The 230,686-nt window shown below is 46.5% G+C and carries 201 protein-coding genes, 1 tRNA gene and 2 pseudogenes (1 of these 204 running past the window's edge); 99 read left to right on the top strand and 105 right to left on the bottom strand.

Going from position 1 to position 230,686, the window contains the following annotated elements:
* Window positions 1-282: 282 nt before the first annotated feature.
* Window positions 283-660, bottom strand: a complete 378-nt coding sequence (locus AC1DXC_RS13705; protein ID WP_477459708.1) for a transmembrane 220 family protein — start codon at window positions 658-660, stop codon at window positions 283-285.
* Window positions 661-790: 130 nt separating this feature from the next.
* Here AC1DXC_RS13705 and AC1DXC_RS13700 point away from each other — a divergent pair, with 130 nt between their 5' ends.
* Window positions 791-973 carry a hypothetical protein gene (locus tag AC1DXC_RS13700; protein ID WP_477459707.1) on the top strand — a complete coding sequence of 61 codons (183 nt, stop codon included), beginning with the start codon at window positions 791-793 and terminating at the stop codon, window positions 971-973.
* Window positions 974-989: 16 nt separating this feature from the next.
* A complete protein-coding gene (locus AC1DXC_RS13695; protein WP_477459706.1) occupies window positions 990-1,775 on the top strand; it encodes a hypothetical protein in 786 nt (261 codons plus the stop codon).
* A 36-nt stretch (window positions 1,776-1,811) separates the two neighbouring features.
* Here the strand turns inward: AC1DXC_RS13695 and AC1DXC_RS13690 are convergent, their stop codons facing one another.
* Window positions 1,812-2,327: a YdeI/OmpD-associated family protein gene (locus AC1DXC_RS13690; RefSeq protein WP_477459705.1), complete on the bottom strand. Its 516-nt coding sequence runs from the start codon at window positions 2,325-2,327 to the stop codon at window positions 1,812-1,814.
* Between the two features lie 132 nt (window positions 2,328-2,459).
* Between AC1DXC_RS13690 and AC1DXC_RS13685 the strand changes: the two genes are divergently transcribed.
* Window positions 2,460-2,888: a nuclear transport factor 2 family protein gene (locus AC1DXC_RS13685; RefSeq protein ID WP_477459704.1), complete on the top strand. Its 429-nt coding sequence runs from the start codon at window positions 2,460-2,462 to the stop codon at window positions 2,886-2,888.
* 56 nt (window positions 2,889-2,944) lie between these two features.
* Here AC1DXC_RS13685 and AC1DXC_RS13680 read toward each other — a convergent pair whose 3' ends face one another.
* Window positions 2,945-3,601, bottom strand: a complete 657-nt coding sequence (locus AC1DXC_RS13680) for a GDSL-type esterase/lipase family protein (RefSeq protein WP_477459703.1) — start codon at window positions 3,599-3,601, stop codon at window positions 2,945-2,947.
* Window positions 3,598-4,092, bottom strand: coding sequence for a cytidine deaminase family protein (locus tag AC1DXC_RS13675; RefSeq protein WP_477459702.1), 495 nt, complete (start codon window positions 4,090-4,092; stop codon window positions 3,598-3,600). The genes AC1DXC_RS13680 and AC1DXC_RS13675 overlap by 4 nt, the downstream gene beginning before the upstream one ends.
* A gap of 95 nt (window positions 4,093-4,187) precedes the next feature.
* Here AC1DXC_RS13675 and AC1DXC_RS13670 point away from each other — a divergent pair, with 95 nt between their 5' ends.
* Window positions 4,188-4,634 carry a DUF4019 domain-containing protein gene (locus AC1DXC_RS13670; protein ID WP_477459701.1) on the top strand — a complete coding sequence of 149 codons (447 nt, stop codon included), beginning with the start codon at window positions 4,188-4,190 and terminating at the stop codon, window positions 4,632-4,634.
* A 65-nt stretch (window positions 4,635-4,699) separates the two neighbouring features.
* Here the strand turns inward: AC1DXC_RS13670 and AC1DXC_RS13665 are convergent, their stop codons facing one another.
* From AC1DXC_RS13665 to AC1DXC_RS13655, 3 genes are all read right to left on the bottom strand, one after another.
* Window positions 4,700-5,119, bottom strand: a complete 420-nt coding sequence (locus tag AC1DXC_RS13665; RefSeq protein WP_477459700.1) for an SMI1/KNR4 family protein — start codon at window positions 5,117-5,119, stop codon at window positions 4,700-4,702.
* 11 nt (window positions 5,120-5,130) lie between these two features.
* Window positions 5,131-7,023 carry a DNA topoisomerase IV subunit B gene (locus tag AC1DXC_RS13660; RefSeq protein ID WP_477459699.1) on the bottom strand — a complete coding sequence of 631 codons (1,893 nt, stop codon included), beginning with the start codon at window positions 7,021-7,023 and terminating at the stop codon, window positions 5,131-5,133.
* A gap of 99 nt (window positions 7,024-7,122) precedes the next feature.
* A complete protein-coding gene (locus tag AC1DXC_RS13655; RefSeq protein ID WP_477459698.1) occupies window positions 7,123-7,791 on the bottom strand; it encodes a hypothetical protein in 669 nt (222 codons plus the stop codon).
* A 112-nt stretch (window positions 7,792-7,903) separates the two neighbouring features.
* Between AC1DXC_RS13655 and AC1DXC_RS13650 the strand changes: the two genes are divergently transcribed.
* Complete coding sequence (locus AC1DXC_RS13650) at window positions 7,904-9,241, top strand: APC family permease (protein WP_477459697.1); 1,338 nt, start codon at window positions 7,904-7,906, stop codon at window positions 9,239-9,241.
* 280 nt (window positions 9,242-9,521) lie between these two features.
* On the top strand, window positions 9,522-11,441 hold the full coding sequence (locus tag AC1DXC_RS13645; RefSeq protein ID WP_477459696.1) for a glucosamine-6-phosphate deaminase: 1,920 nt from the start codon (window positions 9,522-9,524) through the stop codon (window positions 11,439-11,441).
* 244 nt (window positions 11,442-11,685) lie between these two features.
* On the opposite strand, the gene ftcD is transcribed toward AC1DXC_RS13645, so the two are convergent.
* The 5 genes from ftcD to AC1DXC_RS13620 are packed head-to-tail and all read right to left on the bottom strand — an operon-like array spanning window position 11,686 to window position 18,349.
* A complete protein-coding gene (gene ftcD, locus AC1DXC_RS13640) occupies window positions 11,686-13,362 on the bottom strand; it encodes a glutamate formimidoyltransferase (RefSeq protein ID WP_477459695.1) in 1,677 nt (558 codons plus the stop codon).
* A gap of 4 nt (window positions 13,363-13,366) precedes the next feature.
* Window positions 13,367-14,602 (bottom strand): imidazolonepropionase, encoded by a 1,236-nt coding sequence (gene hutI, locus AC1DXC_RS13635; RefSeq protein WP_477459694.1) that lies wholly within the window; start codon window positions 14,600-14,602, stop codon window positions 13,367-13,369.
* A 46-nt stretch (window positions 14,603-14,648) separates the two neighbouring features.
* Window positions 14,649-16,322 carry a urocanate hydratase gene (hutU, locus tag AC1DXC_RS13630; protein ID WP_477459693.1) on the bottom strand — a complete coding sequence of 558 codons (1,674 nt, stop codon included), beginning with the start codon at window positions 16,320-16,322 and terminating at the stop codon, window positions 14,649-14,651.
* Window positions 16,300-17,859, bottom strand: a complete 1,560-nt coding sequence (hutH, locus tag AC1DXC_RS13625; RefSeq protein ID WP_477459692.1) for a histidine ammonia-lyase — start codon at window positions 17,857-17,859, stop codon at window positions 16,300-16,302. Before hutH ends, hutU begins: the two co-directional genes overlap by 23 nt.
* Entirely contained in the window at window positions 17,852-18,349 is a 498-nt protein-coding gene (locus AC1DXC_RS13620) for a MarR family winged helix-turn-helix transcriptional regulator (protein WP_477459691.1), read from the bottom strand. The genes hutH and AC1DXC_RS13620 overlap by 8 nt, the downstream gene beginning before the upstream one ends.
* Before the next feature lie 153 nt (window positions 18,350-18,502).
* On the opposite strand from AC1DXC_RS13620, the gene AC1DXC_RS13615 reads away from it, so the two are divergent.
* The 3 genes from AC1DXC_RS13615 to AC1DXC_RS13605 all read left to right on the top strand — a co-directional run bounded on the left by AC1DXC_RS13615 (window position 18,503) and on the right by AC1DXC_RS13605 (window position 19,717).
* Window positions 18,503-18,970: an SRPBCC domain-containing protein gene (locus tag AC1DXC_RS13615; protein WP_477459690.1), complete on the top strand. Its 468-nt coding sequence runs from the start codon at window positions 18,503-18,505 to the stop codon at window positions 18,968-18,970.
* Between the two features lie 62 nt (window positions 18,971-19,032).
* Window positions 19,033-19,263 carry a UPF0175 family protein gene (locus tag AC1DXC_RS13610; protein ID WP_477459689.1) on the top strand — a complete coding sequence of 77 codons (231 nt, stop codon included), beginning with the start codon at window positions 19,033-19,035 and terminating at the stop codon, window positions 19,261-19,263.
* Window positions 19,241-19,717 carry a PIN domain-containing protein gene (locus AC1DXC_RS13605; protein WP_477459688.1) on the top strand — a complete coding sequence of 159 codons (477 nt, stop codon included), beginning with the start codon at window positions 19,241-19,243 and terminating at the stop codon, window positions 19,715-19,717. The genes AC1DXC_RS13610 and AC1DXC_RS13605 overlap by 23 nt, the downstream gene beginning before the upstream one ends.
* Before the next feature lie 76 nt (window positions 19,718-19,793).
* On the opposite strand, the gene atpG is transcribed toward AC1DXC_RS13605, so the two are convergent.
* The 8 genes from atpG to AC1DXC_RS13565 all read right to left on the bottom strand — a co-directional run bounded on the left by atpG (window position 19,794) and on the right by AC1DXC_RS13565 (window position 25,651).
* The gene (atpG, locus tag AC1DXC_RS13600; protein WP_477459687.1) at window positions 19,794-20,699 is read right to left on the bottom strand and encodes an ATP synthase F1 subunit gamma; all 906 of its coding nucleotides are present in this window, start codon (window positions 20,697-20,699) and stop codon (window positions 19,794-19,796) included.
* A gap of 130 nt (window positions 20,700-20,829) precedes the next feature.
* On the bottom strand, window positions 20,830-22,404 hold the full coding sequence (atpA, locus tag AC1DXC_RS13595) for a F0F1 ATP synthase subunit alpha (protein ID WP_477459686.1): 1,575 nt from the start codon (window positions 22,402-22,404) through the stop codon (window positions 20,830-20,832).
* Window positions 22,405-22,437: 33 nt separating this feature from the next.
* The gene (atpH, locus tag AC1DXC_RS13590; protein WP_477459685.1) at window positions 22,438-22,986 is read right to left on the bottom strand and encodes an ATP synthase F1 subunit delta; all 549 of its coding nucleotides are present in this window, start codon (window positions 22,984-22,986) and stop codon (window positions 22,438-22,440) included.
* Between the two features lie 93 nt (window positions 22,987-23,079).
* The gene (gene atpF / locus AC1DXC_RS13585; RefSeq protein ID WP_477459684.1) at window positions 23,080-23,574 is read right to left on the bottom strand and encodes a F0F1 ATP synthase subunit B; all 495 of its coding nucleotides are present in this window, start codon (window positions 23,572-23,574) and stop codon (window positions 23,080-23,082) included.
* Between the two features lie 102 nt (window positions 23,575-23,676).
* A complete protein-coding gene (gene atpE / locus AC1DXC_RS13580) occupies window positions 23,677-23,892 on the bottom strand; it encodes an ATP synthase F0 subunit C (protein WP_477459683.1) in 216 nt (71 codons plus the stop codon).
* 45 nt (window positions 23,893-23,937) lie between these two features.
* Window positions 23,938-25,005, bottom strand: a complete 1,068-nt coding sequence (gene atpB / locus AC1DXC_RS13575) for a F0F1 ATP synthase subunit A (protein ID WP_477459682.1) — start codon at window positions 25,003-25,005, stop codon at window positions 23,938-23,940.
* Window positions 25,006-25,037: 32 nt separating this feature from the next.
* Window positions 25,038-25,424: a hypothetical protein gene (locus tag AC1DXC_RS13570; protein ID WP_477459681.1), complete on the bottom strand. Its 387-nt coding sequence runs from the start codon at window positions 25,422-25,424 to the stop codon at window positions 25,038-25,040.
* A complete protein-coding gene (locus tag AC1DXC_RS13565; RefSeq protein ID WP_477459680.1) occupies window positions 25,421-25,651 on the bottom strand; it encodes an AtpZ/AtpI family protein in 231 nt (76 codons plus the stop codon). Before AC1DXC_RS13565 ends, AC1DXC_RS13570 begins: the two co-directional genes overlap by 4 nt.
* A 194-nt stretch (window positions 25,652-25,845) precedes the next feature.
* Here AC1DXC_RS13565 and porW point away from each other — a divergent pair, with 194 nt between their 5' ends.
* The 4 genes from porW to AC1DXC_RS13545 all read left to right on the top strand — a co-directional run bounded on the left by porW (window position 25,846) and on the right by AC1DXC_RS13545 (window position 33,807).
* Window positions 25,846-28,845 (top strand): type IX secretion system periplasmic lipoprotein PorW/SprE, encoded by a 3,000-nt coding sequence (gene porW / locus AC1DXC_RS13560; protein WP_477459679.1) that lies wholly within the window; start codon window positions 25,846-25,848, stop codon window positions 28,843-28,845.
* Window positions 28,846-28,851: 6 nt separating this feature from the next.
* Window positions 28,852-31,119: a penicillin-binding protein 1A gene (locus AC1DXC_RS13555; protein ID WP_477459678.1), complete on the top strand. Its 2,268-nt coding sequence runs from the start codon at window positions 28,852-28,854 to the stop codon at window positions 31,117-31,119.
* Between the two features lie 101 nt (window positions 31,120-31,220).
* On the top strand, window positions 31,221-33,038 hold the full coding sequence (uvrC, locus tag AC1DXC_RS13550; RefSeq protein ID WP_477459677.1) for an excinuclease ABC subunit UvrC: 1,818 nt from the start codon (window positions 31,221-31,223) through the stop codon (window positions 33,036-33,038).
* A 19-nt stretch (window positions 33,039-33,057) separates the two neighbouring features.
* Window positions 33,058-33,807, top strand: a complete 750-nt coding sequence (locus AC1DXC_RS13545; RefSeq protein WP_477459676.1) for a YoaK family protein — start codon at window positions 33,058-33,060, stop codon at window positions 33,805-33,807.
* Between the two features lie 109 nt (window positions 33,808-33,916).
* On the opposite strand, the gene porN is transcribed toward AC1DXC_RS13545, so the two are convergent.
* The 7 genes from porN to AC1DXC_RS13510 form a co-directional block, all read right to left on the bottom strand.
* A complete protein-coding gene (porN, locus tag AC1DXC_RS13540; RefSeq protein WP_477459675.1) occupies window positions 33,917-34,933 on the bottom strand; it encodes a type IX secretion system ring subunit PorN/GldN in 1,017 nt (338 codons plus the stop codon).
* Window positions 34,934-34,943: 10 nt separating this feature from the next.
* A complete protein-coding gene (gene porM, locus AC1DXC_RS13535) occupies window positions 34,944-36,476 on the bottom strand; it encodes a type IX secretion system motor protein PorM/GldM (RefSeq protein WP_477459674.1) in 1,533 nt (510 codons plus the stop codon).
* 41 nt (window positions 36,477-36,517) lie between these two features.
* Window positions 36,518-37,321, bottom strand: coding sequence for a type IX secretion system motor protein PorL/GldL (porL, locus tag AC1DXC_RS13530; RefSeq protein WP_477459673.1), 804 nt, complete (start codon window positions 37,319-37,321; stop codon window positions 36,518-36,520).
* 45 nt (window positions 37,322-37,366) lie between these two features.
* A complete protein-coding gene (porK, locus tag AC1DXC_RS13525) occupies window positions 37,367-38,686 on the bottom strand; it encodes a T9SS ring complex lipoprotein PorK/GldK (protein ID WP_477459672.1) in 1,320 nt (439 codons plus the stop codon).
* Window positions 38,687-38,945: 259 nt separating this feature from the next.
* Complete coding sequence (locus AC1DXC_RS13520) at window positions 38,946-39,710, bottom strand: uroporphyrinogen-III synthase (protein ID WP_133230417.1); 765 nt, start codon at window positions 39,708-39,710, stop codon at window positions 38,946-38,948.
* A 15-nt stretch (window positions 39,711-39,725) separates the two neighbouring features.
* Complete coding sequence (locus tag AC1DXC_RS13515; protein ID WP_477459671.1) at window positions 39,726-40,721, bottom strand: DUF4271 domain-containing protein; 996 nt, start codon at window positions 40,719-40,721, stop codon at window positions 39,726-39,728.
* 100 nt (window positions 40,722-40,821) lie between these two features.
* The gene (locus AC1DXC_RS13510; protein WP_477459670.1) at window positions 40,822-41,268 is read right to left on the bottom strand and encodes a DUF1569 domain-containing protein; all 447 of its coding nucleotides are present in this window, start codon (window positions 41,266-41,268) and stop codon (window positions 40,822-40,824) included.
* Between the two features lie 228 nt (window positions 41,269-41,496).
* On the opposite strand from AC1DXC_RS13510, the gene AC1DXC_RS13505 reads away from it, so the two are divergent.
* Together AC1DXC_RS13505 and AC1DXC_RS13500 are read left to right on the top strand one after the other, a co-directional pair.
* On the top strand, window positions 41,497-42,795 hold the full coding sequence (locus tag AC1DXC_RS13505) for a glycosyltransferase (protein WP_477459669.1): 1,299 nt from the start codon (window positions 41,497-41,499) through the stop codon (window positions 42,793-42,795).
* 243 nt (window positions 42,796-43,038) lie between these two features.
* Window positions 43,039-44,952 carry a glycoside hydrolase family 97 protein gene (locus AC1DXC_RS13500; protein ID WP_477459668.1) on the top strand — a complete coding sequence of 638 codons (1,914 nt, stop codon included), beginning with the start codon at window positions 43,039-43,041 and terminating at the stop codon, window positions 44,950-44,952.
* Between the two features lie 153 nt (window positions 44,953-45,105).
* Here AC1DXC_RS13500 and AC1DXC_RS13495 read toward each other — a convergent pair whose 3' ends face one another.
* Window positions 45,106-49,344, bottom strand: a complete 4,239-nt coding sequence (locus AC1DXC_RS13495; RefSeq protein WP_477459667.1) for a hybrid sensor histidine kinase/response regulator — start codon at window positions 49,342-49,344, stop codon at window positions 45,106-45,108.
* A gap of 328 nt (window positions 49,345-49,672) precedes the next feature.
* Here AC1DXC_RS13495 and AC1DXC_RS13490 point away from each other — a divergent pair, with 328 nt between their 5' ends.
* The 3 genes from AC1DXC_RS13490 to AC1DXC_RS13480 all read left to right on the top strand — a co-directional run bounded on the left by AC1DXC_RS13490 (window position 49,673) and on the right by AC1DXC_RS13480 (window position 52,387).
* Window positions 49,673-50,485 (top strand): hypothetical protein, encoded by an 813-nt coding sequence (locus AC1DXC_RS13490; protein ID WP_477459666.1) that lies wholly within the window; start codon window positions 49,673-49,675, stop codon window positions 50,483-50,485.
* Window positions 50,486-50,573: 88 nt separating this feature from the next.
* Window positions 50,574-51,698 carry a radical SAM family heme chaperone HemW gene (gene hemW / locus AC1DXC_RS13485; RefSeq protein WP_477459665.1) on the top strand — a complete coding sequence of 375 codons (1,125 nt, stop codon included), beginning with the start codon at window positions 50,574-50,576 and terminating at the stop codon, window positions 51,696-51,698.
* 140 nt (window positions 51,699-51,838) lie between these two features.
* Window positions 51,839-52,387 carry a fasciclin domain-containing protein gene (locus tag AC1DXC_RS13480; RefSeq protein ID WP_477459664.1) on the top strand — a complete coding sequence of 183 codons (549 nt, stop codon included), beginning with the start codon at window positions 51,839-51,841 and terminating at the stop codon, window positions 52,385-52,387.
* A gap of 105 nt (window positions 52,388-52,492) precedes the next feature.
* Here the strand turns inward: AC1DXC_RS13480 and AC1DXC_RS13475 are convergent, their stop codons facing one another.
* Window positions 52,493-53,050: a hypothetical protein gene (locus AC1DXC_RS13475; RefSeq protein WP_477459663.1), complete on the bottom strand. Its 558-nt coding sequence runs from the start codon at window positions 53,048-53,050 to the stop codon at window positions 52,493-52,495.
* Window positions 53,051-53,225: 175 nt separating this feature from the next.
* Here AC1DXC_RS13475 and AC1DXC_RS13470 point away from each other — a divergent pair, with 175 nt between their 5' ends.
* Window positions 53,226-54,107 carry a cupin-like domain-containing protein gene (locus tag AC1DXC_RS13470; RefSeq protein WP_477459662.1) on the top strand — a complete coding sequence of 294 codons (882 nt, stop codon included), beginning with the start codon at window positions 53,226-53,228 and terminating at the stop codon, window positions 54,105-54,107.
* Window positions 54,108-54,833: 726 nt separating this feature from the next.
* Window positions 54,834-55,553: a hypothetical protein gene (locus tag AC1DXC_RS13465; protein ID WP_477459661.1), complete on the top strand. Its 720-nt coding sequence runs from the start codon at window positions 54,834-54,836 to the stop codon at window positions 55,551-55,553.
* 37 nt (window positions 55,554-55,590) lie between these two features.
* On the opposite strand, the gene AC1DXC_RS13460 is transcribed toward AC1DXC_RS13465, so the two are convergent.
* The 12 genes from AC1DXC_RS13460 to AC1DXC_RS13405 form a co-directional block, all read right to left on the bottom strand.
* On the bottom strand, window positions 55,591-55,833 hold the full coding sequence (locus tag AC1DXC_RS13460; protein WP_477459660.1) for a CHC2 zinc finger domain-containing protein: 243 nt from the start codon (window positions 55,831-55,833) through the stop codon (window positions 55,591-55,593).
* A 61-nt stretch (window positions 55,834-55,894) separates the two neighbouring features.
* Window positions 55,895-56,452 carry a hypothetical protein gene (locus AC1DXC_RS13455; protein WP_477459659.1) on the bottom strand — a complete coding sequence of 186 codons (558 nt, stop codon included), beginning with the start codon at window positions 56,450-56,452 and terminating at the stop codon, window positions 55,895-55,897.
* Window positions 56,453-56,625: 173 nt separating this feature from the next.
* Window positions 56,626-57,207 (bottom strand): TetR/AcrR family transcriptional regulator, encoded by a 582-nt coding sequence (locus AC1DXC_RS13450; protein ID WP_477459658.1) that lies wholly within the window; start codon window positions 57,205-57,207, stop codon window positions 56,626-56,628.
* Window positions 57,208-57,276: 69 nt separating this feature from the next.
* Window positions 57,277-58,026, bottom strand: a complete 750-nt coding sequence (locus tag AC1DXC_RS13445; protein ID WP_477459657.1) for an SDR family NAD(P)-dependent oxidoreductase — start codon at window positions 58,024-58,026, stop codon at window positions 57,277-57,279.
* Between the two features lie 538 nt (window positions 58,027-58,564).
* Window positions 58,565-60,538 (bottom strand): sialate O-acetylesterase, encoded by a 1,974-nt coding sequence (locus AC1DXC_RS13440; RefSeq protein WP_477459656.1) that lies wholly within the window; start codon window positions 60,536-60,538, stop codon window positions 58,565-58,567.
* A gap of 81 nt (window positions 60,539-60,619) precedes the next feature.
* Window positions 60,620-61,051 carry a hypothetical protein gene (locus AC1DXC_RS13435; RefSeq protein WP_477459655.1) on the bottom strand — a complete coding sequence of 144 codons (432 nt, stop codon included), beginning with the start codon at window positions 61,049-61,051 and terminating at the stop codon, window positions 60,620-60,622.
* Between the two features lie 19 nt (window positions 61,052-61,070).
* Window positions 61,071-61,667, bottom strand: a complete 597-nt coding sequence (locus AC1DXC_RS13430; RefSeq protein WP_477459654.1) for a LutC/YkgG family protein — start codon at window positions 61,665-61,667, stop codon at window positions 61,071-61,073.
* A 126-nt stretch (window positions 61,668-61,793) separates the two neighbouring features.
* A complete protein-coding gene (locus AC1DXC_RS13425) occupies window positions 61,794-63,161 on the bottom strand; it encodes a lactate utilization protein B (protein WP_477459653.1) in 1,368 nt (455 codons plus the stop codon).
* The gene (locus tag AC1DXC_RS13420; RefSeq protein ID WP_477459652.1) at window positions 63,158-63,907 is read right to left on the bottom strand and encodes a (Fe-S)-binding protein; all 750 of its coding nucleotides are present in this window, start codon (window positions 63,905-63,907) and stop codon (window positions 63,158-63,160) included. Before AC1DXC_RS13420 ends, AC1DXC_RS13425 begins: the two co-directional genes overlap by 4 nt.
* A 50-nt stretch (window positions 63,908-63,957) precedes the next feature.
* A complete protein-coding gene (locus AC1DXC_RS13415) occupies window positions 63,958-64,815 on the bottom strand; it encodes a fumarylacetoacetate hydrolase family protein (RefSeq protein WP_477459651.1) in 858 nt (285 codons plus the stop codon).
* Window positions 64,816-64,821: 6 nt separating this feature from the next.
* Window positions 64,822-65,586 (bottom strand): SDR family NAD(P)-dependent oxidoreductase, encoded by a 765-nt coding sequence (locus AC1DXC_RS13410; protein WP_477459650.1) that lies wholly within the window; start codon window positions 65,584-65,586, stop codon window positions 64,822-64,824.
* A 15-nt stretch (window positions 65,587-65,601) separates the two neighbouring features.
* On the bottom strand, window positions 65,602-67,266 hold the full coding sequence (locus AC1DXC_RS13405; RefSeq protein WP_477459649.1) for a UxaA family hydrolase: 1,665 nt from the start codon (window positions 67,264-67,266) through the stop codon (window positions 65,602-65,604).
* 482 nt (window positions 67,267-67,748) lie between these two features.
* On the opposite strand from AC1DXC_RS13405, the gene AC1DXC_RS13400 reads away from it, so the two are divergent.
* The 3 genes from AC1DXC_RS13400 to AC1DXC_RS13390 are packed head-to-tail and all read left to right on the top strand — an operon-like array spanning window position 67,749 to window position 70,602.
* Window positions 67,749-69,464 (top strand): FAD/NAD(P)-binding protein, encoded by a 1,716-nt coding sequence (locus tag AC1DXC_RS13400; protein ID WP_477459648.1) that lies wholly within the window; start codon window positions 67,749-67,751, stop codon window positions 69,462-69,464.
* Window positions 69,461-70,045, top strand: a complete 585-nt coding sequence (locus tag AC1DXC_RS13395; protein ID WP_477459647.1) for a DUF1543 domain-containing protein — start codon at window positions 69,461-69,463, stop codon at window positions 70,043-70,045. The genes AC1DXC_RS13400 and AC1DXC_RS13395 overlap by 4 nt, the downstream gene beginning before the upstream one ends.
* Window positions 70,042-70,602, top strand: coding sequence for a GNAT family N-acetyltransferase (locus tag AC1DXC_RS13390; protein ID WP_477459646.1), 561 nt, complete (start codon window positions 70,042-70,044; stop codon window positions 70,600-70,602). The genes AC1DXC_RS13395 and AC1DXC_RS13390 overlap by 4 nt, the downstream gene beginning before the upstream one ends.
* Before the next feature lie 68 nt (window positions 70,603-70,670).
* Here the strand turns inward: AC1DXC_RS13390 and AC1DXC_RS13385 are convergent, their stop codons facing one another.
* Window positions 70,671-73,118, bottom strand: a complete 2,448-nt coding sequence (locus tag AC1DXC_RS13385; RefSeq protein ID WP_477459645.1) for a glycoside hydrolase family 95 protein — start codon at window positions 73,116-73,118, stop codon at window positions 70,671-70,673.
* Between the two features lie 166 nt (window positions 73,119-73,284).
* Window positions 73,285-73,818, bottom strand: a complete 534-nt coding sequence (locus tag AC1DXC_RS13380; protein WP_477459644.1) for a hypothetical protein — start codon at window positions 73,816-73,818, stop codon at window positions 73,285-73,287.
* Window positions 73,819-74,286: 468 nt separating this feature from the next.
* Here AC1DXC_RS13380 and AC1DXC_RS13375 point away from each other — a divergent pair, with 468 nt between their 5' ends.
* Window positions 74,287-76,830, top strand: a complete 2,544-nt coding sequence (locus tag AC1DXC_RS13375) for an ATP-dependent Clp protease ATP-binding subunit (protein WP_477459643.1) — start codon at window positions 74,287-74,289, stop codon at window positions 76,828-76,830.
* 69 nt (window positions 76,831-76,899) lie between these two features.
* On the opposite strand, the gene AC1DXC_RS13370 is transcribed toward AC1DXC_RS13375, so the two are convergent.
* The 3 genes from AC1DXC_RS13370 to AC1DXC_RS13360 form a co-directional block, all read right to left on the bottom strand.
* Complete coding sequence (locus AC1DXC_RS13370; RefSeq protein ID WP_477459642.1) at window positions 76,900-77,949, bottom strand: carboxypeptidase-like regulatory domain-containing protein; 1,050 nt, start codon at window positions 77,947-77,949, stop codon at window positions 76,900-76,902.
* 99 nt (window positions 77,950-78,048) lie between these two features.
* Window positions 78,049-78,966 carry a DUF6263 family protein gene (locus AC1DXC_RS13365; protein WP_477459641.1) on the bottom strand — a complete coding sequence of 306 codons (918 nt, stop codon included), beginning with the start codon at window positions 78,964-78,966 and terminating at the stop codon, window positions 78,049-78,051.
* A gap of 66 nt (window positions 78,967-79,032) precedes the next feature.
* The gene (locus AC1DXC_RS13360) at window positions 79,033-79,818 is read right to left on the bottom strand and encodes a Fic family protein (RefSeq protein ID WP_477459640.1); all 786 of its coding nucleotides are present in this window, start codon (window positions 79,816-79,818) and stop codon (window positions 79,033-79,035) included.
* A gap of 399 nt (window positions 79,819-80,217) precedes the next feature.
* Here AC1DXC_RS13360 and ilvD point away from each other — a divergent pair, with 399 nt between their 5' ends.
* The 12 genes and pseudogenes from ilvD to ilvA all read left to right on the top strand — a co-directional run bounded on the left by ilvD (window position 80,218) and on the right by ilvA (window position 93,706).
* The gene (gene ilvD / locus AC1DXC_RS13355; protein ID WP_477459639.1) at window positions 80,218-81,930 is read left to right on the top strand and encodes a dihydroxy-acid dehydratase; all 1,713 of its coding nucleotides are present in this window, start codon (window positions 80,218-80,220) and stop codon (window positions 81,928-81,930) included.
* Between the two features lie 90 nt (window positions 81,931-82,020).
* The gene (ilvB, locus tag AC1DXC_RS13350; RefSeq protein WP_477459638.1) at window positions 82,021-83,775 is read left to right on the top strand and encodes a biosynthetic-type acetolactate synthase large subunit; all 1,755 of its coding nucleotides are present in this window, start codon (window positions 82,021-82,023) and stop codon (window positions 83,773-83,775) included.
* A gap of 45 nt (window positions 83,776-83,820) precedes the next feature.
* A complete protein-coding gene (gene ilvN / locus AC1DXC_RS13345) occupies window positions 83,821-84,426 on the top strand; it encodes an acetolactate synthase small subunit (RefSeq protein ID WP_477459637.1) in 606 nt (201 codons plus the stop codon).
* Window positions 84,427-84,547: 121 nt separating this feature from the next.
* Window positions 84,548-85,606, top strand: coding sequence for a ketol-acid reductoisomerase (ilvC, locus tag AC1DXC_RS13340; protein ID WP_191188608.1), 1,059 nt, complete (start codon window positions 84,548-84,550; stop codon window positions 85,604-85,606).
* Between the two features lie 92 nt (window positions 85,607-85,698).
* On the top strand, window positions 85,699-87,111 hold the full coding sequence (gene leuC / locus AC1DXC_RS13335; protein ID WP_477459636.1) for a 3-isopropylmalate dehydratase large subunit: 1,413 nt from the start codon (window positions 85,699-85,701) through the stop codon (window positions 87,109-87,111).
* A 35-nt stretch (window positions 87,112-87,146) separates the two neighbouring features.
* Window positions 87,147-87,553, top strand: a pseudogene (locus AC1DXC_RS13330) (GxxExxY protein).
* An 80-nt stretch (window positions 87,554-87,633) separates the two neighbouring features.
* Entirely contained in the window at window positions 87,634-88,224 is a 591-nt protein-coding gene (leuD, locus tag AC1DXC_RS13325) for a 3-isopropylmalate dehydratase small subunit (RefSeq protein WP_477459635.1), read from the top strand.
* 82 nt (window positions 88,225-88,306) lie between these two features.
* The gene (locus tag AC1DXC_RS13320) at window positions 88,307-89,101 is read left to right on the top strand and encodes a methyltransferase domain-containing protein (protein ID WP_477459634.1); all 795 of its coding nucleotides are present in this window, start codon (window positions 88,307-88,309) and stop codon (window positions 89,099-89,101) included.
* A gap of 139 nt (window positions 89,102-89,240) precedes the next feature.
* Window positions 89,241-90,311: a 3-isopropylmalate dehydrogenase gene (gene leuB / locus AC1DXC_RS13315; RefSeq protein ID WP_477459715.1), complete on the top strand. Its 1,071-nt coding sequence runs from the start codon at window positions 89,241-89,243 to the stop codon at window positions 90,309-90,311.
* Between the two features lie 76 nt (window positions 90,312-90,387).
* Window positions 90,388-91,146 (top strand): class I SAM-dependent methyltransferase, encoded by a 759-nt coding sequence (locus AC1DXC_RS13310; protein WP_477459633.1) that lies wholly within the window; start codon window positions 90,388-90,390, stop codon window positions 91,144-91,146.
* A 136-nt stretch (window positions 91,147-91,282) separates the two neighbouring features.
* Window positions 91,283-92,449 carry a 2-isopropylmalate synthase gene (locus tag AC1DXC_RS13305; protein WP_477459632.1) on the top strand — a complete coding sequence of 389 codons (1,167 nt, stop codon included), beginning with the start codon at window positions 91,283-91,285 and terminating at the stop codon, window positions 92,447-92,449.
* A 6-nt stretch (window positions 92,450-92,455) separates the two neighbouring features.
* The gene (gene ilvA, locus AC1DXC_RS13300) at window positions 92,456-93,706 is read left to right on the top strand and encodes a threonine ammonia-lyase IlvA (RefSeq protein ID WP_477459631.1); all 1,251 of its coding nucleotides are present in this window, start codon (window positions 92,456-92,458) and stop codon (window positions 93,704-93,706) included.
* A gap of 217 nt (window positions 93,707-93,923) precedes the next feature.
* Here ilvA and AC1DXC_RS13295 read toward each other — a convergent pair whose 3' ends face one another.
* Window positions 93,924-95,399 carry a phytoene desaturase family protein gene (locus tag AC1DXC_RS13295; RefSeq protein WP_477459630.1) on the bottom strand — a complete coding sequence of 492 codons (1,476 nt, stop codon included), beginning with the start codon at window positions 95,397-95,399 and terminating at the stop codon, window positions 93,924-93,926.
* 80 nt (window positions 95,400-95,479) lie between these two features.
* On the opposite strand from AC1DXC_RS13295, the gene AC1DXC_RS13290 reads away from it, so the two are divergent.
* From AC1DXC_RS13290 to AC1DXC_RS13275, 4 genes are read left to right on the top strand one after another with little or no spacing between them, the layout of a single operon-like run.
* Complete coding sequence (locus AC1DXC_RS13290; RefSeq protein WP_477459629.1) at window positions 95,480-96,313, top strand: phytoene/squalene synthase family protein; 834 nt, start codon at window positions 95,480-95,482, stop codon at window positions 96,311-96,313.
* A 2-nt stretch (window positions 96,314-96,315) separates the two neighbouring features.
* Entirely contained in the window at window positions 96,316-96,888 is a 573-nt protein-coding gene (locus tag AC1DXC_RS13285) for a hypothetical protein (protein ID WP_477459628.1), read from the top strand.
* A gap of 1 nt (window position 96,889) precedes the next feature.
* Complete coding sequence (locus AC1DXC_RS13280) at window positions 96,890-97,567, top strand: lycopene cyclase domain-containing protein (RefSeq protein ID WP_477459627.1); 678 nt, start codon at window positions 96,890-96,892, stop codon at window positions 97,565-97,567.
* On the top strand, window positions 97,564-97,800 hold the full coding sequence (locus AC1DXC_RS13275; RefSeq protein WP_477459626.1) for a cytochrome b5 domain-containing protein: 237 nt from the start codon (window positions 97,564-97,566) through the stop codon (window positions 97,798-97,800). Before AC1DXC_RS13280 ends, AC1DXC_RS13275 begins: the two co-directional genes overlap by 4 nt.
* A 217-nt stretch (window positions 97,801-98,017) precedes the next feature.
* On the opposite strand, the gene AC1DXC_RS13270 is transcribed toward AC1DXC_RS13275, so the two are convergent.
* The 4 genes from AC1DXC_RS13270 to AC1DXC_RS13255 all read right to left on the bottom strand — a co-directional run bounded on the left by AC1DXC_RS13270 (window position 98,018) and on the right by AC1DXC_RS13255 (window position 102,673).
* On the bottom strand, window positions 98,018-98,203 hold the full coding sequence (locus AC1DXC_RS13270) for a hypothetical protein (RefSeq protein ID WP_477459625.1): 186 nt from the start codon (window positions 98,201-98,203) through the stop codon (window positions 98,018-98,020).
* A 60-nt stretch (window positions 98,204-98,263) separates the two neighbouring features.
* A complete protein-coding gene (locus tag AC1DXC_RS13265) occupies window positions 98,264-99,271 on the bottom strand; it encodes an NAD-dependent epimerase/dehydratase family protein (protein ID WP_477459624.1) in 1,008 nt (335 codons plus the stop codon).
* 90 nt (window positions 99,272-99,361) lie between these two features.
* Complete coding sequence (locus tag AC1DXC_RS13260) at window positions 99,362-101,140, bottom strand: glycoside hydrolase family 9 protein (RefSeq protein ID WP_477459623.1); 1,779 nt, start codon at window positions 101,138-101,140, stop codon at window positions 99,362-99,364.
* Window positions 101,141-101,188: 48 nt separating this feature from the next.
* Window positions 101,189-102,673, bottom strand: a complete 1,485-nt coding sequence (locus tag AC1DXC_RS13255) for an alpha-amylase (protein ID WP_477459622.1) — start codon at window positions 102,671-102,673, stop codon at window positions 101,189-101,191.
* 169 nt (window positions 102,674-102,842) lie between these two features.
* Here AC1DXC_RS13255 and AC1DXC_RS13250 point away from each other — a divergent pair, with 169 nt between their 5' ends.
* The 4 genes from AC1DXC_RS13250 to AC1DXC_RS13235 all read left to right on the top strand — a co-directional run bounded on the left by AC1DXC_RS13250 (window position 102,843) and on the right by AC1DXC_RS13235 (window position 105,156).
* Window positions 102,843-103,187 (top strand): MmcQ/YjbR family DNA-binding protein, encoded by a 345-nt coding sequence (locus AC1DXC_RS13250; protein ID WP_477459621.1) that lies wholly within the window; start codon window positions 102,843-102,845, stop codon window positions 103,185-103,187.
* Between the two features lie 192 nt (window positions 103,188-103,379).
* Complete coding sequence (locus AC1DXC_RS13245; RefSeq protein WP_477459620.1) at window positions 103,380-103,592, top strand: YtxH domain-containing protein; 213 nt, start codon at window positions 103,380-103,382, stop codon at window positions 103,590-103,592.
* 290 nt (window positions 103,593-103,882) lie between these two features.
* Window positions 103,883-104,290 (top strand): response regulator, encoded by a 408-nt coding sequence (locus AC1DXC_RS13240; protein ID WP_477459619.1) that lies wholly within the window; start codon window positions 103,883-103,885, stop codon window positions 104,288-104,290.
* A 152-nt stretch (window positions 104,291-104,442) separates the two neighbouring features.
* Window positions 104,443-105,156, top strand: coding sequence for a DUF4397 domain-containing protein (locus AC1DXC_RS13235; RefSeq protein ID WP_477459618.1), 714 nt, complete (start codon window positions 104,443-104,445; stop codon window positions 105,154-105,156).
* A 154-nt stretch (window positions 105,157-105,310) separates the two neighbouring features.
* On the opposite strand, the gene AC1DXC_RS13230 is transcribed toward AC1DXC_RS13235, so the two are convergent.
* The 3 genes from AC1DXC_RS13230 to AC1DXC_RS13220 all read right to left on the bottom strand — a co-directional run bounded on the left by AC1DXC_RS13230 (window position 105,311) and on the right by AC1DXC_RS13220 (window position 109,264).
* Window positions 105,311-106,354: an NAD(P)-dependent alcohol dehydrogenase gene (locus AC1DXC_RS13230; protein WP_477459617.1), complete on the bottom strand. Its 1,044-nt coding sequence runs from the start codon at window positions 106,352-106,354 to the stop codon at window positions 105,311-105,313.
* Between the two features lie 483 nt (window positions 106,355-106,837).
* Window positions 106,838-107,989: a DUF3095 domain-containing protein gene (locus AC1DXC_RS13225; protein WP_477459616.1), complete on the bottom strand. Its 1,152-nt coding sequence runs from the start codon at window positions 107,987-107,989 to the stop codon at window positions 106,838-106,840.
* Window positions 107,990-108,268: 279 nt separating this feature from the next.
* Window positions 108,269-109,264 (bottom strand): ligand-gated ion channel, encoded by a 996-nt coding sequence (locus tag AC1DXC_RS13220; protein ID WP_477459615.1) that lies wholly within the window; start codon window positions 109,262-109,264, stop codon window positions 108,269-108,271.
* A gap of 355 nt (window positions 109,265-109,619) precedes the next feature.
* Between AC1DXC_RS13220 and AC1DXC_RS13215 the strand changes: the two genes are divergently transcribed.
* The 4 genes from AC1DXC_RS13215 to AC1DXC_RS13200 all read left to right on the top strand — a co-directional run bounded on the left by AC1DXC_RS13215 (window position 109,620) and on the right by AC1DXC_RS13200 (window position 115,309).
* Window positions 109,620-110,156 (top strand): helix-turn-helix domain-containing protein, encoded by a 537-nt coding sequence (locus AC1DXC_RS13215; RefSeq protein WP_477459614.1) that lies wholly within the window; start codon window positions 109,620-109,622, stop codon window positions 110,154-110,156.
* A gap of 111 nt (window positions 110,157-110,267) precedes the next feature.
* Window positions 110,268-112,148 (top strand): ice-binding family protein, encoded by a 1,881-nt coding sequence (locus AC1DXC_RS13210; protein ID WP_477459613.1) that lies wholly within the window; start codon window positions 110,268-110,270, stop codon window positions 112,146-112,148.
* A 76-nt stretch (window positions 112,149-112,224) separates the two neighbouring features.
* Window positions 112,225-114,153 (top strand): OmpA family protein, encoded by a 1,929-nt coding sequence (locus AC1DXC_RS13205; RefSeq protein WP_477459612.1) that lies wholly within the window; start codon window positions 112,225-112,227, stop codon window positions 114,151-114,153.
* A 238-nt stretch (window positions 114,154-114,391) separates the two neighbouring features.
* Window positions 114,392-115,309 (top strand): hypothetical protein, encoded by a 918-nt coding sequence (locus AC1DXC_RS13200; protein WP_477459611.1) that lies wholly within the window; start codon window positions 114,392-114,394, stop codon window positions 115,307-115,309.
* 20 nt (window positions 115,310-115,329) lie between these two features.
* Here AC1DXC_RS13200 and ku read toward each other — a convergent pair whose 3' ends face one another.
* The 3 genes from ku to AC1DXC_RS13185 all read right to left on the bottom strand — a co-directional run bounded on the left by ku (window position 115,330) and on the right by AC1DXC_RS13185 (window position 119,052).
* The gene (gene ku, locus AC1DXC_RS13195) at window positions 115,330-116,094 is read right to left on the bottom strand and encodes a non-homologous end joining protein Ku (protein ID WP_477459610.1); all 765 of its coding nucleotides are present in this window, start codon (window positions 116,092-116,094) and stop codon (window positions 115,330-115,332) included.
* Window positions 116,095-116,144: 50 nt separating this feature from the next.
* Entirely contained in the window at window positions 116,145-118,871 is a 2,727-nt protein-coding gene (ligD, locus tag AC1DXC_RS13190; RefSeq protein ID WP_477459609.1) for a DNA ligase D, read from the bottom strand.
* Between the two features lie 104 nt (window positions 118,872-118,975).
* Window positions 118,976-119,052, bottom strand: a tRNA-Ala gene (locus AC1DXC_RS13185).
* A gap of 392 nt (window positions 119,053-119,444) precedes the next feature.
* Between AC1DXC_RS13185 and AC1DXC_RS13180 the strand changes: the two genes are divergently transcribed.
* The 3 genes from AC1DXC_RS13180 to prfH are packed head-to-tail and all read left to right on the top strand — an operon-like array spanning window position 119,445 to window position 122,199.
* Window positions 119,445-120,176, top strand: coding sequence for a hypothetical protein (locus AC1DXC_RS13180; RefSeq protein ID WP_477459608.1), 732 nt, complete (start codon window positions 119,445-119,447; stop codon window positions 120,174-120,176).
* 5 nt (window positions 120,177-120,181) lie between these two features.
* Window positions 120,182-121,582, top strand: coding sequence for an RtcB family protein (locus AC1DXC_RS13175; RefSeq protein WP_477459607.1), 1,401 nt, complete (start codon window positions 120,182-120,184; stop codon window positions 121,580-121,582).
* Between the two features lie 2 nt (window positions 121,583-121,584).
* Entirely contained in the window at window positions 121,585-122,199 is a 615-nt protein-coding gene (gene prfH / locus AC1DXC_RS13170) for a peptide chain release factor H (RefSeq protein WP_477459606.1), read from the top strand.
* Between the two features lie 215 nt (window positions 122,200-122,414).
* Here the strand turns inward: prfH and AC1DXC_RS13165 are convergent, their stop codons facing one another.
* The 3 genes from AC1DXC_RS13165 to AC1DXC_RS13155 all read right to left on the bottom strand — a co-directional run bounded on the left by AC1DXC_RS13165 (window position 122,415) and on the right by AC1DXC_RS13155 (window position 128,138).
* Entirely contained in the window at window positions 122,415-122,933 is a 519-nt protein-coding gene (locus AC1DXC_RS13165; RefSeq protein WP_477459605.1) for a DUF4231 domain-containing protein, read from the bottom strand.
* Between the two features lie 74 nt (window positions 122,934-123,007).
* Window positions 123,008-126,658, bottom strand: coding sequence for a WD40 repeat domain-containing protein (locus AC1DXC_RS13160; RefSeq protein ID WP_477459604.1), 3,651 nt, complete (start codon window positions 126,656-126,658; stop codon window positions 123,008-123,010).
* A 1-nt stretch (window position 126,659) separates the two neighbouring features.
* Window positions 126,660-128,138 (bottom strand): toll/interleukin-1 receptor domain-containing protein, encoded by a 1,479-nt coding sequence (locus AC1DXC_RS13155; protein WP_477459603.1) that lies wholly within the window; start codon window positions 128,136-128,138, stop codon window positions 126,660-126,662.
* Between the two features lie 410 nt (window positions 128,139-128,548).
* On the opposite strand from AC1DXC_RS13155, the gene AC1DXC_RS13150 reads away from it, so the two are divergent.
* From AC1DXC_RS13150 to AC1DXC_RS13115, 8 genes are all read left to right on the top strand, one after another.
* Window positions 128,549-130,384, top strand: coding sequence for a glycoside hydrolase family 13 protein (locus AC1DXC_RS13150; protein WP_477459602.1), 1,836 nt, complete (start codon window positions 128,549-128,551; stop codon window positions 130,382-130,384).
* Window positions 130,385-130,637: 253 nt separating this feature from the next.
* Window positions 130,638-134,771, top strand: a complete 4,134-nt coding sequence (locus tag AC1DXC_RS13145; protein WP_477459601.1) for a hybrid sensor histidine kinase/response regulator — start codon at window positions 130,638-130,640, stop codon at window positions 134,769-134,771.
* A gap of 590 nt (window positions 134,772-135,361) precedes the next feature.
* The gene (locus tag AC1DXC_RS13140; protein ID WP_477459600.1) at window positions 135,362-137,008 is read left to right on the top strand and encodes a VPA1262 family N-terminal domain-containing protein; all 1,647 of its coding nucleotides are present in this window, start codon (window positions 135,362-135,364) and stop codon (window positions 137,006-137,008) included.
* A complete protein-coding gene (locus AC1DXC_RS13135; RefSeq protein WP_477459599.1) occupies window positions 136,993-138,495 on the top strand; it encodes a hypothetical protein in 1,503 nt (500 codons plus the stop codon). Before AC1DXC_RS13140 ends, AC1DXC_RS13135 begins: the two co-directional genes overlap by 16 nt.
* 449 nt (window positions 138,496-138,944) lie before the next feature.
* Window positions 138,945-140,132 carry an MFS transporter gene (locus AC1DXC_RS13130; RefSeq protein WP_477459598.1) on the top strand — a complete coding sequence of 396 codons (1,188 nt, stop codon included), beginning with the start codon at window positions 138,945-138,947 and terminating at the stop codon, window positions 140,130-140,132.
* 231 nt (window positions 140,133-140,363) lie between these two features.
* Window positions 140,364-140,552: a hypothetical protein gene (locus AC1DXC_RS13125; RefSeq protein WP_477459597.1), complete on the top strand. Its 189-nt coding sequence runs from the start codon at window positions 140,364-140,366 to the stop codon at window positions 140,550-140,552.
* A gap of 19 nt (window positions 140,553-140,571) precedes the next feature.
* On the top strand, window positions 140,572-140,724 hold the full coding sequence (locus AC1DXC_RS13120) for a hypothetical protein (protein ID WP_477459596.1): 153 nt from the start codon (window positions 140,572-140,574) through the stop codon (window positions 140,722-140,724).
* A gap of 40 nt (window positions 140,725-140,764) precedes the next feature.
* Window positions 140,765-140,923 (top strand): hypothetical protein, encoded by a 159-nt coding sequence (locus AC1DXC_RS13115; RefSeq protein WP_477459595.1) that lies wholly within the window; start codon window positions 140,765-140,767, stop codon window positions 140,921-140,923.
* Between the two features lie 70 nt (window positions 140,924-140,993).
* Here AC1DXC_RS13115 and lpxB read toward each other — a convergent pair whose 3' ends face one another.
* Window positions 140,994-142,109 carry a lipid-A-disaccharide synthase gene (gene lpxB / locus AC1DXC_RS13110; protein ID WP_477459594.1) on the bottom strand — a complete coding sequence of 372 codons (1,116 nt, stop codon included), beginning with the start codon at window positions 142,107-142,109 and terminating at the stop codon, window positions 140,994-140,996.
* Between the two features lie 62 nt (window positions 142,110-142,171).
* Between lpxB and AC1DXC_RS13105 the strand changes: the two genes are divergently transcribed.
* Entirely contained in the window at window positions 142,172-142,639 is a 468-nt protein-coding gene (locus AC1DXC_RS13105) for a DUF7684 family protein (protein WP_477459593.1), read from the top strand.
* A gap of 4 nt (window positions 142,640-142,643) precedes the next feature.
* Here AC1DXC_RS13105 and AC1DXC_RS13100 read toward each other — a convergent pair whose 3' ends face one another.
* Both AC1DXC_RS13100 and surE read right to left on the bottom strand, forming a co-directional pair.
* On the bottom strand, window positions 142,644-142,910 hold the full coding sequence (locus AC1DXC_RS13100) for a hypothetical protein (protein ID WP_477459592.1): 267 nt from the start codon (window positions 142,908-142,910) through the stop codon (window positions 142,644-142,646).
* Entirely contained in the window at window positions 142,903-143,679 is a 777-nt protein-coding gene (surE, locus tag AC1DXC_RS13095; RefSeq protein ID WP_477459591.1) for a 5'/3'-nucleotidase SurE, read from the bottom strand. The genes AC1DXC_RS13100 and surE overlap by 8 nt, the downstream gene beginning before the upstream one ends.
* A 28-nt stretch (window positions 143,680-143,707) precedes the next feature.
* On the opposite strand from surE, the gene AC1DXC_RS13090 reads away from it, so the two are divergent.
* Window positions 143,708-144,253 (top strand): Uma2 family endonuclease, encoded by a 546-nt coding sequence (locus AC1DXC_RS13090; protein ID WP_477459590.1) that lies wholly within the window; start codon window positions 143,708-143,710, stop codon window positions 144,251-144,253.
* Between the two features lie 97 nt (window positions 144,254-144,350).
* Here AC1DXC_RS13090 and AC1DXC_RS13085 read toward each other — a convergent pair whose 3' ends face one another.
* The 3 genes from AC1DXC_RS13085 to AC1DXC_RS13075 form a co-directional block, all read right to left on the bottom strand.
* Complete coding sequence (locus AC1DXC_RS13085; protein WP_477459589.1) at window positions 144,351-145,499, bottom strand: acyltransferase family protein; 1,149 nt, start codon at window positions 145,497-145,499, stop codon at window positions 144,351-144,353.
* Window positions 145,500-145,532: 33 nt separating this feature from the next.
* The gene (locus AC1DXC_RS13080) at window positions 145,533-146,873 is read right to left on the bottom strand and encodes a hypothetical protein (protein ID WP_477459588.1); all 1,341 of its coding nucleotides are present in this window, start codon (window positions 146,871-146,873) and stop codon (window positions 145,533-145,535) included.
* A 139-nt stretch (window positions 146,874-147,012) separates the two neighbouring features.
* Window positions 147,013-147,198 (bottom strand): CsbD family protein, encoded by a 186-nt coding sequence (locus AC1DXC_RS13075; protein WP_477459587.1) that lies wholly within the window; start codon window positions 147,196-147,198, stop codon window positions 147,013-147,015.
* A 207-nt stretch (window positions 147,199-147,405) separates the two neighbouring features.
* Here AC1DXC_RS13075 and AC1DXC_RS13070 point away from each other — a divergent pair.
* Window positions 147,406-147,567, top strand: a pseudogene (locus tag AC1DXC_RS13070) (helix-turn-helix domain-containing protein); the annotation flags it as partial.
* A gap of 138 nt (window positions 147,568-147,705) precedes the next feature.
* A complete protein-coding gene (locus tag AC1DXC_RS13065) occupies window positions 147,706-148,140 on the top strand; it encodes a hypothetical protein (RefSeq protein ID WP_477459716.1) in 435 nt (144 codons plus the stop codon).
* Between the two features lie 44 nt (window positions 148,141-148,184).
* On the opposite strand, the gene AC1DXC_RS13060 is transcribed toward AC1DXC_RS13065, so the two are convergent.
* The 3 genes from AC1DXC_RS13060 to acs all read right to left on the bottom strand — a co-directional run bounded on the left by AC1DXC_RS13060 (window position 148,185) and on the right by acs (window position 151,572).
* Complete coding sequence (locus AC1DXC_RS13060; RefSeq protein ID WP_477459586.1) at window positions 148,185-148,574, bottom strand: VOC family protein; 390 nt, start codon at window positions 148,572-148,574, stop codon at window positions 148,185-148,187.
* 57 nt (window positions 148,575-148,631) lie between these two features.
* Window positions 148,632-149,582: an alpha/beta fold hydrolase gene (locus tag AC1DXC_RS13055; protein WP_477459585.1), complete on the bottom strand. Its 951-nt coding sequence runs from the start codon at window positions 149,580-149,582 to the stop codon at window positions 148,632-148,634.
* An 88-nt stretch (window positions 149,583-149,670) separates the two neighbouring features.
* Complete coding sequence (gene acs / locus AC1DXC_RS13050) at window positions 149,671-151,572, bottom strand: acetate--CoA ligase (RefSeq protein ID WP_477459584.1); 1,902 nt, start codon at window positions 151,570-151,572, stop codon at window positions 149,671-149,673.
* Window positions 151,573-151,830: 258 nt separating this feature from the next.
* Between acs and AC1DXC_RS13045 the strand changes: the two genes are divergently transcribed.
* The 13 genes from AC1DXC_RS13045 (at window position 151,831) to AC1DXC_RS12985 (ending at window position 161,388) form a co-directional block, all read left to right on the top strand.
* Window positions 151,831-152,583 carry a hypothetical protein gene (locus AC1DXC_RS13045; RefSeq protein ID WP_477459583.1) on the top strand — a complete coding sequence of 251 codons (753 nt, stop codon included), beginning with the start codon at window positions 151,831-151,833 and terminating at the stop codon, window positions 152,581-152,583.
* Between the two features lie 4 nt (window positions 152,584-152,587).
* Window positions 152,588-153,298: a hypothetical protein gene (locus AC1DXC_RS13040; protein WP_477459582.1), complete on the top strand. Its 711-nt coding sequence runs from the start codon at window positions 152,588-152,590 to the stop codon at window positions 153,296-153,298.
* 27 nt (window positions 153,299-153,325) lie between these two features.
* Window positions 153,326-153,838 carry a hypothetical protein gene (locus AC1DXC_RS13035; protein ID WP_477459581.1) on the top strand — a complete coding sequence of 171 codons (513 nt, stop codon included), beginning with the start codon at window positions 153,326-153,328 and terminating at the stop codon, window positions 153,836-153,838.
* A 167-nt stretch (window positions 153,839-154,005) separates the two neighbouring features.
* Window positions 154,006-154,689: a hypothetical protein gene (locus AC1DXC_RS13030; protein ID WP_477459580.1), complete on the top strand. Its 684-nt coding sequence runs from the start codon at window positions 154,006-154,008 to the stop codon at window positions 154,687-154,689.
* Window positions 154,690-154,814: 125 nt separating this feature from the next.
* Entirely contained in the window at window positions 154,815-155,048 is a 234-nt protein-coding gene (gene rpmB, locus AC1DXC_RS13025) for a 50S ribosomal protein L28 (protein WP_067187494.1), read from the top strand.
* A 73-nt stretch (window positions 155,049-155,121) separates the two neighbouring features.
* Window positions 155,122-155,304: a 50S ribosomal protein L33 gene (rpmG, locus tag AC1DXC_RS13020; protein WP_067063463.1), complete on the top strand. Its 183-nt coding sequence runs from the start codon at window positions 155,122-155,124 to the stop codon at window positions 155,302-155,304.
* Between the two features lie 75 nt (window positions 155,305-155,379).
* Window positions 155,380-155,538 carry a DUF4295 domain-containing protein gene (locus tag AC1DXC_RS13015; protein WP_477459579.1) on the top strand — a complete coding sequence of 53 codons (159 nt, stop codon included), beginning with the start codon at window positions 155,380-155,382 and terminating at the stop codon, window positions 155,536-155,538.
* 191 nt (window positions 155,539-155,729) lie between these two features.
* Entirely contained in the window at window positions 155,730-156,692 is a 963-nt protein-coding gene (gene ftsY, locus AC1DXC_RS13010; RefSeq protein ID WP_477459578.1) for a signal recognition particle-docking protein FtsY, read from the top strand.
* Between the two features lie 145 nt (window positions 156,693-156,837).
* Window positions 156,838-158,172, top strand: a complete 1,335-nt coding sequence (gene rimO, locus AC1DXC_RS13005; RefSeq protein WP_477459577.1) for a 30S ribosomal protein S12 methylthiotransferase RimO — start codon at window positions 156,838-156,840, stop codon at window positions 158,170-158,172.
* Window positions 158,173-158,291: 119 nt separating this feature from the next.
* Window positions 158,292-159,929, top strand: coding sequence for a bacillithiol biosynthesis cysteine-adding enzyme BshC (gene bshC / locus AC1DXC_RS13000; protein ID WP_477459576.1), 1,638 nt, complete (start codon window positions 158,292-158,294; stop codon window positions 159,927-159,929).
* 4 nt (window positions 159,930-159,933) lie between these two features.
* On the top strand, window positions 159,934-160,446 hold the full coding sequence (locus AC1DXC_RS12995; RefSeq protein ID WP_477459575.1) for an alpha-ketoglutarate-dependent dioxygenase AlkB: 513 nt from the start codon (window positions 159,934-159,936) through the stop codon (window positions 160,444-160,446).
* Between the two features lie 32 nt (window positions 160,447-160,478).
* Window positions 160,479-161,033 carry an RBBP9/YdeN family alpha/beta hydrolase gene (locus tag AC1DXC_RS12990; protein ID WP_477459574.1) on the top strand — a complete coding sequence of 185 codons (555 nt, stop codon included), beginning with the start codon at window positions 160,479-160,481 and terminating at the stop codon, window positions 161,031-161,033.
* 46 nt (window positions 161,034-161,079) lie between these two features.
* Window positions 161,080-161,388 carry a hypothetical protein gene (locus tag AC1DXC_RS12985; RefSeq protein ID WP_477459573.1) on the top strand — a complete coding sequence of 103 codons (309 nt, stop codon included), beginning with the start codon at window positions 161,080-161,082 and terminating at the stop codon, window positions 161,386-161,388.
* Between the two features lie 85 nt (window positions 161,389-161,473).
* Here the strand turns inward: AC1DXC_RS12985 and AC1DXC_RS12980 are convergent, their stop codons facing one another.
* Complete coding sequence (locus AC1DXC_RS12980; RefSeq protein WP_477459572.1) at window positions 161,474-161,998, bottom strand: hypothetical protein; 525 nt, start codon at window positions 161,996-161,998, stop codon at window positions 161,474-161,476.
* A 114-nt stretch (window positions 161,999-162,112) separates the two neighbouring features.
* Window positions 162,113-162,319 (bottom strand): hypothetical protein, encoded by a 207-nt coding sequence (locus AC1DXC_RS12975; protein WP_477459571.1) that lies wholly within the window; start codon window positions 162,317-162,319, stop codon window positions 162,113-162,115.
* Between the two features lie 115 nt (window positions 162,320-162,434).
* Between AC1DXC_RS12975 and AC1DXC_RS12970 the strand changes: the two genes are divergently transcribed.
* A complete protein-coding gene (locus AC1DXC_RS12970; protein ID WP_477459570.1) occupies window positions 162,435-163,937 on the top strand; it encodes an IPT/TIG domain-containing protein in 1,503 nt (500 codons plus the stop codon).
* A gap of 11 nt (window positions 163,938-163,948) precedes the next feature.
* Window positions 163,949-165,028, top strand: coding sequence for an Ldh family oxidoreductase (locus AC1DXC_RS12965; RefSeq protein ID WP_477459569.1), 1,080 nt, complete (start codon window positions 163,949-163,951; stop codon window positions 165,026-165,028).
* A 6-nt stretch (window positions 165,029-165,034) separates the two neighbouring features.
* Here AC1DXC_RS12965 and galB read toward each other — a convergent pair whose 3' ends face one another.
* From galB to AC1DXC_RS12950, 3 genes are all read right to left on the bottom strand, one after another.
* Window positions 165,035-167,461: a beta-galactosidase GalB gene (galB, locus tag AC1DXC_RS12960; protein ID WP_477459568.1), complete on the bottom strand. Its 2,427-nt coding sequence runs from the start codon at window positions 167,459-167,461 to the stop codon at window positions 165,035-165,037.
* A 37-nt stretch (window positions 167,462-167,498) separates the two neighbouring features.
* Window positions 167,499-167,897, bottom strand: a complete 399-nt coding sequence (locus tag AC1DXC_RS12955; RefSeq protein ID WP_477459567.1) for a hypothetical protein — start codon at window positions 167,895-167,897, stop codon at window positions 167,499-167,501.
* A 185-nt stretch (window positions 167,898-168,082) separates the two neighbouring features.
* Window positions 168,083-170,908, bottom strand: coding sequence for an outer membrane beta-barrel protein (locus tag AC1DXC_RS12950; RefSeq protein WP_477459566.1), 2,826 nt, complete (start codon window positions 170,906-170,908; stop codon window positions 168,083-168,085).
* A gap of 258 nt (window positions 170,909-171,166) precedes the next feature.
* On the opposite strand from AC1DXC_RS12950, the gene AC1DXC_RS12945 reads away from it, so the two are divergent.
* Both AC1DXC_RS12945 and AC1DXC_RS12940 read left to right on the top strand, forming a co-directional pair.
* Complete coding sequence (locus tag AC1DXC_RS12945; RefSeq protein WP_477459565.1) at window positions 171,167-172,240, top strand: sensor histidine kinase; 1,074 nt, start codon at window positions 171,167-171,169, stop codon at window positions 172,238-172,240.
* A 7-nt stretch (window positions 172,241-172,247) separates the two neighbouring features.
* On the top strand, window positions 172,248-173,021 hold the full coding sequence (locus AC1DXC_RS12940) for a LytR/AlgR family response regulator transcription factor (RefSeq protein WP_477459564.1): 774 nt from the start codon (window positions 172,248-172,250) through the stop codon (window positions 173,019-173,021).
* Window positions 173,022-173,068: 47 nt separating this feature from the next.
* On the opposite strand, the gene AC1DXC_RS12935 is transcribed toward AC1DXC_RS12940, so the two are convergent.
* Both AC1DXC_RS12935 and AC1DXC_RS12930 read right to left on the bottom strand, forming a co-directional pair.
* Entirely contained in the window at window positions 173,069-173,671 is a 603-nt protein-coding gene (locus AC1DXC_RS12935) for an RloB domain-containing protein (protein WP_477459563.1), read from the bottom strand.
* On the bottom strand, window positions 173,661-174,989 hold the full coding sequence (locus AC1DXC_RS12930; RefSeq protein WP_477459562.1) for an AAA family ATPase: 1,329 nt from the start codon (window positions 174,987-174,989) through the stop codon (window positions 173,661-173,663). Before AC1DXC_RS12930 ends, AC1DXC_RS12935 begins: the two co-directional genes overlap by 11 nt.
* Before the next feature lie 720 nt (window positions 174,990-175,709).
* On the opposite strand from AC1DXC_RS12930, the gene AC1DXC_RS12925 reads away from it, so the two are divergent.
* From AC1DXC_RS12925 to AC1DXC_RS12905, 5 genes are all read left to right on the top strand, one after another.
* Complete coding sequence (locus AC1DXC_RS12925) at window positions 175,710-176,297, top strand: hypothetical protein (RefSeq protein WP_477459561.1); 588 nt, start codon at window positions 175,710-175,712, stop codon at window positions 176,295-176,297.
* A gap of 233 nt (window positions 176,298-176,530) precedes the next feature.
* Window positions 176,531-176,737, top strand: coding sequence for a hypothetical protein (locus AC1DXC_RS12920; RefSeq protein WP_477459560.1), 207 nt, complete (start codon window positions 176,531-176,533; stop codon window positions 176,735-176,737).
* The gene (locus tag AC1DXC_RS12915; protein ID WP_477459559.1) at window positions 176,734-176,865 is read left to right on the top strand and encodes a hypothetical protein; all 132 of its coding nucleotides are present in this window, start codon (window positions 176,734-176,736) and stop codon (window positions 176,863-176,865) included. Before AC1DXC_RS12920 ends, AC1DXC_RS12915 begins: the two co-directional genes overlap by 4 nt.
* A gap of 120 nt (window positions 176,866-176,985) precedes the next feature.
* Window positions 176,986-177,378: a hypothetical protein gene (locus tag AC1DXC_RS12910; protein WP_477459558.1), complete on the top strand. Its 393-nt coding sequence runs from the start codon at window positions 176,986-176,988 to the stop codon at window positions 177,376-177,378.
* Window positions 177,379-177,571: 193 nt separating this feature from the next.
* Complete coding sequence (locus AC1DXC_RS12905; RefSeq protein ID WP_477459557.1) at window positions 177,572-178,018, top strand: hypothetical protein; 447 nt, start codon at window positions 177,572-177,574, stop codon at window positions 178,016-178,018.
* A 106-nt stretch (window positions 178,019-178,124) separates the two neighbouring features.
* On the opposite strand, the gene AC1DXC_RS12900 is transcribed toward AC1DXC_RS12905, so the two are convergent.
* The 3 genes from AC1DXC_RS12900 to AC1DXC_RS12890 form a co-directional block, all read right to left on the bottom strand.
* The gene (locus AC1DXC_RS12900) at window positions 178,125-178,652 is read right to left on the bottom strand and encodes a hypothetical protein (protein WP_477459556.1); all 528 of its coding nucleotides are present in this window, start codon (window positions 178,650-178,652) and stop codon (window positions 178,125-178,127) included.
* Between the two features lie 92 nt (window positions 178,653-178,744).
* The gene (locus AC1DXC_RS12895) at window positions 178,745-179,620 is read right to left on the bottom strand and encodes an alpha/beta fold hydrolase (RefSeq protein ID WP_477459555.1); all 876 of its coding nucleotides are present in this window, start codon (window positions 179,618-179,620) and stop codon (window positions 178,745-178,747) included.
* Between the two features lie 116 nt (window positions 179,621-179,736).
* Window positions 179,737-180,141, bottom strand: coding sequence for a hypothetical protein (locus AC1DXC_RS12890; RefSeq protein WP_477459554.1), 405 nt, complete (start codon window positions 180,139-180,141; stop codon window positions 179,737-179,739).
* A gap of 17 nt (window positions 180,142-180,158) precedes the next feature.
* Here AC1DXC_RS12890 and AC1DXC_RS12885 point away from each other — a divergent pair, with 17 nt between their 5' ends.
* The 4 genes from AC1DXC_RS12885 (at window position 180,159) to AC1DXC_RS12870 (ending at window position 184,823) form a co-directional block, all read left to right on the top strand.
* Window positions 180,159-180,974: a 5'-nucleotidase, lipoprotein e(P4) family gene (locus tag AC1DXC_RS12885; protein WP_477459553.1), complete on the top strand. Its 816-nt coding sequence runs from the start codon at window positions 180,159-180,161 to the stop codon at window positions 180,972-180,974.
* Window positions 180,975-181,051: 77 nt separating this feature from the next.
* Window positions 181,052-183,499: a bifunctional YncE family protein/alkaline phosphatase family protein gene (locus tag AC1DXC_RS12880; protein WP_477459552.1), complete on the top strand. Its 2,448-nt coding sequence runs from the start codon at window positions 181,052-181,054 to the stop codon at window positions 183,497-183,499.
* Window positions 183,500-183,536: 37 nt separating this feature from the next.
* Window positions 183,537-184,403 (top strand): aldose 1-epimerase family protein, encoded by an 867-nt coding sequence (locus AC1DXC_RS12875; RefSeq protein WP_477459551.1) that lies wholly within the window; start codon window positions 183,537-183,539, stop codon window positions 184,401-184,403.
* Window positions 184,404-184,484: 81 nt separating this feature from the next.
* Window positions 184,485-184,823, top strand: coding sequence for a hypothetical protein (locus AC1DXC_RS12870; RefSeq protein WP_477459550.1), 339 nt, complete (start codon window positions 184,485-184,487; stop codon window positions 184,821-184,823).
* A 54-nt stretch (window positions 184,824-184,877) separates the two neighbouring features.
* On the opposite strand, the gene AC1DXC_RS12865 is transcribed toward AC1DXC_RS12870, so the two are convergent.
* The 7 genes from AC1DXC_RS12865 to AC1DXC_RS12835 all read right to left on the bottom strand — a co-directional run bounded on the left by AC1DXC_RS12865 (window position 184,878) and on the right by AC1DXC_RS12835 (window position 196,127).
* Window positions 184,878-185,630, bottom strand: coding sequence for a PLDc N-terminal domain-containing protein (locus AC1DXC_RS12865; RefSeq protein WP_477459549.1), 753 nt, complete (start codon window positions 185,628-185,630; stop codon window positions 184,878-184,880).
* Window positions 185,631-185,689: 59 nt separating this feature from the next.
* Complete coding sequence (locus AC1DXC_RS12860; protein ID WP_477459548.1) at window positions 185,690-187,531, bottom strand: glycoside hydrolase family 35 protein; 1,842 nt, start codon at window positions 187,529-187,531, stop codon at window positions 185,690-185,692.
* A gap of 14 nt (window positions 187,532-187,545) precedes the next feature.
* On the bottom strand, window positions 187,546-190,347 hold the full coding sequence (locus AC1DXC_RS12855) for a DNA gyrase/topoisomerase IV subunit A (RefSeq protein WP_477459547.1): 2,802 nt from the start codon (window positions 190,345-190,347) through the stop codon (window positions 187,546-187,548).
* 348 nt (window positions 190,348-190,695) lie between these two features.
* Window positions 190,696-191,313, bottom strand: coding sequence for a TlpA family protein disulfide reductase (locus tag AC1DXC_RS12850; RefSeq protein WP_477459546.1), 618 nt, complete (start codon window positions 191,311-191,313; stop codon window positions 190,696-190,698).
* A gap of 111 nt (window positions 191,314-191,424) precedes the next feature.
* Window positions 191,425-192,978: an MFS transporter gene (locus AC1DXC_RS12845; RefSeq protein WP_477459545.1), complete on the bottom strand. Its 1,554-nt coding sequence runs from the start codon at window positions 192,976-192,978 to the stop codon at window positions 191,425-191,427.
* Window positions 192,979-193,191: 213 nt separating this feature from the next.
* Window positions 193,192-194,547 (bottom strand): NHL repeat-containing protein, encoded by a 1,356-nt coding sequence (locus tag AC1DXC_RS12840; protein ID WP_477459544.1) that lies wholly within the window; start codon window positions 194,545-194,547, stop codon window positions 193,192-193,194.
* 131 nt (window positions 194,548-194,678) lie between these two features.
* Window positions 194,679-196,127, bottom strand: a complete 1,449-nt coding sequence (locus AC1DXC_RS12835; protein ID WP_477459543.1) for an aminotransferase-like domain-containing protein — start codon at window positions 196,125-196,127, stop codon at window positions 194,679-194,681.
* A gap of 89 nt (window positions 196,128-196,216) precedes the next feature.
* On the opposite strand from AC1DXC_RS12835, the gene AC1DXC_RS12830 reads away from it, so the two are divergent.
* On the top strand, window positions 196,217-196,681 hold the full coding sequence (locus AC1DXC_RS12830) for a GNAT family N-acetyltransferase (RefSeq protein ID WP_477459542.1): 465 nt from the start codon (window positions 196,217-196,219) through the stop codon (window positions 196,679-196,681).
* Window positions 196,682-196,699: 18 nt separating this feature from the next.
* Complete coding sequence (locus AC1DXC_RS12825; protein ID WP_477459541.1) at window positions 196,700-197,893, top strand: aminotransferase class V-fold PLP-dependent enzyme; 1,194 nt, start codon at window positions 196,700-196,702, stop codon at window positions 197,891-197,893.
* Between the two features lie 7 nt (window positions 197,894-197,900).
* Here AC1DXC_RS12825 and AC1DXC_RS12820 read toward each other — a convergent pair whose 3' ends face one another.
* Together AC1DXC_RS12820 and AC1DXC_RS12815 are read right to left on the bottom strand one after the other, a co-directional pair.
* Window positions 197,901-198,350 carry an N-acetyltransferase family protein gene (locus tag AC1DXC_RS12820; protein WP_477459540.1) on the bottom strand — a complete coding sequence of 150 codons (450 nt, stop codon included), beginning with the start codon at window positions 198,348-198,350 and terminating at the stop codon, window positions 197,901-197,903.
* 2 nt (window positions 198,351-198,352) lie between these two features.
* Entirely contained in the window at window positions 198,353-199,240 is an 888-nt protein-coding gene (locus AC1DXC_RS12815) for a LysR family transcriptional regulator (protein WP_477459539.1), read from the bottom strand.
* 124 nt (window positions 199,241-199,364) lie between these two features.
* Here AC1DXC_RS12815 and AC1DXC_RS12810 point away from each other — a divergent pair, with 124 nt between their 5' ends.
* The 4 genes from AC1DXC_RS12810 (at window position 199,365) to AC1DXC_RS12795 (ending at window position 202,530) form a co-directional block, all read left to right on the top strand.
* Window positions 199,365-199,754, top strand: coding sequence for a rhodanese-like domain-containing protein (locus tag AC1DXC_RS12810; RefSeq protein ID WP_477459538.1), 390 nt, complete (start codon window positions 199,365-199,367; stop codon window positions 199,752-199,754).
* Between the two features lie 79 nt (window positions 199,755-199,833).
* Complete coding sequence (locus tag AC1DXC_RS12805; RefSeq protein ID WP_477459537.1) at window positions 199,834-201,699, top strand: LTA synthase family protein; 1,866 nt, start codon at window positions 199,834-199,836, stop codon at window positions 201,697-201,699.
* Between the two features lie 45 nt (window positions 201,700-201,744).
* A complete protein-coding gene (locus AC1DXC_RS12800; protein ID WP_133230127.1) occupies window positions 201,745-202,077 on the top strand; it encodes a type II toxin-antitoxin system HigB family toxin in 333 nt (110 codons plus the stop codon).
* Window positions 202,078-202,530 carry a helix-turn-helix domain-containing protein gene (locus AC1DXC_RS12795; protein ID WP_477459536.1) on the top strand — a complete coding sequence of 151 codons (453 nt, stop codon included), beginning with the start codon at window positions 202,078-202,080 and terminating at the stop codon, window positions 202,528-202,530.
* Between the two features lie 47 nt (window positions 202,531-202,577).
* Here AC1DXC_RS12795 and AC1DXC_RS12790 read toward each other — a convergent pair whose 3' ends face one another.
* From AC1DXC_RS12790 to AC1DXC_RS12760, 7 genes are all read right to left on the bottom strand, one after another.
* On the bottom strand, window positions 202,578-203,645 hold the full coding sequence (locus AC1DXC_RS12790) for a glycoside hydrolase family 76 protein (RefSeq protein WP_477459535.1): 1,068 nt from the start codon (window positions 203,643-203,645) through the stop codon (window positions 202,578-202,580).
* Window positions 203,646-203,661: 16 nt separating this feature from the next.
* Complete coding sequence (locus tag AC1DXC_RS12785; RefSeq protein WP_477459534.1) at window positions 203,662-205,074, bottom strand: glycoside hydrolase family 125 protein; 1,413 nt, start codon at window positions 205,072-205,074, stop codon at window positions 203,662-203,664.
* Between the two features lie 173 nt (window positions 205,075-205,247).
* Entirely contained in the window at window positions 205,248-206,408 is a 1,161-nt protein-coding gene (locus tag AC1DXC_RS12780) for a glycoside hydrolase family 76 protein (protein ID WP_477459533.1), read from the bottom strand.
* A 61-nt stretch (window positions 206,409-206,469) separates the two neighbouring features.
* Window positions 206,470-207,609 (bottom strand): SusE domain-containing protein, encoded by a 1,140-nt coding sequence (locus AC1DXC_RS12775; protein WP_477459532.1) that lies wholly within the window; start codon window positions 207,607-207,609, stop codon window positions 206,470-206,472.
* 40 nt (window positions 207,610-207,649) lie between these two features.
* Window positions 207,650-209,302 carry a RagB/SusD family nutrient uptake outer membrane protein gene (locus AC1DXC_RS12770; protein ID WP_477459531.1) on the bottom strand — a complete coding sequence of 551 codons (1,653 nt, stop codon included), beginning with the start codon at window positions 209,300-209,302 and terminating at the stop codon, window positions 207,650-207,652.
* Window positions 209,303-209,313: 11 nt separating this feature from the next.
* Window positions 209,314-212,649 (bottom strand): TonB-dependent receptor, encoded by a 3,336-nt coding sequence (locus tag AC1DXC_RS12765; protein WP_477459530.1) that lies wholly within the window; start codon window positions 212,647-212,649, stop codon window positions 209,314-209,316.
* 262 nt (window positions 212,650-212,911) lie between these two features.
* On the bottom strand, window positions 212,912-213,859 hold the full coding sequence (locus AC1DXC_RS12760; protein ID WP_477459529.1) for a FecR family protein: 948 nt from the start codon (window positions 213,857-213,859) through the stop codon (window positions 212,912-212,914).
* Window positions 213,860-214,026: 167 nt separating this feature from the next.
* On the opposite strand from AC1DXC_RS12760, the gene AC1DXC_RS12755 reads away from it, so the two are divergent.
* From AC1DXC_RS12755 to AC1DXC_RS12740, 4 genes are all read left to right on the top strand, one after another.
* Window positions 214,027-214,380: a DUF4180 domain-containing protein gene (locus AC1DXC_RS12755; protein WP_477459528.1), complete on the top strand. Its 354-nt coding sequence runs from the start codon at window positions 214,027-214,029 to the stop codon at window positions 214,378-214,380.
* Between the two features lie 218 nt (window positions 214,381-214,598).
* The gene (locus tag AC1DXC_RS12750; RefSeq protein WP_477459527.1) at window positions 214,599-215,153 is read left to right on the top strand and encodes a dihydrofolate reductase family protein; all 555 of its coding nucleotides are present in this window, start codon (window positions 214,599-214,601) and stop codon (window positions 215,151-215,153) included.
* 292 nt (window positions 215,154-215,445) lie between these two features.
* The gene (locus AC1DXC_RS12745) at window positions 215,446-215,676 is read left to right on the top strand and encodes a hypothetical protein (protein WP_477459526.1); all 231 of its coding nucleotides are present in this window, start codon (window positions 215,446-215,448) and stop codon (window positions 215,674-215,676) included.
* Entirely contained in the window at window positions 215,676-216,086 is a 411-nt protein-coding gene (locus AC1DXC_RS12740; protein ID WP_477459525.1) for a putative toxin-antitoxin system toxin component, PIN family, read from the top strand. Before AC1DXC_RS12745 ends, AC1DXC_RS12740 begins: the two co-directional genes overlap by 1 nt.
* Window positions 216,087-216,089: 3 nt before the next feature.
* Here AC1DXC_RS12740 and AC1DXC_RS12735 read toward each other — a convergent pair whose 3' ends face one another.
* From AC1DXC_RS12735 to AC1DXC_RS12690, 10 genes are all read right to left on the bottom strand, one after another.
* Entirely contained in the window at window positions 216,090-216,680 is a 591-nt protein-coding gene (locus tag AC1DXC_RS12735; protein ID WP_477459524.1) for an RNA polymerase sigma-70 factor, read from the bottom strand.
* Between the two features lie 177 nt (window positions 216,681-216,857).
* Window positions 216,858-218,117, bottom strand: a complete 1,260-nt coding sequence (locus AC1DXC_RS12730; protein ID WP_477459523.1) for a YeiH family protein — start codon at window positions 218,115-218,117, stop codon at window positions 216,858-216,860.
* A gap of 341 nt (window positions 218,118-218,458) precedes the next feature.
* Window positions 218,459-219,973 (bottom strand): hypothetical protein, encoded by a 1,515-nt coding sequence (locus AC1DXC_RS12725; RefSeq protein WP_477459522.1) that lies wholly within the window; start codon window positions 219,971-219,973, stop codon window positions 218,459-218,461.
* A gap of 31 nt (window positions 219,974-220,004) precedes the next feature.
* Window positions 220,005-221,432, bottom strand: coding sequence for a DoxX family protein (locus AC1DXC_RS12720; RefSeq protein ID WP_477459521.1), 1,428 nt, complete (start codon window positions 221,430-221,432; stop codon window positions 220,005-220,007).
* 24 nt (window positions 221,433-221,456) lie between these two features.
* Complete coding sequence (locus tag AC1DXC_RS12715; protein ID WP_477459520.1) at window positions 221,457-222,761, bottom strand: RagB/SusD family nutrient uptake outer membrane protein; 1,305 nt, start codon at window positions 222,759-222,761, stop codon at window positions 221,457-221,459.
* A gap of 11 nt (window positions 222,762-222,772) precedes the next feature.
* On the bottom strand, window positions 222,773-225,910 hold the full coding sequence (locus AC1DXC_RS12710; RefSeq protein ID WP_477459519.1) for a SusC/RagA family TonB-linked outer membrane protein: 3,138 nt from the start codon (window positions 225,908-225,910) through the stop codon (window positions 222,773-222,775).
* 565 nt (window positions 225,911-226,475) lie between these two features.
* Window positions 226,476-226,859, bottom strand: coding sequence for an RNA recognition motif domain-containing protein (locus AC1DXC_RS12705; protein WP_477459518.1), 384 nt, complete (start codon window positions 226,857-226,859; stop codon window positions 226,476-226,478).
* 149 nt (window positions 226,860-227,008) lie between these two features.
* Window positions 227,009-228,088, bottom strand: a complete 1,080-nt coding sequence (rhaT, locus tag AC1DXC_RS12700) for an L-rhamnose/proton symporter RhaT (protein WP_477459517.1) — start codon at window positions 228,086-228,088, stop codon at window positions 227,009-227,011.
* A 140-nt stretch (window positions 228,089-228,228) separates the two neighbouring features.
* A complete protein-coding gene (locus AC1DXC_RS12695; RefSeq protein WP_477459516.1) occupies window positions 228,229-229,254 on the bottom strand; it encodes a GntR family transcriptional regulator in 1,026 nt (341 codons plus the stop codon).
* 139 nt (window positions 229,255-229,393) lie between these two features.
* On the bottom strand, window positions 229,394-230,686 hold the 3' portion of the coding sequence (locus AC1DXC_RS12690) for an alpha-amylase family glycosyl hydrolase (RefSeq protein ID WP_477459515.1). 78 nt of this gene lie beyond the right edge of the window; 1,293 of the gene's 1,371 nt are visible here — the last part of the coding sequence; its start codon lies off the right edge, out of view; the stop codon is at window positions 229,394-229,396.

Raw genomic sequence — 230,686 nt, 5'->3', positions numbered from 1 at the left:
GGACAAACCTGTGAAAATCGGGTCGGCCAGCGATGAGCTTACATGCTGGTTTATCGCCCTTGCGGCAGGCCAAAATTTCCCGAAAAATCTTCAAAAATCTTCGTTTTTCTTAATTTTTAGGCGTTTTCAGAGATTTTTCCGGCGGCACTCAAAAATGGCCTTATTTGCATGGAATGGTAGTTTTTGACTAAATATCGTGTTTGCCGACCGCGAAATTTTTCCAGCTTTTTCCAATAAATTGCACTTTTTTAGCTATGATTTTCCAGGAATTTCCAGCCTGTTTTACTTCCTGGCCAGGCGTTTCATGTATGCCCAGTTTACCGCTATCACCACAATCAAAATTACCAGGCCGAAGAATTCGCGGCTTTCTTCTATCCAGGGTTTTTCGGCTTTCATGGTTTGAACCATGCTTTCATGGTGATGTTCCTTAATCCAATCAATAACGCCGGTTTTATCAAAAAACAAGTAAGCCGCGTATGCGCCATAAACGATAACGCCGGCGAGGTACGCCTTAGGGTAGAATTTCTTTTGCGATGCGAAGTAGCAAAGCGCCGCGCTGTACAGATAGATAGGCATCCAGATGTAAGGGTCGGGGTCGTTATACTGCAGGGCCGCGAAAACGATGAATATGAAAACGAATACGAGGTTAAAGATCTTCATTTTGATTTGGGGGCTTGTGGGTTTAATCTAGTTATCGGGAACGAATTTCGATAATTATGGCTGATTTATGCAAATAATAAAGCGGCATTCACCGTGGTAATTTTCTTACAGTTTTTTTGTAAATTCGGATATGGGTACAGTAGACTATTCGGATTTGCAAAATCACGCTGAAGAAGATGACTGGGGCGGGCTTTCGGAACAAGAAATCGAAGGCATCAAGGCAGGCTTAAAAGACGTAGCTGAAGGTCGGGTGCACACACACGAAGAAGCGATGCGCCGGATAACGGAAAAGCTAAAACATCTAAGAAAGTGAGCCTATCGTTTTTAAAATGGGGAGCGTAAACAAAAAGGCAAAGGAAAAAATGCACGTCAATGCATTTTTAAGGAAACTAGACTTAGTGGATTTTGAATTGGCTGAAATACCCGAAGAACAGGGTGATTTTACTTTGTTGATTAACAAAAAGAAGATAGCTATTGAAGAAACCCAATTATTATATGTTACAGATGACGGTCTGTCGAGAATGCAATTCAAGAAAAATTGCCAATTTATTGTACAAAAATCCGAAGACTTATTTAAACGTTTGGACTTTAAACAGGAACTCGAGGTTCGAGTTTCATTTTTAGATAATTCCGGACTCATCCATTTCGATAAAGATTCAATGGTAAAGTTTTCCGATATTGAAAGTTTAGCGGAATCAATTTGCAAATTAGTTGTAAAACACTGTCCTCCAGTTGGTGCATATATAAGCCTTGATCACTACGATATGGAACTTTCTGTTACTTTACCTCGAAAGATCGACAGTATTCGTATAACAGACGTAACGGGAAAATGGAAAGGCTTTTTTAGTACATCGGGTGGATATATGGTGCCGAGATTGACTTCAGAAAACATCCAGCAGAAAATAGATAATAAAGAACTAAAGGCAATTAAATATAAAAACCTGTACGATGAATTTTGGTTATTAATAACTCTTAATACCTTCTCTTTTACTGGACATTACGATTTGGACTATATCAATGAAGTAATTAACCATAATTTCATAAGTTCATTCGACAAGCTGTATCTATACGACATGGGCACTAATGAAAGTTTTGAATTAAAAATATCCAAATAAAATTAAAGTCCTAAATGGCCTCTCTATCTTTCGTAATCACCCCTCCCGCAGCTTTTTCTTCTCCCGCAGCATCATCCCGTAATCCATCCTGCGCAAGGCAGCATTAACAGTACTCGCTATCCTGTTAGCGCGGGTTTCTTCTGTTTTGGCATCGTTTATCCATTTGATAAAATACCCCTGGTGCGATTTGGTGAGGCTGTTGAAGTAATCCGCAGCCTCCGGTTCAAAGTCGAAACATTCCAGCAGTTCTTCGGGTATCTCCAGCTTAAAATCCGGGTCGAATTCCAGGCGTACCCGTAGCATCGCCCCCCTGCTTTTGCGGAAGCCCTTACGCATCCCCTCGTTCAGCGGCAATATAAAGGTACCATCGCCATGCGGCAGCAAGGATTTACCAGCAATGGCAAATTCATCTAAAAACCCCCTTACCCTGAACGAACGCTTATCATTTGGTTTTAGCTGCATCGCAATATCGGCAGGGATGATAATGTAGGTCCACCCGGTTTTATCGCCGTAATCGCCAAACTGCAGGATGAGGGTACTAAAATCAACCATAGCCAAATATAGCGGATAGATAAGGCAATTGTTAAATGTTTGTTAAATGGAATAATTTAACACTTCGGGGTGTAACACTTCGGTTGCTGGCAGCATCTTATGAGTATAAAATCAACCAAATAAATAGAAATCATGAAAAACCTAAAATCAATCGTACTCGGCTTAGCCCTTTTATTAATATGTGGTGCCGTTAACGCAAACCCAATCAACGAAAACGACAACCTTACTGCAACCCACGCCATAAATACCTATGTTGACGCCATTACCCGCGGCAAACTAAACGGCCTTAACGACGTGCTCGACCAGTCGGTAAAGTTCAGTATGCTGCGCGGCACCAAAGTATTAAGCTTCGATAAAAAGCAGATGATGGAATTTTTTAAAGGTGATAAAAACGTAGAGCAGGCCTGCACCACCAGCACCGAAATTGTTACAAGCAATGCCGACGTGAAAGTGGTAAAGGTAGATATGAAATTCGACGGCTTTACCCGCAGCAATTACGTAACCGTTGCAAACACCGGCGATGGCTGGAAGATTACCAATGTGTATAGTGTTTTTAAATAATTATTAGTTTAGTTTAGTGTTTAAGTGTGAGGCCCCGCAGTAATTGCGGGGCTTTATTATTTTACGAAGGGCTGCAATACCGCCTGCCATTTATCGTAACCGGTTTTATTAAGGTGCAGCAGGTCGCTCTCGAACAAGCTCGAATCGGGCTGCATGGTGGTTGGGTTCAGTATGACCGATGCCACGTCGATATAATGGCCCTTCTTTTTGCCGGCCAAAAACGTCTTTATCTGTGCGTTGGCAATATTTACTTCGCTTAGGTACTTGGCCCGGCTTGGGCTGGGTTTAATAGCCATAAAATAAACCTCGGTATTGGGCAATTTACTGCTGATGATGGCCCAAAGTTTGGTAAACTCAGCGGCCACGAAGGCCCCCGATTTATCGGAGGCGATATCGTTCTCGCCCGCGTAAACGAATATCTTCTTTGGCCGATAAGGCAGCAATATATAAGGCGTGTAATAATCTACCAGCTGCTCCAGCGTGCAGCCGCCCACACCGCGGCGGATGATGGGCTTATCGCTAAAGCGTTGCTCCAAATCGGTCCATTTACGGATGGAGGAACTGCCAATGAACAGGATGCCGTCCTTCGGCGGGAATTTGAGGCTGTCCTGATGTTTGAAATCGCGAATCTCGTTATCGAAGGGGAAGCCGGTTTGCGCCCGGGCAATGCCTGTGGCCGCCAAAATAAAAAGTACTATGATCTTGATTTTCATACTGCCTGCGATAATCTATCCTCAAAAAACATAAAAGGCATCAGGCTGTGCACCCCATCTATGGCCCAAACCGGGCCGCCTATGCAATATAACAACATTTTAAAAGGGCTGTTTTGGCGTTTTTCGCATTCGGCCATTACCTGCAGGCATGCCCCGCACGAGGTTACGGGCTTCAGCAGTTCAAACTCGTCGGTTTTTGCCGTAACGGCCATAGCAACGATGGGGTCATCGGCATATGCGGTACCCCAATGGAACAGGGCCACGCGCTCGGCGCACAGGCCGCTTGGGTAGGCCACATTCTCCTGGTTGCTGGCGTGGATAACTTTACCGCTTTTAAGCAGCAACGCGGTCCCCACCCTGAATTTGGAGTAAGGCGAATGCGACGAGGCCAGGGCTTTTACGGCTTCCAGGCAAAGATTATGGTCTTCGGTGTTCAACTCCTCAACCGAATCGTATTCTTTAAAGGCTATTTTTATTTCGTGTTCTGTCATCTTGGTAGCCCGTCTGAAAAAGAGGGGGATACAAGATAAGAAAAAAAACTAACGTTCAAAATATTGACCTAAATAGTGATATATTTAAATCCGATATGAAGAACCTCAAACCATTCGCAATCGCCGTTACAGTACTGTTGCTATTTTCCTGCCAGTTTAATAGCTCCTACGTTAATAGGGTAGAAGACAAAGACGCTGCGGAAAAAATAACCAACCAATATTTCGACCTGCTTAAAGCAAAAAAATACGACGAATCGTTCGCATTGTTTAGCGACAAGTTTTGGACAGTAACCTCGAAAGAAAAAACCAAAGAAATATTTACAGTAACGAACAAAAAACTTGGCGCATTGGTAGATATTAAACTAGACCATTGGGAAACGAGGCGAGTAGAAGGCACGAATCCGTCGGCGGAATATATTTTGTATTACGTAAATAAATATGAAAAATACGATGCAAAGGAAACGCTAAGCCTAACCAGAGAAAGCGATGGAAAAATAAAAATTATTGCTTTTAATATTAATTCTGAAGGCTTCTTTAAATAAAAACAAGATTGAGGCACCTGCCATTGCCACACTTTACCTGCGAATCAAAAGGGAATAAAAATCTATTATTCAAACCACGCCTTACCCTGTTCTAATCGGCAAAGCATATCCGAAAAGGAATCACCAATGTCAATATGGTATGCGCAATCTAAATCGATAAACGGGGAAACAACGAGCCTGTACTGCTGGTCATTGAATGCAATGCCAATAAATTCGCTACCGCCATTGCTACCAATAGCAATCGTTTCGGGGAACGAGGATAAAATGTCATAATCTTTGTTTAGTTGCAGCAACTCGTCTACATCCCAAAGAACTACATATTCTAATCCGATAAAACCCTCAAACCCTTTATAATTCAAAAGATAATACAGATAGTCCTCGGGCAATTGAAATCCAATTTCGCTTTGTATTAACTGAATGTTTTCAGCAGGCGTAACCTTTTTTTCGAAATTATACCTGGCAAAAATGGCATTCAGTTCCGTCATATCAAGCCTAACTAACTCGCCACCGGCAATTCGCTGCTATCCAGATGCCCGGCTACCAATGGGTTTACGCTTTCATCGTCTTTCTCTACACGCAGGTTGTTTACGATATGCATTTGGCGGGCAGGGGTATTCTTGCCCATAAAATATTCCAGCAAGGCTTTGATGTTGGCATCCTTCAAAAACACCGGATCCAGCCGGATATCCTTACCGATGAATAAGCCGAACTCATCGGGCGATATCTCGCCCAAGCCTTTAAAGCGGGTTATCTCTGGCTTATTACCCAGTTTGGCAATGGCGTTGCGGCGCTCTTCGTCGCTATAGCAGTAAATAGTTTCTTTTTTATTACGCACGCGGAACAGGGGCGTTTGCAGGATAGATACGTGCCCTGCCTTCACCAAATCGGGGAAGAACTGCAAAAAGAAGGTCATCAGCAGCAGGCGGATGTGCATCCCGTCCACATCGGCATCGGTAGCAATTACGATATTGTTGTAGCGTAGGTTATCTATGCCGTCTTCAATGTTCAGCGCATGCTGCAGCAAGTTGAATTCTTCATTCTCGTAAACCACTTTTTTGGTGAGGCCGAAACAGTTCAGCGGCTTACCCTTTAAGCTGAATACGGCCTGGGTTTGCACATCGCGTGATTTCGTGATGCTCCCGCTGGCCGAATCACCCTCGGTGATGAACAAGGTGGTATCTTGCTTCCGCTCGTGGTTATCGTCGAAATGCAGTTTGCAATCGCGCAGCTTGCGGTTGTGCAGCGATGCTTTCTTGGCGCGGTCGTTGGCCAGTTTCTTGATCCCCGCAATATCCTTACGCTCGCGTTCAGATTGCAGTATCCTTGCCTTTAAGGCATCGGCCGTAGCCGGGTTTTTGTGCAGGTAGTTATCCAATTCGCGTTTTACGAAATCGCCGATGAACGTACGTACCGATGGCCCATCCGGCCCTACGTTCTGCGAGCCCAGCTTGGTTTTGGTCTGCGACTCAAAAACCGGCTCCTGCACCTTTATGGCAATAGCGGCAACGATGGATGCCCGGATATCCGAAGCCTCGAAATCCTTGCCGTAAAATTCTTTCACGGTTTTTACCACCGCTTCGCGGAAGGCCGCCTGGTGGGTACCGCCCTGCGTAGTGTTCTGCCCGTTTACGAAGGAGTAGTACTCCTCGCCGTACGATTGTCCGTGCGTCATGGCTATTTCGATATCGTGCCCCTTCAGGTGTATGATGGGGTAACGCAGGTTCTCAGCGTCGGCGTTGCGCACCAGCAAATCATAAAGCCCGCGTTCCGAAAGATATTTTTTACCGTTGAAGTTGATGGTAAGCCCGGAGTTGAGGAACACGTAGTTCCATATCATATTCTCCACAAACTCGGGGATGAAGCGGTAATGGCGGAAGATGGTATCATCGGGCACGAAGTTGATGGCCGTGCCATTGCGTTGCGCAGTCTCTTTTTCAGGCTCGTCGCGTGTTAGCTCGCCTTTCTCAAATTCGGCAATCTTAGTGCGCCCGTCGCGATAGCTCTGTACGGTGAAGAAGTTAGAAAGCGCATTCACCGCTTTGGTACCCACGCCGTTCAAACCAACTGATTTCTGGAAAGCCTTGCTGTCGTACTTACCGCCGGTATTTATCTTAGATACGCAATCGATTACTTTGCCCAGGGGGATGCCTCGGCCAAAATCGCGCACGGATACCTTGTGCTCGCCCATGTTTATCTCAATGGTTTTGCCCGAGCCCATCACGAACTCGTCTATCGAGTTATCCACGATTTCTTTTAACAATACGTACACGCCGTCGTCGTACGCCGAGCCGTCTCCCAGCTTACCGATGTACATGCCGGGGCGTAAGCGGATATGTTCTTTCCAGTCGAGCGACCGGATGCTGTCGTCATTATAATTGCTCTCTGCCATAAATCTCCTTAAAAAAAGGCGTGCGGATGCGCCCGTTGCAAAAATAAACGTCCCGCATTTAAATCCGTATCAAAATGCGCTAACTTATCAACATTCGTGTTACTTGAGGTTGAACTTGATGCAATTACTGGCCCTATCGATGTTCTTGAAAAACTCCGGGCCTTTATCGTTGGTAAAGCACACGGCTATGATGGTGCCGGTGTGGGCTTTTTGCAGGGTAATAAGCAAACCGTATTTGTAGTGTTTTGTGACGACCATATCCTGCAGATTGAGCAGATAGCTGCGGCCCGCGTCGGCACGATAGCGAGCCAAATACGGTGCCGGGATGCTCTTCTGGAAGTAGCCACTTTTATCGCCGGTGAAGCCCATGGCCTGTGCGGTGCCCATGCCCTGGTATAACGAATCGGGGTTATCCTGCCCGCTTTGCTTGCTGCCTATATTGCGCAGGTACGATGCATAGTTCTCTTTTTGCGATTTCACCTGAAACCATATCTCAAACTCCCTGCCCGGCAGTTCCATAGCGTAATCGAAAGAAAAATCTTCGTCATCGGGTGCGGGTATCTCCCTGAAGCCTTTCGGGAAGGTGAACACGGCGTTGGCGCGCCTGGCTATCTCCTTAAAATTCTGCAATTGGGGGCTCTCATATTGCCGCTTTGAGGCAGCGGCAGTTTTTTTCTTGCCGACGAGATGCTTGTTGCCCTGTGCAATTGCGGGCGCAATGCAAAACAACAAGATGCCGATAAGCAATATTTGTTTAATTTGCCTCAAAATAGTTCAATCAAGCAGGTAATACAAAAAATCAACCAACGAATTTAATCGAATTTAAGCAGTATTTACAATTTACTTATAATATAAATTTAAAAAATAAACGTTTAGCTAAATGAGCATAAAGCCCAAATTGAGCCGTTTCGACCTTACCATGATCGTGATAAGCCTGGTAATTGGCATGGGCATCTTCGGCACGCCTAGCGATGTTGCCGTTAAAGCGGGCAGTACCTGGGTATTCTTCGGTGCATGGATATTCGGTGGCATCGTGAGTCTTTGCGGTGCCCTCACCTTTGCCGAAATCGGCGCGCGCTACCCCACCACCGGCGGTTTTTACAAGGTGTTTTCTTACTGCTACCACCCTGCGTTCGCATTTATGATCAACTGGGTGCTGGTTATCAGCAACGCAGCCTCGGTTGCGGCGGTGGCTCTTTTGGGTGCCGAATATATTAACCCCATCCTGCTGCCCGTAAGCCTCCAAAGCAGCCTGGGCACCAAGCTTACCACTATACTTACGGTACTTGTATTATACGCCATTAATTTCCTGGGGATAAAGCTAAGCGCCCGCGCCCAAAATGTGTTGACCATTTTTAAGGCAGGAATGATATTGGTGCTATGCACCGCCATCTTCAAAAGCGATGCACAACCCGTCAATCCAATTGCAGCAATCCCCCATAGCGGCAGTTTGATAACCGCGTTCGGACTAAGCCTTGTGGCTGTGTTTTTTACTTATACCGGCTATGCGCAAACCATCAATTTCGGCGGTGATATTATCAACCCCAAAAAGAATATCCCGCGTTCTATCTTCATCGGGATTGGGGTGGTGATTGCCTTATACCTGGCCATTAATTATGCCTATTTCGCCGTATTGGGCCTTAACGGCTTGCAGCAAACCCACACGCTTGCGGCTACCATGGCCGGCGTATTATTCGGCGCTATTGGGGCAAAGATTACTTCCATACTCATGTTTGTATCGGTAGTGGCTTATGTAAACGTAAATATATTATCCAGTCCGCGCGTGTATTACGCCATGGCCGAGGATGGCATGCTGCCAGCTATTTTTAAACGGATAAACCCCAAAACGCAGGTGCAGGAATTCGGCATGAGCTTTTTTGTGTTGGCTATATTGGTTATCTTGTTTTTCGTGGGCACGTTTAGCGATATGTTGCGGTATGTAATGTTCTTCGAGACTATCGGCGTATCCATTGCCGCAATGGCCATTTTTATCCTCCGCAAAAAAACGAAAGGTTTGGATACCGCGGGCATTTACACCATCAAATGGTTCCCGTTGGTGGTGCCTGTGCTTTTTATACTGGCTTACTGGTTCGTTACCATCAATATCTTCATTTCGTTTAAAGAGAACCCGTACGCTGCGTTGTTTTGCCTGGCGGCTTATGCGCTGGGGCTGGTGATTTACTATATCAGCCGAGGGAAGAAACCGGAACTTGCATAAATCTTCCTTAACATTTCGATGCCCGATTACTCGGGAACGGCCTTTCTATCTTAAAATAATCTTTTTAAATTATTTTAAGAAGTATTTTGTTTTATCAAATTAACTTTAGTAAGTTTGTAACAATGATGAATATCCTATCATTAAATATCGCGTACTACTTTTCCTCGTTAAGGGAATTAAATTTTATAGTTAATTGGTTGGTAAATCCCCGCTTCGGTGGGGATTTTTTTTGTGCTAATTTTTTAGGAGTAAAATACAAGCAAAATATATCTGAATTTTTATGGCAAGATTAAATTTACTGGAAGAGACACGGTATGAAAAGCTGCCGGTTAGCGTTTATGCCGACCAGAAAGCGGCCTCGCTGGCGGTAGCGGCAAGGATAGCTGCGCTGATTCGCGGCAAGCAGGCTTTGGGGCAGCAAACCGTGTTAGGTTTGGCCACCGGCGTTACGCCAATAGGCGTGTATGCCGAGCTCATCCGACTGCATCGCGAGGAAGGGCTGTCGTTCAAGGATGTGATCACCTTCAACCTGGATGAGTACTACCCCATGAAGCCTGATGCCGCCCAGAGCTACGTCACTTTCATGAATGAGAACCTCTTCGACCATATCGATATCGATAAAAGCCTGGTACATATCCCCGATGGTACCCTGGCGCAGGAAGATGTAGCGGCTTTCTGCCTGGATTACGAAAGGCAACTGTCGGAACTGGGCGGGTTGGATTTGCAGCTATTGGGTATCGGCCGTACCGGCCACATCGGCTTCAACGAGCCGGGCTCTGCGCCAAACTCGGGCACAAGGCTGGTGACGCTTGACGATTTGACCCGCCGCGATGCTTCGCGCGATTTCGGCGGTAAGCAGAACGTCCCCACCAAAGCCATCACTATGGGCGTAGGCACTATCTTCAAGGCAAGGGAGATTATCCTGATGGCCTGGAGCGCCAAGAAAGCATCCATTATACGTAAGGCTGTAGAAGGCGAGATATCGGGCGACGTGCCTGCGACCTTCCTGCAACTTTCCGACCATGTGGAGTTCGTACTGGATGAAGGTGCGGCATCGGCTCTCACCCGCTTCGATACGCCATGGCTGGTAAAGGATTGCGTTTGGGAGAACGCTTTGATCAAAAAAGCGGTTATCTGGCTTTCGGGCACCGTTGGTAAGCCGATACTGAAGCTGACCGAAGAGGATTACAACAACCATGGCATGGCGCAACTGGCCGTAGAGCAGGGTCCTGTTTACGATATCAATATCGACATCTTTAACCAGATACAGCATACCATAACCGGCTGGCCGGGCGGTAAGCCGGGGGCCGACGATAGCCAACGCCCGGAACGTGCCGAGCCGGCGCGCAAGCGTTCCATCGTATTCTCCCCGCACCCGGACGACGACGTGATCTCGATGGGCGGCACGTTCATCCGTTTGGTGGACCAGGGGCATGATGTGCACGTAGCTTACCAAACATCGGGGAATACCGCCGTTTGGGATGATGACGTGCTGCGCTACGTGGAGTTTGCGATCGACTTTAAGGAGAGCGTAGGCGAGGATACAGCGGAATTAAAAAAGCTTTACGGCGAGATGCGCCATTTTATCGAGAACAAACTGCCTAACCAGATAGATACCCAGGAAATACGCAACGTAAAAGGCTTCATCCGCAAAACGGAGGCCATAGCAGGGGCGAGGTTCGCGGGCGTGCCGGATAGCAATATCCATTTCCAGGCTTTGCCTTTCTACGAAACTGGCAAAACCAAGAAAAACGCCGTAGGCGAGGAAGATATCCTGTTGACCATGGAGCTCCTCCAAAAAGTGAAACCCCAGCAGGTATTCGCAGCAGGCGATTTCGCCGACCCGAACGGCACGCATATCGTATGCTTCAACATCATCCTCGCTGCCTTGACCCGCCTGAAAGAGACCGAAGATTGGGTAAAAGATTGCTGGATGTGGCTTTACCGCGGGGCCTGGCACGAGTTCGCTACCCACGAGATCGAGATGGCGGTGCCGCTTTCACCTGCCGAGGTATTGCGCAAGCGCGATGCTATCTTCAAACACCAAAGCCAAAAGGACCGCCCCGTATTCCCGGGAGACGATGCCCGCGAGTTCTGGGTACGCGCCGAGGACCGAAACCGCGAGACTGCCGTAAATTACGACAAACTCGGCATGGCCGAATATGCGGCCATGGAGGCGTTTGTGAGGTATCATTACTAAGAGAAATCAACTAAATCTCACATATATCCTAAGAGGCGCGGGCAACCGCGCCTCTTTTTGTTTTCCTAGAGACGCAATATTTTGCATCTCTACCTTTAAACCACCGTGTCATTGCGAGCGATAGCGCGGCAACCTCATAGGACATTCCGGCCTGCAAAGTTTGCCACCTGTCTTATGAGGTTGCTTCGTGCCCCGCAATGACATGGTTAAAAAATATTTATTGAAGAAGCAAAATATTGCGTCGCTACAAGCCTATCTTCTCATTCACCAACCGAATTATTTCTGCCTCGGCAGCAATGGCCTGTTGCTCCAGATGCTCTCCCTTATTCAAAATATCATCCACGAATGCCTTATCCTTATACCCCGATGCATTTATCTTCACGTTCATAAAAGCACCCAGCACGGCCGAGCGGGCGCAAAGGGCGGCCACACCCGCATCGCTAACAGAATTTGGGTTGCCTGTTTCCACCATCGCTTTTATCAGCGTTAAGCTTTCAAACGCGGTTTGCATTACCTTGAAGGGTATCTCGATAGCATATTTGGTCGCATCCTGTATGGCCTTATCGCGGGTTGCCTTTTCTTCATCAGTACCTTTCGAGAGGCTAAATGCTTCCATAATTTTATTGAACGCCGCAGTATCCAGGTCAACAAGTCTTAACAATTCATCTTTATAAGCCTGCCCCTGCTCCGCCCAGTTGCTGAACTCTTCCCAGCGGCTATCCCAGCCTTTTTTATGCGAGGACAAGTTAGCTACCATTGTAGCCAGCGATGCACCCAAAGCGCCCATATAAGCCGAGATAGAGCCTCCTCCCGGCGCAGGGCTTTCACTTGCGGTTTCATCTGCAAAGGCGGTTAAGGTCATGCCAACCAACTTGCTTGCTACGACATCCTGCAACAAGTATTCGATAATTCGCTCACGCGGATTAAAAGGCCCCAACTCATCCAGGCCCATCGATTTGATGGCGATCTTGATCAACTCTGCCTCGCTCACCCCTACCGAGCGCTGCTGCTTCCGCAAGAAATATTTACCGGCATCCAGCATGGCTTTCAGGGGTATCAGGCCCACAAGTTCACTGCCTGTTACGCGGATACCGCGCTCATTGGCTTTTTTGCAAACCTCATCAAAAGCGATGTGAATAGGCGTAACCTCAATATTGGTAAGGTTCATGGAGATTTGCGCAACACCGTATTCCTCAATATACCAGCCAATCGCCTTCACACTTTTCAGCGAGCCGGGGATGCTTTTTGGTTTACCGTTCTCATCGGTAACTACTTTGCCGTTTTCCTGCATTACCCTGCCAGCCTCACGTACGTCAAAGGCAATGGCATTTGCCCTGCGGGTGCTGGTGGTATTCAGGTTTACATTATAGGCTATCAAAAACTCGCGCGCACCAATTACCGTTGCACCGCGTTTAACGTCGTTCTCCGCCGGGCCAAAATCAGGCTTCCATTGCGGCAGCTTTATTTTTTTGAAAAAGCCTTCGTACTCGCCTGCCCGAATGATGGATAGGTTACTGCGGCTCTTATCTGCTTGCGCATACTCGTATAAATACGCTGGAATCTGCAACTCTTCACCCACGCGTTTGGCCAGTTGTTTGGCGTACTCAGCAGTCTCCTCCATCGTAATATTGGCAATCGGTATCAGCGGGCAAACATCCGTAGCGCCCATCCGGGGGTGTTCGCCTTTATGCTTGCTCATGTCTATCAGTTCGCCCGCTTTTTTTATCGCCAAAAATGCAGCGTTTATCACCGCCGACGGTTCGCCTACAAAGGTTACTACGGTACGGTTGGTTGCCTTGCCGGGGTCAACATTTAGCAGGCGAACGCCTTCCACCGTTTCAACCTCATCGGTTATTTGTTTAATGATAGCCAGGTTTACGCCTTCGCTAAAATTGGGTACGCATTCTATTAATTTATTCATTGGGTCATTGAGTCATTGGGTCATTGCTGCTGGTCCACACTGTGGATGGTTTCAATTTCCCTTGGTAATATAATATTTCGCGGTAATCTGCACAGGGGTAGGCCTGCATATCGGCAAGCATTCCGGGTGCTAATATACCGCGGTTTGTTATTTTTAAAGCGGCGGCGGCTCGATAGGTTAACCCCGCAAATACTTCGGCTGTTGTTAATTTTTCGGAGGCGCTCATTACTGCCGCCTGCATCAGCAGGTCGCCCATTGGGGCCGAGCCGGGGTTCCAGTCGCTGGCTATGGCAAGGCAGGCACCGGCATCCAGCAGTTTGCGGGCGGGTGCGTACTGCATCCCCAACCCTAAGGATGCGCCGGGCAAAGTTACCGCAACGGTATTGGAATTGGCCAATTGTTTTATTTCGGCTTCGCCGGATGCTTCCAAATGGTCGGCAGATAATGCGCCGACCTCAACGGCAACTTTGCTGCCGGCGGTGGTAAACTGGTCGGCATGCACGGTGATATCAAAACCCATATCTTTGGCTTTATTCAGGTAAAACAAAGCATTTTCTGCGTCAAAAGCGCTTTGTTCAATAAATATATCCACACGGTTGGCAAGGTTTTCCTGCTTCACTACCGGCAACAACTCGTTCAGCACATATTGCAGGTATCCGCTTTGCGACCCATTAAAATCCTTGGGCACCATGTGTGCTGCCAGGCAGGTAGGTACCAATTTTGCATTAGTTTTAGCTGATGCCGCTTTAATAGCATGCAGTTGTTTTAACTCTTCGCCCACATTTAAACCATAGCCACTTTTTACTTCTATGGTGGTTACGCCTTCGGCCAGATGGCGGTTTACGCGTTGCGCCAATGAATCTTCCAGTTCGCATTCCGTTGCCAGCCGCGTTTGCGTAACTGTATCCCATATCCCGCCGCCGCTTTGGGCAATCTCCAGGTAGGTTTTACCCGCTATCCGCATGGCATAATCCCTCGCCCGGTTGCCGCCGAAACAGATATGCGTATGGCAATCTATAAAGCCGGAGAGCAATACCTGTTCGCCTGTTACTTCTTCTTTTTCGACCGCTGGATTTTGTTTACGTACCTCTTCAAAATCGCCCACAGCCAGTATCAGCCCATCCTCCACCAACACACCGCCATTGCTTATAATGTGCAGTTGCTCGTCCCTCAGCACGCCTTTTAAAGGCATGCCGGTTAAGGGGAGTATTTGCTTAAACGGGCCTATTAGTTTTTTCATTCTTATTATTCATTATCCACGCGATGACGATGTGATAAAATTCGGCTCACCACACCTTCAATCCAAACCTATCCGCCCATTCGCTGGCTTTATCGTAACCGGCATCGGTATGGCGGAAGATTCCCATCGCCGGGTCATTATGCAAAACGCGTTTGAGGCAGGTTGCGGCCCGGTCGGTGCCGTCGGCAACAACCACCATGCCCGCATGCTGCGAATAACCCATACCTACCCCGCCACCATGATGAAACGATACCCAGGTTGCCCCGCCTGATGTATTCGCCATTAGGTTCAGCAACGGCCAATCGGACACCGCATCCGAGCCATCCTTCATCGACTCCGTTTCGCGGTTTGGCGATGCTACCGAGCCGCAATCCAAATGGTCGCGGCCAATTACTATCGGCGCTTTAACTTTGCCGCTTGCCACTAATTCGTTCAATATCAGCCCAGCCTTTTCGCGTTCGCCCATGCCCAGCCAGCAAATGCGGGCGGGTAAGCCCTGGAAGGCGATTTGTTTTTGCGCCTTCTCCAGCCAGTTGATCAACGGTTTATTTTCGGGGAAGGCTTCTATCAATGCCCTGTCGGTTGTATAAATATCTTCCGGGTCGCCGCTGAGGGCTACCCACCTGAACGGCCCTTTCCCCTCGCAAAAAAGCGGACGGATAAAGGCCGGTGTAAATCCCGGGAAATTAAAGGCATCCGGCTCGCCACCCTGCCGTGCAAATTCGCGCAGGTTGTTGCCGTAATCAAAAGTAATGGCGCCCTGTTTCTGCAACTCCAGCATAAAACCAACATGGCGCGCCATGCTTTTTAGCGAAAGGCGTTTGTATTGTTCCGCATCTGCTTTGCGCAGATCCAGCGCTCCGTCTAACCGTAACCCGTTGGGAATATAGCCATTCAATGGGTCGTGTGCCGAGGTTTGGTCGGTAAGCATATCGGGCACGATGCCGTCTTTTATCAAATGCTCCAGCATATCGCCGGCATCGCTCACCAAGCCGACTGAAAGCGTTTCGCCTTTAGCCATGGCTTCCTTTACCCAGGCAATTGCCTCGTCGTAGGAGTAGGTCAGTCGATCTATGTATTTACTATCTATTCGTTTTTGGATGCGGCTTGCATCCACATCGGCACCTAAAAATACTGCGCCGGCCATAGTTGCAGCCAGCGGCTGTGCGCCCCCCATACCGCCAATGCCTGCGCTCACGATGAGTTTCCCGGTTAGGTCGCCACCGAAGTGCTGTCGGCCTGCTTCCACAAAGGTTTCGTAAGTGCCTTGCAATATACCCTGGGTGCCAATGTATATCCAGCTGCCGGCGGTCATTTGCCCGTACATCATCAACCCCTCGGCACGGAGTTTATTAAAATGCTCCCAGGTTGCCCAGGCGGGTACCAGGTTGCTGTTGGCTATCAAAACCCTAGGCGCCTGCGGATGGCTACGGATGATACCCACCGGCTTGCCCGATTGTACCAACAAGGAATGCTCCTCGTCCAGTTCCAGCAAAAGTTCTATAATTTTCCTGAGCGATTCCGGGTTGCGGGCTGCCTGGCCGATGCCACCGTACACCACCAGTTCGTCGGGGTTTTCGGCTACCTGCCCGTCGAGGTTGTTCAGCAGCATCCGCAGCGGCGCTTCCGTTTGCCAGCTTTTGGCGTGCAGTTGGTTGCCCACCGGTGCTTTGTACACGGGGTGACTGGCGTATGTTTTAATAAATTCCGAACTCGTCATCGTTGTTTAAATTGATGTTATGTTTTTTGGCGGCGGCGTCAGCTACCTGCTGAAACTCGCCGCTTGTAATCAGTTGATGTAGGGCATTGATATCCTCCGCAAAAATCCTGTCTTCATTTATAAATGGCACATGCTTGCGTACCAATTGGTGACAAGCCTCGATAACAGGAGTTGATAGAAGCGGCCTGCGGAAATCCAGTGCCTGCGCGGCATAAAGCAGTTCGATAGCCTGGATGTATTCGATATTGTCCAGCACCATGTGCAGCTTGCGCCCGCTAATAGAGCCCATGGAAACATGATCCTCCTGCCCCAGCGAGGTGGGCACACTATCGGCACTGGCGGGGAAGCAAAAGGTTTTATTTTCGGTAACCAGCGCGGCAGTGGTGTACTGGGGTATCATCAGCCCGGAGTTTAGCCCGGCACCATTAGTTAACAATTTTGGCAGACCGTAACGCCCTTCGCTCATGAGGTAGCAGCGCCTGTCGGCAATGTTGCCTAATTCGGCAGCGGCAACGGTAGCATAATCTAAGGGCAATGCCAATGGCTGCCCGTGGAAATTACCGCCGCTGATGGTGTCCTCCGCAGAAAAAATAACGGGGTTATCGGTAACGGAATTGAGTTCTATCTCCGTCAATTCTTTTAAATGCAGCCAGGCGTTGCGCGATGCGCCATGCACCTGTGGCATGCAGCGCAGCGAGTATGGGTCCTGCACGCGATTACAATCTGCATGTGCTCCATTGATGGCCGAGCCATCCAACAGGGCGGCTAAGCGCTGTGCAACGTGCTTAGTGCCTTTGTATGGCCGGATGGCATGCAGCCTTGCATCAAAGGGGCGCGAGGAGCCCATCAACCCTTCCAGCGACATCGCTCCAACCAGGTCGGCTACATTTAAAGCATTGTTTAATCGCTCCACCGCCTTTATAGCGAACGCCAAAATAAACTGCGTACCGTTGATGAGGGCAAGCCCTTCTTTGGGGCCAAGCACCAATGGCTGTAAATTGTGTTGCTGTAATATTTTGCCTGCGGGATGTTTTTCATCGCCAACAAATACTTCACCCAAACCTAATAGCGGCAAAAATAAATGTGCCAATGGGGCAAGATCGCCCGAGGCACCTACCGAACCTTTTTCGGGTACTACAGGTATCACATCGTTATCAACATGCCATATTACCCGTTCCAATGTTTTGGGTGAAATGCCTGAATAACCCTGCGCTAGTGCCTGTACTTTGGTGATAAGCATGAGTTTGGCTATCTCCTGCGGGATGGGTTTGCCCACCCCTACGCTGTGGCTTTTGAGGATATTACTTTGCAGCAGGCTGGTGTCTTTTTCAGATATGCTGGTATCGCAAAGCGGCCCGAACCCGGTGTTAATACCGTAAACCGGCTTTTGCGCGTGTACTATCTTCTCCACCTCTCTCCACGACCGTTCAATCTTGCCCGTCGCTTCTGTGTTGATCCCTCCTTTCACCTTACCCGATGCGATATCGAGGGCTATACCTATAGAAAGGTGCTGTACACCATAATTAAAATTAGTCATGGCCCACTGGGTTTAATTTTCCACTTATACTATTTGCAAAATCCGCCGAACGGAAGAGGTTTTCCATTGCCGAGATAGCGGGCAACAGCTGCATCGCGGTAGCATCGCTTCCGGCAAGCTCGGTCATGCTGCTGTTAATAGCTTCCCAAATAGGGAGTATTTGATTAAGAATGGCCTTCCCTTTTTCGGTGAATTGTACCAACTGCCTGCGGCCGTCATCGACACAAACCGAGGTTTCTACGATATTTTTATTCTTCAGGTTGGTAATCAGCTGACTTGCCGCCGGGTGCGACACCTCGGTTTGTTCGCTCAGTTCTTTGATGGAAAGCGACTCGTTCTTCGATAGCAAATAAAACACCGGGAACCAGCTGGCTTCAAACTCGATGCCTTCATTCTGGTAAATACGGTTTATTTCCGCCAAAAAAGTTTCGCTCATCCGCCGTAAGCGGCTGCCTAAAACCAGGTAACCTAAGCTTTGGTACAAATTCATGGATGCAATTTATATAAGTACTTATATAAATGCAAGGATTATTTATTAACAGCGCGGTTAAATGTCTTAAATCAACCGAAAGAGGCCGCATTTACACCGCATCACCTAATCAATTAACATGCATCTTTGTTATAATCAATTAAAATTCAACCCATGGAAAAGCTGACATTCGACGTTGAGATAAACGCCTTGCCCCAAAAAGTTTGGGAGGTACTTTTTACTGATGAGTACTATCCAAAATGGACCGAAGTTTTTTGTGAAGGCTCGCACGCTGTTACCGACTGGCAGCAAGGCAGCAAAGTACTGTTCCTGGATAATAAAGGTAGCGGCATGATTGCCTTAATAGAGAAAAGCGACCCCGGTAAGCGGATGGTATTTAAATGCACCGGCGAAGTAAAAAATGGCGAGGATGACTACGAGAGCGAGGGCGCACAAATGGTGAACGGTGCAACGGAAAGCTACACACTGGAAAACCACGACGGCACAACCCTGCTTACCGTAGAATTGGCCGGCGGCAGCTTCCCAACGGGGGTGATGGATTTTTTCCGTGATGCTTGGCCAAAGGCGCTGGAAAAGGTGAAAGAGCTGGCAAGCGCCCGGCGCCCTGAAGGGAGCTTTTGATTTGCCTGATTAGCTTGCCGTAAAAATTATTTTGTATCTTTATAATACTTAATTTTTTGTTTATGACCACAATGACACTCCAGGTTCCGGATGCTCTTGAAAAAGAACACGACGAAACCGTGCGTTTTTTGGCGGCGAAATTATATGAGGCTGGTAAATTATCATTAGGCCAGGCAGCGGAAATGTGTGGAATGAAAAAGTGGGACTTCCCGGAAGTGCTCGCAAAATTTGATATCCCATATTTTCAGTATACTGCCGAGGATGTTATTAATGAAGCAAACAACATCCGTTAAGGCCGCATTAGTTATCACTGATGCCAGTTGTTTAATTGTACTGGATAAGATCGGTCACCTTCATTTGCTGCCGATGTTGTTTTCGGAAGTGGTTACCACACCGGAAATTATTGTAGAATATGGCAGTGCCGCACCCGAATGGATGCAAGTAATTGCTGTAGCCAATAAAACTCTCCAAAATGATTTTGCAAACATTGTTGATGCCGGAGAAGCCAGCGCATTCGCGCTTGCTCAAGAAATAAAAAGCGACTATGTGATAATCGACGATATGCAAGCACGAAAACTGGCCGCAAAACTTGGGTTAAATATTATAGGCACTTTAGGCATTTTGCTAAAAGCAAAACAAGCAGGGTTTATCACACTGCTTAAGCCTGTACTTGAACAAGTTGAAAAAACCAACTTTAGAACTACCACTGCATTAATTCAATCCGTTTTACGTGATGCGGGTGAGTGATATAAATTCGTATTAAACAAGAAAGGCTCTCCAAATGGAAAGCCTTTTTGTTTAATATTATTCGATAAGCAATTTATCAACCACCCAATGCTGCTGCACCGCTTACAATTTCGGTAAGCTCGGTGGTGATGGCTGCCTGGCGGGCCTGGTTGTATGAAAGTTTTAGGGCTTTCAGTAAGTCGCCGGCGTTTTCGGTTGCTTTATCCATCGCGGTCATACGTGCGCCGTGTTCAGATGCGTTAGAATCCAATACTGCGCGGTACAACTGTATCTTGATGTTCTTTGGTATCAACTGCTCTACTATCTCTTCTTGCGAAGGTTCCAGTATATAGTCAACCTGTGCCTCTATCTTGGCATCTTTTGTTTTCAGTACTTCTTCCTTCTTTGCTTCTGGTTTTGGTACCGGCAACAACTGCTCAGCAATCAGGTATTGAACGGCCGCGTTGCGGAAGTGGTTATACACCAACTCTACACGGTCGTAATCGCCATTGATGAAGCCCTGCATTATCGATTCGGTAATCTTCGATGCGTTGATGAAGTTCAAATCCAGGTACAAGTCGTTATTGTTGCCGATAACGTTGTACTTGCGACGCTGATAGTATTCCTGGCTTTTTTTACCGATAGCTACGATAGATACGTTGCCCGCTTTAAGCTGTTCGCTGTATTTCTCTGCTATCAGGTTATTGGCGGTTTTGATAACGTTGGTGTTGAACGCACCAGCCAAACCACGGTTTGATGATACAACTACAACCAGTACACGTACCGGCTCGCGTTCCTGCAGGTATGGCGATGCGCCATCCTCTAAACTTGCCGATAAGTTCGCCAACAAATCTTTCAACTTATTAGCGTAGGGGCGCAATTGTACGATAGCATTGGTTGCCCTTTTCAGCTTCGCTGCCGAAACCATTTTCATGGCCTTGGTGATCTGCTGCGTAGAGCTTACCGATGATATCCTGTTTCTTACTTCTTTTAAATTAGCCATTCTTTTTGAGATGTGAGATTTGAGATATGAGATGTGAGATTAACTCACACCCCTACTCCATCTTATCTTTTTAAATGCTATCTGCGAGAAAGAGTTGTCTCAAATCTCACATCTAACATCTCATATCTAATTAATATTTACCTGCCAGTTCTTTAGCTACTGTTTCCAGTACGCCTGTCAACTGGTCGTCGAATTTACCTGCTTTCAGGGCAGCCAACACTTCCGGGTGGCGCGCCTCTAACTGACTGGTGTATTCGCTTTCGAATTCTTTGATTTTATTAACCGGTACGTTACGCATCAGGTTTTTTGTACCTAAGTAGATTATCGCAACCTGCTTCTCAACCGTTACCGGTGAGTACTGCGCCTGCTTTAAGATCTCTACGTTACGTGCACCTTTATCGATTACGTTTTTGGTAGAAGCATCTAAGTCCGAACCGAATTTAGAGAACGCTTCCAACTCGCGGTATTGAGCCTGGTCAAGTTTCAAGGTACCGGCAACTTTCTTCATCGATTTGATCTGCGCATTACCACCCACACGAGATACCGAGATACCTACGTTAATTGCGGGACGGATACCTGCTAAAAACAAGTTCGACTCCAGGAATATCTGCCCATCGGTAATCGAGATTACGTTGGTTGGGATATATGCTGATACGTCACCTGCCTGTGTTTCGATAATCGGCAATGCGGTTAACGAACCACCACCTTTTACGATGTGCCTGATCGACTCTGGCAAATCGTTCATCTGCTGCGCAATGTTATCGTTAGCATTTACCTTTGCGGCACGCTCTAATAAACGGCTGTGCAGGTAAAACACGTCACCAGGATAAGCCTCACGGCCCGGTGGGCGACGAAGTAATAATGATACCTCGCGGTAAGCAACAGCTTGCTTAGAAAGATCATCATAGATGATCAAAGCAGGCCGACCTGTATCGCGGAAGTACTCGCCAATTGCAGCACCTGCAAACGGTGCAAAGAATTGCATGGTAGCAGAGTCAGAAGCGTTAGCCGCAACGATGATAGAGTATGGCATAGCGCCGTTCTCTTCAAGCGTGCGTACAATGTTTGCAACGGTAGAGGCTTTTTGGCCGCAAGCTACATATATACAAGTTACCGGCTTGCCGGCATCATAAAACTCTTTTTGGTTGATGATGGTATCGATACAAACCGCAGTTTTACCTGTTTGACGGTCACCAATAACCAACTCACGCTGGCCACGGCCGATAGGGATCATTGCGTCGATAGCTTTGATACCTGTTTGCAGAGGCTCGGTTACCGGCTGGCGATAGATAACACCCGGAGCTTTACGCTCCAAAGGCATTTCGTAAGTTTCGCCAAGGATCGGGCCTTTACCATCAATAGGGTTACCTAAAGTATCAACAACACGGCCAAGCATACCTTCACCTACGTTGATAGATGCAATACGATTGGTACGTTTTACGTTATCGCCTTCTTTGATATCGTCAGACCTTCCCAGCAATACCACACCCACGTTATCTTCTTCAAGGTTCAAAACGATACCTTGCAAACCGTTATCAAATTCAACCAGCTCACCTGATTGTACTTTAGTTAGTCCGTAAACACGTGCAATACCGTCACCCACCTGGAGTACGGTACCCACTTCTTCTAATTCAGATTCTGACTTGAAGCCTGCTAATTGCTGACGCAAAATTGCCGATACTTCGTCTGGCCTTACCTCTACCATTTTTCGAATTTATTTTAGAGTTTTAATTTAATATTATTTAGTTGCAGCTTGTGCAAAGTCTTTCTTCAATTTCTTTAAGCTGGTGGCAATGCTGGTATCAACCTGCCTGTCGCCAACCGTAAGCACAAAACCGCCTATTAGTTTAGGGTCAACTTTATCGGTTAACTTAACAGTACCGCCAATGGCTGCTTGTACATCCGCCAGCATTTTAGCTTTGTTGGCTGCTGATAATGGCGATGCGGTAGTAACCCTTGCATTGGTAATGTGGTGTTTCACGTCGTAAAGGCCAATAAATTCGATAGCGGTAGTGTATAACACTTCGCCACGGCCTTTATTCACCATGATATTTAAAAACGCGATAGTTACCTTGCTAACTTTAGGGCCAAACACTGCGGCCAGTATGCTTACCTTTTTGCTGTGCGAGATGATAGGGTTAGCTAAAACAGCACCCAACTCGGGGTTTGCCTTTACGGTTTTCAGGAACAGCTCCATATCGCCTTTAACCGCTTCAACAGAGTTCTGCTCTGCGGCTAAGTCAATCAATGCTTTTGCGTACCTTAATGCTACTGTTACTTCTGACATATTCTTTATTGAGATGTGAGATTTGAGATGTGAGATGTGAGACCGGAGATCAATTTCTTATCTCATATCTCACATCTCACATCTAACATCTAACTATAATTTCACTTCTTTCAACAACTCGGCAACCAGGGCATCCTGTTTGCTGGCATCTTCGAATTGCTTGCGCAATATCTTCTCGGCAATATCCAACGATAAAGTTGCAACCTGATTTTTAACATCAGCCATTGCAATAGCTTTCTGGTTGTTGATTTCTATACGGGCAAGCTCTATCTGGCGGGCACCTTCCTTGTGCGCAGCTTCTTTAGCTTCGCTGATGATGCTGTCTTTTACCTTTTTAGCTTCTGCAAGGATGGCGTCGCGCTCGATGCGGGCTTGTTTCAGCAATGCATCGTTCTCGCTGGTCAAACGGGCCATTTCGTCCTTAGCGGCTTCGGCTTTAGAAAGCGAATCTTCTATGAAACGCTCGCGCTCGTCGATAGCGCCCATAATAGGCTTCCATGCAAATTTGGCAAGCAAAAAGAACAATACGGCTAACGATACCGTGGTCCAAACTACGAGGCCAATTTCCGGGGTTACTAATGGATTCATTTTTATATATAAAATGTTAAAATTTCAGTTCTTTTAAATTAACCGTAGCTGCGGCCAATCGCAACAGGCTACGGTTAAAGGTTTTCCTTTCGGGGAGGCGAATTATTTCACGCTCAAACCCAGGAATGATACAACCACACCGAACAAAGCAGCACCTTCTACAAGGGCAGCAGCGATGATCATGGCAGTTTGGATCTTTGAAGCAGCTTCTGGCTGGCGAGCGATACCTTCTACGGCTTTACCACCGATTTGACCGATACCGATACCTGCTCCGATTACTGATAAACCTGCACCAAGTGCAGCGATACTTCCAATCATTGTATTAAATTTAAAGTGAATATATAGTATAAAAATTATTAAAAATTAGTGGTGATGCTCTTCTATTGCCGTACCGATAAACAAAGCAGTAAGCAAGGTGAAGATGAAAGCCTGCAATGCTGCTACCAGCAATTCGAGCACATCCATAAAAATAACGAAGGCTACAGATACCGGCGCGATGTAAAGCGACTTGAACACGAATATCAATGATATCAAGCTCAATACGATAATGTGGCCTGCTGTAATGTTAGCGAACAAACGTATCATCAAAGCGAAAGGCCTTGAAATGATACCTACCAGCTCGATAACCCACCATAACGGCCAGATCCAAACCGGCACATCCGCCGGGATAAAGATGTGCGCCCAGTAGTGTTTGTTACCGTTTATATTTACGATTACCAAAGTGATAACCGAAAGCACCAGCGTTACCGCGATATTACCGGTAAGATTTGCACCAAACGGAAAGAAGGGCACCAAGCCTATCAGGTTGTTCACCCAGATGAAAAAGAACACAGTTAATAACAAGGGCATGTAGCGCTGATATTTGTAGCCGATATTCGGGCGGGCAATATCATCACGCACAAAAAGGATAAGCGGCTCCATAAAAGACTGTAAGCCTTTTGGTGCTTTACCTGCACGCTTTTTGTATGCCGAAGCAACGCTAAAGAAAATAACGATCAGGAAAAGGATACCCATCCATAAGCTCACCACGTTGCGGGTGATAGAAAGATCTATCAGGCTACTGTTCCATTTTGCTACGGTAGCGCTTTCTGCCAGCGTATTATTTTCGCCAACAATATTTACTTTATCCTTAACTAAACGGTAGGTGTAATATTTACCGGTATAATCGGCATGCCCGTGTTCGAAATGCGATGATGAAAAAACTTCGAGGCCTTTATCAGTGTACAAAATTACGGGCAGTGGTAAAGAACTTTCGCCAATGATATGCAGGGAGTGCGAATCGGCAATGTGCTCTAAAATAACTTCACTTGGCTCAAAGGGCTTTTCGGTGCCTTCAGCGTGGTTTTCTTCAGAAAATGCCGGGATCGAAAATGCGGTCAGTGTTAAAAAAACGGCACAAATTCGTAAAAGTGTAAATATTTTTATTTTCAAAATCGAGCTATTATACATCAAAATAAACTTTTCTACTTCAAATTTTGGTTGCGCAAGTTACGCAATAACACAGAAACTTCAAAGGCTGTATTTAAGAAATATAGGTAAAAGAAATCGCCCACAAAAACAGCCTTGTTTACCTTGATTTTCATGATAAAAACCACCATGAATGCCAGGACAGCGAGCAGCTTAAAAACGGTGGTGGCCAAAAAAGTCTGGGCGTAATTTTCGGGATTTACTTGTTTGGTGATGATAATGGCCACCATCACCAAAAAGGTAAGCCCGGTGATAAAGGCATACAACAGCCAGAAATAGGGCACCAATAAATTGGCATGGCCACCAAACTGTAGGCCAACGGCAGGCAGGGCCAGTAATATGGCGAATATGATAAATGCTATGATTGCGGTTTGGGTCTTCATTTTCTAACGGATCTGATAACTAAAAATAAGGCGATAAATACGCCGGCGAGGGAGAGTACAGCAGTTACCCATTTGGTGGCATGGCCGGCGCTTTCGTCGATTTTATAGCCGGCGAAGGTAAATACGCCGATGACAACGATCATCTGGAAAGCTAGTCCTGTGTATTTGGCGTAAGAACCGGCTTCTTTAGCGCCTTCTTCTACGTCGTTCGGTTCATTTTCTGCCATGGCGCAAATTTATTAATCCTATTGCATACTATTTAGTAAATTAGCGATGCTTTTTATAATACCTGGTTTGTATAAAAATTAATGGTCGTTCATATACACAAATAACCACGCTTTCAGTTAATATCATTACATGGAAAAGGTTGTTAACTTTGTAAAACTCAACTGAAATAATTCTACCTATAACTATAACACCTTTGAGGCGCACATCTACCATCTTCTGGCCAAAACGAAGCATCCTTGCCCTGTTTGCTCTTGCCCTTTTTATCGCCGGCTGTACGCTCGAAAAAAAGAGTGCCGTTAACCGTGCCTTGCAAAACCTCACCGCGCATTATAATATCCTCTTCAACGCGCGCCAGATACTACAGGAAAAACAAGTGGGCTATGCTGCTGCCTTCGTAGATAATTACGCCGAACTGCTGGCCGTTTACCAGGATACCGTTGCCGGAGGCGGCGCGCCGGATAAAGACCTTGATGCCGCCAAGCAAAAGGCCAACGCGATCATCAGCATAAAAGAGCAAAGCCATTACATACCCGATGCCTACCTGGTGCTGGGCCAGGCCAATTACCTCAACAACAACTATTTCGATGCGGTAGAGTATTTCAACTACGTAGTGCTTACCGCCCGCCCCAAGCAAATCCAACTAAAGCAGGAGGCATTGGTTTGGAAAGCGCGCGCGCTGCTATACCTCAACAAAACCGCCGAAGCCAAATTGATTATCGATACCGCCATCCAAAGCATCAACCTCAAGAAAAGGGTGCCTGCCGATGTTTACGCTACACTGCTGCAGTATAATATAAATATACAGGAATATCCCGCAGCCGAAGAAGCCGCCATAAACGCTATCAAATACAGCGGCGACAACCTGCAGCGCATGCGCTGGACTTTTATACTGGGCCAACTGCAGGAATTGAACGGCAAACCTGCCGATGCCGCCGCCAGCTACGCCCGTGTAGCCAAAAGCAACGTTACGTTCGATATGGCCTTCAATGCCGATCTTAACCGTATCCGCATAGAAGACAACCGCAACGGGGTAAAGATAAGCCGGCTCGATCGCCTGCGCTCCCTGCTGAAAAACCAGAACAATGCCGATTTTACCGACCAGATCTACTACCAGATAGCCCAATTGCAATACGGCGAGCACAAAACAGACGATGCCATAAAAGGCTACAAGCAATCTACTGGTTACAGCCAGCGCAACCAAAACCAAAAAGGCTTATCGTACCTGCGGCTGGCCGATATTTATTTTAAGGACAAAGCCGATTATACCCAGTCCAAAACTTATTACGATAGCACCCTGGCTACCCTGCCGCCTACTTATCCCGGCTACATCACCATACAAAAAAAGGCCGATAACCTGCAATTGCTCACCGACAACCTTAAGGTTATAGCCCGAGAGGATACTCTGCAGATGCTGGCCGGTATGGACGAACCCGGCCGTATCAAACGAATTGACGAGATGGCCAAACGCCAGGCCATTCAAAAACAAGCAGCTGCTGCGCCTATAGTAAATAACGGCGCGAACAATACCCTTGGCGATCCCTTTGCCGATTCGCCGCCGCCGCAGGCCAGCGTACCCAACGGTGGTAACTTCTATTTTTACAATACCAATGCGGTAAGTCAAGGCTATACCGACTTCAAACGCGTTTGGGGCAACCGCAAGCTCGAAGATAACTGGCGCCGCAGCAGCCGCCAGGGCAGCGACCTTACTACCAATACGCTGAACACCGCTAAAAACGTGGATGTAAACGCGCTGCCCGATTCTATGCAGCGCAGCCCCACCGAGGTGGAAGCCAATAATTTCAAGCAGGATTTGCTACAGAATCTGCCGCTCACGCCGCCACAGCTGGCACAATCCAACATCAAGCGGTATGATGCGTACCTCGCCATAGCCAATTTTTACCGCGACGTACTAGATGATAAAAAGGAGGCCGCAGCGGCCTACGAAAAGATATTGGCGCTGTTCCCGAATAATGACAGCAAGGCAGCCATCTATTATAACCTGTACCGCTTATATAGCGAAAGCAACGTAACCTTATCCGATAAATATAAGGCCCTGGTATTGAAAGAATACCCCGAAACGGCATTCGCCAAAACCATCCTCGACCCTGATTATGGCAAACGCCTCAACGATGCCGATACCGGCTTCGGCGTGCTGTACAACCAGGTGTATGACCTTTATGCCGCAAAAAAATACGCAGAGGTAATTACCTCTGCCGATGGTTTATTGCAAACCTATCCTAATAACAAGTATGCGTCGCAATTGGCTTATTTAAGGGCGTTTGCTGCGGGCCACCGTGAAAAACTGGATCCGTTTAAAGCCGAACTGCAGCAAATAGCTGCAAAATATCCCGATGACCAGTTGATAACGCCTCTGATAAAACAGCATCTGGCCTACACCGACGCCAACCAAGCAGAACTGACTGCCCGCACTTTCGTGATAACGGATAAAGACATCAACGAAGGACTATTTACCATACCTATAGTGTATCAGCAGGAAAGCCCTTACCGCGTGCCTTATACCGGTGGCCCTATTGCTATAGTGCCCGATGTGCGCAAGCCCGAGAAAAAACCGGTAGCGGCTCCTTTGGTAGTTGTTCAGCCTTTACCGCCCACCGTTAAGAAACCGGATACAGTTGCAAAGGTGGCGGTGCAGCAACCTGTTAAAGAGCCGGTAATCATTCAGCCGAAAACTGATACGGTAAAGGCTCAGCCGGTGGTTACGCAGGCAAAACCCGATACGTTAAAGACCCCGCCGGTGGCTACGCAGGTAGCTCCTCCCATACAGCAGCCTGTAACGCCGGTTACGCAGCCTGTTGTTAAAAAGCCATCTATTTTTAGCCTGCGCGATAGTACGCACTATTTCTTTGCCGTAAATGTAAATTCGGGTACAACTAACCTGGCTTCCTCGCGTTTTGGTTTTGGGCAATTCAACAGGGTGCAGTACCAGGGGCCGGCTATCAACCACAAGTTAAAAAGCGTGGGTAACGCTAACCAACTGATATACGTTGGCAGTTTTGCCAGCCTGGAAAAAGCTAAGGAATACGCACGAAGTATTGTGCCGCTGTTGCCCAATATTATGAAGGTGCCGCAGGATAAATACAGCTTTTTTATTATTACCGAGGAAAATCTGGATAAATTAGCCGACTCAAAAACATTGGATAGCTATATAGAATTCTATCAGCAAAACTATTAAGGTAAAATGATCATCACCAACAATAACCGCAACAATAAAAACAAGCTTACTACACAGGATATAAAACGTTACAACTGGTATATATGGCGTTTTATTATCGGCTGTTTCGCAATGTTCGTCATCCTTATATTGCTTGTTGCCTTCCAGGTATTCGGGCCGTTGCCATCGTTCGGAGAAATGGAGAACCCTAAGAGCGATCAGGCTTCGCAGGTAATTTCTTCTGATAGCCAGGTAATAGGCAACTACTATGTAAAAAACCGCACCAGCGTTACTTATAAGCAGTTATCGCCAAATGTTATCAATGCCCTGGTGGCTACCGAAGATGCACGCTTTTACGAGCATTCTGGCATCGATTTCAAACGTACATTCAGCATCATACTTTATAACCTGATAGGCAAAAAGCAGGGCGGCAGCACTATAACCCAGCAATTAGCACTCAACCTTTTTTCAGAGCGCTCGCACAACCCGGTTAAACGTATCATCCAAAAACTGCAGGAGTGGATAACCGCCGTAAAGCTCGAGCACAACTACACCAAGGAAGAAATCCTCACCCTGTACATGAATACGGTAGATTTTGGCGCGTATAACACTTATGGCATCAGTTCGGCATCGCGCACCTACTTCAACACCACGCCAGATAAGCTTACGCCGGACCAGGCCGCGCTGCTGATGGGCATGATCAACGGCCCCGGCATCTACAGCCCAATCAATCACCCCGATAATGCCATCAAACGCCGCAACTTCGTACTGCGGCGCATGTACGAGGAAAATTACCTGAGCCAGGGGCAGGCCGAAGAATTCAAGAGGAAACCACTTGGCCTATCCTTTAAAATAACCGACCATAACGAGGGTATGGCCACCTACTTCAGGGCCGTATTGAAGAAAGAGGTGCAGAAGATATTGGTAGATAAATCTATCCTGAAACCGGATGGCGTTACCCCTTACGACCTGGACCGCGACGGTTTGAAGATATACACCACCATTAATGCCACCATGCAGCAATATGCCGAAGACGCGCAACAAGAATATATGCGCGATCTCCAAAACCAGTTCAACACCCACTGGAAAGGCATAAACAAGTATAAAGCTATCCCAACTTTCAAGAGTTTGCTGGAAAAGGGCATGCATCGGTCTGACCGATATCTGAGTCTAAAGCAGCAGAATAAAACAGATGAGGAAATACGGGAAGACTTCAACACCCCAGCCAAAATGAATATCTTCACCTGGCATGGCGATATCGATACGTTAATGAAACCCATCGACTCCATCGTTTATTGCAAAATGATGCTACGCAACGCTCTGATGAGCATGGACCCAACCACCGGTTACATCAAAGCCTGGGTAGGCGGTACCAATTTCGAGCACTTCAAATACGACCAGGTAAAAATGGGTACGCGGCAGGTAGGCTCAACGGCTAAGCCATTTACCTACACGGTAGCTATAGAAAATGGCTTTTCGCCTTGTATGCAGGTAAACAACGTACCCATCACCATCACCGGTTATGGTGATGATTGGTCGCCGCGATCTTCGCCATCAGAAACCGTTCCCGGCGTTATTACGCTCCGCACGGCCCTGGCCCGGTCGCAAAACTGGGTTACGGCTTATGTAATGAACGAGGTAAAGCCCCAGCCGGTGGCTGATCTGATAAAAAAGATGGGGATTACCAGTGCTGTGCCGCCCTACCCTTCTATATGCCTCGGTACCTTTGATGCATCGGTTTTTGATATGACGGGAGCTTACTGCGCTTTCGCCAACGAAGGTATCTGGACGGAGCCCACTTTCCTGCTGCGTATAGAAGATAAAAACGGCAACGTACTTTACAACAATACCCCTCGGGTGGTGCAGGCCCTAAACCCGCAAACCGCGTACGTGATGACCTATATGCTTAAGGGCGTTATACAGGAAGGTACCGGCTACCGCTTGCAATCTAAATACAAACTAACAAACCCTATAGGCGGCAAAACCGGCACTACCAACGATAACTCTGACGGCTGGTTCATAGGCATAACCCCGCAACTGGTTACCGGTGTATGGACGGGCTGCGAAGACCGCGACGTACACTTCCGCAGCACACGGCTGGGCGAAGGCGCCAACACGGCGTTGCCTATATTTGCCGGCTACATGAAACGCGTTTACGCCAACAATAAACTCGGCATAAAAACCAACGTAGATTTCGTTCCGCCAAAAACGGGCGCAGCCATTACCTTAGATTGCGGTGCCTACAGCCAACAGCAAAAAGGCACTAACGAGGTGGATAAGAAACTGGACTTTTAGGTTAGTTGTTGAAAAGTTGAAACGTTGTAAGGTTTGAAAGTTATTTCTTTCCTGGAATAAAACTTTACAACTTTGCAACCTTCTAACGTTCCAACAAAAACATGGACAAATTCGATTACCGCGAAGCTTTAAAAAATATACCGCATAAACCCGGGGTTTACCAGTACTGGGACGTTGCGGATGAGCTGATATACATTGGCAAAGCTAAAGACCTGCGCAATCGTGTGGGATCGTACTTTAATAAGGATACCCAGATAAATGCCAAAACGCGCGTGCTGGTATCTAAGATCCGCAAGATAACTTTTACCATAGTTGATACCGAGGTTGATGCCTGGCTGCTGGAGAACAGCATGATAAAAAAGCATCAGCCGCGCTATAATGTGATGCTGAAGGATGATAAAACCTACCCCTGGATCATCATCAAAAACGAGAATTACCCCCGCATCTACTGGACGCGCCGCATCATACGCGACGGCTCAAAATACCTTGGCCCCTACGCCTCGGTAAGCATGATGCACACCATATTGGGGCTGATAAAGGAGACTTACCCCCTGCGAACCTGCAGCCTTAACCTTACCCGCGAAAACATTGAGAAAGGTAAATTTAAGGTTTGCCTGGAATACCAATTGGGCAACTGCAAAGGCCCCTGCCAGGACTACCAGTCTGAAGCAGATTACAACAACAGCATTGATGAGATCAAAGATATCCTTAGTGGCAAGATAGGCACCGTAGTGCGCAACCTGAAAGGCGACCTTGAAAAAGCGGTAAGCGAACTGAATTTTGAACAGGCCCACCGCCTTAAGCGTAAAGCGGAATTACTGGAGAATTACCAGAGCAAATCTACCGTGGTAAATTCTTCTATTACAGATGTGGATGTGTTCAGCATCGCATCCGAAGAGAAATACGCTTTTGTAAACTACCTTAAAGTGATGAACGGCACCATCACTCAAACCCAAACCATCGAACTGAAAAAACGGCTGGACGAGACCGACGAAGAGTTACTCACCCTCGCCATTACCGAATTCAGGACGCGGTATGAAAGTCATTCGAAAGAGATTATCGTGCCGTTCGACATAGACCTGGAAGACCCGAAAATCAAATTCACTGTACCTAAGCTGGGCGAGAAACGCAAACTGTTGGACCTTTCGCAAAAGAACGTGATGTTCTTTAAGAAAGAGAAGATTGATCAGTACGAAAAGCTGAACCCTGATGTGCGTACAGACAGGCTGATGGAACTAATGATGAAGGACCTGCGCATGAACCGACAGCCCCGCCATATCGAATGTTTCGATAACTCCAACTTCCAGGGCAAGTACCCGGTATCGGCTATAGTGGTGTTTAAAGATGGTAAGCCATCCAAGAAGGATTACCGCCATTTCAACGTGAAAACCGTAGTAGGCCCGGATGATTTTGCTACCATGGAGGAGGCCGTACACCGGCGCTATCGCCGCCTGCTTGACGAAGGGACGGAGCTGCCGCAGCTAATTATTATCGATGGCGGCAAAGGACAGCTATCCTCGGCAATGAAAAGCCTGAAGTTGCTGGGTATAGAAAAGCAGGTTACCATTATCGGCATTGCCAAAAGGCTCGAAGAGCTCTTTTACCCCGGCGACCAGTACCCCATGTACCTGGATAAACGCTCGGAAACCCTCAAAATAATACAGCAGCTGCGCGATGAAGCACACCGTTTCGGTATCACGTTCCATCGCAAAAAGCGCGATAAGGGCACCCTGGCCACCGAACTGGAACTGATAGAAGGCATAGGCAAAACCACCGCCGAGAAACTACTGAAATACTTTAAATCGGTAAAAAAAATACGCGAAGCCAGCGAAGAAACCCTGCAGGAAGTAGTAAACCTTAAGCAAGCCAAAGCTATTACCCAATATTTTAATCCCGCTGTGAGCGATATTGGTGCTTAAGTTTGCGTAACTTGACACTATGTTAAGGCACCTGGGTACCAAACGCACATATGCGCATAATTTCAAACTAGCCTCCCTTTTAGGAATGACGGCCGGTTTTGTAAATGCAGCAGGTTTTTTGGCTTTCGGTGTATTAACTACCAACGTTACAGGGCACGCTGCGTTGTTTGCAGAGCGCATTGCGCTGCGCGACTGGACAACCGCCCGTGTTGTTGCGCTATGGATGTTTTTATTTTTAGCAGGGGCATTTGTTTCCGGCGTATTTGTTTCGCGCGTGGGCCGTAATCAGCGTTATTCTTACGTTGTACCTATCGTAATAGAAATTTTAATTTTAACGGTAGTTGCAACCGGCGGTTTCCGCTACGATGGTACACTAATAGCAAAAGAACTTTTCGCCGGAAGCTTATTATTTGCTATGGGCCTGCAAAACGCGCTGGTTTCGATGGTTTCCGGTTCTGTTGTGAGGACCACGCATCTTACCGGTACGTTTACCGATTTGGGTATAGAGCTTGCCCACATCCTAAAAAAAAGCGATGCAGACAAGACTGTTATCAGAACCCGGATAAAATTGCGGGTAGCCATTATCTTGTTTTTCATGGCCGGAGCCTTGGGCGGTGCGTATCTTTTTGGCTATTTCAGGTTTCATTCATTTTTTATTCCTTGCGCACTGTTATTACTTACGCTGGTATATGATATTTTTCGAATAAAAGTTGCGCGCTATTACCGGCAGGTCCAAAATCATTTCAAGCAAACCAGGCAAAACGAATAGCGTTGAAAATTATGAAGCGCAAAAAAGCCCCTGCAAATGATTTGCAAGGGCTTCTATATTTTAACGTAAAACGATAAGCAACCACTCATCGCTCTCTACTCACCATTCACTAATATTGCCACAAGTTAAGTTCCCAATCCATCAGCTTCTTTTTGATGTTTTCAGATTCGTACAGCTTATCTATGCCTTGTGCATAATCGCGGATACGCTCGTCTTTATCATTAGATTGTTTTACGATATAGCTGGTAAACAGGCGTTTCATAAATACGTCGTCAAAGCTTAGGCCTGTTGCATCGTTGTTGCGGCTCACGGCTTCTTTAACGGCCAATACCTGCCTTGCATCAGGGAAGTATATCCAAAATGCGGGTTGGTATTCGTTATTTACAACACCTTGAATCTTTACTTTAACCAATGGCGCTATGCCGATGATGCGTGGTTCGAAAATAGAACGTTGCTTATCGAACACCCAATCTTCCTTAATACGGAATTTGATTAAGCTATCGGCTAAAAACTCTCCCGGAACCTCTTTAGAACCGGTTTTGTCGCCCGTTTTTGGGTCGATGATATCAACTATTGTCGGCGAGGCAAGCTTGCCGTGCGCCTGTGCGGCAGTTAAAGGTTTAGAAAAGCTATCGCCGTTAGGGTCCTCTACGGTTCCACCTGTAGGGTCGAAGGCCGTAAGCTCGCCATTATCTATAGCTGCAAGCAAAACGTCTATAAGGCGTTGTTTTGGCGAGTTGAGGTATTGGTTCATCTTCTCGCGCATGTCTATTTCGCGCCATACACGCTTAGCAAAAGCTACATCAGATTCACGGAGGTTGGCATAAGGAGTAACCTTTGCGCTCAGGATGTTGGTTTTCTTGTAGTAACCATCCAATGGCCTGTCAAAAGGCTTCACCGGGCCAGTTACCACTTTCTTGGTGGTATCCAGCACAGATGGTTGCTGCACACCTGCACCACCTCCGGCGCCTGCGCCTGCTGTAAGCGTAGTGTTTGGTTTGCGACCAGCGGCAGGCTTTTGGGTTTTAGCTGTCCTGGTTGGTGTCTTTTTCTTTCCCTTTTTGTTTTGTGCGAATGACACGCTGCAAAGCAGGCAAAGCGCAATAACTAAAAATCTTGTCTTCATCTTCTAATCCTTAATTAGCCGTTAATACTATTGCGTCCAGGCCGCGTTGCGTGCCGTCTGGCCCAACAGCCAAAATATTCTGTATAACTACTGTGGTACCCGGTGTAACACTACCCATCGCGGAACGCATCTGGCCCGTTAATTCTGCGCCACTTGCCGAATAGCTAATAACATCCTGGCGCGGTTTAAGTATAATCAACGTAAAACTGGTTACGTTAAAAGTAGCATCGAATTCAAAATTTTCCAATTTGGCAAAAACCTTATTCTGCGCCCTAAGGTTGGCAGCCCCTGTGCTGCCGCTACTACGGCCGGCAAACTGCGGCTTAGGATCTGGTATACGTTTTACACGAAATAAAGTTGAGCCTAATACCTGGCTTTTTCCGGGCGCCAATTCGCCGGAAACGGATACCGTTGCCGTACCTGCGGTACTAACTGTAGCGGTGTACTTGCCTCCACTGCCGCTAACGCTGCCGCTAGAGATATTCACATGCAATTTTTCTTTAGGGATACCCGGAGCCGAAACCGAAATTGGGTTTGGCACGCCGATGTATAATACGTTCATCTTATCGGGAGATACTACAGCCGATGGGCGTGCTACCTGGTAAGTTTGTGTTGGCGTATCGTATGTCTTTGTGCTGCCATCGGCCTGTTTAACCGTTACGTGGCCAACCCAGGTAAATATACCTTCGGCACCTGTATTTACCGAGTATTTACCCTTTCCATCAGACACCTGCAAGTTAGAGCCGTTTGCAGTTATGGTAGGTGTTGATTTTGAATCAGATGCGGTTAAAAAAACTTCTGCAGTATAAGGCTGGCCTGCTATTACATAGCTCGAGGGCGCAACGGCAACCGCACTAAATTTATCAAGGTTAACTACGGCTTGATCTACCTCGCCTAATATCTTTTTAACAATCTCGTTCTCGGCGTTCTTGGTATCTGCCTTAATTTTTGCAAGGGTGGTCAATGTCGCGCCTAAAGGAATACCATCGCCGAAATACGCCTGCTGCCATGTTTTTTGGCCATCTCTACCTTTTGGCGGATCCTCTGCAGTAAGTGATAAATTAATACCAGTACGCTCCTTGTCTGTTAGCAAGGCTAATAATTGATTGCGGGTTGCATCTATTCTCCCACGCAGTTTATCGGCGTTGCCGTTGGCAATCATTACCCGTGGCGATATATCCAGGTTATCCCTACCGTCAACATCCTGTATCTCAGGGTTAATGCCACCGCCTTCTTTTATCAATTGTGCAGTAAGGTCATCTATATAATTAGTTAAGTCGCTAGCCAACCTACTGGCTTTCTTTGCTTTGTCGTAAACAGGCTGCGCTCTTTCTTTTTGCTCCCTTAGTTTTGTTTTCTCGAACGCTGAGTAAGTGTTATCTATACCTGTGGTTACGTTCTTGGTAGAAGTATTTAAACTATTAGTGATATTCTTGAATGCATCGAGCAAACTATCCGGCACGTTTAAGGCAATAAGGCCTAAAAGCACCAGGTATAGGATACCTATCATTCGCTGTCTTGGGGTTTCTTTACCTCCGGCCATGCTCTTTTATCTATCTTATTCGGTATTATTAATAATATTGATTAACCACGTGGCTGGTTCATGGCGCTAAGCATATTGCCGTAAACAGAATTAAGCGAAGCCAAATTCTTAGCCAAACGCCCAACCTCGTCTTTAAACTGACGCGAATCGTCTAACGATTCGTTGAAGTTGTTCATAGTAGCCGACAGGTTTTTGTAGAAACTGTTCATGGCTTTTAGGTGCGCGCTCGAATCCTGCAACTCCAATTCGTAAACGCCATTCAGTTCCGAAAGATTCATTGCCAGTTTGTTTACCTGATCGTGGTACGCTTTAGCATCAGTGTTCGAATCTGCCATCTCTGCCAGGTTAGCCGAAGCTTTATCGAAAGCTGTGCTTAAATTATCGTAGCTTGCAGTTGCTGCCTTAACTTTATTGGTAAAAGCAACGGTGGCTTCGCCGGCATCGGTTACGCGGGATATAGCGTGTACTTTGTCGCCGAAATTCCTTAAGCCATCGCCCAGGCTGCTGATCAGTTCGGGGCCTATCTTGGCTTCTTCCATCATCTTATCAAGCGCGGCGGTACTAGAGAAGCCATTGGTGGCCAGTACCGGTTTTGCAGACGATTTTGGCAAGTCACCCGCAAAATCCTCGTCAAGTTCCGGGTAAACACGTACCCAATTGATATCTTTATCCTCGCGTTGGAAACCAAGCATAAAGAAAAGCAAGGCCTCTGCCGATAAACCAACCGTGATGAATTCGGTAGCGAATTTCCAGTGCTGTATCTTAAACAAAAGACCGATAATAACCACGGTAGCTCCCCATGACACTATGTTACTTATTCCGTAAGGTTTTTTCTTCCCAGCCATAAATTTTTAGTAAAGTAAATTTTAATGATTTTTATAGTTTTTTGATTAGCGCTTATCCCTGATGTCGCGGCCCAAATAGTGGGTTACGCAACGGAAGCCGATGTAAGATTTTGCTGTATCCTGGTACTCGTAAGTGCGGGTGGAGTTCTGGAGGAAATAACCGATATCTTTCCATGAGCCGCCGCGTACAACTTTTCGTTTCAATACTTCAGGGTCGTTTGGTTTAGCTTCGTAATTAAATGTAGGGGAAAGATCGTGTACGAATGTGGTGGCAGACTCGTCGTAGGCCGACATGGTCCACTCGGCCACGTTGCCCGCCATATTATATAAACCGAAATCGTTGGGGAAATACGAGCGCACGTTTACTGTGTAAGCGCCGCCGTCATCCGTGTAGTTACCACGGCCCGGTTTAAAGTTTGCCATAAGGCATCCTTTTGCGTTTTTAATGTAAGGGCCACCCCAAGGGTAATCGGTACCAATCCTGCCGCCACGGGCAGCATATTCAAATTCGCCGTCGGTAGGCAGTTCAAATGGCAGGTTGGCATCCTCGCCGCGGGCATGTTTGGCACCTTCGCTAAGGCGGGTACGCCATGCGCTGAAGGCTCTTGCCTGGCGCCAGCTAACACCCACAACAGGGTAGTTGCGGTACGCCGGGTGCGAAAAATAACCTTCAACCATCGGCTCGTTGGCGGCGTATGAAAAATCGCTCAACCAAACCAGGGTATCAGGATAAATAGGAACTGTATCGCGCAGTATGAAATCCGAGCGCTTTTTTGATTTGTCGTTTTTGTAGTTGGCAGCATCACGAAGCACTACCATAGAGAAGTTGTATTTCAATAAGCGTACGTCGATCTCGTTGCGGTCGAAAACGCGGTCATCGCCCTGGTAGTACAGGCCTTGAAGCTTCTGCGCATTGGCGGCAGCGTTTTTGCCGCGCCGGCTGAAGATAGGATTGCTGCGCACGTAGTTCCAGTTGATGTATTTTTTACTATTTGGATCGGCAGCCACGCCTTTTTTAGGCTGCAGGTAATATTTTTGGTCGCTGAGGTAGTTGCTGATGGCTATCGAGTCGCGCACCCACAGCACGAATTGCTTATATTTGGTGTTAGACAACTCGGTCTCATCCATAAAAAACGGAGAAATGGTAACCTGCTTGGTTTGCGAGGTTTGCGAGAAGGTAACATCCTGGTCAGTTTGGCCCATCAGGAAAGTGCCGCCTTTAATATACACCATGTTTAAAGGCGTTGTTGCCCTAAAAGCGCGCTGGCGCACGCCAACAACCTCGCCGTTACCGCCACCACCGGTACTGCATCCTGCTAAAACGGAACCCGCTAAAACTACTATCAGAAAGTATAATTGCTTCATTTTTTATTAAAAATCGTTTACCTGCTATGAATTCAATGCATCGCAACGCACCTCCGAATATATTAAATATACTTCATTCCAATGCAAAAATGTTTTAATTAACCAAATTACGACCGCTTTTAATTAAAAAAATGGCAATAATCCATCAAATATTTACGCGTCAATTAACATGCCGCAAAACTTATTTATTTGTTAAATATTAGGGTGTTATACGCTAAAACTGAAATTTTGTTGCAGAGTGGGTGCGGATTAAAAGAATTTATTTATTCACCTGTTTTACATACTGTTCTATCGCCATTGTCATGGATGGGGCGGCTGGGGTTGGCGCCGGGATGTCTAGTATTAAGCCCGCTGCCAGTACGGCTTTGTGGGTGGTGGCCCCAAAAGCGGCGATACGGGTGTTGTTTTGCTTAAAATCGGGGAAGTTTTGGTAAAGCGACTGAATGCTGGACGGACTGAAGAACGCAATAACGTCGTAAAACACTTCGGCCAGATCGCTAAGGTCGCTGCACACGGTACGGAACAGCACCGCAGGCGTAAAGTTATAGCCATTATCCAGCAAAAACTTCTGTGTTTCTTCGGCTGCTACGTCTGAACAGGGATACAGGAATTTCTCGCCCGAGTGCTTCTTAAGCACCTCGGCCAGATCGGCAGCAGTTTGCTTGCCGAAGAATATCTTGCGCTTGCGGTATTGGATATACTTTTGCAGGTAAAGGGCAATGGTTTCTGAAAGGCAAAAATATTTCATCTCTACCGGCACCTCGAAACGCATTTCCTCGCATATGCGGAAAAAGTGATCGGCAGAGTTGCGGCTGGTGAAGATAACGGCAGTAAAATCGGCCAGATTTATCTTCTCCTTCCGGAAATCTTTCGCGGGCACGCCTTCAACATGAATAAACGACCGGAAGTCGATTTTCAAATTCAGCTTTTTAGCCAGTTCAGCGTACGGATTTTTATCATTCTCAGGTTTTGGCAAAGTAACTAATATGCTCTTAACCTTTTTCTTTCTGTCTTCCAATGCTATACGTTATAAAACCAACTACTTGAAACCTATATTAAGTGCCTTTACCAATATCAATATCGGGCAAATTTCGAGGGCACAAAGATACGTAAATAAATAAAATTTATGAAATCGAAAATTTGAAATAATACCCACGCTGCTTCGCAGATACTGCCATGTAAAAATTATCACCGTTAATAACAGCGTAATGGCCAGCAGGTAAGGGAAAAACTTATCGGCAATTAAGCTAAAACACAAGGCCACAGGCAAAAAAACAAAGGTGATATTAAAATAAGTTAACGATAGTGCTTTGATATACTCGCTTACCACCTTATTGATATCGAACACGAAGCCCAGGAATTTCAACACCATGAATTTCACCGCAAACAAGCCTATGATAGCGGCTGATAAGGTACCGAATAGCTGGAAACCGCTTATGGGGTAATAAACTTTATAGTAGCCTGTGGTAAGCAGGTACAAAAATATGCCTAAAGTAAACCCGAAGAGCAGGAACAAGCCGATGAACGTCCAGGCGTTTATTGGGCTATCCTCCTTGCCGGCCTGGGTGTTGGTGCGTTTGTAGTAAAAGGCTAAAAACACGTTGCTCATATCCTTTGCCGAATAGATATTAAGCACCGGCACGAACAAAATTAGCACCACGATGACGGCAATAACCCATGGATCGCGCGAGGGCCGCACATGACCATAGCCTTTTATACTGGGTTTAGTTTTTGAGGGTGATGCCAGATCAAGGTAATGGTTGCCACTGTAAACGGCACTTCTTAATATGCTATCTACGAATAAGTTGGTACTGTTGCTATCCGGCCGGCGCAGGTATGCCATGGAAAGCGAATCGCCGACGAATTTCTCTTCAAGGGCCATGGCGTGGGCTACGGAATCGAGCACCGTCATGGGCCGGGGCGTGCGGATATAATGCCGCGGGGTATCAGCGGGCGTGCTGGTGCTGTCCTGCTGCGCAAAAACGGCGGCGCATCCGGCAAAAAAAAGAAATATCGTACAAATAAACCCGCGCATGATATATCGCCTTGTTAAGGCGGTGCAAATTTACCTTATTAATTGGCGCTTATGCAAAGGTTATGTTAAATGTTTAAACAATTAAGCCTGGCATATTTGCTTAAGCGTTAAACTGGCGCAGGTGATGGTCGATGTGTTTATAGGCGAGCTGGCTAATTTGCTGATGTGTCATTTTGCCGAAGAAAGGATGCACAAAACCATCTATAGGATTTGCAGCATTATAATTTACAAGTTCGATAAATCTGGCTTTTTCGGCGGCAAAATCCCCGGATGCGTCGTGTATTATCGTCTCCGGTGCCGAAGGAGAGTTTCGCCTTATGGGCTCCTCATCTTTTAACACAGCCCTTAATATCACTTTGCCGATTATCCGCCCAATAAATATCCGCTTAGCCGGCAAAGTTCCGTTTGCTAACTCTTCCCAACGCCTCAGGTGTTTCATCATTTGATAAGCGTTCATTTTACCCCATTGGGCCGGGCTATTTTCATTAAGCGTGTTGATGCGTTTGATTAAGTCATCTCTCGTTGCTTTATCAAGTGTGGTCTTCATTTATTGGTGGCGATTTAATTTGCTTAAGCAAAGCTACGGCATTATACCGATTGCCGCACGCGGTATTACGACAACATAAGGGGGTAAATGCGGCAAAATATATTTTTGAAAGGCGCGGGTTTTAGATGTTGCGCATATTACCTTGTGCTGCATTAAACTATTAAACGCTAAATGTTTTGCGGCCAACTGCCGTCGGCTTTCCTTGCCGAACACGAATCATAAATTAAAATGAACCAGCCATCACCATTGAATATCGGCATTTTTACTTACGGCACCCGGGGCGATGTACAGCCTTATATCGCTTTAGCGCTTGGGCTAATGCAGCACGGCCACGGCGTTACTATAGCCGCTCCCGAAAACTTCAAAGAGCTGGTTGAGGGTTATGGGGTAGCCTTCCATCCGTTATACGGCAATGCCGAAACCATGATGAATTCTCCGGAAGGGCAGCGCGTGCTGCAAACAGAGAACACCATCAAATTGATGCAGTACTTTTTTAAGGTATTGCACGATATAAGGATGCAGCTGCGAAAAAGCTATTTAGCGGGCTTCGCTAAGGTGGATTATATCATAGCCAATGCTGCCACCCTGCCCATCACCAGCGCCATTGCCGAAAAACAAGGTAAAAAAATGGCGCTCACTTATTTTATGCCGCCGGTGGTGCCTACAGCCGCGTTCCCGCTGGGCGATTTTGATTTCCTCGATTTCTCCTGGTACAATAAACTCACGTACAAGCTGGCGCATGCTTTCTTCTGGAAATTCGTGAAGCAGGAGGCCAACGAATTCAGACAGGAAATAGGCCTGCCCCTATTAAACGAAAACCTGCTGACGCACGTAGATAAGCAAAAACCACTCGATTTATATTGCATCAGCCAATCGCTTATCCCCCAGCCTAAAGATTGGGAAAGTCATCACATGATAACCGGCTTTTTGACCGTGCCCGAGCAGGCGGCCACAATTGTGGACGATGAATCGGTTACGAACCTGAACAATTGGCTAAGTGGAGGGCCGCCGCCCGTTTATATCGGCTTCGGCAGCAACGGCGTTGGCAATACCGGAAAGTTTGTGGCCATTATCAGTGACATCCTGAATAAAACCACCGAGCGGGTACTGTTTTGCACCGGCTGGTCGGTTTTTGAGGATTTGCCCCGGCACCCAAACCTATTCATGACGAAGTATGTCGACCATGCACAGGTATTACCCCAATGCAAGCTGGGCATATTTCATGGCGGCGCGGGCACCTTGAATGCCATGCTGAGGCACAACCTGCCGGTAATCATCATTTCGTTTTATACAGACCAGCCAACCTGGGGTAAAATTATCGAACGCAAGCAATTGGGGGTACATATCCCGGTAAAGAAACTGACGGCGGATAAGCTGATCGCCGCTATTGCAAAAGTGCAATCGAATGAAATAAAAGACAATGCTGCAGCTATAGGTGAACAAATAAGACGTGAGAACGGGCTTGAAAGAGCGGTTAAAGAAATTGAACGTTTTTTCAGTTCCACCTCAAATTCTACCCTCGGATAGCCCTAAAATAGTGAAACGATTACGGTATCTCAGAAATTCAAACCCCGATGAATCATGCTAAACACGCATCTTTTAGCCAATTTGAACATTTCGCGCTCTATTTGTTAACGTTTGTACCCGTTAACCCATTCCTTACTTCTATAGCTTTGCCCCCAAACCAAAAAACCAAAATTGTTAAATTTATCGGCGGCTAAGTTGTTGGCTTTTTTAACTACAGAATCAAACCTTTATAAGAAAATTAAAATGAAAAGCCTTTTTTTAGTTTTAAGCCTTTTTTTCAGCTGTGTGGGTTACGCCCAGGAGGTTATATCTCCCAATAAAAAAATTAAGGTTGTTGTAAAAATGCAGCCCGTTGGCCAGAAAGGCTTAGGCCAGGCTTATTTTAAAGTGCTGTATAAACGCAATGGGACTTATGTTGAGGCGCTACCGGCTTCGCCATTAGGTATTTTAAGGGAGGATCAGCAATTCGTATCAAATCTCAAATTAGTTGGCGGGAGCGCATCTACCGCGGTTCATACCAAATATGAAATGGTAACCGGAAAACGGAGGTTTTGCGAAAATTTTGGTACCGAAAAAACATTCCACTATCAGAATGCCTCAAAACAGCCCATGGATATCACTTTCAGGGTTTATAATGACGGGATCGCGTTTAGGTACGCTTTCCCCAATCGCCCGGACTCCAATTTAAGCATCAAGGGTGAAGCCACCAGCTACGTTATACCTGAGGGTACATCCAGATGGATGCAGCCCTTTGCTTCAGCCTATGAAAATTTTTATCCGCTTAACACCGGTGCACATAATGAAAAAAATGTTGGCGAATGGGCGTATCCTGCCTTGTACAAGGTTAACGACCAGCCTTTATGGGTACTTATCTCGGAGGCAGGTATCACCCGTCAAAACTGTGCGGCCCGGCTTAGCTATAAGCAAGGCTCAAACCAGTACCAAGTGATTTACCCTCCGGCAAAAAAAGGCTGGCATAGTGGTGCTGTTTCAAGTTTGCCCTGGAAATCGCAATGGCATGTTATGATAGTGGGCAAACTATCTAATCTGGTGGAAAGTACACTGATTACCGATGTAAGCCCCCCTTCTACCATTAAGAACACGAAATGGATTGAGCCGGGAAGCGTGGCCTGGGTATATTGGGCAAATAATCACGGCTCGAAGGATTATCAGAAAGTGATAGAATACGTTGACCTGGCCGTAAAAATGCATTGGCCTTATGTGTTGATTGACTGGGAATGGGACGTAATGGCAAACGGTGGTACTGTAAAGGATGCGTTGAGTTATGCAAAAAGCAAAGGCATCAAAACGCTTTTATGGTACAACTCGGGTACCGAATGGCTTGGCGCAACCCCTGCTGACAGGCTGCTAACACACGAGAAAAGAGAAAAGGAGTTTTCATGGCTGAATGACATGGGCGTATCGGGCATCAAGGTAGATTTTTTTGCGGGAGACCAGCAGTATATGATGCAATATTATATCGACATTCTGGAAGACGCCGCTAAATACAAGCTACTGGTTAACTTTCACGGAGCTACTGTACCCCGCGGCTGGGCGCGTACTTACCCTAATTTGATGAGTGCCGAAGCGGTGTACGGTGCCGAGTGGTATAATAACGATGGCGTTTTAACCGATAAGGCTGCTTCGCACAACACAACTCTTCCGTTTACGCGGAACATCATAGGTTCTATGGATTATACGCCGGTAACGTTTTCCAATTCGCAGCACGAGCATAAAACCTCCTTCGCTCACGAGTTGGCATTGGCAGTGGTATTTGAATCGGGATTACAGCATTTTGCAGACAGGCCCTCTGCCTATTATGACCTGGCCGACGAGCCCCGAAATTTCCTAACGGACTTCCCTACAACCTGGGATGAAACGAAACTGATAAACGGCTATCCGGGCGAAATGGTTGTGATAGCCCGAAGAAAAGGTAAGCTATGGTATGTTGCCGGGCTTAATGGAAAAGACACCCCGCAAACACTCGATCTTAGTTTTAACTTCCTGGGCAAGGCAAACTATTCTTTCCAATTATTTAAAGACGGGGCGGATACGAAGTCCATTGCAAGCGAAACCATAAGCGTCAAAAGATCAGATACAGTACAGATCCAATGCCTGCCCCGGGGCGGCTTTGCAGGAGTGATCAGAGGGGAATAAGTAACACGATAGAAAACTCCGATTTTAAAAACCAGGCATCGAAAATCTGTAGAAGGTTACCGGCAAACAATGCTTCTTCGTTTGTTTCCAGGGGTTTGGTTTACTTTTGTTTTTAAACGCGAAACCTGATAGGCCGGGAATGTTCGATGGCAATCAGCCTATAAACTGAGCCTTTTTTATATTATAGGCTTCCTCAAAAATTGACACTAAAATATCCAATTTCATAGGTTTTGATATATAGCTATCCATACCCTCACTTATGCAAATATCACGGTCTTCCGAAAGGGCATTTGCAGTCATAGCAACAATATATGGCTGCTGAATATTGAGATTCCGAATATTTCTTGTGGCTTCCAATCCGTCCATTTCCGGCATTTGAATATCCATCAAAATCACGTCGAATGATTTTTCGCTTATCTTCTGCAATGCCTCACGTCCGTTGTTGGTAATATCTGCATTGTATCCCAATTTAGACAGTATGCGTTCAATCAATTTTTGATTAATCAGATTATCTTCGGCTACCAGGATGTTTATTGGATGTAACAAAGCGAAACCGGCATCAAGTACATTACGCTGCTTTTCTTCAACCTTTTCAATTTTTGTGCGGTTTCCAAGCTCGGCACAAATACTCTTTAACAGCTGATTTTGTTTAGTCGGTTTGATCAATATCGCCGAAAACAATGCAGGGTACTTTTTCCTGCTTGTATCACCTATTGAACTTAAAAGAATTATCGGAACGGGATTTGGCCCGTTTTTTATTACCTGCGCTAAACCGGCGCCATCCATTCCGGGCATTTCCATATCAGAAATTACAAGGTTAAACCCTTTATCCGACGATAAAATTTCCAATGCCTGTTGTGCGGACGAACAGGTTACTGTTGCAAGGCTCCATCGCTCCAGCTGAGCTTTTAAAATAATGAGGTTTGTTTTATTGTCATCAACCAGCAATACCCTTTTACCGTCCAGGTCCGAGATGCCTGGTAATAACTGGGGCGTTTCGGATTGTTTATTGCTTTTTTTGGCTTTTATAGTAAAATTGAAGGTTGAACCCTCGCCCAGACAACTCTCAACCCATAGCTTTCCGCCCATTAAGTTAACAAGCCGCTCGCTGATGATGAGCCCTAAACCGGTGCCGCCGTATTTACGTGTGGTAGAGGAGTCGACTTGTGAAAATGCTTTGAACAAACTAGAGAGTTTATCGCCCGGTATGCCTATTCCGGTATCCATCACACTAAAGCCAATCTCCAGTTCACTATCAGAAATTGCCTGCGAAAGAAATATCTTAATAAACACCTCGCCTTTAGCGGTAAACTTTATCGCATTATTAATGAGGTTAATGACTACCTGTTTAAGGCGCAGGCTATCGCCTACCAAATGGCCGGGGAGGTTAAAATCTATCTCGTAAACTAATTCAAGGCCTTGTTCGGCCGCTCTATGTGAGAACATGTCCATTATTTCCTCGATACTTAGGCGCAAATCAAAATCTTCCTCTTCAATATCCATTTTGCCGGATTCTATTTTGGAAAAGTCGAGAATGTCGTTGATCACATTCATCAGGCTGTCGCCACAGTTTATTATCGTCTCCGCGTATTCATGCTGCTCATCGCTCAAATCGGTTTCTGCAAGCAGGGAGGCCATCCCAATAACGCCGTTCATCGGTGTTCTTATTTCATGGCTCATTGTTGCAAGAAAAATACTTTTAGCCTGGTTTGCTTTATCTGCTTCCTGGCGTGCAAGGTGTTCCTGGTTCTTTTGTTCCTCTAATTCCTCTGATTGCGCCTGCAGTTCTTCGTTTATTGCCTGCAATTCATCCGATTGACGCATCACTTCTTCCGTGCGCTCCTTTACTTCGCGCTCTAATAATACCTTTTGATTAATGATACTATTAACCCTGAAACGGTATATGCCGTAAACACAGCCTGCAATAAAAATAATCAAAAGCGATCTGAACCACCAGGTTAGCCAATACGGCGGAACAATAATGACTTCTAAACTTAGAATATGGGGTGACCATACCCCTGCGCTATTCTGGCTTTTCACTTTAAAAACATAATTGCCCGGCGGAATATTGGTATAAACAGCCGTGTTTTTATCCTCAACATAATTCCAGCCTTTATCAAAGTCTTCCATTATGTAGGCATATCTCTTTTTATCCGGCGATAAATAATCCAGCGAAGCATATTCAAGTGATATAACCGATTGATCATGAGATAATGTGATCGATCTTGTTTCAGAAATATCTTGTTTTAACGGAGAGGGATCCGTGCTGTTCTCCGCGACCTGTACATTTTTATTAAATAACTGAAAGTTGGTCAAAACCATGGGAGGATCGTAATCCGCACGCAATATCTGATCCGGAGAGAAGGAATTAAAGCCATTTACCCCGCCAAAATAAAAAATGCCACTGCGGCTTTTAACAGCCGAATGCGCTTTAAACGCGTCGGCCTGCAGGCCATCTTCAGTTGTAAAGTTTTTGAATTTTTTTGTTTGGGGGTCATACATCGAAATCCCCTTATTGGTACTTATCCATAAATGCCCTTTATCATCTTCCAGGATGGCTTGTGTATAATCGTTTGGCAAACCATCAATGGTTTTAAAAACTGTAAAACGACGGGTTGTTGGGTCAAAAAAATTCAGGCCGCCCAATGTGCATATCCAAATGTTGCCAAGATGATCCTCAAGCAGGTTTAGAACGGTATTATGACTGATACTGTTTTTTTTGTTATCGTCGTGCGTAAACCGGATGAAACTGTTCGTTTTTGGATTGAAAAGATTTAGCCCCGCATCGTTTGTGCCTACCCATAAATTCCCTTTGCTATCGCTCAGGAGCGAGTTTATTCTATTGCTGCTGAGGCTTTTAGTGTCGTTTACATTATTTTTGTGATGTATAAACCTATTTGATTTTGGCTCATACAAGTCAAGCCCATCGCCAAAGGTTCCAATCCATATCTTTTTATCGCGGCTAAGTGTAATGGCGTAAATGTTATCTCCGCCAAGGCTTGTGGCATCGGATGGATCATGCTTGAAAGACCTGAAGATGCCTGTTTTGGGGTTCATTACACTAATACCGTTACCCCATGTGCCAATCCAAAGATTCTTTTGCCCGTCTTCTTTAATATCTAATACGTTATCGCCGCTTATGCTGTTTTTATTGAACTCCTGATGTTTGTATGTAGAAAACTTCCCTGTTTTTATGTTGAACAGGTTCAGGCCGCCGCCGTCTGTCCCCACCCAAATGTTGTTACGGCTATCTTCGAAAAGACAGAGAACAAAGTCGTTAGAGAGGCTGGTTGCCGACGAATTATGCTTGTAACGAGCAAAGTTACTTTTTGCTTTTTTATACAAATTTATACCGCCGCCAAATGACCCCAACCACATATTGCCTACATTATCTTTTGCTATTACGTCAACAGAGTTACCGCTTAAGCTGCTGTTATCCATATCGTCGCGGGTATAGTTGTCAAACTCCCCGCTCAAAAAATTGTAGATGCTTAAGCCCCCGTTTTCTGTCCCTATCCATAAATTATAGTCGGCATCCCCGGCAATGCTCTGGATACTGTTGCCCGCCAGCGACTTACCGTTGCCGGGGTCATTCTTAAAATGCCTGAACGTACCTAACTTACTATTAAAAAGGTTCAGCCCATCCTGCCGCGTACCAATCCATAACCGGTGCTCGTTATCTTCAAAAATAGAAGTAACCCAGTTGCCCGAAAGTGATTCGCCGGCGTTTTCGAGGTGTTTAAAATTTGTGAAGTTGTTGTTTTTACGGTCAAATAAACTCAGTCCGCCATTCACCGTTCCAATCCAGATGTTATTCCTGCTGTCTTTATAAATTGTGGCTACGTCATTATCGCCAATGCTACCCCGATGACGGGCATTGTACAAATAATGTATCCAGTGTCCGGTTTGGGGGTCAAACAAATCCAAACCTTTTTTTTCTGTGCCCACCCAAATTTTCCCGGAACTTTCGAAAACAATTTTATTCACAAAACTGCTCGAAATACTATTCGCGTTTTTTTCATTATGGATGTAGCGGTGAAAACGATTGGTTTTCCTGTCTAACCTGTTTAGCCCGCCGCCTGCTGTTGCTACCCATATATTCCCATTCTTATCTTCTGCTATATCCCGAACATAATTATTACCAATACTCGCTGTATCCTTAACATCATTTCTGAATATTTTAAATTTGTAACCGTCATACCTGTTTAATCCATCCTGGGTACCAATCCAAATAAACCCGCGGCTATCCTGTAATATACAGTTCGGGCTAAGCTCAGAAAGGCCGTCTGAGGTTCCAAGATGGTCAAAATGCAATTGCCGGGTTTGGGCTAATAAACTGAAGGATATCGCCAGCAAAAAGATGGTTAAGGAATATTTTGGAGATCTAGGCATCACAAATCCGCTTATTTATTTATTTTAAGAGTAATTTAAGAATACACTTCTCAATAGCAGTTTATTGAGATGCCTGTACATCATGGCCTTATCAATTTCCTTATACGCAAGCTGTTTTTTTTTGTTTTGGATCTTGTGGAGTTAAATTCACGCTCTAAACAAAGCTTAGCTTACCTTTGCCCCATGGCCGGAATATATTTACTAATTGATATTCAGCATCTTATTTGTTAAGAGTAACAAATAAGTAACAAACGGAATTAACGGAGTTGAAAATTAATGGTCAGTTTACATGGCATGTAATACGTCATCGGCTTTGTATCTTAGAACTATGGAAATAAATTTAATTGCAAAGAATAAGATAGCCGATTATATTCAGCAGCATCCCGAAGCGCAAACAGTTTTTTTAAACTGGCTTAAGAATTTTCCTTATAGGGAAGCAAAAAGTATATCCCGGCAAATTGAAAGATCATCCCCGGGCGAGTCTTCTTCTGCGTCCTCTCCATTAAATAATGGCGAATACCAAATTGAGTATCGTACTAATTATTTGCTTAAAACCACTTATATTTCTTGGCTGGGTACACGAAAAGAACTGGAAGATTATATGCATGCCGAGTTTGAAAAAGAACGGGCCAAAAATCCGGGTTTAAATTTCCGAGTTATAAAAACAACCGTCGTACTTACCCCGCCGCCGCCGATGTCGTCCTCAATAAAGCATACGGGAGAAATAATGGTAAATGCGGACGGCAACCCAGTCAATATTAATTTTATTAAAGAAGTAACCGTACATCCCAGGCCGCTTTATGTAGAAAGCGATCTGGATTACAGAACAAAGGTAGAATATGAGCAGGCCTTAAACAGAGCTATTTCTATTTTTGACGCCCAACCAGATACACCCGAATTTAAGGAATTAAGTTCATTGCTGCCATTAGTGAAACACTATGAGGATACCAAACTTATTTTACCTGAGTTGGACATATCTGATGTTATTAGACTTGAAATAAATAACTTCGACTTATTAAGGCCGATGTTAAAACCCATAATTGGTCGGCAAGAAGAAGTAGACCTGTTTTTGGCAGGCAAACAACAACTCCCAGAACAAATGCTTAAGTTAATATGTAATAATCTTGGAATCCGATATTAATCTAAGCCTTTTTTTAACCAAAATACATCTAACACTTTTTTCATTTTCAAACAATTCATGGCTTACTTTTGCATTTTAAAAATCTCTGATGGCCGGTATCTACCTACATATCCCTTTCTGCAAACAAGCCTGCCATTATTGCGATTTCCATTTCAGCACCTCGTTGAAGTATAAGGACGAAATGCTGCAGGCCCTGCTCAAAGAAATTGCCCTGCAAAAAGATTACCTGGCCGGCGAGGCCATCGAAACCATTTACTTTGGCGGTGGCACGCCATCGGTTTTAGCACCCGACGAAATATGCCGGCTGATAGATGCCATTACCGGCCTGCATACCGTGGCCGCCGATGCCGAGGTTACACTTGAAGCCAACCCCGACGACCTCGACGGAGCTAAACTTAACGGCCTAAGGGCTACGCCCGTCAACCGCTTCAGCATCGGCATACAATCTTTTTATGACGAGGATTTGCAGTGGATGAACCGCGTACATCGCGCTGCCGAAGCAGAGGCATCGGTAATGCGGGCGCAGGATGCAGGCTTCGAGAACATCACTATCGACCTGATCTACGGCTACCCCCTGCTTACCGACGCTAAGTGGAAGCGTAACCTTAGCAAAGCATTCGAATTGCAGGTGCCGCATATATCGGCCTATAGCATGACGGTAGAACCCCAGACCGCCCTTGCCGCATTCATCAGCAAAAAAAAGCAGCCACCCATGAGCGAGCAGCAAAGTGCCGGGCAGTTTACCCTAATGACGGATGCCATGCAGCTAAATGGTTTCGAACAATACGAAATATCAAACTTCTGCAAGCCGGGGCAATACTCGCGCCACAACTCCAACTACTGGCGCGGCGTAAAATACCTCGGCCTCGGTCCATCGGCGCACTCCTTCAATGGCGATACGCGGCAATGGAACATCGCAAACAATGCCCGCTATATGGCCTCGGTTCTGCAGGACGGCAAACTGCCTGCCGAGGTAGAGCAGCTTACCGAAGATAACCGGTTGAACGAATACATCATGACCTCGCTGCGTACCGCCTGGGGCCTGGATACCAACAAGCTCGAGGCCATTGCCGGGGGCTCTGCCGCCATCCTGCTAAAAGCAGCGGAACCTTACTTCGCCGATGGCCAGGTACAACAAACGGATAGCATCATCACCCTTACCCAAAAGGGTAAACTGTATACAGATAACATAGCCGCCGGACTGTTTTTTTGACCTGCGTACGTAATTTACGGGCTTAAGGTATTGAATCTTGTTAGCCGTTTTTGGTGTAACAACATTGCCTTAAAAATAAAACCGGGCCCCTTGTTACGGCGTATCTCCTCATGAAATAACTTATAAAAACAGTACATCTCATGAAAAAAATGATTATCGCGGCCCTTGCTTTAGCAACTATTGCAATTGCCCCAAACACTTATGCACAAACTAAAATGGTGGGCGGTGCGGCTATGTACCCAACCAAAAACATCGTAGAGAATGCGGTAAATTCTAAGGACCATACCACCCTGGTTGCCGCCGTTAAAGCTGCCGGGCTTGTAGAGACCTTGCAATCGGCCGGGCCTTTTACCGTATTTGCACCTACTAACGCAGCTTTCGACAAACTGCCCGCCGGTACGGTAGAGACGCTTTTGAAACCGGAAAACAAAGCGACGCTGACCAAAATTTTAACCTACCACGTGGTTGCGGGTAAATGGAGCGCTGCCAGCCTGATGGCAAAAATTAAAGCAGGCGGCGGCAAAGCCGAACTTAAAACCGTAAGCGGAGGCACCCTGACGGCTATGGTAAAGGGCAAAAAGATTTACCTGGTTGACGAAAAAGGCGGCAAAAGCTGGGTAACCATTGCAGATGTTAACCAAAGCAATGGTGTTATACACGTAGTAAATACCGTGTTAATGCCAAATTAACTGATAAGTGAGTGGTGAATAGAGAATGGTGAGTGGTTTTAAAGCCACTCACCATTTTTTTGGGGACGATTAGCCTATATGATAAACCTGCAATCCCTAAGCGGCTTAGCCGTGCCGGTGCCCAAACGTAAAGCCGTGCGATATCCTTAGGGCTATGATACTGAGCGATGGGTTGCCTGCACCCACAAAAACATGCTCGGCACGCAAACTGATGTTAAACTGTATGCTGCCCGATGGCTCAAACAAATAACCGAAGCCTACGCCGCCTATGGGGCCCTTCACGCTTTGGTCTACCTGGCTGCCATCGGCTTTATACAAGGCGTTGCCGTTAGCATCCAACTTTTGTATATCCGTACCGCCGAAAGTATAGCCGGCTACTGGTTCGGCATAAAAACCAAAATCGTCCTGACCGAAAAACTGGCGGTAGCCGCCCAGCACCGGCGCAACGGCCATGTGGTAATCGTCTTTACTAAAAATGTAAACCCCGGCCTCTACAACGGCGGCACTGTTATCTGTTACAGGAATGCTGAAATTGAGGAACCCGCCGAAACCGAAGGGCGAGAAACCCTTGCTCGATAATTTGGCTACTTCTATCTGCGCGTGGGCGGCGGCATAAATAAACAAGGCTACACAAAGCAGCAGGATTTTTTTAATTGTGGGCATAACGGTTACGGTTTTTTTGTTACAATCAAATTTAAGATTTTATAGCATTCAGCAATAGGAAGTTCCGTTTTTAACAATTTCGTTACTTAAATAGCCGCATTATTTCGTTATTTTGTAAATGCGGGTATTGGTTACGGCCTGGTTGTAGCCATTTAACTACCCGATAGGTTACGATATGAGTTTTAAGCTAAGCCCGATTGATACGGTTGATACCATCTCTCCGGAAGATTTCCGCGAGAAGTACCTGAAGCCGCGCCGCCCGCTGGTGATAAAAGGCCTCACCAAAAGCTGGCCTGCCCGCGAGAAATGGACCCCCGAATATCTCAAGGAAGTGGTAGGCAACAAAGTGGTGCCGCTGTATGATAACTCCAAAGCCGACCCATCTAAACCTATCAATTCATCGGCGAAGGAAATGCCTTTCAACGAGTATATCGACCTGATACGCAGCACCCCTACCGAACTCCGCATCTTCTTCTTCAACATATTCAAACAAGCCCCGCAACTGCTGGATGATGTTGTTTTGCCAAAAGACTTAATGGGCGGTTTCCTGGAAAGCATGCCCGCTATGTTCTTCGGCGGCTCTAACTCGGTTACCTTTTTACATTACGATATCGATCTGCCGCATATCTTCCATACTCATTTCGGCGGCCGCAAACATGTAATACTGTTCGAGAATAAATGGAAACGCCGTTTGTACTGCATACCCAATGCCACTTACGCTTTGGAAGATTATGATGTACAGAACCCGGACGTAAAGAAATTCCCGGCACTGGATGGCGTGGAAGGCACAGAAGTATTCCTGGAACATGGCGACACCCTGTTTATGCCTACCGGCTACTGGCATTGGATGAAGTATATAGATGGTTCGTACTCGCTAAGCCTGCGCGCCTGGGATGCCAGCATTACCCGCAAAGCAGCCAGTCTTTATAACCTGGCCATAAAAGGCGGCGTAGATAGCTTGCTGAAGATGGCCTTTAAAGGCAAGTACGCCAAATACCGCGAAGCCCTGGCTATAAAATGGGCCGAAAAAGAACTGGCAGAGGGGAAACCTTTATAGATACAGAAAAAAACGTCATGTTGAACTTGTTTCAACACCCCATCATAAAAGTAGCCACCTTACTGGCCACTATGCATGACCGCTTTTCATCGCCGCGAACTAATCAGATGGGGTACCGAAATAAATTCGGCATGACGGGGCGAAAAGAACGTCATCCTTGTTCAACACCCCATCACAAAAGTGGCCAAAATGCAAATCGCATTGCATAATAGTAATCCTGCCGTGTGGGGTGCCGAAATAAATCGATATCATGGAATAGGGCAATAAAGGGCTTACGCGAGTGCCATCATCGTCTCCTTATTGGGGCCTCATATTGCTTCGGGACTTTGGAGGTTGTATTTCTTTTCCTTAAAAAACAGTGCATTTTTTTTTAAAAAAGTGAAATAACTATCATAACACCGTGGTATATTTAAGCTGATTTACATAAAGCCTATGCCGCGCCAGCTTATCACATTTATTTGGTTGTTATTTTTTTTACCCGGTTGCACAAGGCATAGCCAAACTGCTGTTAAGGAAAAAAATATTTACCGCGATACAAAGAATCCAGACAATTATAACGTTAGGATAAAAATTCCCGATGCCTGGATTGAGAAAGTTCGCCGGTTTAATTACAGCCGGAACACTCAACCTATAATACGTGAATTTGAAAGTTTTATAAAACCGGATACCATCCACAATCCACATTCCCAACACATTGATGAAGGGTATGGCCGTGTGCTCAACCCGATGTTTATAGACCTTGATGGCATCCCAGGGGAAGAAATGATATGTTTAATAGGCTGGGATGTAAGCTCGCCTTATCTTGGAGTGTTTAAACAAATCAATAGTCAATGGTACCTGTTGTACCTCGAAAACATTTGGGTGTTTAACGCAGGCACAGAGCTATCTGTGGCCAATAACTTTGCTGCAAACAAAGTTTTTTATTGCAGGCATTTATACGCCACAGGTACTTGTATATATAACGATGGTTATACTTTTTATAAGTTAATTAACAATAGGGTTTATCCCTGTCTTAAGTTAGCAAACAAAATAAACTCTTGCGGTTGGTCGTCTTACCCAAACCAGGATGTACAAACTACTTTTTATTTTCGCGGAGATGATGCGGACGAGATTGGAGTGGATTATGTTTACAATTTCTCTTATACCCCTAAACTTCGACGCGAAGCACCAGAAAATGAGGACGATTCCATTATAAAAGGGGAAGATTATGTTACTTACATATGGGATGCGAAAAGCCTTTCTTACAAACTAAATATACCCCACTTTAAAAAGGGGCCAGAGGATTTAACGGCAGAGAAAATCGCCTGTTTCGGCATATTCAATAATACCCTGTTCGTAAAAGCTTTCCGCAGCGAAATTAATGACATTCTTAAAACCGGAACAACCCGGCAAAAAATTGCCTTAAAAGAAATCTCCGATAACGCGAATGAAGATAACAGGAAGTAATGTAGTATCTGTCGCAGTCACTTTATTGCAGCTTAGCCTACGCGCTAAACTCTTGCTTAGCCAGCTGACTTACCACTTCGTTGCGGTTTTTGCCATCTATCAACATCAGAAATTCTACCGGGCCACCTTCTGCGCCACAGCCCATACATTTAAAGTAATTACTCTGAGCAATGATCATCAGCGATGTAGTTTCATCGTTATGAAAAGGGCAGCGGCCTTTGAGTGCTTTGCGGCTTTGCTGTAACAGGATATGTTTGGAGGCGATTTCGACGAGGTCCATAGCCTGCAAACTTAAACACTGTGATTTTGCCCTGCAATGGGTGTGGATAAGTTGAGGGGTATTAGCTTCTATTTCGAGGTCTTAAAGGCATGGCTACCGTTTTCCCTGAATCGGCCAAATAAACGTAGTGCCCGCTTATTATTTCCTTAAGCCAACCATCCTTGTCGGTAATAACCCGCATTGTTTTTGGATTGATATTTTCAATGATACTTTCTTCTTCGAAAACGTGTCTATCATCTGCCCCATGCCTCCCGCCGGTAACCCCAGGCAATAGCTTAAAATGCTTAACATTTGCGTCTTTAATTTTTATACAGACCATGCCAGCATCTGTTGGCCGGTAGTTGTACACAAAGTTTTTGTCTTTGGCAAACCAGCTACCGTCAATCACTTCAAAGGTAAAAGGATCGAGGTCCTGGGGGATGGTACCTTTAAAATAGGTCTCCCCATCAGCATCGGGATGCTCTGCAGGCGGCGGCGCATAGGTTTTTTGGAACAGCCGACCGGTTTTGCTGCGGTAAAACTGATTTTTAATGTGGGCGAGCCTGGCACTGTCTTTTAGTTCAAAATAGTCTGCACTATCAGTCACCGGTAAAGCGGCGGGCGTTGGTGTGCCTGCCATATCTGACGATTTTTTGGTGGCGGGAAATTTGCAGGAGATTTGGGCGAGCAGAAAAACCAGAAGGCAAACTGATATAAATGGACGCTTCATGATTTACGTGTAAATGTTAAACCAAGTGATAAACTAAACTATTATTTCATAAAACTAAACCGGGATGATTAGCCTTGTATCCCCTACCCCAACACCATCACCGCTGTATTGATAATATCATCGAAAACGGCCCTGTCGCAGGTTGATTTGGCGGTTACCTGTATGCCTTTTACGGTGTTGAACATAAACCTGGCCAGGGCGCGGGCATCCTTATTATTGGCAATCTCGCCGTTTTGCTGGCCGTTTTGGATAACAGTATAAAATGCTTCTTCTACTTGCTGGTCGTTCTTTTGGATCACCTCGCTCACCTGCTTATCGTGCAGTGCCACTTCAACTTCGGCGTTCACCATAAAACAGCCTTTCTGGCTTTTATCGTTCAATAATCCGCCAATCACAAATTCCAGTAAGCTCTTAACGGTTTCCTTAGCTGGCTTGCCACTATTGATAACACAGGCAAACTTTTCCGAATTAACGCTCTGGTAACTTTCCAGTGCTTTCATAAACAAGGTGTGCTTATCCCCATAGGTATCGTACAGACTGGAGCGACTGATGCCCAGCCCGTCTACCAGGTCCTGCATCGAGGTGGCGCTATATCCTTTGAGCCAGAATATATCCACCGCCTTTTTCAGCACTTCATTTTCATCGAAATCTTTTGTCCTTGCCATAACTGCGGATAGCCTTGCTTAATAATAAGCAAAGCTATCCATTTTTTTATTGTTTATTAACGGCCCTGATTACCTAACGCCACCACCTGCAAGCAGGGTTTCGTTGGTTAACCAGCGCGAATCTTCAGATGCCAGGAACACGGCTATCAGCGCGATGTCTTCCGGCTGACCGATACGGCCAAGCGGCGTAGTTTTTACGGCTTCGTGATGGAAATCACTGCCGATGAAACCCGCGGTGTGCGTGCCTTCGGTTTCTACCATGCCCGGGTTGATAGAGTTTACCCTGATATTCTTGGGCCCAAGCTCTTTAGCCAATACGTGGGTAATGGCATCTACAGCACCTTTAGTAGCACTATAAACGGCGCTGCCCACTGGTGTGATAGCGCTCACTACCGAGCCAATGTTAATGATGCTGCCACCATTAGGGTTAAAGCTGGCCACCGCACCCTGTGTAGCCAACAGTAAACCAAGCACGTTGGTATCAAACTGTTTGTGGAAATGTTCTTCGCTGATCTGCTCTATCTGGCCAAATTCATACACGCCTGCATTGTTTACCAATACATCCACCGGGCCAAAGGCTTTTGTTGTTTCTTCGAACAAGCGTGTAACATCTGCCGTGCTTGATACGCTGCCCTGTACCGCGATGGCTTTGCCACCTGCAGCTACAATTTCTTCAACCACTTTATCGGCGCCAGCCTTTGATGATGCATAATTTACTACCACCGATGCACCTGCTTCGGCAAGGCTTTTTGCAATACCGGCACCAATACCTTTTGATGCGCCTGTTACTACTGCTACTTTATCTGCTAACTTTTTCATTTCGTTTTTTTGATTAATTTTGTTTATTGGAATAATCGTTCCACAAATGTACAATCAAAATGGAACGAACGTTCCGCTATTTGAAATTATTAGTCAGGGATGACAAATGGCCATGCCACATCTCTGCGAGATGGTTACCGGCATCAATGGTATTATTGAGTATTGGACTGCTTTTTCCGGGCTGAAAATTCCTGGAAATTCATAGGTAAACCTGTACGATTTATTGGAAAAAGCTGGAAATTATTTTGCTGCCTGCACAAGCATGATTTAGCCAAAAACGGCCATTCCGCTCAAATTTGGCTGTTTTTAGGCAAGCAAAGAAAAAGCCCTAAAAAAGCGCAAAAGCTAAGAAAACCACAGAAAACCACAGAAAAACGCAGATTTTTGATGGTATTTTAGCGAATTTAAGCCTGTAGCAATGCCGAAAAATCAGTGTATAAACTTTTTCGGTCCGACCCAATTTCGCCCGGATTTTTCCTGATTTTCTATAAAATAAACCTGGACAAGATTACGCTCTGTTTAGACAAGACTTGATGCCTTACTTCTTCCCGAAAGTACTGTACTGCCAGCTATCCGTACGGAACGGCGATGCAGGCAGCCCTGCCCCATTGTACAAGTTGCAAACCGGGTTATTGGCCCAGGCGTAGCGTACGGCTACCGGGTTTTTTACGTTCGGGCTACTCACGGTAACCTTATTTCCGTCTACCACGGCATCGGCCCAGTAGAACTTCTGGTCGGCACCCGCAATGGCGAAGCCTGTGAGCGTGCCGTCCTTAGCCTTCAGGCCATCCGCGTGCTTGAATTTTATGTTGATAGCATCGCCATTGACTTTAAAGGATTTATAAACCGGGCCTGAATAGGCATCCGCCTGCCCGTAATTTTTGGCCAGGGCAATCAGCGCAAGCCTGCGGCTTACCTCCTGTTTGTTTTTTGGGTGGATATCCAGGGCCTCGCCTACGTCTATCGCAACGGCCATGCCGGTGTAAGGCAGGGCTAAAGTGGTGGCCTGCACATCGCGCAATTCGGCCCAGGCCGATGGTACGGGTTGCGGACTAACCGGCATAAAATTAGCCAGCTGCACAAAATAGAAAGCCATTTTGGGGTTGTTCCAGTCGCGGCGCCAATCGTTTATTAATGCGGGGAACAGTTCGCCGTACTGCTGTGCACGGTCTGCATTTGCTTCGCCCTGATACCATATGGCGCCTTTTACTGCGTATTGGGTAAACGGGTTTATCATGGCGTTGTACAGCACCGAGGGTCGGTTTGGCCCATCGTTTAGCACAGGTGCGGGGAAGCCTTTTAAATCAACCGCTGCATTATACTGCCATGGCCCTTCTAACGGAATGCGTTCGCCGGTTTTGCTTTGCAAAAACATTACGCCTTTTTTACCCATGAAGCCGCCGCCGCCGCCGGTATCAACAACGCGTACGGTTATAACCATTTGGCCTGCTTTTACTTTTTCTGCCGGGATAATGTAATTACGGGGCGCGGCATAATTGTTGGTCTCCCCAATTTTTTCACCGTTAACAAAAGTGATATCGTTATCATCAATAGCGCCGAGGCTAAGCGTAAGCTCCTTCCCTGCCATTGCATCGGGCACATTTATTGTTTTACGAAACCAAACAATACCATCAAAATTGGGCAGTGCAGCAGTTTCCCAGGCACCGGGTAATTGCATGGTTTTCCAGCCTGTCGAATCAATATTTGGCGCCGCCCAAACGGGTACGCCGTTTTGGTAGCCGCCATCCTTCGCTATAACCGCGGCTTGCCAGGCCGCCATTTCGGTGTTGTACAGGGCGAGGCTCTGCTCTTTGTTCAGGCTTTTCATAGTGTGGTAAGCTTTGGCCAGGTCGGGCAATTGCTTCACGGTGTTCTCGCTGGTCCAGGCCTCTACAATAGTGCCGCCCCATGAGGAGTGTATCAAACCAATGGGAATGCCCGTTTTTTTGTAAATATCCCTTGCAAAAAAGTAAGCCACAGCAGAAAACTTTGCTACTGTTTGCGGGGTACAGGGCTGCCAACCGCCGCCGGTAATTTTGGCGTCATCAAGGGCAACGTTGCTGTTGGCCTGCTCTACCTGTAACAGGCGGATATTGGGGTACTGCGCATCGGCCAGCTCCTGCTGGTAATTAATCACCTGAAACCAGCCCGATACCGGGAACTCCATGTTAGATTGCCCGGACGCTACCCAAACCTCGCCTATCAGCACGTTTTTAAGGGTGACGGCCTCGCCATCGCTTACCGTAATATCGTAAGGCCCGCCGTAGCTTGGTGTGGCCAGCATCACTTTCCATTTGCCATCGGCACCGGCAACAACAGTATATTTTTTTGTACTCCAGGTGGTAGTAACCGACACCGTTTTGCCCGGTTCGGCTTTGCCCCAAATTGCAGCTTTCGTTTTTTGCTGCAGCACCATATTATCGCTAAAAACAGAAGGTAATACCACTTTAGCATCAGCACAAAGGGCAGTAGCTAACAGTGTGATAAGGAGAAGGGAACGAAGGATTTTCATATATTTAAGGTTAGAGCAAATATTGGTTTTTATTTGATGAAATGAAAGGGCGAAAGGACCATTTTGATATTGCTAAGAGGGTTAAGCAACCTGCCCAACTAAAGTCATAATGGCATAAATGCTAACCATTGATGCCCGTCCTGTCTCTATAAATATTTCAAAATTTAGTTGATTACTATCTTTTAAATGGCCTACCGTATAGGGACTCTGTTCATGGCCTTTAAAATCATTCCAGTCCCAGCTTTTAACCTCTGCGGCTTTAATTGTTTTTTGTATTCCTTGTTTACAGGTTATAATCTGGGCTGTTGTAACTAATGTCCAATTCCTTTCATCGATAAAGATTTGAGAAATTGGCAGTTCTTCTTCATTAACCCTTCTAATTTTAAAAGCATCTTGAATGTCGTCAAAAGTTGTCGATTCAAATATTTTGGTTAATGGAAAATCAAATGGCCTACTCGAGCGCCGCTTTATTGCAGCCAAACAAATATTCCTTATCGACTTGTCGCTTTTCATCAATATAATATACAGCAAATTAACCCACCAAAACAAATATGCTTAAACTCCTTGGCCCATGTGCCCCTAGTACCAAAGATTGCTCAATATCGGCGGTTTTTGACGGGCCGGCGATAAATGCGGCAAAGCCATGGTCGCTGCCTTGGGTACGGAGATAGGCGGCGTGCATATCGGCCACAATATCTGCGGCTTTAACCACCAGAGCCAAATGTTGGCAGATAAAGGGCAGCACCCGCGTACCCATTTGCCTTTCGGTAACCCAAAGGGCACTATTCTCAGCAACACCGAATTCGGCCTGCAAAATTGCCAGTTCCACGTTCTCCATTTCGTGCGGGGCATTATTGGCAAACAGGGCGGCATCTTTGGCTATATCCAGCAATTCGGGCAGGGAAGTTAATACCCGCGAACCCGGGGCAATTACCAGATGGGCTTTCAAATCAGCAATGCTATCAACCAGCACCACCCTGCTACCTACGTTACCGGCAACGGTAGAAAAAGTCTCCAACAATGCGCCTTTTGCATTGGCCTTATCTTCCCATACGGCAATATCCGGCGCGGCTACCAATGGTGGCTGGTTGCGGCGTACGTCTGCTAATACTTTATCACGGGTGGTCATTTTGATTTCGGATGTTATTTATCACTTATCGCTCGGCTATTTTACTCACCCCGACGGCCCGCAATACGCGGGCGTCGACCCTCTCTGCTTCGCAAAGAGGGTGAGGAGTTGTTCCCGTCTCATATCTCACTTCTCAAATCTATTCCTACGGTACCATTCCCCGAATGATTCCTTCGGTGCATCGGGCATATCGCGTTGCTTGTACCATGGATTCAGCGGGTTGTTTACCGCGAAGGGCGCATGCTTAATCACCCAGCGACCTGCTTTGCCTGCCAGGCGGTAAACCTTTGGCGAGGACAGCGTATAGGCCATGGCCTGCATAGCAGCGGCTTTCTTTTTATCGCCGTAACCTTCTTTAACGATAACCTGCCGCCATTTATACAACTGCTCGTGTATATCTATCTTCACCGGGCAAACATTACTGCACGATCCGCAAAGTGTGGAAGCAAAGGGCAAATCGGCATATTGCTTCATATCCAGGTTCGGCGCTAAAATAGAACCTATGGGCCCTGCCACAGCCGTATGGTAGCTATGCCCACCGCTACGGCGGTAAACCGGGCAGGTATTCATGCAGGCGCCGCAACGGATGCATTTTAGCGAGTTGCGGAAATCTTCGCGACCAAGCTGTACGCTGCGGCCGTTATCCACCAGCACGATGTGCATCTCCTGCCCCGGCCTTGGCCTTTTAAAATGACTGCTATATGTGGTAATGGGTTGGCCCGTTGCACTGCGGGTAAGCAGGCGCAGAAACACGCCAAGGTCTTTACGTTTAGGGATTAGTTTCTCTATCCCCATGCTGGCGATGTGCACATCTGAAAGGTGCGCACCCATATCGGCGTTGCCCTCGTTGGTACATACCACAAACTCGCCGGTTTCTGCTACCGCGAAGTTGACGCCGGTAAGCGCTGCCCTGCGGGAGAGGAATGTATTGCGTAAATGGATTCGCGCCGTTTCGGTAAGTACCTGCGGGTCGGCTTCGCCTTTGGCGCTGCCCAAATGCTCGTGGAATATATCGCCTATTTCTTCTTTTTTCTTGTGGATGCAGGGCAGTACGATATGGCTCGGCGGTTCTTTGGCCAACTGCACGATGAGCTCGCCCAAATCGGAATCCACCACGCTGATGCCTTGCTCTTCCAGGTAATGGTTCAGGTGGCATTCCTCGGTAAGCATAGATTTGCTTTTCACCATCTGGCTGATGCCATGGCGTCTGAGAATACTGTGAACTATTTGGTTATGCTCTTTAGCATCTGCCGCCCAATGCACGCGAATACCATTATTGCTGGCCTGCCGCTCAAACTGCTCCAGATAGTCCGCGAGGTTGGATAATACGTTGTGCTTTATTTGCGAAGCCGCTTCCCGCAACTCTTCCCAATCGGATATCTGGTGCGATGCTTTGTCACGTTTTTGGCGAACGAACCAAAGGGTTTCGTCGTGCCAGTCTACCCGCTGCTCGTCTTTATTGAATATTTCGGAGAGTTCGGCGTGGTCCTTCATGCTATGGGCTCCTTTACGCCATTTAGTATCTCGGCAATGTGTATTACCTTTACGCCGCTTTTTTGCCTTTTCAGGATGCCCTCCATGTGCATCAGGCAACTGAGGTCGGCAGCGGTGATGTATTCTGCTCCATTTTGTATGTGGTCGGCCACGCGGTCCTTACCCATCTTAGCCGATACAGCTTCCTCTGCTACGCAAAAAGTACCGCCAAAGCCGCAGCATTCATCGCTACGGGTTAAGGGTACCAGCTCCAGTCCTTCTACCATCCCCAACAAGCTGCCGGGTTTGGAGTAGGGCGAAGCGGTCAATTCCGTCATCTGCGCTAATTTTAGTCCGCGCTGGCCGTGGCAGCTTTGGTGCAGGCCAACACGGTGCGGAAATTTGGCATCCAGCTTCTCAACCTTTAAAACATCCGTTAAAAACTCGGTCAGTTCGTATATTTTCTTGCGGATGCCGGTTGCGGCATCCTCGTTATCATGCGAATGTAAGTGCTCCTTAATGTGCAGGGCGCAGCTGCCCGATGGCGATACCACGTAATCGTATTCTGCAAAATTATCCACGAACAGGTCATTACATCCCCCCGTTAAATGCTCGTAGCCGGAGTTGGCCATGGGCTGCCCGCAGCAGGTTTGCTGCGTCGGGTAACCTACCTCTACCCCAAGCTTTTCCAGCAACTCCAACGTCGCAATAGCCGCGTTGGGGTAAAACTGGTCGACGTAACAAGGGATAAACAAGCCTACTTTCATGTTACAAATCTGCAATATGCGTATCTATTAACTGTCCTCTACTGTATGATTTATGCTTTTGCGTAAGCCACTACTTCCTGCCTCGAAGTTCCTAAACCGTCGATGCCCAATTCAACCACGTCGCCAGGTTTAAGGTACACGGGCGGTTTAAAGCCCAGGCCTACGCCTGCAGGTGTGCCGGTAGAAATCACGTCGCCCGGAAGCAGAGTCATAAATTGGCTGATATAGGAAATCACAAATGGCACTTTAAAGATGAAGTTGGAGGTGTTGCCATCCTGCATGGTAGTGCCGTTTACTTTGAGCCAAAGGCGCAACGCATCCACATCGCCGGCCTCATCCGGCGTTACCAGGTAAGGGCCCATCGGCGCGAAGGTATCACAGCCTTTGCCTTTGTCCCAGGTACCGTTACGCTCCAACTGGAACTCGCGTTCGGATACATCGTTGTGCAGCACATAGCCTGCAATGTAATCCGCAGCTTCGCTTTCATCCACATAAGAGGCTTTTTTGCCGATTACCACTGCAAGCTCTACCTCCCAATCGGTTTTTACCGAATTGCGGGGGATCATGATCTCATCATTTGGGCCTACCAGCGAGGTGGTGCTTTTCATGAAGATAATGGGTTCTGATGGCGTTGCCGCGTTGGTTTCTTTAGCGTGGTCGGCGTAGTTAAGGCCGATACATACGATTTTTGACGGCCTGGCTATGGGGCTGCCTAAACGCGTTCCTTCAGGAATCGGCTTTAGTTCGCTTTGGTGCGCTTTTAAGTAAGCTTCCAATTCGGCAACACCGCCGCGTTCAAAGAATTTCTCATCGTAATCGCTGTTCAAAAAAGAGGCATCGTAGTTAACGCCATTAATATGTATGCCTGTTTTCTCTTCGCCGGCGTTGCCAAATCTTATTAGTTTCATTTGCTGTTAGTTGTTTAAAGTAATAAAGCCACCATCGATAGGGTAATCGGTACCGGTGATAAATCCGGCTTCGTCTGAACATAGGTACAAGGCCAGCGAAGCTACTTCATCCGGTTTGCCCATGCGCCCAATGGGCTGGCTTTTGGATAGCTTCTCGAATATTTCCGCCTCTTTGCCGGCATAATTCTTTGCAATAAAGCCATCCACGAATGGCGTATGCACACGCGCTGGCGATATGCTGTTGCAGCGGATATTATCGGCCATATAATCGCGCGCTACAGAAAGCGTCATGGCGAAAATGGCGCCTTTGCTCATGCTGTAGGCAAACCTATCGGTAATACCCACGTGCGCCGCTATGGATGCCATGTTGAGGATAACACCGCCGCCATGTTGTTTCATGGACGGTACCGCCGCAAAAAGGCAGTTATAGGCACCCTTTACGTTTACGTTGTATATGCGATCCAGATCGGCTTCGCCGGTGTTCAGCAGGCTGCCTACGTGGGCAATGCCCGCGTTGTTCACCAGGATATCTACCTTGCCTATCTTACCGAATACGCCTAATACCGCCTGCTGATCGGCTACATTGGCGGCGTGCGATTCAGCTTTACCGCCTGCAGTAGCAATCTCTTCAACTACGCCGGTTGCCGCATCGGCATTCAATTCGATAATGTGTACGGTTGCTCCTTGTTGGGCAAACAGCAAGGCGATGGCTTTACCTATGCCGCTGCCGCCGCCGGTAATGACGGCTATCTTATTTGCTAAGCTGAACATATTTTTCCTTAGGTTTTATAATGACACCCCACGTTTCCATGGGATAAAATCGTCCTGCCCCAATTGCACTGCCTTCGGCCTGATGTTGCCGCTGGCTACCTCCACCACGTAATCCAGCAAGCGGTGCGTGGCTTGTTCTATAGTTTCTTCGCCCTCTATGATGGTACCGCAGTTAAAATCGATGATATCGGGCATGCGGTTATATAATTTGGTATTGGTTGATAGCTTTACCACGGGCGCGATCGGGTTCCCTGTTGGCGTGCCTAAACCTGTTGTAAATAGCACAATGTTTGTGCCCGAACCCACTACTGCCGTGGTGCTTTCCACATCGCTTCCTGGGGTGCAAAGTAGGTTGAGGCCGGGTTTGGTCACTTTTTCCGGGTAATCAAGCACCGCCGCCACGGGCGAAGTGCCGCCTTTTTTTGCTGCCCCGGCAGATTTGATCGCATCGGTAATGAGTCCGTCGCGGATGTTGCCCGGTGATGGGTTGGCGTAAAAGCCCGAACCATCTGCCTCTGCTTTGGCAGCGTATGTGGTCATCAGGCTCATGAATTTCTGTGCCGTTGGTTCGTCTATACAGCGGTCGCTAAGTTCCTGCTCCACGCCGCAAAGCTCGGGAAACTCGGCCAGTACCACGCTGCCGCCAAGGGTTACCAATATATCCGACAGATAGCCCAGCACCGGGTTAGCCGAGATCCCGGAAAACCCATCCGAGCCGCCACATTCCAAACCAATATTCAGTTTATTTAAGGGTGCAGGTTCGCGCTGTTGTTTATTCACTTCTATTAGCCCGGCAAAAGTTTGTTTCAAAGCTTCGTGTAGTAAACGGCTTTCGGTGCCCAGCTTTTGCTGCTCTAAAATCACTAAGGGCTTTGAGAAATTGGGGTCGCGTTTTTTTATCTCATCCTGCAAAATGCTGGCCTGTGCATGCTGGCAGCCCAGGCTCAATACGGTCGCGCCCGCCACGTTGGGATGCGTAATATAGCCCGCCAATAATCCGCAAAGCGCATCAGAATCTGTACGTGTGCCGCCGCAGCCCATATCGTGGTTCAGGAATTTGATACCATCTACGTTAGCGAATACTTTCCTCGATGATTCGCCTTGGGCCGTCATCTTCAAATCGGCCTGCAAAATCTCCTGAACTGATTTGCCCGTTTGCAGCATATCTATCAATTGGTCCACTTCGTCTTCGTAGCCGCGGGGCTTAGCGAAGCCCAGTTTTTCCAGCATGGCTTCCTTCAATACATTAATGTTGCGGTTCTCGCAAAACACCAGCGGTATTACCAGCCAGTAATTGGCCGTGCCCACGCTGCTATCGGTACGGTGGTAGCCCATAAAGGTCCTATCCGCGTAAGCGCTTACATCGGGCTGGTGCCATTGCGTTTTGCGGCTGCCCAGCTTAAAACCGTCGGCGGCGTGCAGGATATTTTCGGTAGTAATTGCCCCGCCCTGCGGTATGTGCTGACTGGCCTTGCCTACCAATACGCCATACATATGTATCTCGTCGCCTGGCTGTAGCGCCTCAAGGGTAAATTTGTGCTTACCGGCTACATCATTGGCCAATACCAGGCTGGTATTTCCGTGCTGTATGGACGTGCCTTTTGGCAAATCGGTAAGGGCTACCAATACGTTATCGGCAGGGTGTATCTGCAGGAAGGTGAGTTTTTCTTTTGCTACCATGGTAGTATTATTGGTTTGCTGCTATCGGATAGGGCTTATATTATCGGCACGTAAAATTAACTACCCGCCCTTTGTTTAAAATGGATAATATCCAAAAAAAGATGGACGATATCGCTATCCGATAAGCTGAGTGTTTTACTATAATTATTTATATTAAATTTAACATGGCTGGCTGATCCGAACCTCCGAGAAGACTTACGCACAAAATAGACCATTCCGAAAATACGCCTATCCGCATGCCTTACCCTTCCCGCTGCAGGGCATGAAATCGCCACAAGCCGCATTATTGCATGCTAACATTAGGTAGCTTACAAAGGAAAGGCATGCCCCTTAACAATGCTTAACCTTTTTATGCTAACTATTAAGCGATATTGGGATAGTTATTAAGCTAAAATCCCCTCCGCCTTTATCCGCACAAGTTAAAACAAATCCCGGTGTTTTCCATTTAGTATCAGGCCACGTATCGGCTATCCGGCATTTTTATGAACAAAAAACGCATCGCTATAATTGGTGGTGGCCCAAGCGGGCTATTTATGTTTAAAAGATTGGTTGATGCCGGTGATTCCAGCATCACCATAACAGTATTCGAGCAGAAAAAACAGCTTGGCGCGGGAATGCCCTACAGTCCGGAGGGTGCGAACGACGAGCATATCACTAATGTATCGGGCAATGAGATACCTGATTTGGTAACTTCCGTTGCCGACTGGATTGCCTCGGCACCGAAGGATTTGCTGGATCACTATCAAATCACCCCGCAAAGCTATAACGACTGCAAAGTGCTGCCGCGCCTGCTTTTCGGGCAATACTTGTCGGCCCAATACGATTTATTGATGCAACAGGCCCTGAAGCTTAGCATAAGCGTAGATGTGTATTTTGAAAGCACGGTTACTGATATTATCGACGAACCGAACGAAAAGCAAGTTGCAGTAGAAGTGAATGGCAATCGCCTGCAACATTTCGATATTGTAATCATCTGCACAGGGCACAATTGGCCAAAAAAATACGAAGACAAGGTGCCGGGTTATTTTGATTCGCCGTATCCCCCTGCTAAGCTTTATATCAAAACAAATCATCCGGTTGCCATCAAGGGCTCGTCGCTTACTGCGGTGGATGCGATACGCACACTGGCACGCGGGAACGGGAAATTCTCGATAAAAAAAGACGGTACGCGTGTTTATCATTTGGGTGCCAATAGCCCTGACTTTAAGATTATCATGCACTCGCGCAACGGGCTGCTGCCTGCAGTGCGGTTTCATTTAGACAACCCGCACCTGGAGAACGACTCCATATTGAGTGAGGAAGAAGTAGATGAACACATCAAACACAATGATGGCTTTCTGTCGCTGGATTATATTTTCGAGAAGGACTTTAAAGAACCCATCCGCGAAAAGCAACCTGATTTTTATGCCCACATTAAGGAGATGAGCATGGAGGAGTTTGTTACGGAGATGATGGAAAAGCGAGAGAGACAAGATGCCTTTGAGTTGCTGAAAGCTGAATATGCAGAAGCAGAACGTTCCATAAAAGCAAACAAATCTGTTTACTGGAAGGAAATGCTGGGCGTATTAAGCTTCGCGATGAATTACCCCGCAAAGCATTTATCTGCCGAGGATATGCAACGGCTGCAAAAAGTATTACAGCCGCTCATCTCTGTGGTGATCGCTTATATTCCGCAAAGCTCCTGCGAGGAACTGATGGCTATGCATGATGCTGGGATATTGAAAATTGTTTCAGTTGGAGACGATAGCGAGGTAAAACCGGGACACCCGGTTGGTGCGATATATGAGTACACAGATGATGCCGGTAAAAAACACGCCGACCATTTTGAAACCTTTGTAGATTCAGTAGGGCAGCCCCACTTAGCCTATGACGACCTACCTTACCCAAGCCTAATCAAAAACAAATCGGTAACACCTGCCACACTGAAGTTCGGGGATGCCGAAAAGGGTAAGCAGGCAATAGAAAAAGACGCGAGGAAAGTTAAAACAGATGGCAAAGGCAATTATTATTTGATAGTACCCGGCATTGCCGTAAACGATAACTTCCAGGTAATAGATGAACGTGGCGCACACAACGACCGTATTTATATGATGGCCGTACCGTATATTGGCGGCTACAATCCCGATTACTCGGGACTTGATTTTTGCGAAGCAGCGTCAGGGCTAGTTATGGAAGCCTTGCTTAAAATCAAAGTATGAGCGCACAAACATCAACCGAAATGAAACTATACATGCTGCTACTTGGCTCTAAAGCGCCCGGCCGGCATGTGGAGCAGCACGACTTTTTCTTTGGGATAGCCGCATCGTTAAAAAAACTGGTGCCCAATATCAAAGCCTTTTGGAAAAACACCGGCAGCACCCTCCACATCGATGGCTGGCGCGAGGTAAATCATGTAGATGGCTACCGCATCAGCGTCATTTTGAAAGAAGAAGCGAACCTGCTAACCGAACACCACCTGTTCTTCATTAACCTGGGCGGTTACCAATCTGGAAAACTGGAAGAGCAGCATTACACCATCTTAACCGTACAAACCGAACGCGCCGCTGCCATACAGCAATCAAAGAAAACAGTGTTCTTCCGCAATAACACCATCGCCGGCATGAAGGGGGCTAACTCCCACATTGATGATAAGTACGGGATCGATGTGGATGATATCTATAACATCGAGGATTTGCTATCACCCGAATTAAAAGAGAAATACCACATCGAGATAACACCCGCCGAGGGGTTGCCCGAGGATGAAGTGCATTTGGGTTATTTCAGATTGGAGAAGTTATGACCCGCCCAGCCACCCCTTCCGATGCTCCCGTTATCTCCCAGCTCATACAGTTGGCCATGGGGATGCCGCTTGCAGGCAAATTCGCCAATAGTAATGACCCTTCCATTATCGATGCGCTTTTCACGCGCTTTGCGGGGTTAAAGGGCAACCAATACAGCTATGAGAATAGCTTGCTTTATGAAGAAGACAACGCTATTTGCGGGGCGATAGTGGCTTATGATGGCGGCAAGCTCGACGAATTGCGCACCCCGTTTTTAACCTATACCCGCGCCGAACTCGGCTTCGGCGGCACACCCGAGGATGAAACCCAACCAGGCGAATATTATATTGATTGCCTCGCAGTTTTCCCGCAACACCAAGGCAAAGGTATCGCCAAAACTTTGATAAAGGCGCTGTTCGAGCGCGCTGCCTCGTTAGGGTACAATAACGTAGGCCTGCTTGTAAGCAAGGGGAACGAGAAAGCGCAAAAGCTTTATGCGGGACTTGGATTCGAGGTTGTGGGCGAAAAGGGCTTGCTTGGGGGCAGGCATTATCATTTGCAAAAGCAATTAATATAGAAATTAATAAACCCGTCATGCTATCCTTAGGTCTCCCCCGAATGGCATGACGGGTTATCAACAATTATCTATTTAACTGCCAGTATTTGGTAAGTGGCCCCTTTCCTGGCTGCAAAGGTAAGCAGATAGCTGCCTCCATCGGGTTTAGACGTACCTACGCCTGCAATTTTTACGGGCCAGTTGCTGCGCAATTGGCATTGCCCGCCTACTACCGATGTAACGGTAGCAGCAGTTAATTTATGCGCCTTCCAACTGATGCCCACCTCAAAGTTACCGCGTGCCTTAAGGCCTTTTACGGTACCGCTCTCCCAGGTATCGGGCAGGGCGGGCAGCAGGTAAACATCGCCTGTTTGGCTTTGAAGCAACATTTCGGCAATGCCTGCCGTTGCACCAAAGTTGCCATCTATCTGGAACGGCGGGTGCGCATCGAATAAATTGGCATAGGTACCGCCGCCCTGGGCGTAATCGGTTCCTTCTTCTCCGGTGAGGTGCAGCAGGTCGCGCACTAACTTGTAGGCGTGATTGCCATCCTGCAAGCGCGCCCAGAAGTTTATTTTCCAGGCCTTGCTCCATCCGGTGCCATCGTCGCCGCGCAGTTCAAGCGTCTTGCGGGCAGCGGCCGCCAAATCCGGCGTGGTAAGCGGCGAAATCTGCTCTCCCGGGAAAAGTCCGAAAAGGTGTGATACATGGCGGTGGTGCGGGTCGGTTTCGTCCCAATCTTTATACCACTCTACCAGATTTCCTTTTTTGCCCACATGGAAAGGCAGCAATTTAGCTTGCCGCGCAATAACGGTATCGCGCAACGCCTTGTCCAAATTCAATTTTTTTGATGCGGCAATATAATGCGCAAACAAATCGCGGATAATCGACATATCCATGGTGCTACCCAAAGCAACGGTGCCCACGTTGCCGTTCTCGTCCTTAAAAGCATTCTCGGGCGATCCGCTCGGCGCGGTAACCCAGTAGCCATCCTTATCTTTTACCAGCCAACCCAGGGTAAAATCTATCGCGCCCTTCATCAGGGGGTAGGCTTTATTGCGCAAAAAGGCTTCGTCTTTAGTGAACAGGTAGTGGTCCCAAAGGTGGCGGCACAACCAATCGCCGCCCATGGCCCAGTTGGCCCACATCGGGTCGCCAAAGCCATCGCCCACGGGGTTAGACAATGCCCATATATCGCTATTGTGGTGCACCACCCAGCCGTTCAAATTATAAAACTCCTTGGCGGTTTTCTTGCCGGTAACCGCCAAATCGGCGGTAAGGTGCAGCAGGGGCTGGTGCAGCTCGCTCAGGTTGGTTATCTCGGCAGGCCAGTAGTTCATCTGCGCGTTGATATTGGTGGTGTAGTTAGAGCTCCACGGCGGGCGCAGCTCGTTGTTCCATATGCCCTGCAAATTGGCTGCCGTGCCGCCAGGTCGCGAGCTTGAGATAAGCAGGTACCGCCCGAACTGGAAGTACAGCGTTTCCAGCCCCACGTCTATATCGCCTTTGGTGTAGGCCAGCAAGCGTTGGTCGGTAGGCAGGGTAACGGTATCGGGGCGGCTGCCGGTTAGTTTCAGCGACAGGCGGTTGAAATAATGGTGATAATCGTTCAAATGCGCGGCCAGCAATGCGGCGTACGGCTTCAGGGCAGCGGCTGCGAGGTATTTTTTGCTGATGGCCAGCTCATCCTTACCCTGGGTAACGGGGCTTTTATCGAAGCCATTGTAGCTGGTTGCTGCCGATATGTATATGATAACCTCTGTGGCATGGTTGATGCGGATACCCGAAGTATCCGCGGCGATTGTGCCGCCTTTGTTTACCACTTTGGTAAGCCAGGCGTAGCGCACGCCCTTGGTAAGCGAATCATCGTATCGCAGCGGATCGCGGTGCAGGTTGATGTAGTTGGGGTCTACATGGGTAGGCGCTTTGCCCGCGATGAGCAGGGTATTGGGCGATACGACGGTCTTGGTATTCTTCAACTGCGTAGCGGCCAGCACTTTCAGGCTAAGCTGCCCGGGCTTATTGGCTGTGAGCCTGATTACCATTACCTGGGCAGGAGCCGAAGAAAATACTTCGCGTTTATAGGTAACGCCATTGGCCGTAAACTTTGTGGTGGCGATGGCGTTGCTGATGTCGAGGTCGCGGTAGTAGGCGCTAACCGTGCCCGTGTTTTGTTTGATGCGGACATCGCCAAGCGGCAGGTAGCTTTCCGAGTAATGGCCCTGCATCTTCTTGCTCAGCTCGATGGCCTTTTTATAATCGCCCGCGAAGATAGCCTCGCGCACTTGTGGCAGATACGCTGGTGAACCGGGGTTTACGGGACCAGATACCGGCCCGCCCGACCACAAACTGCTTTCGTTAAGTTGGATAAGCTCATCCTCCGGCTTGCCGAATATCATGGCACCCAGGCGACCGTTGCCAACGGGCAGCGCCTGTGTCCAGCGTTTAGCGGGCTGGTTGTACCAAAGTTTGAGGGGTTGCTGGCACAGGCCGGCAATCGGCGCCGCAAGCAGCATCAAGGCAAATAGCTTCTTCATAGTTGGGTTATCGGTTATGACAATCGATTGTAATTAACCTTCTAAATAACACTTGTTTTGGCTGGAATCAAAACATTGGCAGGGATTTATTTTACGCAAACGTTGCCGTAGTGGTATTGCAGTTGTTCCCAAAAGTCCGGGATTTGGCTTCAAAAGAATTAACCCATTATCTTTTCGCAGCCCCCCGGATATAAATCACCGGCGGCTTTGTAGATACCATCACAATCAACATATCCGGAAATGCTGTTTTAAAGTAAGGCATTTCGCTGGCTTTTATAACGGTTACGCGGGTTATTTTTTTTGAAGGGAAGTGGATATTGGTTGTATCGGTGATTAACTTGTCATCCCATATAAACAATGCCTTATTCTTTTGCTCGTCGGCTTTTACGTTGCTATTCAAAATCTCCTGTAGTGAAAGTTGTCTATCGTTAAGCAGGCTATCCAATACTTTATGATTTTTTAAAGTGATGTAGATTGCGCCATTTTTGTGTCTAGCATCCCTTTCTATCGTGATTTTCTTGATTTGGTTCGGATTAATAAAATGAAGGACATTGGCTGTACTATCCATTTTAATCGAGTCGACGTAATAGGCAGGTTGAAAACCCTGTGGCACTCGCGGATTAGGGTATAGTATGCTGGTTTGCGCCTGGCCCACCAAGGCCGACATCATCAAGGCAACGGCAATGAATATTCCTCTCATCTTTCATAATTTCCTCCTATGATGCTGCACCACTGTCCTTTCCATAAATTTCATGTAAAATTCATCGGATAACTTGTATATTACGATACAAATCCTTTGGTTTGCTTTTGACAGGACGGGACAAACCGGGGAATAAAAGCCACATGCCGTATTGTCATACCGGGGATGACTAATTGCCCTGCTTAAATAAAAAAACAGGGTTTACCGGCAAGACACTAAACTAATCCGTCGAAAACGCATCTCAACAATAGGTTTTTGCCGTATTTATATAAAAATCAAGCGGTTCTAAAGTTAAGAAAACAAAAGACGCAATTATCTTATTCCGTTTAAGCAGGGTGTTTATCACCGGATTGTCTGTTTACGATTAAGAAAAAAAACTGGCAACATTGTTGATAAAACTAAAAACTATCGCCTTGATTACTTAAAACAATTTTATAGATTAGGACGATCATAATCAGAAAGGTATATATGGAAGCTAAATTTTCGCCGCGTGTAAAGGATGTGATACAGTACAGCAGGGAGGAGGCGTTGCGCCTTGGCCATGATTATATAGGTACAGAGCACCTTTTGCTGGGCCTCATCCGTGATGGCGATGGCGTGGCAATCAAACTATTAAAAGGGCTCACTGTTGATACCGCCAAACTGCGCCGCGCCGTGGAAGATGCCGTGAAAGGCACCATAGGCACCAACGTGCATATAGGCAGTATCCCGCTGACCAAACAAGCCGAAAAAGTATTAAAGATCACTTACCTCGAAGCGAAGATTTTCAAGAGCGACGTTATAGGTACCGAGCACCTGCTGCTCTCTATCCTGCGCGATGAAGACAACATCGCTTCGCAGATATTGACGCAGTTCAGCGTTAATTACGAGGTGTTCAAAAGCGAGGTAGAATCGCACAAAAATGATGTTACCGACGAGATGCCAGGCTCATCTACCGGTGGCGACGACGATTTTAAAGAGGACGACAGCTTTACCCAGCCCAAAAAGGTTTCGGATATCAAATCTAAAACCCCGGTGCTGGATAACTTTGGCCGCGACCTGACCAAAGCTGCCGAAGAGGGCAAGCTAGACCCAATCGTAGGCCGCGAAAAAGAAATTGAACGCGTATCGCAGATACTATCCCGTCGTAAAAAGAACAACCCCATCCTTATTGGCGAACCAGGCGTAGGTAAAAGCGCCATTGCCGAAGGTTTGGCACTGCGGATAGTACAGCGCAAAGTATCGCGCGTACTGTTCAACAAACGCGTGGTTACTTTGGATCTTGCCTCTTTAGTGGCAGGCACCAAATACCGAGGACAGTTCGAAGAACGTATGAAAGCGGTGATGAACGAACTGGAAAAATCTCCGGATGTTATCCTGTTCATCGATGAGATACACACCATTGTTGGTGCGGGCGGTGCAAGCGGCTCGTTGGATGCCTCTAACATGTTCAAACCGGCTTTGGCCCGTGGCGAGATACAATGCATCGGCGCAACAACCCTTGATGAGTATCGCCAGTACATTGAAAAAGATGGCGCTTTGGATCGCCGTTTCCAAAAGGTGATGGTAGAACCTGCCACGCCTGCTGAAACGGTAGAGATACTGAACCGCATCAAAGAAAAATACGAAGAACACCACGGCGTAACTTATACTGATGAGGCCATCAATGCTTGCGTTACCTTAACCACGCGCTACATTACCGACAGATTTTTACCGGATAAGGCTATCGACGCATTAGACGAATCGGGCTCGCGTGTGCACTTAACCAATATCCATGTACCGCAACAGATACTGGATATTGAGCAGAAGATAGAGCAGATAAAAATTGAAAAGAATAAGGTTGTACGCAGCCAGAAATACGAAGAAGCAGCCAAACTGCGCGATACCGAAAAGCACCTTTTAGAGGAGCTTGACCAGGCTAAAGCCGTTTGGGAAGCCGAAACAAAATCTAAACGCTACACGGTATCTGAAGATAACGTGGCCGAAGTAGTTGCCATGATGACCGGTATCCCCGTACAGCGCGTGGGTCAGGCCGACAGCCTGAAACTGCTGAACATGGGCGAGACCATCGCAAACAAAATCATCGGCCAGGACGATGCTATCAAAAAACTTACCCGCGCTATACAGCGTACCCGAGCAGGTTTGAAAGACCCTAAAAAGCCAATAGGCTCGTTCATATTCCTGGGCCCAACCGGTGTTGGTAAAACCGAGCTTGCTAAAGAGCTTGCCCGCTTTATGTTCGATACCGAGGATGCCCTGATACAGATAGACATGAGCGAATACATGGAGAAATTCGCCGTATCGCGCTTAGTGGGTGCGCCTCCGGGCTACGTAGGTTACGAAGAAGGTGGACAGCTGACCGAAAAGGTACGCCGCAAACCATACGCCGTGGTGTTGTTGGATGAAATTGAAAAAGCACACCCTGATGTATTCAACATCCTGCTGCAGGTATTGGATGAAGGCCAACTGACTGATTCTTTAGGCCGCAAGGTTGATTTCAGGAACACGATTATCATCATGACCTCGAACATCGGCGCACGCCAGCTGAAAGATTTTGGACAGGGCGTTGGTTTCACTACCGCAGCAAAAACCACTCAGGCAGATTCGCACTCGCGTGGCGTAATCGAAAACGCTTTGAAACGCGCTTTCGCTCCCGAGTTCCTGAACCGTATCGACGATGTTATCGTGTTCAACTCATTGGGTAAAGACGAGATATTCAAAATTATCGATATCGAGCTTGCTGCCTTGTTTGGCCGCGTGAACAGCTTGGGTTACAAAATAGAGCTGACATTAGCGGCGAAAGAGTTCATTGCCGAGAAAGGTTACGATTCGCAATTTGGTGCACGTCCGTTGAAACGCGCTATACAGAAATACCTGGAAGACCCCATTGCCGAAGAGATACTGAAAGGCGAACTTACCGAAGGCGATACCATGGAAGTAGACTACGACAAAGATGCCGAGCAGGTAAAAGTGGTAGCCAAAAACAAAACCGCCGGCGAAGACAAAACGCCCGAAGAAGAGCAACAGCAATAAGCTAAGCTTTTGAGATATTGCAAGCCCCCGGAGAAATTCGGGGGCTTTTTTGTTGAGATGGTACGCTTGTCACTTATCCACCACCGGTTCATAATCTACCGGCAGCAGTTGGGCAATACGGTATCGCCCCCAATCGCCTTCAAATAATACGTATGCCGGGTTAGAGATGATGCCATTCTGATCGAAAAAAGCATAGTTAGCTTTTATAGTTAAAATAGTGGAATCCGAGCTCTTATATTTAATGTATAAACAATCGTCGAAGCCAATAGCATAAATACCGGGCAAATCTGTAGGATGCAAAAAAGTTGAGGCAACAATGGGTACCTTCACCAGCGTTTGTATAAACTTGTTATTCAAACCATTTGCAGCCGGATTTGGCTTCCTTATCAACCGGTAAATTACAAACCCTTCCTGTGCCGTACTGTCTACAATTAACGAGCGCAAAAAGTGCATGGAGGAGCCAAGATAAGTTTCACGCCGTCTTTTTTTCCAGCGGCGTTTTTGGGTGGGCGAACCCTGCATTTCCTCAAACGTAGATGAACCTTCAAAATACAACACGCCCGATTGTTCGTTCTTTTCAAACTTATTCAGCAGATACTTTATCCGATAGCCCAGGTACTTGTTTTCAATCACCAAAAAATCGTAGGACGAGCCGGTTAATATGCGCTTGCGTTTATCATAATCAAGCGAGAGGGCGTCGAAGTCGACTATTTTACAATCCTGGGCGGCGGTGGATGTACCTAAAAAATCATCCTTAAATTTCTGAAAGTTGTTCTCCCAATCGTTGTCTATTACTACCTTAACTTCTTTCAACTGGGTAGTTTTTGCTAAAAGCTTGATATCCGGCAGGCTGATAGCTTCGTTGGCCGCCCGTACTGTTTCACGGTAAGTATCAAAACCAACCACCGAAACTACGAACTCATATTGGCCGGGTTTTACGCCCCTTAAGCTAAAACTGCCATCCTCTGCAGTTTTATCGCCCACCGTGGCGTTACTCAAAAACACACTGGCATTGGCAATAGGTTTGTTATCGGCAGCGTTTATAACCTTGCCGGTAATGGTTATCTGTGCCAGGCACGCAAAGGGTGTAAGCAGAAAAAGTAAAAAGCAATATCTCATATGGTTTAGCACTCAGACGGTAAACGGAACTACATCCGATTTGAACACTTAGAAACAGAAAAGGGGATCAGCTACCTCAAAGGCGGCTTCTTAAAACCGTTAATTACTTCCTGTAAACTTCATCAAAATCTTCATCGGATATGATAACTCTATCGGTCCGCCTTCCGTTTTTTTAACCTCTGCCGTCGCCGAGATATCTTTGGTGATTTGGCTTTCGGTAATCCAGCCGGTAACCTTATCTATCTTCATCCGGGCGTTATAACTGCCGGTTGGTTGCACTAATCGTATAAAATAGCCTGCCGATTTTTTAAAGAGCGGTTCTTTGTCAGACATAATAACAGCAGTACCGCTTACATCGTAATATTTATCGGTAATGGCGTTCAGCGTGTAGGTGGTTTTTGTAGTTATCGAAATAGCCGCCGCCTCTATGCCGTTTGTGGTTGTCCAGCTACTCTTTACCGCAAGTGGCTCTTTTGGGAATATAACAAAGGTTTCCTGCAAGTTCCCCTTAATACTTTTCTCACCGAATGATTGCCTCATCTGCGTCATCATCTGTGCTACCTGGGCTTCACTCAGCTGTGGAAAGTCTTTTGCAATACCGGCAAACAAACTGTCGATATTTCTAACCTCCAAAATTTTTCCGCGTTTGCTCATCACAATAAGGAAGGGCTTGTTAAGCATGCTACGTACAAATTTCGATACCAGATCTACGGATTGCGGGTCGCTATTGAATTCAATTATCTTACCGGCCACATCCATACGCATACCCAGTTTTTTATAAGTAACTTCCATTTCGTACAGAGTATCTTTTATAGCAATTACTTTGTGGGCCATAGTGCCGCTAATAGTTGTCTTCACCATCTGGTGTACGCCATTTATCAATTGGTCAATGTCCATATCCGCATTCATGGTAAGATTATAAGTGCTGTCTTTTTGGAGGTTAAGTTCGAGTTTGGCCGTTTGCGCGTAGCTGTTTATGCCGATAAACAGCAGTAATAAGGTTAGGATTTTTTTCATATTTCTATTTGCAGTCAGTTAAAGATGCAGATAGTTTTTAGGAATAGCAAATGGAAAAGGTCAAAGTCAGGCGTTCAATCCTTGCGGCAACATCCTCAAAAAAGGCATCGCCTTACTGTAGTCCAACGCCTCATACTCAAGGCCCAGCAACCTGATGTTCTTATAATAGGTAGCATGCTCATCGTAGTAATGTTTTTCCGATTGCAGGTACCAGGCCTTTTCACCGAGTTTCTCCGCCAGGAACCATTTTTCCAACAGCCGTGCGGCACGGCCGTTACCATCATAAAAAGGGTGTATCTTCACAAAAAGCAAATGGATAAGAGATGCGAAGAAAAATGCTTCGGCCACGTTTAGCTCAGCATCGAGCAGTCTGGCTATGTCCCGACATAGTCTAGCCAACTCATGTTCAACCTGTCCGGGCAAGCAGGCAACATACTCTATCTTGCCATCATTGGTTATCACAAACATATTATCCGTACGTACTTTGCCCCGTTGCTCATTTTGGAGTATGTGCCCGGTAAGCAAAACATGAGCCTGCCTCAGGGCCTCAGGATTTAGGCCGTTGGATTGCGCAAACAGGTATGCGTCGTAAAGATCATCTATCTTTTGCGTATAATCGGGCAGGAAATTAGCCCCGGATATTTTGTGTTTCACGAACGAATCAAGGTCTATCCGCTCGCCCTCTATCTTAGACGAAAACACTGCAGAAACAGAAGTATAAAAACTGAAAGTATCAGCAGAAAGGGGGCTATCTTGCAGTTGATCAAATTGCGTGGATATATTGGCAGGGAAACTGTCGTAGTATTCCTGCAATAAGTTGGTAGGCAATATTTCGAGGTCGAGTCTGCTCATTCCTGTCGCTAATGGTACAATGTTAACTAAATAACATTTGATTAATGTATTTGCGTTATTCAAATTAAATAGACGAAATTTATCGGGTCATTCCACCAACTTTCCCACCTCCGCACCCCATTTCAGGCAGAATTTCGACAACTTATTATGCATGCATAAAAATCATACCGAATACCGTTTTAAACTTTGGTATAAGTTGTTAAAAATTATATTTTATTAATATGTATATTTAACAAATTTTATTTCGATATAAAAATTAATAAAGCACAATATACTTTTTAAAAATATTTTTTTATTCTGTTGTTATTCGCGGGAGCTATATCTAACTTACAGAGACAGTTTAGAACCTAATTATCCGTCAACAAATTTACTGTTTACGTCAATCGTAAAATACAAAAAATGAGTTCATCATCAGATACTACCGCGGCTATAGAATTGAACAAGTATAGCAAAACCTTTACGCAGGACCCAACACAACCGGCCGCACAAGCTATGCTTTACGGCATTGGCTTAACCGACGATGACATGCGTAAGGCACAGGTGGGCGTGGCAAGTATGGGCTACGATGGTAACACCTGCAACATGCACCTAAACGATTTGGCCAAACTGGTAAAGCAAGGTATCTGGAACGAGGACATGGTGGGGCTAATATTCCATACCATTGGCGTAAGCGATGGCATGAGCAACGGCACCGAAGGCATGCGCTACTCTTTAGTGAGCCGCGACATCATTGCCGATTCGATTGAAGCTGTTACCGGCGCGCAGTATTATGATGGCATCATAACCCTACCGGGCTGTGATAAAAATATGCCCGGCTCTATTATGGCTATGGGCCGTTTAAACCGCCCTTCTATTATGGTGTACGGCGGTACTATTAAACCCGGCCACTGGAAAGGCGAAGACCTGAACATCGTATCGGCATTTGAGGCCTTGGGCAAAAAAATGGCCGGCACTATCACACCCGAAGACTTTTTGGGCGTGATTAAAAATGCATGCCCGAGCGCGGGTGCCTGTGGCGGTGTTTACACGGCCAATACCATGGCTGCCGCCATCGAGGCGTTGGGAATGAGCTTGCCTTACTCGTCATCAAACCCAGCCTTAAGCGAAGAGAAAAAAGCAGAGTGCCTGGCAGCAGGCGCGGCTATAAAGATACTATTAGAAAAGGACATCAAGCCATCAGACATCATGACCCGCGAAGCATTCGAGAATGCGATGGTGGTTATTATGGTATTAGGCGGCTCAACCAACGCAGTATTGCACATGATAGCCATGGGCAAAAGCGTAGGCGTAAAAATAACACAGGACGATTTCCAAACCGTAAGTAACCGCATACCGGTACTGGCTGATATGAAGCCAAGCGGTAAATACATGATGGAAGACTTACATAACGTTGGTGGTGTTCCGGCTGTGATGAAATACTGTCTGGCTCAAGGCTGGTTGCATGGCGATTGCCTTACCGTTACCGGCAAAACCATAGCCGAAAACTTAGAATCGGTGCCCGAAATGAACTTCGATACGCAAAAAATCATCTTCCCGGTAGAGAACCCGATAAAAGCAACCGGTCACCTGCAAATCCTTTATGGCAATATCGCCGAAGGCGGCAGCGTTGCCAAAATCAGCGGTAAAGAAGGCACTCATTTTGAAGGCCCCGCTCGCGTGTTCGATGGTGAGTTTGAATTGATAGCAGGCATCCAAAGCGGCCGTGTACAAAAAGGCGATGTGGTGGTTATCCGCAATGTTGGCCCTAAAGGCGCGCCAGGCATGCCCGAGATGCTGAAACCAACCTCGGCCATATTTGGTGCCGGATTGGGTAGTTCGGTAGCGTTGATTACCGATGGCCGCTTTAGCGGTGGTACGCATGGTTTCGTAGTGGGCCACATCACCCCGGAAGCATACGATGGTGGCGCAATTGCCCTCATCAAAGACGAAGACAAGATTATCATCGATGCTACGACCAATAAAATTAATGTGATCCTGTCCGACGAAGAAATGGCGGCCCGCAAAGCAGCATGGCAGCAACCGGCACTTAAGGTTACCAAAGGTTTACTATACCGCTATGCAAAAACCGTTACATCGGCAGCAGAGGGTTGTGTTACGGATGAGATGCCTTAAAAGGATTAAGGACGAAGAGATAAAAGACAAAAGAATAAACAAGCCACCTAAATCGGTGGAATCAAAATAATCAGTGTAATCGGTGTCAATATGGAAGTACAAACAATCACACAAGAAATCGGTGAAATCACGGCAGAATCTGTGAAAGCACAGGCAGTAGAAGTTTCAGGGTCGGTAGCTTTATTAGAGGCTTTGATTGTGGAAGGTGTGGAAACCATTTTTGGTTACCCCGGCGGCGCTATCATGCCAATTTATGATGCGTTATACGATTACAAGGACAAATTAGACCATATCCTGGTGCGTCATGAGCAGGGCGGCATACATGCCGGTCAGGGTTATGCACGTACCTCAGGCAAAGTGGGTGTGGTATTCGCCACCAGCGGCCCCGGCGCTACCAACCTGGTTACCGGTTTGGCCGATGCACAGATAGACAGCACACCATTGGTTTGTATCACCGGGCAAGTTTTTGCGCACCTTTTAGGTACCGATGCTTTCCAGGAAACAGATGTGATCAACATCACCACCCCGGTTACCAAATGGAATTACCAGGTTACCGATGCTACCGAAATACCGGAAGTTATCGCGAAGGCATTTTACATTGCCAAAAGCGGCCGCCCCGGTCCGGTTTTGATAGATATCACCAAGAACGCACAAATACAAAAATTCAGCTACGAGGGTTACGTAAAATGTAACCATATCCGTAGCTACCGGCCAAAACCTATCGTTCGCCCGCAGTATATACAAGAGGCTGCCGAATTGATCAATTCGGCCAAAAAACCCTTTATCATCTGGGGACAAGGCGTAATATTAGGCAGTGCCGAGCAGGAGTTTAAAACATTCGTAGAGAAAAGCGGCATACCAGCGGCTTGGACCGTATTGGGCGCAGGCGCTATCCCTACCGACCATCCTTTGAATGTTGGCATGCTGGGCATGCACGGCAACTACGGGCCGAATGTACTGACTAACGATTGCGACGTGCTCATCGCCATCGGCATGCGTTTCGATGACCGTGTAACAGGTCGCCTGGATAAATACGCCAAACAGGCAAAGGTTGTCCATCTGGATATTGACCCTGCTGAGATCGACAAGAACGTAAAATCAACCGTACCCGTTTGGGGCGATTGTAAAGAAACCCTGCCAATGCTAACTGCTTTGGTTGAAGGAAAACAGCACACCGAATGGCTGAACACTTTCAATGAATACACTGCAAAAGAAGTTGAGGCAGTTATACACAAAGAATTGAACCCCGAAAGCGGCGAAATGACCATGGGCGAGGTTGTCAAACAACTGAACGAGATTACCAAAGGTGATGCGGTTATCGTAACCGATGTGGGCCAGCACCAGATGGTGGCCTGCCGCTATGCCAAGCTCAACAAAACCCGCAGCAACGTTACCAGCGGCGGTTTGGGTACCATGGGCTTTGCCCTCCCTGCTGCTATAGGCGCAAAATTTGGTGCGCAGGAGCGCGATGTTGTTGCCATCATCGGCGATGGCGGTTTCCAGATGACCTTGCAGGAACTGGGTACCATTATGCAAAGCAAAGTTGATGTGAAAATCATCATCCTTAATAACCGTTTCCTGGGCATGGTTCGCCAGTGGCAGGAACTGTTTAACGAGCGTCGCTACTCTTTCGTAGATATCCAAAGCCCCGATTTTGTGATGGTGGCAAAAGGCTACGGTATTGATGGAAAATCAATTTCGGAACGCGAGGATTTGATCCCTGCATTAAACGAAATGATGAGCCACAAAGGCGCATTCCTGTTAGAAGTAATGGTTACCAAAGAGAACAACGTGTTCCCGATGGTGCCTCAAGGATGCAGCGTAAGCGAAATAAGATTAAAATAAAAGCCCCTAACCTCCGCCGGCTGGCGGAGGAATAAACAAAGCGACATGGAAATTGCAGAAAACGAAAAGCAGGAATTCAATATAACGGTATATACCGAAAATCAGATAGGGTTACTTAACCGTATTGCTATTATATTTACCCGCCGAAAAATAAACATCGATAGCTTAAACACCTCGCCATCAGAGATAGAGAGCATCCACCGTTTCAACATCGTAATTACCGAATCTGAGGATGTGGTGCGCAAGCTTACCCGCCAGATTGAGAAACAGGTAGAGGTGCTAAAGGTGTACTACCATACCAATGAGGATGTGGTTTGGCAGGAAATGGCGCTGTACAAAATGAGCACCGACGTTATTGCCGAAAAGGTTAGCGTAGAGCGTTTATTGCGCGAGAACGGCGCCCGTGCGGTAGTTATCCGTAAGGATTATACCGTGTTTGAAACAACCGGACACCGCGAGGAAACCGATAACCTGATCAAAATCCTTCAGCCATATGGGTTGATAGAATTTGTACGCAGCGCCCGCGTAGCCATCATCAAAAAAAGCGACGGCTTCAACAGCAAGCTCCGCGAATTTGAAAGGCTTGAACCAGGTGAAGATGTGGTAGAGAACGAATATTTGAACAAGGGGCAGAAGGTGTTTACGATGTAAGGATTAGAGGCAAGAGAAAAGAGCCAAGAATCAAGAAAAGAATCAGTTACAAATCATAATAAAAATCAATCGGTGAAATCATCCCAAATCGGTGAAATCACAAAAATCAAACAATAAAACAATGGCAAAACTAAATTTCGGCGGTAGTGAAGAAAATGTAGTAACCCGCGAGGAGTTCCCTTTATCAAAAGCTCAGGACGTATTAAAAGACGAAGTTGTAGCAGTAATTGGCTACGGTGTTCAAGGTCCGGGCCAGGCGCTCAATCAAAAAGACAACGGTATCAACGTAATTGTTGGCCAGCGTAAAAATTCAAAAACATGGGATAAAGCTATCGCTGACGGCTTTGTACCCGGCGAAACCCTTTTTGAAATTGAAGAGGCCTTAGAAAGAGGAACCGTTATTTGCTATTTATTGAGCGATGCTGCACAGATAGCTTTATGGCCAACCGTTAAAAAACACTTAACCCCGGGCAAAGCATTATACTTTTCTCATGGTTTCGGTATCACTTTTAACGAGCAAACCGGCATCATCCCTCCTGCTGATGTGGATGTATTTTTGGTTGCTCCTAAAGGATCAGGCACATCATTGCGTCGCATGTTCTTACAGGGCCGTGGCTTAAACTCAAGCTACGCTATCTTTCAGGATGCTACAGGCAGGGCTTTTGAGCGTGTTATCGCTTTAGGTATTGCTGTTGGTAGCGGTTACCTGTTCGAAACCGATTTCCGTAAAGAAGTATTCAGCGATTTAACCGGCGAGCGTGGTACGCTGATGGGTTGCATCCAGGGTATCTTTGCAGCACAATACGAAGTATTGCGTGCTAACGGCCACTCACCTTCAGAGTCTTTCAACGAAACTGTTGAAGAGTTAACCCAATCGTTAATGCCATTGGTTGCAGAAAACGGTATGGACTGGATGTACGCCAACTGCTCAACCACTGCACAACGCGGCGCGCTTGACTGGTGGAAGAAATTCCGTGATGCTACTAAACCGGTATTCGAAGATCTTTACAAAAGCGTTGCAACCGGTGTTGAATCACAAAAATCAATCGATAGCAACAGCAAAGACGATTACCGCGAAAAACTGGATGCTGAATTAGCAGAATTACGCGAAAGCGAATTATGGCAGGCCGGCAAAACTGTACGCAGCTTGCGTCCGGAAAATCAGGCTGTAGAAGCATAAGAAGCCCCCTAACCCCCTGAAGGGGGAACAAGGTTGACAATAATTAGCGATGGGTTTCAAACCCATCGCTATTGTAAATTATAAGAAAGACAATGGGACAGACATTATTCGACAAAATTTGGGATGCGCACGTCGTCAGTAGCAACGAGGGTTTCCCGGATATTTTATACATCGATACACATTTCATACACGAGGTAACCAGTCCGCAGGCATTTGATGGTTTGCGCACCAGAGGCTTACCGGTTTTCAGGCCAAAACAAACCGTTGCCACGGCCGACCACAACGTCCCCACCTGGGACCAGCACCTCCCCATTAAAGAAGAACTTTCCCGCTACCAGGTTGATATGCTCACCAAAAACTGTGCAGAGTTCGGCATCGAGCTTTACGGTTTAGGGCATCCTTTCCAGGGTATCGTCCACGTTATAGGTCCCGAGCTGGGCATCACCCGTCCCGGTGGTACCTACGTTTGCGGCGACAGTCACACCTCTACACACGGCGCATTTGGTGCCATTGCTTTTGGTATCGGCACCTCGCAGGTAGAGCAGGTAATGGCTACCCAATGTTTACTGCAATCTCGCCCCAAAAGGATGAAGATTGAAGTGAACGGCAAGCTGCAAAACGGCGTTGGCGCCAAGGATATCATCCTGTACATCATCGCACAAATTTCGGCAGCAGGCGGTACCGGTTACGCGGTAGAATATGCCGGCGATACCATCCGTAGTTTAAGCATGGAAGGCCGCATGACCATCTGTAACATGAGCATCGAAATGGGTGCCCGTTGCGGTTTAATTGCGCCCGATGAAACCACCATTAATTATGTAAAAGGCCGCGAATTTGCCCCAAAAGGCGAAGCGTGGGACGAGGCAGTAGCTTACTGGCAAACTTTGTATTCTGATGAAGATGCAGATTTCGACAGTGTATTAAGCTTTAAAGCCGAAGATATTGAGCCGATGATCACCTACGGAACCAACCCGGGGATGGGCATAGGCGTTACACAGCACGTACCCGAAACTGCCTCCTTTGAGCAGAAAGAACAGGGTTCCTACAAAAAAGCCCTTGATTACATGGGCCTGCACGATGATGAGCAATTATTAGGCAAACCTATCGATTACGTATTCATCGGCAGCTGCACCAACTCGCGTATAGAAGACCTGCGCCAGGTGGCCGAATTTGTAAAAGGCAAGCACAAGGCCGATAACGTTACCGTATGGGTAGTGCCCGGCAGTAAACAAGTACAGGAACAAGCCATCCGCGAAGGGCTGGACAAAATATTCGATGCAGCAGGTTTCCCGCTGCGCGAACCGGGCTGCAGCGCATGCCTGGGCATGAACGAGGACAAGATCCCCGCAGGCAAATACTGCGTATCCACCTCCAACCGCAACTTCGAAGGAAGGCAGGGGCCAAATTCCCGCACCTTCCTGGCCAGCCCGCTAACAGCGGCAGCGAGTGCGATAACGGGAGTGGTGACGGATATAAGAGAGTTTTTATCCGCTGAAGTTGTCTGAACTCGAATTTTAAGGAATTCATAGAATTTTACAGAATGGAATTGAAGAGGCAACCCGAGGAATTTAAAGATTGCACAAGCCGAATTATCGGTTGCGCGATGCGGGTGCATTCTGTCTTAGGAAATGGATTCCAGGAAGCAATATATCAGCGGGCGCTGGAAATTGAAATGGCGCTTGAAGGATTAGGTTTCGTAAGAGAATTCGAAATGCCGATTTCTATAGAGCAGAGCAGATTGGAACCCGCAGGGTCGACTTCTTTGTTGAAGGAGAAATCATGGTAGAGTTGAAAGCTTTGATAGCATTGGAGAATGTGCATTTAGCCCAAGGAATTAATTATCTCGAAGCTTACAATATCAAAATCGGCTTACTGATAACTTTCGGAGCAACAAGCCTTCAATTTAAACGGTTATTAAACAAAAAGTATAGTCAAAGCTTGAACTAAAGAAATTCAAAGATGGCAACTAAAATTCTGCCCATTCATTAAATTCCTTAAAATTCGAGTTCAGACAAAAAGAAACGATTATGGCAACCAAAATATTCAAACATATACAAACCAGCGTAGTGCCGCTGCCTATCGAGAACATCGATACGGACCAGATCATCCCGGCAAGGTTTTTAAAGGCTACTACCCGCGATGGCTTTGGCAATAACCTTTTCCGCGATTGGCGCTACGATAACGAGGGCAACCCTAAACCGGATTTCGTACTGAACGAGCCGATCTACAGCGGCAAGATATTGGTAGCAGGCAAAAACTTCGGTTGCGGAAGCAGCCGTGAGCACGCCGCATGGGCAATTGCCGATTATGGTTTTGATGCCGTAGTAAGCAGTTTTTTTGCCGATATATTTAAAGGAAACGCACTAAATAACGGCCTGTTGCCCGTGCAGGTAAGCGATGATTTCCTGGCGAAAATATTTGCAGCCGTTTTTGCCGATCCGCAGGCGGTGATAGAGATAGACCTGGTAGACCAGTTCATTAAAATTGTAGCCACCGGCGAGCAGGAAAGCTTCGAGGTGAACCCTTACAAAAAAGCCTGCATGACCAACGGCTACGATGATATCGACTACATCCTCAGCAAAAAAGAGCTGATAGCGGAGTTTGAGGAATCGAGATAATACTTGGCTTTACCGATAGCGATGGGTTTGAAACCCATCGCTATGCAGGAAAACACCAATGACTCAATGACCCAATGATACAATGACCCAACAAAAAGAGATAAAACGCGAAGGCAAAGGCACCGCCAAACTATTCGATGAGCGTAGTTTGGAAGTAGATTATGCTACCCTGCCTCCCCTGCTGCAACCGGGCTGGAAAGTGCTGGATGTAGGCTGCGGAACAGGCGCTATCTCTAAAGACATTGCTTTGGCAGTTGGTTCAACGGGCCATGTAACGGGTATAGATAACACGGCATACTTTATCGAAAGCGGAAAGGAAACTTATGCAGCTATCGATAACCTGGAGTTGATCCATACCAGCCTGTTTGATTACGAACCGGCAGAAACGTTCGACCTGGTAACATCGGCAAGAACCCTGCAATGGTTAAGCACCCCGCAGGAAGCGGTGGTAAAGCTGAAATCGATGCTGAAACCGGGCGGCATTTTGTCTATCCTGGACTATAACCATGAGGCATTGGAATGGCAGCCGGAACCGCCCGCAAGCATGCGTAAGTTCTACGCTACTTTTTTACGCTGGCGGGGAGATGCAGGCATGAACAACCATATTGCTGAAGACTTGCCGGAGTATTTTGCCGAAGCAGGCTTAAGTGATGTTGAAGTATTGGAGGCCGACGAGGTTTACAAAAAAGGCGATGCCAATTTTGCGCACAAGATAGGCATCTGGTCATCGGTAGCGAAGATGACGCAGATGGTGGATGAAGGCTACATCAGCAATGAAGACCGCCTGCAAGCCATAGAAGAATATAATAACTGGATAGAAACCGACGCGGAACTGATGGTGATGAAACTAAAGGAAGTACGCGGAGTAAATAAATAAAACACCACGTCATTGCGAGCGAAGCGCGGCAACCCTCGGCACGTAGAGCCCTAAGCAAGGCCGACCTGCCTGCAGAGGATTGCTTCGTACCTCGCAACGACGGGTAGAGATAAATGACGGATAGAAAATAGATATGGGAATCAAAAAACACATATTAGTAATACCCGGTGATGGCATCGGCCCCGAGGTTACCACCTGGGGAAAAGCTGTTTTAGAGAAAATTGCAGCCAATTTCGGTCACGAGTTTACTTTCGACGAGGCACTGATGGGCCACGCCGGAATAGAGGCAACCGGCAGTCCACTGCCCGATGAAACCCTGGAGAAAGCAAAAGCAAGCGATGCAATCCTTTTTGGTGCCATTGGCCACATTAAATATGATAATGATCCATCGGCCAAAGTTCGCCCGGAGCAGGGCTTGTTAAAGATCCGTAAGGAACTGGGTTTATACGCCAACCTGCGCCCCATCATGTTGTTTGATGAGCTGCTGGATGCATCAAGCCTGAAACCGGAGATACTAAAAGGAACGGATATCCTGTTCTTCCGCGAACTGACCGGCGATGTTTACTTCGGCGAGAAAAAACGCAGCGAAGACCGCAACACCGCATCCGACCTGATGATCTACAGCCGTTACGAAGTAGAGCGCATTGCCATAAAAGCTTACGAAGCCGCCATGGTGCGCGGTAAAAAACTTTGCTCGGTAGATAAAGCAAACGTGCTGGAAGCTTCACGCCTGTGGCGCGAGGTGGTACAGGATATTGCCAAACAATACCCGGAGGTAGAAACCGAACACATGTTTATCGATAACGCCGCCATGCAGCTGGTTAAAAACCCTAAAAAGTTCGATGTGGTATTAACCGCCAACCTGTTCGGGGATATCCTAACCGATGAGGCCTCGCAAATTGCAGGTTCGATGGGTATGCTGGCATCAGCATCAATCGGCGATGGCACAGGCTTCTTCGAGCCTATCCACGGTTCGGCACATGATATTGCCGGGCAGGACAAAGCCAATCCGCTGGCCTCTATTCTATCGGTAGCCTTGATGCTGGAAATCAGCTTCGGCCTCAAAGACGAAGCCAAAGCAATCACTGATGCCATAGACAAAACCTTAAAAGACGGACACCGCACCGGCGACATAGCCGATGCAAATACCGACAAAAGCAAAATATTAGGCACTAAAGCAATGGGCGAAAAGGTGTTGAGCTACTTGTAGATGTGCAGATTTCAAATGTGCAAATATGCAGATGAAGCACCAATGAACTAATGAACCATTGAACGAATGAACTAAAATGAAATGGAACGCTGAATTATACGACGATAAACACGCCTTCGTATTTCAATACGGAGAGAATGTGTTGGAATTATTGGGCATTCAGCCTGATGAGCGTATCCTTGATCTGGGCTGCGGTACCGGTTATTTAACCAACCAGATACAGCAAAAAGGCGCGAAAGTTACAGGTATAGATGCGTCGCCGGATATGATCGCGAAAGCAAAGGCTACCTACCCCGAAGTGGAGTTTTTTGTGAAGGATGGTACCGACTTTCATTTCGATGAGAAATTTGATGCCGTATTCTCCAACGCTACCCTGCACTGGATAAAAAACGCCGATGCGGCCATTAAATGTGTTTACGATGCGCTTAAACCCGGCGGCCGATTTGTGGCCGAAATGGGCGGCAAAGGCAATGTACAGCAACTGATAGCGGCTACCCGCCAGGTATTGCGCAAACACGGCTACACCCGCCAGGCCGAAACCGAAGTTTGGTATTTCCCTTCACTGGGCGATTATACGAGCAGGCTGGAAGCTGCAGGGTTCCGCGTTGCGTTCGCTTCGCACTTCGACCGAAAAACGCCCTTGCAGGATGGCGATGAAGGCGTGGCCAAATGGATCACCATGTTTGCCCCGCTCTATTTGCTAGGCATCCCGCAAAGCGAAAAACAGGAACTATTAAAAGAAATAACCGCGCTGCTGGAACCCGTTTATAACGAAAATGGACAGTGGTATGCCGATTATAAAAGATTAAGATTTATCGCCGTTAAGGAGATATGAGACGTGAGATTTGAGATATGAGATTTAGCTCAAGCCCCGTTCTAAATAATAAAAATGAATAACCCGATTTTAGATATCAGATAGCCACCCTAAAAGGTCTCAAATCTCATATCTCAAATCTCAAATCTAAGAGACTATGTTACACGATCCCAACCGCGTTTATGTTTTTGATACCACGCTTCGCGATGGCGAGCAGGTACCGGGCTGCCAGTTGACAACCCCCGAAAAGATCGAGATAGCCCGCGAGCTGGAAGCACTGGGCGTGGATATTATCGAAGCTGGTTTCCCCGTATCCAGTCCGGGCGACTTTATGAGCGTTGTAGAAATTTCTAAAGCTGTAAAAGAGCCTACCGTTTGCGCACTTACCCGTGCCAACAAAATGGATATAGATGTAGCTGTAGAATCGCTGAAATACGCCAAACATCCGCGTATACATACCGGTATCGGCTCGTCGGATATGCACATCAAGCATAAATTCAACAGCACACGCGAGGAAATTTTGGAGCGTGCCGTAGAAGCCGTTAAATACGCCAAAAAATCTGTCGAGGATATTGAGTTCTATGCCGAGGATGCCGGCCGCGCCGATGTGGTTTACCTTGCCCAGATGGTTGAGGCGGTGATTGCGGCCGGTGCCACCGTGGTGAACATCCCCGATACTAACGGTTATTGCCTGCCGGATCAATATGGTGCCAAGATCAAATTCCTGAAGGAAAACGTAAAGAATATCGATAAGGCAATCATATCCGTACACTGCCATAACGACCTTGGCCTGGCAACCGCCAACTCCATTGCCGGGTTGCAGAACGGTGCCCGCCAAATCGAAGGCACTATCAACGGTATTGGCGAACGCGCGGGAAATACGGCCATAGAGGAAGTGGTGATGATATTGAAAACGCACGCGGTACTTGGCTTGCATACCAACATCGACTCGAAAAAATTCTTCGAACTGAGTCAGATGATCCGCACGCAGATGCGTATGCCGGTGCAGCCCAATAAAGCCATCGTTGGCGCCAACGCCTTTGCGCATAGCTCGGGCATACATCAGGACGGCTTCCTGAAGATGCGCGAAAACTATGAAATTATCCGCCCCGAAGATGTTGGCTTCCCGAGCGCAACTATCGTACTCACCGCACGCAGCGGCCGCCACGCCCTTAAATTCCATCTGGAAAGGCTTGGCCATAAGCTGGATAAAGACGAGCTTTACGACGCATATAAACGCTTTTTAACGCTTGCCGACGCCAAGCTGGACATCAACGATGATGACCTGCAACAACTGATGGCTTATAAGCTGGTAAAGAACTAAGAGAAAATGGACACAGAAACGGAAAATTATTTGGATTTTGAAGCGGCATACGAACGGTTAAAAGGCGTTGTACGGCACACACCCCTGGAGCATAACGAGCGCCTCTCCGAGAAATACGAATGCGAGATATATTTAAAACGCGAGGACCTGCAAATCGTACGCTCTTACAAATTAAGGGGCGCGTACAACATGATCAGCAGGCTGAATACCGAGCAACTGAGCCGCGGCGTGGTTTGCGCCAGTGCCGGTAACCATGCGCAGGGCGTTGCTTTTTCCTGCAAAAAGCTGGGCACCAAAGGCGTAATTTTTATGCCCGAGATTACCCCGAAACAAAAAGTTAAGCAAACAGAAATGTTCGGCAATGGCAATGTAGAGCTGGTTTTGGTAGGCGACACGTTCGACGATTGCCTGCGCGAAGCTTTGATTTATACCGAAGCCCACGGCATGACGTTCATCCCTCCTTTCGATAATGAACAAATCATTGAAGGCCAGGGCACCGTAGGCGTAGAAATATTTGAGGACCTGCCCGAAGTGGAAGCCGTAATTATGCCCGTTGGTGGCGGCGGCTTGGCGGCCGGCGCAGGTACCTATCTGCGTGAACAGAACCCCGACATATTACTGATAGGCGTTGAGCCCGAAGGTGCCCCATCCATGTGGACGGCTATTGAAAAAGGCGAACCCGTTACCCTAAAAACCATCGACCGCTTTGTTGATGGCGCAGCTGTAAAACGCGTTGGCGAAAAAACCTTCTTGCTTTGCAGGGATGTACTGGACGACATGCTTACCGTGCCGGAGGGGAAGGTTTGCACCACCATATTGAAGCTATATAACGAAGATGCCATCGTAGTGGAGCCGGCAGGCGCATTATCCGTGACCGCGCTGGATGCCGTTAAAGACCAGATAAAAGGCAAGAATGTAGTATGCGTAATTAGCGGAGGCAATAACGACATAGAACGCATGCAGGAGATCAAAGAAAAATCCCTGCTGTACGAAGGCTTAAAACATTATTTCGTCGTTCGTTTTCCGCAACGCCCGGGTGCGTTAAAACTGTTTGTAACCAATGTATTGGGTCCGGGTGATGATATTACCCGTTTCGAATTTATCAAGAAAAACTCAAAAGAGAACGGCCCCGCGCTTGTAGGTATCGAGCTCAAAAACGCAGGCGATTACCCTTCGCTTCTGGCCCGTATGGAAGAGCACCGTTTCGAGGTAATCGAGATCAATAAGGATGCTACCTTGTTTGAATATTTGGTGTAAGTACCAATAACCACGATATTTTAATGTAGAGACGCGATACTTCGCGTCTTTTTTTGTTTAATGCCATCCCCCAATTACCGTTTTGTCATTGCGAGGAGCGGCGCAGGGACTGAGTGGTGGGGCGACGTGGCAACCTCATAGGACAAGCCTCCGTGCCTTTGCAAGATGACGAAATGTCCTATGAGATTGCCACGCTATCGCTCGCAATGACAAGTAGTTAACCCATCATCTTCATAGCCTCCTTAGCCGCTATCTGCCCGGAAATTAAGGCCGGCGGCACGCCCGGCCCGGGAACCGTTAGCTGCCCGGTGTACAGCATATTCTTAATATGCTTTGCCCGCATGGCCGGTTTAAAAAATGCGGTTTGCGATAGCGTGTTGGCAAGCCCGTAGGCATTGCCTTTAAAGGAATGGTAATCTGATTTGAAATCTTCCATGGCGTAGCTGCGTTTCAGAATGATGGCATCGCGGAGCGGTTGGCCTGTTACTTGCTCAAACCTATCCACCATGATGTTAAAATATTTCTCGCGGAGTGCTTCGCTGTCTTCCAATCCCGGTGCAAGGGGCATCAGGAAGAACAGGTTTTCGCAGCCTTCAGGTGCCGCATCAGGGTCGGTTTTAGAAGTGCAGCAAACGTAGAACAGCGGCTTGCTGGGCCATTGCGGGCTGCTGTAAATCTCGTTGGCATGCTGCTCAAAGTCCTCATCAAAAAACAAATTATGATGCCGTATGCCGGGTATTATTTTATTCGTACCGATATAAAATAACAGGCTGGATGGCGACATGGTGCGGGTATCCCAATATTTTTCGGTGTAGTTGCGGTGGGGTTTGTCTAAGAGGTGCTGGTCGGCGTGCTCATAGTCGGCACCGGTTATCACAAAGTCTGCTGTAAAATCGCCCTGAGTAGTTTGGATGTTGCTTACCCGTTTATCAACAACTTCTATTTTGGTTACTGCTGTATCCAGTTTAATCTCCACACCATAACTTTCGGCAATGCCCACCATAGCCTTTACAATCTCGTTCATGCCGCCCATAGGGTACCAGGTACCTAAGGCCAGGTCGGCATAGTTCATCATGCTGTACATGGCGGGGGTATCTTTCGGCCGCGCCCCCAAAAACAGTACTGGGAACTCCAGCAGCTTAATAAGCTTCGGGTTTTTAAAATGCTTGCGCACATGGCTGCTCATGCTGGTGAGCAATTGCATGCTGAAGCTTTTACGGATGAGGTTGAAATCGATAAACTCGGTGATGGAATGCGAGGGGCGGAAAACATATTCGCCCATGCCTACTTTGTATTTATAGGCCGCTTGTTCTAAAAAGAGTTTCAGCCCTTTGCTGCTGCCGGGCTCGATGTTTTCAAACAAGGCTTCCAGTTCGCCCATATCGGCGGGCACATCCAGCACGTCATCTTTTCCGTAATAAATGCGATAACCCGGGTCGAGGCGTTTTAAATCATAGAAATCTGTCGGATTTTTACCGAAAAGCGCGAAGAAGTTTTCGAAAACATCGGGCATCCAATACCAGCTTGGGCCCATATCGAATTTAAAACCGTCTTTTTCCCAAACACGGGCGCGGCCGCCGGGCTGGCTGTTCTTTTCTAAAACCGTTACCCGGTAACCCTCCTTAGCCAGCACGCATGCCGAAGCCAATCCTGCAAAACCCGCCCCAATAACAGCAATATGCTTACTTTTCATTCAAATCAAAAGTAAACAATGCATCCACCAAAAAAACAATGCGGCAATGAATTTGTACTTTTGGGCAAGATACCAGGTAAATGAACTTATTCGACGAAACGTGTTTTGAATGCAGCAAGCTGATTACCGAGAAGTACAGCACCTCGTTCAGCCTGGGCATCAAGGCCTTCGAAAAGCATTTACGCTACCCGGTGTATGCCATTTACGGCTTCGTGCGCTATGCCGACGAAATAGTAGATACCTTTTACGGGCACGACCAGCGCCAGCTCATCGACGATTTTCGTACCGAAACTTTCAAGGCCATCAATGCGTGCATCAGCACCAACCCGGTGCTGCAATCGTTCCAGCAGGTGGTAAACCAATACGGAATAGAACGTGAACTGATAGACGCCTTCCTTACATCTATGAAAATGGACCTGGATAAAACCGCGTACGACGAGGGCGGCTATAAAGTGTACATATACGGCTCGGCCGAAGTGGTGGGGCTGATGTGCCTACGCGTGTTTTGTGCCAATGATGGCGGGCTGTACAACCAGCTCATTCCCAAGGCCCGCAGCCTGGGCTCGGCTTTCCAGAAGATAAATTTCCTGAGAGATATCAAGGCCGATTACGAGGACCGTGGCCGCACCTATTTCCCTGGGGTAGATTTCGGCAACTTTAATGCGCAAGATAAAATTGACATAGAAGCCGATATCAAAAAGGATTTCGATGATGCCCTGGCCGGTATAAAACTTTTACCGAAAGCAGCTCGCCTGGGCGTATATGTGGCCTATGTGTATTATCTGCAATTGTTCAAGAAGATACGCAGCACGCCCGCAGGCATAATCATGCAGAAACGGGTGCGCATTTCCAATGCACGCAAGCTGAGCCTTTACCTAAAGGCCCGGCTCCACCAAAAAATGAACATCATATAAGTATGCACGCACAGCTCAAATACAAACCCGTGAAATATTTGCTTTCGGCAATACTGGCATGCACACTGATGTCGTTCTCGCTCATACAAAAACTCATAGTTACTACGCCGGACTTGCCTACTATACGCAAACTGCTGGTAACTGCCCTCGAAAGCAAGAAAACAACCGATTCGCTATACAAAAGCCTGGGCGAAATAAAGGAGCGGTCGGCACTCATCAACGCCTATATGGGTACACTGGAGGCCCTCAAAGCCAAGCACGCCTGGAACCCGTACAATAAGTTTAAATACCTAAACGATTGCGAAAAGACTTTTAAAGGAGCTGTAGCTACCGACCCGCACAATATAGAGATACGCTTTATGCGCTTTTCTATAGAACATAACGTACCCAAGTTTTTGGGTTATACCAAAAATCTGGTTGCCGATAGATTAGAGATGGTTAAACAAATAGATGCAAAATACTACGCTTCGGCCGATAAAGCGTTGGTGAAAACCATCATCAAGTTCATGCTCGAATCTAAACGCTGTACGCCCGACGAACAGAAGCGCCTTCACCAACATTTAGCTGCCCTATAGCGTGAAATACACCTACCTAATCATCAACCTGTTTACGGTAATATTCCCCGTAGCCTTATCCTTCGATAAACGGGTGGCGTTCGCCAAAAGCTGGAAGTATCTTTGGCCGGGCATGGCCATCACCGGGCTGGTGTTTTTGTTCTGGGATGTGCTGTTTACCGTAAATGGCGTTTGGAGTTTCAATGACGCTTATATCACCGGCATCAAATTCATAGGCCTGCCCCTGGAGGAGATATTGTTCTTCCTTACAGTACCCTTCGCCTGCGTATTTGTCTACGCCTGCCTCAATTATTACGTAAAATGGCAGCCATCCTTCGTGCTTACGCGGCTGATATCCAACCTGTTAATCGGCGTATCGGTGTCGCTTCTAGCCTATAATTATACCCGTTTGTACACTGCAGTAACCTTTGGGTTGCTGATTGTTTTGCTGGTGGCCCTGGTGTATTTCATTAAGGTAGATTGGCTGGGCAGGTTTTACCTGGCCTTTGTGGTATCGCTTATCCCCTTTTACATCGTAAACGGCATCTTGACCGCCTGGCCGGTGGTGATATACAACAATGCGCAAAACATGAGCCTGCGTGTAGGCACCATCCCCTTTGAGGACCATTTTTACAGCATGGCCCTGCTACTGATGAACGTTGCCTTTTTTGAATATTTTAAATCCCGTAAAACCGCATGAGCGCACTACCCACTTATACCAAATCGCAGCTCGCTTTGCGCAATGGACAGGATAAGCCACAAATTTGGGTGGCGCTTAAGGGCGTCATCTATGACGTAACCGAAAGCCGCCTTTGGCGCAATGGCAAGCATTATGAGCACTGGGCCGGTCAGGATCTTACCGAAGAACTTGCCGATGCTCCCCATACGGAAACGGTGTTTGAGAAATTTGTGATAGTCGGGAGATTGGGGTAGCCTCACAATCAGCCACATCCAACCACATCGTCATTGCGAGCGATAGCGCGGCAATCATCGGCAGGAGGGGCCGCTTTGCAAATCCGACCTGCATGCCGAGGATTGCCGCGTCGCGTCCTCGCACAATCCCCCACTCTGCTCCTCGCAATCACGATAGTAGCAAAACAAAAAAGCACCGCCTAGCTGGCAGTGCTTTACGTATATGCTTAAGTAAAACTTAGTCTAATATTTTGAAAACAGCGCGTAACGCGATGATAGAACCGAACAACAGGATGATGTTAGATACTAACGTAGCGTGCGGGAAATCGGCGAAACGCAAATAGCAACCTAATAAACCTATGGCAATGGTAAGAATTAGAAATTTGTAGTGGCTCTCGTTGTTGGCATTTTCCATTGATTGCATAGCGTTGTTGTTTTTATTTGGCACAAAAATATAAATGTTTACCGAAAAACCGATAACCTTTTAGGCTTTTACTGCTTTTTTGTTCCAGCCTTGCGGCAGGTTTTCTTCAATTTCTATATTCTCGAACTCAGCGCTTGCGCGCGAGCCTACTACCTTGGCCCATGCTGCCATTTTGCTTATACCCTCCTTTAAGCTTACATTGGCACTTTTGCCGAAAACGCCGGCTGCTTTAGAGTGGTCGCTGTGGGCATGCATCACTTCTTTCCGGGCTTCCAGGTGGGTTACTTTGGGTTCTACGCCAAGCTCATCTGCCACTACCTGTACCAGCTCGTTTACGGTGTAAGGCTTATCGGCACCTACGTTGAATACCTCGTTGTAGGCGGCAGGCACATTCGGGCTATTGGCAATATGCGGTGCAACATCGTCGATATAGCTGAAGGCACGGGTTTGCTCGCCATCGCCAAAAATGGTCATCGGCTTTTCCTGCATAATCTGGTTCATGAAAATGCCGATTACGTTGCGATACTTATCGCCGATGTTCTGGTTTTCGCCATATACGTTATGCGGACGGAAGATGATATAGTTTAAGCCGAACATGTGGTGGGCGGCTTTAAGGTCCATCTCCACCGCGTATTTTGCCACGCCATAAGGGTCTTCGGGTTGCGGCACCAGGGCTTCGCGCATAGGCAGCTGGCCTGCACCATACACAGCTATGGATGAGGTAAATACGAAACATTTCACCTTATATAATATCGAAAGGTTGATAAGGTTTACCGAGCCTATAAGGTTGTTATTATAATTGAACCTGCGGATAAAGTGCGAAAGCCCTTCGGCGGCGTATGCAGCCAGATGGTAAACGTAATCGAACTTGTGCTCTTCGAAAAGTTTCTCCAGCAGTTCATAATCGTTGATAGAACCAACTATAAATTCAACACCTGCGGGTACATGGTCTTCAAAACCGCCGCTCAAATCGTCGAGTACGATTACTTTATGCCCCAGGTTAAGACAATGTTTCGCTACATGCGAGCCTATAAAGCCGGCACCGCCGGTTACCAATGATGTTATCATATTAGAATAGTTTTAGGTTCCAGTTAAAAGAGGCGCTTTTACCGTTGTTTTTTTCAAATATCTAAAAAAAATATTCAACCGTTGCAATTATTACTTGTTTATGCCCTCTGGTTGTGCCATTGCGGCAACAGCTTGCAAAAACCAGGCCGCATGCGGTATCCATTGTTCGGTCCATCGCCATTCATTGCCCCCGGCCTGTTGTTTAAAATCGATGCCGGAGCCATCGGGGCTGCCATCATGGCCCGTAATGCCGTTAGAAATGCCCCCACGTTCGCTTCCGTGGCCATAATTGGAAGCCATATACGGCACATTGGTTTTTCCGTAGCCATAAATAAAACACATGCCATACGGGTTGCAGCCCATAATCCAGGATAGCTGCCGTTCTGCATAATCTGCAAGCGTTGATTTTATTCCCCAATTTCCTTCGGCCGGGTAGGCTAACCTGCCGCCCACAATCGCTGCAGTAGCCAACGAACCCAGGCGTGCGTTCTCGCCCTGCCACCACCAGCCGGTTTCGTTTTCGTGGGGGATAAAAAAGCCATCCTTTACCTTGCCTTTATACAAAAAACTCTGCCGGGCATACCCAAAAGGATTACTTATTTTGTTGGTTACCGCCAGGTTATAATCAAGTGCCTGTTTGATGGTTTTTAGGGCCGGGGCGCGGTAGGCCTCGTCTTTTTCCTTATCCAGGTAGCGTGATAGGGCCACAACAGGTAAGCCCGCATCAGATGCATGGAAGTAGGGCCGGTTGGCATCGTTAGAGATGAAGTAGCCGTCGATGGTCATGCGGTTATTCAGGTTGGCCGCGCGCTTGCGGGCTTCGTCGCGATATTGCTCATCGTCGGTTGCTATCCATAACTCGGTAGCGGCCATGAGGGCGCAATAATCGTCTATAATATTCTCCTTGCCGTCGTCGTCATATTTGGTGTTGTTTACCAGCAGGTGGGCAAAGGCGCGTTTGGCCCCATCCAGGTACTGCTGGGATGTAAAATCGCCGTCCTTTTTCCATTGCGATATGCGCGCGAGCGCGGCTATAGCCATGCCGCCGCCTTCGCGGAAAGCGCATTGGTATTGGTTGGTGGTAACGCTATTGGCCAGCAACCCCACCACGCGGCGGGCGTTAGGGTCTTTATTGAAATAGCTGAACACAATCATGTAAAAGTAGCCCTCTTTGCTGAGGGCACGCATCAAGTAGTCGGCACCGTACAGCGCCTCGTTATCCAGCGAATCTTTCAGCTTCCATTTCTTAAGAAGACCTGGGATTGCTTCGGCCGCGTTTGCCATACTCCAGGTAACCAGCGGCGTTTGCTGCGGCGAAAAGAAATTGGCATACGCCAGGTGCGAGAAATACTTGCTTACGTCGCCGGATGCATCGCACCAGCCCCCTCTCATATCAACCCTTTGGTTACCGCCGAACAATTGCATTTTGGCATCGACGGACAGTTCGCCTGGGGTGTTTGCCCGTTGCTTGTTATAATAGTGGATGATTGACGACAGCGTTTTGCGCGCCAGCGCGTTCTCGCCAATCTCAAAGGGATACGAAGTATAAACCAGCCCATCGTATTTAATGCGCAGGCGATACTTTCCCGCCGTTTTAAAAGCCGAGAAATCTGCCTGGAAAAAGAGTTTACCGGGTGCCCAGTCGGTAATCGTTTCAGGGTCGGTAAGCATGCCGGTGTAGACCACCCTGCCGGTAACGATGTTCACCAGGTTGAAGGCGAAGGCTTTTGTGAGTTTATTATCGAACTGAACCACGCCTACTTTAGGGCCGTTGCTATCGAAGGCAACCTGGTTTACGTAGATTGCCGGGTTGGCAAAAGCCGCGTAGGTGAGGATGAATAGAAATAAGCTCAGGTATAGTTTTTTCATAAAAGACGGCACCTGATGAGATTGCGGTGCCGCCCTTAAAAATAGCAATTATTTTTTAACCGCCCATACCGAAACCGAGCCGGCCCCGACTAAAAACTCACCCCAGCCGTCTTCGCCAACGGTAACTTCGGCATCGTGCTTGTGCAGGTAATCTACAAACACTTTCCCGGCATGGGCCCGGCCCATCTCCATGCGCTTACTGCACTCGTCGCCATTGGAGATCAGTACCGCGCAGCCCGAGTTTTCGTGCTCGCCGTCGCCTTCGCGGGTCCAGCCGATGCAGTTGGGGTTATCGAAGTAATCGCGTTGTGCGCCATAGGCAATATGTTTGCGTGCCCATAACAGCGGCTCCATCTCGGCCAGGGCAGGCAACTCCACCTGGTGGTCGTTGCCGTCCTCACCCTTGTCGGAATATTTTGTGCCATACAAATCGGCGTAAAAAATACAGGGGTAGCCATGCTCGCGCAGTAAAATAAGCGCGTAGGCCAGGGGCTTAAACCATTGTTCTACCGGCAAAGCCAGCGATTGCAGGGGCTGGGTATCGTGGTTCTCTACCAGGGTAACCGCGCGCGAAGGATTTACCGCCACCAGTGTATTATCAAATATCTTGCTTAGGTCGTAATCCTTGCCGCCAGCCGAGGCGTCGTGCAGGTTTTGGTGTAATGGCGCATCAAAAAGCGACATCCGGCCCTCCGTAGCGGTAATATACTCTTGCAGCAGGCCAACTTCGTAGCTCCAGTATTCGCCCACGGTGAATAGTTCGCGGCCAGTTTCGGTGCGTAGAGTATCCAGCCAGTCGTTGTAAAACTCGTAAGATATGTGCTTTATGGCATCCAACCGCATGCCATCGAATTGGAGGGTATCATAAAACCATTTGCCCCAACGTTTCAGTTCATCGCGCACGGCGGGGTTACGGGTGTCTATATCATCCAGCATCAAAAAATCGAAGTTGCCGTTCTCATCGCCCACCACATCTTCCCAGGCATCGCCATATTGGTTCTGTATGCTGAAGATGGCCGACTCGTTATTCCCGGCATCATAATCAATCCCGCTGAAACATTGCCAATCCCAAACGAATTGCGAATGCTTGCCATGCCTGCCGGGGAAAGTAAATTTGGTAAAGGCCTCAATCTCGTACGGCTCACTGGTAAACTCGTTGCGGTCATGAGGGTTCACTTTGCGCACAGTAACCTTCTCCTTTTCATCGGCACCGCCCATATGGTTCAGTACTACATCTACATACACCTGCAGCCCTTTGCTTCTGGCGGTTTGCACAGCCTCTATCAATTGCTGCCTGGTGCCGTATTTGGTTCGCACGGTACCTTTTTGGTCAAATTCGCCCAGGTCGTAAATATCATAAACATCATAGCCCACCGAGTATCCCCCGGCCTCGCCCTTAAAAGCCGGAGGTAACCATACAGCATCTATGCCGATATTTTTTAATCGTTCCGCGTCGTTTTTAAGATGCTCGTATAAGCTGCCGTCGCCGGGATAGTACCATTCAAAAAACTGCAGCATCGTAAAATTTTCCATAAGGGCCTGTTCTATGTTTTAACAGCCTACACAACTTTAAATTGGTAATTAGGTTTTAACAACGATAGTAAAATGACGTAATTTTCTTAAAACCATAGCGATGGGTTTGAAACCCATCGCTATGGTTAAAGCACCGCGACTATTACAATCAAATTAATTATCTTGCATTATGGATACTGGTGTATTTATTTACCTGCAATTTTTGCGCGACGTTCTGTTACCCTTGCCCGGTGTTACCGAAAAAATGTGCTCTGATACGCCGGCTTTTTACGTTAATAAAAAATATTTTATCCGCATACGCGAGGACGGCGAAACCCTGGTACTGCACACCTTCGAGCGCGATAAGTGGATAGCTGCCAACCCCGATGTGTACTTTATAACCGAACATTACTACAACTATGATTATATGCTGGTTAACCTATCCAAAGCCGACCCGGAGGAGTTGAAGAGCCTTTTGATACAGGCCTGGAAAGACCGCGCGCCAAAGAAACTGATAACACGATTGAGCGACTAAGGGATTGTACAGGATTAAGAACTTTGGATTTAATAAACCATCAATCGATAAACCTTATTCAATTTATAAGTCGTTGAATCGTGTAAATCTTTCAATCCTTTAATCTTGTTAAATTCTGTCTCAATTGTGTGCAGACTGGCATCATACTTGTACGCAAATCGATGTAAACGTTTACTTTAAAAATATAAAAACATGGGCTTATTAAAATTTATAGCAGTTGGCGCAGCCATTGGTTATGGAATTAATTATCTGACAAAGAAAGATGCTAGCGGGCGCTCTATGCTTGATGATATTACCGATGAGGCATCTGTTTGGGCAGAAAAGGCCAAACGTTTTGCCGAAGAGAAAACCGAACAAGTGATAACCGCGGCGCAACCCAACGGCGGCTATACCGAACCGCAGTAACGCATCAAACGCTTTTAAAAGAAAAACTCCGGCCCTTGCTGCCGGAGTTTTTTCGTTGATGCTTTCGCCGAGCGCACCAAACCTATAAAACTCACCGTGAATTAAGTATCAATTAATTTGCTTACACCTATACTTTAAAACACTTAAAACCGTAATTAAATTACAACCACACTGCTTTGGACAGCATTTTATATAGCTATATTTATCGCAGGCACATATGGCAATAATAGCAGGTAGATGCTTTTTTTAGAAAGCCCAAACACCGCTGGCCTCGTATTTTCAATAACTAAATGGATAGTAAGGTAAAGATAGCTTGTATAATTGATGACGATGAAATATACACCTTCACCGTTAAGCGAATCATCGCACGTGCAGAAATTGCAGAGCAAAGTATTTTTTTCGATAACGGCGTTTCGGCCCTTGATTTTTTTAGGGCTAACGCCCAAAAAGGCGAGATACTGCCCGAGCTTATTCTTCTGGATATTAATATGCCCCAACTGAACGGGTGGCAGTTTTTGGAGGAATACGTAAAGCTGGCGCCCGGCCTGGCCAAAAAGACAAGCATTTTCATCGTAAGCTCTTCCATTGATGCCGACGATTACGCCCGGGCAAAAAAATACAGGGAAGTAAGCGGCTTTATTGCAAAGCCCATCACGGTAGAAAACCTGAAGAGTATTCTTGCCAAGCTACCCAATTAAGCAGGGCGCATTTTTTCTGGTTGATATATTGTTGGTACCCAGCCGACAATTGTAAACTGCGAGTACCTGCCTCAAAAAATATTTAAGTATTAGTAGCGTTTTTTATAGTAGCCGCGTAATGGAGTTATTACACTTTACTAAATAATGATATAATGAAAAACGTTCGACACAATTCAAAGAGGTGGGCAGGCATAGTTGGGACAATGTGTTTGCTGGCCGTAACGCTCAGTTCGTGCTTAAAAAACAGTAATACTGTTACGCCGGATACGGCCGCACTAACGGTTATCAACGCTTCGCCGGATGCGCCGGCGCTGGATTTTTACCTGGATGCCAATAAAGCCAACGCCTACGCATTTGGTTACGGCAGCGGTATAGATTATGTTGCAGCCTACGCCGGGCACCGCACCGCTACTTTTACCATCGGCGGCACCCAAACCAGCTATAAATCTGATACCCTTACCCTGGGCAAAAACAAATACTACTCGTTGTTTTTAACCAACACCGTAGGCCACGAACAACTGTTGCTGCTTAGCGATACCATTGCCCGGCCCGATGGCTCTAAAGCTGGCATAAGGTTCATAAACCTTAGCCCCGATGCACCGGCTGTAGATCTTGCCATAAAAAGCGGCGATGTATTGGTTGCCAACAAGAGCTTTAAAGGCTACAGCAAGTTTTTACCCATAAACGGTACCGCCAAATACACTTTCGAAATACGCCAAACAGGTACCGCTACCGTTTTGGCCACTATAGAAAACGTAACCCTCAACAGCAATGCGCTATACACCGTTTCGCTGCAGGGGCTTGTATCGGCAACGGATGTTAAAAAGCTGGTTGGCCGGGTGCAAACTAATGCGCAATTTTACTAATAGTATTGGCTATCATATAACAAGAACGCCCCGGGCTCGCGAGCTTCGGGGCGTTTTTTATTATTATGGGGATTTAAATCGAATACAACAGCCACTGTAGTTCCTGAAGGAAGAATCGATCAGCGCCTCCCAGGTGATTTAAATTTTAGTTTGACTACAAAGTCGCCATATCTATTACGAACCTATAACGCACATCGCCTTTTTCCATACGCTTATAAGCGGTGTGGATATCTTTGATATCGATGAGTTCGATGTCTGATACGATGTTGTTCTCGGCGCAGTAATCCAGCATTTCCTGGGTTTCTTTAATGCCGCCAATACCCGATCCGGCCAGGCTTTTACGGCCGCCCAACAGGCTGAACGCGGCAACCGATGCTGGTTCGTTAGGTACGCCAACACATATCATGGTGCCGTTTGTGCGCAACAGCGACAGGTACATATTAAAATCGTGCGGCGCGGATACAGTATCCAGTATAAAATCAAAAGTGCCCATGGCCGCTTTTATCTGCTCAGCGTCTTTAGTTACTACGAAATGGTGCGCGCCCAGTTTTTTGGCATCTTCTTCTTTATTGGCCGAAGTACTCAGCACGGTAACCTCGGCACCAAACGCAACACCGAATTTAACACCCATATGGCCAAGGCCGCCAAGGCCCAACACGGCCAGTTTGTGGCCCTTGCCAACACCCCAATGTTTTAGGGGCGAATAAGTGGTAATACCCGCGCAAAGCAATGGCGCAACGGCGGCCAGGTCAACGCCTTCTTTCAGTTGCAATACGAATTCCTCGCGCACTACTATGGTGTTGGAGTAGCCTCCATAGGTGGGCATCGAGCCATCGCGTTCCATGCTGTTGTAGGTTTGGGTGCTGCCTTCCAGGCAATACTGCTCCAGATCTTGTTTGCAGTTTTCGCACACCTGGCAGCTATCTACCATACAGCCGGTTGCAGCCAGGTCGCCTACTTTAAATTTGGTTACGTGGTCGCCCACTTTAACTACGCGGCCAACTATTTCGTGGCCGGGTACCATGGGGAATATGCCGGGGAACCAATCGTTTGTTATCTGGTGCAGGTCCGAGTGGCAAACGCCACAAAAAAGGATGTCGAACTGCACATCGTGCGGTCCAACTTCGCGTCGCTCGAAGGTCCAGGGGGCCAAAGGCGTTTTCTCATCCTGGGCCGCATAAGCTTTAGTTTCAATCATGGTAAATAAGTGTTTTGAGTTTTTGAGTGGTAATAGGCGGTAAGCCATAACAAATATACAAGCTGTGGCATCCCTGCCAAGAGGGAAACATAAATTTACTTTAAAATTGCTATGACCGCTCGCCCGCAACTTTTTTCATCAGGTATTGACCACAGCGCAACGCGCCAGACTTTTCCCGGAAGGTAAATCTATAACGGGATTAATCAGCAAAAGGCATCTTGCTGATGGGTGTTCCACTTTGAATGTGGGACACCTGTTTTTTAATTCGCTCTGATTATCAAATAGTTACGTTTTTTCATGGAACACTTTGGGACACCCCCATTGTTTAAGTAAAACACATAATTGATTTATTATTAACTACTTAAACAAAAACAGCAACAATGGGCGGGACACTTTTCACCTGTATCGTCCTGAAATAAGAGACCCTTTTGATGAATAATCCTGATATAGGTTTACAAACCCCAAGCGGAACGTCGTTTGACTTTACCACACAATCTTCCGCTTCAGCATTTTGGCGGCCTGGGTGTAGCCTCCTTCAGAACCGTCTACAAAATGGATATGGTCGTCTTTTAAATCGCGCACGTAGCACGACATTACCGAGGCACGACTGATGTGCAGTCCGTAAATGAGCTTACCATCCGCCTCCAGCTTATCCAACACATTTTGCAAGGCCAGGCGCTGTTTGGCAGTGCCGGATATTACGGTATTTATCTTGCCATCTATCACCAGCGTATCGGCCATTTCTACCAGGCTTTGCAGGTAGCGCTTGCCCTTATCGGTATGGAAATAGATATAGCCAAACAGGCCTACCCCCCACTCCCAAAGTAATCGCAACCATTTTACTTTACCCATGGTAGCCCGCATCTCGGTACTTAACTTAGAAAACGTACTATTGAACTGCAGCTTAGCTACAGATATGGGCTGCCGTTTTTGCGGCGGGCCGTATATCCCGTCCATAGCTTCCATCACCTCTTTAAATACTTCAGATTGCCTGTGCCCGCCCTGTGCAACCACCAGCAAGCTTATCACTTCTTCTTTATCTTCGGGCGGGGCTATGCGGTCCCAGCGGCATTGCATGCCGGTAAGGTCGGGTTCTTCAGTTTCGGTTTTTACACCGGAAAGCATATAATCATCGCCTTTAATAATCCGCTCGGCGTAGTTGATGCCGTTGCCCAGCACCACAGGAATGTGAAATACATCAGAGCTGCTGTATTTAGCAATGTGCAGTTGCCGGCCATCGGCATATATTTTTGTCACGGGCAGGGTGCCTGTGCGCAATTCCAGCCCAAAATTCTGCTGCGTGCTTACCTTGTAGGCGGCCAGGGCCTGCATTACCTTATCTATAATATCGGGCGGCACCAGCACGGTTGCGCCATCGCCGCCGAAAAAGAAAGGTACGGTAACATGCATGCTAAAGGCAATATTAAGCACCGATACGATACTGCCCGTGGCGATAAGATTTACGTTTTCGTGCGCGCCGCTCATCACCGCACGGGTAGAGTTTTTGATATCCGTAATTACGATATGCCAGTCATCGGGCACATCCACAAACAATGCCTCGTTCGTCAGCAAATCGCCTATTGGCATCCGGTTCACGGGTAGCAGGGTATAAAACTGGCTATTGTTGGCAGGCATTGGTGCTTGTTTGATTAAACGATATACGGAAAACGCAGTCTAAGCAGCTATAAATTTACGCGATATTTTGCCAATCTTTATATCCCTTCTAATCAATGATATCCCTCCAGCTCAATGCGCGTTACTTGCTACGCTGCTGGCTTTCGGTGCCGCTATTTTGAAATTCTATCGCTTTTATTTTGAAATCACACAACTTCTATTTTGAAATTGCATGACTTATATTTTGAAATTACACAACTTCTGTTTTGAAATTGCATAAATTTCTAAACAAAGATGCCTTTACTGAGGTATGGCGGCTAATACGGGTACATGATTTGCGCCGTAGATAAGCCAGCCATTTAACAGCAGATACGCCACCAGCAAAACCTGCGCGCAAAGGAAATCGAACTTTTTGGCCTGGGCCAGCTTCTCCAGCTTTACCAGCCGCAACGAGTAGGATGTGCAGATGATAACCGTTAGGATAAACCCGAGCGTTACGCCGTGCAGGCTATCTACCAATGTAAACGTAGTAGATTCGGGCAGTGTAGAATCGATGATGTACTTATTACCGATAACCGCAAATAAGGCACCCACACTAAGGCCAAAACGCGAATCGATACTATCGGTATGGATGTAAAAACACATGTACGAGATAAGGAAAGCCACGTACATACCCAGGAACATCTTCCAGAAGAGGCCCATTGCGTCGCGGTCAATCTGCAGCCTCACCCTAAAGTTGCTGTACTCGGTATGTGGTTTTGCCAGGCTCTCGTCGCCAAAGCCGGTTTCGTATTTTTTCACGCCCGTTTTTACGTCCAGGCTATCCACCCGCCATCCCCGCAGGGTGAAACGCGGGTCGAAATGTTTACCCAAAGTATCGGCCCTAAACACCAGCGAGTGCGAATCGAACTGCGAATTTTCGATAGAGAAACGCAACTTCTGTTTATCGAAGGGGAAATTATCTATCGCCCAGGAATCCTTCATTACGCATTGCAACTTCATCAGCAGGTACACGCGCCCGCCCGTGCTATCTATAGTAGAGAACGAAGTGGTGTATGATTTTGCCTGCGGTATCTCCAGGTTATGCAAAAAATCGAAGTCCTTGTTTTTGTATTTGAGCCAAAGCCACAGGTTTACGCTGTACTCTTTATCCTTAAAATTGATATCGTGTATGCTGGTGATATACACGCCCGCCACAACGGTATCGGGTTTAGGCTTTTGAGCAAAGGCCGATGAGGCCAAAATGAGCAAGGTAATGAGAGTTGCGAATAGGTGCTTGCCGTGTAGTTGTGCCATTGATATTTATATTAGGGACTGGCTAAAAATAGGGATTTTTTATCGTACGACGATGCTTGCCCGCGGGCCCGGATATTCGTTATAACGCTAATGCTCTCCTAAATACCAATCACAATTAACCCACACTTAATTTTATTACATTTCAAATCCCCCGCTGCTTAATAGGCGGCCTTTTATTTACCTAGCGATATTCCTATTGGGAATATTGAGTTTAAGCATCAGAATGGCCCTAATTAAATACGGGGCGTAACTGAAGCCGGGCAACGTGCATACCGCCGCGCGGTAAAGCGCAATCGGGGCATTTGTTTTGCACACTCTCTGCTGAATGATATTTTACATAAAAAATATGGTATGCATGAGCTGCCAAATGGTGGTTAAGTACGAACTGGAAAAACTAGGGCTAAACCAGCACACTGTTGAGCCGGGAAAAGTTGAAGTATTTGAGCCCGTTTCTGCCGAACAGGTAGCGATTTTTAAACTGGCCCTTATACGCGCCGGACTGGAACTGATGGACAATAAGAAGAACATACTGGTAGAAAAAATAGTATGCGCCATAACGGAAATGATAGACTACGCACACAATGAGCTGAAAACAAATTTCTCTTATCACCTGAGCGAAAAGCTAAACCACGATTATACTTACCTGGCCAATATATTTTCTGAAGCAAAGGGCACTACGATAGAACAGTTTATCATCCTCAAAAAAATACAGCGGGTGAAACAACTCATCTGCTATAAAGAGCTCAACATGACAGAAATATCATGGAAGATGCACTACAGCAGCGTTGCCCACCTATCTACCCAGTTTAAGAAGATCACCGGCGTAACGCCCTCTTACTTTAAACACCAGGGTTGCAACAGCAGCATAAACCCGGAAATGTGTGAATTATAGAACTTATTAAAAAAGTTGTGTAACAGCCAGGCCCTACACCGGGCGTAGGTTTGTAGCGTCCGAAGTTTTGTCTAAAAAACCCATGGCACTCATTCCTACTAAAAACGTTATATGAACAAAAAACCTACTTTCTTCGCCGGCGGCATCTTATTGCCCCAGCGCAAAAATTACCCCGGCATATTCAAAGCGATTTGTATGCTGGCCTTAGCCGTTACTTTCATTTCCGCCTGCAAAAAAGACGATTACAAAGGCGAAATAGTTGGCGACTGCCCCGTGGTAGTTAGCACCGATCCGGCTGATAAGGCTGTAGACGTTGCCCTGGCTAAGGTAATAACGGTAACCTTTAATACCGGCATGGCCAAATCAACCCTAACCGATAAAACTTTTATTATTAAGCAAGGCGCTACGGTAGTAGCCGGTACTATTGCCGCAACGGCAGATACTAAGGTATATACTTTTACCCCCGCACAGCCGCTTTTGCCTTTTGCTGTTTATACGGGCACCATTACAACAGGTGTTACAGATACACTGCGCACGGCCATGGTTGCAGATTATGTGTGGACCTTTACCACCATTCCGCAGGTAACCCTATCTTTTGCCCCGGCTTTGGGCGGAACAACTACCGGTAGCGGTGCATTTGCGCAGGGCTCAACCGTAACCGTTACGGCTACGCCAAGTGCAGGTTATGCATTTACCAACTTTACCGATAACGGCACCGTGGTTTCTACGAGTTCCAGCTACCAGTTTGTAATGGCAGGCAACAAAGCTTTGGTTGCCAACTTCAAGCTTATTCCGCCTTCGCAATTTGCTGTGGTATTATCGTCGTTACCTGTAGCAGGCGGTACCACCAATGGCTCGGGCGCGTTCAACGCCGGCAGCACGGTAACCGTAAGTGCCAATCCTAACAACGGCTATACTTTTGTAAACTGGACGGATAACGGCAACGTAGCCTCCGCAAGCTCCAGCTACCAGTTTGTTTTAACGGCCAACCGTACGCTTATCGCGCACTTCCTGGCTATACCGGCATCGCAATTCGCGCTGGTATTAAACTCCAGCCCGGCAGCTGGCGGTTCAACCACCGGTTCGGGCGCTTATAACTCGGGGACCAATGTATCGGTAACCGCAACCGCCAATGCAGGTTACAGCTTTACCTCATGGAGCGGCGACGCATCGGGGTCAAACAACCCGTTAAGCGTTACCATGAACGCTAACAAAAATATCACGGCGAATTTTGCTCCTCTTGTGGTAAGCATACCGCCGGCATTAGGCAGCGCGGCACAGTTTGGCGCATTTGGCGGCAACGCAGGTGTTACCAACCAGGGCCTAAACACAGTAATTAACAACGGGAGTATAGGCTCTACTGCAGCATCCTCCCTAATAACAGGTTTACACGATGGCTTAACCGGCGATGTTTATACCGAAACACCGCTTAACGTGGGCGATGTGAAAGGCGGCATATTTACGGCTCCGCCGGCTCCGGGTACCGCAACCTCCTTTGCAGTTGCCACACAGGCATTATTGGATGCTACCGTCGCTTACAACAGCATCTCCCCGGCATCTAAACCGGGCGGTATCGATCCGGGTGCAGGCGAACTAGGTGGTTTAACCCTGGCGCCTGGTATATACAAATCTGCCAGCGGTACTTTTAAAATAACCAATGGCAACCTTGTACTAGACGCCAAAGGCGACCCTAACGCTACCTGGATATTCCAGACAGCTGCCGGGCTTACGGTAGGCATTGCAGGCCCTGCGGGTGCCCGTAGTGTTACCCTGATCAACGGCGGCCAGGCCAAAAACGTGTTCTGGTACGTAGGTAGCTCGGCCACCATTAACGGCGCAGGCGGCGGCATCATGACGGGTACCATCATCGCATCGGCAGGTGTTACGTTTTCTACGGCAGGTAATGCGGTACAAACGGTATTGAATGGCCGGGCAATATCATTGGTAGCCTCGGTTACACTGGTAAACACCACTATCAACGTTCCGCAATAATCTTTGATCAACAGGTACAGCCCCTTCGGGGGCATTACCAAACCGTATTAAATAACACATTTTAAAAAGATATCCTATGTTACCCATAAATAAAATCATCCCAAAAGCCATCATTTGTTTACTGATGGCAATAATGGCCGGCACAGCGGCTAAAGCACAAACCACGCAGCCTACCTGGTGGTTCGGCTTATCCGGCGCGGCCAACTTTAACATTTATAACGGCACTACCCAGCATCTAACCAATTCGCTCACCGCCCCTACTGCCTTCCATAAAGGCAATGGCGTGCGCCCGTACGGTTCTATACTGATGGAGTATCGCCCTAAAAGCGTTTTAGGCCTGATGCTGAACGTGGCTTACGACGGCCGTGGCGGTAAGTTTAAAGATGTGGTTGCCCCATGTAACTGCCCGGCTACTTTAGGCACCAGCGCAAGCTACGTGGCTATCGAGCCTAGCATCCGTTTAGGCGGCCCTTCGGGTTTATACTTTTTTGCAGGCCCACGTGTTGCGTTTAACATAAACAGCGATTTTGCTTACACCCAACTTAAGCAACCCAATACCAATGGCCAGTTCAGCGCCATGCGTAAATCGCTAGTTTCGGGCCAGGTAGGCCTTGGTTATGATATCATGACCTCATCGGCAGCAAACCTCAATAAAGTGAGTATCTCTCCTTTCGTTTCTTTCCACCCATACTTCGGGCAAGATCCGCGCAGCATCGAAAGCTGGAACATCAGCACCGTACGCGCTGGCATAGCGCTTAAATTCGGCAAGGCAACAAAAATTATCCCCGAGGCCACCACGACACCTGCCGCAATACACGATTTTGTGTTGAACGTGCGGGCACCATTGGCCGCACCGTTGAAACGGAGGGTAAGCGAAACACTGCCTTTGCGCGCATCGGTATTCTTTGATGAGGGCTCTACGCAGCTTTCGCCGCGTTATGTTACCTTAACCAGCGGTCAGGCGGCGGGCTTTAAAGAAAGCCAGCTGCAGGATGAGTCCGCAGATATGGCGGGCCGCAGTGCAAGGCAGTTAAATGTTTACCATAACCTGCTGAACATTATAGGCGACAGGCTGCGTGCCAACCCCGACGCTACCATCACCCTTACCGGTGCAGCAAGCGAAGGCCCTGCGGCAGGCAAACTACTTGCCGAAAACGTAAAACAATACCTGGTTACCGCATTCGGCATCGACGGCGCAAGGATCACCACCGTGGGACGCACCAAACCGCTTATCCCATCCGAGCAACCGGGCGGCACCAAAGAACTGGTACTGCTGCGAGCAGGCGACCGCAGGGTAGATATCACCAGCGCATCGCCACAATTGCTGATGGAAGTTGGCGGTGGCATGATGAGGCCTGTGCAGATCAATACCACGCAGATAAACCCTATGGATAGCCAGGTGGTGCTGAACATCGATAGCGCAAGCCAGTTGCTGAAATCTTGGTCGGTTGATGTTACAGACGATAAAGGCACCGCGCAACATTATGGGCCATACACCCGCGACCAGGAGAGCATCCCTGCCGCAAGTATATTAGGCAGCAATGCATCGGGCGATTATAAATTGGTGATGACCGGCGAAACGCGCAAGGGCTTACCGATACGCAAGGAAAGCACCCTGCACCTGGTGCGCCAGGATGAAGCGCCAACCGTTGGGCTGCGTTACAGCATTTTGTACGACTTCGACAAATCCGACGCGACCAACGCCTATGATAAATTCCTAACGGATGTAGTAGCGGCATCGATAGCAGATGGTTCAACCGTAATTATTCATGGCCATACCGATATTATTGGCGAGGATGCGCACAACATGCAATTATCTAAAGACCGCGCAAACGACGTACAGCGCGTACTGGAAGCGGCCCTGATTAAAGCAGGCAAAAACAATGTAAAATTCAACACATTGGGCTTCGGCGAGGATACCGGCAATGCACCATTCGATAACAACATGCCCGAAGAACGCTTTTACAACCGCACCGTTATTATTGATATTGTACCTATAAAATAAGTAGGCAATAAGTTTCATTATCCCCTAAAAAAAGGCCGGCCCTCAGCTAAAACTGAATGCCGGCCTTTTCTTTGAATAGAAATTATCGGGACAAATGCCGAAGGGATAAATCGGCTCGTCAATAAAAAAATGCATTTGGTACTTGCCGGCGTGCAGGTGGGCAATATAGCCGTTTTAGGAGTTTGCGCCTGATTATCTTAGGAGTATAATTACGCAGCATATCTTTAAAACCTTGAAAATGAGAACAAATCTATGCACAATCGCCATTTACCTTTTGCTGATAGGCACCTGCTTTGCAAAGGCGGCCACACCTGTTATTACAGATGCCGCCACGGCCAAAATCCTGAAAGCATCAAAGGCTTTTACCCTCGCCGAACAGGAAGGCGACCTGCCGCTGTTCTTGAGCATTTATAAGGCCGATGCTATCAGCATGCCCGAATATCAGCCCACGCTTACCGGCATCAGCGAAATAAGCGCTTACTACAAGGAGATATTCAGCAGGCAAAAAGCCAAAACCATCCAACGGAATATAGAAGAAGTAATAAAGCTTGGGGATACTTATGTAGAAATTGGCACATTTAAAAAGACTTATACCGATGCCGCCATTAACCTAAGCGGGAAATATTACAACGTTTGGGGCATATTGCCGAGCGGCACCCCAAAGCTTAAAGGCGAATGCTATGGCTATTTTAGTCCGCAGGCCAAACCGGATGTTTTTGTGGTAAAAATGGATGGACAGCAGCCGGCAACCGCATTCTCTATAGATAAACAAGTGCCGCTGGATCTGAAAGCCTATAACGCCCTGATAGCAGATGGCGTGCGCCGCCGCGACGGGGCAGGCCGCGCAGAGATATTTACAGACGATGCCCGTGTAATGCCCCATGCCGATTCCACCCGGGCGGGGATGGCCAGGATAAAGCCCTATCTGATTGCTTACAATAGCGGTAAGGTCACCATAGATTCTATAACCGTAGCAACCTATCACCAGGAAGGTTTTGGCAAATACATACTGGAGTACACCAAATTCAGCGTTGATTTTACTTTGCCGCAGAGCAAGGGCCATATGAGCGGCAAAGGAATCCGCATATGGATACGCCAGCCCGATCATTCACTGCGATTATTCCGCGAGATAGGTACGCATAATCATATTCAATAATCTAACCGGCCAATTTAACCTCACGATACTTTCTTCAAGCTCCGCTGCAATTGCTCGAATAAATCGTCGCTGCTGGCCTTTTGGGGCTTTAGTTTCTTTACCGTCGGGCGTTTGCCTTTTGCCTTTAGCTTGATAATCTTCAGCAATTCGTCTGAATATTGGTTCTTGAATTCGGATACATCAAACTTGCCTGCGTATTGGTTAATGAGCGTTATGCCCATATCCAGTTCTTTTTTGGACACGGTGCCCTTATCGGGCACGGTAACTTCATCCGCCGGCCGTATCTCCTGCGCAAAGCGGATGCGCGTAACTACTAGCACATCGGCTACCGGGTGAACAATGCACAGGCTTTCGCTGCTGCGCAACACGAACCTGGCCAGGCCTGCTTTTTTGGTTTCCTGTAAGGCTTTCACCAGCAGGGCGTATGCCTTGTTGTTTTTGCCTTCGGGTTCTACATAGTACGATGTTTCGTAATACATGGGGTTCACCTCGGCAATATCCACAAAGTTTTCTATGGCAATTTCGCGGCTCTTTTCGGGTGCGGCATCGGCAAAGTCCTGCTCGTCCAATATCACGTAATCATCGTCGAGCTTGTAGCCTTTTACTATTTTATCGTAAGGCACTTCTTTTTTGGTGTGTTCGTTTACCCGCTGGAAACGGATGCGGGCATGGTCGCGCGAATCGAGCATATCGAAATCGAGGCTGCTGGTTTGCGTTGCCGAATACAATTTTATGGGGATATTCACCAGCCCAAACCCTATCGACCCTTTCCATATTGCTCTCATGTTCCTTATATTTAATCGTTTAACAACAACCCCGCCCAGTCTAAACGGTTTTACCCGAAGACACTTTTCGCTTTTTTAAGCACTTTTTGCAGGTCGATGCCTTTGCCCAACACACCTTTGAACAGGTCGCCGGTTTCTTTAAGGCGGTCGATAGCGTTGTGTATGGTGAAATGCTTCATGGTCAGGCCGGGTTTTACCTCGTCCCAAAGCACGGGCATAGATACCGTCGCACCGGGTTTCGGCCGCAGGGAATACGGCCCGGCAATTGTTGCCCCGGGCCGGTTCTGTAAAAAATCGAGGTACATTTTGCCGTTGCGTGCGGCTACCTTCCGTTCCAGGCTTGTATAATCGGGTATTTGTTTATGCACGATGTTGACAACGATGCGGGCAAACATCTGCGATTGCTCGTATGTATATTTCGCCGCCAGCGGTATGTAAATATGCATCCCGGTGGAACCAGAGGTTTTGCAATATGACGGCACATCTATCGCATCCAACACTTTCTTTACTTCCAGTGCAGCTTCGATTACCTGGTCGAAGGTGTTTTTGTCAGGATCGAGGTCTATCACGCAATAGTCGGGGTTATCCGGCGATTGCACGCGGCTGAACCAGGGGTTCATTTCGATGCATCCCAGTGAGGCCATCCACAGCAGATAGGCTTCATCCGAGCCCACCAGGTACTCTTTGTGTTCGCCCTCGCCGTTGGTGTAGGGGAAAGTTTTGGTTACCCAGTCGGGCGCTTTGCCTTTTACGTCTTTTTGATAGAAACTCGGGCCATGAATGCCATTCGGGAAGCGGTTGAGCGACATCGGCCTATCCTTCAGGTAAGGCAAAATATATTCTGCCACCTGGTAGTAGTAGTTAAACATATCGCGCTTGGTGATGCCATCCTCGGGCCAGTACACTTTGCTGAGGTGGGTGAACTTCAGATCGTGCCCGCAAATCTTGCGCACCTGCGTTTCATCCTTGGGGTTCAGCAGCGTTTTACGGGTTTTATCGCCGGGTGGCGTTATAGCTTTAGCGTGGCTGCTTTCAGGTTTTTTTTCATCCATCTCGTCGACAATTGTTTCAGTATCTGCGGGCGTTTCTAAAACGACATCTTTTGCGGGCTTATCCGTGCGCATACCTTTGAAAGAGGCCTGCCGGAACACACCATCGCTGGTAACTTCAGCAAAGGCAACTTCGCAAACCAGCTCAGGTTTCAGCCAGGTAGGTTTGGCGCCCATGCGCTGGGGCCGGAAACGCGATGGCTTATCTACATCAGGTTCCTGCTCAAAAGCACTTGTCTTGGTAATAAGCGGCTTAAACTGCTCCATCATTTCTTTCTGCAGCTTGTCAGAAAAACCGGTACCCACCTTGCCCACGTACTGCAGTTTGCCTTTATTGTACACGCCCAGTACCAGCGCGCTGAAGGATTTCGCTGTGCCCTCATTTTTGGTGAAGCCGGCAATTACGGCTTCCTGCCGCCTGCTTACTTTTATCTTCAGCCATTCTTTAGAGCGCAGATCGGATGTGTAGGCGCTATCTGCCTTTTTTGCGATGATACCTTCCAGCCCCATCCGCCCGGCGGCATCAAAAAACGCTATCCCACCTGTATCGAATACCTGGCTTTGGCGGATGCTGTCGTTATCTGTTGGTAAAACTTCCTTTAAAATCGCCTGCCGCCGGACAAGCGGCAAATCCATCAGGCTTTTACCGTTGTACCATAGTATATCAAAAACGTAGTACACCAGGTTTCCGTCAGCCTCGCTGCGCCAGTTCTGCAGCGCGCCGAAATCGGATGTGCCCTTATCGTTGAGTACCACTATTTCGCCATCTATCACCGCATCCATCTTCCAGGTTTGCAGTTGTTTATTGATTGGGTAATATTTGTCGAAGAGCAGGTTATTGCGCGACAGGAGTTCCGCTTCGCCTTTATTGATCGTGGCCAGGGCGCGGTAGCCATCCCATTTCACCTCGTACAGCCAGCCGGGTTCGTCGAAAGGTTCATCTACCAGTGTGGCTTTCATCGGTTTGATATTCCTGGGGATGCCGGCCTTTGGCACTTTTTTTAGCAGCGCGGCAACGTCTATCTTTTCCGCTGGCCGGGTCTCAACCGTTTCTTCCAATTCTTTGTCCACTTCGGGCATGGCCTTTTTCTTTGCGCCGTTCTTTGGTTTTTCTAATGCTTCTTCGTGGCCATGCTGCCAAACGGTGTCGCTGGTCTTTTCCATCGTTCCGATAGTTTTGCCCGAGATTACCGATTTATCTTTTTTGGTGATATCAGTTGACGAAGCAAATTCGTCCTTATGTTTGATCAGCAGCCAGCCGTTCTCACCCATGCCGTGCGTTTTTACCAAAGCATACTCGCCCTGTAGCTTTTCGCCGTGCAATTTTATCTTGAGCGACCCCGATTCCAGTTGTTTAAGAAGATGTTTTTCCTGTGCTTTTTTGCCTTTGATTTCTTCTATCGGCTCATAGGTGCCCTCGTCCCACACTATGACCGTACCGCCGCCATATTCACCTTTGGGGATGAGTCCCTCAAAGCTTCGGTAATCGAAGGGGTGGTCTTCTACCATCATGGCCAGCCTTTTGTTTTTGGGGTCGGTGGAGGGGCCCTTGGGTACTGCCCAGCTTTTGAGTACGCCATCCATCTCCAACCTGAAATCGTAATGCAGCCGTGTAGCATCGTGCTTCTGTATCACGAAGACCAGGTGTTCCTTATCCTTGCTGCTCCCCGCCTTAGGTTCGCGGGTTTTGCTGAAATCACGTTTTTTTGCATATTTCTCCAGTGCCATAGCAATTGGGGTTGATATGGAATAACAATCGGCGCGGGTAAATGGTTTGGACTGAGGGTGTGATGCAAAAAGGCTTCACGGTATTCCGTAAAGCCTTTTTGTTTTGGTGGAGAATATCGGAGTCGAACCGATGACCTCTTGCATGCCATGCAAGCGCTCTAGCCAGCTGAGCTAATCCCCCATAGTTTCCCATTGGGGCTGCAAATATATTATATTGTGCAGAATTTTAAAATTATAAAAAATATTTCTCACAACTCCAGGACTACTTTTTTTGATACTCAATTAAAATTCTATCTTTGCATCCAATTCCTGATTTGTTAATCTTTTAAATATCAAGGAATCATGACAGAGCCACGCTACATATCGCCCCTTTCGCTCACTACCCATTAGGTAGGCAAACACCATGCTTTTTTATTGAAATAAGTTAAGCCGCTTTCGTGGCCATGCTCATTGTTTTTGCCTGCCGAATTAATTTATTGGGCTTTTGTTGAGCGCTCTTAAAAGGGTATATCCTTATTCAAGGACGAAATAGAGATCCAATAACATTTCAAAACATTATTAAACGCAAGTGTGATGAACACACCGGAATGGCCGCGCTATATCAAATCTGCGCGGCAAAAAAGGCGGCTCGTAAAAACCGACAGGGATAAGCAATTGATACAGCTTTACAAAAGGCGCGGGGCATTGTGGCAACAGCGTGCGCAACTGCCTCCGGTTGCCCTTGACGAACCTTATCAAAGCGGGTGGATGCGTTTTTTTGTATTACGCGACGACATAAGGCGCAGCCCGATGGCTGAGTTTTATGAGGCTTTGCTGGCGAAGATAAACACCGTTGAATATCATCATGATAAATCGTTCAGACGGAAAAAGCGGCGCAAGGGGCGATACATTTACAAGGTGAAGGAACAAAAACTACGTGAGTATGATTTGTATGATTGGAATCATCCAAAACTGCACCTAACAGCACGTGAAAAAGTTTGCTTTACCCGCGTAGAGAGTTATAGCATTAAGGCGCATAGTTTACAGGTCAGGTACGTGTTTACCGAACCTTGGCGCTACGTGCTTAAAATAGCCCCGTATATCATAACGCATAAAAAGGCGCTTGATGTAGACATAGAACGGGAGCTGGCATATATGGATGGTTACATCGACGGCAATTATCTCGAACCACGCATCTACCGCTTAACCCGTGGTCGTCGTTATCGCTGGAAGGATGATTTTAAGGAGCCGGCCAAATACATTAACAAATTAAAAAGCATACCCGGGTATGCTTGTAAAGAAGCGTACCTGGAATTAGAAACATAACCCACATGGGCAATTTAAGAACAAAAGATTTAAGTAAAATAGGTTATCATGATGATCAGCTGCGATGCATGGTAATCAGTATAGCCTCTAAAAATTTCAAGCACCACAGTAAGCAGCAATTGCTCGACCTGCTGGTGAATATTAAGAACAACCCGGGCGCCTATTTGGATGATGAACTAACAAGCAAGATAGCCGAAAAGGTGATTGGCAAAACGGATGAAACTCTGTTTAAAACATTTGAATTGCGCAATGAACCCGTAAACTGCGCAATCTATGGCGGAAAGGGCATTGAGCAATCGGCCAAGAAACAAATGGAGCTGGCTAACTTACTTCCTGTGAGTGTACAAGGCGCTTTGATGCCCGATGCGCACATGGGTTTTGGTTTACCTATTGGTGGCGTGCTCGCTACGGATAATGCGATAATTCCTTATGCAGTAGGCATGGATATCGGCTGCCGCATGGCACTATCCATTATTGACGAAAGCGATGGTTTTTTGAAACGGTTTGAATATCAGATCAAACAAGCCTTAAAAAATCATACCCATTTTGGTATGGAAGGTGGCTTGGACGTAAGACAGGAGCACGAGGTGCTGGATAGCACGGTATTCAATGACATTCCGTTTTTGAAACCGCTGCGTAGTAAGGCCGTCAGGCAACTGGGCACATCGGGCAACGGCAACCACTTTGTGGAATTTGGCGAGATCGAACTTTTGGCTGGTAATACATTAGGCTTACCTGCTAAAAAATACACGGCTTTGTTAACGCATTCCGGTAGCCGTGGTTTAGGATCGGCCATTGCGAAGCATTATACGCAGATAGCCATGAATACCTGCAAACTTCCGCGCCACGCACAACAATTGGCCTGGCTGGATACGAACAGCGAAGCCGGCCAGGAATACTGGTTAACCATGATGCTGGCCGGTGATTATGCCAAAGCCTGTCACGAGCGCATACACGATAACCTGTTAAAGGCTTTAGGCTTAAAGGCGCTACAGTTGGTTGAAAACCACCACAACTTTGCCTGGAAAGATCAGTTGGCCGATGGTCGGAATGTGATTATCCACCGTAAAGGTGCCACACCAGCGCACAAAGGTGAGTTGGGTATCATTCCCGGCAGTATGACCACACCAGCTTACCTGGTATCGGGCAAAGGTATCGGTGATGCCTTGTATTCCGCGTCACACGGTGCCGGCAGGGCCATGAGCAGGCAAAAGGCTAAGGATAGTATGACAGTGTCGGCTATGAAAAAAATGCTGAGCAATGCGGGTGTAACCCTAATTGGCGGCACAGTTGAAGAGAACCCCTTAGCCTATAAGGATATTGAAACAGTGATTGCTGCACAGCATGATCTGGTTGATATCCAGGGCAAGTTTTATCCACGTATTGTTAGAATGAATAAGGAGTAGTGATGAAAAAGATGATGATACAAATCACCTCAGGCAAGGGCCCGGCAGAATGCTGCCGGGTTGTAGCCTGCGTGCAAAGCCTGATGATGAAACAGGCCAGGCAACAGGGCATTCAAGTTGAAGTACTGGAAAATAAAGCCGGCGAATTAAACGGCACTTTACTATCTGCAACAATGATGGCCACAGGCCATAACGTGGATGCATTTGTAAAGGAATGGACCGGCACTATACAATGGATAGCGCAGAGCCCTTATCGTAAATTTCATAAACGTAAAAACTGGTTTGTAGGCGTGGCCGTTTTTGATGTGAAGAAACTGATGCAATGGAACCCTAAGGATGTAAAACTGGAAACCTGCCGCTCATCCGGGCCGGGTGGACAAAACGTAAATAAGGTAGAAACTGCTGTGCGCGGCGTTCACCTGCCTTCGGGATTGCATGTTATGGCCATGGATACGCGCTCACAATTGGAAAACAAGAAACTATGTTTGGCCAGGCTGGAAGCTAAAGTAATGGTTTGGCAGACTGAGCAATTGATAGAACAACAACAAGGCCAGTGGCAGGAACATAATGCTTTAGAGCGGGGCAACCCTGTTAAAACCATCAGGGCGGCAATTTAAACAAGCCGTCAAAACAACCGGAGTTTCTCCACTATTCTCCACCAAAAGCCGTCAGATTATTCTGGCGGCTTTTTTCATGGCTAATTGGGCAGGCAACAATATTACCTATATTTGAAACGGGCACCGCCCGGCAATTGATTAATCCGCTCATGCCAGTCATGAAAAAAGGTACAACTTTGGAAGTAGACGGGTCGCAATAAGTGCCGGGGCACGAATTATTCTGTTGGCTCGTCTTTTTTGCCTTCTTTATCTTTTGTGTCAGCTTCACCCATTTCTTGCTTTGAAGTTTTTGCGGGTGGCCAAACATCGTGCTCGGCACTCAATATGGCTTCCACGCGTGTTACAAATACCGTCTCTTTATTAACTTCGGGAGCACCATAAGGGCCAATGCCAAAGCTGTAGTAATGAATCTCCGGCTTCAGTTTCTCGTAAGTTGCCCGCGCATTTACCCAAAGTTCCTGATAACTAAACGTTTTCAAGCCAGTAGTTAAAATAGCCACAATGCTCGAGATAATGAGTACGATAACATTTAAATCCAAAACAGGAGACGTGCTTGCTGTTCCGAATTTTATTTCTTTCAAAGCTGCAAAAACCGGCGTGGTTGCCGAGAGTACAATAAGCACCCATTGAAACTGCTTGTATTTGTTTTGATTTTTTGCTGATGCTGATTTGTAATAGAGCATTTGGCCCTTGTACCTTTCTTCGACGTAATTATTAAACGTTTTCGCGTCCATTGTTTGGGATTTAAAATTGTCTGTGGTGTAAGGTTGAATTAATTGGTATTTTAAATAAAAATGGCACAACGTATTTAGCGTTCACCGTTAATATACTTTATAAACTTATCCATTGCCGGTGATGAAATGTTTTTAGTTTTCAATTTATCCAGTTGAGGAATGAGCAGCCCTTTTAATGTCATAGCCGGAGCCTGCGTAACTATCGTAAATTTTTTCTTATCAAATAGTTGCATCGCAGCATTGTAGTTGTCTTGCAGCAAAAGAACCTGTACCGTTTGCATGTCGGCAATGCCATCGCCATCTTTTATCGTTTTTAATTTTGTGATCATAGCCATCGCAGAATCCGCTTTTTTGGCATATAAATAGCTTATTGCTAAATCTCCATAATTAAGGATCCTTTGTTGCGCAACGGCTTTATTTTGCGGCATTTTTTTATTGAAGGCATCCATCGTAAAAATGGCATTTTTTAAATAAGCGATGCTTCGGCTATAATTAGTGGTAGAATCCCTATAGTACTGTGCAATGAAACGAAAGTCTCCTGCATCTGACACTGCGGTTTTTGTGTCGGTTGTATCTAATAATAGCATGCTTATATTTTGTTGGTGATGTTTCGCAAAACGCGTGTATCGCGCCTGTGTATTTTCAGCTTTGAACAGTAGTTCGGGTGTCCGTAAAAAGAGATCATTGTAGAATTTATAAAGCAGCAATTTTTGGGCGGATGTTATTTTGGTTCTAAACTCTCGCTTGTTAATTAAAGACTGAAACATTAAATCAATTTCCTTTAACGAATGGTTTATTATAGGTATATACTCTTGGTCTCCGGGGTAAAGATTTTTAACAGGCATATCCGTAATATAATTTAATGTTGCTTTATATAGGTTGTTAACGTTGGTGGTATCGTCAAACATTTTTAAAAAACTTTCGTTTTTTCCAAGCCCTACATTGTAATATGCAAATGGAGAAAAATTAGCAATCATTTTATTTTTATATAGTGTTGAACCACGACCTCGGCTCCATAAAAACACTATGCCATCATCGGTTGCTGTTATCATCTGCTGCCCATCCTGTGCAAATGCGGCGTAATTAACAGAGGCCTCACTACCTTTCATTACAGCGATTTTTTTTCCTGTTTTTAACTGCCATAATATCGCGTAATGATCCTTACTCCCGCTTAGCACAAGGCTGTCGCCAGGCGAAATCGAAACACTATTGATATTGTCTGAATGTCCACTGAATATCTTATAAGGCCTGGTGGCCAGCATCCTTTCCGCAATTGGTTTTAAATAATGCTTTGCATCTAATTTGTCACAGATCCTGTCTATACTGTCCAGTTTATTTATTTTCCAGATGCCCACATCGCTTTCCCTATTGCCGGTAACCAAATAGTCATCCTTTGAATCTACAGCGAGGGACGTAATAACAGAATTTGCCCGCCCTTTGGTAGGTCGGTATATCTTGGTTATCCTTATTTTATCTTTTTTTGTTTCGTCTACCCTAAAAATAACAACATATCCGCTCCAATAACCAACGGCTATATGTTTGCTATCATTCAAAAAAAGAGCGATCATTTGGTCATGATCGTTAATAACCGTTTGGGGCAAAACGCCTATTTCTTTGCCCGTTTTATAATTAAACACAATTTGTCCCAAAAGAATAAAGCTTCCATCTTTTGAGACCACGATATTTTTATTGTCATCCCAACCTTTGAAACGCTTTTTTACACGGAATTTCTCGTCTAAGGCCTCAATTGAATCTCCGTGTAACACCAGATAGTTCTTCTTGCCTAACAAATCAAACTCCTTTAAGAATACTGCATCCGGTGACTTATAAGTCGGCGTCTGCAGGCCGCTTTTTATATCCAATTTTAACAGGCCGCCTGTTTCCAATACATTAATCTCCTTGTTGTCCGGAGAAACATTTGCAGATATTAATTCTGTAGATACGGGATACGACCGTTGCATATAAGCGTAATTCAGGGAATCACAATTGCTTATAAACAAGTCCATCTTCTTGTCGTTATTATAGGTGTTCCTTGCCTGTTCGGCTATAACAAGGCTTAAAGTAGGGTTCTCTTTTCTTATCGTTTTTAATATGGTGAGTATTCGGTCTTGCCTGGCATCCATTTCATTCTTCTTCGCATTGCGCAAAATTATTCCGCCGAAAATGATGAGCAGGAGTGTAGTTACCACCGTTACATAAAGAATGAGCATGTATCTTCTCTTGCTGGCTTCCGCAGCCAACTTAGTTTCAAATTCGCGTTGGTTTATTTTTGCTTGCTGTTCTGCTTCTATTTTATCACGTTCTGCTTTTTCTACAGCTTGTTTGAACTCAAACTCGGCGGCCTCCTTTATTTTCTGTTTTTCGCGTTCCTCTCTTTCCTTCGCTTCAAGTCCCAAAATATCGTCGTTCATAGGCTGTATAAACCTGTCGTGACATAACTGGTAAAATTTTTCGGCACCCGAGGGTATCTCCCTTATCAATCCTGTTGAAAGCAGTGTGTTGACAATCGTCTCATCTAACTTTTTAGTCGCGCGGTTCACCAATAAAGCCGAGAGCACCATATTCCGGCTTCCGCTGACTACCAGTAACGACACTATCGCTTTTCGTTTCTGATTGAATTCTTCATCGCTTAATACTATTTTTTCGGCTGCTATCTTTTCTTTAACATCCTCCCAGGTATCAAGGTAAAAATCGTTGATGATATCGCCTATAGGGGGTACATCACCTTGCAGTATTTTCGTTTTGTTTACCGAAACAACCTCATCATCTTTTATATTCAGCACCACTTTTCTCTCTATCCTGCTGCATACGATTTGTATCTGCATAGGGTCAACAAGTTCGGTAACGGTATCTTTAAGTTCTGATAAGATGGTTTCAACCGCATCTTTTTCTACGGTAAATATCGGCGACCAAAAATCTCCTTTTGCTTGTGATGGCTTATTAATTGCCCGGCGGGCCTCGTCAACACTTAATGGCTTTAGTACAAAATCATTTTTTAATATGTCGGGGAAATAGTCAGATAACAGGCTCATTGTACCCAATTTATCTTCCCTTACCACAAACAGTAATTTTACTTCGAGGGCTTTATTAAAAAAGTCGCTGTTTTTATTAAATTCTTCGCGTTGCTTTTTTGATAAGTTTTTACGGGAGAATATGACAGACGTTTGTTTCTGAATTTCTTTATAGATCTGGTCAGGGATATTCGGGCTTAATAATTCTGCAATGGCCTTTTTAAAATCTAAAACCTCATCTGCAGAGAAGCGCTGCAGTTCTTCGAACTGATCGAATATGAGCAGCAGTTTATTTTGGCCCTTTTCTTTGGAAAACTTTTTCGCAAGTAGCCAAAGGCTTTCTTCCGTATCTGCTATATAAGGTAAGCTTTGCGCGCTAAGAGCGGGGAGCATGTCTTTTATTTTGTCTATAACATCGTGCAATAAAGATGTACCGGCAACAGACTCCGTAAGGTCTTCATTAACTATTTTTTTTTTCCGATCGAACCGGAAAGTAACAGGAAAATATTTGGTTTTATTTTTTTTTAAAAGAGGTATAAGGCCGGCTTGTATCAATGAACTTTTCCCCGTGCCCGATTCCGCATGTAACACGGTTGTATTACTTAACGCCACTTGAGTAAACAATTTTTGCGAGTCGTCAACTCTCCCACAAAAAATGTCGTAATCTTCGTCGGTAAAATAGCTTAACCCGGGATAACGGAACCTTTTTTTCATTTTAATTTTCCTTTAATTTCGCCTTAATTGTTTTCATTAAATCCGAAAATTCGTCCTTCCTTTGCTCAACTATTTCATACTTTTTCTTTGTGTTCAAAATCACGTCGTCGTACGAAATTGAAAAGTTTTTCTTGTCACCTGCTCTTAAAATGAACTCATCAACAAACCGGTAAATTTTAACGCAGTTGTTAAACTCCATCCTTCCAAGCTTGTTGGGGTCGTTTAATAGCACCTGGCTCTTATCATACCAATATTTTTTATAGGTTTTCTCCAGCTCCTTCTTGGCTGTTTCATCTTTAATAATTCTTGAGGCATCTGCCATTAATATTATAAATACCCTTTTCTCGGGGTCGTTGTACTCAAGCACTCTTAAAGCCTCTATCATACAGTATTCCGATTTTAGATACTTATCCGTAACAACGATGATGACTGTTTTCCCGGCCCCGATAGTGTGCATAAACGAATCGATGCTATCGCCGTAACTCAGGTCATCTCTATCCCTAAACAGAGTATATAAATTCGTTTCTCCTTCTTCCTTTTTATTAAATTCCTGTTGGATCAGGTTAACGATATTTTCCCGCCTCTCATTTAACTCAACGCCTGGTTTGTTGTTATTCGCTTTATCATTCCAAGCATAAGAAATAAAAGTGCTGTAACGCCCGGTAGGGCTTGGTTTGCGAAGCTTGTCACCACATCGTTTGATGATATTGTGAATGCATTCCATCGAATTCTCCGTAGTGAAGTTCATATTGAAGGACTTCTTCATGATGACACCTACATTTTCGCTTTCGTTGATGAATGGCGTACAAATATTTTTCTTGGGTTGCAAACCAAGTTTATGGCAGATGAGCTGATAATACCAGGAATCGAATTTAAAACCCAAAAACAGGAAACTGTTGGCTGTATTTTTTACGTAATATTCGATGTTTACGGGTGTAGATTTTTCCGGTAAGAGGTCCTGGATAGATTGATATAGCTTACTGTGCGTAAATATCAAGGACTGATCCACCCCAATTACGCCAAATATATTATATATCACGGGCATCCGTTTTGTGGGAATTGGCAGTGATTTAAATTCTTTAATGGATTCCTTTGTAAAATACCCGTCCTTAAATTTTATGTTCTTAGCGTTGTAGACCTTATTTAGCGCAATATCCGGGCAAACATTAATTATTAAAGGGAATTCGATGCGCGAAATCATCTCCAATAAAACAGGGTCGCCAACCTCCTCATAAAATTCTGATACTTGCCTTACAATTTTATTTTCGTCGGTACTATCGTTAAAATAAAAAAGATTATCGCGCCCAAGGTATTTTGATTTTGGGGCACTTTTTTTGATGATTTCCCTAAAATATTTTTTATACCCTACGCCACCCTTATTAACAGATAGTTCCGGCCCTAATATCAACACGCACTGCCCCCTGGTTGATAGGATATTGTCGGTTATAGTTTTATAAAGGGATTCGATATCTTCAGACATAATATTAGCATAAGGTTTATTACACTCTTTTTATTACCAGTATATTCCGTAGTGTTGCTAAAAATACAATACGCTGACTACCAAACAATAATAAAGAGCACCCCCAAATATTAAATCAGAGTTTGTTTGATGATTAAAAAGCGTTGTTTATTATGGCCACGGCTAATAAGGAATAGTGAAATGAAGATAAATACTTTATATCAGGTATGCAATAGGTGTTTTCACGGTATTTTTGCTAATAATAATATATATTAAAATATCTTTTAACGGTATTATCACATATAGAAAACGCCCTTTTTTTAAGGTTTATTTCAACTGCATTGCCAGGCATTCGTTTGCTTGTGGAACAATTAAGTGCCTATATTTGAAACGGGCACTGCCCGGCAATTATTAACCCGCTCATGCCCGTCATGAAAAAAACCACTGTTATGCTCATCTGCCTGTTCGCCGCTTTTGCCTCAGAGGGACAAAACCCTGTAACGCCCTTTGATAAAGCGCCCGAATGGAGCAAGAGCGCCATATGGTACCAGATATTCCCCGAACGTTTCCGCAACGGCGATAGCAAAAACAACCCCAGGCCGCAGGATATCAACATCCCGCCCATGGGCCAAACTGCCCCAGAAGGATGGACGGTTAATCAATGGACCGAAGATTGGTACGGCCAGCAGGGCTGGGAATTGAACCGCAGCTTTAACGACAATATGTACTACCGCCGCTACGGTGGCGATTTGCAGGGCGTTTTAGATAAACTCGATTACCTACAAAACCTGGGCGTAACCGCCCTGTTCATGAATCCGCTGAACGATGCACCCTCGGCGCATAAATATGATGCCCGCAATTATCACCATATCGACGTAAACTTCGGGCCCGATCCGGAGGGCGACATCAAGCTCATCGCTACTGAAAACCCTGCCGACCCAGCCACCTGGAAATGGACTGCCGCCGACAAGCTGTTCCTGAAATTGGTGCGCGAGGTGCACCGCCGCGGCATGCGCATCATTATGGATTACTCCTGGAACCACACCGGCGTTATGTTTTGGGCATGGCAGGATGTGCTCAAGAACCAGTCGCACTCGGCGTATAAAGATTGGTACGAGATAAGTTCATTTGACGATGCCAACACCCCGCAAAACGAATTTGCCTACACCGGCTGGGTGGGCGTTGCCAGCCTGCCCGAGATACGCAAGGTTGATGTTAGCACCCACCGCCAAAACGGTCAGCCCTATGAGGGCAATATAAACGAAGGCGCCAAAAGGCACATCTTTGCCGTAACGCAACGCTGGTTGGCGCCTAATGGCAAGGCTACTGACGGTATCGACGGCTTCCGCCTGGACGTTGCCGACCAGATAGGCCTCGGCTTCTGGCGGGATTTCCGCAGGGAAGTGCGAAGCATAAAACCTGATGCTTATTTGGTGGGCGAGATTTGGTGGGATACCTGGCCCGATAAACTGATGGACCCGACACCCTACACCCAGGGTGACGTATTCGACGCCGTGATGTTTTACCAGGCCTACCGCCCGGCACGCTATTTCTTCGCCAAAACAGATTTCCCGCTGGATGCGGCGCAGTTCAGGAACGAGTTAGAGCACGAGTGGAACCGCCTGCCCGAGGATAAGCGCTATGCCATGATGAACGTATCGAGCACGCATGATACCCCCCGCCTGCTTACCGATTTTTATAACACCAATAAATACAAATTCCAGGCAAACCCGCGCGATAACGCCAATTACCACACCGGCAAACCCGACGCGGAAACTTACAAACGCCTGCGCCTGTACCTGGTACACTTGTTCACCAGCATAGGCGCGCCCCAAATATGGAACGGCGAGGAAATGGGCATGTGGGGCGCCGACGATCCCGACCCGCGTAAACCCCTCTGGTGGCCCGATTACCAATTCGCCGATGAAACCCGCAACAACCTGCAACCGGGCGACAAGCAATACGATAAGGTTGGCTTTAATCAGCAGCAATTCGATTGGTATAAAAAACTCATCGCCATACGCAAGGATAACCCTGTACTGGCAAATGGCAAGATAGAGTTTATAGCTGCTGAAGGCCATACCCTCATCTATAGAAGATATGACGACCAAAACGAAGTGCTGGTATTCTTCAACCTGGAGGATGGGGCAATTGCTTACCCCTTGCAGCCGGGCACGGTGTACCAAAACGTTTTAAATGATGAAACCATCAGTAGCGTATTGCGCCTTGAACCATTGAAAGCGGCCATCTTGGTAATGCGGAAATAATAAATACAAATTCGGCTATATGTAAGGCGAATACCACAATCAACTATAATCCGTAATGGAATATAAATTGCAACAAATTCGCTAAAACTCCGTATGAGTGGGTATCAGGTTAATCGAATAAAAGTTCGAGGGATTGGCATTATTACCTGCCGAAACCTATAGTATTATTTTACCGCTGTAATATTTATTTTTACTTAAACATCCGGTGGGGCAGTTAAAAAATCATTTGCAACAAAATCACTAATGCGATAAAATGAAGCAAATATTTCTTTTTATTTCGTGTTTATGCCTGCTTAACCCCGGTTTATCTTATTCGCAAACCCGCGATCTTAAATTCAAGCAACTTTCTACAAACCAAGGGCTTTCGCAAAGCCATGTAAGCGCCGTTTTGAAAGACAGCAGGGGTTTTATGTGGTTTGGCACAGAAGATGGTTTGGATAAGTATGATGGCTATAAGTTTACCCATTACAAACACAACCAAAATAACAAAACCACCATTATTGATAATTATGTTTTAGCACTAACCGAAGATAGTGCCGGTAATTTGTGGATAGGCACGGAAAGCGGGCTCGACAGGTTCGACCGTGCAACCAATACATTTATCCATTACCCAAACAACAATTTAGCACTTTCGGTTAAGTCTGTTTTTTGGGATGCGCAAAAAAGGATATGGCTGGGCACCAGTATGGGGCTGTATTTATTTAATGCGGCAAACGGTACGTTTAAGAAATTTACGCACACCAGTGAAAGCACACACCGTTTAGCCGACGATTTTATATACCAGGTTACCCAGGATAATAATGGCCTGCTTTGGATAGCAACGGATAATGGCTTGTATCAATTTAACCCGCAAAATGGCAAGTTTATCCGCTACGCACACGATCCCGCAAACAAAAACAGTATAGGCGCCAGTTGGGTAAAAGCTGTTTATAAAGATAGCAAAGGGAATATTTGGGCCGGCACGCATGGCGCCGGGCTGGCGTTGTATAACTCAAAAAACAATTCGTTTACAAATTTTAAGCACAACCCTAATAACCCCAACAGTATCAGCCATAATGATATCCTTTCGATGCTGGAAAGCAACGACGGCAAATTGTGGGTAGGGACAGAGAACGGTGGGCTTAATGTATTTGACTACCGCGCCAATAAGTTTAATGCCTACACATTTGATGCGAACGACCCATCCAGCCTTAGCAGCAACTCGGTTTATTGCCTGTATAAAGATGATGTCGGAAATACGTGGATAGGTACGTATTCGGGCGGCGTAAATTTTTCACCCCGGTTTGGCAATAAGTTCAACACCTACAGCCAAATCCCCAACAATCCCAATAGTTTATCAAATAACAACGTGCTATCCATATCGGGAGACGGCAACAGCGACAATATTTGGATAGGCACCGATGGCGGCGGTCTTAATTTATTCAACAGGAAAACAAAAACCTTTGTGCATTACCGCCAAAATAGTACCAGCGCCCGCTCTGTAAGCAACGATTACATAATGGCGATTGTGCAAATAGATGAAAACCTGATGGCGCTGGGGTACCACATTGGCGGGTTCGACTTGTTCGATAAAAGAACGGGTATTTTTAAGCATCACATGCCGCAGGCAAACAACCAGAACAGCCTCTCCCTATCGGATGTTAACAATTTGTATAAAACCCGCGATGGCAATATATGGATAGGAACCTGGAAAGGGGGGCTTAATCATTACAATGTTAAAACCGGTGTTTTTACACACTACCGCAATAAACCCGGAGATAGCACCAGCATTGCAAGCGATATCAGCAATATTATATTTGAGGATAAGCAAGGCAATATATGGGTGGGTACCGATAGCGGGCTGGAAATGCTGAATATCAAAAGCGGCCGCTTTACGCATTATAAACATGATGAAGGGAATAAGCACAGCCTATCAACCAATACTATAGAAGCTATTGCCGAGGCGGGCAACGGAGATATGTGGATTGGCACCAACGGCGGTGGTTTAAACTATTTAAACAGGCGCACCCAAACATTTACCGCATACACCGAAAACGATGGCTTACCCAACAATACGATTTATAACATTTTAAAAGACCGTAAAGGTAATTTATGGCTAAGCACCAACAAGGGGCTCTGCCGGTTCGACCCTAAAACCAAAGCAACCAGGAACTACGGTGTTTCTGACGGGTTACAGGGAGATGAGTTTAAAGGGCATTCCAGTTTTCAAACTGAGGACGGTGAAATGTTTTTTGGCGGTGTAAACGGTTTCAGCACCTTTCATCCCGATAGTTTAAAAGACAATAGCTTTATTCCACCGGTATATATTACTAATTTTGAGATATTTAACAAACCGGTTGTTGCCGGCGGCGAAAAATCGCCACTGCAGAAAGATATCAGCGAAACAAGCACTCTAAACTTATCCTACAAGCATTCTGTATTTACGTTTGAGTTTGCAGCCCTTAATTATACCTTCCCCGAAAAGAACCAATACGCTTATAAGCTGGAGAATTTTGATAAAGACTGGAATTATGTTGGCAGTAAACGCACAGCCACCTACACCAACCTCGACCCGGGGAATTACACATTTAGGGTTAAGGCCTCAAATAACGACGGTAAATGGAACGACAAAGGCACGGCTATCAGTATCTACATAAAACCTCCTTTTTGGCTTACCTGGTGGTTTAAATTAGCCGCGGGTTTACTATTTGCTTTTAGTGGGCCTGCGTTTTACTTTATTCGCACACGCGCTATTCAGAAACAGAAAACCGAACTGGAGCGGCAGGTTAAAGAGCGCACAGAGCAATTAGCGCGTGCAATAGAGGTTGAAAAGAAATTGGCACTGGAGGCAGAAGAAGCTAACAAGGCTAAAAGTATATTTTTGGCTACCATGAGCCATGAGATACGCACGCCTATGAACGGCGTGATAGGCATGGCAGCCTTACTTGGCGAAACCCCTTTGGATGACGAACAGCGGGCCTTTGCCGAATCTATACAGACCTGCGGCGAAGACCTGCTGGCGGTGATCAATGATATTTTAGATTTTTCTAAAATAGAATCGGGCAATATGGAGCTGGAAGAAAAGGATTTTAGCCTGCGTACCTGTATTGAAGAAGTTTTTGATGTATTTACGGTAAAAGCAGCGCATTTAAAGCTGGATTTGGTTTACCAGATAGATTACAATGTGCCTGCCCAAATAATTGGCGACAGTTTAAGGCTTAGGCAGGTACTCATCAATTTAATAAGCAACGCTATTAAGTTTACAAAAAAGGGAGAAATTTTTGTGAACGTGCGCTTACTTAGCATTTCGCATGATAACCAAATTGAACTGGGTTTTGATATAAAGGATACCGGCATTGGTATCCCTGCCGATAAGCTGCACCGCTTGTTCAAAGCATTTTCACAGGTAGATTCGTCAACAACACGGCAGTACGGCGGCACGGGTCTTGGCCTGGTTATAAGCGAACAATTGGTAAGGTTAATGGGCGGCCAAATTAGCGTAGAAAGCGAAATTGGCAAAGGAAGTACGTTCCGGTTTGCTATCCGCTCGCAAAAAAGCATGCTGCCCGAGCCAACCCATGAAAATTATGACATGAACGGTTTTGCCAACTTTAAAATTTTGGCTGTTGATGATAATGATACCAATTGCCGCATTTTAAAAGGCCAGTTAGAACAATGGAAATTAAACCCGGTGATTGCAAAATCGGGCGAACAGGCACTTAAAGCATTAACTGAGGCGAACGATTTTAAACTGGTAATTACTGATATGCAAATGCCCTCGATGGACGGCATACAACTGGCAACCATAATCCGCAGCGAATATCCCGAATTACCAATAATGCTGTTAAGTTCGGTAAACTATATTTTGCATAAAGATCATCCCACCCTTTTCTGCTCCATATTAACCAAGCCGGCAAAGCAGCATATTTTATTTAAACACATCGTAAAGGAACTTAGCAGGCAGGTAAATTCAACTGTGAGCGATCATCAGCAGCCCGATACGCCTAAACGGGCACTGCCGGAGAACTTTTCGGAAATGTATCCCTTAAGTATTTTGGTAGCAGAGGATAACCAGATGAACCAGAAATTGATCATGAAAATTTTGAGCAAACTGGGGTTTGAGGTCGACCTGGCTGCAGACGGCCTGGAGGCCCTGGATTTTGTGAATAAAAAAACGTACGATGTTATTTTGATGGATATACAAATGCCAAAAATGGATGGCCTGGAAGCCACGCAAATAATAAAAAAACGTTTCCCAAACCGCCCGGCTATCATCGCTATGACAGCCAACGCGCTGCCAGCCGACCTGAAGACTTGTATGGATGCAGGCATGGACGACTATATAAGCAAGCCCTTTAAATTGGACGATCTGGTTCACAAACTGCAAAAATGGGCTTCTGCGGTTTAGCGGTTGCCAGGGTTACCTATTAATGTACACAACCAGAAATGCGTTTTATTGCCACACCTGGCATGTGATGTTTGTCCCGTTTTATTTTATAGAAATGTTGGACAGATCCGGTAGAATTGGCCAGACCGGAGGACAGCATACCCAACGTTTTTTGCCCCTTGCGACAGGCTTAAATTTGCTGAAATACCTTCAAAAATCTGCGTTTTTCTGTGTTTTTTGCGTGTTTTTACGTTTTGTTATCGCTTTTTCTTTGCAAGCATAAAAAGGGCGAAATTTGCATGGAATGGCCGTTTTTGGCTAAATACGGCCTGTGCAGGCCCTGAAAAAAATTCCCGCTTTTTCCAATAAATCGTACAGTTTTAGCTATGGATTTCCAGGAAATTCCAGGGTGGTAGACGGGGAAGAGGCATCAAATGCTATGGGGAAATTATTGCCACCGACGTTATGGGTTGAGGGTAGTCTTGAATTCATGATAGGAATGTTCGTGAGGTCAGAAGCTGGATTACAAGATGTGGGCTGATTGAGGAAGGTAAGATGGCAAATGATAATAAAGTCTAATTCAAGTTATTAAAGAGCTATATTTATTCATCATGCTTTTAGATTTTAACACGCTTGTAGAAGCTGGGAATATCGGTTTTTTCAACAGTTGCGAAGTCACGCAACTGTTCTTGATAGACAAAGTCGATAAGACCGTCACCAATTTTTTTATAATTGCAGTTCTGCAAGAATCCGGTTTCACGGGTAGGAATCAACGTTTTCTAGGTGATAGGGTGCCCGTGACAAAAACTATTTCTTTGGGCATTCAACAATACCACTTAAGCATACCAGAATTAAAGACAGTTTTCGAAGAATTACATGAGTCTGGGAGATGGAACTATGAAGGCGATACAAGATTGAAGATAAAAGCAGAAAAGAAATTGCCAAAACAATATATTCTACATACCGATGGCAATTCTATCAATAAGGCTTTGAAAAACAACTTTGATGTTGGTTGCTATATCCTAGAATTCTTTGATGAAACCAAAACTGAACTTTCCTTTATTCTAGACTACAAGGAAAGAAAAAAATATGAGGCGCTTTGTGAACGCGTCAAACATATAATACCAATCGACCTCACCACTCTGCGAGACCGTGCTGGCAATGTTATTTTCCAATTCCCGATAAATTTAGTCGATATTTCATCATCATCTCTAACAGACAAAAAGGGTGTTAATATTTCCTTTGCGTGGCATCATCTTGTAAAGAATATACCTGACTGCTTGATAGAAGTGAATTCTAAACTAGATAAGAATTATATGGGGGCGGCATTGGTAGACTATGAAAAAAAAACTACGCAGATTGTTACCATTGGTAATAATGATCAGAAAACAACAATCAATTTATGGCGTAGGCAGCCAAACCTTTTGTTATTTAGTTTTCAAGGAGCTTATCTCAACGCTCTCTCCACAAATATGGGTGTTGTATTTCCGGAGCCGAGGATGTTTGAAATAGATGGAGTGATTCAAAAAGTCGAGATTGCTAGCGTCCAAAGGTTTACTGTGGGGGAAACTTCTAAAAAAATCTATAGCCGACATATTTCTAGTCGCTTATATAACGAAGAACAGGAACGGCTGGAACGATCACTAGCATTTAAACAGTATGGCATACACAACGATCAAAGGGATGAAGCACTGCGTGATTTGCGAAAGTTGATTGAAACTTATGATGAAGCTGGAGTTTACCTATGGGATCCTTATCTCCGACCCGAAGATATTTTACAAACCTTATATTTTTCAAAAACCGCTAATGTTCCACTTCTTGCAATTGGGGCACTCAACGATAGTGTGGCAAAAATATATGGTTATCTTCCACCAAAACAGTATCGGTCAAAGTTTAGACGGATATTAGATATACTTTTCGAGAAAAAAGCAGGGCCTAAGGATTACATCCAGATCTTGTTAGACGACTTTAAGAGCAAATTAGCCATTCCTACGAGTAATAATTTGGGGTTGAAGTTAGAATTCAGATGTCAGCGTCCTGGATATGGCTGGGCTTTTCATGACCGGTTTCTAATCTTTCCAGCAACAGAAGATCGTCCCGCCAAAGCGTACTCTTTAGGAACATCAGTCAATTCCTTTGGAAAAAACCATCATCATATTTTACAGGAACTGTCTCATCCGCAACGTGTAGTCGATGCATTTGAAGAATTATGGAAAGTGCTTGACAATAACAATTGTATCGTATGGAAATCACGGTAGATATATTAAATAAAGTGTCAGCCAAACAGGCACGTCCATGTGTTACTTTCCAATCTTATTTTGACAAATGGCAACAATCTAGCCCGGTAGAGATTGTAAATGGAAATCTTGATAACAGTGCGCACGAAATTTGGTCTACAATCAGAACAATTTTGGCGAAATTAGACTATCCTAAGAATAGAGACGAAGCCGAGTCTGAGCTTGCTGAAATTGTAACATTTCTCCATGCCACTTTTAAAAAAGCGTTTGAGGAAACCAACCTTCGCGACCTCCTAATTTTTCTCTGCGTTTATTCCGCCTTAACTTCACGCGTCAATTGGGGCAGCAACAACGATGTGACTATCAATTATTTTATCGAATTAAATAATATCCATCCTGATAAAATTGAAATGTTGACGGGAAAGGTATTTGACATGGTCAAGATGTTTCGGGCTCAATTATCGGCACCTCAGAACACACCGTATCATGAAAAGGAAATGTTTGATAACTATTTTGCTGGCATTGCAGATGGGAAGCTGATGAAGGTCTATAATCTAATCCAGTCTATGGAAAACGGAAGAGGTATCATGACAGGAAATCTGATTGAACAACTATATAACGTACTTTTTTCGTTAAACCCTGAACAATTCGCCAATTTACTCCGACTTAAATCTCAACCCGTCGAGTTTATTTCCGCCCTTCAATGGATGTCTAAAAAAGACCTTATTGGGCTGTCATCATATACATTTTCAAATCAATGGCTGCTATTTGAAATACTGAGGCAATTATCCGATGCACGTCAAAAAGAAGAAATTAAATATGAAATCAAGGCTGGGGCAATATTATTTGCTCAAATTTATTCGCTGTCAAAATCGTTTTATTTTCAGGTGCTCAATTATTTTAAGTCAGATTTACTTAGGAATGCCTCAATTGGGCGCCAATTATCCGGGATGTCTCGAGTAGATTTGAGTGAGGTTATCACAAATTGCTTTCATTTCAAAGCGTCGGATAGCAACACAGCCGCAAAAAATCAGCTTTTAAATCAATTTGCCAAGCGTGCAAACGCTGATCAGATTAATGTTTTTTTGAAATTGGTTTTCGATAAATGGCTTTCTTTCATGGAAAACCTTGAACATGATCAAAATTATTATATCCATGAGCTTGTACAAACTGACTATTTAGATTATATCGTCGAATTTAGGGTTCGCAACGCCGAGCAAGAGCCTTTAGACAAGGAAGTGGAAATTATTGTTCAGACTATAGCTTCCATTAATGAAAAATGGTTTATTTCCAAATCGGCTAGAAACAACTACTTCTTTGTGAAATTATCTGAACTATACATACTAAGTTGCTCTGTTCGCGAATTAGCAGTGCAGGGAATAAGCGCGGAATCCGATAAATGGAACATTTTGTTTAATAATCAGATATTTCGGAGTGTGTTTTTAAAGAATGATAATATTCAAATAATGAACCTAATCAAACAAAACTTTAATCATCTCACACGTTAAGGAGACGACGGCTTTAAAACATCAATTCGTGGATAAGAATCAATCAAATAAAACCACATTGACATTTTTTACTTCCCCGTTAATTATAATGCATTATTCAACCTAATATGCAAAATGCTGCAAAATCACCGATGCGGTCCAAATTCTTGTAAAAAAGTAAAGCCCCTGATGGGCAGGGGCCTTTACTAACCAATTATAAACCTAAATTATGAGAAGACTATTTTATGTATCAACCGACTATGTCGTTGTTGATGGTGTAAAAGTAACACTTAGTTTTGAATTACAAAGAATTTATTTGTAATTTTTTTGTCATCCTTATATCAATGTACTTTTTTCGTTATTGTATTATCAAAGATAACGCAAATTACTTGAAATATTTTCAATTTTTTATGAATTTTTGCTGACCGAATGTTAAAAATACTTTAACACCTTTGTTAATATCTTAAAAAATGGCCGTTACAACACATAAGCCCGAATTAACCACTACCACTCTCTGGGTAATGACAATTACCACCGGGCTTGTTGTGGCCAACCTGTATTATAACCAACCCTTGCTGGAAGATATGGCCCAAACCTTCAGCGTAAGCAATGGTAAGGTGGGTCAGCTATCCATGCTTACCCAACTGGGCTACGCCGCCGGCATCTTTTTCGTAATCCCGCTGGCAGATATGGTGAAGCGCAAGCGTTTAATGCTTATCGAATTTGCCTTCATCGTTTCGGCACTGCTATTAACCGCCTTTGCGCCTAACATACATATACTATTGTTATCAGGGTTTTTATTAGGCGCAGCATCGGTTATGGGTATGCTGCTGGTGCCCATGGCCGCGCATCTGGCCAGTCCGGCGGAGCGGGGCAAAAAAATCGGCTTCATCATGAGCGGCTTGTTGATAGGCATTTTGCTGTCGCGCACGCTCAGCGGTTTCGCGGGTGCTCATTTCGGCTGGCGCGTTATGTATATCATAGCGGCGGGCATTATGGTACTGATGTGGCTGCTCATCTACCTGATGCTGCCCGAGGTTGAGCCCGATTATAAAGGCAACTACCGCCAGCTGATGCAGTCGCTGGTAGATCTGGCGAAGAACGAACCCAAGCTGCGCCTGGCGGCCCTGCGTGGCGCGCTTTGTTTCGCCGCTTTCAGCGCATTTTGGACCACCCTGGTATTCATGCTCAAACAGAACTTCAACGAGGGCAGCGATGTGGCCGGTGCCTTCGGGCTAGTGGGTGCTTTCGGCGCCATCGCCGCCGGACTGATGGGCCGCCTGAGCGATAAGATGGATGCCTACAAATTATCAACCATCACTTTGGCACTCGTATTAATTTCGTTCGTCATCTTCTGGTTTTCGGCATATAGCATAGCGGGCTTAATTATCGGCGTTATTATTATGGATATGGGGGTGCAGGCTACGCACATCTCTAACCAGGCTATCATCTTCTCGCTTAACCCGGCGGCGCGCAACCGCATCAATACCGTGTACATGGTGGCCTATTTTATAGGCGGTGCCACAGGTACCTTCCTGGCTACACGTGTTTGGGGCGTTTACGGTTGGCCGGGCGTATGCGTTATCGGCATCGTGTTGTCGGCCATTGCTATCATCATACACATGGCAACGCGCAAAACCATGCAGCGGAGCGTCTGAAAACGGACACCGTACACTTTTACCGAACACTCGCTGACCACCAATTACCACACCCTGCACTAATTTTTTGTATAGCATCCGTAGGGGATCCCCTTAAAACCGTTTAAAAAGGCCCATTTTCTACGTTTTTGTACATAACGTAAAAAAAAAAAGCTGCCAGCTGCCACTTTTTTTTGGCGCTGCCGGTTTTTTGGCACAGAGTTGGAATAAGTATAATCAAACGGAGACACCATGGAAATCGATAAGAAACCAGAAGCGCCGGCAGAACAAAAGGAATGGGAAAACCCGGTAGCCCCGGAAAAACCAGCCGACCACAGAGAAGAAGAACAACTGGAAAGGCAAATGAGGGAGGCGAAGCGCAGGCACGACAACCTCGAAGAAAACCAGGACGAAGCAACAGACAACGAAACAAAAAACTAATAATTTAAAAATATTGACTATGAAAACTTCAACGAAAAATACATCGGTAAGCAAATTGGCAACCCGTTTCGACAGGGAATTGAAAGTAATCTTAATGAGTGATTTAAAAGCTATCAAGGCCGTTAGAGACCAAATGATGGCCATAAACGCCAACCGTTTAAGCATAGCCTAAGCAAAACAAACCTTGTAAACACCTTATAAAGCATCTACCTATGAAAGCCTACAAAAAACCAGCTACCAGCAAACTTTTTGCCCGTTTTGATAACGAATTGAAAAACTTATTAATGGAAGACCTGAAGGCTTTAAAGGAGAGAGGCCTATTTACCACCCGCAACAACCAGACTGCACAACAAACTTTGTCGGCCGCCTGATCTACATATATTCTTTATCTATCTAAAACAGTCCTTTGAGAAAAGTGAGGCTCGGCAGTAATGCGGAGCCTTATTTTTTTGAGGCATATTTAACGATAAGCGCAGCCGTTTTGGCCGATGCGCCGGGCGTGCCCATCCTCTCGTCGAGCAAATCGTAGTTGGCCAGCATCTGTTGGCGGTAATCGACTAGCCCTACCAGTTTATCCAGTTCGTTGGAGATGCTGTGAGATTCACAGTCCTGCTGTATCAGTTCTTTTACTACCGGCTTATCCATAATGAGGTTTACCAGCGATATGAATTTTATCTTCACCAGCATTTTGGCAATGCCAATGGTTAGCGCGTTTCCTTTGTAAACCACCACCTGCGGCACATTGAGCAGGGCGGTTTCTAAAGTGGCCGTGCCCGAGGCCACGATAGCGGCTTCGGCATTGGCCAGCAAATCGTACGTAGCATTGAAGACCACAGGGATATGCACACCGCCGATATACTGTGCATAATACTGGGCATCGAAAGTTGGCGCACCCGCAATCACGAATTGGTAATTGGTAAAGCGTTCGGCAACCTTGGCCATATCGGGCAGCAGGCGGCTAATTTCTTGCTTGCGGCTACCGGGCAACAGGGCAACGATCTTTTTGCCCGAAAGCAGCATATTATTTTTAAGGAAATCGGGGTTGGGTGTAAAGGCGGCCACGGCATCCAGCAGCGGGTTGCCTACGTAATCGATATCCATGCCCCAGGTTTTGTAAAACTCCACCTCAAACGGCAGGATGCAAAACAAGTGGTCGACAGACTTTTTTATCTTTAAAACCCGTTTCTGGTTCCAGGCCCACACTTTGGGCGAGATATAGTAGCAAACCAGCAGCCCTTTCTTTTTGGCAAACCCGGCTATCTTGAGGTTAAAGCCGGGGAAATCTATCAGTACTAAAACATCCGGCTGATAAGCCACAATATCCTTTTTGCAAAGGCTCATATTTTTGAGGATGGTGCGCAAGTTGGCTACCACTTCTACAAAGCCCATAAAGGCCATATCCTCGTAGTGCTTTACCAGGGTGCCCCCCTCGGCCTGCATCAGGTCGCCGCCGAAATAACGGAACTCCGCTTTGGGGTCTTCCGCCTTCATTGCCTTCATCAGATTCGCGCCATGCAAATCGCCGGAGGCTTCGCCAGCAACCAGGTAATATTTCATGCTGCAATGATAATAAGTAATTTATTGTTTATCGATGATTGAATAGCTATTTTAGTTTTACCATGATTGAGTTAGCAATAGTCAATAACAGAAAAATTTTTTATGAAAAATACAGTACAGAAGTTCCATGGAGTAAACATCTTCCAAGCGAAAACTGGTTGGCTTTTGTAATAGCTGCCAATCAGCCCAAAACCAAGTTATTTGAGATTTCTAATAAGTTGATTGATCAAAATGCTTGTTACGTTTGTGCAACAGGTGAGCAAGGCGAATTGTTGCATGATATTATAGACGAAGAAATTGTATACCGAAAAGTAGACCCTGATTATGAATTTGATTATTTGCCACCTTTCGATATTATGACTAGCTGGGACAATGAAATAGAGGAAGAGTTGTGGTTTGCGATCTACGTCGCTAATGATGATGTAATAAATATTGACTCTATAGTATGCTTAGACGCGAGTGAAAGCAGTGGAGAAACCCACATCAGGGAATTGCTTAGCCGCTTCAATAAAGGGTACGTCCCAGATTAATACTTCATCGGATATGTATCTTAAACAAAAAAACCACCAGCATAAAGGCAAAGGTAAACATCATTATACCCTTAGCTGTATCTTCCATATTATTCTTGAGGCAATAACGCAGCAGTACCAAATTCAGGCCCATGGCGATAAGGTAGGGTACAGCCGGCTTATCCAAAATAAAGGCATCGTTCTGCAGTATATACTCAAACACCACCCAGCTTAATACCGGAATGATACTGCCCAGCACAAAGCCAAGGCCTACGCTATTCTTATTAAACATTAAAATTCCAGGTATTTAAAACGGGGATGGCGTGGTGCGCCGTCATATCAAACTGTACGGGCACTACCGAAGCATAGTTATGTTCCAGTGCCCAAACATCGGTATCCTGGCCCTGGTCGTTATTTTGAAAAACACCGGTGAGCCAGTAATAAGGGCGTTTATAGGGGTCCATCCGCTGGTCGAATTCCTCGGCCCATTTGGCGTTGGCCTGGCGGCATATTTTAATGCCTTTTATATCGTGTGTGTTCGGGAAGTTCACGTTGAGCAGTGTGCCCACAGGCAAACCGTTCTGCAAAACCTGCAGGGCTATCTCTTTGATGAATTTTTCGCAATGCGCAAAATTGGCCTGCAAAGAGTAATCGTCCAGTGAGAAGCCTATCGAAGGGATACTTTCAATAGCCCCCTCTACCGCTGCCGACATCGTACCCGAGTACAACACGTTGATAGAATTGTTTAACCCGTGGTTGATGCCCGATACGCACAGGTCGGGCTTTTGGCCCTTGAATATTTTGGTAACGGCCAGCTTTACACAATCTACAGGCGTGCCGCTGCAACTATATATTTCGATGCCCTCGTAAAGGTCAACCTTATCTAAACGGAGCGGCTTGCCAATGGTGATAGCATGCCCCATGCCCGACTGCGGACTATCCGGCGCCACCACCACCACGCGGCCCAGTTCTTTCATCACATGCATCAGGCTTTTGATGCCCGGGGCGGTCACGCCATCATCGTTTACAACCAATATGGTGGGTTTGGAAGGTTTTGTCATCGACGGCAAAAATAACTATATTTAACTTATGCTTCGCTTCGAAAAGAAAGTTACGCTGGATGAATACATGGCAATGCCAATTGGCGCGCCATATCAGTATATAAATGGCTGCCTCATAGATTGGCCATCGCGAACCACAACGCATCAACAAGTATTGGGTAGATTAATCGCGGCGATCATGAACTTTCGCGACGAGACCGAAAATGAAGGCACTTTCATCATGGGGCCAATAGAAACTATTTTAGATGAATCTAATTCATTTCAACCCGACTTTGTTTACATCGCAGAAAGTCGCAAGGATATCATAAAGGATTACATCTACGGAGCACCTGATATAGTATTTGAAATATTATGTCCGACGAACGCCTATTATGATTTACGGCCCAAAAAGGACATCTACGAAAAATATGGCGTTAAGGAATACATTGTTGTCGACCCTTTTCAGGAAAATGCTGATTTATACGCACTGACAGATGGCAAATATTCCTTAAATCAATATGTACAAAAGAATGATTTATTAAAGTCGACTGTGCTACCCGGGTTGGTTTTGGATTTAAATGAAATCTTTCGCTAATCTTATTGAAGATTTTTATCACGCAAAGGCGCTAAGACGCACAGTTATGAGCGCACTTCTTAGCGGCTTTGCGCCTTTGCGTGAAATCAAAAAAACGCTAAACCACCCTGTTCACCCCCGGTATCCTCACCACCAACAATCCCAGCAAAAAGCTACCGATAACCGCCAGCGGCGCCACTACCAATAATTTCAAAGCAGGCTCTATGGCCCAGCTATGCAATGCCACTGAGAGGCCTATCAATATCAGTGGGTGGAAGATGTAAACTGCAAACGTGCTGCGGGAGAGCAGGCTTAAAAATTTGGATGGCCCGTTCCATTTCGTTTTGCCGATGCAAAGCAGGGCGGCCACGATGCTGAAGCCTACCAGTTGCTCCCATACGGCATACCATAAGCTTTGCCAATGCCCACCAACGTTATAATATTCTACCGGGAAACCCAATAATTGCCGCGTTACGAAAAACAATGGGAACCCGATGAACACCAAACATAAGGCAATGGCCCGCATGGTTTTGCCGGTTTTATAATCGGCGTTGGCTATCCATTTGCTGCGCGAGGCGATGAGACCCAATATAAACATGGCGATATATTGCGGAAAATGCCCCGGCTGGAAACCCAGCGGCTTCAGCACCCAGCCTACCGGGAAAACAATGCGCACGAAATAAGTTATTATACCAAGGGTGGTGGCAAAGAGCAGTATTTTTACTGCGGATGGAAAAGTTTTTAAAACATGCCTGTCATCCATAAACGTTCGGAACAAAGCGTAGGCGAGGGTAAATATCAACAGGGCAGCCACAAACCACAGCACGCCGAAGTTAATCCAGCCATCGAACCCGCCGAGGAATTGCGCATAGGTTATCTGTGGATGCGTGCCGGTATAGTTGTACACCATAAAACTGAGGAAAGGCGACAACACGCAGGAGTAAAACACCAGCGGCAGCCCCAGCCTTATCAGCCTATCGGCAAGGAATTTGGCAGGTCCTTTTTTATCGTACGATGAGGGGATAAACAATGCCGAGAGGAAAAAGAAGAAACCCATAAAAAACGCCTGGTTAACGGCAACGAAAGCCGTCATGGGTACAATTGCCCCTAGCAGGGTTGTTTTCTGGCTGTAATACCAACCACCCGGCGCGCCGTAAGTGATAAAGGCATGGTGCATGATTACCAGCACCGTCAGTACCACTTTGAGGTGGTCGATATAGCGTATTTTACTTTTGCTTTGCTCGGGCGTTATTGCAGATTCAGGCATTGGGATTGCGTTGGGTGCTGTAAAATACAAACTTTAATCTATTTTCACCTTAATGCTGTTAACCCACAATGCAGCCCTATCGGCATTACGCTGGAAATTATCCAACAGATAAGCCTTATCGGCCTTCACCATACCTTTAAATACTTGTTTGCCGTTGGCTATTACGGTTACGGGCTTTTTCAGGTCTACCATCTTTGAGCTTATCTTCAGTTCCGCTTCGGTAACGCCCGATGTTTGGAGAGTGAAAACATTATTACTGTAACTGGCTTTAACGGCGGCGCTTTTAAGGGGACTGTAGAGGTTAGACTCGCGCCATACTTTATCTCTTTCAAAAAAATACCTTTCTTTTACATCACACGGCTGGTGCCATGCCGCAGAATTTACTGTCGTATCGGCCACAATCTTTATCCAGTCTATAGAATTATAGGGGCTGTTTTGCATGGTTTCCCAGTAGAGGTTTGTCTGATAAGGGTTACGCACCAGGCGCTTCATGAATTTATCCGCAAAAGGTTCGTCTATACTGAGGTGCTTATCGTAATGCTCGTAACCTGCGTATTCCTTATAAAAGATTTGCTTGCTAAACCGCTTTATAGAATCTACAATTTGCCTGGTAACTGCTATTCGCCGCAATTGGTCCTTATCAGAATGCACTTCGTAAAGGGGCAGGTTTTGAATATTACGGATATAATAATCATGCGCGAAAAGATTATAAAACATGGTGTTATATGCAACCACACCGGCAAATTGGTCGGGCTTGTAAATGCCGAGACCAATAGCACCGTCTGCACCATCTGAATGGCCAAAACTATATACTCTGTTATCATCAATGTTCAACACCCGCTTCAGCTCGATAAGCATCCGTGCCAAAATATCATAAGACCTGTTCCATCGATAAGCTTCTCCATAATGTTGGGTCTGCCCTCCCCACGTAAACCCCTTTACTTTGTCGCCTATCGGCTGTATGATGATGTACCCCTGAGTCTTTAGTGGGTCTACCAAAATGTCTTCGTCGGTATTACCGAGAGTATCTATATCTGTAAAATGGCTGCTACCCACAGCGCCATGCAATACCAATACGCAAGCATTGGGCTTGCTGCTATCGTAGGTTGGCGGGATAAACACCCGCAAAGGAATAGCACCGATGCGTTCATCATTGTAATAAAAGAGGTAATTGATGCCTTTGGTCTTTATTTCGGGGTAACGCTGCCAGCGAGAGAGCAGCTTTGCGGCAGAATCCACATCGATTTTCGCATCGGCCTTAATGCGGTTAAGTTCGGGGGATAAATCGTTAGACGAGGGCAAGGCAGTCAGTTTTGGCTGAGCCAATGCCAAAAACGGGAAAATAAGGAACAGGAGCAGGTAGCTTTGCTTCATAAGGTGTTAATAGTTTAGTTAATCGACACCTGTTTGCGCCAAACGTTGCTTCCCGCAGGAAATAAAAAAAGCCCCGCTATGCAGGGCAATTTTATTTCGTAGTCTTAAGAATTAATCTCCAACCTCTGGCCTCTAACCACTAAAGACTATTTATCCAGTTCACCAAATCCTCACGGGTCTTGCCGGTTTTTTTCTGGATGCGGCCAAGGGTTTCATCGTCCTTGCCTTCTTCGTGGGCCAGGTCGTCGTCGGTCAGGTCGCCGTAGGCTTGTTTTATTTTTCCTTTCAGCTCGTTCCAGCCGCCCTTTATTTCTAACTTATCCATGGTATGTTTCTCCTTATTTAGATGTATAAAGAGAACAGGCGGAGAGGGATTTGGTTTGCCTGTTTACATCATATTAATGTTCAATAGTTAACGCGCTATGTTAATACAGCATCCAAAATGTCGGGTGAATGTCGGCAATAAATACGGCGGCATTTATTGTATATTGGTTGTGTTAATAATAACATTGCCTCAGAATTTTACATAACCATGCAACAACCAAGCTTAGGCAAAAAGATTGCGAAACTTAGAAAAGCCAAAGGGTTAACACAGGAAGAACTTGTCGGAAAATGTAATTTAAGCATACGTACACTGCAACGGATAGAAGCAGGGGAAGTAACGCCAAGGAGTTATACGATAAAGCTGATCTTCGCAGCCCTGGGTCAGGAAGTTTACAATTCAACGCCGGGAATGGCCGATTGGTTAGGTAAAACAACGGATACTATTCGCGATAGTATCCGGAAACTCTATAGTTACATAATTGATTTATTTAACCTAAAAACAAATGCAATGAAAAAATTAACCATTTTATCCTTCGTCTTTTTTGCATGCTGCACTTTTATTTTTTCGGCATGCCTCAGTTCAAAAAGAGCAATTACAGATCAAAAAGCTTTAATAGGCACCTGGCAAATTATGCAGAATGGTGTTGTTGACACCAACTACGCCGGGCAGCCCGGCCAGATCAGATATCAGACTATTACGGGCGACAGATTTTTAGTTACCGATATACAATACTCAAAAAAGCAGGTCAACGCAGCCTTCTCCGGGTCGTACAAGCTCGACACCCAAAATAAGACTTACTCTATATTGATAGAAGCCGTTGGCGGCCCCGGGTACGCCCAGTATATGAATGGTAAAATAGGCACCTTTAAATACCGCCTTACCGATTCGCTATTTTATATAAAAGGGAATGGCTACGACGAGGTTTGGAAAAGAGTGCAATAGAGAACAGCCCAGGGCGTAATTAGTTTTTTATTTGCAGCCGGAAATTACAACACCGATTCATCCCCCGGTTCCCAAAGTTCGATGATGTTGCCTTCGGGATCCAGGATATGCACGAATTTGCCGTAGTCATACTCCGCTATCTCGTCTACAATGGTTACGTTCTCGCTTTTCAGTTCTTCCACCAATGCAGCCAGATCCGCCACGCGGTAATTGATCATAAAAGGCTTTTCGGAAGGGTTGAAGTATTTGGTATCGCCGGGGAAGGCGCACCAGCTGGTAGATCCTTTTTTAGAGGCATCGTCCTCGTGCAGCCATTCGAAGGTGGTGCCGTATGGGCCAACTGGCAAACCGAGGTTTTTGGCGTACCAATCGCTGATGGCTTTAGGGTCGTCGCTTTTAAAAAATACGCCGCCGATGCCGGTTACTTTTTTCATAGATGTGGGTTATTTAGCTGTGTGAATCCAATTGCAATTTATGTTTTATTCCTGACCTTAGCTAGATGCCGATGCCAAAATTTCTTCTTTAACAATCCTTTCAAACTCCTCAAAACACTCCGTATGCGGAAAATGCGCAGCATCCGGGAAAGTATAGAAACGCTTTTTGGGTGCACTTAGCTTTTCGAAGTAATCTTTAGTCCCATCATAATACGTATGATGATCGTGCTCTCCATGGAAAAAATAAACCGGTATTTTGTATTCGGTTACAACCTCGTTGATATTGGTATTGATGATGTCGCCCCAAAGCTGGTTAAGGCTAAGCGAGGAGCCCTTCATGTAGTTCAGCTTATCTTTAAAAGTATATTCTTTGCAGGTGAGCAGTTTCCAGATTGCTAGTAAAAAAATGTTCTTTTGCTTCATGCTGCCGCGATATTTTGCCACCTGCCATCGTTGAAAGTTAAAGTACCTGAACCAGGCCTTCGCGCCTGCATCTCGTGCGGGTACAGTCCATTTTTCCAATTTTCGGAGCACGCTCCTGTCCTTACGGATCGTGGCCTGCTGTTTTACAAAATCATAAGATTCCAGTTCGGATAAGTACTGATCAGTCACCTGCCCTACGCTTAGGTATGCATGGAAAAGTTCGGGGTGCCGCTGCACCAGCAACGACCCTAAAAACGTACCCCATGATTGCCCGAGTACATAAATCTTTTTTTGCTTGAGCTTCCAAATGAGGAGTTCGGAAATCTCCTTAGCGCTTGAAATCATCCGTTCTACCGTTATCGCGCTCTTATCCTCAGGCTTTGTATAAGATCTGCCTGCGCCAGGTTGCTCCCAATAACAAATGGTGAATATTTTTTCCAGCGGTTTCAGGATATCGGCCACGAAACAAAAATCTGGTGTGCCCGGCCCGCCATGCAGGTACAGCAACACCGGATTATCGCGTTGGTTCTCGCCCCGGATCGAAATATATTGCTTATTGTCGGTGATGATGGGCGTGTCTGTCATAGTCCAACGTTAACTTACTGTTTTTACTATGGTAGAACTCCAATCCGTAGCTGTCTTGGTTCTTGATTTTTAATTCTTGACTCCTTCCCTACAACGCCCCAGCCTTTATTTCCTCCACCACAGCCGGATCTAACAAGGTAGAAGTATCGCCTAAGTTGCCGGTATCGCCTTCGGCTATCTTGCGCAATATCCTGCGCATAATTTTGCCCGAACGTGTTTTTGGCAGGCCGGATACAAACTGGATCTTATCGGGTTTGGCTATAGCGCCGATGATTCGTGCTACAGTCATAACGATGTCCTTACGGGTGAGTTCCTGGTCGCCGTGCTGATTAGGACATACCACAAAGGCGTAAACGCCCTGCCCTTTAATATCGTGCGGGTAACCAACCACGGCGCTTTCTACTACTGTGGCGTGCATATTAATAGCGTTCTCTACCTCGGCAGTACCAATGCGATGGCCCGATACGTTCAACACGTCATCAACGCGGCCGGTTATACGGTAATAGCCATCCTCATCGCGCAGGCAGCCGTCGCCGGTAAAATAGAGATTTTCGTAAGTGGCAAAATAGGTTGTGCGGCAGCGCTCGTGGTCGCCATAGGTGGTGCGCAGCATGCCAGGCCATGGGAATTTGATGCAAAGGTTACCGCTTACGCCGTTGCCATGTATCTCCTTGCCGTTTTCGTCAACCAGTACCGGCTGCACGCCCGGCAATGGCAGCGTTGCATAGCCCGGCTTGGTTTTGGTAACGCCGGCAATTGGCGATATCATAAAGCCACCGGTTTCAGTTTGCCACCAGGTATCTACAATAGGGCATTTACCCTGGCCTATCTTTTCATCAAACCAGTGCCATGCCTCCTCGTTTATAGGTTCGCCTACCGAGCCCAGTTTTTTCAGCGAGCTGAAATCACGACCCTTAACCACGTCATCGCCAAAGCTCATTAGCGAGCGAATAGCGGTTGGGGCAGTATATAATATATTTACCTTAAATTTCTCTACAATGTCCCACAGGCGGCCCGCGCTTGGATAAGTTGGGATGCCCTCAAACATTACCGATGTGGCACACTGGGTAAGCGGGCCGTAAGCAATATAAGAGTGACCGGTTATCCAGCCGATATCTGCCGTACAAAAATAAACCTCGCCCGGCTGGTACTGGAAAGCGTTGCTAAACGTGTAACCTGTATAAACCATGTAGCCCCCACAGGTGTGCACAACGCCCTTCGGCTTACCGGTAGAGCCCGAGGTGTAAAGGATAAACAGCATATCCTCGGCATCCATTTCTTCCGCAGGGCAATCGGGGTTACCCTGGGTCTCCACCTTTTTTATTTCATCTTCCCACCATACATCGCGGCCTTTGATCATTGATACCGGCGTGCGACTGCGGGTTAATACGATTACTTTTTTAATAGACGGGCACTGCACCAATGCATCGTCAATAATGTTCTTCAAGGGCACTTCCTTGGTACCACGGAAACCGCCATCGGCAGTGATCACGATATTGCATTCGGCATCCTTTATCCTATCGGCTATAGATTGCGCCGAAAAGCCCCCAAACACCACCGAGTGGATAGCACCTATTCTCGCACAGGCCAAAACGGCAATAGCCAGCTCGGGCACCATGGGCATATAGATACAAATGCGGTCGCCTTTTTTGGCGCCGTTGTTTTTAAGCACGTTTGCAAACTGGCAAACTTTATCGTGCAGTTGTTTATAGGTAATAATGCGGTGGTCTTCGGTTGGGTCGTTTGGTTCCCAGATGATGGCTGTAGTGTCGCCATTCTTTTCCAGGTGGCGGTCAAGGCAGTTCTCGGTAATGTTCAGTTTGGCACCTTCAAACCATTTTATTTTGGGTTCTTTAAAGTTCCATTCTAAAACTTTATCCCACTTCTTTTTCCATAAAAAATTATTGGCGATTCCTTCCCAAAACTGTTCGGGCTGTTCAACGCTCAGGCTATAGGCCTGCTGGTATTCTTCAAACGATTTAACTTGCATAGTGATGTATAATGGTGGCGTAAATTAGTAATTTTTGTGTTAAGGAGGCAATAAATTTATAGCTTTTTAAAATATTTTAAAAAGTGCTATTGTTTAGTATTAATCGATTTAGCATCGAGGCATTCGAGTGAAATTTTCTCGCAAAGGCGCGAGGACGCAAAGTTGTTGTCAATATCGTAGGCTCTCTGAATCTCTGTGCACTCTGTGTTTAAATAAAGAACAATGCGTATATTACACCATTGCATCCACACCAAATCAATGAACCTGAATCTTACATCCCTTAAATTGTTGATTATTTTCGTAGCGATGTGTTCCCTATCGTGTACGCAGCAGGTGAATAAGACTTTTTATTACGAGAAGGAAACGTCAACCGAGGTACTGAACTACAACGTAAAGCAAATATTTACCGGCGACCCGAAAGCAGATTTCGACAAAGTGGAATTTGATGGAAAAGGTAACATGCAAAAGCTTACCCGGCGTTACGTGCAAAGTAGGACCTGGGAAGATGACAGCTATACGCACATAACCGAATACATAAGCAGGTATTCCTTCGGATACGGTATCGATGGCCAGAAGATGAACGTGTTCAGACTAAAAACCTCCTACCCCTTCGGGAAAAATCTTAAACCCGAAAAGTATGCCGATACCTTAAAATTCGATATCGATAACGGCCACCTTGTTTTCCGTAGTATAAGCCCGGTGCCCTGGGTGGTGGCAACCACTAGCCAGTACCTTTACGATAAGCAAGGCAGGGTGATAAAGTACACGCTTGAGTTTACAGGCGACCACCGACAGCTGAACGAAAACGAATATAAATATGACCAATTTGGCCGGGTTATAGAAGATACCGAAACTGTAAACCATTTCCCCTGGTCGAGAACTAACACAAAATATACCCTGCACGATTTACATCACAACTGGCTTCAACGAGTCAGCTACAGGCAATTTCTGGGTCGCACAAAGCAAAAGCCAGACACTATTACCACAACGCGCATTATAACGTATTATTGATTAAATGAAGATGAACAAATACCTATGCATAATCATTATCCTATTTATAACAGCCTGTAGGGAACAGCCCAAACCTATATCTAAACCAGAGGTTGTCACCATCTTCGATGCTAATTTTGAGATTCTGAATGGGAAAGTAAAGCAATTAACTGAAACGTCTGCAACATCTTATGCGGGGGTCGAAACAACGGTTACCGATTTTGATTTACATGGCAATGCAACACAAAAGATTAATAAAAATGACGCAGAAGACTCTTGGAAATATGTATATCAATACGACAGGTCCGGGAAGAAAACAGGGATGATTGCACACGGTGGTGGGATGCACCCCGAGTTTCACCAGTTGCGCTATCAATACGGTAAGGCCGGGCGGGTGGCGGTAATGGCCTTTTACACCAAAGCGCTCAAAGACGATTCGGATTCTGAATTAAAAGAGAAAAAATTCTATTATAAATATGATGACGCGGGAAACATGGTGCAAACCGATGGCTATTATGAGAAAGATCGCCAGTTTGCCAAAAGATATAAATATAACCTGCAACATTTTTTAACTGCAATGGATGTTTTTATAGGCGATCAGCGATACGAAAGCCGGTCGTTTTACAAATATCCGTCTATCGACAAACAAGGAAATTGGCTAAAAAGAATTGAGACCCGCATAGGTTACGAGCCGGGCAGAGAGGACACTGTAACCCGCAAAATCACCTATTATTAACGTTTACCAAACCGCAGAAATATGTTCATGAATAAATATCTGTTGCTTTCGTTGTTTTCGGTAATGCCCTTTGCCCAAACAGGCAACACAACAAAATCAACAATACTGCTAAATGAACGCTTTGAGGTGTTGAACGGTCGCGTAAAGCAACTCATAGAAACAAGCGTTAGCTTAAGAGGAAGCCCCCTTTTGCAACTGCACAACGACACGCTAATCTTTGATAAAAAAGGCAATCAAGCGAACCCTGACGGCACCTTTAAGTATAACGCTATATTAAAAGTTAATGAGGGCAATGAGTCGGAGGCAAAGTTTTCGGTTGGTTTATATACGAAAGCAGTTTACAGAATTGACAATAACGGCAATGTGGTACAAGCACTTTACTATAATAAAGACGGCTTTTATGAACGAACTGTTTACACCTTTGGTCCGGGAGGTAGGGTAAGTCAACAGCAAACGTATGACAAATTGAGTGTGCTGTTTCGGATCGTGAAATACGACTATGATAAAGACGGTAATATGGTTAAACAGTGCAATTATTGAGCACGGGAAAATGGCACTTTTGAAAAAGTATCTATAAAAAACACATACCTGTCCTTTGATAAAAAGGGCAATTGGACAACATTGGTTCAATCCTCTGAAGATCATGCGATATCCGAAGGCACCGATACAATACGACGCAAAATCACATACTATTAAAAGCAGATGACATGAAAATCCCTTTATTCATACTCGCCATCTTAACATTTGCTTTTTGCAAAAAGCCTGTGCCTACAAGCACAAACCTTGAGCACCAAATCAATACCACCTATTACGCCACCAACTTAGAAGTGTTGAATGGCAAAGTAAAACGGATAGTTGAAATAAGTAAGGATGCCTATTTGCTTAAGGAGGCTACGGATTTTAATTTAAACGGCGACATTATTAGGGCTCAAATGAAAGGGGGGTGGAATTGCCTCGTAAAGCACACTTATAAATACAACAAGGAGGGGAAGCCATCGGCCTTAGTGGTGTCCAACGGTTTCAGGGACGGGGAATATAAATTTGGCAATAACGGCCGCATATCCATGCGTAGTTTTGATACAAAGTTGTACGATTTACACGGACCTGTCCAAAAAAAATTCTTTTACAAATATGATGCATCCGGTTACCTTATTCAAGAAGATGGTTATGCGGGTGCCGAACACCAGTATTCCAATAAGTTTAAATATAACGACAAGCATTTATTGACAGAAATGAGTAGTTTCTATAGCGAAGGCGGCCCTGAAGATAAAACAACCTTTATCTACCTACTCGTAGATAAAAAAGGAAATTGGCTTAAAAGGATTACGATGCACTCTGATGTTAGCCCCGGCAAAGCCGACACCATAACCCGCAAAATCAGCTATTATTAACCCCATTCCCCGCCCCATAAATCTTTTTGAAATATTTTTAAAATCCCTATTGCCTATTTGCTTTAAAAACCTGATATTTGCAAACTCTTTTTAGGAGAAGAGCGAGAATTAAAAAAATATTTGTCATGTCAAGAATTTGTGATCTAACAGGAAAAGGCTACATGAACGGTAACAGCGTATCAAACTCGAACGCTAAAACCAAACGTAAGTTCTATCCAAACTTACAGTTGAAAAAGTTTTACATCCCTGAAGAAGATAAATGGATTACTTTAAAAGTATCTACTTCTGCTGTTAAAACTATCAGCAAACTCGGTATTACTGCTTGTATCAACAAGTTCGTAAAAAAAGGTTCTATTTAATAAAGCATAGTTTGGGCGAAAAGTGCTGAGTAATATCAACGCCTAACGCTCAAAACTCAAAACAATACACACGATGGCTAAGAAAGGCAACAGGGTTCAGGTAATTTTAGAATGCACAGAGCATAAAACCAGCGGCATGCCGGGTATGTCTCGCTACATTACCACCAAAAACAAAAAGAACACAACCGAGCGTTTGGAAATGAAAAAATTCAACCCGGTTTTACGTAAAGTAACCGTTCACAAAGAAATTAAATAATAATTGGCTGATAAGTCATGGGTGTAGTTTTTAAATCACTCATTCACTAAATCAATCATTCAAAATTAAAAAGACATGGCAAAGAAAGTAGTTGCAACGCTGAAAGTAGCAGGTAAAGGCAAAGAATATTCAAAAGTTATTACAATGGTTAAGTCGCCACGCACTGGTGCTTACTCATTCAAAGAGCAAATTGTACCTAACGATGGCGTTAAGGATGCAATTGCCGGTAAATAATACCCGGTAAAACTTTTGCTAAAATATTAAAAGCCGTCTTGTATATTACGAGAGGGCTTTTTTGTTGATTGTCTGAACCGGGGTTCATCGAATTAAAGGATTAACAGGATTCTGAAAATTCGTAAAGCCCAATAATTCGGATTCTGGCAATCATCTGCACATCCACATATCTAAAATCCGCACATCTACATATGGGATTATTTGATTTTTTTAAGAAAAAGGAAAGCACGCAGCAAGAGCAGCAGGCGCTTGATACCGGGCTGGAAAAAACCAAGGACAATTTCTTCTCAAAATTAACCAAGGTTGTTGCCGGTAAATCAACCGTTGATGATTATGTGCTGGATGATTTAGAAGAAGTGCTGGTAACGTCAGACGTTGGCGTAAGCACCACCCTCAAAATTATCGATCGCATACAGGCCCGTGTTGCCCGCGATAAATACGTAGGCACCAGTGAACTGAACGGCATTCTGAAGGATGAAATACAAAAGCTTCTTGCCGAAAACAACAGCAACGATTTCCAGAATTTCGAATACGGCAACCACAAGCCCTATGTAATAATGGTGGTTGGCGTAAACGGCGTAGGCAAAACCACCACCATCGGTAAGCTGGCCCATAAGCTGAAACAAGCCGGCAACCAGGTAGTGCTTGGCGCTGCTGATACCTTCCGCGCGGCCGCTGTGGACCAGATAAAGCTTTGGGGCGAGCGCGTAGGCGTAAAGGTTGTAGCACAAGCCATGGGCAGCGACCCTGCGTCGGTAGCCTTCGACACTCTGCGTTCGGCAGTATCCAACGGCGACGATGTAGCAATTATTGATACCGCCGGTCGTTTACATAATAAGGTAGGGCTGATGAACGAGCTCACCAAGATCAAGAACGTAATGCAAAAGGTTATTCCCGGTGCCCCGCACGAGATATTGCTGGTACTGGATGCATCAACCGGGCAAAACGCAATTGAACAATGCAAACAGTTTACCGAAGCCACGGCAGTAAATGCATTGGCTTTAACCAAGCTGGATGGCACTGCAAAAGGTGGTGTAGTGATAGGGATATCGGATCAGTTTAAGATACCTGTAAAATATATAGGTGTAGGCGAAGGGGTGGAGCATCTGCAGTTGTTTGATCGAACTTCCTTTGTCAATAGCCTTTTTAAATAGCCCAGTTGTCATTGCGAGGAGCGGCCGGGGAGAAAGCGCAGGGGCGACGTGGCAACCTTATAGGACAAGCATCGCTACTGTGCAATGTGGCTAAATGTCCTATGAGGTTGCCGCGCTATCGCTCGCAATGACATAATTTAATATCATGAGAACTAAAGAAATCAGTCAGCCAAAGAAGTTATTGAAACCCCGTGTAAACGTGGTTACCCTTGGCTGTTCAAAAAATATTTATGATAGCGAAGTACTGATGGGCCAGCTGAAAGGCAACGCCTATGATGTTGTACACGAGGCCGAAAAGCTGCGTAACAACGACATCATCGTTATCAATACCTGTGGTTTTATCGATAACGCCAAGCAGGAATCTATCGATACCATCCTGCAGTACAGTGAACTAAAAGAACAAGGTAAAGTAGGTAAAGTGATTGTTACCGGTTGCCTTAGCGAACGCTACAAGCCCGAGCTTGAAGCCGAGATTACCAACGTCGATGCCTACTTCGGCACCAACGACCTGCAAAATATCTTGACGAATATAGGTGCTGATTACCGCCACGAGCTGATTGGCGAGCGCCTCTTAACCACCCCTTCGCACTTTGCATACTTTAAAATTGCAGAAGGCTGTAACCGTCCCTGCTCGTTCTGCGCCATCCCTTTGATGCGCGGAAAGCACGTAAGTACGCCGATAGACCAGCTGGTTAAGAACGCCGAGAGCCTGGTAAAAAACGGCACCAAAGAGCTGATCCTGATTGCGCAAGACCTTACTTACTACGGTCTCGATATCTATGGTAAACGCAACCTCGACGAACTGTTGCGTCGCTTAAGCGATGTAAATGGCGTGGAATGGATCCGCATGCAATACGCTTACCCGGCAGGCTTCCCGATGGAAGTTTTGGATGTAATGAACGAACGCGATAATATCTGCAAATACCTTGATATGCCTTTGCAGCACATTACCGATAACATGCTGAAATCGATGCGCCGCGGTTTAACCAAACAGAAAACCATTGATGTGGTGAACGAGATTCGCGACCGCGTGCCCAATATTGCCATGCGCACCACCCTTATCACCGGTTACCCCGGCGAAACGGAATACGATTTTGAAGAAATGCAGCAATGGGTGGCCGATACCAAATTCGACCGCCTGGGGTGCTTCACCTACTCGCACGAGGAAAAAACACATGCCCACTCTTTAGTAGATGATGTGCCCGAAGAAGTAAAACAGGAACGTGCCGACGCCATCATGGAAATCCAACAGGGTATAAGCTTCGACAAAAACCAGGAAAAAATAGGCAATACCTATAAAGTACTGATTGATAAGAAAGACGGCGGCTACTTTGTAGGCCGTACAGAATACGATTCGCCCGAGGTAGATAACGAGGTGCTAATAGATGCCAGTATTGATTACGCAGCCGTTGGCAGCTTTGTTAACGTAAAAATCAACACCGCTGAGGACTTTGACCTTTATGGACAAATTGTAAAATAAGCCCATTTTTGCAGCACGGTGTTTGAATTAGGATTTTAAAATCTAAATTCGACATCCAGATAAGCGATATCGGATTTGCAACCCAAATCTAAAATCGTAAATCTAAAATCGTAAATCCAATGGACGCTGCCTGTATTGACTATAAAGAAACGGGATACTTTTCCCAAACCGTTATCGACTACCTGGACGATGTGCCGGAGTTAAGGTCCTTTTACAGTCACCGCCCCACGCTTAAAGGCTTTGCCGAATTATTCGAGCATAAAAAAGTTATTGCCGACCGCCAATTGTTGGTAAAGGTTTTAACCGAGCAGTATTTTGGCAAGTCCGGAAGTTCGAAAGACGATAAGTCCGAAAGTAAGAATTTTCCTGAGTTAGAAGCCGCCGAATTCGTCCGCAAGAAAATTGAATCGCTGGCTTCGCCCAATACTTACACCATTACTACCGGACATCAGCTTAATATATTTACCGGCCCGCTTTATTTCATTTACAAGATAGTAACTGCCATTAAGCTTTGCCGTGAGCTGAAGGAAGCGCATCCGGATAAAGATTTCGTTCCGGTTTATTGGATGGCATCTGAAGATCATGATTTTGCGGAGATCAACTACACCAACATCGGCGGCAAAAAAGTGCATTGGTGGTACGAGGCTTCGGGCGCAACGGGCCGCATCAACCCCGATACCATGCGCCAGGCGCTAAACCAGTATAAAGGCGTGCTGGGTATCGACGGGCACTCCAACGAGTTGGGCGAAATGGTAGAAACCGCCTACACCGCCTTCGATAAACTGGCCGATGCTACACGCTATTTGGTAAACGCCCTGTTTGGCCGGTACGGACTGGTTATCATAGATGCGGATGACCATCGCCTCAAGCAATCCTTCTCCCCTATTATCGAGCGAGATATCATCGAACAAAACAGTTTTAAAAACATCAGTGCCGTAAACGAAAAGCTACAGGCCCTGGGCGTACATATACAGGTAAACCCGCGCGAAATCAACTTCTTTTACCTGAAGGAGCAGCTTCGCGAGCGCCTTGTATTTGAAGATGGCCTGTATAAAGTAAACAATACAGAGATTGCTTTCACCGAGGAAGAACTGAAACAGGAAATTGCCACCACGCCCGAACGCTTCAGCCCGAACGTGGTGATGCGCCCGCTGTACCAGGAATGCATTTTGCCCAACATCGCCTATATCGGCGGTGGCGCCGAGTTGGTTTACTGGCTGGAACTGAAATCGAATTTCGACCATTACGGGGTTGATTTCCCTATCCTCATCCTCCGCAATTCGGCCCTGGTTATCCCCAAGGACACCGCCGCCAAAATAAAGAGCATGGAGCTTGCCCCGGCCGAATTATTCAAAAGTACCGACGAGATAAAAAACGGCTGGGTAAAAAAACACAGCAATCACGACCTTACCCTCACCGAAGAATGGCGCGAAATAGAGCGCACCTTCGAAAAGATAAAACTACGCTCGCATAAGATCGACCCTACCCTCGCCCCTTCCGCCGCCGCCGTACAGGCCCGGCTGAAACATGCCATGGATAGCTTCCAGAAGAAACTGGTAAAAGCCGAGAAACGCAATTACCAAACACGGCTGGAGCAGATAGAGCACATCAAAACCGACCTCTTCCCCAAAAACAGCCTGCAAGAGCGTCAGGAAAACTTCGGCCTCAGCTACGTAAAATGGGGCCAGTTGTTTATAGATGAACTCATCCGCAATTTTGAGCCGCTGGACTTTAAGTTTACAGTGCTGACGGAGTAACCACATGGAAGGAGTAACCTACATAGATGGATTTTTATCACGCCCCGAGGAAACCTTTAATATTTTAAAAGGTACGGTGTCCTGGGATGAGCGCATGACCGTACGAAAGACCGCCAGCTATGGCGTAGCTTATAATTACTCTCAAATCAGCTATCCTTTTAAGCCGCTATTACCAGAGTTGCGGCAGATATGCACCAGTACAGAAAAAGAACTTGGCTTTATGCCGAACAATTGCCTTATCAATTATTACCCCAACGGTAAATCGAAGATGGGCTTTCATTCCGACCAGATCGACATCCTGGAAGCTGATACAGGCGTTGTTATAATTTCGTTGGGACAAGCCCGCATATTGCGGTTTAGGGAAATAATCGATAAAACACATACCATTGATTTTGAACTATCGTCGGGCTCACTGTTTTATATGACTCAGGATGTTCAGGCAAAGTGGGAACACGCTATCCCGGAAGCCGCTATCGATGCCGAAAGAATGAGCTTAACATTTAGAAAAATTAAGTAAAAAAGCTATCTTAAGGTTATAATTTTCGACCCATGGCCTTCAATTCCACTATTCTTATCATCCCCGGACTGGGTAACTCCGGTCCGCAACATTGGCAATCGTACTGGGAAAACACTTATGGCTTCATTCGTGTACAGCAACAAGATTGGGAGACCCCAGATTGTAACGACTGGATAGAAACGTTGAATCAAGCGATTAGCGCCTATGATCCCGCCAATGTGATATTGGTTGGCCACAGCCTCGCCTGCTGTACCATAGCTTATTGGGCACAAAAATTCGGTACAAAAATAAAAGGCGCATTATTAGTTTCCCCAAGCGATACCGAAGCCGAAAGCTATCCTGCAGGCACTACCTGCTTTACCCCGATGCCTTTAAATAAATTGCCGTTCCCAAGCATAACCGTAGCCAGCACCAACGACTTTTACGTAACACCCACCCGCGCAAAACAATTCGCCGATGCATGGGGAAGTACGTTTATCACCATTGGCGATGCGGGGCATATCAACGCTGGCTCGGGCCATAGCCAGTGGACGGAAGGACTGGCTTATTTACAAGATTTAGACGATCCGGCAAAAACTCAGGTTTAAGTACGGATTATAGTCAATCATTATCGCCAATTAAAACTCAATAATAATGGAGGAAGAATTAACCCCGCATCCAACAGCGCGTATGTCCACCATACCCGATAGGAGTTTTTGGGTATATTGGGCCTTATGCCTGGTTTTTTACATCTATAACCACTTCGCATCCCGGCAGTATGCCGACAAAGTTGGGGAAGCAATCGTCGGCGCAGGTATAGTGATGGGCGTTTTTTGTACGCTGGCCTTGTTTCTTATCGGGCAATTTATAACCGGCGCACGTGCGGCCAGGATATTCACCAAGTTCTGCTACGTGTTTCAGGCAGTTACGTTGTTGAGTATTATATACGGTGTGTTTTTCTAGCCAGAAAAATTAATCTTCCCTTCTTAAAAATCCCGTTAATGAAAATGCCGGCTTGTGTCGGCATTTCAATTTTATGGAAAATATTTTAGTTCGTTATTTCCGCGGTGAATTTACCTTCGGTGATAATTTTTGTGTGAGGGGTGCCCGGGCCAACTATAAATTCTTTAAGTGTACCCTGAAAAGTACCTGATACTTTGTTTCCGGATACGCTAGTAACGGTAATACTTGTCGAGGTTGAAGCGTCGTCTACAGAAATCATATAAGAATCATCATCTTTAGTAGTGTACAACACAAGGCCCTGTTCTCCAAAAGCCGCAGCAGACGAATAGGTTTTGCCGGCCGTTATAGTTCCGTATATTGTTAACGACATATTCGTGCCATCCGCAGCAGTGCCTTCTATGCTGGTAAAGTCGGTTGAGCCCTGCGTACCCTTAAAGCCAAGGATATTGTTGTTGAAAGCTGTAGCGGTACCATCAACCTTAGCCGAGATACTCAAGGCTGGTTGGTTGTTCGAGTCCTTTTTGCAGGAGCCAAAGGTAAGTACGGCAAAAGCGGCGGTAAAAAGTAAAATTGATTTAATTGATGTTGTGATTTTTAAGTGTTTAGGCATGTTTTTATATTATCGATCCGACGAATTTCAGTTCTTTGCAAAGATAGGTAAATGAAGCACTATCTTTAACTGAAGGTGTAAAAAATTAACGAAAACGCTATCTGTTACCCATTCTCACTTCACCGCCCCATAGTTCTTCAGCAACCTCATCACCGCATCATGCGGCAGTGCGTAAGAGGTATTGCCTTTAATCCCTTCATAGTTGTCTCTGGCAATCATGCGTCCGGTATGGGCCTCCCTTACAGCTTGTACGGTGGCGTCATGATCTGCAGGTGCTGTTAAAAAAACCGCCCTAAGCTTGATGTAATGTAATATGAGCATATAGTTCGATGGCTGCAACAATATCCAATATATAGCATTTTTGCTTTGTAAAAGCCATGGTATTCTCTATTTTTGTTGCACTAAATCTTATGCATATCACTACCCAATACTACGTATGAAAAAACTGTTACTTCCTATTTTTGCGATTGTGGCAATAAGCACCACCTTGTGTTTACTTACGGGCTGCGGCAAAGGCGGCAGCACACCCGAGCCAACGCCACCGGTAGTTGTGGCAAAAATAACATCATTAAGCCCCACCTCCGGCACGCCAGGTACTATAGTTACCATAACCGGGACAGGCTTTAGCACCACAAGCACAAACAAAGTTCTATTTAACGGCAAGGAAGCGGCAATTACTGCTGCAACCTCAACAGAGCTTACCGTAACCGTACCCGCTGATGCAGGTACCGGCTCAGTAACTGTCTCCGTAAATGGAGCCACAGCGGTTGCCGGGCCGGTATTCACCTACATCGAACCGGCGAAAATAACATCCATTGATAAAACAGAGGGGGCATACAATAGCATTATAATAATAACAGGCACCGGTTTTGGCAATGGTCCCGACCAAAATAAGGTTTACTTTAACGGAAAAGAAGCGACAGTTACCGCAACTACGGCAACGCAACTAACTGTAAAAGTACCGCTCGGCGCAGGCACGGGAGTTATAACACTTTCAGTAAATGGTGCACCAAGTATTACCGGCCCGGCATTCGCTTATAAACTCTCTTACGTCATTTCACAATTTGTTGGCGGTAACGGGGCTGTAACCGGCTTTGTAAACGGCGATGGTCCCTCCGCTCGGTTCAGCGGCATTCAAGCACTTGCCTTTGACGCGTCTGACAATCTTTTCATGGTAGACAATTCCAACCACATGATAAGGAAGGCTACCCCATCCGGCATAGTGAGCAGCTATGTGGGCAGTAACGATTTTTATGGAGCGGCTTACAATGGCTCACTTAATTCACACTATTTAAATTTTCCGATTAGCTTAGCCTTAGACCCAACAGGGAACATTTACATTGGAGAGTCTTTTTTTTATATTGAAAAAGTTACGGTTGCAGGTGCTTATTCTACCATAAACATGCCTTCATTAGGGACGCCTTCAAACACAGGCTCGCCTTCGAGCTTATGTTCAGATGCCGCAGGCAACGTTTTTGCCACCGACTATCAAAACAATGTTATTTTAAAAATTTCACCGGCAGGTGCGGTCACCGCGTTTGCCGGATCTCCAACAGGCGTTGCAGGATACGCAAATGGAACCGGCACCGCAACGCTTTTTAACGGTCCCGAAGCAATAACTATCGATAAAAATGGCAACCTATACGTTACAGATAACGTAAATCAGAAAATCAGAAAAATAACGCCGGCCGGCGTTGTGTCTGACTACGCATCATTGGCGTTTTACGCAATAAACTCAATAGCGGTTGATACAGATGGCAATGTTTATGTCGGCAATGCCTCGTATCTCGGCCGTAACGCTGTTGTAAAAATATCTCCCGACCTGCAACAAACAAGGATACTGGATATTTATACAGATATTACCGGCATCGCCGTGAATAAAAACAACGAACTGTTTTTTTCAGGCAACAATAACGTGTTCAAAGTGGCCTACCAATAAACTGCTTGCCCATGCTCGTATCCGAACCCGCAGTTCGCCAATTCACCCAAAACATCTTCCTGGCCATGGGCTGCAGCGAAGTGCACGCCGCACTGGCCGCCGACGTACTGTTGAAATCAGATCTACGGGGTATCGACTCCCACGGTGTGGCCCGGCTTAGCGGCTATATACGCCTGTGGGAGAAGCAGCGCATCAACCCCACCCCCAACATCCGTATTATCCATGAAACGGCCACTACAGCCACAATTGATGGCGACGCCGGGCTTGGCTTGGTGGTGGCCCCATTTGCCATGCAGGTTGCGATAGAAAAAGCAAAAACCTATGGTTCGGGTTGGGTATCGGTACGCAATTCCAACCATTTTGGTATTGCGGGTTACCATGCGCTGATGGCCGTTGAGCAGGATATGATTGGCTTCGCCATGACCAACGCCAGTCCGCTGGTTGCTCCTACATTTTCCGGCGAGCGGCTGCTGGGGACCAACCCGATGTGTTACGCTTTCCCGGCAGGTAAATACCCGCCGGTGATAGTGGATATGGCCACATCTGCTGCCGCTAACGGCAAGCTGGAAATTGCCCAACGCAGCGGCAAGCAAGTACCCGAAGGCTGGATACAGGACCAGCAAGGCAACCCTACTACCGACCCGCACGCCCTCAAAACAGGCGGCGCGTTACTCCCCCTCGGCAGCGACCGTGAGCACGGTAGCCACAAAGGTTTCGGACTGAGCGCAACGGTGGATATCTTATCGGGCGTATTATCGGGTGCCGGCTTTGGGCCATGGGTGCCGCCCTTCGTATCGTTTTTAGAGCCGCCGGTAAACCCGCCCGGACAGGGCATAGGGCATTTTTTGGGTGCTATGCGGGTTGATGGTTTCCGCCCTGCGGATGCCTTCAAAGTAGATATGGATATCTGGATTGAGCGCTTTAAATCTGCCTCCACGATTGACCCCAACCAAAAAGTAATTATCCCCGGCGAACCCGAACTGGAAGCCGAACTGGACAGAATGCAAAACGGCATCCCACTGGTGGATGCCGTTGCCAAAGATTTGTATGAGTTGGCGGTGAAGATGGGCGTTGCGCCTCTCGGTGAATAATGCTGCTTACTTCGCTTTGATCACCACCGAAGCCGGTGCCAGCCCTGCCGATGTTGCCGTAAGTGTTATCGTGCCTGCCTGCTCCTTGCTTTGTATTATCGCCAATGCCAACCCGTGGAAGGCTTTGCGGTAATTGGCTTTAAAGGGGTCGTGGCTTACCGGGTCGCCGTTATCTACGCTGGCTATGGTGCCCACACCTGTTATTTTAAAGTTTACCAGATTATCGGCATTAGGCACCAGGTTGCCGTCTTTATCCAAAATCCTTACGGTAACAAACGATAAATCTTTGCCATCCGCTTTGATATTGCTCCTGTCAGCTGTCAGCTCGATTTTGGCCGGTGCGCCTGCTGTGTGTATCTCTTTTGTTAAAACAACCTTGCCGTTCTTACGCGATACCGCTTTTAGCGTACCCGGCTCGTATTTCAGCCGCCACATTACGTGCAGGTCGTCGCCGGTTTTCTTTTTGATGCCTACCGATTTACCGTTGAGGTAAAGTTCCACCTCGTCGGCATTGTTGTAGTAGGCCCAAACATCCACGGTTTTGCCGGCCTCCCAGTTCCAATGCGGGAAGATGTGCAGCACGGGTTTGTTTGTCCACTCGCTTTTGTACATATAGTAAACATCCTTCGGGAAACCCGCCAGGTCTATCACCCCGAAATAAGAGCTGCGCGATGGCCAGCTATACGGCGTTGGTTCGCCCAGGTAGTCGAAGCCCGTCCACACGAACATGCCCGATAGCATTTCGTATTTTTTTATCACCTTCCAGGTAGCTTCGTGGGTAGAGCCCCATGGTGGTCGCACGTTATCAAAAGCCGAAACATTATTGCCCTCGCGTTCAAACGGCTTATCCCCTTGTGGGGGCCATATCCGGATACTGTCTGACGGCATATCGTAATACCCGCGTGTTTCCAGCCCCGAAGTGGTTTCGGTAGCGATGAACTTCTTACCGGGGTACCGTTTATGGAAACCTGCGTACTCGTTTTCGTGGTAGTTATAACCAATCAGATCCAACGCGCCTGAAGCAATGATGTTGCTGGTCAAACTCGGGTCGTTATTAGCAGAGGTAATAGGCCTGGTCTTATCCAGCGAGCGCACTATGGCGGCCAACTCGCGGGCTATTACCCGGCCAACGGTATCAGTTTTGCTGTACTGCTCGCCAATTTCGTTGCCAATGCTCCAGATGAAAACCGAAGGGTGGTTACGGTCGCGAAGTATCTGGTCCTCCAGGTCGCGCTTATGCCATTCGTCCCAATACAGGTGGTAATCGTACTTGGTTTTTTGCATCTTCCACATATCGAAGGCTTCATCCATCACGATGAAACCCATCTTGTCGCAAAGGTCGAGCAGTTCGGGCGCGGGCGGGTTATGCGAGGTACGGATGCCGTTTACGCCCATGCCTTTCAGTATCTGTAATTGCCTTTCGAGGGCGCGGGTATTGATGGCCGAGCCCAGGCTACCGAGGTCGTGGTGATCGCAAACGCCCAATATTTTCATGGGTTTGCCATTTAATATAAATCCTTTATCCGCATCGAATTCGAAGGAACGGATGCCGAGTGGGGTGGTGTAGGTGTCTACAACTTTTTTATCAACCAGTACCTGCGTAACCACCTTGTACAAGTAAGGCGACTCCACCGACCATAAGCGCGGTGCATAAACAGAAAGTGTGGTTTCGAATGTTGTAACAGAATCAGCTAATTGCGGTTTTGATGGTATAGACCCGGCTGTCGCCACGAGTTTATTATCCGCATCAAATATCTTAGTTGTAAGTGTATATGGCGTAACTCGCTTCTGCAAGTTCCTGATAGTTGTTTTTACCGATACACCTGCCGACTTTATACCAAACCTTGGCGTAGTTACATAAGTCCCCCAATGGTCAATAGCTACCGGGTTAGTGGTTACCAGCCAAACATTGCGGTATATTCCACTGCCCGAGTACCAGCGCGAGTTGGGCTGCTGCGAGTTATCTACCTTTACGGCAATAACGTTTACGCCACCGTAGTTAAGGTATTTGGTCAACTCATATCTAAAGGAGATATATCCATTGGGCCTGAAACCAAGGTGGTGGCCGTTCACCCAAACATCGCTGTGGTGGTAAACGCCGTCGAAATCGATATAAACCTGTTTACCTTTTGAGGCCAGTGGAACGGTAAAGGTTTTGCGGTACCAGCCAATGCCGCCGGGTAGTGCGCCACCCTCGGGCGATGCCGGGTTATCTTTATTGAAAGTGCCCTCTATACTCCAATCGTGCGGCAGGTTTAGCACGCGCCAATCCTTATCAGCGGCCGAGGCCTTATCGGCATCCTTCACATCACCTAAATGGAATTTCCATCCTTTATCAAAATCGGCTACGGTACGGGCAGATTGTGCCTGCGCATTACCCATGGCGGCAACAAAAAATAAAAGCAGGGCAAGGCCCTTTTGGCAAATTTTCATGAAAGCGGCGTTTATATATTGAGTGTCAAATATACAATTATACCGCAGGCTGAAAAGCAAACAGGCCTTTATAATTTTTGCGGTATGCGATCAGTAAGAAAACGTTAAGCCCCAATACCGTGATACCCAAAGGCAGTAGTTGCTGCCCCAGGAAAACCTCGAACAAAAACATGTTCAGCGTAATTGGGAACAGCGCAATAAGAAATAAAGCCGTAAAACGGTTGGCGAGCAAACTTATGCCGCACAGCATTTCCAATATTTTTAAACAGGGAAAAAAGTACTCCGCACGGGAAAGCGTCATGAGGTAATTATCGGCTTTCCTATCCAGCAGTGGGAAATGCACAATGCTATCCATTACCTGCACAAATTGGTTAATGCCAAAAATAAGGAAAATGAGGCCGAGCAGGATGCGCGCGATGAGTACAGCTATTTTCATGATATTGGGCTTTAAGTGGTTATCCAAATATAATGAAAGGAACTAATTAAAAAAAGCGGTTAACCGTAGCGATGGGTTTTAAACCCATCGCTACGGTTAAAGCCCCCTCTAAATTGCGAAAGGCACCCCTCACAGGTGCCTCCTCGCGTTTTTGAATATAGAAACAGATCAGTATAAGCTGTAGATTAAAACGGTGGCGGGCCGCCCATGCCTGGTCCACCCATACCGGGACCACCCGGGCCACCCGGACCTGATGGCCTTGCGCCTGCGAATTTCTGCAACCTAAGCGTAAAGGTGAGCAGGAAGTAACGACCCAGTTTATTGGCATTGGTTTGCGTAATGTAACTGCCGCTACTGGTAGTGGTGTAGCCGGTGTTCTGGTTAAACACATCGTTCACCGCGAAGCGCAGGGTGCCTACGTTGCCCTTTAAAAAGCGGCGTTCTACATACGTATTCAGGATGTTGGGGTTTGTTGAGCCCGTGTATCCATAGTATATCTGCTTGCTGAAATCGTAGCTCAGCGTCCAGTCTTTAAAGAAATAGTTCTTGCCGTTTAGCCCAAGCGTAAGCGTGCTGAATTTAGTATTCACGTTGGCAGCGCTCAGCGTGTTGGTGGTGCGGTTAACGGCGTATGTGGTATTCGCTTCCGCATCAATAATATCCGTAATGTTTACCCTAAACCTTACCCCTTGTGACAGCACCAGGTTTTTGGCGATATTCTTTTCAAGCGATAAGCCATCGGTGCCGAAACCGCCTATGTACGATATATTGTTGTTGTAGTTGGCATTACCCTGAAAAAACAGGTTGTATTTGCGTTTAGCCCATGGCTTGGCAAACACGTAGAACGCATTGGCGGCGTAGTAACCATCGGCATTTTGGTAGGTGGTTAAAATAGAGCCCGCCAGGTTAGGGTCTGATGCGTTTACCGGGTAGTTGATGGTGGTAGATACGATTTTGTTGTTGCTCTGCGTAAAGCTCAGGTTACTGAAGAACACATTGCCCGATGCAAAATCGAACTTATTGTACCGAATCGAAAGCACGTTGTTGAACTCCGGTTTCAAATCGGGGTTACCTTTAACGGGGTACGATGCCGTAGAATAATCGGTAACAGGCTGCAGCTGCGTATAAGTAGGTTGCTGACTGGTACCGTTATAGTTGATACTGAGCGATTGGCTCCGCGAGAAATTGTAGATGAACCTGGCAGTTGGTGCCACGTTGAACTGCTCCTTACGGTTTACGGCAAAGCCCGGCGAGCTGCCTTCCAGTACCGATGGCTGCGCTACCACGCCCAGTGTGTAGTTGTACTTTTTATCGATGAAGCGGAAGTTAAGCCCGAAGCGGTTGGTGGTAAAGTTGTATTCGTAATTATTGGTAAGCAGCGCATAGTTGTTGCGCACGCCGGCATCGGTAAGGGTATCGGTGTTCCTGTCGGCAGTAGTGTTTTGGTATTTATAGCCATAGGTAAACTCCAGGTACGATTTTTTGGCCAAAGGCTCCAGGTACGATACGTTTACACCCACGCTATCGGTACGGCTCGCGGTATTGATCAGCTGGTTGGCCGGCGCGTTTTGGCGGGTACCCGGCGTATAAACGTAAATCGGGTTTTGGTACTGATCGATATTGTACGATCCTGCACCCACATTCAGGCTAAAGTTACGCCCCTTTTTGGCGAAACGGTGATTGTACAGCACGTTGCCGCCATAGTTTGGCGCGGTAGAGTGCAGGTACGAGCTGAAAGTATAATCGGATATGATCTGCGTAGCGTTCATCAACTGGTTGGCCGCGGTTTGATCGGTAGTGATGGCTGCAAAGGCAAAGCTCGGCGTTATCTTCAGGTAGTTGACCGTATCGGGCTTGTACTCTATATTGAAGTTAAAGCGGTGGTTAAGGTTGCTGGTTTCCTGTATGCTGCTTTGGTTGTTGGTGCTGGGGTTATCTATCGAAATGTTGTTCTGTATAGTGGTGCTGGTGGTATTTACCGTATTGTTGGCAAAACTGTAGCTGCCATATACGGTTGTTTTTTTGCTCCAGCTATCGCGATAGTTGAAACCTATGCTGCGCGCGGTAGTGATACCGTTGCCGCTGTTGGCATTGCCGCCCGGGCCGCCCCGCGGACCGCCACCTCCACCGCCCCCCGGCGGACCTCCGAAGCTGAACAGGTTGGTATTAGTATTGTTCAGGTTACCCAAAACAGCCAGCTGCCTGTCGCCATCAAACCTGAATAGGTTGCCCTGCGCCACGTAACGGCCGTTTTCGGTGCCGTTGGGCAGCATATCCTGCCCGCCGCCAACACTGGCCTGGCCAAAGTAACCATAGTTTTTGCTGGGCTTAATGTTGATGTTCAATATCTTATCGGGCTCGCCGGTTTTTACGCCGGTAATGTTGGCCTGGTCGCCGTAGTCATCAACCACTTGTATGCTTTGTATAATATCTGCGGGCAGGTTGCGGGTGGCGGTTTTCACGTCGCCCCCAAAAAAGTCCTTGCCGTTTACGCGTATCTTGGTAACGCTTTTGCCCTGTGCGGTTACGTTGCCGTCTTTATCCACATCCAGGCCGGGCATTTTCTTTATCATATCCTCCACAGGCGCACCGTCGCGCACCTTGTAGGCGGCGGCGTTGTATTCTACCGTATCTTCTTTAAGCTTTACGGCATTAACATCGGTAACGGTTACTACGCCCAGCATGCGGGTGTCTGATTTAAGCACGATGGGTAGCAACGTAAAGGGAGTGGTTTTATCATCAAGCGTAAAGCGGCGTTTTATAGGCTGATAACCCATAGACAGTACCACCAGGCTAAACTCCTTCACGGTAACGTTATGGAAAATAAATGCCCCGTTGGCATCGGTTATAATAGCGCTGCTATCTGTAGCCGTAATCATTTTTAGGGTGGTACCGGGCAGCGTAACGCCGGCGGTATCTTTCACCACGCCTTTTACATCCCGGCCTGCCTGGGCAAATACCTTAATATTGAGCAGTAAGGCGAGGGCTACGAATAAGTATTTAAGTTTCATATATTTTTTGATGATGCACAAAACAATAGCTTTGGGTGCAGCTAAAAAAACGGGATAGACCGATAAGGGTAATGTGTAGACGGATACGTCATTTTACCCGATGAAAAGCCGATAACAGTCAAAAGGAGTAATAACTGAGTTTCGGCGGTTGGCATCGGGTGTCCATCGGTAAAAACACCCTCCCCGTAGATTTTGATTGGGGATATAGCCTGCAGATATGTAATATTGTAACATCCTGTTTACAAACCTGTTAATTAAATGATATTTCAACGTTTTAAAAACTCATTCGGCAGCATCCTTATCCAGGCGCTGATATGGATAGTGCTGGGCAACGTGCTGCTGTTTTACCAGCCCTTTCTGCGCGATATAGAGGTGCCCTACCAGTTTTGGATAAAGCAAACCTTTGTATTTGCTTTGCTTATTGGCGCGTATTATTTAAATGCTTACGTGCTGGTGCCTGCCTTTCTGCTTAAAAAGCGTAACGGTATTTACTTTTTGCTGCTTACGGCCATTATTATAGCCATTGTGTTTTTAACCGGCTTTGCCGACAAGTTTTTCAACATCCGCGAATTGCTGGAAGAAGCTTTTCATAAACGCGGCCCTATCAAACGCGGCTTTGGCAAGCATGGCTACTTTGATACGTTCACCATCACCATTACTTCGCTTGTGCTGGGTATTAGTACCAGCGTGGCTACTGTGCAAAGCTGGCAAAAGAACAGGGCCCTGCAAAAAGAGATGGAGGCCGATAAAATAAGCTCCGAGCTATCCTTTTTAAAGGCGCAGATAAACCCGCATTTCTTCTTCAACACGCTCAATAATATCTATGCACTTACGTTGGTGAATGTGGAAACCTCGCGTACGGCGCTGCACCAGCTTTCGCGCATGATGCGGTACGTATTGTACGACACCCAGAACAGCACCGCCCTGCTGAGCCAGGAGATTGCCTTCATCAAAGACTATATCAGCCTGATGCAACTGCGCCTTACCGATAAGGTTACGGTGAACTACGCATCGCCCATTCCGCTGAAGGAATACCCCGTAGCGCCTATGCTGTTTTTGCCCTTCGTGGAGAATGCCTTTAAGCATGGCGTAAGCGATACCCTGCCCAGCACCATAGAAGTACGCATTACGCAGGAGGAAAACCAGGTAAAGCTGCACGTGCAGAACACTAACTACAAAAAACAAGGTGCCGACCTGGAAGATAATAAAGGCATCGGCCTGGCCAATACCATCCGCCGGTTAGATTTATTGTATCCCGGCAAGCATATACTGGAGGTGGATAACAATTTGGAAACGAATGTTTATACCGTTAACTTAACGCTTTCATTATAAACCCGCCATGACCATAAACTGCATTGCCGTTGACGATGAGCCGCTGGCCCTTGGGTTGGTATGCGCCTTTATTGAGCAAACCCCCTTCCTCACCCTGGTGGGCAAATACGGCAGCGCGGTAGAGGCTTTAGGCGGATTGCAGCAGCATAAGGTAGACCTGATTTTTTTGGATATACAGATGCCCAACCTCAATGGCATCGAACTGGCCCGCGTGCTGGATAGTCGCGGACCAAGCAAACCCCGCATTATCTTCACCACCGCCTATAACCAGTTTGCACTGGAAGGCTATCGCGTAGATGCGCTGGATTACCTGCTGAAGCCATTCAATTACGAAGAGTTCCTCCACGCGGCCAACAAGGCTTTGGCTTATGCCGAATTGCTCCATAAATCCAACAACCCCGCAGCGCCGGTAGCTTTGGCAGCTGCAGAAGCAGTGCCTGTCGCCGCAGAACGGGTGGAAGACGATTACCTCTTCGTAAAGGTAGAGTATCAACTGGTGCGCATAGCCCTCAGCGATATCCTGTACCTCGAAAGTTTGAAAGATTACGTGAAGATTTTTCTGAAAACCACGGATAAGGCCATCCTCACCCTCAGCAGCCTGAAGGCTCTGGAAGAAAAGCTACCCGCCAAGCGCTTCATGCGCGTACACCGCTCTTACATTGTATCGCTGGATAAAATCAACTCCATCACCCGCAACGCCATGCAAATAGGCAAAATCAACATCACCGTAGGCGACCAGTATAAGGATGCTTTTGGAGCGTTTTTGAGTAGGTGGGTGTAGGGGGGATAACGTCAATCGATACCGGAAATTTAAGATTAAAAAAACGTCTAATTAATCCCCAAAAGACCGAACACCTTATAAAACTCAGCTTTTGCCTGTTCAGGGTTTTCAATATCGAAATCGCCCCGCTTGATTGCGTTGCTCATTCCCGTCTTTAAATAAGGTTTTAATCTTTTGTAAATATCGGGGTTGCTGCGTACAAAATACTTCTCTGATTTTTCATAGGTTTTAAGTGGATGATGGTTTTTTAGCTCTTTTCCGACAGGGTCACATTGCACAAAATATTTGCCGCTATCTTTGACATGCATCAAAAACCAAAATTCAAGGCAAGGAGTATTTATTAGCATGTGGATTTTTTCACTACCCTTAATCTCCGTTTGATATTTCTTTAATTCCGCAGTATTTCCTTCAGCGATAACAACGTCAAGATCAACAATCCAAATCGACAAATCGTAAATATTTGCATTCGCTTTTACTAACTCAAATTGTTCCATTAAAGTTTTCTTTTTGGGAAGTTCGGGTTGAATAGATATCCCTTGGAGTGTTTCATTTTTTTTCAACATTTGCATATACCAAAGCTCAGTTTCCCCATCTACAACCAATGCGAAAGTTTTTCTCCCAAAACCTTTCTTCGTGCCCCTAGTTCTCATTGTCAAAATCTAGGTAATAATCATTTAATTGTGGTACTGCCCCAAGTTTACCCGATTTATAAGCATTGTATACAGATGTAGTATCTCGAATAACACTCGAATCAAAGTCGCTCAATGAATAAAGTTCCATACTTCCATTTAATTTTTTTTCTGTGAACCATATTGCGTCATCTCGAAATATATCTCTTTCCATTAATAATTCCCTATAATGAGTGGTCGCTATTAGTTGAGAATCTTTGACATTAACAAGGAATAGCAAAATAAAATGCTTTAGCAGCTCTGGGTGTAGTGATGACTCAAGTTCATCAATTAATACTACGCTACTCTTTCCAAGTATTTGATCCAAAAGGCCGCTAAGCTGAAAGTATCGTTGTGTACCTTCAGATTCTTCCGCGTATGGCAACATATAGTTAATAGTTTTATCATCGTTTAATACCGAGTGGCTAAAACCAACTTCAAGTAAATTCCGCGATTCTGGGTCCTTTTCAAATGTAGAATCTGGTACTTTTGCGGCAATCTGTTTATTTATAACGCGAAGAATTTCACGCATATCTTCGTCATAATCAATTATCTTTTTCTCAAGCGCCAAGTCAGTTATCTTAAAATCAGCCTTTTGGAGGAATTTAATAACGTGGTCCTTGCTAATTCCCTTAACCTCAAGCGCCTTATTAATAGAAACACTCAAGTCTGTTTTTGGAGTGATAAGCCTTCTAAGCACCTGACGGAACCAGTCAGTGACATCTCTGAGCTCAGGAGAATCTATATTTGACTTCAAGAAACCACTCAATACGGGGTTATTCCACAAAGTATTTGCCTCTAATATTTCTTCTTGAGTCCGTTTGAACTTTATTTTTGAACCGAATTTAATTTCAGTGAGTTGTTTCTCAATGTTCGTCTCACGTTTATAAATCAAAGATTTGTTTGGGGAATAAAACTCTAATTTCTCAAAAGTAATAGCCTCTTTCGTAAAAGCAACCTCGTAATTGTATTTAACTTTATTTTGGAAAAAGGTCAGTTCAAACTTTGTTTCTTGAGATGGTGTAAGTACATCAAACAAAAATGGATTGTGATTTAAAGGGGTTTGTTTTTGAAATGGCGATTGTATAATTAAAGTCCTTAACGAATCTAAAGCCTTTAATATAGTGGTCTTTCCTGAACCATTTGCCCCATAAACCATCCCAAGTTTCAATAACCTTTGTCCTGGTGCAGGTTCAAGAATGAAATATTTCTCCAAATCTTGCGATTTATCAGCTTCGAATGATAAAGTAACAGTGTCTTTTATACTCCTAAAATTTGTTATAGAAAAGCTGACAATCATATTTTTTATTGATTATTTGTAACTGACTTACAAATATAAAGAATAATCGACTGATTTATTGCAATTACCTCCTCCATTGATTGAAGTTTATAAATCGTCCTACAATTACTTAAGCTTTCTGTTTGGAGTGTTGACCTTAATCCAAAACAAATAACCCATCCGCAGTCAAAAAGCTGAAAGCTTTTATTATTTTAGGTCGAAGTTACGCTGCGCTAAACCTCGACCAGTAACGGAGTCTAAAAAGTTTACATTTTTCACGAACATTTTATAAAGAGTTATATTTTGATTAGTAGTACTTTAAAGTTACACTTTATCATTGATTTTGCAGTTGTGTTGATAAGCACGAGAAGCGTTCGCTCCACTATCCCGCTATGTTGTTCTCGCTAACTCTAGTACTAGGTAAGTTATACAACACTTCGGACACCGTGTTTTCACGGTATTTGATGCCTGTAGTTTGATTTTCAAATATTTGCAGTTACATTTATATATTCACACCACTTATTGCAATGCTTCTAAAATTTGCGAAAACAAACCGACTATTAATTGGGATAATCTCAATAACAATGTCAATATATTATTTCTATAAGCGTTTTGATGTGATAGAAACATTTTTAAAGCGAGGTGCAAAATCGGCGGACTTCGGTGAGTTGTTGCTTCCTTCTTTTTTATTAATTACTGGCTTATTATCACTTTTTATTAAAAGCAAAAAAAATAAGAAAAATGAGATATAAACTAATTCTGTTATTGCTGTTTACAACACAAATTTCTTTAGCGCAGAAAGCTAAACCATCAGCGTATCTAAATACATTCGAGAAATTTCTCTCAGTTATTAAAAAAATTGATAGTGTCATAACATCCATCAATGACCATGAAAACCTGCGCAAACTCAATAGATTGCTGGGTAACATCAATGTTGATATTATGTCTATCAATAACCAAAAGTTCAAATTAGCTAATGATATTTATTACTCTAAAAATCTAAACGACCCAACAGAGATTGAAATATTAATCTATGAAATAAAGAACATTCATGATCAAATTGAAAAATTTGATGACTCTTACGATGAGATAAAATCTTTGTTAAACGAAACAAATATTGAGATTAATACCGACGATTTTGATGACACATTTATGCAACAAAAGGGATATCTCCTTGAGGATATTCAGAATAAATTAGAGCGAAAAAAAATCAACAAAACTGATATCATCAATGAAGCTAAACAAGCAAAAGTTTTATCAGAAAGTGTACATATTAAGGTGCTTAATTTGAGAAACAAAATCATTAGGCTATTGAAAAAAAACAAGTGACTCCTGCCGTGCCAAGTGTCCACACTTGGCGCAATAACGTTAGTAAGCGTCCACGGTTACCTTAACCCAACGCTAAGCCCCGCAAGCGAGGACGCTTGCCGTATCGTTTCGTCAGGTGTGGACACGTGACGAGGCGGGTTAAACCGGAAACTTTAGTTTCTTGCTACGTTTCATTTCCTACTTTCTGATTTCTATATAAAAAACAGTTATATTTGAATAAAGGGGAACACCATATGGTTATCGAACGGGACAACAACATCATTACTATTAAACTTGATGCTTCGCTTATCGGTATCGAAACCGTACAGAAATTTGCGGACTATTTTCGTGCAGTGGAATCCAATGCAAAAAATGGTGGAACACAGGAAGAGGCCGACGAACTGGCACGCGAATCGCAAAAAGGTTGGTGGAAAGAAAACCGCGACCGTTTCATAAAATGATCATTACCGTTGATGCGAATATCCTCTTCAGCGCATTAATAACCCCTAAAGGTAAATTAGCGGAAATACTTACTTATCCCAATGACAACGGTGGTGAGCGTCCACGCTTACCTTTAGCCAAACACTAAACCCGCAAGCTTGGGCACTCGCCATATTTTTTCGCCAAGTTCAGACACTTGACGAGGCGGGGATTATAGGGATTTTTGCTACCTTGGTTTAAACTTAAACCCCAACCTCATCAACAAAACATGAGCCTTAAATACAAATTATATTTAATTGGATGCTTCACCATTGGAGCATTCGATGCTTTAACAGCAATAGCTTCCCGTCAGCTTAATTTTAACGCCGCCTATTTCGCGGTGGGTTCATTCATCATCTATTGCTTCTTCGGTTTTTGGGCGGCAAAAAAGATAAACCTTAAAGCAGGGGTTTTAACTGCCGCAACTATTGGATTTTTCGACTCGACAGTTGGCTGGAAAATCTCGATGTTATTAAAAGCAAATACAGGGCACATTAAGAATGACCCTACCGTAGTTGCCTGGATATTAACGATAATAATAGTGACCGGCTTCGCCGCTCTATGCGGCTTAATTGGTGCCGCAATCGCAAAGTATTCAACAAGAGAAAAGGTTGGCGAGTAAGTCAAATCAAATAATGAACTCCACCGCTGCCGCAAGTGTCCGCCCTCGCTGCCGCGAGATTAGCGCAGCGTATCTCGTGGTTGCCTTTGTGCAAGCTTCCAGCTTGCGTCAGCTGAAAGCTGACCTTGTGCACACCACGGGCTGAAAGCCCGCGGTAGCGTATTTTTTCAAATATATAATTCAACTTAAAGCGATGAACAAAAAGTTAAGTAGGCCGGGTTTATTGCAGGTGAATTGTTTAGCACTATTCATTGCATTGGCTTTGGGGGCCTGCAATAAGGCCAGGAATTATCCCGATGCGTTTGTTGTATTAAAGGATAACAAACCCTTCATCAAATTAAGCGGTAAACGGAATATCATGTCGCATGACCTCATCTCCATATTTGAAAATAAAACGTACGAGGATAGCGTCCTGATTCCCGTTCCATCAATAAGTGATAAAAGAATTCCGGGCCGGGAGATTATTTTCGATAATGGTTATAACAAATATTCGTATGACGGCTATGTGCTCATAACGGGCAACAAATTGTCAGTCAATTTGCACGGCACCGACACCGTTAATAAAACCAGGAAACAGTATTCGTATGTATGGAATGGAGATTACACGCTCCACTATATTCCAACGAAACAGATGCGGTGAAGTGGTTTGCTCTTGTGGACGCTGACAAAATTCAAGCTATTAAGTATGGACACCTGTCCGGGGTGGCGGTAAATATCCTATTCTAATCCGTTACCATTGTTTCCAATTAAATCCACACAAAAGCCGATTTTGATAATGGCTGAAAGCCTTTTTTCCAGTCATTCCTCAGTTGATCGATGGTTTTAGTCTTATTTTGATTCCACCATTTAACATAGATTGCTTTAACGATTTTCATATCCTCGTTTGTCATCGCCTTTAACTGTTCTTTTTCAACACGCCGTACTATATAACCATAACGAAACACGTGGTCGTATTTTTTACTCTTTAAGCTGGCTTTTGCATCGATTGCCAAAATAAGCTCTATTTCAAAAGCGGCGCGCATACCCAACGAATTGTACATGGCATCTGGGATTCTGGAATCAAGAGGGTCCTTGAACCCAACAAAACCTTTTTCGTTAACGTCGATAACTTTTATCAAGTGAGGTATTGCATTTTTGCCATATGATAATAGGTCCAAATCGATATCGGCGTTGGATTTTGGGGGATGAAGCAGTTGCTGAACTTTTGCGTCGATATCCTGGCTGACGGGCGCTGTTGTTATCAGCGTCATGAATATTAAAATTATATATTTCATAGCCTATTGTTTTAAAGGTGGTTTTGCAACACGCGTATTATCTTGTGCATTGTGGAATTAGAGCCCAGCCCCAGCCACTTAGGAATGCTGCTCTATTTCAAAAACCCCTCCAAATAACCCAATATCGTCTTCGTCTGCATCATCAGGCTAACATGGCCCTGCGACGGCACGATGGCCAATTGCGATTTCGGCATCGGCGCCATATCGGCAACTACGCCGCCTCCCAGCAGCTGATACGTTTTCATCAGTTCCACTTTATCCAGGCCATCATTGTCGCCCGAGATGATTAACACAGGTGAGGTGATTTTCACGATGTTGCTGTCACCCACATCAAAGGTCTCCCCGGCAAAAACAATCATTTGCTCTATAAATTTCCGCCATTTTGTTTTGTCGGGCGCTACAGCATCATATCCGGTGTGCAGTGGTGTGTTATCAAAAAATTCAGGCTTAAACCCATCGAACGCCTTGTTTATTACCGGCAACCAGCCACTGCTTTTATAGGTAGAAGAAATGATAACCAATTTATTTACCCGTTTAGGATAATTTACCGCAAACTGGTAAGCTATAGAGCCACCCATGCTATACCCGGCAACATCGGCACTGTCAACCTTTAAATAATCCATCACCCCTGCCACATCGCTTGCCAGGGTAGCGATATCTAATTTCCTGTCCGAATAGGGCGAGTGCCCATGGCCCTGCATTTCAAGGGCAATTACTTTCCTTGTTTTGGATAGTTCGGGTATCAGCTCCGCCCAGTTCATCTCAATGGTATAAAAAGCGCCATGCAGCAAAACGATAGGCTTGCCCTGGCCATACACTTCGTAATAAACCTTAATGCCGTTAACCGGCGCATAGCCGCTGGCGGCAGGTTTCAACTTTTGCCCTGCGGACTGAAATATTGTAAGAAACAGCATAGCGATAACTAATACCGGCTTAAGGGTTGCAGTTGCTTTAGATACCTTTTTCATAGTGTGTGAGTTAATTTGTTTGGTTCCTGTTGATAAAACAAATATAAGGGGCATTTAATGCTTTCACACTGTGCAAAAACGACATATGAGGGGTGCAAAGCGACAAAACATTACCGTTAGCAATCATATTCACCCAAGGAATTAACCCGGCTTTTGCCCCGGCATGTACAGCTGGAATTTCCTGGAAAACCACAGCTAAAATTCGCCGAAAACCTGGAAAAAGCTGGAAAATTTTCGCTGCCTTTAAACGCTGAATTTAAGCAAAAACAGCCATTCCATGCAAATTTCGCACTTTTTATGTTTTCATTGCAAAACACCAAAAAAGTACGAAAAACACAGAAAAACACAGATTCCTGAAGGTTTTTTGGCAAATTTAAGCAAATAAAAAGGCCGCAATCCGGAAGGTATGCTTCCTCCTCGCCGGCCAAATCTAACAGGTAATGTCCAAAATTTCTATAAAATAAACCTGGACAAAAACTGCCCCGTTTTTCACCAAAACCTGCGGCTATTATAATCGGCATAATCGTATATTGCAGGTATGAAAAAAGCCCTCGTCATACTGCTCGCAGGCGCTATGCTGATAGCCTCCTGCTCCACCCCCAAGAAAACACAAAGCCTTTCTATGGCCAATGGCGGCAAAGTGTGGAGCTCGCTTTGGCAGCAACGCTCGGCAGAGTATAAGGCGCTGTGTTTCCAGGCGTATAACCTGGCCCGGCTGCGCCTCAATGAGGCCATCCGCACGGCGGGCAACAAACCTTTTGCCGTGGTTACGGATGTAGACGAAACCCTGCTGGATAACAGCCCCTACGACGCCATGCGCGCCGACTCGAACCTGGAATACAGCAAGGAAACCTGGAAAGCCTGGACGGACAAAGCCATTGCCGATACCGTGCCCGGCGCACCTGCTTTCTTCAAATACGCAGCTTCAAAAGGCGTGACGGTGTTCTACATCACCAATCGCGGCGAGGACGAAAAAGCTGCCACAATCAAAAACCTACAGCTATACGGCCTCCCCAATACCGACGACGAACACGTGCTGATGAAGCAAGGCAAGCTATCGAGCAAAGAGGGCCGCCGCCAAAGCGTGCTGTCTACCTATAACATCGTGCTGCTCTGCGGCGATAACCTGCCAGATTTTGATGCCCTGTACGATAACACCGAAGATAAACCCCAAACCGAGCAAACCCGCGCCGCCGTTACCGATAGGCTAAAGAGGGAGTTTGGCAACAGATATATCATTATCCCCAACCCATCTTACGGCGATTGGGAAGGTGTGCTGTTTGATAATAAAAGGCTGAACAATTCGCAGCGCGATTCTACCATGCGGGCCAAGCTAAAGGTGACCAAACCTTAACACCTTTGTATTAAGTTTTTGTTAAAAAGGGTGCATCCAACAATACAATATGTAATTTTGGGCATACCGCTCCGCTCATGAAACAAAAACTGTTTATTTGTATCACCGCAACCATCGCCTTTGCATGTTCCGCTTCGGCGCAAACACCGGGTAAAATAGCCAAAACCGGGCAGGTACTACTTCCCAACGGCTGGAAGCTGAGTCCCGCGGGCCGCTCGCTGCCCCTGGGCGATTTACCGCTGAATATGCAATTATCCGCCTCGGGCAAATACCTCGCGGTAACCAACAACGGCCAAAGCACCCAATCGCTGCAACTGATCGACCCGCGCAGAGAGAAACTGCTGGATGAGCAAGTGCTGGGCAAATCCTGGTACGGCATCGCTTTCAGCCGCGACGAGAAAAAGCTTTACGCCTCGGGTGGTAACGATAACATAATCCTCACGTTTTCTATCAACAACAACAAACTCGGCACGCCCGATACCATAAAGCTAGGTGTTCCATGGCCAAAAAATAAGATATGCCCCACCGGCATCGCGGTAAACAAAGCCAATACCCGCCTTTATACCGTTACCAAAGAAGACAGCACGCTGTACGTAATCAACCCTACACAGGGCAATATCATCAGTAAAGTAAAGCTTAGTGCCGAGGCCTACAGCTGCATCCTCTCCCCCGATGAGAAGACGCTTTACATATCACTCTGGGGCGGCGATAGGTTGGCTTTTTATGATACCTATAGTCAAAAACTCAGCAGTATCGCCGCCGGCAGCCACCCCAATGAGTTACTGCTGAACAAAAAAGGCAGCCTGCTATTCGTAGCCAATGCCAACGATAACTCGGTATCCATCATCAATACCGCTACCCATAAAACTATCGAAACGGTATCAACCGCTTTATATCCTACCAAACTAACCGGCTCTACAACCAACGGCTTCGCGCTATCGGCCAACGAAAAAACACTGTACATCGCCAATGCCGACAACAACTGCCTCGCGGTGTTCGATGTATCAAACCCCGGCAGCAGCCAAAGCCGTGGCTTTATTCCCGTAGGCTGGTACCCTACCAATGTAAAAATGCTGGGTAATAAAATATTGGTGAGCAACGGCAAAGGCTTTACTTCTATGGCTAACCCCAACGGGCCCCAGCCGGTAAAAAAAGTGGATAACAGTGGCTACCAAAGAGGGGCTACAAATACCAAAGAACAATACATCGGCGGCTTGTTTAAAGGCTCGTTATCGTTTATTGATGCGCCAAACGAGCTTAAGCTGAAGGCCTATACCAAACAAGTTTATGCCAACACGCCCTTTACCGATAAGATAGCCGCCACGCCCAAAGGCCAGGCAGGCAACCCTATACCCCGTAAACCGGGCGATAAATCGCCCATAAAATATGTGTTTTACATCATCAAAGAAAACCGCACTTACGACCAGGTGCTGGGCGATATGCCCGCCGGCAACGGCGATACCTCGCTTTGCATCTTTGGTCAAAAAATAACGCCCAACCTGCATGCCATAGCCAGCCAGTATGCCCTGATGGATAACTTTTATGTGGATGCCGAAGTAAGCGCCGACGGGCATAACTGGAGCACAGCCGCCTACGGCACCGATTTTGTGGAGAAGACCTGGCCCACCAGCTACGGTGGCCGCGGCGGCAATTACGATTTTGAAGGCTCCCGCAAAGCCGCCTATCCGCGCGATGGCTTTATATGGGATTACTGCAAACGCGCCGGCGTAAGCTACCGCACCTATGGCGAATTTGCCGAGGGTGGCGATAAACCGAAGGCCAACCTCAAATCTCTGGAGGGCCATTTCTGCCTGAAGTACCCGGATTTCGACCTGAGCATAAAAGATGTTACCCGCGAAGCTATATGGGAGCACGATTTCGATTCGTTACTTACAATTAATAAGGTACCGCAATTCAATAGCGTAAGGTTTGGCAACGACCATACCAGCGGGCAGCGCAAAGGCGCCTACAGCCCTTTTGCTGCTGTTGCAGATAACGACCAGGCCGTTGGCCGCTTTATCGAACATCTTTCGCAAAGTGCTATCTGGAAAGAATCGGTAGTCTTTATCCTGGAGGATGATGCCCAAAACGGCCCCGACCATATAGATGCGCACCGCTCGCCGGTGTTTGTGGTGAGCCCCTACGTAAAGCGCAACGCCGTAATACACAACATGTATTCAACTTCGGGCGTACTGCGCACTATCGAGCTTATTTTGGGCCTGCCGCCCATGAGCCAGTACGATGCCGCCGCCATGCCGTTATACGAATGTTTCACCTCCACGCCCGATTTAAGGCCCTACACCACCCAAACTGCATTGGTAGATATAGAACAGCGCAACGTGGCCGTAAACCAAAGCAGCATACGCTCAGAGTCATTTAACCTGGCCGAAGAAGATGCCGCGCCCGACCTGGACCTGAACGAGGTTATATGGAAATTCGTAAAAGGCGAAACCGCTACCATGCCCGCGCCAAAACGCAGCGCCTTCGTAATTTTGCAGAAGAAAAAGAAACTGGATGATGATTGATTTGTTGATATATTTACCTTAGAAATATCGCAGAAATATGACTATCCTCGAAAACGAATTCCTTAAAGTATCTATCGATACCCGGGGCGCGCAGCTCAGCACTTTCCGCAACAAGGCAACCGGCGTTGAACACCTTTGGCAGGCCGACCCGGCAGTGTGGCCCTGGCACGCGCCCAACCTGTTCCCCATTGTTGGGCAGCTATTAAACGACGAATTACTGGTAGACGGCGAAAAATATTCCATGAAAAGGCATGGTTTCGCCCGCCAGTCGGAATTTATCAAGCTGGAGAGTAGCGACGCATCGGCGGCATTCTCGCTACCTAATTGCGAAAAAACGTTGGCGGTGTACCCCTACAAGTTCGATTTCCAGGTATTGTACACGCTGATAGAAAACGCCCTGCGGATAACCTATAAGCTAATTAACCGCGATAAAAAGCCGGTTTACTTTTCGGTAGGCGGGCACCCTGCGTTCAACGTGCCGTTCGACCCCGGCGAAAACTACGAGGATTATTACGTGGAGTTCGAGTCTTTAGAAGAACCGGCTACGCACCTGCTTTCGCCCGAGGGCTTGTTCAACGGCCAAACCTCGCCGGTAGCCATCCGCGAGAAAAAGCTATACCTTACCCGCGATTTGTTCGCGAAAGATGCCTTGGTTTTCAAGAACCTCAAATCGCGCATGGTAACCATCAAAAGCAACACGCACGAGCATAGCCTATCGGTAGAATACCCGCACTTTAACTACCTCGGCCTGTGGGCAAAACCCGGTGCCGATTTCCTGTGCATAGAGCCATGGCTGGGCTGCGCTGATTCGGCAGGCGAGCCGAAAGACATAAAAGCGAAAGAAGCTATACAAAAAGTAGCCGTGGGGCACGTTTTTGAGGCCTCTTTTTACATCAGCATATAAAATTCAAAGTTTTTTTAAATTAGTAAAACATTAAAATCATTTTTTGCACTTATCAATAAAAACATTCAACTTTTAATCGATATGAAAAAGAAAATTTATTTAATCGCCGTAACCGTGCTGCTTATGGTAGCATCATTCAACTCGAATGCCGCAACCTCTATCGATGACAAAAAAGCGTTCAAAGAAGCTGCATCGCGTATGACTGACGACCAGAAACACGCCCGCATAGAAGAAATTAAGGCCCGCGTACAGGAAATTAAAGCGATGGATAAATCGAACCTGAACAAAGCCGACAAACAGGAATTGAAAGCAGAGCTGAAAAGCCTTAAGCACGAAGCACAGGCAATGGGCGGCGGTGGCGTTTACCTTTCTGTAGGTGCTATCATCATCATCATCCTGGTATTGATCCTGATCCTGTAATTACAGGCCTAAAATATTAGCATACGAAAAATGCGCCTCAGTGAGGGGCATTTTTTATTGATACACTTTCTTCAACTCTTCCTTGGCTTTTGCAAACCATTGGCGGTTGCTTTTCTTTTCTACCGCGCTTAGGTGAGGTTGCTCGTCGAGCATATCGGTAAATATCTGTTCGGCATCTTCTATCCTATCCTGCCTAATCAAGAACAGACCGTATTGGTAACGCTGCTCAAAATAAGAATAGCGGCCTTTCATGCCTTTAAATTCGGTTTCAGCAACATCTACCTGCCCAGCTTGCTCCAGTGCCATGGCGTAAACGATATGTGCTTTTGAACGGGCGAACTGCGGTATCTTGTAAATTTGGCGGGCTATGGGTAACACTGCGGCATAGCGGCCCTGCGCGTAATAAGCCAGCATCAGTTGCGCCAAAGCATGTTCATTCTCGGCGAAGGCCCCGGTGAGGCTGGCCTTATACAGGTCGATGGCCTTATCGGTGAGACCGGCATCCAGGTAGGCATCAGCCAGTTTGATGCGGTTGGCGAAGGTATCGGTAAACTTTAGTTCATCTTCCAGCTTTTTTAACTTGCTGCCGGGGTTGATGATGCCCTTTACATCGATGGCCGACGTATTGATGCGGCGGTTGCCCCAAACTTCGGTATAAAGATATATCAGGCTGCCGATGTAGGGCAGGAATACGATTATCCACATCCATTTTTGTTGCGTGCCTCGCTTAAAACTATGGAACAGGCAAAAGCCCTGCAAGGCAAACGATACGTAGTAGTAGTTTAAGTTTAGCAATGAGGGCAACATGGTAATGCGATTAGGTTACCGAAAATAAAAAAAATGCCGCATTTCGCAGCATTTTTTCATCAATCTTTTACCAGATCGCTCAGTACGGGGTGGTTGAGGGTGGATAGCTCGGTATGGCCGCTTTTCAACTCATCAAACACAACCACTTCGTTAACGCCTTTTTTTAACCAAACAGCGGGCACATAAAGCGTTTGCTGCGGGCCAATTTGCCAGTATTTACCCAAATTATGCCCGTTGAGGAATACGAATCCCTTACCGAAACCGTGCATATCCAGATAAGTATCGCCAATTCCACGCAGCGAAAAGGTGCCACGGTATAGGGCTGGTTGCTCCACATCGTAGTCTCCAGGTGTCGGTGTATACTTATATCCAGCCAGGGAAGTAAACGGGAATCGGTACATCTTCCAGCCTAGTAGTTCTTTGCCGTTCAACGTAACCTTATCGGTTATGCCCTGGCGATTATCGGTTAAATACGGACCGTAATTGATGCGGCCGTTGTTCTCTACCAAAATATCCAGTACCGCATTTGCGGTAGGGCTGTTCAATTGCAAGGAATCCTGCTTAAGCCGGCGGTCTAAAACGCTGATGCGTTGCCCATTCAAATAAACAGTAGCAAAATCGCGCATCTCTTTTATCTTCAATAAACCGCTTGCAGCGTCTTTTAATGTTGTGCGATATAATACAAAACCGTAGCCCTGATCGATATCTTCAAAGCTCAGCGGCCGTTCAGATTCTATAGGCACGCCCAAATTGCCGAACAGGTTTGCTTTGCCGGTTAGTTTGATTACCTCCAGGGCAAAGGTCATGCGTTTTTTGCCGGGTACATCGGGCAGGGTTTCGCCGGGTGGCAGGTGTTTGGCAATCACCTCGCGAAATTTGTAATATTTCGCCGTAGGGTTTCCTGCTTCGTCCAGCGGTGCATCATAATCGTAGCTGGATGTTTGCGGCGAATACGCCTCAGTACGGCTCATGTTGGCCCCGTTCATAAAATCGCGTGTGGTGCCGCCGTGGAACATATACAGATTGATGGATATGCCCGCGCCTAATACCTCATCCAGCTTTTTGGCATCGGCATCTGCGTTGCTGCCGCTGTGCGGCTTGCCCCAGCTATCGAACCAGCCAGGATACCACTCGGCAATATAGTATGGTCCCTTGCCGCCGTGGTGTTTGTTAATGAGCTCTTTTACTTTCTTAGGGTCGTCTTCGCCGTTAACCGCGGGTAAAAAACCAGGCAGGTAACCAGCGGGCATTTGCGAGGGACCATCGCAGGTAAACAAAACGCCATCAAAACCCGCCTCGCGGAATATCCTTTCGTTTTGCGCGAGGTATTGCTTATCGTTGCCGTAAGATCCGTATTCATTCTCTATCTGCACCATAATGATGTTGCCGCCATGTGTAACCAGCAAAGGCGATAGCTGCTTGCCTAGCTGTAGCACATAGTTGCGGTAAGCATCCATAAACTTAGGGTCCAGGCTACGCACTTTCAGGGTTTTATCCTTCAGCAGCCACCAGGGATAGCCGCCAAACTCCCACTCGGCGCAGGCGTAAGGGCTTGGGCGCATTACCACCCACATGCCTTCTTCTTTCGCTATCTGTGCAAATTGCGCTATATTTTTGTTGCCGCTAAAATCGTACTGGCCCTGCACCATCTCATGCGCGTTCCAAAACACGTACATACCAATGGTATTAAGCCCCATAGCTTTTGCCAGCCTGATGCGCTCGCGCCACATATCTTCGGGGATGCGGGTATAATGCATCTCGCCGGAGATTATCTGCATTGGTTTACCATCCAGCATAAAGGTAGTGTCGCCAAGGGCGAAAGTATGGGTATCGGTCTGGGCCTGGCTTAAGAGTGCGCCGTTCAGCAACAGCGCGCAGCAAATCAATATCTTCTTCAACATTCTCTATTCACAAATTAAAATAAACCCAGTTGGCCCTTATCGTCCATATCAATATCATCGGGGTTGGTTATCTCGAAATCTATTTTTTTGATTGGTTTTGGTTGCACGGATTCCACCGATTCTGATGATTTCACCGATTCTGTCGGCTTCGCTGGTTCGCCTGATTTAACGGCGGTTGGGGTCGATTGTTGTTCTTCTGGCGCATCGTCTGCCGGGTTGCCGCCATTTGCAGGGGTATTATCCGGATCCTCCGGACCATCGGGTTCGGCATTTCCTGTCTCTTCGGCATCGTCCTCATCGTCGGTAACAATAGGCACTATTGATTTTACCTGGTGAATAGATACCCGGTTGCCCATGGCTTTCATGCCTTTTACGTCTATCAGTTCGGTTAGGTTCAATTCTGCGGTCTCGGGTACCAATGCCTTACCTTTCAGTAATTCTACCTTAACCATCGGCTGCTTTGCGCCAGTGATAAGGATAAGCTTAGAGCCCGGCTCGTCGCTGATTACGCTGGTTTGCTTGCCTATTACTGTATTCTCGAAAGTGAAGCGTTTCACCAGATAGTTCTTCGATTTACCATCGTAATGCACTACCGAGAACACCTTTGCGGGGTCGTATTTTTCGATGATAATCATCTTATCGTCGAAGTGGTTGTTCAGGTCGAAACTGGTGAGCTCGTAGCTGCCGTTGGCGAAGATATTCAGGATGCGGTCGTCGCCATCGAATTCGCCCAGGTATTTGCCACGGCCATCAGCATTAAGGCGCTTCAATATCTCGTCGTACCAAATCTTGCGCCCTGCCAGGGTAGATACGCCCTTGCTCTTCAGGATAACTTTCTTCACAGGGTACTTGGTTACCATGTTACCCATGGAGCCGCGACCCTTGATAGTCAGCAGCGCAAAATCCTCATCAAAGTTCAACTTCTTGAGCTTGGCGTGCGGCTTCAGTTGCACGTTTACTATCTCGGCCTCGCCGTTGGGGTTGGCGGTAAAATACAGCACTTTGCTACCCTTGGTGCCCTTGGTCAAATCGTATTCCTTATCGCGGGTGATGCCCGTTACCGAGAACCGCTTGATATAGCTTACGCCGCTTTGCCCGTCTTTATAAATCATATTGTAAACGGTGCGTTCGTCGTTTTTCTTGAACACCGCCACATGCAATATATCCTTGCCCACGAATACCTTATCCTGCACACGGTTCACCACAAATTTCCCGTCCTCGCGGAACACGATAATGTCGTCTATATCCGAGCATTCGCCAACCAATTCTACATTATCGTCTTTTTTAAGGGCCGAGCCAATGAAGCCATCTACTCGGTTTACGAACAGTTTGATATTGGCCAAAGCCACCTGGGCTGCTTCTACCTTATCAAAGGTGCGCAGTTCCGTTTTGCGTTCGCGTCCTTTGCCGTATTTGTCGCGCAGTTTCTCGAACCAGGCGATGGTATAATCGGTAAGGTGCTTCAGATGGTGCTTCACCTGTTTTATTTCCGCTTCGAGATTTTTGATCTGCTCGTCGGTCTTCTTAAAATCGAAGCGGGTGATACTGCTCATCGGCTTATCAATCAACTTCTTATAATCCTCTGGCAATATCTCCCGGTAAAACAATGGGAAGAAAGGCGTAAACAAACGCGTAAGCGTTTCTACAACCAGTTCGAAGGTTGATGAGCCCTCGTAATCCGGGTGCTTGTACATCCCCTCCTGTATGAATATCTTAAGCAGCGAGCTGAAGAATATCTTCTCCATCAGTTCCTTTAGCCTGATATCCAGCTCCATCTTCAGCAACTCGCGGGTGTAGTTGGTGCTCTCTACCAGCATATCGTTCACGCTCATGAAGCGCGGCTTATCATCCTGTATTACGCAGGTATTGGGCGATACAGACACCTCGCAATCGGTGAAGGCATAAAGCGCATCTATAGTAACATCGGGCGATATACCCGGCGCCAGGTGTACGATGATCTCTACATTCTGCGAGGTATGGTCGTCTATTTTCTTTATTTTGATTTTCCCTTTATCGTTGGCCGCTATGATGCTTTCGATAAGGCTGACGGTTGTGGTAGAGAATGGCACCTCGGTAATTACCAGGGTTTTCTTGTCCCGTTCTTCAATTTTCGCGCGAACGCGCACCCTTCCGCCGCGTTGCCCTTCATTATAGGCAGAAGCATCGGCCATACCGCCGGTAGGGAAATCGGGAAGAAGGTTTGGGCGGATGCCTTTTAGCGATGCGATGGAAGCATCCAGCAGTTCGATAAAGTTATGGGGCAATACCTTGGTGGCCAAACCAACGGCAATACCCTCCGCCCCTTGTGCCAGCAGCAGCGGGAATTTTACCGGTAGCGTAATCGGTTCGCGGTTACGACCATCATAACTGGCCTGCCATACGGTAGTATCGGGATTGAATACCACATCCAGCGCGAATTTGCTCAGGCGCGCCTCAATGTAACGCGGGGCTGCAGCCGAATCGCCGGTTACCGGGCGGCCCCAGTTACCCTGGGTATCAATCAGCAGTTCCTTTTGGCCAATCTGCACCATGGCATCGCCGATGGAGGCATCGCCATGCGGGTGGTACTTCATGGTGTTGCCGATAACGTTGGCACCTTTGTTGAAACGCCCGTCGTCCATTTCCTTCAGCGAGTGCAGTATGCGGCGCTGCACGGGTTTCAGGCCGTCGTTGATGTGCGGCACGGCGCGGTCGAGGATTACATAGGATGCATAATCGAGGAACCAGTTTTCGTAGAGCCCGTCGAGGGTGGTGATGTTATGAAGCTTGTCTTCGTTATTTACAGGGGTGTTTTCCGGATTCAGTTCGTCACTCATTCTTCAGCAAAAAAATTTGGATGGGTAAAGATAAGGATAATGTATAAAAATGAAGGTGCGCAGACGCGCAGATTAGTTAACGCAACGCCACGAGTTTTTAACATTTTGTAAACATGGGGAGGGATGCGGTGGATGAGGAATGGTAGTCGGGGCTTTTTGTGGTGTGCATAAGCCACAGTCGTCATGTTGATTTATTTCAACACCCCATCATAAAAGTAGCCACGATGCTAAGCCGCCATTCATACCGGCCACCTGTCCTATGGGGTCCTGAAACAAGTTCAGGATGACGTTTGTGATTGTTTCGACATTCAAATTTTCAAACCCATCTCCATAACCGTTGTACAGTTATTATTCTGCTAACGCCAGTTTCTGAAGGAAGCCTTTCACCTTCTCCGTATCATAATTAGCCATGCCCTCATGCCTGAACACTATGGCACCTTCCTTATCAAATATCAAAGTGGTGGGCAGGTTGCCGCCGTACACGCTTTCGGGTACATCGCTTATTACCTCGTATAGCGGCAAATGATAATCGTACTTCGTCATAAATTGCGCGGCTTCTTTCAGCTTGCTATCGGCATCCACCGTTATGAAAACGATGTTGGTATCGGCCTTCAGTTTTTGGTGCAGGCTATTGAGCGAAGGCATCTCGGCGCGGCATGGCGGGCACCAGGTAGCCCAGAAGTTGAGCAGCACAACCTTTCCTTTTAATTGCTTCAAGCTGATGTCCTTGCCCGATGCATCGCGGAACGCGATATCGATACTGCTTTGTTTGGCCACCGGGGCTGCGGCACTTACATCTACCCTGAAAAGCCCCACGCCCATTAGACTGCGAATCAGCAAAGCCTTAGCCGATGGCACGAAAACCAATACCGCCAGGGCAACGATAATTAGCGCGTTGAGAATGTTACCTGTTGTAAATAGTTTATTACCGGTGGCTTTATCGGGCATTTCGGCTGGATTTTTCATGATGCTGAACATACGGGCAAGGCGCATTTATCCGCCTGATTGTGCCGGTAAAGGTACGCGAGAACAGATACTTGAGCAAAAGATAATCGACAATTAAACCGCCGCCGGTAACTACGCTGTTGTGCCTGCCACCTTTTTAACAGCCTTATCCCTCATGAATATTACCGACATCAAGGCCCCCATAAAACCCAGCCCGGCAGATATCCTCATGATTTTGGCATAAGCACTGATGAAGCCTTCGTGGTAAGCCTGTTCGATGCGTTTTTTATCAGCAGCGGCTACCGTGGCCGGTACCTTGGCGTTGCCGAGGTTTTTGGCGGCGGTTACTACCTCCTGCCTTTCCTGCGTTTTCAGCGGGATGTTTTTTATCTCTTTTTCCAGCGCAGCTGAAAAGAACAGCACCGCCAGCGCGCCAAATATCGCGTTGGCAAAAACATTGGCAATGCGTGTAATGGCATTGTTTACGCCAGATGCCGTGCCCGAGTGATGGTCATCTACCGAACCCATTACCGATGCCGTGAGCGGCGCCACCGTGAACGACATGCCCAGCCCGAACACCAATACGCCCGGTAAAAAACTGGTCAAGTAATCGGCAGGGCCATTGGTTTGTTTCACGAACGACAGGATAAGCAGGCCCGCACCAGCGGTTGCCGGCCCGGCAATGAGCAACAAGCGCGGACCATGCTTATCTGCCAGTGCACCCGCAAAGCGGGCAAGCGTAATCATCATTAAAGTGAAAGGCAGAAACGTAAGGCCCGATTGCAACTGCGTATAGCCCTGCACCTGCACCATATTCAGCGACAAGAAAAGCATGCCTGCGCCCAAACCCGCGTAAAGGAAAAACGTAAGCAAATTTGCCCCGCTAAACGTAAGATTCTTAAATAGCTGCAAAGGCATCATGGGATGCTTGCTGTTTTTTTCGATAAGGATGAAAGCCGCCAGCAATACAACACCCAAAGCCAGGGCGGCATCAACCTGCCAGGTGAAACCCGCGGCAGGTATGCGCAAAAAACCAAAAGTGAGTGCCGCCAACCCAAGCGCTATGGTTATTGCACCGGCAAAGTCGAGCGGCTGCTTGTTATCCTCGTCGCGGCTTTCCTTAACTTTCAGGGCCAGGAAGATTAGGGCGGCTACGCCTATGGGGATGTTGATGAAAAATATATACCGCCACAAACCGGCATCGGCCAGGGCGCCGCCTAATATCGGCCCGCCCATGGTAACCACCGTGGTAACCGCCGACCATGTGCCGATGGCTTTGCCACGCTCTTTTGGGTTGATGGAGGATGATATCAGCGATAAACTCCCCGGAATCATGAGCGCGCCACCCACACCCTGCACCATCCTGAACAATATAAGGAAGGTAACGCTGGGTGCCAGTCCGCAGGCCGCCGACCCGGCGATAAAGATGGCGATACCTATCATGAAAATCTTCTTGCGGCCCAGCCTATCGCCCAGGGAGCCCCCGATGAGGATAAGCGCCGCCAATACCAGCAGGTAAGCGTTCAGTATCCAAAACAGACTGGCACCGCTGGCACCAAGGCTTTGCTGCAGCGCGGGCAAAACTACGTTAAGGGCCGTACCATCGATAAACGCCATAGCCGAAGCAAGTATGGCCGATGCCATAATCCATTTACCTTCGGTACTTTTTAACGCTACTGTAGCCATGTGGTTGATTGGCTTTGGATATGTAGTACAAAGGTAAGCTATAAAGGTTTGGAAAAAGCCGCGTGCCGCTAATCCAAATGCACGTCCCAAACCACGGATTGCTCCACCAAAGCAGGGTCGTGCGAGCAGATGAAGATGCCAATAATCCCATAAAAAAAGCCCGCGACAACAGGAGCTTCCTGTTATCGCGGGCTAATGATATATCACCGTGTTTTAGTTTATCCTGCGGATAAGGTTGTTGCCAAAATCGGCTACGTAAACATTGCCGCCTGTACCTGCCGCAATACCTGTAGGGCCATTGAATACAGCAACCGTACCCGAGCCATCGGTAGAACCCGAACCGCCCGATACACCGGCCATAACGATGAGTTTTTTATTCGCGCCAATTTTGATGATGCGCCTGTTGCCATCGCATATCCAGAAATTGCCCGACCCATCTATACTCAGCGAATTTGGCGCACCTAACAAAGCCGAAATAGCAGTACCACTTGTTGAGCCGCCTGCAAAGGTAGTTACCAGCATATCTGCATCAATTTTGCGGATGTCGTTATTAAGCGGCTCGGCCACATAGATATTGCCGGTGGCATCCAGCGCTATGCCTGTTGGTTTGTTGAAGTTGGTTGCGGTGCCCGTACCGTTGGCGTAGCCGGTGGTACGGCTGCCCGCTATGGTAGTAACCACGCCTGTTGCGGTAATTTTGCGAATAAGGTTATTGCCATAGTCGGCCACGTAAACGTTGCCATTGGCATCTACAGCCACGCCCCTTGGCGTGTTGAAAGTTGCTGCTGCGCCTGTGCCATCGGCATAGCCGGCATCGCCGCTGCCGGCGAGGGTAGTTACCGTGCCCGTCGGCGTTACCTTACGGATGGCATTGTTGCCACGATCGGCTACGTAAACGTTGCCTGCTGCGTCAACCGCCAGGCCCGATGGCGAATAGAACTGCGCGGTTTCGGCATTTCCGTCAACCAAACCCAGGTTGCCGTTACCTGCAAGGGTTGTAACCTTCCCATCGGTAGTTATTTTGCGAATGGCCGAATTATACGAATCGGCTACATACACGTTGCCCGCCACATCGGTAGCAACGCCCATCGGATCCTGGAACAAAGCAGCGGTACCCATACCATCCAGGAAACCGCCTGCGGTTGCGCCGGCAAAGGTGCTTACCTGCCCGGTGGTGGTGCTTTGGTCGCTGCCGGTGTTAAACTGTATTGCTGCTCCGTAAGCTGTTGCGTTCAAATAAGTGGCATAGGCCCGCAAATAGTAGGTAGTGTTTGGCGTAAGGCCGGTAATACTGCTGGCATAGGTGCCGTAGTTAACTGTTTCGGAAGTTTTGGTGTCGGCTACGGTGGGTTGTTGATTGCTGCTGCTGTAGCAAACGCCATAAGCCGTAGCCGTGCCTGTGGATAAAAAACCGCCGCTTGTAGCGCCGGTGCCGGCGGCGTTTACGATTACCGCGCTGGTAATTACTGTGGGTGCCGTACCCGTATCTTCGCTGCTTTTGGTGCAGGCACTTAATACGGCAATAAGGATAATGGAAAAAATGGAAGGGAAGGTAAGTGTGCGTTTCATGGGTTGCAGTAATATGCGTTTTAAGCGGTAAATAAAACGCATTACGGCTGCTTGCCCGGTTATGTAACGGCTAAGCCCTGTTTTGTATCGATTAACAAGTCATCTGCCACAAACACAGTGCATAAATCTCTTTACAAAAACGACCGCACCTTTATCAATTCGCCCAACACCCTGAAACTTTTATCAACTGTATCATCATATGGCATACCGAAACTGATGCGGATAAAGTTGGCAAAGCGCCCATCGGTACTGAAAATTTGCCCCGGTGCTATGCTGATGTTGTGCTGCATAGCAGCCTTGTACAGTTCGAATGCATTGATGCTTTTATCAAGTTCTATCCATAAGGCATAACCGCCCTGGGGCCTGCTTATTTTGGTATCGGGCGGGAAGTGGGCGGCTATGCCCTGCATATACCGCAGGCATTGGGTATATAATGCGCGGCGCAGGTTGCGCATATGCAAATCGTATCTGCCTGCCTCAAAAAAATGGGCTATAGCGGCCTGCGTTGGCGTAGCCGAACTGATGGTATGCATCATTTTGATGTTAATAATCTGCTCCTTGAACCTGCCGGGGATGCACCAGCCCACCCGATAACCCGGTGCCAGCGATTTGGAGACCGATGAGCACAGCATCACCCAGCCATCGGTATCGAAACTTTTGCAGGTGTGCGGCCGGGTTTTGCCAAAGTATATCTCGCCGTAAATATCATCTTCTATCAATGGCACCTGCCGCCGGGTAAGCAGGGCAACCAGTTGGCGTTTGCGTTCATCGGGCATGCAACTGCCCACGGGGTTGCTAAAATTGGTAACGAAAAGGCAGGCTTTGATCGGCACCCTATCTATCGCCAGCTCCAGATAGGCAATATCCAAACCCGTCTCCGGCGACACGGGTATCTCCAGCACTTTCAAATCGAGGCTGAGCATTACGTTGAATATACCGAAGTAGGTTGGGCTTTCAATGGCGACGGTATCGCCCGGTTTGGTAACGGCCCGCAGGCAAAACACCAGGGCTTCCATGCAGCCCTGCGTGGTTACCACATCTTCGCCGGTGATGTTGCCGCCCCAATTGAAGGCGTTTTTGGCTATTTGATTGCGCAGCGAAATGTTGCCTTGCAGATGCTCGTAATTGCTGTTGCCGCTAGGGCTTTTTCGGATAGCCTCTATCATCGATTTATTGAGCTTGGCCAGCGGGATGAGCTCCATAGCCGGTGAGGCGCGCGATAGCTTCAGCACGCTTTCTTCGGGCATGTTCTGGTACACAGTGGCTATCATTTCGGCAACGGTTGTTTGGCCGGTGCTTTTAAGCGGAGGCTTTACAGCAGGCGATTTGCTGAACCGCGATGGCGAAAACTTAACGTAATAACCCGATTTTGGTCGCGCTTCGATGATGCCCATGTTCTCCAGTTCCACATATGCTTTATACGCTGTGCTGATGCTGATGCCCTGCTCACGACTAAGCACCCGAACGGATAGCAGCTTATCACCGGGTTTCAGCAGGCCCTGTTTTACCTGCCGCTCAAAGCGGGCGGCAATCTGTGCGTACAAAAAATCATCATCGGGGATAGTGGTAGCGGCTTTCATCTACAAATTCTGTTATGCTCAAAATTAACAAATCTGCATCTGTTTTACTAAATACATATGCCTTTATTTTGTTGCATAATTATTAAGCGATGGAACTGGAATTGATAAATTACCGGCCCGAATATCAGCCCTACTTCGAAAAACTCAATAAGGCCTGGCTGGAGCAATATTTTACGGTAGAAGAACTGGACAAATGGGTGCTGGAGCATCCGCAGGAAGCTATCATTGACCGTGGCGGCGACGTCTATTTTGCCGCAGCTGGCGAAACAATTGTGGGTACCGTGGCGCTGCGCGTTATTGAAGAAGGCGTTTTTGAGATGACCAAGATGGCGGTGGATAGTACTTATCGCGGCGGCGGCGCGGGGCATTTTTTGTGCAAGTCGGCCATAGAAAAGGCGAGAGGACTCGGTGCGAAGAAACTTATCTTGTACTCGAACCGGATACTGGAGAATGCCATACACATTTACCGCAAGGCCAACTTTGTAGAGATACCCGTGGTGCCGGGCACCTATCAACGATCGGACATAATGATGGAGATCAACTTCAAAGATTAAATTAAGCACGCAAACACCATGACAACAACTGCATTGACACCTGACGAAATACAGCAATTCCGTGCCGAAACAAACGGCACAGCCAAAGTGATACACTTTAATAATGCAGGCTCATCCCTGCCGCCGGATGTAGTTACCGATACCGTTATAGCCTACCTGCGGGAGGAGGCTACCTACGGCGGTTATGAAACCGAAGCTAAATATCAGTCGCAATTGGATAACACTTACGATTTAATTGCCCGCCTGATAAACGCCGGCCGCGATGAGGTGGCCATAGTAGAAAGCGCCAGCGTTGGTTGGGGGCTGGTGTTCAACGGCATCGATTTTAAGCCGGGCGATGAGATCATCACCTCGGAGATGGAGTACGTTACCAACCTGATGGGCTTTTTGAATGCCAAAAAGAACCACGGCGTAGTATTCAAGGTAGTCCCGAACGACGAGAATGGAAATTTCTCGATGCAAGGGTTGGAGTATGCCATTACGGCCAAAACAAAATTGATTGCTATTACGCAGGTACCATCAACCGCTGGCGGGATGATCCCTGTGGCCGAAATTGGCAAGATAGCCCGCAAACACGGGATACTATACCTGGTGGATGCCTGCCAAAGTGCCGGGCAATTGCCGGTAGATGTGGAAGAGATTGGCTGCGATATGTTATCGGTAACCGGGCGTAAATACCTGCGTGCACCGCGCGGAACAGGCTTTTTGTATGTGCGCAAAGCCGTGCAGGACCAGCTGAAACTGATATTGATAGATAGCCATAGCGCCGATTGGGTAAGCGAAACCGAATTTAAGGCACGCAACGATGCCAAACGGTTCGAGCTTTACGAGAAGAACCGAGCACTTACGCTCGGCCTGGGAAAGGCCATAGAATACGCGCTGAATATTGGCATCGACCGTATATGGCAACGCATACAATACCTGGCCGATACCATGCGCAACAGCTTACAGGAAATAGAAGGCGTTACCGTGCACGATTTTGGGCCACAGCAATGCGGGATAGTTACTTTTTCTGTAGCGGGCTTAGATGGCGCAGCCGTAAAAAGCAAGCTGAAAGAAAGGGGTATCAATGTATCCTTAGCCAAGGCTATCTCCACCCTTATTTATATGAATAAGAACCACCTGGAGGGCATCGTACGGGCGTCCGTACATTATTACAATACCGAAGAGGAAATTGAAGCATTGTGCGTGGCGCTTAAGAGCATCAGATAGTTCGCACTCAGGTAAGGTTCAGCGTGAACCTTACCTTATTCAACCCTTTGGCCTGATTCCGTTTATAAAAGCGGATAGCCGGTTCGTTAAAATCGGGCGTTTGCCATTGTATGTTGATGCAGCCGCGTGCTATGGCAATCTCCCTTAGCAGGTTGATGATTTGCTCGCCTATTTTTTGCCCTCTTGCTTCTTCTACCAAAAACAAGCAATCGAGGTACATAAATTCGGCGGCATCCCAGGTAGAATAATCAAAGGTGCAGGTGGCGTAGCCAATAAGCTCGCCGCCTTGCTCCACGACCAAACCGTGCAGGCGTTTGCTCACGAATAAGGCATCCGCCAGTCGCTCTGCTTTCCCATCCTGCTTGTAGGATGCCTTTTCGTATTCGGCGTGGGCAGCTATCAAAGGCATCAATTGGGGGATGTCGGTAGGTTGTGCTTCGCGTATTTTGTATCCCATGGCTACTTTATCAGTTCCTGCTTCAGGTTATCTATAAACTCCAGTATATGTTTCTTGTGGCTGTCCTCGTGCCTAATGGCGGCGTAGTGCGTGCGTATAAGCCCCTTCGCGCCGATGCGCACTAACGTAAATGCATCAGATGCAGCAAAGGGTTTCAGCGCCCAAACGGGCATGGTCATGATACCCATGCCGGCTTTCACCATTTCCAGCGCCACCTCGGTTAGCGGGATGGCCATTATTTCGCCGGGCTGCACTTTCGTTTCCTTTAAAAAATGCTGGTACACCGTCACCGTTTCTAACGGATAGGAATGGATTATCAATACTTCTTTGGCAATGTCGTCCGCAGTAAGGTATTTCTTGGTGCTCAAGGCATGCCCTGCAGGCACAACCGCCATTACCTCATCCTTAAACAGTTCGATATAGCGTATGCTCTTATCGTTGAGCGGGTCGGAAGTGATGCCTACATCCAGCTCGTTGTCCAGTAATTTTTGTAGTGGCCTGTGCGTGGCCTCCATCACAATCTTTACGTTGAGCTTTGGATAGAGCAGTTTCATCTTCACCATAAAAGCCGGCAGCCAATGGTAGCTGGTGTAGCATTCTGTACTAATGCGGATATCGCCTGTATGGCCCATACGCAGGTCATTCAGTTTGGCGTTGGCTTGTTCTAGCTCATCCAAAACCCGGGTGGCGGTATCGTATAAAATCTTACCCTCATCGGTCAGTATCCATTGGTTTTTGGTGCGGTAAAATATCTTCACCCCCATGCGCTCCTCAATATCCCTCAGCTGGTGGCTAACTGCCGATTGCGTAAGGAATAATTTAGGTAAGGATTTGCTGATGCCCTTTTCATCGGCAATGGTTTTTATCAGTTTAAGATGCCTCACGTCCATAAGGTAAAGTTACCTATTTGCGGGGCTTATTATACATGCAGATTGCTCATGTGCACTTGCGCCAATCCTCATACAAATGCATCGCCCTGCTACCCTACTTTTGGATCATCAAAACACATAAGACATGACAGCAATCGATCACTACCAAAACAAATTAGCTTACGAAATGGATCCATCCGACTTGTTCGATGCACTGGAGGCCGGGCAGCCGGTTGTCGTAATTGATGCCCGTAAAAACTTTGCCTACGAGCGCGAACGCATTCCCGGAGCCATCAACCTGCCGCATCGGGAGATGAATGCCGATACCACCGCCGGGTTCGATAAAACGAAATTGTATATCACCTACTGCGGCGGCATCGGCTGTAATGCATCTACCCGCGGTGCTTTAAACTTAGCAAAGCTGGGCTTCGACGTAAGGGAGCTTATCGGCGGCATAGAGTGGTGGAAATTCGACGGTTACGAAACCGGGGGCACGCAGGCAAGCGCCGGCTTAGCCATCAAATGCGCTTGCTGATACATCGCATGACGATTTGACGCGCCATTAACTTAACGGTTTTTTAACATCCGCTTTAAATAACTATTTTTGAGGCCCGATGTTAAAAAGCCTTTTTAGTTTTTGCCGATTCCTGATTTTTTGGATAGTATTCGCCTTTATTACCCGGGCGGTATTCGAGGTATATTTTCACGAGAAGTTTGAGGGAAGCACCACCTGGGATATTATCCAGACTTTCATTTACGGCTTACGCATGGATGCTTCTATGGCCGGGTATATCGCGCTGATTCCTTTATTGGTGTTCGGGTTTAACTGGTTTACCAACTATCATATCAAACCCATTTGGTTGCGCGGGTACGTTTACTTCATGCTGTTTTTGACCTGCTTTATCACTATCCTCAACTTCAACATTTTCCGCGAATGGGGTACCAAGGTAAACTTTAGGGTATTTGCCAATGTGTATAATTCTCCCTCGGAGGCCATGGCATCTACCGGCTCCTCGCCTATCGGAATCAGCTTGTCCATTGGTGCGGTGCTACTTACTGTTGGCATCCTGCTCTCCCATTTTATCATCGATTATAATTTCAGGAAGCCTAAGGTTTCGATATGGGCGCGGCCTTTCATCTTCCTGCTGCTGTTTGGGATAAACTTTGTTGTAGTACGCAGTGGCCTGCAATTGGTGCCCATCAGCCAAAGCACGGTTTACTTTTCTGACAGACCCATTCTTAACCAGGGCGCGCTGAATACTGAGTGGAACCTACTGCAAAACACTTTCGAGAGCGTAAAAACGCAGGATAATCCCTACCTGTTTATGCCCGCCGCCCGCGCCACCGCATTGGTAGATAGCATGTACGCCGTGAAGAAAGACACCACTATCAATATCCTGACTACTGAGCGCCCCAACGTGGTTATCATCCAGTTGGAAAGCTTTACCGCAGACGTCATCGAATCCCTTGGCGGCGAAAAAGGCGATGCACCAAACTTTGAAAATTTCATCAAAAATGGCGTGTTGTTCGATAGTATTTACGCCGCAAGCGACCGTACCGACAAGGGCATTGTGGCCATTTTAAGCGCCTTCCCTTCGCAGGCGTCGCGTACCATGGTTATCGACAACTCCAAGCAGGAACACCTGCCGGCTATCAGCAACTCACTGATCAATCATGGCTATCACACCTCCTATTTTTACGGTGGAGATGCCAATTTCATGAATTTTAAAGCCTATCTGCTGAGCCATAATATTGATGGCATGATTGATAAATTCAGCTTTGAGGAAAAGGAGATGAACTCCAAATGGGGCGCGCATGACGATATCGTGCTGAAACGCAACGTAAAATACCTCAGCCAACAAAAAGAGCCATTCTTTAGCTATATACAAACGCTTAGCAACCACGAACCTTTTGAAGTGCCTACCCAACCGCATTTCCCCGGCGAGGATCTGCCCAACAAATTCCGCAGCACGGCTTATTATACCGATGCCAGTTTAAAGGAATACTTTGATGAAGCAAAGAAACAGCCCTGGTATAAAAACACCCTGTTCATTTTGGTTGCCGACCATGGCCATCGCCTGCCCCTAAACCATTCTGAACCCTACGAGCCGCGCAAATACCACATCCCTCTATTATTTTTTGGTGATGCTATAAAACCTGAATACCGTGGCAAGCATATTACCAAACTGGGTAACCAGGTGGATATTGCAACTACCCTGCTCACCCAAATGGGTCTGCCGCACAAGGAGTTCAAATGGTCTAAAAACTTGCTTAACCCGTACAGCAAGGAGTTTGCATTTTTTGACTGGGATAACGGCATGGGCTTTATGACGCCTGGGCAGGCGGTATCTTACGATAATGCAGGCCAACGGATAAATTACATCCAAAACCCCTCGGCACCCAAAGCGGAGACGGATGAAACATTGCTTTTAGGGAAGGCGTTTTTACAGGCAGTGTTTACGGAGTATATGAAGTTTTAAAAGGTTCTCTTTTTGTGAACCTTTCTGATTATATTTGTTTAAGGAATGAAAGTCCACCTTATCAAAAAACAAACGTTAGAAAATTTCGCGGCCCAGCATCCGAGAAGTAGAACTTCTTTGGAGGATTGGCTTGAGAAACTAAAGTTTGCCGATTGGGAAGAGCCAGGCGATATAAAATACACATTCAACACTGCTGATATTTTAGGCAAAAGCAGCAGCCGGATTGTTTTTGATATTGGTGGGAACAATTACAGGATGATATGTAAATTTATTTTCGGGGCAAAACAAGTTCATCTTTTTGTTTGCTGGATAGGAACACACGCCGAATACGATAAGGTTTGTAAACTAGGAAATCAATACACGATTAATCTTTACTAAATGGAAGCAGCAATAAAATACACTATCATTAAAAACGAGAGCCAGTACAACGATTATTGCAATCAACTGGAAGTATTATTGATGCAGGAGGAAGTCGAAACGCTCCAGGATGAAGTGGATTTATTAACATTATTGATAGGGAAGTACGATGAAGAGCACAACTCTTTTGCGGAAACCGACCCAATTAAATTGTTACTCTCGTTAATGGACGACCACCACTTAAAACCTCAGGATATGGTTATTATATTGGGCATTAGCAAGGGGTACGTATCGGATATCCTCCATTATAAAAAAGGACTCTCAAAAGAAGTTATCCGAAAATTGGCTGATTATTTTAAAGTGAGGCAGGAAGCTTTTAACCGCCCCTATAAACTGATATCCCCCATTAACGCTCATTTGCGTAATGCCAGCGTGATGAATACTACCAAAAAGCTAGCAGTCGCCAAAAGTTAAGCTAAAGATCTGACAACTTTTTAATAGTTGTCAGATCTAAGGACGGCCTATTTCAACGCCGCCAACCTTGCATAAGTCTCCAGCATGGCCGATTGGTCTATCAGGCTTTTTATCTTTTGTTTACCCAACAGGTTTTGCTTGTCGCGTTCGTATTTCCAAATATGCTCTGCATCCGCGATGATGAAGCTTAGCCGCGCCTTGTTTTTCTCTACTTTGTATAATTCGATGTAACCCCTTACCAGCACTGCATTGAACCAATAATTGCCGGGCAGTTTACCGTTGCGGAAGAAAACCTTCTCGGCACCGTTGGCCACGTTCACTGCATCGGCCAAGTATTTTTTGTCGTGAGTTATGTTGTAAAGGATAACGCCCGATTGCAGCATAGATCCGGCATTATAGGTATAAAGCGCCGAATCTATTTTCAACGAGGGCAGCCTGATGTTATCATAATAAACACCCTTTGGCGATAGCAGATTCTTCTTTGTCCAGTTGTAAACGGAGATTGCGGTATCTAAATAAGCCTTGTCGTTGGTGGCCTGGTAAAGGCGCAGGGCTACCAATACCCCCGGGCCGTTGGAGCAAGTGTTCTTTCCTTTTAAATTCCCTTCCTCCCAGTAAAAGCCGCCACCTGCAACCTTGTCGTGCCCGGTGAGCAGGAAACGGTAAATCAGCTTAGAGGTTTCCAGATATTCCTTTTTATGGGTGCGGGCATAAGCATCCATCAGTGCAATGGCTATCCATTCGTTATCATCGTAAAAGCGGGGGTCTATCTTTTCCTTTACCACCATGGCATGGTATGCCGGTGCGGGGCTGCGGTCGGAATAGTATTGATCTATCGCTTTCATCACCGGGGCAATGTATTGTTTGCCCGGTTCCAGTACCTCCATCTCATTAGCTGCCTGCAGCAAAGCGGTTAAGGGCCACAGGAAGGAATGGTTGCCTTTGTTGGCCTCCGCATTATTAGTTTCGAGGTACAGGTTTGCGCCTTTATCATAAAAGGTTTGATAAATGTTTTTATGTATAAGGCTGATGCGTTCTTTGTAATTGATAGTCTGCGCTACGGCACTAAACGCCATGGCACAGCCAAGTACCATTAATAATGATATTTTTTTCATAGGTGTGTTCTATTTATTAAGCCAGTAAGTGGGGCTTGGTTGTATAGGTTTCCCAAAGCAATTCACCAAACAAGGTGTTGGCCCAGGCAAACCATTTACGGGTGAATTTCTTTGCGTCGTCTTTATGGAACGATTCGTGCATAAAGCCGGTGCCGCCGTGTGTTTTGCGCAATTGTTCTATGGCGGCTTTTATCTCGGCATCATTACTGCTGGTTAATGCCAGCACGGTGATGCTTATCGGCCATATCATATCCTTGCCGGCATGCGGGCCGCCAATGCCTTCGCCTGCAACTCCTTTAAAAAAGAAAGGGTTATTGAGCGACCATAGCATTTTGCGGGTATTGATATAAACCGGGTCGGTGTTGTCTATGGCGTTCAGATAAGGCATGGCCAGTAAGCTCGGCACGTTGGCATCATCCATCAAATTAAAGCTGCCAAAACCGTTCACTTCGTAGGCGTACACCTTACCGTATTGCGGGGTATCTATCACGGCGTGTTTTCGCAGGCCACTATATACTTCGACTGACAAAGTCAGCAATTCGGTAGCTAAAGCATCGTCCTTCAATATCGCCCCCGCCATTTCCGAGGCTTGCTTTAAGCTGGTAACCGCGAAAAAGTTTGAAGGTATAAGATATGAATAAACCGTCGCATCATCGCTTGGGCGGAAGGAAGAGCAAATCAATCCAACCGGTTTTACCGGGTAGCCGTAACCGTTCATGGGCACGCCATCAGTAGCCCAGGAGGTATTGCGCTGGAACGAGTACGGCCCATCGTTATCCTTGCGTTGCTGCTCCTTAAAGGTTTTCAGTGTGCTTTGAATGGCCAGTTTCCAGTTAGCGTCAAAGGGGGAAGTATCACCTGTAAGCTTCCAGTATTTATAAGCTAAACGGATGGGATAACATAGCGAATCTATCTCCCATTTGCGTTCGTGCAGACCCGGTTTCATTTTGGTTACATCGTCTTTCCATTCGCCTACTTTATTAGGATCGTCGTAAAAAGCGTTGGCGTATGGGTCGCGCAGGATGCAGGTGGTTTGGCGGTTAATAACGCCCGCTACCAGGTTCTTCAGTTCGGCATCCTTGTTAATAAAAGCAATGTAAGGCCAAACCTGCGCGCTGCTATCGCGCAGCCACATGGCATCAATGTCGCCGGTTATCACATAGGTATCAGGCCTGCCATTAATGGTTTTATAGGTTACTGTGGAATCCAGCGTATTTGGGAAACAGTTCTCGAATAGCCAGCCCAGTTCGGGGTTCTTCACTTTGGCCTTGAATTCCTTTATTGCAGCTTCTACCGCTTTGCTGGTAAATTTACGCTCATTCGCAGGTACACGCACTACGGGGTAAGCATCTGCCGCAAAGGATAGCTTGTTGATGAATACGCCTGCGCCAAGCATGGCCGTGCTGCCAATAAATTGCCTTCTTTTCATATGTCGATAAAATAATTATTACGGTAATAAATCTTCCGGCAAATTAACTAAAAAGCCGGGAGATAAGGTCTGTATTTGAAATAAGGAACCTCCGCATCTCTCATTATAGCGATGGGTTTCAAACCCATCGCTATGGGGGAATTCTCCTTTTCGCATCGCTATGGCATAGGATTTTAAAATACCCCGGCAGCTTTCAGCCTTGCCGCGGCTTCTATCATAGTAAGCCCGCTTATTTGGGTGGTAAGGTCGATAGTGCCGGATGGTGCCGATTTCCAATCAGGGCTAACCGTCATGGCAGGCCGCCCGATGCCTTTAGTAAACAGCGTTTGCGCGTTGTATTTCAGGAATTTCACATAAGCATCCTTATTGGCAGGAGTAATGTCCGGGCTTTGTATCAGCAGGGTTAAATACCGTACCAATATCCCCTTGAACAAACCGCCATCGCCCTGCCCTTCAGAACGCAGCAGGCCGCCCGGCGAAATATCTGTATCCACGATGGTTGCGCTGGCGTTTCGGGTTGCATCGGCCAGGTAGCTTGCATCCTTGGTTGCGTTATACAATTCCAAAGCTGCGCCAATATAAACGCCTTGGTTATAGGTGAATTTGTTTTTGCTGATCTGCCCATCGTGGTTGCCGTTGATGCCATCCCATATAATGCCTGTTGACGGGTCTACCAACGTGGTTTTCATCCAGCTATATAATTCCTTTGCCAGGGTTAAGTCTGCCGCGTTGCCACTCAGTTTATATAACCGGCAGGCAAAAATAATGGCCGGTGCGTTTGCCGGGGTATTTTTATAATCCAGCTGGCTTTTGCGCCAGGCTATACCCCCACCCTGGTTTGCGTTTACGCCGGTTTTAATATCCGTCCACAATATGTTAGCGGCATCCAGGTAGTCGTTATCCTTTGTTGCATCGTAGGCGCGCAGGCTTGCCAGCGCCAGCCATTCCATATCGTCGTAATATTCGTTTTGGTATTTATTGCCATTGGTTATACGTGTACCGTTCAACAAGGATTTCATCCTTTGCTTGTAAATCTCGTTCTTGGTGCGCTCATAAGCATCGGTAAAAGCATCAAGCGTATGCGCCTGTGGCCAATAGTTGTAATTGGTATTGCCGCTATTGTCCTGTTTAAAGTAATTGCCGTTGGCCGATAGGTAGTTGGTGTAAGTAGCGGTTTGCAGCGAATCTGCCGTTTCGGCCCAAGTATAATTAATAACTGCTGCCGGCTTGTTGCCATATAGCGGGAAGGGCTTGTCCTTTAGGCAGGACGCAAGCATCAGTGGGATAAGGCCCGTCAGTGCCACTTTGCCTATATATTGTATATTGATCTTCATGTTGATTGATGTTAAGCCCTGCAAGCCATTTTGGGCTTTGCAGGGCTGCATAATACCTTTATTAATTAACCTTAACCGAGTGGGTGTAAGCGCCGGCGGCACCGCTAAAATCAACCTTAATATCTGCCGTTTTGTTATCAGCAGCACCGGTAAACTTAAAGCAGTAATCGTACTGCGAGCTATTTACAGGCACCATGTAAAAATACGATGGCGCGGTACCCGCATCCGGGCGGCTGTTATCAGAATTGGTACTGCCGTAGTATTGTGTGCTTGTTGCACCGGCTGCATCCTTAAACGTAAAGCGGAACTTGTAACGCTCGTCGCGCCCCCACGATTCCTGGTGGAACACTACCGATGCACCGTCAATTTCCCATACGCCGGCCGCTTTGTAGGGCAGGTCGAACCAGATCTTGTTATCTGCAGCAAACCATAAGCCTACCGATACAACCTCGGTTGTTTTAAAAGAGGCAACGTTAAAATCGACCTCTATCCGCTGCACTTTGGTAGCGCCTGCTACGGTAGTATTTCCACCTTCAGTAAGCTTGGTACCATCGTAAGAGAAGGTTGAAGGAGTGCCTGTGTTACGGTCGGCAAAGTGGTAGGTACCGGCTTTTAACGAGGTAAATGCCTCGAATTTGCCGGGAGCGGTCAGCTTTAATTTAATGGCTTTTGTAAGGTCGTCCCCGCCTTCGGTTGCTGTACCAGTAAGGTATAGCTCAGTAGGTATATCGGTAAAACCTGCCGGGCGCTGGATCTCCACGGTACGGATCTGGGCAGATTTTTGTACGTTGATGCCTTTTGACGACATCACCGTCCAGATAACTTTGCCCGATTCCTGTGGTTTTACGCCTGCGCTGGTGGCTATTTTGTTCAGGTCGCTAAAGCTGAGGCTTAATTTGTTGTATAAGCCGTTGCCGTCTGATGGCACCGAATAAAGCGGGTGCGAGAAATCGCCGCCTTCTTTATCAAAAGCAACTTCGTATAAAACCAAGCCGTTATCTTCTGCATGTGCCTGCTCCCACTCAAAGGAAACCGCGCCCGAAGCGCCTGAGGCTATCTTTACAAATTTGTTGTTCTCCGGAGCAAACAAGGTGCTCACTGCCGATACGTTTGTGTGGTTTAATGTTTTTTCTTTTTTGCAGCCCGATACCACCAACACAGCAACTATACAAGCCAAAAGGCTATAGAATGTCTTTTTCATGATCTTACAGATTATAAATGTTTTTATAAATAATTAAGAATTACCAACCCGGGTTTTGTGATAAATTAGGGTTAACGTTACGCTCATCGCGCGGGATAGGCCATAAGTACGCCTTGCTTTTATCAAAGCTGCGCAGGTTGGCACGGATGTACCCGTTATCAACCGATGCGGGGCCATATTTGGCGCCGTGTGCCCAACCGTTTAATACCACTTCGGCAATTTTCCACCTGCGGATATCAAACACCCTAAGCCCTTCCATAGCCAGTTCGCTGCGGCGCTCGTTGCGCACTATATCGCGCAGGGCGGTTTGCGCACCGCCGGGGAAGTTAAGCGCTGCCGCATCGGTAAAACCGGCGCGGTTGCGTATAGGCTTAATGGTTTTGTCCCAAACGCCCGCATCCATCTGGCCAAGTTCGTTTTTGGCCTCGGCATACATCAGCAGCACATCGGCATAGCGAATGAGGATAAGGTTTAAACCCGACTGGAAATTGGTAAGCGAGGTTGGGTCGTAATACTTACGGATGTAGTAGCCCGTTGGCGAACTAACAGCGCCCGAGGCATATTCATCCGGGCCGCGGCCGGTGTTGGCATCGGGGTTTGGGTCCGACCCCGGTTTGGTATAAATGGTTTGCAACGAGCCATCCGGTTTTTTCCATTTGTACAGGTTGTACACAATGGTGTTGGTTAAACGCGGATCGCGGTTTACATACGGGTTGTTCTCGTCGTATCCGCTTCCTGTTTCGCCCGGTTTTTTACCGTTGGCCATCAGGTAGCTATCCACCAATTCCTGCGTTGGGGCAAGTGCATTTAGCCTTGCGCCTACAGCCAGCGGTGCAAAATCAAAAAAGTTGCTGTACGATCGGTTTGGCGCGCCACCTACATACTGCAGATCCAGTATCACCTCGCTATTGTATTCGTTTTGCGGAAGAAACAGGCCTTCATAAGAATTAAACAAACCATAGGTGCCGTTGGCTGTCGAGCCGATCAGCTGCTCGCAGGTAGTTACAACGTCGGCCCAGCGGCTTTCGTACAACAATACCCGTGCTTTAAGCGCAATAGCAGCCCCTTTGGTTATGCGGCCACGGTCGGCGGCAGCGTAAGCAGTATTTACAGGCAATGCTGCTGCAACTTCGTCGAGCTCTTTCAGCACAAAATCTACTACCTGTGCTTTTGGCGTACGGCTAATAGTACGTGCCTCATCAAGCGTGATGTCTTTTTCAAAGAAAGGCACATCGCCAAACCAGGTTTCGAGCTGGAAGTAATGAAACGCGCGCATAAACCTTGCTTCGCCTTTCATGCGGGCTTTAAGCGCAGCATCCATGGATGTTACTTTGTCCACATTTTCTAAAAAGATATTGCAGGTTTTAATACCCTGGTAGTGGTTGTTCCATTCATCGCGCACACGCCCAAGCGAAGCATCATAAGTGCCTGCAGCAAGCGATGCTACACCACTGGCATCGCCGCGGCCGTTGTAAGCATTATCAGATGCCCCCTCGTTGTAAAAAAACCAATCGTTTGGGTACAGCTGCGCGTAAGCAGTATTTAAAAAAGTGGCGGCTTTTTCTGTAGTTGTCCAGTAATTTGCCTCGGTAAACCTGTTTGCCGGTGCCAACTCGAGTTTTTTACAGGCTGAAAGGAAAACGATCAGCATGATGAAAAACGCGGTTTTATTGTGATTTCTAATCTTTTTCATGATAACAATATTTATAACGTTACATCAATACCAAACCCGTAGTAAATTGGCGTAGGGTATGCCCTGCCGCTGTTTGCACCGTTTGCCCGTACACTTCCGCTTAGCTCGGTGCTTTCCGGATCAATGAATTTCATGCCCGAAAAAGTGAGGATATTTTGGCCGGTAACGTATGCCCTAACTTTGCGCATCCCAATTTTTTTGGCGATACCGCCGGGCAGCGTGTAGCCCAACTGTACATTTTTTACCCGCAGGTACGAGCCATTGAACAGGTACATATCCGAGCCGCGGCGAAAGTTGTTTTCGTTGCTTTGGCTGCCGTTTGCTGCCAAGCGCGGGTAACGTGCATCGGGGTTTTGCGGGGTCCAATAATCCAGCTGGTGCTGGTATATTACCTGCGAATACCCAAAGTGGAATGGCTCCACCTGCTCGCCGCGTACAAACATGGCGCGTTTACCCACACCCTGCATAAACACATTCAAATCGAACCATTTATAATTTACAGCATATGTAAAGCCAAATGTTAAGCGCGGAAAACCGTTGCCCAAAACAAACTTATCGTTATCATCCAGCACGCCGTCGCCATTAACATCTACATAGCGGTTATCGCCAGGCACGACGTTTAGGCCCGGGAATTTAGGGCCGTTGTTTACGTCATCTAAATTTTGGAAGTAGCCGTCCCTTTTGTACCCTACGTACGAGCCAATAGGCAAGCCAACCTTGTTGATGATCTGCATTTCGTCGTAGCTGTTCAACTGGTCGCCGCCTTCCAGGTACAGCACCTTGTTTTTAGAGTCGGCTACGTTAAAGGCAAACGAATGGTTGAAATTGCCGGTTTTAACACGGTAGTTTAAATTGAACTCCCAGCCTCGGTTTTGTACCCTGCCGGCATTGTAATCGGGCAGTGTAGGGGCGCCATAAACACCCGAAAAGGTGGGCCTCAATAAAATATCGCGGGTTATCTTGTTAAAATAATCAACCGAAACGGTTAATGCGTTATTTAAAAACGTTGCATCTATCCCTGCGTTGAAGGTGGCAGCCCTTTCCCAGCGGATATCCGGGTTGGCAAAATTGATTGCAGTAGTACCCACCACGCTGTTGTTGAAACCATAATAGGTGCTTGAGGATGCCTGGTAAGTGCTTTGATACTGGTAATCGCCCACGTTTTGGTTACCCAATATACCGTATGATGCGCGCAGTTTCAGGTCGCCTACCTTTTGGCGGTAGTTCTCCATAAAGCCCTCCTCGGTTAAGCGGTAACCACCGGAGATGGACGGGAAGAATGCATTGCGGTTTTGCTTCGCAAAACGCGAGGAAGCATCTATCCTGAAATCTACCTCGCCGTAATATTTGTTTTTGTAGGAGTAACTACCGCGGCCGAAAACCGAGTTGAGGCTGCTTTCCGTTGTCCGGTTATTGCTGTTGGCCGATGATGGGTCTATAATGGTCCCTGTTGTTGGCGTACCCAGCTCCGGGTCGGTAAATTTTAGGTGGACAAAGTTGCTGGTATTATTGGTGCTTTCGTTTGCCACACCAACCAGCACATCTACATTATGGTCTTTAGCGAAGGTTTTGGTGTACTGCGCAATAAACTGGGTGTTAATGAACAGGTTTTTATCGTTGTCGTCATCGGTGTTCCTGTCGGCACCGTAAGTGCCTTTTGGCAGGTAATTTACCTGTATAACCCGGTTAAACATGTGGTTGGCCAGTACGGTACCGCCAAATACGCCTTTTAGTTTAAAATCCTTAGTTATGGCCAATTCTGCGTTTAGGTTACCAAAAATATTGTCGTTATCGCGTTTGCGGTAGCCGCCTTTTTCCAAAATGCCCAGCGGGTTAAATTCCTGCAGTACATCGTTGGTAAGGTAGTTGCCGTTGGCATCCTGTATTTTATAATAGGTTGGCGTTCTGCCTGCATCTACAATAAGCGTACCCGTGCTGTACGAGTGTTCCTTAATTTCGGTACGGGCGTAGGCTAATATGCTTGTAAGTTTCAATTTGCCAAACTGCGTAGTTAAATTCATACGGTAGTTATAGCGCCTTAAACCATAGTCGGGGCCAACCAAATTGCTGCGCTGGTCTGTTACGCCGGCCGAAACCAGGTAAGTAGTGTTGCTGCTGCCGCCGCTTAAAGCCAGGTTATGGTTTTGCTGCACGGCATTTTTAAGGATAGCGTCTAAAAACCATTCGTTGTCGCCGCTTTGCTGGAAGGCGCGGATCTGGGCCGGGCTATAAATAGGCTGCAAACCCGCATTTACAACTGTTTCGTTCCGTAGGATGGCATTCTCGAAGCTATGCACCGGGCGGTAACCCACATGCGGCATTTGCACGCCGGCCTGCCCGTTGTAGGTTAATGCAGCTGCCGAATTGGCCTTGCCTTTTTTGGTGGTAATTAAAATTACGCCGTTAGCACTCCGCGAACCGTAGATGGCTGCACTACCCGCATCCTTCAGCACCGAAACGCTTTCTATATCCTGCGGGTTTAGCAGGTTAATGTCTCCACCGGTAATCCCATCAATAACCACAAGCGGGCTGTTGTTACCCAGGGTACTCACCCCGCGTATGTTGATGGTTTGATAAGCACCCGGTTCTGAACTGGTTTGCTGTATGGTTAAGTTGGGCAACGTACCCTGCAAGGCTTGCGTAAGGTTTACCGATGGCTTGCCTTCTATGGCAGCAGCCGAAACCTGGTCTACCGCGCCTATTACGTTCAAACGCTTTTGCGTGCCGTAACCAATCACGATGACTTCGTTCAGCGATGTACGCTCAGGCAGCAACTGGATACTTAATGTAGTTTGGCCGTTTAGCGGCACCTCTTTAGCGGTAAAGCCAATAAAGCTGAATACCAGCGTGCCGTTGGCATCGGGCGCATCTATGATAAAATTACCGTTTATATCCGTTACCGTGGCAATAGTAGTACCTTTTAAGCGTACGCTTACGCCCGGCAGAGGCAGGTTAGCATCATCAGTTACCTTACCGCTTATCTTGGCGAATTGCCTTGCGGGCCTGGCTGCGGCAGCATCGGCCTCGGTACGCTCGCTGATGACGATTACATCGTCGATAATTTTGTACGAGAGGTTAAATGGAGCTAAAACCTCATCCAGTACCTGTTTGATGGTTTTGTTGTTTACATTAATGCTTACCCTATAACTGGCTTTCAATACGTTATCTGCGTATGCAAACTTCACTTGCTTATCGGCAGAAATTTTATCCAGCACATCGATAAGCTTATCGTCTTTCAACTTAAGCGTTACCGGCTGCTCCAGGAATTTCTGGCCGAAAGAGTCGTTTGCGATGGCCGAGAGGCACATAAGGCAAACCACAAAACAGGCGAGCGAGGTAAATTTCATTAATATAAAAACATAACGAACTACTCCATTTGAAAATAGAGATATATTCATAAATTTGAAAAAATTAAAGTGTTTGAAATTCAAGTGTTTCGTTCTGAATTGGACCTCTAAACGCTGCACTTAATAATAACCCGGCATTTTAATCAACCCTGCTCAAATCCCTTTGGCCAGGGTTTTTTTATTTTTTATGTCATTGCTGTCTTCCTTGTTTTTGGGTGAACTGATAATTGGTTATCTCTCTCTTATACTGTTGGTTTAGTGTTTAGCAACCCTTACCTTTAAAATGATACGTCTGCCCCTCCTGCACCACTTTGCCCTTCACCAGCTTGGATATAATTACCATAATATTCTGCAACGATACGTTGGTAAAATTGGCCGATATGGTACATTTTACCAGGTTGGCATCTGCAATCATTTTTACGTTATAGCGGTGCTGCAGGGCGTTCAAAACTTCCTGCAAGGCCATGTTTTTAAACACCAGCCCGCCATCTTTCCAATCGGTTAAGGTGGCTGCATCAACCCCAGTGGTTTTTAGAGCAGTGTTATCTTTTTTATTAATGTACACCTCTTCGTCCGGCGTTAGGAAAACGGTTTGAGCAGGCTTGGTTTTATCCACAGCCGGTATAACACCCACCTTACCGCTGGTTACATCTACCTTCACGAAGGCATCTTCCGGGTAGGCCTTTATATTGAAGCTGGTGCCCAATACCTGCGTGCGTATAGCTCCGGTGTGCACAATGAACGCTTTTGCAGCATCATGTGCAACCTCCAGGTATGCCTCGCCTTCCAGAGTAACCTCACGCAAATTGCCGCGAAACTCGCTGGGGTAACTTAGCTTGCTGCCGCCGTTGAGCCAAATTTTGGTACCATCGGCCAGGGTATAATTCGCTACCTGCCCGTTGGCTGCGGTAAGCTGTTTGATTTGTATAGGGTATAAATAGTTGAGCAAATTATCGTGATACAAGGCAAGCACGGCAGATGAAAGCACGAGCAGCGTAACAGATGCCGCAACCACCCACCTGCGCGATGCAATGCGCCGCTGCGGCTGCGGCTGGTCAACAGCCGAAATAATGCGGCTATACACCCCCTCGCCGTCGAACTCCGAATCGTAATCCGCGGCCTTTTGCTGGTTTAGCTGCAAATCGTCAAAGTACTTTTCTACAAGTTTTTCCTGCTGCGAGTTATCGCCGGCCTGGTTACGTTTTTTCAAGAAGGTATGCTTTATTGGTGGTTTATATAGGTAAGATGCAATTGCGGCGGCTACCCCCTAAAGGATATGAAAATATTTTTTGGGGGAGGGATAAATAGTGCATCCGGTCTTAGCATTTTAGGTTAAGAAGGCATTATACTTGCCGTTGTAATACGCTCAATACCGACATGCAAATTATTACCCACAACAAAAACGGCATCCAAATAGCTGAATTAGTTTCGGACACCATTCTGATACAAACGCCAGAAGATGGCGCGCAATTCATAGCCGACCTTTACTACCAGGGCTTTGACCTGATCATTATACATGCTTACCAATTAGCCCCGTCTTTTTTTGAACTAAAAACAGGACTGGCAGGTGAGGTTTTGCAGAAGTGTTCCAATTGGCGTATTCGTTTTGCTATTATTGGGGATTTTAGTCAGCTTCCTGGTAATAGCATACACGATTTCATCTTCGAAAGTAATAAAGGCAAATCGGTTAATTTTTTTAGCTCTGTTGCCGAAGTGATAGAAAGAGCCTGACATGTTCGCCTATTGTTAAAGTGCCGCAAGGGTTTTAATAATTCCACAACCGCCAGGGGCGAGCGTGTATCATTACCTACCCTTTGGATAAGCAATAGCATTTGGCTCAAAAAGACCCTTTTTTGCCGCGATTACCCTCAAGCAAATGGATGTAATACTTTATTTTTGATGGTATCTTAACTAACCGATTAGCAACATCAATACTAAAACCCAACCCAATGAGAAAGGTAATCTACGCCACCAACATCACTATAGATGGCTGCTGCGACCACACCAAAGGAATTGCTGATGACGAGCTGCATGAATATTTTACGGAACTGCTGCGCGGTATGGGCCTGCTGGCTTACGGGCGTAAAACTTATGAATTGATGGTTCCTTTTTGGCCCGAGGTTGCAAAAAACCAATCGATGGGAAAAGTAAGCAACGAATTTGCCCGGGTGTTTGATTCCATCGATAAACTTGTCTTTTCTCAAACGCTGGAGAGTGTCGACGACAGGAACACAAAAATTAGCCGTGCCGACCCGGCGGAAGAGATATTAAAATTAAAGCAAGGCGAAGGCAAGCCTATAGGTCTGGGCGGCGTGACGCTTTCCTCGCACCTGATAGCGCTTGGTTTAGTTGATGAATACAACTTTGTTGTCCAACCTTTCATTGCCGGAGAAGGTACGCGGCTGTTGACCGGAATTACCCTGCCGAAGACATTGGGTTTAAAACTTGTGGAATCGAAGGTTTTTAAATCGGGCTGCGTGGCGCTTCGGTATGTAAAACAATAATCAAAGAGGGTTTTACTGCTAAAAAAAGTACTGCACCTGGAAACCGGTTTCGAGCACCTATCACATTTTAGCTACGCATTCAAAAAACACTTCGGCTATGCGCCTACAGCGATTTTTTTGCGCGAATGAAAAAACGGCAATACGCTGTTATTCGGAATGGATGTAGCATAGGTGCCTGCCACAAATCATTAATTATTATCATGGGATTTAAAGCACTTTGGTAAAAGGGGCGCAGCCTTGATTTGATGCAAATTGGTTATATTTGTTTAAATGTCATCTTAGCCCGTGTAAAATGAAAAAAATTGCGATAAACGTACCACCCAATTTGGCCGATGCTTTTGAAAATGCAGATATAGAAAGCAAAAGGAAAGCAGAGATTTTTATTAATGCCTGGCTTACTGATTTTTTCAGCAAACAATCGGCAAATGAAAGGCTGTTCGAAGTAATGAAGCGTGCTACCGCCGAAGCCCGCGCAAACGGGTTCAGCGAAACTGCGTTGCAGAAAATGCTTAAAGAGTCTTGATGGAATTTTTCGTTTTTGATACCAACGTACTTCTAAGTGCCATATTTAACGAAAACTCCATCCCCGGGCGTGCGTTAAAAGAAGCCCGAACAAAAGGCACCTTACTTGTCTCCGATGAAATCGTATCAGAATATCTCGACGTTTTTGCCAGAGACAAATTCAACAGATGGTTATCATTGGAAACCAGGATAAACTTCATCGAAAACATTGTAACCAACGCTTTACCTATACCGGTTTTGGAAAACATGATTGCATGCCGCGACCCTAAAGACGATAAATATTTATCCCTTGCAAAAGCAGCTCAGGCAGATTGCATAGTGTCGGGCGATCAGGATTTGCTCGTACTGAATCCTTTTGAAAACATTCCAATACTTAACGCTGCAGACTTTCTGAAAGCGTTAGAGAAATAACACTCACCTCAGCATCTCCATCAATAACAAAACGGCTATAGTTGGCAAATAATCCGTTAGTCCGCTACGCAGGTAGCGCAACGCAATGGTCATTTGGTTTTCCACGGTTTTTATAGATATACCCAGGCGGGTGGCAATCTCCTTATTGCTCAAATATTCTTTGCGGCTGAGGGTGAATATCTGGCGGCATTTCTCGGGCAGTTGGGCAACATTATCTTCCAGCACGCGGCTGATATCATGCTGCAGCAGGCGGCTATCGGCACTGTACCTTTCGGCGAGGGCCTCAATGGCGGATACATCCAACGTGGCCCTTTGCGTGCGGATGTAAACCAGCACCCGGTTTTTTATGGCCACCTTTAAGTACCATTCCAACGAGGCAATCTTCAATTCGCTGCGTTTGGCCCACAAATCAATAAACAGCTCCTGCACCAGATCCTCGCACACATCTTTATCGCGGAACAGGTTGTAGGCCGCGTAGTAAAGCTTGGGGGAATATTTTTCGTACAGTATCTCAAATGCCTTACGGTCATCCAGCCTCAGCAGTTCTAACAGGTCTGCATCTGGCCACATTTGAAATTCCTGTTCTGGAAGCATAAATGGACAAAAAAGGGTTGATGAATTGGTAAGGCATAATTACAAGTTTATTTTGAGAAAGGAAAATTTTTGTTGTTAACAAGAATGAGACATCTGTGGTAAGAAATAAAAATGGACTTCTAACACAAAATGGCCTCCGAAAACCCGAAGACCATTTTGTATTAAACCGCTTTGTTGTTATTTAAACAATATCAGCGCTATACCGAGTGTTATAAAAATATTGAAGGTTTGTGCTATCAAAAACGCATATAATGGCTTCTTGCTGTTCTCATTAAAGAGGTCCTTAAAGTTGGTCTCCAACCCGATACTGGTAAAAGCCAACGCAAACCATAGGCCTTGCAAATTTTTCAGGCTGTCTTTTACCAGGAGGTTGGTTGCAGGCGGCACCAGGAAGGAAAACAGCAGCGATGCACCAATAAAACCCAACACAAATTTTGGGAAACGCTCCCAAATCACGCGCAGGGTTGGCTTGGTATCTTTATCTTTTGCCGAGGGATGTTTGGTGTAGGTCCAGTAAATAGAGATGGCGAAGGCGGCCAAGCCCAACAAAACATTTTGAGAGAATTTAACGATGGTGCTCACCTTTAAAGCCACCTCGCCAACCAAACTGCCCGATGCTACTACTGCCCCCGTGGTATCTATACTGCCACCCAGCCATGCCCCGGTAACGGGTTGCGAGAAGTTAAAATAATGCGCAATGATGGGCATAAAAATCATCATGGGGATAGCAGTTATCAGCACCATAGAGATTACGTAGCTGAGTTTTTTCGAATCGCCTTTGATAGCGCCCGCTGTTGCAATTGCTGCTGAAACGCCGCAGATGGATACCGCACTGGAGATCATCATAGCTATCTCGTCATCTACCTTCAGCTTTTTACAAACCCAAAAAGCAAAGTACCAAACCGATGTTACTACGAGCAAAGCTTGAATCAATCCTAGTGAGCCTGCTTTTAAAATATCGCCAAAAATCACGCTGGTACCAAGGATAACCAAACCTATCTTAACGAAAAGCTCCGTTGATAACGAAGACTTGAGCCACTCTGGCAGTTTAATAAAGTTGCTGATGGCGAGGCCTATCACCAGGCTAAAAATAACAGCCTCCAGGTTTAGCGCTTTAGCCTTACTGCTCCCGGCAAGTACCAGCGCAATAATAGTAAGCACATATACCAGCGGGAAACCCAGTGCATAATTGCGGATGGGCTTGCCGGTGATAAGCGCGCCTATACCGCCTATGATGAGCGTAAAAACGAATTGCTCCAGTATTTTCACCAGGTTACCGGCGCTCAGCACTTTACCGGATAGATCAGCGGCATCTTTCCAGGCAAAGGTGGGCACGGGCAGCAGGAAACCTGCTACGGCTAATATAATAATTAAGGAACCTAAAATAACCACGGCCCAATCTTCGTGCAGGGTTAGTTTAGCTGGGGATGTTGACATGTTGTTTTGATATTTGGGTTTAAATTGATAATGTGATGTTAATTCGGGTAGCTATTTTGAGGTGGCTTTATCATCTCCTCTTTTATAAAATTTAACTTAGTTTTCTTGCGGTTGATTTTACCGCAAAGTGCGCAAAGAATTTGCTGCGTTTGAACGCAAAGAAACACAAAGCTCTGCAAAGTGTACAAGGTTGCACAATCAATTATAATTACAGTTTTATTCTTTACGTTTTTACGTGAAAAACTCTCTACCGAGTAACTTTGTGTTTCTTTGCGGTTCCTTCTTTGCGCACTTTGCGGTTAATTTTTACCACAGAGTACAAGCCATCCCTACTATATAATTTAAAAGGATTTTATACTCGTTTGCCTGCCTTCTACAAGCGGATATTTCTTTGGGTCCTTGTCTAAAACTACGTAAATAGAATCTTTAAACTCGTTTATCCCACTTAAAATAATGCGGTTTGGCGTTGGCCTGCTATAGTGCAAAACCTGCTTCTCGTTTTTGTAGTGGATGTTTTTATTTTGCAGGTAAAGAATATGTTTAACCGTATCGGCCTTGTAGTAAAAATACCGCCGTTCGCCCGACATACCACCTACTTCCCATCGCGTTACACCCAAATCGCGTGGCTTGTTTTGCCTGGCCAATCTATCGGCATTTTGCGAACTCGCCTCGTTTAATTTCCTGTTTTTACTTTGGGTTACCCTTAGCGGCGAGTAGCCTATCATCCGGTCTGCAATCGCTCCGCGATTGGTTTTATAACTTAAGGACGACCAGCCTTCGAAGGTCGCATCCTGCCAGCGAATAGAATCTTTTGGCGAATAAGGGATCACTTTATTATTAAGCCTGAACTCACTTACCTGGTAATAGCTCTTAGCATCGGGCAGGCCCGGTGTGCTGGGGATATTGTAGTTATTGCCATAAAAAAAGCCGTAGCCCCATAAAGCAACTGTTACCGGCACAAAGGCGATATTAAAAACAGCTTTTGTGGCTGCTTTAAGGCGGCGTTGCCAGGTTTGGTTTAATACAGGGTAGTAATGATAGGGCTGCAAATTGTCCCGCTCCTTTACGATGAGGTTCCATATTTTTGGCAGATCGTACCAGGTAATAAATACGCCGATGATTGCAAAATAAGCCGCCGGTACTGCTACACCTGCATCATACGCGTGGTTGGCAATACAAATATTAAAGGTAACTACGGCAGCCAGCGCAGCGCCTAAAACGGATGTTTTTCGGTGAAGTAGCAAGATGCCCGGAATAAACTCCGCGAAGCCTAAAAACACCGTGTACCCAAAGGATACCCCCACGTGCGACCAATACAGCTTCTTCTCCGCCATATCAATAAAAGGCGTGTTCAGCATGCCTACTGTTGGGTAAACCATTTGCATCGGGAAGATCTTTTTACAACCCCAGCCTATCATACCATAAGCCAGGCGGTAGCGGGCAAGCACCCTTATCCAATAGTATAGCTTATCATAAGAAAGCGTTTTCCTGTCGATAGCTGTCCAAATTCCTGCACCAACAACCGAGCCTGCAAAAAGCAGTATCAGGTTGATGTAGTTGAGTATACCGAACACCCCTTCTTCCGATTCGATGGTAATGATCTGTGGCGGCCAAAAGGCTACAATGCTTTGAAAATCATTGTAAGTGATCTTGCCCCACTTTAAGCTAAACAAGTGCTGGTAAAACGCCGAATACAGCGGGATACACAAAAACAGCATGTACAGGAAACCTATTCTGAAGGCTACTTTTTGGGTAAGCGTCCAGGCTTTTGGCCGGGCAGGCTCTACCGCTTTTTCAGGTTGATGACTTACAGGCACTTCCTGTACTTCATCGGGGTGAATAATTAATTCTGACATATCTTTTGATTTTATGTGATGATCGAATAGCTTAAATTTTAACGGCCCTGCGGCGGCCCTCCAGCATCATATATTTTTTGTTTATCCTGCCAAGCACCACGTGGATAGAGTCTCGGTTCTCGTTGATACCGTTTAGCACAATGGTCGAGTCGTTAGGGCGGTTGTAGGTGAGGAACAGTTTTTCGGCGCGCTCGTTAATGTTTTTATTTTGCAGGGCAAGCGTGTGTTTAACGGTATCTGCTTCGTAATAAAAATAATGCCGGCCACCATGCCCGGCCAGTTCGTAATTGCGGTCGATATCTTTTTCGTGATACCCCTCCCCGCTCGAAAAATCAATTTTCACCGGGCGATTCACTTTTATGGTAAGGGTAGACCATTTTTCGAACACCACATCCTGCCAGCGGTTATGGTCGGTTTTAGAATATGGGATAGTATCCTTATTCAACACAAACTGTTTCACATCGTAATAACCGTAAGCCTTGTTTAAACCCGGTGTACGCGGAATTTTATAAGGATCGTTATGGAAATTATCAAAGGTTTTCCAGGCGAATACCAGTACAAAAAGCAGGAATGCGCTGCGTAATACCCTCCGCGTATCGCGCAGCTTTTTATCAGCAAAAACGGGTACCAGTTTATTGGCATAAGCGGGGATTTGCAGCACCAGCAAGTCGTACAGCCTTGGAATATCATACACAAACAGGAAAGCCGCAATCAAAACAATGTAAGTGCTCAGCACCTGTTCGCCCACATCATAAAAGCCGTTAACCACGGCCACGTTGCCTATAAAGCCGAATATCAGACCCACCCCAAAGGTCACCGTTTTGCGGTTAAACAGCAGGAAGGCAGCCAGCACCTCGATAAAACCTAAGAACGATTCGTAATTGGGTGAGATTCCAAGCGTTTGGAAATAGATCTTCCAGGCAAAGAAATCGCCGTAGTTGGTAAGCAGGTCGCTTAGCGATGGATAAGGCATTTGCAGCGGGAAAAGCTTGATAAACCCGTAGGTGATAAGCACTGCCGCCAGCCTGTAACGCACAATTACCCGCAGCCAGTAATATAAAATACTATACTCTTTGCGTTTGCTGTCCAGCCTGGCCCAAACAATGGCACCCACCAGTGCAATTGCCACACTTATTCCCCAGTTAACAAACCCACCCCAGCCAAACTTGGGAAGGTTTTCCTGCGCAATAAATTGCGGCTGGTATTTGGTAAGCTTTAGCAGATCGTAAAAATTAAGGTGCAGCCAGTTAATGCTGAATAGCTCGCGGTAAAACTTCCAGTCGAGGGGTACGCTTAGCAGCACCAGGAAGATGAAAAAGAACCGGAAGAGACTTAGCTGCCAGCCCTTCCATTCTTTAAAAACCTGCGTTGGTTTAGCAATACTGCTTAAATGTGCGCCAAGCCGGTGCAGCCAATTCCCTACCGGGGATTGCGCTTTATTGGTTAGTGCTTCGCTCATAAATTTTAATTTTTATTGTGATGATTAATAACCGGGGTTTTGTACTAATGCCGGGTTAGCCAATATTTCGGCACCGGGAATGGGAAAAATGTATTTGTTGGCATCGCTAAGGCTTAGCACGGCTGGTGCGCGACCTGTACGCACCAAATCAAACCAGCGTTGCGGCTCCAGGGCAAACTCCACCCTGCGCTCGTTTTCTACTGCCAGCAAAATATCGTCGGCAGTGGCCGCTGTACTGGCGGCAATACCCGATCGTACCCTTACGGCGTTCAAATCAGCTAAAGCACCGGTAAGATCGGGCGTTGCTTTTTTGGCCCGTGCTTCTGCACGGATCAGGAATAATTCCGCTGTGCGGATCACATAACCGGCAGATACGTTTGTTGGCGAAATACCGCCAAAAATTGCCGTCCCTGTTTTTGTTGCCAGTATTTTACGCCCGCCGCCAACGGCTGGGTCGTTAAGCAGGTTATAAAGGGTTGCTTTTGGTTCCAGCGCACGGTTATTACCGTTCCATAAAGAAAATGCAGGGTTAAGGTCGGTGGTATTATAAGACAATTCCAGAACCGATTCGGTTGTACCGGCGGCTAAAGCAAAGGGCGTGTTTAGCTTGTAGCCGGCATTTGCCAGTACTAAACTCGCATCGTTTTCGGCTTCCTGATATTTCTGCAGGTACAGGTTAAGGCGTGCACGCAATGCATAAACCGTAAACTTAGTAGCGCGGTTACGTACCACAGTGGCAGGCAACAACGCTTCGGCTTTGTTCAGATCATCAAGCACCTGGGCGTAAACCTGTGCTTGCGTGCGTTTTGGCGTACCTACCTTATCGGCCACTACATTGGTTGGCGTTAAAAAAATGGGCACGTTACCAAACAAGCGGGCAAGGTCGAAGTACGATATCGCCCTGATGAAGTAGCCTTCGCCCAAAAGCTGATCTTTAAGCGCCGGCGTTAGGTTAATATCAGTTACACCCGGTACCTTTTGGATAATGTGGTTTGCGCGGTTAATGGTATTATAATTATTGGCCCATAGGGTTAGCAGCAGCGGAATATCCGAGCGTAGGCTGTAGTTTATTACGTTAAGGTCGGTTTGCGCGTTATTAATAGAGCGTACGTCACCGCCCGATTGCAGCACGACGTTTTGAAAAGTTGAGCTATAGTTTAAGCTGGCAAGGCCACGATAAGCGCCCCGCACGGCAGTTTGTGCCGATGCGGCATCAAATATGGTATTTTCATCAGATACCTGGTTGTATGATGGCACCTCCAGGTATTTTTTGCAGGATTGCAGCGAGATACCGGCTATTACAGTTATCAGTATTAATATCTTTTTCATGTGCTTTGGTGTTAAAAAGTGAGGTTTACGCCAAATTGAACGCCCACCGGCTGCGGTGGCGTGGCAGTGTCTACTCCCTGCAGGTTGGCTACGCCACTGCCGGATGATTCAGGATCGGGCCCTGTATAATGGGTAAACAGTAACAGGTTTGTGCCCTGTACATAAACCCGCAGGCGCTCTATTTTAAATTTATTGGTTAATGCTTTTGGCAATGTGTATCCTACCACCAGGTTTTTAAGGCGGATGAAGGAGCCATCTTCCAGGTAGCGGCTATTTTGCTCGATGTTGTAGTTGTTGCCAACGCTGGTTACGCGCGGCGTATTGGTGATTTGTCCGGGTGCCGTCCACCTGTTCAACTGGCTGGCCAAAATAGAGCGTGATGCATCGCGGGTACCGCCACCCTCTAAAATGTATTTGTTGAAGTTGAATACGCTGTTACCATATTGAAAGGCAAAGAACGCGCTCAGATCAAAATCGCGGTAGGTGAAAGTATTGGTGATACCGCCATAGAATTTAGGGAAAAGTGTACCCAGCAGCATCCTGTCGGCAGAAGTTACGGTGGTTCCTGTTGTACCATCGGCATGCTGGAATACCGCGTTACCGGTTTGCGGGTCTACGTACAATTGCTTGTACAGCCAAAAGCTCTGTAGCGGTGCACCCTGCACATCGCGCAGGTATTCGCGGGCCTCAAAAGTGATGGGGCTGGCCAGTTTTTCGGCTTTGTTAATATTGCGGGAGAAGTTAAAATTGGTTGTCCATTCAAACTTGTCAACTTTAATATTGGTTGTATTAATACCTATCTCAATACCCTTATTGCTGATCTCGCCTGCATTGGCAAGGGTGCTTAAATAACCGGTTGATGTAGGTACCGGTAAATTAAGTAATGCGTTCTTAGTGTATTTGTAATAGCCTGTAAGATCTATCGATACACGGTTGTTAAATAACCCCAGGTCGATACCGGCGTTGTAAGTAGTGGTGGTTTCCCATTTCAAATCGGGGTTGGCCAATTGTGCTGGTGCGGTACCCGCTTTAGAGCCGCCTGTCAGGTTATCCGGGTATTGCGCCGCACCCGACCATAAACCTTGTGCCGCATAATCGTTCAAACCATTTTGGTTGCCGGCCTGCCCCACGCTTGCGCGGAACTTAAGATCGGAGATGGTTTTGTTATCTTTCAGGAAAGATTCTTCTTTTATTCTCCAGGCAGCTCCAACAGCCGGGAAATAACCCCAGCGATTATTAGCACCAAACTTGGACGAGCCATCTGCCCTGATAGAGCCTTCGAAGTAATACTTCTCGCTGATGTTATAGTTTACCCTACCAAAAAATGACGCGATAGTTGATTTTGATTTATTTTCTGATGAGGTGCGTACGGCCGCCGATGATATCTCCTTATAGGAATTATTTGGGAACCCGTAACCGGTAGCGCCCGTAGCATCCAGCGTGGTGGTTTGGATGCTGTTACCAATTAATACATTCAGGCTTTGGTGCCCGCCAAGATCCTTGGTGTATGATAACGTTTGCTCATTCTGGAAAATAGTGTAATTGGTAATAACCGAGTTTTTGTAGCCCCCGGGGAAAGTAACACCGCCGGTAATGGTTTGATCATTGAAGTACTCCCCCTCTTTGTAAAGGTCATAATCAAGGCCTACCGAAGTTTTAAACTTCAAACCCGGCAGCAATTTCACCTCTAAAAACTGGTTACCAACGTAGCGGGTGCTGATGGTAGAAATATCGGTGATATCGGTATTGATCAGATTTTCTACGTTCTCGTAAAGCGAGCCGCGGGCAAGGGTGCCATCGGGGTTATAAATAGGCAGGTAAGTTGGCGAGTGTAGGGCGGCTAATAAATGCCCGGCAGCCTGGCCCGCACCATCGCGCACTTGCTGGCGGATGGAGTGATACACGCCGTTGCTTGAGCCAAAGGTGAGGTACTTACTCAGTTTTATATCGAAATTGAGCTTTACACTGGCCCGTTTAAAATCAGCAGGGATTAGGATAGATTGCTGATCGGTGTACCCGGTGCCTATGTAATACCTGATCTTAGCGCTGCCGCCCGTAACGTTGAAATCATAGTTCTGCACTTTGGCCGTACGGAACTCTTCGCTCATTTTATCATAAGTCTGCTGCTCTTCCGGTAAACCACGACCGGCAACGCCGTTGATCACTTCACTTGCCGGGCGGAAAGGCCTGTTGGCAAAGTTTTGGTTTAGCGCGGGATTATCAATGCCCGAGTTAATCCACTGTTCGTTTACCAGCTCGGCATGTTCGGGGCCGGTGGTAAGTTTCCATAAACGGCTTTTATCGGCCCACTGAAAACCATTGTAGGTATTTAAATTAAACTTGGGTTTGTCTGAACCGTACTCGCCGCGTTTAGTGGTAACCAAAACAACCCCGTTTGAGGCGCGCGAACCATATATTGCAATGGCGCTGGCATCCTTTAGTACTTCGATACTTTCAATATCGGCAGGGTTGATATCTGCAAGCGGCGAAGTTTTCTTGCCGCCCAAATCGATGGTGGCAAGTGAATTGTTATTGGCTATGATGCCGTCTATAACAAATAGCGGGTCGTTACTGGCGTTAATAGATGCAGTACCCCGTACCACGATGCGCACACCTTCGCCCGGCATGCCCGACATGGTGTTCACTTGCACACCGGGAGCTTTACCCTGTATCTGTGCGTCAAAACCGGCAACAGGGGTGTTTTTAGTTTCCTGTGCGCTTATTTTACTTACCGAGCCAATGAGGCTTTTGCGTGTTTGCGTACCGTAGCCTACCACAACCACATCGTTTAATTGATTAAGGCTGGCTTTCAGCTTTATTTCTACAGGGCTGCCATCTACCACCAGTTCCTGTTTATCAAAACCGGTGAAAGTAATCACCAGCGTGTAAGGGAATTTTTGGCCGGTGATGAAACTAAAACGACCATCAGCATCTGTAGCAACCGCATGGGTAGTACCTTTTATAGTCACAACTGCGCCGGGCAGCGGCTCGGTGGTAACAGCATCTGTTACCCTCCCATTTAGTTTCGAGTTGATGATGGGCGTAGTTGGCGTTTGCGCCGATGCTATGAATGAACTAAGATTTAAGAGCGCAAAAAGAGAAAACAGGAGTGTTATCCGCGAAGATTTGGCATGGATAAATATTTCCATATATTTAACATGGTTAAGTGAATGATGAATTTTATTTGCTTGGCTGAGAATGAAGGCTGGTGTGTGATTGCCGTTACGTAGCCGGCCTGTCATTTCGTATAACCGGCAAGGCTTCCTTGCCGGTTTGTTTTTTTATGTCGTGGTTAACACATTGCGTTTGGAGGTTGAACTTTGGGGGATTATTTGTGTGGTGGTTTAGCAAGCCTTATTGGGCTGCTTTAAGGTAACCACTATTTAATGTGGCTATTGATCAGCAACAACATATCAAACAAACACCTGCAGGGGCAGGCATCGCTTGATTTAAAGCAACCACCCCGGGAAGGGTAGCATTTGTATTTATTGTAATAGTTTTCATGTTGCGGGGCAAACATAAATAATAATATTTAATCTACCAAATCCATAGACTAACTATTTTTAAAAACAAGAAAACGACGACTTTCTTAAGAAGCGAGTATTGGTTCAAGGTATTAAAAGCGTTGCAGGTATAATCGCCCTGTTCAATTGCTGTAAATGGCAAAGGCCTCCGAAATATCGAAGGCCTTTGCCATTTCCTATGTATATTGGTTTATTTATTGTTGCGCGGACGCCTTGGCCTCAAGCCTGTACCCGACACGGCATCGGTGGGCTGGCGTTCAACCCTTGCGTAATTTGAAGTTGTCGCAGGCCTCCTGCTGAAAGATGACGGTGCAGGCTTCTTCTTTACGTCTTCTTCGCGGGTAATCTTCACGGTCAGGAAACGGTCGCCTATCGGGCTGCCATCCAGCTCGTTTACAGCATTTTCTGCATCCTCTTCGGTAGCTACTTCTAAAAAGGCATAGCCCTTACATATCCTTGTTTTTTTATCTCTCACTATTTTGATGGTCACCACGCGGCAATACGGGTCGAACATCTGAACAAGTTCCATTTCGGTTATATCCAACGAAAAACCACTAACGAATATTTTAACCATTTCTATTGTAATGTGTACTAAATCAGGTAAATAAAAGATAATTTACCGCGGGGCATTTGGCAAATATCAAATTCTGTAGATGTATTTGCCTGCAAAGTTAAACATTACAATTTGTATTACATTGCATCAAAAGACACTTAATCTGCATCCTATTTAAGCGAATTACCATAGCCTACGATGAGTACAGACAGGATGATGATGGCAATGCCGGCCATAACCGTGTACCGGGCCTTTTTGCCCACGCCTTTCCACTCGTTCAGCAGCAGGCCCCACGTATTGGCAATGAGGATAATGAAGGCCATGTGCAGTATCCAGGAGCTGGCGCCGTTGCCCATCTTGCTTTCGCCCATGCCGTAGAAGAAGAACTGGAGGAACCAGGTGGTGCCCGCAAGGGCGCAAAAAAGGTAGTTCTTCAGCAGCGGTTTCTGCTTATCGGTATAGTTGCTGAATGTTTTGTTCCTTGCGTTCAATATCATGCACCATATGAAATTGGTGCTTAGCCCGCCCCATAAAATAACCACGTAGGTAACATTATTCTGGTACAGGAAGTTCCCCGGCCCGGGGTGCGATGCTTTCCATACCTCGTTGGCGGTATCGGCCATGGTTTTACCGGCCTCTATACCAAAATTGAAGCAGGCGCTCAATACGCCGGATACGATAGCCACAAATATCCCCAACCCAAAACGGTAATCTTTATTGTCGGCTACATCGGCCCGACCTTTAGCCAGATCGGCTTCTTTCAAAGTACCTGCCCTGCCGCAGATGATGATGCCAATAACGCATACCACTATTCCCGCAAGCACACACTGCCCCCAGGGGTTATGCAGCATCATGCTGAAAGTATCCTTACCCTCTTTTGGGTAAAAATTATAATATAGCGACGGAATTATGGACCCGAATACCGCACATAAGCCCAATATAATGGTACTGCCCAACGATACGCCGAGGTACCGCACGCCAAGCCCATAGGTAAGCCCGCCTATCCCCCACAGCAAGCCGAAGAAGTAGGTAAGCAACAATATCTGCCCGTCGGTTGCTTTGATGATATCTGTAAAGTGAGGTATGGTGAGCCAGGCCGCAATGGGCGGAACGATGAGCCAGGAGAAAATACCGCCTACTATCCAGAAGCTCTCCCAGGCCCAGCCTTTTACCTTTTTATAGGGGATATAAAAACTGCCCGACGCGAAGCCACCTATGAAGTGGAACACAACACCTAAAATTACCTGCATGATTTAAAAACTGGTTGGGTTTATAATATACCGGCAAAATAGGGTTAAGCATTTACACAACCGTCCTCAACTATCCCCGTTGCGTCAGATAGAAGATACTGCCGTATTTATTTCCGAAAAACACAGAAAAGCACCGAAATTTATAGGGAATTTCGGTTGATTACCTGGAAGGGGATAACGATGTGCCCTGCCGAATTGTTGAGCACCAGTTCGGCGGCTTTTTCGCCCATCAGCTTAAAATCGGTAGAGATGGTGGTGATGCCATTGAGGATAACCCGCTTTATGGGCGTTTCGTTGTAAGATATCACCCCTACATCGGTACCCACCGTAATTTTAGAAAGGATGAGCTGTTCGATGAGTTCCACTAAATCGGCCTCGGTTAAGTTGACGTAGGCGGTGCCTTTTTTGATTACCTCGCCTTCCAGCGAGGGGATTACCTGATACTCGAAAGCGTACTGGCGGCAGAACTTCAGGAAACCCGATAAAATATCCCTCGAAAAGTAAGAATGCTCGGGGAAGATAATCTTGAGCGTATGGTATTTGGCCAGCTTATCCAGCAGCAATTGCAGCGCCTGATATATATCACGCGCAAAATCCTCATACACAGCACCAAACTCGCCCGTTACGCCCGGCTCCAACTTATCCATCAGTATCAGTTTTTCCTTCGGGATAGTGTTGATTACCTCGTTGGCACGGCCCGTGCTTTCGATGAAATGCGGGATGATGACGAACTTATCGTAGCTATTGATTTTATCCGCGATTAGCTTTTTGAAGAAGTTGAAATCGTTGTTGTAAATGTAAAAATCGATAGCTGCGTGGCCGCCCAGCGTATCTGCAAAGGCATCGTACATTATTTTTTTATGGCTGCTCAGCTTGTTGAAAAGCAGCATCACCTTCAGCGGCTGCTTAAACTGATGCCCGGTAATGAAGTAGCCCTTGCCCGCCACAGATTCCACCACCTTCATTTTTTTGAGCTCTTTGTAGGCCCGCTCAACGGTATTGCGTGAGCATTCCAGCGCGGTGCTGAAATCGTTTATTGAGGGCAATATATCCCCCAGTTCAATGCTGCCCAACTCTATACCGCGCAAAATAGAGTTCACCAATTGCGCATACTTGGGCGTAATGGAGTATTCATCAATGGCTACTATCTTCAGGAAATTCTTCATACCAATGAGCCAAAGCTATAAACATTTATGGCAAGCCGCCACATATACAGGCAAAAAAACGCCCCGGATCTCATCCCGGGGCGTTACCAATTTAAAATACTACCAATCAAAAAATCAATCGTCAGGTTTATGCTTGATGTTATTGCGTAAGCACCAGGTACTGGTATGGCGTAAGGAACACCTTATCAGTCAAAGTAATCGTGGCGCCGGTGAAGGCATCCTTCCAGCCAGTTTTGCTTATGCTTGCGGGCAGGTTGTAGGTTGCGTTATTGTTGCGCAGGTTATCTATTACCAGTACCTTCTTTTTATCAGTCGACTTGGTGAAGGCGGCCACATCATCGCTGCTGTACACCGCAAGCTCGCCGTTTTTGAGGGCATCGCTGTTTTTCCTGAAGTTGAGTATCTTTTTGTAGGCGGCGGTCACATCGGTGTTTATGGTCCAGTCTACCGGGGTGTGGTAAAAGAAATCCATCCCGCGGGTGGTGCCCACTTCCTGGCCGGTATAAATCATGGGCACGCCTTTCATGTAAGCGGTTACCACAAATGCCGCCAGCGAACCGTTCTTACCGCCATAAAGGTTTATAGGGTTGCCATCGCTGTTGTACACATCGTGGTTAGTAATGTAGCGCACCACTTGCGAACCGCGGTATGCCGTAGCATATTCGCTAGTGTTCAAATCCTGCAGGGCGGTTACCGATGCGCCTGTACCGTAAACCTTGCTTTCCAAGACAGAGTAATAACCCATGCCGTAAACCAGGTTAAAGCCCGCTTTAAAATGGTCGTTACGGGTACCTTCGGCCAGCATCAGCAATTTGTGGCTGGTGATTGTGCGTAAGGCATCGTTCGCTTCTTTCCAAAAATCGAAAGGCACGAAATCGGCCGCATCGCACCGGAAACCATCGATATTGGCGGTGTAAACCCAATATTTCATGGCATCTATCATCGCGGTACGCATGTCCTTGTTGGTATAATCTAACTGGGCAACATCCGTCCAACCGGTACCCGGCGGCGCTATGATGTTGCCTTTCGCATCCTGCTTGTACCAGCTTTTGTTAGAAATCCAGGCGTTGTCCCAACTGGTGTGGTTGGCTACCCAATCCAGTATAACGGTCATATTACGGTCGTGCGCAGCGGCTACCAGTGCCTGCAAATCGGCAAGGGTACCAAATTCGGTATTGACACCCTTGTAGTCTTTTACCGCGTACGGAGAGCCTAGCCCCCCTGCAGATTTAAGCACCCCAACCGGGTAAATCGGCATCAGGTAAATTACGGTGGCGCCTAAATCTTTAATGGCATCAAGCCGTGCGGTTACGCCTTTAAAGCTGGCATCGGCACTAAAGGCACGCAGGTTTACCTGGTAAATAATGGCATCCTGTGCATTTACTACGCCCGTGTAGGCAGTGCCATACTGCGGGTAAGAATTATCGGGAAC

The sequence above is a fragment of the Mucilaginibacter sp. P2_D11 genome, assembly GCF_056404435.1.
This window is presented reverse-complemented; position numbering and strand designations above follow the sequence as displayed.

Bases quoted from the DNA above. Each gene is read 5' to 3' on its own strand.
- AC1DXC_RS13705 (WP_477459708.1), bottom strand. From the start codon at position 660: ATGAAGATCTTTAACCTCGTATTCGTTTTCATATTCATCGTTTTCGCG.
- AC1DXC_RS13700 (WP_477459707.1), top strand. From the start codon at position 791: ATGGGTACAGTAGACTATTCGGATTTGCAAAATCACGCTGAAGAAGAT.
- AC1DXC_RS13695 (WP_477459706.1), top strand. From the start codon at position 990: ATGGGGAGCGTAAACAAAAAGGCAAAGGAAAAAATGCACGTCAATGCA.
- AC1DXC_RS13690 (WP_477459705.1), bottom strand. From the start codon at position 2,327: ATGGTTGATTTTAGTACCCTCATCCTGCAGTTTGGCGATTACGGCGAT.
- AC1DXC_RS13685 (WP_477459704.1), top strand. From the start codon at position 2,460: ATGAAAAACCTAAAATCAATCGTACTCGGCTTAGCCCTTTTATTAATA.
- AC1DXC_RS13680 (WP_477459703.1), bottom strand. From the start codon at position 3,601: ATGAAAATCAAGATCATAGTACTTTTTATTTTGGCGGCCACAGGCATT.
- AC1DXC_RS13675 (WP_477459702.1), bottom strand. From the start codon at position 4,092: ATGACAGAACACGAAATAAAAATAGCCTTTAAAGAATACGATTCGGTT.
- AC1DXC_RS13670 (WP_477459701.1), top strand. From the start codon at position 4,188: ATGAAGAACCTCAAACCATTCGCAATCGCCGTTACAGTACTGTTGCTA.
- AC1DXC_RS13665 (WP_477459700.1), bottom strand. From the start codon at position 5,119: ATGACGGAACTGAATGCCATTTTTGCCAGGTATAATTTCGAAAAAAAG.
- AC1DXC_RS13660 (WP_477459699.1), bottom strand. From the start codon at position 7,023: ATGGCAGAGAGCAATTATAATGACGACAGCATCCGGTCGCTCGACTGG.
- AC1DXC_RS13650 (WP_477459697.1), top strand. From the start codon at position 7,904: ATGAGCATAAAGCCCAAATTGAGCCGTTTCGACCTTACCATGATCGTG.
- AC1DXC_RS13645 (WP_477459696.1), top strand. From the start codon at position 9,522: ATGGCAAGATTAAATTTACTGGAAGAGACACGGTATGAAAAGCTGCCG.
- ftcD (WP_477459695.1), bottom strand. From the start codon at position 13,362: ATGAATAAATTAATAGAATGCGTACCCAATTTTAGCGAAGGCGTAAAC.
- hutI (WP_477459694.1), bottom strand. From the start codon at position 14,602: ATGAAAAAACTAATAGGCCCGTTTAAGCAAATACTCCCCTTAACCGGC.
- hutU (WP_477459693.1), bottom strand. From the start codon at position 16,322: ATGACGAGTTCGGAATTTATTAAAACATACGCCAGTCACCCCGTGTAC.
- hutH (WP_477459692.1), bottom strand. From the start codon at position 17,859: ATGACTAATTTTAATTATGGTGTACAGCACCTTTCTATAGGTATAGCC.
- AC1DXC_RS13620 (WP_477459691.1), bottom strand. From the start codon at position 18,349: ATGAATTTGTACCAAAGCTTAGGTTACCTGGTTTTAGGCAGCCGCTTA.
- AC1DXC_RS13615 (WP_477459690.1), top strand. From the start codon at position 18,503: ATGGAAAAGCTGACATTCGACGTTGAGATAAACGCCTTGCCCCAAAAA.
- AC1DXC_RS13610 (WP_477459689.1), top strand. From the start codon at position 19,033: ATGACCACAATGACACTCCAGGTTCCGGATGCTCTTGAAAAAGAACAC.
- AC1DXC_RS13605 (WP_477459688.1), top strand. From the start codon at position 19,241: ATGAAGCAAACAACATCCGTTAAGGCCGCATTAGTTATCACTGATGCC.
- atpG (WP_477459687.1), bottom strand. From the start codon at position 20,699: ATGGCTAATTTAAAAGAAGTAAGAAACAGGATATCATCGGTAAGCTCT.
- atpA (WP_477459686.1), bottom strand. From the start codon at position 22,404: ATGGTAGAGGTAAGGCCAGACGAAGTATCGGCAATTTTGCGTCAGCAA.
- atpH (WP_477459685.1), bottom strand. From the start codon at position 22,986: ATGTCAGAAGTAACAGTAGCATTAAGGTACGCAAAAGCATTGATTGAC.
- atpF (WP_477459684.1), bottom strand. From the start codon at position 23,574: ATGAATCCATTAGTAACCCCGGAAATTGGCCTCGTAGTTTGGACCACG.
- atpE (WP_477459683.1), bottom strand. From the start codon at position 23,892: ATGATTGGAAGTATCGCTGCACTTGGTGCAGGTTTATCAGTAATCGGA.
- AC1DXC_RS13570 (WP_477459681.1), bottom strand. From the start codon at position 25,424: ATGAAGACCCAAACCGCAATCATAGCATTTATCATATTCGCCATATTA.
- AC1DXC_RS13565 (WP_477459680.1), bottom strand. From the start codon at position 25,651: ATGGCAGAAAATGAACCGAACGACGTAGAAGAAGGCGCTAAAGAAGCC.
- AC1DXC_RS13555 (WP_477459678.1), top strand. From the start codon at position 28,852: ATGATCATCACCAACAATAACCGCAACAATAAAAACAAGCTTACTACA.
- uvrC (WP_477459677.1), top strand. From the start codon at position 31,221: ATGGACAAATTCGATTACCGCGAAGCTTTAAAAAATATACCGCATAAA.
- AC1DXC_RS13545 (WP_477459676.1), top strand. From the start codon at position 33,058: ATGTTAAGGCACCTGGGTACCAAACGCACATATGCGCATAATTTCAAA.
- porN (WP_477459675.1), bottom strand. From the start codon at position 34,933: ATGAAGACAAGATTTTTAGTTATTGCGCTTTGCCTGCTTTGCAGCGTG.
- porM (WP_477459674.1), bottom strand. From the start codon at position 36,476: ATGGCCGGAGGTAAAGAAACCCCAAGACAGCGAATGATAGGTATCCTA.
- porL (WP_477459673.1), bottom strand. From the start codon at position 37,321: ATGGCTGGGAAGAAAAAACCTTACGGAATAAGTAACATAGTGTCATGG.
- porK (WP_477459672.1), bottom strand. From the start codon at position 38,686: ATGAAGCAATTATACTTTCTGATAGTAGTTTTAGCGGGTTCCGTTTTA.
- AC1DXC_RS13515 (WP_477459671.1), bottom strand. From the start codon at position 40,721: ATGCGCGGGTTTATTTGTACGATATTTCTTTTTTTTGCCGGATGCGCC.
- AC1DXC_RS13510 (WP_477459670.1), bottom strand. From the start codon at position 41,268: ATGAAGACCACACTTGATAAAGCAACGAGAGATGACTTAATCAAACGC.
- AC1DXC_RS13505 (WP_477459669.1), top strand. From the start codon at position 41,497: ATGAACCAGCCATCACCATTGAATATCGGCATTTTTACTTACGGCACC.
- AC1DXC_RS13500 (WP_477459668.1), top strand. From the start codon at position 43,039: ATGAAAAGCCTTTTTTTAGTTTTAAGCCTTTTTTTCAGCTGTGTGGGT.
- AC1DXC_RS13495 (WP_477459667.1), bottom strand. From the start codon at position 49,344: ATGCCTAGATCTCCAAAATATTCCTTAACCATCTTTTTGCTGGCGATA.
- AC1DXC_RS13490 (WP_477459666.1), top strand. From the start codon at position 49,673: ATGGAAATAAATTTAATTGCAAAGAATAAGATAGCCGATTATATTCAG.
- hemW (WP_477459665.1), top strand. From the start codon at position 50,574: ATGGCCGGTATCTACCTACATATCCCTTTCTGCAAACAAGCCTGCCAT.
- AC1DXC_RS13480 (WP_477459664.1), top strand. From the start codon at position 51,839: ATGAAAAAAATGATTATCGCGGCCCTTGCTTTAGCAACTATTGCAATT.
- AC1DXC_RS13475 (WP_477459663.1), bottom strand. From the start codon at position 53,050: ATGCCCACAATTAAAAAAATCCTGCTGCTTTGTGTAGCCTTGTTTATT.
- AC1DXC_RS13470 (WP_477459662.1), top strand. From the start codon at position 53,226: ATGAGTTTTAAGCTAAGCCCGATTGATACGGTTGATACCATCTCTCCG.
- AC1DXC_RS13465 (WP_477459661.1), top strand. From the start codon at position 54,834: ATGTTTATAGACCTTGATGGCATCCCAGGGGAAGAAATGATATGTTTA.
- AC1DXC_RS13460 (WP_477459660.1), bottom strand. From the start codon at position 55,833: ATGGACCTCGTCGAAATCGCCTCCAAACATATCCTGTTACAGCAAAGC.
- AC1DXC_RS13455 (WP_477459659.1), bottom strand. From the start codon at position 56,452: ATGGCAGGCACACCAACGCCCGCCGCTTTACCGGTGACTGATAGTGCA.
- AC1DXC_RS13450 (WP_477459658.1), bottom strand. From the start codon at position 57,207: ATGGCAAGGACAAAAGATTTCGATGAAAATGAAGTGCTGAAAAAGGCG.
- AC1DXC_RS13445 (WP_477459657.1), bottom strand. From the start codon at position 58,026: ATGAAAAAGTTAGCAGATAAAGTAGCAGTAGTAACAGGCGCATCAAAA.
- AC1DXC_RS13440 (WP_477459656.1), bottom strand. From the start codon at position 60,538: ATGAAAATCCTTCGTTCCCTTCTCCTTATCACACTGTTAGCTACTGCC.
- AC1DXC_RS13435 (WP_477459655.1), bottom strand. From the start codon at position 61,051: ATGAAAAGCGACAAGTCGATAAGGAATATTTGTTTGGCTGCAATAAAG.
- AC1DXC_RS13430 (WP_477459654.1), bottom strand. From the start codon at position 61,667: ATGACCACCCGTGATAAAGTATTAGCAGACGTACGCCGCAACCAGCCA.
- AC1DXC_RS13425 (WP_477459653.1), bottom strand. From the start codon at position 63,161: ATGAAGGACCACGCCGAACTCTCCGAAATATTCAATAAAGACGAGCAG.
- AC1DXC_RS13420 (WP_477459652.1), bottom strand. From the start codon at position 63,907: ATGAAAGTAGGCTTGTTTATCCCTTGTTACGTCGACCAGTTTTACCCC.
- AC1DXC_RS13415 (WP_477459651.1), bottom strand. From the start codon at position 64,815: ATGAAACTAATAAGATTTGGCAACGCCGGCGAAGAGAAAACAGGCATA.
- AC1DXC_RS13410 (WP_477459650.1), bottom strand. From the start codon at position 65,586: ATGTTCAGCTTAGCAAATAAGATAGCCGTCATTACCGGCGGCGGCAGC.
- AC1DXC_RS13405 (WP_477459649.1), bottom strand. From the start codon at position 67,266: ATGGTAGCAAAAGAAAAACTCACCTTCCTGCAGATACACCCTGCCGAT.
- AC1DXC_RS13400 (WP_477459648.1), top strand. From the start codon at position 67,749: ATGAACAAAAAACGCATCGCTATAATTGGTGGTGGCCCAAGCGGGCTA.
- AC1DXC_RS13395 (WP_477459647.1), top strand. From the start codon at position 69,461: ATGAGCGCACAAACATCAACCGAAATGAAACTATACATGCTGCTACTT.
- AC1DXC_RS13390 (WP_477459646.1), top strand. From the start codon at position 70,042: ATGACCCGCCCAGCCACCCCTTCCGATGCTCCCGTTATCTCCCAGCTC.
- AC1DXC_RS13385 (WP_477459645.1), bottom strand. From the start codon at position 73,118: ATGAAGAAGCTATTTGCCTTGATGCTGCTTGCGGCGCCGATTGCCGGC.
- AC1DXC_RS13380 (WP_477459644.1), bottom strand. From the start codon at position 73,818: ATGAGAGGAATATTCATTGCCGTTGCCTTGATGATGTCGGCCTTGGTG.
- AC1DXC_RS13375 (WP_477459643.1), top strand. From the start codon at position 74,287: ATGGAAGCTAAATTTTCGCCGCGTGTAAAGGATGTGATACAGTACAGC.
- AC1DXC_RS13370 (WP_477459642.1), bottom strand. From the start codon at position 77,949: ATGAGATATTGCTTTTTACTTTTTCTGCTTACACCCTTTGCGTGCCTG.
- AC1DXC_RS13365 (WP_477459641.1), bottom strand. From the start codon at position 78,966: ATGAAAAAAATCCTAACCTTATTACTGCTGTTTATCGGCATAAACAGC.
- AC1DXC_RS13360 (WP_477459640.1), bottom strand. From the start codon at position 79,818: ATGAGCAGACTCGACCTCGAAATATTGCCTACCAACTTATTGCAGGAA.
- ilvD (WP_477459639.1), top strand. From the start codon at position 80,218: ATGAGTTCATCATCAGATACTACCGCGGCTATAGAATTGAACAAGTAT.
- ilvB (WP_477459638.1), top strand. From the start codon at position 82,021: ATGGAAGTACAAACAATCACACAAGAAATCGGTGAAATCACGGCAGAA.
- ilvN (WP_477459637.1), top strand. From the start codon at position 83,821: ATGGAAATTGCAGAAAACGAAAAGCAGGAATTCAATATAACGGTATAT.
- ilvC (WP_191188608.1), top strand. From the start codon at position 84,548: ATGGCAAAACTAAATTTCGGCGGTAGTGAAGAAAATGTAGTAACCCGC.
- leuC (WP_477459636.1), top strand. From the start codon at position 85,699: ATGGGACAGACATTATTCGACAAAATTTGGGATGCGCACGTCGTCAGT.
- leuD (WP_477459635.1), top strand. From the start codon at position 87,634: ATGGCAACCAAAATATTCAAACATATACAAACCAGCGTAGTGCCGCTG.
- AC1DXC_RS13320 (WP_477459634.1), top strand. From the start codon at position 88,307: ATGACCCAACAAAAAGAGATAAAACGCGAAGGCAAAGGCACCGCCAAA.
- AC1DXC_RS13310 (WP_477459633.1), top strand. From the start codon at position 90,388: ATGAAATGGAACGCTGAATTATACGACGATAAACACGCCTTCGTATTT.
- AC1DXC_RS13305 (WP_477459632.1), top strand. From the start codon at position 91,283: ATGTTACACGATCCCAACCGCGTTTATGTTTTTGATACCACGCTTCGC.
- ilvA (WP_477459631.1), top strand. From the start codon at position 92,456: ATGGACACAGAAACGGAAAATTATTTGGATTTTGAAGCGGCATACGAA.
- AC1DXC_RS13295 (WP_477459630.1), bottom strand. From the start codon at position 95,399: ATGAAAAGTAAGCATATTGCTGTTATTGGGGCGGGTTTTGCAGGATTG.
- AC1DXC_RS13290 (WP_477459629.1), top strand. From the start codon at position 95,480: ATGAACTTATTCGACGAAACGTGTTTTGAATGCAGCAAGCTGATTACC.
- AC1DXC_RS13285 (WP_477459628.1), top strand. From the start codon at position 96,316: ATGCACGCACAGCTCAAATACAAACCCGTGAAATATTTGCTTTCGGCA.
- AC1DXC_RS13275 (WP_477459626.1), top strand. From the start codon at position 97,564: ATGAGCGCACTACCCACTTATACCAAATCGCAGCTCGCTTTGCGCAAT.
- AC1DXC_RS13270 (WP_477459625.1), bottom strand. From the start codon at position 98,203: ATGCAATCAATGGAAAATGCCAACAACGAGAGCCACTACAAATTTCTA.
- AC1DXC_RS13265 (WP_477459624.1), bottom strand. From the start codon at position 99,271: ATGATAACATCATTGGTAACCGGCGGTGCCGGCTTTATAGGCTCGCAT.
- AC1DXC_RS13260 (WP_477459623.1), bottom strand. From the start codon at position 101,140: ATGAAAAAACTATACCTGAGCTTATTTCTATTCATCCTCACCTACGCG.
- AC1DXC_RS13255 (WP_477459622.1), bottom strand. From the start codon at position 102,673: ATGGAAAATTTTACGATGCTGCAGTTTTTTGAATGGTACTATCCCGGC.
- AC1DXC_RS13250 (WP_477459621.1), top strand. From the start codon at position 102,843: ATGGATACTGGTGTATTTATTTACCTGCAATTTTTGCGCGACGTTCTG.
- AC1DXC_RS13245 (WP_477459620.1), top strand. From the start codon at position 103,380: ATGGGCTTATTAAAATTTATAGCAGTTGGCGCAGCCATTGGTTATGGA.
- AC1DXC_RS13240 (WP_477459619.1), top strand. From the start codon at position 103,883: ATGGATAGTAAGGTAAAGATAGCTTGTATAATTGATGACGATGAAATA.
- AC1DXC_RS13235 (WP_477459618.1), top strand. From the start codon at position 104,443: ATGAAAAACGTTCGACACAATTCAAAGAGGTGGGCAGGCATAGTTGGG.
- AC1DXC_RS13230 (WP_477459617.1), bottom strand. From the start codon at position 106,354: ATGATTGAAACTAAAGCTTATGCGGCCCAGGATGAGAAAACGCCTTTG.
- AC1DXC_RS13225 (WP_477459616.1), bottom strand. From the start codon at position 107,989: ATGCCTGCCAACAATAGCCAGTTTTATACCCTGCTACCCGTGAACCGG.
- AC1DXC_RS13220 (WP_477459615.1), bottom strand. From the start codon at position 109,264: ATGGCACAACTACACGGCAAGCACCTATTCGCAACTCTCATTACCTTG.
- AC1DXC_RS13215 (WP_477459614.1), top strand. From the start codon at position 109,620: ATGAGCTGCCAAATGGTGGTTAAGTACGAACTGGAAAAACTAGGGCTA.
- AC1DXC_RS13210 (WP_477459613.1), top strand. From the start codon at position 110,268: ATGAACAAAAAACCTACTTTCTTCGCCGGCGGCATCTTATTGCCCCAG.
- AC1DXC_RS13205 (WP_477459612.1), top strand. From the start codon at position 112,225: ATGTTACCCATAAATAAAATCATCCCAAAAGCCATCATTTGTTTACTG.
- AC1DXC_RS13200 (WP_477459611.1), top strand. From the start codon at position 114,392: ATGAGAACAAATCTATGCACAATCGCCATTTACCTTTTGCTGATAGGC.
- ku (WP_477459610.1), bottom strand. From the start codon at position 116,094: ATGAGAGCAATATGGAAAGGGTCGATAGGGTTTGGGCTGGTGAATATC.
- ligD (WP_477459609.1), bottom strand. From the start codon at position 118,871: ATGGCACTGGAGAAATATGCAAAAAAACGTGATTTCAGCAAAACCCGC.
- AC1DXC_RS13180 (WP_477459608.1), top strand. From the start codon at position 119,445: ATGAACACACCGGAATGGCCGCGCTATATCAAATCTGCGCGGCAAAAA.
- AC1DXC_RS13175 (WP_477459607.1), top strand. From the start codon at position 120,182: ATGGGCAATTTAAGAACAAAAGATTTAAGTAAAATAGGTTATCATGAT.
- prfH (WP_477459606.1), top strand. From the start codon at position 121,585: ATGAAAAAGATGATGATACAAATCACCTCAGGCAAGGGCCCGGCAGAA.
- AC1DXC_RS13165 (WP_477459605.1), bottom strand. From the start codon at position 122,933: ATGGACGCGAAAACGTTTAATAATTACGTCGAAGAAAGGTACAAGGGC.
- AC1DXC_RS13160 (WP_477459604.1), bottom strand. From the start codon at position 126,658: ATGAAAAAAAGGTTCCGTTATCCCGGGTTAAGCTATTTTACCGACGAA.
- AC1DXC_RS13155 (WP_477459603.1), bottom strand. From the start codon at position 128,138: ATGTCTGAAGATATCGAATCCCTTTATAAAACTATAACCGACAATATC.
- AC1DXC_RS13150 (WP_477459602.1), top strand. From the start codon at position 128,549: ATGAAAAAAACCACTGTTATGCTCATCTGCCTGTTCGCCGCTTTTGCC.
- AC1DXC_RS13145 (WP_477459601.1), top strand. From the start codon at position 130,638: ATGAAGCAAATATTTCTTTTTATTTCGTGTTTATGCCTGCTTAACCCC.
- AC1DXC_RS13140 (WP_477459600.1), top strand. From the start codon at position 135,362: ATGCTTTTAGATTTTAACACGCTTGTAGAAGCTGGGAATATCGGTTTT.
- AC1DXC_RS13135 (WP_477459599.1), top strand. From the start codon at position 136,993: ATGGAAATCACGGTAGATATATTAAATAAAGTGTCAGCCAAACAGGCA.
- AC1DXC_RS13130 (WP_477459598.1), top strand. From the start codon at position 138,945: ATGGCCGTTACAACACATAAGCCCGAATTAACCACTACCACTCTCTGG.
- AC1DXC_RS13125 (WP_477459597.1), top strand. From the start codon at position 140,364: ATGGAAATCGATAAGAAACCAGAAGCGCCGGCAGAACAAAAGGAATGG.
- AC1DXC_RS13120 (WP_477459596.1), top strand. From the start codon at position 140,572: ATGAAAACTTCAACGAAAAATACATCGGTAAGCAAATTGGCAACCCGT.
- AC1DXC_RS13115 (WP_477459595.1), top strand. From the start codon at position 140,765: ATGAAAGCCTACAAAAAACCAGCTACCAGCAAACTTTTTGCCCGTTTT.
- lpxB (WP_477459594.1), bottom strand. From the start codon at position 142,109: ATGAAATATTACCTGGTTGCTGGCGAAGCCTCCGGCGATTTGCATGGC.
- AC1DXC_RS13105 (WP_477459593.1), top strand. From the start codon at position 142,172: ATGATTGAGTTAGCAATAGTCAATAACAGAAAAATTTTTTATGAAAAA.
- AC1DXC_RS13100 (WP_477459592.1), bottom strand. From the start codon at position 142,910: ATGTTTAATAAGAATAGCGTAGGCCTTGGCTTTGTGCTGGGCAGTATC.
- surE (WP_477459591.1), bottom strand. From the start codon at position 143,679: ATGACAAAACCTTCCAAACCCACCATATTGGTTGTAAACGATGATGGC.
- AC1DXC_RS13090 (WP_477459590.1), top strand. From the start codon at position 143,708: ATGCTTCGCTTCGAAAAGAAAGTTACGCTGGATGAATACATGGCAATG.
- AC1DXC_RS13085 (WP_477459589.1), bottom strand. From the start codon at position 145,499: ATGCCTGAATCTGCAATAACGCCCGAGCAAAGCAAAAGTAAAATACGC.
- AC1DXC_RS13080 (WP_477459588.1), bottom strand. From the start codon at position 146,873: ATGAAGCAAAGCTACCTGCTCCTGTTCCTTATTTTCCCGTTTTTGGCA.
- AC1DXC_RS13075 (WP_477459587.1), bottom strand. From the start codon at position 147,198: ATGGATAAGTTAGAAATAAAGGGCGGCTGGAACGAGCTGAAAGGAAAA.
- AC1DXC_RS13065 (WP_477459716.1), top strand. From the start codon at position 147,706: ATGAAAAAATTAACCATTTTATCCTTCGTCTTTTTTGCATGCTGCACT.
- AC1DXC_RS13060 (WP_477459586.1), bottom strand. From the start codon at position 148,574: ATGAAAAAAGTAACCGGCATCGGCGGCGTATTTTTTAAAAGCGACGAC.
- AC1DXC_RS13055 (WP_477459585.1), bottom strand. From the start codon at position 149,582: ATGACAGACACGCCCATCATCACCGACAATAAGCAATATATTTCGATC.
- acs (WP_477459584.1), bottom strand. From the start codon at position 151,572: ATGCAAGTTAAATCGTTTGAAGAATACCAGCAGGCCTATAGCCTGAGC.
- AC1DXC_RS13045 (WP_477459583.1), top strand. From the start codon at position 151,831: ATGAACCTGAATCTTACATCCCTTAAATTGTTGATTATTTTCGTAGCG.
- AC1DXC_RS13040 (WP_477459582.1), top strand. From the start codon at position 152,588: ATGAAGATGAACAAATACCTATGCATAATCATTATCCTATTTATAACA.
- AC1DXC_RS13035 (WP_477459581.1), top strand. From the start codon at position 153,326: ATGAATAAATATCTGTTGCTTTCGTTGTTTTCGGTAATGCCCTTTGCC.
- AC1DXC_RS13030 (WP_477459580.1), top strand. From the start codon at position 154,006: ATGAAAATCCCTTTATTCATACTCGCCATCTTAACATTTGCTTTTTGC.
- rpmB (WP_067187494.1), top strand. From the start codon at position 154,815: ATGTCAAGAATTTGTGATCTAACAGGAAAAGGCTACATGAACGGTAAC.
- rpmG (WP_067063463.1), top strand. From the start codon at position 155,122: ATGGCTAAGAAAGGCAACAGGGTTCAGGTAATTTTAGAATGCACAGAG.
- AC1DXC_RS13015 (WP_477459579.1), top strand. From the start codon at position 155,380: ATGGCAAAGAAAGTAGTTGCAACGCTGAAAGTAGCAGGTAAAGGCAAA.
- ftsY (WP_477459578.1), top strand. From the start codon at position 155,730: ATGGGATTATTTGATTTTTTTAAGAAAAAGGAAAGCACGCAGCAAGAG.
- rimO (WP_477459577.1), top strand. From the start codon at position 156,838: ATGAGAACTAAAGAAATCAGTCAGCCAAAGAAGTTATTGAAACCCCGT.
- bshC (WP_477459576.1), top strand. From the start codon at position 158,292: ATGGACGCTGCCTGTATTGACTATAAAGAAACGGGATACTTTTCCCAA.
- AC1DXC_RS12995 (WP_477459575.1), top strand. From the start codon at position 159,934: ATGGAAGGAGTAACCTACATAGATGGATTTTTATCACGCCCCGAGGAA.
- AC1DXC_RS12990 (WP_477459574.1), top strand. From the start codon at position 160,479: ATGGCCTTCAATTCCACTATTCTTATCATCCCCGGACTGGGTAACTCC.
- AC1DXC_RS12985 (WP_477459573.1), top strand. From the start codon at position 161,080: ATGGAGGAAGAATTAACCCCGCATCCAACAGCGCGTATGTCCACCATA.
- AC1DXC_RS12980 (WP_477459572.1), bottom strand. From the start codon at position 161,998: ATGCCTAAACACTTAAAAATCACAACATCAATTAAATCAATTTTACTT.
- AC1DXC_RS12975 (WP_477459571.1), bottom strand. From the start codon at position 162,319: ATGCTCATATTACATTACATCAAGCTTAGGGCGGTTTTTTTAACAGCA.
- AC1DXC_RS12970 (WP_477459570.1), top strand. From the start codon at position 162,435: ATGAAAAAACTGTTACTTCCTATTTTTGCGATTGTGGCAATAAGCACC.
- AC1DXC_RS12965 (WP_477459569.1), top strand. From the start codon at position 163,949: ATGCTCGTATCCGAACCCGCAGTTCGCCAATTCACCCAAAACATCTTC.
- galB (WP_477459568.1), bottom strand. From the start codon at position 167,461: ATGAAAATTTGCCAAAAGGGCCTTGCCCTGCTTTTATTTTTTGTTGCC.
- AC1DXC_RS12955 (WP_477459567.1), bottom strand. From the start codon at position 167,897: ATGAAAATAGCTGTACTCATCGCGCGCATCCTGCTCGGCCTCATTTTC.
- AC1DXC_RS12950 (WP_477459566.1), bottom strand. From the start codon at position 170,908: ATGAAACTTAAATACTTATTCGTAGCCCTCGCCTTACTGCTCAATATT.
- AC1DXC_RS12945 (WP_477459565.1), top strand. From the start codon at position 171,167: ATGATATTTCAACGTTTTAAAAACTCATTCGGCAGCATCCTTATCCAG.
- AC1DXC_RS12940 (WP_477459564.1), top strand. From the start codon at position 172,248: ATGACCATAAACTGCATTGCCGTTGACGATGAGCCGCTGGCCCTTGGG.
- AC1DXC_RS12935 (WP_477459563.1), bottom strand. From the start codon at position 173,671: ATGAGAACTAGGGGCACGAAGAAAGGTTTTGGGAGAAAAACTTTCGCA.
- AC1DXC_RS12930 (WP_477459562.1), bottom strand. From the start codon at position 174,989: ATGATTGTCAGCTTTTCTATAACAAATTTTAGGAGTATAAAAGACACT.
- AC1DXC_RS12925 (WP_477459561.1), top strand. From the start codon at position 175,710: ATGAGATATAAACTAATTCTGTTATTGCTGTTTACAACACAAATTTCT.
- AC1DXC_RS12920 (WP_477459560.1), top strand. From the start codon at position 176,531: ATGGTTATCGAACGGGACAACAACATCATTACTATTAAACTTGATGCT.
- AC1DXC_RS12915 (WP_477459559.1), top strand. From the start codon at position 176,734: ATGATCATTACCGTTGATGCGAATATCCTCTTCAGCGCATTAATAACC.
- AC1DXC_RS12910 (WP_477459558.1), top strand. From the start codon at position 176,986: ATGAGCCTTAAATACAAATTATATTTAATTGGATGCTTCACCATTGGA.
- AC1DXC_RS12905 (WP_477459557.1), top strand. From the start codon at position 177,572: ATGAACAAAAAGTTAAGTAGGCCGGGTTTATTGCAGGTGAATTGTTTA.
- AC1DXC_RS12900 (WP_477459556.1), bottom strand. From the start codon at position 178,652: ATGAAATATATAATTTTAATATTCATGACGCTGATAACAACAGCGCCC.
- AC1DXC_RS12895 (WP_477459555.1), bottom strand. From the start codon at position 179,620: ATGAAAAAGGTATCTAAAGCAACTGCAACCCTTAAGCCGGTATTAGTT.
- AC1DXC_RS12890 (WP_477459554.1), bottom strand. From the start codon at position 180,141: ATGCCGATTATAATAGCCGCAGGTTTTGGTGAAAAACGGGGCAGTTTT.
- AC1DXC_RS12885 (WP_477459553.1), top strand. From the start codon at position 180,159: ATGAAAAAAGCCCTCGTCATACTGCTCGCAGGCGCTATGCTGATAGCC.
- AC1DXC_RS12880 (WP_477459552.1), top strand. From the start codon at position 181,052: ATGAAACAAAAACTGTTTATTTGTATCACCGCAACCATCGCCTTTGCA.
- AC1DXC_RS12875 (WP_477459551.1), top strand. From the start codon at position 183,537: ATGACTATCCTCGAAAACGAATTCCTTAAAGTATCTATCGATACCCGG.
- AC1DXC_RS12870 (WP_477459550.1), top strand. From the start codon at position 184,485: ATGAAAAAGAAAATTTATTTAATCGCCGTAACCGTGCTGCTTATGGTA.
- AC1DXC_RS12865 (WP_477459549.1), bottom strand. From the start codon at position 185,630: ATGTTGCCCTCATTGCTAAACTTAAACTACTACTACGTATCGTTTGCC.
- AC1DXC_RS12860 (WP_477459548.1), bottom strand. From the start codon at position 187,531: ATGTTGAAGAAGATATTGATTTGCTGCGCGCTGTTGCTGAACGGCGCA.
- AC1DXC_RS12855 (WP_477459547.1), bottom strand. From the start codon at position 190,347: ATGAGTGACGAACTGAATCCGGAAAACACCCCTGTAAATAACGAAGAC.
- AC1DXC_RS12850 (WP_477459546.1), bottom strand. From the start codon at position 191,313: ATGAAAAATCCAGCCGAAATGCCCGATAAAGCCACCGGTAATAAACTA.
- AC1DXC_RS12845 (WP_477459545.1), bottom strand. From the start codon at position 192,978: ATGGCTACAGTAGCGTTAAAAAGTACCGAAGGTAAATGGATTATGGCA.
- AC1DXC_RS12840 (WP_477459544.1), bottom strand. From the start codon at position 194,547: ATGAAACGCACACTTACCTTCCCTTCCATTTTTTCCATTATCCTTATT.
- AC1DXC_RS12835 (WP_477459543.1), bottom strand. From the start codon at position 196,127: ATGAAAGCCGCTACCACTATCCCCGATGATGATTTTTTGTACGCACAG.
- AC1DXC_RS12830 (WP_477459542.1), top strand. From the start codon at position 196,217: ATGGAACTGGAATTGATAAATTACCGGCCCGAATATCAGCCCTACTTC.
- AC1DXC_RS12825 (WP_477459541.1), top strand. From the start codon at position 196,700: ATGACAACAACTGCATTGACACCTGACGAAATACAGCAATTCCGTGCC.
- AC1DXC_RS12820 (WP_477459540.1), bottom strand. From the start codon at position 198,350: ATGGGATACAAAATACGCGAAGCACAACCTACCGACATCCCCCAATTG.
- AC1DXC_RS12815 (WP_477459539.1), bottom strand. From the start codon at position 199,240: ATGGACGTGAGGCATCTTAAACTGATAAAAACCATTGCCGATGAAAAG.
- AC1DXC_RS12810 (WP_477459538.1), top strand. From the start codon at position 199,365: ATGACAGCAATCGATCACTACCAAAACAAATTAGCTTACGAAATGGAT.
- AC1DXC_RS12805 (WP_477459537.1), top strand. From the start codon at position 199,834: ATGTTAAAAAGCCTTTTTAGTTTTTGCCGATTCCTGATTTTTTGGATA.
- AC1DXC_RS12800 (WP_133230127.1), top strand. From the start codon at position 201,745: ATGAAAGTCCACCTTATCAAAAAACAAACGTTAGAAAATTTCGCGGCC.
- AC1DXC_RS12795 (WP_477459536.1), top strand. From the start codon at position 202,078: ATGGAAGCAGCAATAAAATACACTATCATTAAAAACGAGAGCCAGTAC.
- AC1DXC_RS12790 (WP_477459535.1), bottom strand. From the start codon at position 203,645: ATGAAAAAAATATCATTATTAATGGTACTTGGCTGTGCCATGGCGTTT.
- AC1DXC_RS12785 (WP_477459534.1), bottom strand. From the start codon at position 205,074: ATGAAAAGAAGGCAATTTATTGGCAGCACGGCCATGCTTGGCGCAGGC.
- AC1DXC_RS12780 (WP_477459533.1), bottom strand. From the start codon at position 206,408: ATGAAGATCAATATACAATATATAGGCAAAGTGGCACTGACGGGCCTT.
- AC1DXC_RS12775 (WP_477459532.1), bottom strand. From the start codon at position 207,609: ATGAAAAAGACATTCTATAGCCTTTTGGCTTGTATAGTTGCTGTGTTG.
- AC1DXC_RS12770 (WP_477459531.1), bottom strand. From the start codon at position 209,302: ATGAAAAAGATTAGAAATCACAATAAAACCGCGTTTTTCATCATGCTG.
- AC1DXC_RS12765 (WP_477459530.1), bottom strand. From the start codon at position 212,649: ATGAAATTTACCTCGCTCGCCTGTTTTGTGGTTTGCCTTATGTGCCTC.
- AC1DXC_RS12755 (WP_477459528.1), top strand. From the start codon at position 214,027: ATGCAAATTATTACCCACAACAAAAACGGCATCCAAATAGCTGAATTA.
- AC1DXC_RS12750 (WP_477459527.1), top strand. From the start codon at position 214,599: ATGAGAAAGGTAATCTACGCCACCAACATCACTATAGATGGCTGCTGC.
- AC1DXC_RS12745 (WP_477459526.1), top strand. From the start codon at position 215,446: ATGAAAAAAATTGCGATAAACGTACCACCCAATTTGGCCGATGCTTTT.
- AC1DXC_RS12740 (WP_477459525.1), top strand. From the start codon at position 215,676: ATGGAATTTTTCGTTTTTGATACCAACGTACTTCTAAGTGCCATATTT.
- AC1DXC_RS12735 (WP_477459524.1), bottom strand. From the start codon at position 216,680: ATGCTTCCAGAACAGGAATTTCAAATGTGGCCAGATGCAGACCTGTTA.
- AC1DXC_RS12730 (WP_477459523.1), bottom strand. From the start codon at position 218,117: ATGTCAACATCCCCAGCTAAACTAACCCTGCACGAAGATTGGGCCGTG.
- AC1DXC_RS12725 (WP_477459522.1), bottom strand. From the start codon at position 219,973: ATGTCAGAATTAATTATTCACCCCGATGAAGTACAGGAAGTGCCTGTA.
- AC1DXC_RS12720 (WP_477459521.1), bottom strand. From the start codon at position 221,432: ATGAGCGAAGCACTAACCAATAAAGCGCAATCCCCGGTAGGGAATTGG.
- AC1DXC_RS12715 (WP_477459520.1), bottom strand. From the start codon at position 222,761: ATGAAAAAGATATTAATACTGATAACTGTAATAGCCGGTATCTCGCTG.
- AC1DXC_RS12710 (WP_477459519.1), bottom strand. From the start codon at position 225,910: ATGGAAATATTTATCCATGCCAAATCTTCGCGGATAACACTCCTGTTT.
- AC1DXC_RS12705 (WP_477459518.1), bottom strand. From the start codon at position 226,859: ATGGTTAAAATATTCGTTAGTGGTTTTTCGTTGGATATAACCGAAATG.
- rhaT (WP_477459517.1), bottom strand. From the start codon at position 228,088: ATGCAGGTAATTTTAGGTGTTGTGTTCCACTTCATAGGTGGCTTCGCG.
- AC1DXC_RS12695 (WP_477459516.1), bottom strand. From the start codon at position 229,254: ATGAAGAATTTCCTGAAGATAGTAGCCATTGATGAATACTCCATTACG.